We start from the raw sequence: 169,670 nt of genomic DNA on the forward strand, positions 1-169,670 counted from the left end.
ACCATCAAGGCTGCAGCCTGCACTATGAGGAATACGGCCACGGCACGCCGCTGATCCTGATCCACGGCCTGGGCTCCAGCAGCCAGGATTGGGAACTGCAGGTGCCGGCGCTGGCCCGCCACTACCGCCTGATCGTGGTGGATGTGCGCGGCCATGGGCGCTCCGACAAGCCTCGGGAGCGCTACAGCATCGAAGGGTTCACCTACGACCTGGTCGCCCTGATCGAGCACCTGGACCTGCCGCCCGCCCATGTGGTGGGCTTGTCCATGGGCGGCATGATCGCCTTCCAACTGGCGGTGGACGAACCCGGCCGGGTCAAGAGCCTGTGCATCGTCAACAGCGCGCCGCAGGTCAAGGTACGCAGTGCCCGGGAGTACGGGTGGTGGGTCAAGCGCTGGACGCTCGCCCGTGTGCTCAGCCTCGCCACCATCGGCAAGGCACTGGGCGAGCGCCTCTTCCCCAAGCCGGGTCAGGCCGACCTTCGCCGCAAGATGGCCGAACGCTGGGCAAAAAACGACAAACGTGCTTATCTCGCCAGCTTCGATGCGATTGTGGGCTGGGGCGTACAGGAACGACTTTCGAGGATTACCTGTCCAACCCTGGTCATCAGCGCCGACCACGACTACACCCCCGTGGCCCAGAAAGAAAACTATGTAAAACTGCTGCCCGATGCGCGACTGGTGGTGATCGAGGATTCCCGCCATGCCACGCCCTTGGACCAACCCGAAGTCTTTAATACCACCCTGCTCGATTTTCTAGAGACAGTCGAAACCACTACCCAGGATCACTGACCCATGCTGAAAAAAATCGCCTTTTTTGCCGGTTCCGTTCTGTTCGCTGCCAACCTGATGGCCGCCGAGCCTTCCAAGGCGCCACACGTATTGATCTCCACCACCAACGGCGACATTGAAATCGAACTGGACCCGGTCAAGGCGCCGATCAGTACCAAGAATTTCCTCGCCTATGTCGACAAAGGCTTCTACACCAACACGATCTTCCACCGCGTGATCCCGGGCTTCATGGTCCAGGGTGGCGGGTTCACCCAGCAGATGTCGCAAAAGCCGACCGAAGCGCCGATCAAGAACGAAGCCAGCAATGGCCTGCATAACGTGCGTGGCACGCTGTCGATGGCCCGCACCTCGAACCCGGATTCGGCCACCAGCCAGTTCTTCATCAACGTGGCTGACAACGCCTTCCTCGACCCGGGTCGCGATGCCGGTTATGCCGTGTTCGCCAAAGTGGTCAAGGGCATGGATGTGGTCGACATCATCGTCAACTCCCAGACCACCACCAAGCAAGGCATGCAGAACGTGCCAATCGATCCTGTCCTGATCAAGTCGGCCAAGCGCATCGACTGAGGTCTGCAGGAAACTCCGCGCACGGCCCACAAGGCCGCGCGCGCATTTGAAAGGAGAGCCCGCCAGGCGGGCGTCAACCCTAATGCTCTATCGTCGTTTTGAACAACTGATCGATATTTTCCGCGACGCACCCAGCGCCGCCCCTCCCGACAAAGTCCTGCCCTTCTACCTCTACTACCTGCGCCAGGTGTGGCCGCACTTCGCCGCCTTGCTGGTGGTGGGCCTGATCGGCGCGCTGATCGAAGTCGCGCTGTTCAGCTACCTGAGCCGTATCATCGACCTGGCCCAGGGCACGCCACCCGCCAACTTCTTCCAGCTCCACAGCACCGAGCTGATCTGGATGGCCGTGGTCGCCCTGCTGCTGCGCCCGATCTTCGGCGCCTTGCACGACCTGCTGGTGCACCAGACCATCAGCCCCGGCATGACCAGCCTGATCCGCTGGCAGAACCACAGCTACGTGCTCAAGCAGAGCCTCAACTTCTTCCAGAATGACTTCGCCGGGCGTATCGCCCAGCGCATCATGCAAACCGGCAACTCCCTGCGCGACTCCGCCGTGGCGGCAGTGGACGCTATCTGGCACGTGGCGATCTACGCCATCAGCTCCCTGGTGCTGTTTGCCGAGGCCGACTGGCGCCTGATGATCCCACTCGTGACCTGGATCGTTTGCTACAGCCTGGCGCTGCGCTACTTCGTGCCGCGCGTGAAAGAACGCTCGGTGATCTCGTCGGAGGCACGCTCCAAACTGATGGGCCGCATCGTCGACGGCTACACCAACATCACCACCTTGAAGCTGTTCGCACACACCCAATACGAGCAGCAGTACGCCAAGGAAGCGATCATCGAGCAGACCGAAAAAACCCAGCTGGCCAGCCGCGTGGTGACCAGCATGGACATCGCAATCACCAGCATGAACGGCCTGCTGATCGTCACCACCACCGGCCTGGCCCTGTGGCTGTGGACACAGTCGCTGATCTCGGTGGGCGCGATTGCCCTGGCTACCGGCCTGGTGATTCGTATCGTCAACATGTCCGGCTGGATCATGTGGGTGGTCAACGGCATCTTCGAAAATATCGGCATGGTGCAGGACGGCCTGAAAACCATCGCCCAACCCCTGGCCGTGATTGATCGCGACAACGCCCCGCGTTTAAGCGTGCCCCGTGGCGAAGTCCGCTTCGAGCACGTGGATTTCCACTACGGCAAGCAGAGCGGGATCATTGGCGGCCTGAACCTTGAGATCAAGGCCGGGGAAAAAATCGGCCTGATCGGCCCGTCCGGCGCGGGCAAGTCGACCCTGGTCAACCTGCTGCTGCGCCTCTACGACCTGCAAGGCGGGCGGATCCTGATCGACGGCCAGGACATCGCTGAAGTGGCCCAGGAAACCCTGCGCGAACAGATCGGCATGATCACCCAGGACACCTCGCTGCTGCACCGTTCGATCCGCGACAACCTGCTGTACGGCAAGCCGGACGCCACCGACGAAGAACTCTGGGCCGCCGTGCACAAGGCGCGTGCCGACGAGTTCATCCCGCTGCTGTCGGACTCGGAAGGGCGTACCGGGCTGGATGCCCACGTGGGCGAACGCGGGGTGAAACTCTCCGGTGGGCAGCGTCAACGTATCGCCATTGCCCGTGTACTGCTCAAGGATGCGCCGATCCTGATCATGGACGAAGCCACCTCGGCGCTGGATTCGGAAGTGGAAGCGGCGATCCAGGAAAGCCTGGAAACCCTGATGCAAGGCAAGACGGTGATTGCGATTGCGCACCGGTTGTCGACCATCGCGCGGATGGACCGCCTGGTGGTGCTGGAGAAAGGCCAGATTGCCGAGACGGGCAGCCATGCCGAGCTGCTGGCCCATGGCGGCTTGTATGCACGTTTGTGGCAGCACCAGACCGGTGGGTTTGTCGGCATCGACTGAAGCAAATGTGGGAGGGAGCTTGCTCCCGATAGCGGTGGGTCAGTCACCACATTTTGCGACTGACACTCCGCTATCGGGAGCAAGCCCCCTCCCACATTTGGTGGCCTGGATTTGTGTAAAAACCATGCTGTACTCAGTGCAGTGCCCAGACGGGCGCTGAAGTAAATCTGCAGGGAGCATCACTGATTTACTGATTGGGTAGAGCGATCTATCAAGGACGTGCTGCATGTCTTTGTTCAAGCGTTCAGTCACAGAGGGGTTGGGAACGTTTTGGCTGGTGTTGGGCGGTTGCGGGAGTGCGGTGTTGGCCGCCGCTTTTCCCGCCGTCGGGATCGGGTTGCTGGGTGTGGCCCTGGCGTTCGGGCTCACGGTGCTGACCATGGCGGTGGCCATCGGGCATATCAGCGGTTGTCACCTCAACCCGGCGGTATCGGTGGGGCTGGTAGTGGGCGGGAGGTTTCCGGCCAGGGAGTTACCGGCGTACATCGTGGCCCAAGTCATCGGCGGGGTGGTCGCCGCCGCATTGTTGTACTTCATCGCCAGTGGCAGGCCGGGCTTTGAACTGGCCGGCGGGCTGGCCTCCAACGGCTATGGCGAGCATTCGCCGGGCGGCTATTCAATGGCAGCGGGGTTTGTCTGCGAGCTGGTGATGACAGCGATGTTCGTGCTGATCATCCTCGGCGCCACCGACCACCGTGCCCCGAAGGGCCTCGCGCCCATCGCCATTGGCCTGGCCCTCACCTTGATCCACCTGATCTCCATCCCCGTGACCAACACCTCGGTCAACCCGGCCCGCAGTACCGGCCCGGCCTTGATCGTCGGCGGGTGGGCGATCCAGCAGTTGTGGATGTTCTGGCTCGCGCCGATCCTGGGTGCGGTGGCGGGCGGTGTTGTCTATCGATGGCTGGGCAAGGAGGAGCCGGCCTGAGGCAAAGGGTCAGCCCTGCCGGTAAGGCAGGGCTGCCCTCGCCTCTTCGGCATACGCCACAATCCCCACCCGTTCGCGCTCGAGGAAATCCTCGACGGCATTCTTCAAGCCGGGATGGCGCAGGTAGTGCCACGACCGGGTGATCACCGGTTCAAACCCGCGAATCAATTTGTGCTCACCCTGGGCGCCGGCGTCGAAGCGTTGCAGGCCGTGGGCGATGGCGTAATCCATGCCCTGGTAGAAGCAGGTTTCGAAATGCAGCCGGTCAAACTCCGCCAGGCAACCCCAGTAGCGGCCGTAGAAGCTGTCGCCACCGATCAGGCTGAAGGCCATGGCCACTGGGCGTGTGCCTTGCTTGGCCAGCACCACACGGATCGCCTCGGGCATGCGTTCGGCGAGCAGGCTGAAAAATTCGCGGGTCAGGTAGGGTGTCTGGCGGCGGACCGCGTAGGTATTGGCGTAGCAGGCGTAGACAAAATCCCATTGCGCCTCGCTCAACTCGTGGCCTTGCAACCACTGGAAGTCGATGCCCTGCCCCGCCACTTGTTCGCGCTCCTTGCGCATCTGTTTGCGCTTGCGGGAACTGAGGGCATCGAGAAAATCCTGGAAGTCACGGTAACCACGGTTCTGCCAGTGAAACTGACAACCCAGGCGCTGCAACCAACCCGGTTGTTGGGCTAACGCCTCATCGGCCAAGCCGTCGGTGAAGTTGATATGGGCACTGGAGAGCCCTTCGATTTCCAGGTAGCCCGGCAGGCTCTTCAGCAGTTCGAAACCATCGTCGACGCTGGCCGCCAACAAGCGGGGGCCGCTGACCGGGCTGAATGGTACGGCCGTCAGCAGCTTGGGGTAGTAATCAATGCCCGCACGCTCGCAGGCATCGGCCCAACCATGGTCGAACACGTACTCGCCATAGGAATGCCATTTGCGATAACTGGGCAATGCCGCCACCAGGCGGTCGCCTTCCCAGTGCAACAAATGTTCCGGTTGCCAGCCCGATTGAGGGCCCAGGCTGGCACTGTCTTCCAGCGCGCTGAGGAAGGCGTGCCGCACAAAGGGCTGGGCGTCCGGCACCAGTGCGTCCCAGGCCTGCGGAGCGATTTCGGACAGGTTGTCCAGGCGTTGCAGCGGCATCGGCATCCTCACTACGTCATGGCATGAAAGCCTGGCGAGTATCGCTTATCGCAGGTCCGGGCACACCCCCAAATCGCCCGACAAGGCTCTAAATCAATAGTTCCATTCTTAAATAATTTGTCATCTACATGACATCACTTCGCCACTGCGCCGTCATAAACGATCGTGATACTGACGCCTGTTTTTAGAGCGCCTGGTTCTATCAGGTGGTTACTTTTCCGTCCGTCATCGGTCGGTTGTGTCCTGGATGGTTTGCCATCCCTCCTCACTTTCGGAGATTGATATGCGTCTTGCTTCCACTAAAACTGCAGCGGCCCTGTGCGGGGGCCTGTTACTGGCCCTGAGCGTTCCGGCCAGCGCTGCAGTCGACGCTAAATTGCTCGACATGCTCAAGGCCAACGGCCAGATCACCGCTTCGCAGTACACCGAACTGCAAAACGAGTTGGCCAAAGACCAGAAAGAACAGCAGATCGCACGGCAAGCTCAACAAGAGACCAACGAACAGATCGCGGCCACCGCGAAGAAAACCAACGAGCTGAGCAGCTTCGACCAGAAGCTGGCCTGGGCCGCCAAGACTCAGTTCAAGGGTGATGTGCGCATGCGCCACGAGACCATCAAGGTCGAAGGCGAAAATGGCGTTACCCGCGCCGGCGTCACCGGTCGTGACAAGGACCGCGAACGGATCCGCGCGCGCCTCGGCGCCTACACCGAAATCAACCCGCAGGTAGACACCGGTATTCGTATCGCCACCGGCGGCGGCAGCGATGCGCGCTCCACCAACCAGGACCTGGACGGCTACTTCGATAAAAAATCGATCTGGCTGGACCTCGGCTATATCGACTACCACCCCGACCAGATCAAAAACCTGCACATCATTGGCGGCAAAATGCTGCAGCCCTGGGTCAACATGGGCGATGTGATCTGGGATAGCGACATCAACCCGGAAGGCCTGGCACTCACCTACAAGTACCCACTGGGCGGCAGCGCCGAGCTGTTCGGCAGCCTGGGTAACTACAACCTCAAGGACAACGTGGACGGTGACGGCGTGCAGTACCGCCATGACCTGCGCCTGACCACCGGCCAGTTGGGGACCCGCTTCTCGGTGACCGACAACCTGAAAATGACCCTGGGCGGCAGCGTCTACGCCTACCAGAACGATGAAGACAGCCGTGCCTCAGGCACCAGTACCCCGAACGTGCTGGCAACCAACGGCAACACCCCCAACGGCGAGTTCCGCCTGTATGAAGGCTTCGGTCAAGTCGATATCGGCGGCCTGGCGGTCCCCCTGTCGTTCTACGGTCAGTACGTGAAAAACAACGACGCAATCGACGATGCGGACACGGCCTGGTTGCTGGGTGCCAAGTCCAAGGTGTTCGGTTTCAACCTGGACTACAACTACCGCGACGTGCAGAAAAACGCCGTGGTGGGTGCCTTCACCGATTCGGACTTCGGCGGCGGCTTCACGGGTTCCCGTGGTCACAAGTTCAAAGTCGGCTATGACATCGACAAGAACTTCGCCGTCGGCGCGACCTACTTCCTGACCAAGACCGACACCTACAGCCGCACGCTGGTGGACGGTAGCGCCAAAGCCAACACCTTCCAGCTGGATGCAGAAGCCAAGTTCTAAAGATAAGTGTTCAAGACCTCGGGCCAGGACGGCCCGAGGTGGCTGTACCAGACTTGCGTGGGTGGATCGGTCCCCATCATCCGTCCGATCGCCCCACGCGAGCCTGCTTATTCCCCGCCTTTCTGATCCTTGAGCCGCTCGGCAGCCAGCCGCTGCGCCAAGGCATCCACATCCTTCACCGGTTCCTGCGGCAGCATCCGCAACGTCGCCTGCAGCAGGCGCATCTGGCGGATAAACCGTCGGCAGTTGGGGCAGAACATCAAGTGATGACGCACCAGCAGACGTTCGCGAAAGGTCAATTGCCCATCGAGATAGTCACTGGAACGTGCCACTTGTTCTTTACAGGTCAACATTCGCCCGTTTCCTCAAAATGCTCCACCGTGGCGAAGACTTTAAGCCGTGCTCGATGCAACAGCACGCGGACATTGGAGAGTGAGAGCGTCAGAAGATTACAGATCTCCTCCAGCTCCAACCCCTGGCGTTCACGCAGCACCAGCACGCTGCTTTGCAGTTCGGACAAACTCAGCAACGTGTGCTCCAGGCACTTGCGCAGTTCATCCTCGGTCAGCAAGGCTTCCGGGGTGTCCTGGTGCCAGGCATACGGGGCGACGGCCCAGTGGCCATCATCGGGGGAGAATCGATCATCGCCGATGGTGCCGTGGGGCGAAGGCAAGTCGTCGAGCAGCACTTCCCGGCGATTCTGCTTGTAGCGCCCCTTGGCGGCGTTGGCGGTGATGGTCAGCAGCCAGGTCTTGAGGCTGGAGCGCCCTTCGAATTTGGCCAGGTTGCGCACCACCGACAGCCAGGCGTCCTGCACCACTTCGTCGGCATGGCGCTGGCCGGCGATGGCATACGCCACCGCCCGCATCGCGCTTTGGTACGTGGTGACCAATTCCTTGTAGGCCCGTTGCTCGCCCTTGAGCAGTCGTTCAAGCAGGTGCGCGTCGTCCGCTGCTGCCATTCAAGACCTCGATTGTCTTAACGCTTGCGCAGGATCACGCTACCGATCGAATAGCCTGCGCCAAACGAACTGAGGACCGCGACGGCGCCCTTGGGCAGATCGTCCTGGTAGGTGTGGAATGCAATCACCGAACCCGCCGAGCTGGTGTTGGCGTAAGTATCGAGGATCACCGGTGCTTCTTCCACCGTGGCTTCGCGGCCCAGCAGTTTCTTCACGATCAGGTGGTTCATGCTCAGGTTGGCCTGGTGCAGCCAGAAGCGCTTCACATCGGCCACGTTCAACTGGTTCTCGGCCAGGTGCACACCGATCAGCTCGGCGACCATCGGGCACACGTCGCGGAAGACTTTGCGGCCTTCCTGCACGAACAGCTTGTCGGGCGCACCGATGCCCTCTTCCGCCGCGCGGTTGAGAAAGCCGAAGTTGTTGCGGATGTTATTGGAGAACTTGGTCAGCAGCTTGGTGCTCACCACGTCGAACTGATGCTCGGACGTTGCCAGGTCGGCGCGCTCGAGGACCACCGCCGTGGCGGCGTCGCCGAAGATAAAGTGGCTGTCGCGGTCACGGAAGTTCAAGTGGCCGGTGCAGACTTCCGGGTTGACCATCAGGATCGCCCGGGCCTGGCCCAGCTGGATGCTGTTGGCGGCGTTCTGGATGCCGAAGGTCGCCGAGGAGCACGCCACGTTCATGTCGAAACCGAAGCCTGCGATGCCCAGGGCTTCCTGGACTTCGATGGCGATGGCCGGGTAGGCACGTTGCAGGTTGGAACAGGCGACGATCACACCATCGATGTCGGCGGCAGTCTTGCCGGCGCGCTGCAGGGCCTGCTCGGCGGCACCAATGGCCATCTGGCAAAGCACCGACCACTCGTCATTGCTGCGTTCGGGCAGGCGCGGCGCCATGCGCTGCGGGTCAAGGATGCCGTCCTTGTCCATCACGAAGCGGCTCTTGATGCCCGAGGCTTTTTCGATGAACGCAGCGCTCGACTCCGTCAGCGCCTGGACTTCACCGCGCTCGATGGCAGCGGCGTTGTCCGAGTTGAACTGGTGCACGTACGCATTGAAAGACTGCACCAGTTCTTCGTTGCTGATGCTGTTGGCAGGGGTGTAAAGGCCAGTGCCGCTGATGACGACGTTATGCACGATCGTTCCTCTAAATCTGTCAGGCAGATGATATTGGTACCGACGTACCAAACCGTAAGTAGTTCTATTCCGCCCAGCGGACATCAAACTGGCATCGCTTTATTCCATCGCGCCGTGGCTACACACCAGCCCATCACGACGATCCCGGCATTTATAACCGCGAAGTTTGCCACAAACCCTGGGGTTTGGCGCCATATGCCGGATAAACACCCCGATCAAAACGCCATCAAGTTTCAATGTGGGAGGGGGCTTGCCCTGATAGCGGTGTACCAGACACAGGTTCTGCCACTGACACATCGCTATCGGGGGCAAGCCCCCTCCCACATTTGGACCTGTCTGGTCTGGATAACCGAGAAAGGGATCAGGCCTCGACCAGGCTCCACTGCTTGCTCAAGCGCTTGTCGGAAATCGGCACCTTGGTCCCCAACTGCTGGGCAAACAACGACACCCGGTATTCCTCCAACCACCAGCGATAAAGTTCCAGTTGCGGGTCGCGCTTGCCTTCCTGGGTGTGCTTGTTCAAGCGGTTCTGGTACTGCGCCCACAGGCCGCCCAGTTCGCTGCTCCACACACGATCCTTTTGCACCTGGCTAGGCAGTTTCTCCAGGCGCAATTCGATGGCCTTGAGAAAACGCGGCAATTCCTTGAACCACTGCGCCGGGGTTTCGCGCACAAAGCCGGGATACACCAGGCTGCTCAATTGCTGCTTGATGTCGTTCAGGGCCACGGCCTGGGCCAGGTCGATCTTGCCCTTGAAGCGCTTTTGCAGGCCATGCCAGAGCTTCAGCACTTCCAGGGTCAGGCGCGCCAGGCGTTCGGCGTGTTCGGTCCAACTGCCACGCTTGCGTTCAGCCAGCGCCGCCAACCCAGCACCGTCACGGGGCAAACTGGCTTCGCCTTCCAGCACACAGGTGTCGAGGCTGGCCAGCAGGATGTCTTCCACCAGGGCGTCGATACGCCCCAGTTCGCGGTACATCAGGCCCAGTTCAGTGAGGCCGGGCAATTTGCCGCGCAGGAATTTCGCCGGTTCCGCTAATTGCTGCATCAGCAGGCGCTGCAACGCACGGCGGTGCTGGAACTCAGCCTCGGCGGCGGTGGAAAAACGGCCCTCTTTCACGGTGCCGTTTTCTTCCACCAGCGCCGGATAGACCGTCATCGACAGCCCGGCGATCTTCTGCTGGGTTTTCTCGGCCACCGCCGCGAACACCTTGGCCTCCACCGGCTGCTGGCTTTTCGCGGTGTGCGGCACGGCCAGCGCGGCCTGGCTGGCTTCGGCAAACCGCGCAGTCAACTCGGCCAGGTCGCGGCCTTCGCCGAGGAACTTGCCCTGGCCGTCGACCACTTCCAGGTTCATCTTCAGATGGTTTTCCACCTGCTGCGCCGCTTCGGCCCAGGCCTCATCGCTGACCCGCGCCCCGGTCATGCGCAGCAATTCGCGCCCCAATGCCTGGGGCAGCGAACCCTGGCCAAACTCGATGCGCTGCAGCGCCGCCTTGACGAAATCCGGCACCGGCACGAAGTTCTTGCGCAGGGCCTTGGGCAGGTTGCGCACCAGGGCGATGCACTTGGCTTCGATCAGCCCCGGCACCAGCCATTCCAGGCGCTCCGGCGGCAAGGCTGGCAGCAGCGGTGCCGGTACGCGCAGGGTCACGCCGTCGCGGGGGTGGTTGGGTTCAAAGTGGTAACTCAGGGCCAGTTCCAGGTCGCCCAGGTGCAGGGTGTCCGGGTAATGGGCGGCAGTGACTTCACTGGCCTCGCGGGCCAGCACGTCTTCCTCGCGCATGATCAGCAACTGCGGGTCTTTCTGGCTGTTGACCTTGTACCAGCTGTCAAAGGTGGCGGTCTGGTGGATCTCCGCCGGCAGCCGTGCGTCGTAGAACGCGTACAAGGTCTCTTCGTCGGCCAGGATATCGCGGCGGCGCGCCTTGGCTTCCAGTTCGTCAAGCTGCTCCAGCAGTTGCTGGTTGGCCGTGAGGCACTTGGCGCGGGACTGGATCTCGCCACGCACCAAGCCTTCGCGAATAAACAACTCCCGCGACACCACCGGGTCAATCGGCCCGTAATGCACCGGCCGACGCCCGACCACGATCAGCCCGAACAGGGTGATCTGCTCGAACGCCACCACCTGGCCGCGCTTCTTCTCCCAGTGGGGCTCGAAGTGGTTTTTCTTGATCAAGTGCCCGGCCAGCGGTTCGATCCAGTCGGCATCTATCTTCGCCACCATGCGCGCATACAGCTTGGTGGTTTCCACCAGTTCGGCGGTCATCAGCCATTGCGGGCGTTTCTTGCCGATACCCGAGGACGGGTGGATCCAGAAGCGTCGCTGACGGGCGCCGAGGTAATCGCCGTCTTCGGTCTTCTGGCCGATCTGGCTGAGCAGGCCGGACAGCACCGCCTTGTGCAGCTTGGGGAAATCCGCCGGTTCTTTGTTGACGGTCAACTGCATGTCGCGGCAGATCAGGCTCAACTGGCGATGGGAGTCGCGCCACTCGCGCAGACGCAGGTAGTTGAGGAAGTTCTTGCGACACCAGTTGCGCAGCGGGCTGGCGGTGAGTGCCTGGCGCTGCTCTTCAAAGCCACGCCACAGATTGACCAGCCCGGCGAAGTCCGAGTCCGCATCTTTCCACTGTGCATGGGCCTGGTCGGCGGCCTGCTGGCGCTCCGGTGGGCGCTCGCGCGGGTCCTGGATCGACATGGCGCTGGCCACGATCAACACTTCCTGCAAGCTGCCGAGCTTGGCGGCTTCAAGCAGCATGCGGCCCATGCGCGGGTCCACCGGCAGGCGCGCCAACTGGCGACCCAATGGCGTGAGCTGGCTGTTGCGGTCGACGGCCGAGAGTTCCTGCAACAGGTTGAAACCGTCGCTGATGGCCTTGCCGTCCGGCGGTTCGATAAACGGGAAATCGGTGATTTCGCCCAGGCGCAGGTGCAGCATCTGCAGGATCACCGCCGCGAGGTTGGTGCGCAAAATCTCGGGATCGGTAAATTCCGGACGGCCGATAAAATCCTCTTCGCTGTACAAGCGAATGCAGATCCCCGGCTCCACCCGGCCGCAACGGCCTTTACGCTGGTTGGCACTGGCCTGGGAAATCGCCTCGATCGGCAGGCGTTGCACCTTGGCACGGTAGCTGTAGCGGCTGATGCGTGCGGTGCCGCTGTCGATTACGTAACGAATGCCCGGCACGGTCAGCGAGGTTTCCGCGACGTTGGTCGCCAGTACCACGCGGCGCCCTGGATGGGACTGGAAAATGCGCTGCTGTTCGGCCGGCGACAGCCGCGCGTACAACGGCAGGATCTCGGTGTGCTTGAGCTGGGCCTTGCGCAGCATCTCGGCTGCATCGCGAATCTCGCGCTCGCCGGGCAAAAATACCAGCACGTCGCCAGGGCTGCGGCGTTCGCTGCGCTCATAGGCGGCGATTTCATCAAGGGTGGCGAGGATCGCCTGGTCGACGGTCAGGTCGTCTTCGACGCGGTTGCCCTCCTCGTCCTGTTCCAGGGTCAATGGGCGGTACCAGGTGTCCACGGGGAAGGTGCGGCCCGAGACCTCGACAATCGGTGCGTCGTCGAAGTGCTTGGAAAAACGCTCCAGGTCGATGGTCGCCGAAGTGATGATGACTTTCAGGTCGGGACGACGCGGCAGCAGGGTCTTGAGGTAACCCAGCAGGAAGTCGATGTTCAGGCTGCGTTCGTGGGCTTCGTCGACGATGATCGTGTCGTAGCGTTCCAGGTAACGGTCGTTCTGGGTCTCCGCCAACAGGATGCCGTCGGTCATCAGCTTGATCAGGGTGTTGGCATCGCTCTGGTCTTCGAAGCGCACCTGATAGCCGACCAACGCGCCCAGCGGCGTGGCCAACTCTTCGGCGACGCGGCTGGCGACGCTGCGCGCAGCGATCCGGCGTGGCTGGGTATGGCCGATCAGGCCATATTGGCCGCGGCCGATCTCCAGGCAGATCTTCGGCAACTGGGTGGTCTTGCCCGAGCCGGTCTCGCCGGCAATGATCAGCACCTGATGCTTTTGCAGCGCGTCCTTGATCTCATCGCGCTTGGCGGCGATCGGCAGGCTGTCGTCGTAACGAATCACCGGCAGGCTGGCCCGCCGCGCCGTGACCTGGGCGCAGGACGCCTGCATGCGCGTAACCCACTGCGCCAGCTTCTCCTCGTCGGGCTTCTTGCGCAGCTCGAGCAACTGGCGCCGCAAGCGGTGGCGGTCGGCGAGCATGGTGTGGTCGAGGTTTTTCAGCAGTTGGTCGATAGCGGGCGCTTGGTCAGTCATCAGGTACGCAAAGGTCGTCTATTTATGCCGGGTGCGGATTGTCGCAGAAAAGCAGCTGCGAGCGGCAAGCTTCAAGCGGCAAGTCAGGGCGGATCTGCTTTTACTTGCCGCTTTGAGCTTATGGCTGCTCTTTTCTTTTATAAGGGAAGACATCGATCACCTTGCCTGCACGAATCGCCTCCTGCAGGCCTTTCCAATAATCAGCGTTATACAGCTCGCCGTGCAGTTCATCGAACAGCTTGCGCTGGCCGGCGTCGGCGAACAGGAACGGCGGGAACTCTTCCGGGAACACGTCCAGCGGGCCGATGGAGTACCAGGGCTCCGAGGCCATTTCATCCTCGGGCGTGCGCGGCGCGGGGATGTGGCGGAAGTTGGCTTCGGTGAGAAAGCAGATTTCGTCGTAGTCGTAGAACACCACGCGGCCGTGACGGGTGACGCCGAAGTTCTTCAGCAGCATGTCGCCGGGGAAGATGTTCGCTGCCGCCAGTTGCTTGATCGCCAGGCCGTAGTCTTCCAGGGCTTCGCGCACCTGGGCGGGGTTGGCGTTTTCCAGGTAGAGGTTGAGCGGGGTCATGCGCCGTTCGGTCCAGCAGTGGCGGATCAGCACGGTGTCGCCTTCCACTTCTACGGTGCCGGCGGCGACGTCCAGCAGCTCCGCCAGGCACTCGGGCTCGAACTTGCCCAGGGGAAAGCGGAAGTCGGCGAACTCCTGGGTATCGGCCATGCGCCCGACGCGGTCGACGCTTTTGACCAGGCGGTACTTCTCGATCACCGTGGCGCGGTTGACGTTTTTCGACGGTGAAAAACGGTCCTTGATGATCTTGAACACGGTATTGAAGCCCGGCAGGGTGAACACGCTCATGACCATGCCACGCACGCCGGGGGCCATGATGAATCGATCGTCGGTGGTCGCCAGGTGGTTGATCAGCGCGCGGTAGAACTCCGACTTGCCGTGTTTATAGAAACCAATCGAGGTATACAGCTCGGCAATGTGCTTGCCCGGCAGGATGCGCTTGAGAAAGCCGATGAATTCCGCCGGCACCGGCACATCGACCATGAAGTAGGAGCGGGTGAACGAAAAGATGATCGACACCTCCGCCTCGTCGGTGATCAGCGCATCGATCTGGATGCCCTGGCCTTCGCGGTGCAGCAGCGGGATCACCAGGGGCCATTGTTCGTCGCGGGTGTAGATGCGCCCGACGAGGTAGGCGCCTTTGTTGCGGTAGAGCACCGAGGAAAACAGCTCGACCTTGAGGTCCGGGTCCTTGCACACCCAGTCCGGCAGGTTTTCCCGCAGTTGGGCTTCGAGGCGATGCAGGTCGGCTGCCAGGTCGGCGTAGGGCTCGCTGAAACGATAGTCGGCAAAAATCTGCGCGAGCATCTCGGGAATCTGGCCGGCGGGCGCGTAGGTACGGGTTTGTGCCGCCCGTGCCCGGCGCAGGCTCGGCCGCGTGGTGTGGATGAACATGCAGCCGTCGCTGATCAGGTCATGGCTGAACAGCCCGCAGAAGATCGAGTTGTACCAGGTCTCGGACAGCTCATCGTCAAAGCGCAGGTCGATCAGGCCGATATAGGCGCTTTTCACCAGGGGCCACAGGTCAATGTCGAGCAATGCGCTGCCCTCGAAGTTCGCACGCAGGCGCGCGCTGACTTCACCGACCTTGTCTTCGTACAGGTTGATCCGCGCCGCCGACGCCGCCTGCCCCTGTTGCCACTGGGCCTTTTCGAAACGCTCGCGGGCGCCATCGGTGATCTGGCGAAAGTGTTCGCGGTAATCGTCGAAGCCTTCGAGGATGGTGCGGGCGATAGCGAGGGCAGGCGTGGATAGCGACATGCGGGAAACCTCGAGCGGGCATCGGGAAGCCCTGAGCTTAGCCAGTGTACGCAGGCAGGAGAAGGGTCATTTTTTGCACTGACCTGTACAAGTCTGTTCATTTCGTACATTTATTTTCAATTTTTTTAATTCGACCATCCGGTCAATAAACGCACCTTACAGTCGATCCGCGTTTGATCCACAGGCCTTGAGCGCCGTGGCCTGGCAGGTAGAAGCCGGAAAACCGCCAACCAGAACGGCCGCGGGTCCTCCATAAGGCTTTGGATCCAACTAAGGGAAACCCCGATTACCACCTTGATGGCACTTTGATATATAGCGCGCCCTCTCCCACCCTAACAAGGTCCGAAGACCGATCCGGGAGCAGGTTCTAATCGCCCAAGGAGCATTGAGATGTCATTGAGGAACATGAGGATCGGTCTGCGTGCCAGTCTGAGTTTTGGGGTTTTGGCCAGCTTGCTGGTGATTGTGGGAATGTTTGGCCTGGGCCAGATGGCCAAGCTGCGGGAAAGTGCGCTGGTCATTGAGCAAACCTGGATGCCGAGCATCGAGAATATCCATGACAGCGCAGCCTTGGTGGCCACCATCCGCCTGGAGTCCCTGCGCCTGGTGAGCACCGACGAATCTCGCGTGCGTGACACCAGCAGAGGCCTGATCAGCCGCACCAGCAGCGAACTGCAAGCCCTGCTCGATCGTCATGAAACCTTGCTGAGCAATGACGAAGAGCGCGAACTGCTGAAAACCCTCAAGGGCAATGTCGCGACGTACCTGGCCATCGTCGGACAGATGGTTGCGTTGGTGGACAAGGATCAACAGCAAGACGCCCTCGACCTGCTCGTCAGCCGCCTCGCCCCCCAGGGCACGATCCTGAGCCAGAGCCTGGAAAACCTGATCGTCTTTAACCAGAACGGCGTCGAAGCGGCGGCCGATTCGGCCGCACAGATGTATTCGAGCGCACAGTGGATTGTCGGCCTGATTATCGCAGTCGCATTGATCGCCACCTTGCTGCTGGCCTGGCTGCTGACCCGCAGTATCACCGCGCCGATCGGCCAGGCCCTGAACGTGGCGCGCACCATCGCCGCCGGCGACTTGAGCCAGCCGATCGTGGTGCGCGGCCATGACGAACCCGCGCAATTGCTGAGCGCCCTGGCGACCATGCAAGCGCAGCTGCAGACCACCATCCGAGGCATCAGCGAATCGGCGCAGCAACTGGCTTCCGCCGCGGAAGAAATGAGCGCGGTGATGGAACAAAGCACGCGCGGCCTGCAGGCGCAGAACGATGAAATCGAGCAGGCGGCCACCGCCGTGACCGAGATGAGCACGGCGGTGGACGAGGTCGCGGGTAATGCGGTGTCCAGCGCCGAGGCGTCCCAGGCTTCCGATGAGGACAGCAAGCACGGCCACTACCAGATCAGCGAAACCATCAGCTCGATCCAGAACCTGGTGGACGAAGTGCTCGGCGCCTCGAACAAGGCCGAAGGCCTGGCGCTGCAAGCCCAGGACATCAGCAAGGTGCTGGAAGTGATCCGTGGCATCGCCGGGCAAACCAACCTGCTGGCGCTCAACGCCGCGATTGAAGCGGCGCGTGCCGGTGAAGCCGGGCGTGGGTTCGCGGTCGTCGCCGACGAGGTGCGTTCGCTGGCACAGCGCACCCAGGACTCCACCGAAGAAATCGAACAGATGATCACCGGTATCCAGCAAGGCACACAGGCCACCGTCGAGGCGCTGAACAGCAGCGCCGAGCATGCCGGCCAGACCTTGCAGCGAGCCAACAGCGCCGGCAGCGCCCTGGAAAAAATCACCGCCGCCATCTCGCAGATCAGCCAGCGCAACCTGGTGATCGCCAGCGCCGCCGAGCAACAGGCGCTGGTAGCGCGCGATGTGGACCGCAGCCTGGTGAACATCCGCGACCTGTCCACCCAGACCGCCGCCGGCGCCACCCAGACCTCGGCCGCCAGCCAGGAACTGTCGCGGCTGGCGGTGGACCTGAATGGGCTGGTGACGCGGTTTGTCCTGTAATCAATGAAGGCGGCGTGCAACACTCGCGGCCTTATTGATGTAGGAGTGTTCCGTGAGGCCCGTTGACACCCTTTACCTGCTGGGGCTCGCCGCCATCTGGGGCGCGAGCTTTCTGTTCATGCGCATTATCGCGCCGGAAATCGGCACGGTGCCGACCGCATTTTTCCGCGTATCGATTGCCGCCGCCGGGCTATTGGTGATCCTGGCGATGGCGCGGGTGAACTGGGATTTCCAGGGCAAGTTCAAGACAGTCCTGTTGCTGGGGGTGATCAACTCGGGGATCCCGGCGACCATGTATTCGGTGGCCGCCCAGGTGCTGCCGGCGGGTTACTCGGCGATCTTCAATGCCACCACGCCGTTGATGGGGGTGTTGATTGGCGGGCTGTTTTTCAGCGAACGCCTCACCCCGTCGAAAATCGCCGGGGTGTGCCTGGGTCTGTTCGGTGTAGGCGTGCTGACCCGTGCAGGACCGGTGGCGTTTGACCTGGAATTATTGATGGGCGCACTGGCTTGCCTGTTGGCCACCACCTGTTATGGCTTTGCCGGGTTCCTCGCCAGGCGCTGGCTGGACCAGCGCGGCGGCCTGGACAGTCGTCTCGCGGCCCTGGGCAGCATGCTGGGCGCGACGCTGTTTCTGCTGCCGTTGTTTGCCTACAGCGCGATCAGCCATCCGCCGGCGAGTTGGGGGGGGTGGCAAGTGTGGCTGTCGTTGCTGGGGTTGGGGCTGGTGTGTACGGCGTTTGCGTACGTGTTGTACTTCCGGCTGCTCACCGCGATTGGGCCGGTGAGGTCGATGACCACCACCTTCCTGATCCCGCCGTTCGGCGTGTTGTGGGGGGCGTTGTTGCTCGACGAGCCGTTATCGATGGCGCATTTATATGGCGGCGTGTTGATTGCCGGGGCGTTGTGGCTGGTATTGCGGCCTCGAAAACCGTAGGCGCCGGCTGGCCGGCACCTACGGGGGGCATCAGTTTTTGCGGAACACGAAGACCAGCCCAATGATGATCAAGCCCATCCCCAACAGGCTCAGCATCGCGAGCCGATTGCCGAAGATCAGGTAATCCATCACCGCCGTCACCGCCGGCACCAGGTAGAACAGGCTGGTGACGTTCACCAGGTTGCCCCGGGCGATCAGGCGGTACAGCAACAGCGTTGCCAGCAACGACACCACCAGGCCCATCCACAGCACCGGCAGGTAAAAGCCGGCGTTGTGTTCAACATGGAACGGCTGGAACGGCACGAACACCGAACACAACAGCAGCCCCGCCAGGTACTGCACCGGCAGGGTACCAAGGGGGTTGTCGGTGATGCGCTTTTGCATGATCGAGCCGAAGGTCATGCTTGCCAGGGCCAGCAGCCCGAACAGCATCCCGGCCAGGGACATGCCCGCCAGCCCGATGCCTTGGTAGACCACCATGATCAGCCCGGCCAAGCCCAGACTCAGGCCGAACATCCGGCGCCAGGATCGCTGGCGCTCCATCAGCACCACGGTGAGGATCGGCTGCACCCCCATGATGGTCGCCATGACGCCGGGGGTGACGCTGAGGTCCAGGGCCAGCAGATAGAAAATCTGATAGGCCCCCAGCAACACCAACCCGGTTGCCGCCGCGTACAACAGGGGCTTGCCGGGACGCGGCAGTTTCAGCTTGAGGATCGGCACCAGCACCACCAAGCCTGCAAGGGCGACGGCAAAGCGGATCAGCAGGAAGGCGAAGGGTGACGCATGGGCCAGGCCCAGCTTGGAGAAGATCGCCCCGCTGCTCCACAGCAGGACAAACAGGCTCGTCGAGGCCGCCGCGGCCACGGAGTGTTTCGAAAGAACGGACATGGTTACCACCTGTAATCAGGCAAAAAAAGCCGATTCAGCCGCAGAGGCTGAAATTCAGTAGTTTTTTTCAGGCAGGCAGAGCGGGCACAGCAACGTGCCGATCAGCCCGAAATGCCAACACCCGGCGGTGATACGACTGCGTACACCGGCGTGCTACTGACAGGTGGGGGGTAGTGACTGATCTGCGCAGGCTGCTTGTTCGCGCACGGCACGCGCACAGCGTTGACCGCTGAATCGACTACCGCTATGCGCAGGGAAGCTGGCATGTGCTGATCTTTTTGAAGGGATAAGGACGCGAGGACTATAACCAGCCGATGACATGTTTTGCAATCACTTGCCCAAGCCCTTTTGCGGGGAGGCGTTTTCACGTTTCGGGGCGCGGGCCGTCGCTATAATGCCAACCGGTTTTTTCCAAGGATTCCCCCATGCTCCCATTGCCCTGGCTGTACCTGGCGCTTCTTTCCATCGGCTATGCGCTGGCCTTGGCCTACGGGCAACTGGGCGTACTGGCGCTGGTGTCCGTCGCCCTGCTGTTGATCGCCGGCTATGCCGTACGCCAGCAGCGCACGCCGTGGGCGCGTTACCTGGGTCACGGGCTGTTTGTCGTGTTGGCGCTAGGCCTGGCGATGCACTGGCTGCCGGGGTTCCATAACGGTCGCGGCATTGCCCCGCAGCGCTTCACCCCCGATGCCGTGCCGTTCTCGATGTACCTGAACCAGGACAAGCCGCTGATTGGTTTCTGGTTGCTGCTGGCCTGCCCGTGGATTGTGGCGCGGCGTCCGTTGCGCCTGTCGATCTGCGTCACCGCGTTGGTGCTGCCCCTTACCGCCATCGTCGCGCTGGGTGGCGCAGCCTTGCTGGGCGTGATCAGTTGGGCGCCGAAATGGCCGGACCAGGCCTGGCTATGGGTGCTCAATAACCTGTTGCTGGTGACCCTGGTGGAAGAAGCCCTGTTCCGTGGCTACATTCAAGGCGGCTTGAGCCGGCGCTTCAGACAGTTGCCCTACGGCGAAAACCTCGCGCTGCTGCTGGCATCGCTGCTGTTCGGCCTGGTGCACGTGGGTGCAGGGTGGCAATGGGTGCTGCTGGCGGGCATCGCCGGGGTCGGTTATGGCCTGGCGTATCGGTTTGGCGGGCTGGGTGCGGCGATTGCCACGCACGTTGGCTTGAATCTGCTTCACTTCGGGTTGTTTACCTATCCGATGCTGGCAGGCTGATGACTGCCTTCGGCGCTGCCCGGGTACTTTTACGACATTGGTAACACCTCGTAACCAGCCGAACGGTCAGTAGTCGGCCGCGTGCCCTTTGGGCAGAATCCCCCTTCGTTATCGCCCCACTCCGCACAACCCGGTCCCTACGCGCTGACACGCCTGGCACTGCGTTGAAGGCAGCTGTGCACCCGCGTTTCAGGCCCAGCTTTTACTCACCCTCCATACAAGAAGCCATCCCCATGCCTCTCAAGACACTGTCTATCTTCGGCACGCGCCCGGAAGCCATCAAAATGGCGCCGATGGTGATCAATCTCGCCAATGACGACCGTTTCCACTCGAGAGTGTGTGTCACGGCGCAGCACCGAGAGATGCTGGACCAAGTGCTTGAGCTGTTTGGATTGGTACCTGACTACGACTTGAACATCATGAAGCCGGATCAGAACCTGACGGATGTGACGACGGCAATCATCCAGGGGCTGCAAGCTGTCCTGGAAGACTTCAAACCCGATGTGATCCTCGTCCACGGGGATACGGCGACCACTTTTGCAGCCAGTCTGGCGGCCTATTACCAACAGATACCCGTTGCCCATATCGAAGCCGGGCTGCGTACCCACAACCTCTATTCCCCCTGGCCCGAGGAGGGCAACCGACGCCTGACCGGCAGCCTTGCCTCGATGCATTTCGCCCCCACCCAAACCTCGCGGCAGAACCTGATCAATGAGGGGGTGGCCGCCGAATGCATTCATGTCACGGGCAATACAGTGATCGATGCACTGCTCAGCGTTGTAGAGAAACTTCACGCCCCGACATCCCCTCTGCGCGGCCGCCTTGACCGGCAATTTGCCTTTCTGCCCCAAGACCAGCGGATGATCCTGGTGACAGGCCATCGCCGGGAAAACTTTGGTGACGGTCTTGAACGTATCTGCCAGGCCCTGGCTGAAACCGCCGCGCGTTTCCCGGCGGTGACCTTTGTCTACGCCGTGCACCTGAATCCCAATGTGCAGGAACCCGTGCGACGGCGACTGGCGAGCATCAGCAATGTACATCTGATCGAGCCGCTGGATTACCTGCCGTTTGTCTACCTGATGACCCGGGCGTACCTGATTCTCACGGATTCGGGCGGTATCCAGGAGGAAGCACCTGCACTGGGCAAGCCGGTGCTGGTGATGCGTGACACGACTGAACGCCCCGAGGCAGTCGATGCCGGGACGGCGCGGCTGGTGGGCACGGAGATCGCAAGCATTACCCACCACCTCAGGGAGCTGCTCAGCGATGACGCGGCCTACCGGGAGATGAGTAATGCCCACAACCCCTACGGTGACGGCAGAGCGTGCACACGCATTCGCGAAGTTCTGATCACAACCTGGCGAAAAAACGAGGCCGCGGCATGAGCGTGCCGACGCTCTGCGTCCTGGGCCTGGGTTATATCGGCTTGCCCACCGCCGCGCTGTTTGCCTCGCCGCAACGAACAGTCATTGGCGTCGATATAAACCCGCATGTCGTGGACCTCATCAATCTCGGCCAAGTGCATATCATAGAGCCCGACCTGGACCGGTTGGTCCGCTCGGCGGTCAGCCACGGCTACCTGCGGGCGACAACCCGGCCGGAGCCGGCGGATGCCTTCCTGATCGCCGTGCCCACCCCATTCCTGGAAAACCGCGAGCCAGACCTGAGCTATATAGAAGCGGCCTGCCGTGCCATCGCCCCGGTGCTGAAAAAGCACGACCTCGTGATCCTGGAGTCGACTTCTCCGGTCGGTACCACCGAACTGCTGGTGAAATGGCTGGCCAGTGTGCGTCCGGACCTGACCTTTCCCACCACCCATCAGCAAGCCAGTGACATCCGCATCGCCCACTGCCCCGAACGGGTACTGCCAGGGCATGTCTTGAGGGAATTGGTCAGCAATGACCGCATCATCGGGGGCATGACCGATGCCTGCTCAGCCGCAGCAGTACGGCTTTACCAGCAGTTTGTCGAAGGCCAGTGCATTGTCACTGACACACGCACCGCGGAAATGTGCAAGCTGACCGAAAACAGTTTCCGCGACGTCAATATCGCCTTCGCCAACGAACTCTCGATGATCTGCGCACAGTTGAAGATCGACCCATGGGAGCTGATCCGCCTGGCCAACCATCATCCGCGTGTGAATATCCTGCAGCCCGGGCCTGGCGTCGGTGGGCACTGTATAGCGGTGGACCCGTGGTTCATCGTCAGTAAAACACCGGACCTGGCGCTGTTGATCCGCACCGCACGCCTGGTCAACGACAGCAAACCCCAGTGGGTCATCCAGCAAGTCAAGGTGGCGGTGGCCAACCTTTTGTTCAAGCACCCCGGGCTGCGCGCGCACAACGTGCGAATTGCCTGCTATGGCCTGGCGTTCAAGGCAGACATCGACGACCTGCGTGAAAGCCCGGCACTTGGCATTGCCCGCCAGTTGGCCAACGAACTGGGGATAACGCTGCTGCTGGTCGAGCCCAATATCGATGCACTGCCCGACGACCTGACTGGCCATTCCCTGACCGACGTGGCCTGTGCCTGGGACAGCGCCCATATCCATGTGTTGCTGGTCGGGCATCGCGAATTCAGATCCATGTCAGCGCGACATAGCAACGGCGTGGTGATTGATGCTGCCGGCGTACTGGCGAACTGACGATGAATAATCCACAGCCACTCGCCGATACCCATGATCGCGTCATGGAAGCCTATTACGGCAAGCTGGGCGAACACTTCATGCAGGAAACCCGTGCGCGGATCCATTGGATCTGCGCACAGGTCACCGGCAGGACAGTACTCGACGTAGGTTGCTCCCAGGGCATTATCCCCGTGTTGCTGGCCCGTGAAGGCCACAGGGTCACGGGCGTGGATAACGACCCCAGGGCGTTCGAGCAGGCCAAAGATTACCTGAGGGCCGAACCCGATCACGTGCAGCGCAACGTCCGCTACTTGAATGCAGACTTTATGTCGCTGGACACCCAGGGCATGGAACCTGACAGCATCGTGATCAGTGAAGTGCTTGAGCACCTCATCCACCCGGCAGCCTTCGTCGAAAAAGCCGCATCGATGCTCAAGCCGCGTGGCCGGCTGATCATCACCGTGCCGTTCGGAGTGAATGACTTCCTTGACCACAAGCACACGTTCTACCTGCTGGAACCCTTTCGGCTGTTGAGTGCGTACCTGCAGGTCATCCAGGTCGAAATGCTGGGCAAGTGGGTGGGAATGGTCGCCATCAAAACAGAACCCGAGGGCTGTTCGCTGGGTGTCGAGCATCTACGTCAACTGGAAGCGGCGTTCGAGTCCGTCGAGCGTAACCTGCTTGGCCAGGTAGCCGGCGGTCGCCAACAGCGGGAACAGGTCAATCAGAAATACCGTGAAGCGACTGAGCGCATTCAGCAACTCAAGAACGAACTGGCGTACTCAACCGAGTGCAATACCCGGCAGCAAGGGCAAATAGAAGTCCTGACCGCCAATCTGCAGCGCGCAAACGCCAGGTGCCACCTGCTGGAAAATCGCTTGATCAAGACGCGGGCCAGCACCACTTATCAGTTGGGGTATCAACTGCGTGTGGGGGTGGGCTCGCTACGTGAATGCCTGCTTTTGCCTGGCGCCTTGTTCAAGCTGTATCAACAAGCCCGCGCACGTCGCAAAGGCAACGCACCTACGGCCCCCCCTGGCGATGATGCGATCCCACCGGCGCTGCCTGGCACCGCCGCTTTCCTTGTCACGCCGGCCCCCACTCCGCTGGCGGATGCAGAGCATGTGCGCAGCCAGCTGTTGCTTGCCCCCCATGACACGGCCAAGCCCTTCAGAATGGCCTGTGTGATGGACACCTTTACCCATGAGGCCTACCGGTATGAATGCGAGCTGTTGCAACTGACACCGGACCAGGGCCTGGCCGAACTGCAATCGTTCCAACCCGACCTGCTGTTTATCGAATCCGCGTGGCGCGGCCAGGATGGCCGCTGGCATAACAAGATCGCCCAGAACAGCACAGAGCTGCGCCAGGTCTTGCAGTGGTGCCGGGAACACAAGGTGCCAACGGTGTTCTGGAACAAGGAAGATCCGGTGCACTTCGAGACGTTCCTGGGTACCGCCACACAGTTCGACCTGGTGTTCACCACGGATATCGACTGTATTCATCGCTATAAAAGCGCGCTGGGGCATGAGCGTGTCTACCTGCTGCCCTTTGCCTGCCAACCGGCGATGCACAACCCGATCGAGTTGTACGAGCGCAAGGATGCGTTCTGTTTCGCCGGTGCCTACTACTGCCGATACCCCGAACGGACGCGGGACCTGGAACACTTCGTCAATGCCCTGCCGGGCTTTCGTCCGCTGGAAATCTACGATCGCAACTTCGGCCAGCCAGAAGCCAACTATCAGTTTCCGGCCCGATATCGGGGCTACATTGCCGGTACGCTTGAGGCGACACAGATAGACCTGGCCTACAAGGGCTACCGGTATGCGATCAATCTCAATTCGGTCAAACAGTCGCAATCCATGTTCGCCCGTCGTGCCTTTGAATTGCTGGGTTCCAACACCCTGACCGTCAGCAATTTTTCTCGCGGCCTGCGTGTGCTGATGGGCGACCTGGTCATCTGCAGCGACAACGGCCAGGAGGTCTTGCGTCGCCTCGACACGCCCGCCGGACACGCCAGGCTGCGGTTGGCAGGGCTGCGAAAGGTGATGCTGGAACACACCTATGCCCACCGGTTGATGTATGTGATGAGCAAGGTGACCCATCGCGTGCATGACCTGCCACTGCCGACGATTTGCCTGGTCGCTGAGGCGGCCGACGAGGCTCAATTGCAGGCGCTCATTGAGCATCTGCGGCGTCAGCGCTACCCCCGCGTCAAGCTGTATGTCGTGGTAAGCGACGCGCCGGCAAGGCAGCCCGCCACCGTTGACCCGCGCTTGCAGCTGATTGAGCGCAAACAGCTGGACAAGCTCACCCTCGGCGAGCTGGCAGGCGGCGCCGACTGGTTCGGCGCCATGCTTGCCGTGGACTACTACGGCCCTCACTACTTGCTCGACCTGGCCTTGGCCACGCGCTACAGCAAGGCCCGGGTGATCGGCAAGATGGCGCACCATGCCGCGGACCAACAGGATATACGCCTGATCAACCCAGGCCAGGAATACCGCTGTGCCACCGGGATAGCGGCACGTCGGGCCTTGATCAAGACAGAAGCGCTGGCACAACAGCCCGCCCGTGCCTGGCTGGAAAGCCTCCCGGCGCTCACCTACACCCACCCTCCATCCCTCGCGATCGATGCGTTCAACTACTGCGAAAACGCCGCGGGCACTGATCGACAGCACGTCGTTGCGGTGGTGGATGACCTCGAGCTGAACAGCGGAATCAGCCTCCAGCATCTCCAGCGCAGCAGTGAAACGATCCCGCCACTGAGCGCAGATACTAATGGCCCGCTGAGCAACGGCCGGGACCTGTCAGAACTGTTCGGCCCGCTGCGCAGCAAGTATCTGCGCGCGCAGGTCGAAGGCGGCACCTGGCATATCGACTCCTCCCTCGCGGACGGAAAACATGAATATCACTACGCCAGGCACGAGTTGAACGTTGCCCAGCTGAAACAGGCCGACGACACCTTGAGATTGCTGCTCGATGCCACGCCGGGCCTGAACCTGCAACTGGTCGTGCTGTATCTGGATGCGCAGAAACAACGGATCAGCCATGTCATGCAGCAGGCCAATCGCAATCAGGCCTGGGATATACCGCCCGAAACAGCGTACCTGCGCCTGGGCCTGCGGGCCCACGGCAGCGGCAGCACGACGATCAAGGCATTGGTTCAAGGACACCGGGAAATCCAACCCTCCCACCTCCTCGCCAAGGCCGCGCACCTGCTGCTGACCAACCACTACCCGGCCTATGACGACCTGTACCGTAATGGCTTTATTCATACCCGTGTCATGGCCTATCAGGAACAGGGCCTGGCGGTAGATGTCTTTCGTCTGCGCCCCGACGAGTCGATCAGTTATCACGAATTTGAAAATGTCGACGTGGTGACCGGCCCGGGCAGCGCCCTGGCAAGCATGCTGGACAGCGGACAGTACACGACACTGCTGGTGCACTTCCTGGATCCGCAGATGTGGGAAATAGTGCGCCCCTACTTGCCCCGCCTCCGGGTGATTGCCTGGGTGCACGGCGCGGAGATCCAACCTTGGTGGCGCCGGGCTTACAACTATGGCGACGAAACACTGTTGCAACTGGCCAAGCTCGACAGTGAGCGACGCATGGGCTTCTGGCTCAGCCTTTTGCAACCCATGCCGCCCAATCTGCAACTGGTATTCGTCTCCCGACAGTTTGCCGAAGACGTCATGGAAGACCTGGGGTTCAGGTTGCCGAGGAGTCAATACCGAGTGATCCACAACCCCATCAATACGCGGCTGTTTGCCTATCAGGAAAAACCGCCTGAGCAGCGCAAGAAAATCCTCTCGATCCGCCCCTATGTGTCACGCACCTACGCCAACGACCTGAGCGTCAAAACCATTCAACTGCTGGCGACCAAGCCATGGTTCAACGAACTTGAGTTCCTGATGGTCGGTGACGGACCCTTGTTTGAAGAAACCCTCGCACCGCTGCGTCAGTACCCGAACGTCACCCTCGAAAAACGCTATTTGAAACAATCCGAGATCGCCGACCTGCACAAACACTATGGCGTGTTTCTGTGCCCCAGCCGCATGGACACACAAGGGGTATCGCGTGACGAAGCCATGGCGTCGGGCCTGGTCCCTTTGACTAATCGGGTCGGGGCCATCCCTGAGTTTGTTGACGACGACTGCGGTTTTCTATCGGCCCCCGAGAGTTTCACCGGGCTCGCCGAAGGAATAGGAACACTGTTTTTCAACCCGGAAATATTCAGGGCGAAATCATTCAACGCCAGGCAACGCGTGCTTGCGCAGAGCGCTATGCATTTGATCACCGCGTCCGAACTAAGCCTGATACGGGAACCCCACGGTGAGCCGAGACGTTAAGGCATTGCAATACCGTATCCTGTCGGCACTTCTCTGGTGCGTATGCCTGGGCCAGCACCTCATGAGCATCGCTCCACGTGCGATGTTGATGGCCCATACCGCACATTTCTGCGCACAAGTGTTGTTGATAACGACGTACTTCCTGCCGATCAAGATTGTCATCCTGCTCGGTTCAGAGACGGTCCCCGCCTATTTGCCAGCCCCGTTGAAAGGCCTCGATCAAACCGCCCTGATCATCGGGCTCGGTCTGTTGACGGTGATCCTTTACGCTTTTTACCTGGGCGCCGGGTTCATGGCCTCCCGTTACTCAAGGGCGGGGGCACGCGCCCTGATAGACGGCGGTGCCGAACCTGCGCGGCTAAAAACCCAATTGGCCCTGGCAGCCAGGACATTTTCCAGGTTTGCGCGGGGTTTATCCGACGCCATGTTTACCCTGATCGTCTTCTGCGTGCTGCTCTACCTCTACCCGTCCCTCCTGGCGATCGGCCTGGCTTATTCCGTGCTCGCTGCGGCTGTGCTGATTGGCTTGAACAACCGTAGCCAACGTGTGCAGGCGGTACTCTCCCGTCACCCACTCACGGTGGCCGATGCGTTTTACTCAATGGGCTTTCTGGCGGCATTCGCCTTCATCATTGTCGACTTTCTCTGCCTGACGCCTCCCCACCTGTACATCGCGTTGATAGCGCTGATCCTGATACGTCAAAGCCTCAGCAGACTGAAGGTCCTGACCCAGGACATTCTTTACCTGAACACCCACGCCCCGAGCATCAACCGGATGTTTCTCGCCCTCCACCCGACCCGCTGAACCCCGTCCACATCAACAGGAGTCTCCCGTGCCCCGCATCGCCATGATCGTCTGGAATGAGTTCCGCAACGACGCCCGCGTATTGAAGCAAGCCCGGACACTCCAGGCAGCCGGTTATCAAGTCACCGTGTTCGCCCTGCATGCGCCCGGCGTGACGCATCGCAAGGAGGTGCTGGCCGAAGGCATCCGCGTGGTACGCGTAGCGCGCAGCGTGCGCTGGGGTGCGGCCAACGCCGGATCGCCCCCATCGCCAGGCCCGTTCGCAGCCGAACAATCGATGCCCCTGCGACGCATTCTTTCGCGGCTTTGGGTACATGCAGGGCTGCTGCTACGCATCGCCCTGCATCGCGCTGCGGTGGTGCATGCCCACGACGTCAATACCCTGCCCACCGCCTGGCTGGCGGCCCGGCTCAGCGGCGCCAGGCTGGTGTATGACGCCCACGAAATCAGCACCAGCCGCGAGGGGTATGCGCGCTTTCGCAGCTGGGTGGGTTGTGTCGAAAAAACCTTGATGCCCAGGGCCGAAGGCATCATTACCACCACGCAAAGCCGGGCCAGGTTTTTTGCCAGGGCCTATGGAATCGCCCGCCCGCTGGTACTGCAAAACCGCCCCTGCCTGAGCGCCACCTCACCCGGCCAGAGGATTCGCCTTGAGTTGGGCTTGCGACACCCCTGGCCTATCGTTGTCTATCAGGGCGGCCTTCAACAGGGACGCGGGCTGGAACGCTTGCTACGCGTGGCGGCGTCGTTGCAAGGCGCTTACCTTGTATTGATCGGGAGCGGCAGGCTTACCCCTGCCTTGATGGCATTGCGCACGGAACTTGGCCTGACAGACCGAGTGCACTTTATCCCGACCGTTGCACTGGCGGATTTGCCCAGCTACACCGCATCAGCCGATATCGGTGTGCAGCCGATCGAAAATACCTGCCTGAACCACTTCACCACCGACTCGAACAAATTATTTGAATATGTCATCGCCGGGCTGCCCGTGGTGGCCACGGACTTTCCGGAGATTCGCAAGATTGTCCGGGCCTACTCCATAGGACTTTTGGTACCGGCAGGCTCGGAGCAATCACTGCGCACCGCACTGCAGTGCCTGATCGATGAACCGTTATTGCGTCAGGCACTGGCGCAAAACGCAAAAAATGCCGCGCTGCATTTAAATTGGGAACGGCAGGAAAGCACGCTGGTGGCGCTGTACGAGCGTGTACTGCGGCGTAAAACCGAGGTGCGCGTATGACCAAGCGCATTCTCATATTGAGCTATTACTTTCCACCCGATCTGTCGGCATTTCGCGTCGAGGCGTTGGTCAAGGCCTTGTTCACCCACGGTAACGGCGAGATAGAGATCGAGGTACTGACCACCCAGCCCAACCGCTACCCGTCCTATGAGGCTGACCCTGCCCACACCGCGCATCAGCCGAAGCTGTCCGTCACCCGCATCGGCCTCCCCGCGCACAGATTCAGCGCATGGGGCCAGGCCTGGGGGTTTGCCCACTATGCCTGCGGCGTCCTTCAGGCCGTGAAGGGTAAGCCGTATGACGTGATCGTGGCCACCTCTTCGCGACTGATGACGGCCGCACTGGGCGCCGCCATCGCGCGCAGAAAACACGCGCCTCTCTACCTGGATATTCGCGATATCTTTGTCGACGTCCTGCCCGAGCTTTTCCCCGGTGTTGTCGGCAAGCTCCTGGCACGGGTGTTTTCCCGCCTGGAAAAAGTCACCCTTGGGTATGCGACGCGGGTCAACCTGGTATCCCCCGGCTTCCTGAGTTACTTCGCGCCTCGTTATCCACACAAGACCTTCTCAACCTACACCAACGGTGTGGATGATCTGTTTCTTGAAACCCCCTTCCCTACCGAACCGCCTGACGACCCGACACGCCTGCTGAAGATCGTCTACGCTGGCAATGTCGGCGCCGGCCAAGGCCTGGAAAAAATCCTGCCCGCCCTGGCCGAACGGCTGGCAAACAGGGCCTGTTTCTATGTCATTGGCGATGGCAGCACGATGAAAAAACTGAGCGAGGCGCTGATCAAAAGAAACGTAAGGAATGTCGAGCTTATTCCTCCCATGCCTCGCCATAGACTGATTCACTACTATCAGCAAGCGGATGTGCTTTTTTTGCACCTTAATAGCTTTAAGGCATTCTTGAAGGTCATCCCTTCCAAGCTGTTTGAATATGCAGCCACTGGAAAACCAATCCTGGCGGGGCTGGAAGGCTATTCAAAAGCGTTCACTCTTAACCATATTCCCAATGCTTGCGTGTTTGCCCCCGCAAACCCGGACGCTGCCGTTGCCGCACTCGCCCGTCTTGATCTGGGTACCACCGACCGAGCGGCATTTCTACAGGAGTATTCCCGCAGCAGGATCCAGCAACGCATGGCTCTGGACATTCTCGATACCACAACACCCGAAGAGCCGTGACCCTGGAAACTGCCAAGCCGATTGTTGCAAAAATAAGTTAAATAAACCCCCGTTACCGCCGATACCCAATGAAAGCCTTGCGGATTGAACAATCATGCGTAATAACCAGCCCGTTACCCAGCGCGAACGTACCTTCCCCGCTCAGCAACGGTTGATCTCCACCACAGATGCCAAAGGCGTGATCACCTACTGCAACGACGCATTCGTCGAAATCAGTGGATTCTCTCGCGACGAACTGGTGCGTGCCCCGCACAACCTGGTCCGTCACCCGGACGTGCCAGCGGCCGTGTTCGGGCATATGTGGACCACGCTCAAACAAGGCTTGCCATGGATGGGCATCGTTAAGAACCGTTGCAAGACGGGCGATCACTACTGGGTCAACGCCTATGTGACGCCGGTCTTCGAAGGCAACCAGGTGGTCGGCTACGAATCGGTGCGCATCAAGCCCACCGCCGAGCAGATCCGCCGTGCCGAGGCGCTCTACCAACGCATCAACCAGGGCAAGTCAGCCGTTCCCCAGCGGGACAAGTGGCTGCCGGTGTTGCAGGACTGGCTGCCGTTTATCCTGATCAGCCAGTTGAGCTTCATGATCGGTGCGTCGCTCAACTCCCACTGGGGCTTTGCCCTGGCGGCGGGTTTGTCGGTGCCATTGGGCCTGCTGGGCCTGAGCTGGCAACAGCGCGGCCTCAAGCGCCTGCTGCGCCTGGCCGAACAGACCACCTCCGACCCGTTGATCGCGCAGATGTACACCGACAGCCGTGGTGCCCAGGCGCGCCTGGAGATGTCGATCCTCAGCCAGGAGGCACGCCTGAAGACCTGCCTGACGCGCCTGCAGGATACTGCCGAGCACCTCAACGACCAGGCGGCCCAGTCCAATACCCTGGCGCATAACAGCTCCAGCGGCCTGGAACGCCAGCGCGTGGAAACCGAGCAGGTGGCCACGGCGGTCAACCAGATGGCGGCAACCACCCAGGAAGTGGCCAGCCATGTGCAGCGCACGGCCGATGCGACCCAGGAAGCCAATCGCCTGACCGGTCGCGGTCGCGATATTGCCGGGGAAACCCGCGAGGCGATTCAGCGTCTGTCGGTGGCCGTGGGCGAGACCGGCGTGACCGTCACCCAACTGGCCAAGGACAGCGACGAGATCGGCGGCGTAGTCGACGTGATCAAAGGCATTGCCGACCAGACCAACCTGCTGGCGCTCAACGCCGCCATTGAAGCGGCGCGGGCCGGTGAGATGGGCCGTGGGTTTGCGGTGGTCGCCGATGAAGTGCGCCAACTGGCGCAGCGCACGGCTGAGTCGACCGGGCAGATCCATGCCCTGATCGCCAAGCTGCAGCAAACCGCTGCCGCTGCCGTGCAAACCATGGACACCGGGCATCGCCAGGCCGAAGAAGGCGTGGCGCGGGTGATGGAGGCGGACCAGGCATTGGTGGGCATCAGTGAAGCGGTGGCGCATATCACCGACATGACCACCCAGATCGCGGCCGCCACCGAAGAGCAAAGCTCGGTGGCCGAAGAGATCAGCCGCAATATCAGCACCATTGCGCTGTTGGCGGACCAGACCTCGGAGCAGGCAATGAACTCGGCGCAGCTGAGTGAAGAGCTGACGCATACGGCGAATACCCAGTATTCGTTGGTCGAGCGTTTCAACCGGTAGACCGCTATCGGGAGCAAGCCCCCTCCCACAGTTAACCGCGTACATCCCTTGGAATGCGGTCGAATGTGGGAGGGGGCTTGCTCCCGATTGGCCCTAACGGGCGCTGAGAAACTCAGCCACCTGCACGGCCGCAGCCTCCAAATGCTGCTCATGCGTAAACCCCGAAGCCTTCAACGGCTTCAAGTCGTGATCCCCCGCCACCAGCCACATCACCTCGATGCTCGGCGACAAATCATAGCCCTCCACTGCTCCCCGATTGCCCAGGGCATCCCGTTCGCCCTGCACGATCAGCGTCGGCGTGCTCAGCCCGGACAAATGCTCGACCCGTGGTTTCTCCGGTTTCCCCACCGCATAGAACGGATACCCCAGGCACACCAGCCCGTCGGCGGCCAATTCGTCCGCCAACAGACTCGCCATGCGCCCGCCCATGGACTTGCCGCCAATGGCCAGTTTCCCAGCGACATGACGTCGCACCTCGGCATACACCCCGCGCCAGGCTTCCAGCAGTCTTGGCGCCGGGTTGGGCGGGCGTTTGCCGCCGTCCAGTCGGCGCTGGGCCATGTAGGGAAACTCGAAGCGCAACACGTTGACGCCATGCCCGGCAAGGCGTGCAGCCATGTCGTTCATGAAGGATGAGTCCATCGGTGCGCCGGCACCATGGGCCAGGATCAACGTCACGCAATCACCCGAAGCAACGCCCGACGCGACATCCCAAAGCCAACCGTGTTCCCGCACACACTGCGCCCATTGATCCCCGTCAATACTGGCCTTGTGCTCTTTGCCCATGCTTGCCTCGCTATTCAGTCTGCCTATAACTCCAGCCCAAGTGCCGCATTTGCTTGGGTTGAACCGTGGATGGGGAACCATGAACACTACTTTAAGTACCGCCTATAACTACAAGGTGGTCCGCCAATTCGCCATTATGACGGTGGTGTGGGGCATCGTCGGCATGGGGCTCGGGGTTTTTCTCGCCGCCCAATTGGTTTGGCCCGCGCTCAACTTCGACTTGCCCTGGACCAGCTTCGGCCGCCTGCGCCCACTGCACACCAACGCGGTGATCTTCGCGTTCGGTGGCTGTGCGCTGTTCGCCAGCTCCTTCTACTCGGTGCAGCGTACCTGCCAAACCCAGCTGTTCGCGCCGAAAATCGCCGCGTTCTGCTTCTGGGGCTGGCAACTTGTCATCCTTCTGGCCGCGATCAGCTTGCCCTTGGGCTACACCAGTTCCAAGGAATACGCCGAGCTGGAATGGCCGATCGACATCCTGATCACCATCGTCTGGGTGGCCTACGCCATCGTGTTCTTCGGCACGGTGATGAAGCGCAACACCAAGCACATCTACGTCGGTAACTGGTTCTTCGGTGCGTTCATCATCACCGTGGCGATCCTGCACATCGTCAACAACCTGGAAATCCCGGTCAGCCTGACCAAGTCCTACTCGCTGTATGGCGGTGCGACGGATGCCATGGTGCAGTGGTGGTACGGGCATAACGCGGTAGGCTTTTTCCTCACCGCCGGCTTCCTCGGGATGATGTACTACTTCGTGCCGAAACAGGCCGAGCGCCCGGTGTACTCCTATCGCCTGTCCATCGTGCACTTCTGGGCGCTGATCACCCTGTACATCTGGGCCGGTCCTCACCACCTGCACTACACCGCGCTGCCGGACTGGGCACAGTCCCTGGGCATGGTGATGTCGCTGGTACTGCTGGCGCCGAGCTGGGGCGGCATGATCAACGGCATGATGACCCTGTCGGGCGCCTGGCATAAGTTGCGCAGCGACCCGATCCTGCGCTTTTTGGTGGTGTCCCTGGCGTTCTACGGCATGTCGACCTTCGAAGGGCCGATGATGGCGATCAAGACCGTCAACTCGCTGTCCCACTACACCGACTGGACCATCGGCCACGTACACGCCGGCGCCCTCGGCTGGGTAGCGATGATCTCCATCGGCGCGCTGTACCACATGATCCCGAAAGTCTTCGGTCGCGAGCAGATGTACAGCCTCGGCCTGATCAACGCGCACTTCTGGCTGGCCACCATCGGCACCGTGCTCTACATCGCCTCGATGTGGGTCAACGGCATCGCCCAGGGCCTGATGTGGCGTGCGATCAACGAAGACGGCACCTTGACCTACTCCTTCGTCGAAACCCTGGTGGCCAGCCACCCAGGCTTCATCGTGCGGCTGGTGGGCGGTGCGGTGTTCCTCAGCGGCATGTTCCTGATGGCTTACAACACATGGCGCACCGTGCGCTCGGCACAACCTGTCGAAGCCGCCCCTGTCGCGCAGATGGCCTGAGGAGTCTGTGATGAAACACGAAACGATTGAAAAGAACGTCGGCCTGCTGATGCTGCTCATGGTGCTCGCCGTGAGCATCGGTGGCCTGACCCAGATCGTCCCGCTGTTCTTCCAGGACGTGACCAACAAGCCGGTGGAAGGCATGAAGCCCTACACCGCGCTGCAACTGGAAGGCCGCGACATCTACATCCGCGAAGGCTGCGTACAGTGCCACTCGCAGATGATCCGCCCGTTCCGCGCCGAGACCGAGCGCTACGGCCACTACTCGGTGGCCGGTGAAAGCGTGTGGGACCACCCGTTCCTGTGGGGTTCCAAGCGCACCGGGCCTGACCTGGCGCGCGTCGGCGCACGCTACTCGGACGACTGGCACCGCGCGCACTTGTACAACCCGCGCAACGTCGTGCCCGAGTCGAAAATGCCGGCCTACCCGTGGTTGGTCACGGCGGCGGTCGACAGCAGCCACACCGAGACCAAGTTGAAAGTGATGCGCACCCTCGGCGTGCCGTACACCGACGACGACATCAGTGGCGCCGTGGCCAGCCTCAAGGGCAAGACCGAAATGGACGCGCTGGTTTCGTACCTGCAAGTACTCGGCACTGCCATCAAGAGCAAGAGGTGAGCCATGGGATTTGAATTCGATGCGGGCACCATCCGCGGCCTCGGCACGCTGGTGGTCGCCATCGCCTTTATCGGCCTGTCGCTGTGGGTGTTCAACAACCGGCGCAATGCGGAATTCGAGCAGGCGCGCCTGCTGCCCTTCGCCGATGAACCCTCTCCAACCGACGCTCAAGAAGAGCCTGTAACAAGGAGCAACCGGCCATGACTACCTTTTGGAGTACATGGATCTGCGTACTGACCCTCGGCAGCCTGATCGGCCTGACCTGGCTGTTGTTCGCCACCCGCAAGGGCGAGACCAAGGGCAGCGTCGACCAGACCATGGGCCATGCCTTCGACGGTATCGAGGAATACGACAACCCCCTGCCCCAGTGGTGGTTCATGCTGTTCGCCGGCACCCTGGTGTTTGCCGTCGGCTACCTGATCCTCTACCCGGGCCTGGGCAACTGGAAAGGCGTGTTGCCGGGCTATGAAGACGGCTGGACCTCGGCCAAGGAGTGGGACAAGGAGATGGCCAAGGCCGACACCAAGTTCGGACCGATCTTCGCCAAATTCTCGGCCATGCCCGTGGAACAAGTCGCCAAAGACCCGCAGGCGCTGAAAATGGGCGGTCGCCTGTTCGCCTCCAACTGCGCGGTGTGCCACGGTTCGGATGCCAAGGGCGCATTCGGCTTTCCCAACCTGGCTGACAACATCTGGCGTTGGGGCGGTTCGGCCGAAGCGATCAAGACCACCATCATGAACGGTCGCCACGCGGCGATGCCGGCCTGGGGCGACATGCTCGGCGACGACGGCGTGAAAAACGTCGCCGCCTATGTGCGCCACGACCTGGCCAAGTTGCCATTGCCGGCCGACAGCACCGCCGACCTGGCCGCAGGGCAAGCCGCATTCAACACCACCTGCGTGGCCTGCCATGGTCCGCAGGGCCATGGCATGGAAGCCATGGGCGCGCCGAACCTGACCCTGCCCGCCGGCTACATCTACGGCACCAGCCTCGCGCAGTTGCAGCAGACCATTCGCCACGGCCGCCAAGGCCAGATGCCCGCCCAGGAAGTGCTGCAGGGCAACGACAAAGTGCACCTGCTCGCCGCCTACGTTTACAGCCTGTCCCATAACGCTGATGGCGCAACGCCAGAAAGCCCAGCCCAGTAACACCTGACTGCCGCCCCAATCTGGGGCGGCAGCTCTACCGCGCTACGCGACCAAGTGTCGCACCCTTCCAAAGCACACCTTTCCCCTCCTGCCATTCGGGTCTACGCTTGCTTGCACAGCGGACCGATCCTGGCGTACGCGACGACAGTCGTTGCGACCCCCGAAATTTCCTGTCCACTCGATCAGCTTTCGATTTCGGATTTTATCCTTACGCCAAACATGGAAAGGGCGCAGAATCTGGCGTGGAACGCATTGACACAGGTCAGCCTTGCGTTGCAATGGCCCCTTGCTTTCTACATACTTGCGGCCGAATTTTACCTATAAAAAAACCTAAACCGTGGAACCTTAGAATGAGCACAGCAATCAGTCCGACTGCTTATAACTATAAGGTAGTCCGCCAGTTCGCCATCATGACGGTGGTCTGGGGGATCCTTGGCATGGGGCTCGGGGTGTTCATCGCCTCGCAACTGGTTTGGCCGGAATTGAATTTCGGTCTGCCATGGACAACCTTCGGCCGCCTGCGCCCGCTGCACACCAACCTGGTGATCTTCGCCTTCGGCGGATGTGCATTGTTTGCCACCTCCTACTATGTCGTGCAGCGAACCTGCCAGACACGACTCATCTCCGACAGCCTCGCGGCCTTCACCTTCTGGGGTTGGCAAGCGGTCATCGTCGGCGCCATCGTCACCTTGCCGCTGGGCTACACCACGACCAAGGAATACGCCGAGCTGGAATGGCCGATCGCGATTCTGCTGGCCATCGTCTGGGTGACCTACGCAGTGGTGTTCTTCGGCACCATCGTCAAGCGCAAGACCAAGCACATCTATGTGGGCAACTGGTTCTACGGGGCCTTCATCCTGGTGACGGCGATGCTGCATATCGTCAACCACGCCTCGTTGCCGGTCAGCCTGTTCAAGTCCTACTCGGCCTACGCCGGGGCGACGGATGCGATGATCCAGTGGTGGTACGGCCACAACGCCGTGGGTTTCTTCCTCACCACCGGTTTCCTGGGGATGATGTACTACTTCGTGCCCAAACAGGCCGAACGGCCTATTTACTCGTATCGCCTGTCCATCGTGCACTTCTGGGCGCTGATCACCCTGTACATCTGGGCCGGCCCGCACCACCTGCACTACACCGCGCTGCCGGACTGGGCCCAGTCCCTGGGCATGGCGATGTCGATCATCCTGCTGGCCCCGAGCTGGGGCGGCATGATCAACGGCATGATGACCCTGTCGGGCGCCTGGCATAAGCTGCGCACCGACCCGATCCTGCGCTTTTTGGTGGTGTCCCTGGCGTTCTACGGCATGTCGACCTTCGAAGGGCCGATGATGGCGATCAAGACCGTCAACTCGCTGTCCCACTACACCGACTGGACCATCGGCCACGTACACGCCGGTGCCCTCGGCTGGGTAGCGATGATCTCCATCGGCGCCCTGTACCACATGATCCCCAAACTGTTCGGCCGTGTGCAGATGCACAGCGTCGGGCTGATCAACGCGCACTTCTGGCTGGCCACCATCGGCACCGTGCTCTACATCGCCTCGATGTGGGTCAACGGCATCACCCAGGGCCTGATGTGGCGTGCGATCAACGATGACGGCACCCTCACCTACTCCTTCGTCGAAGCGCTGCAAGCCAGCCACCCTGGTTTCATCGTCCGCGCCCTGGGGGGTGCGTTCTTTGCCAGCGGCATGCTGTTGATGGCCTACAACGTCTGGCGCACCGTGCGTGCCTCGGACCCGGCAGAAGCCGAAGCCGCCGCCAAGATCGCCGTTGTGGGAGCCCACTGATGAAGCATGAAGTCGTCGAGAAGAATATCGGCCTGCTGGCCTTCTTCATGGTCATCGCCGTGAGCATCGGTGGCCTGACCCAGATCGTTCCGCTGTTTTTCCAGGACGTGACCAACAAGCCGGTCGAAGGCATGAAGCCGCGCACCGCCCTTGAACTGGAAGGCCGCGACGTCTACATCGCCAACGGCTGTGTCGGCTGCCACTCGCAGATGATCCGCCCGTTCCGCGCCGAAACCGAACGCTACGGCCACTACTCGGTCGCCGGTGAAAGCGTGTGGGACCACCCGTTCCTGTGGGGCTCCAAGCGCACCGGCCCGGACCTGGCCCGTGTCGGCGGGCGCTACTCCGATGACTGGCAACGCGCGCACTTGTACAACCCGCGCAACGTGGTGCCTGAGTCGAAAATGCCGGCGTATCCGTTCCTCGTGGAAAACAAGCTCGACGGCAAGGACACCGCGAAGAAGATGGAAGTCCTGCGCACCCTGGGCGTGCCCTACACCGACGAAGACATCGCCGGTGCAGCCGCAGCCGTGAAGGGCAAGACCGAAATGGACGCATTGGTGGCCTACCTGCAAGGCCTGGGCACCATCATCAAAAGCAAACGGTGATTCTTCATGGATATCGGGATGATTCGAGGCCTGGGCACCGTCGTGGTGATGGTGGCCTTTATCGGCCTGGCGCTGTGGGTGTTCAGTCCCCGGCGCAAGTCGGAGTTTGACGACGCGACCATGTTGCCCTTTGCGGATGATCCCGAAGCCATCAAGCACGTCGAGCAAGCTTCTAGGAGTAACAAAGAATGACTACGTTCTGGAGTCTGTACGTCACAGTCCTCAGCCTGGGTACCATCTTCGCCTTGACCTGGCTGCTGCTGTCGACCCGCAAGGGCCAGCGCGCCGAGCAGACCGACGAGACCGTCGGCCACTCGTTCGACGGCATCGAGGAGTACGACAACCCGCTGCCCAAGTGGTGGTTCATGCTGTTCGTCGGCACCATCGTCTTCGCCCTTGGCTACCTGGTGCTCTACCCTGGCCTGGGCAATTGGAAAGGCCTGCTGCCGGGCTACAACTACCTCGACAACGACAAGCAAACCCCGTTCGCCAACGGCCAGACCGGCTGGACCGGCGTGCACGAATGGGAAAAGGAAATGGCCAGGTCGGACGCCAAGTTCGGGCCGATCTTCGCCAAATTCGCGTCGATGCCGATTGAAGATGTCGCCAAGGACCCGCAAGCCCTGAAGATGGGCGGTCGCCTGTTCGCCTCCAACTGTTCGGTGTGCCACGGCTCCGACGCCAAGGGCGCCTACGGTTTCCCCAACCTGACCGACGCCGATTGGCGCTGGGGTGGCGAACCGGCGACCATCAAGGAAACCATCATGAAGGGCCGCCATGCCGTCATGCCGGCCTGGCTGGACATCCTCAAGGAGCAAGGCGTCAGCGACGTCGCCGCGTTCGTCGTCACCAACCTCGACGGCCGCAAGCTGCCGGAAGGCGTAAAAGCCGATGTGGCCAACGGCGAGAAACTCTTCGCCGCCAACTGCGTGGCCTGCCACGGCCCCGCCGGCAAGGGCACTCCCGCCATGGGCGCGCCGGACCTGACCCACCCGGGTGCATTCATCTACGGTTCGAGCTTCGCCCAACTGCAGCAGACCATCCGTTGGGGCCGCCAGGGCCAGATGCCTGCGCAGGAGCAACTGCAAGGCAACGACAAGGTGCACTTGCTCGCGGCGTATGTTTACAGCTTGTCCCATGGGGATAAGAAGGCCGAAGAGCAGTAAGGCTCTCGGAAACAAAAGAGCCCCGCCCAGCGAAAGCTGGCGGGGCTTTTTCATTTCCAAGGCCGTGCCCCCCCCCATGGGAAAAGCACGTTGACCGCTTGTAGCTTTAGGCTTGTGGCTTGCCAAGGCCAAGTAGTAACGTAACTACATTCAACCCGCTCCAGGGGAGGCGCACCATGACTTTCACCACCATTTCCAGTCGCGAATTCAATCAAGACACAAGCGGTGCCAAAAAAGCCGCTCGCCAAGGCCCGGTTTTTATCACCGATCGCGGCAAGCCTGCCCATGTACTGCTAAGCATTGAGGACTACCAAAAGCTGACAGGTCTCAATGCCAACATCGTTGACCTGCTGGTGATGCCGGAAGCGGCCGATATCGACTTTGAAACCGAACGTGCCGTGATCACTCATCGACCCGTGGACCTCTCTTGATGTATCTACTCGACACCAACGTCATCTCTGAACTGCGTAAACCCCAGGCTGATGCAAACGTGGTCGCCTGGGCCAAAAGTGTCAGCGCACCGCGTATGTTTATTTCGGCAATCACCCTGAAAGAATTGGAAACCGGGGTCTTGCGCATTGAGCGGCGCGACCCGGCTCAGGGGAAGGTGTTGCGAACCTGGATCAAGCGTCATGTGATGCCGGCCTTTGATGCCAGAATCCTGCCCGTCGATGCTGCAGTCGCGTTGCGTTGCGCACACTTGCATATGCCGGACCGCGCCAATGAAAGTGACGCATTGATTGCCGCGACCGCGCTGGTGCATGGGCTCACGGTTGTCACGCGCAACGTCAGCGATTTCAAATCCAGCGGCGTTCCACTGATCAATCCTTGGGACGAATGACCGCTTCCTCCACGAAAACCGTCCATACTTCCCAAGTCAATTGATCCAGGTCACGTACACCATCAATTGATTTCCCCCAACGCGACCAAAGGTCGCACCCTTTGAGCACCATCGGGGGCGTATCATTACGCCACTGCAAGACCCTTAATTTGACCCCGGTTGGCACGTACTGGCCGAGGCAAATCTCCACCGCCGTGGGATGCAATGATGAGCAACCAGATACCGGTACATGACGTTACCCCGCCTGCCAAAAACGCCAGCAGTGCTGACACCAAGACTGTCGACCTGTACGCCTCGCGCGAAAAAATCTACACCCGCGCCTTCACCGGCCTCTTCCGCAACCTGCGCATGCTCGGCGGTGCCGGCCTGTTCCTGCTCTACTTCGGCACGGTGTGGCTGAACTGGGGCGGCCACCAGGCGGTGTGGTGGAACCTGCCGGAACGTAAGTTCTTTATTTTCGGCGCGACCTTCTGGCCCCAGGACTTCATCCTGCTGTCGGGCATCCTGATCGTCGCCGCGTTTGGCCTGTTCTTCATCACGGTGTACGCCGGCCGCGTGTGGTGCGGGTATACCTGCCCGCAAAGCGTGTGGACATGGATCTTCATGTGGTGCGAAAAGGTCACCGAAGGCGACCGCAACCAGCGTATCAAGCTGGACAAGGCACCCATGGGGGCCAACAAGTTCCTGCGCAAATTCAGCAAGCACACGCTGTGGCTGTTGATCGGTTTTGTCACCGGCATGACCTTTGTCGGCTACTTCTCGCCGATCCGCGAGCTGGTGTTCGACTTCTTCACCGGCCAGGCCGACGGCTGGTCGTATTTCTGGGTCGGCTTCTTCACCCTCGCCACCTATGGCAACGCCGGCTGGCTGCGCGAACAGGTGTGCATCTACATGTGCCCGTATGCACGCTTCCAGAGCGTGATGTTCGACAAGGACACCCTGATCGTTTCCTACGATCCACGCCGTGGCGAAGTGCGTGGCCCGCGTAAAAAAGGCACCGACTATAAGGCCCAGGGCCTGGGGGACTGCATCGACTGTACGATGTGCGTCCAGGTATGCCCTACCGGTATCGACATCCGCGACGGCCTGCAAATCGAGTGCATCGGTTGCGCCGCCTGTATCGACGCCTGCGACACCATCATGGACAAGATGGAGTACCCGCGCGGCCTGATCAGCTACACCACCGAGCACAACCTGTCGGGGCAGAAAACCCACAAGTTGCGCCCACGCCTGATCGGTTATGCCCTGGTGTTGCTGGCGATGATCAGCCTGTTGGCCGGGGCGTTCTTCATGCGTTCGCTGGTGGGCTTCGACGTGAGCAAGGACCGCGTGCTGTACCGCGAAAACGCCGAAGGGCGCATCGAAAACGTCTACAGCCTGAAGATCATGAACAAGGACCAGCGCGATCACACCTACGTGCTCGACGCCGCCGGCCTGCCGGACCTCAAGCTGCAAGGCCGACGTGAAATCAGAGTGGCGGCGGGCGATATCGTCAGCATGCCGGTGGAGCTGTCGAGTGCGCCGGAGCAACTGCCGTCGAGTACCAACGAGGTGAAATTCATCCTCACCGATGCCGATGACGCCAGCGTCCATGTTGAAGCCAAGAGCCGATTCATCGGCCCACAAGTTCGATAACGAGAGAACTGAACAATGCCCGTAGCCACTGCCGCAAGCCCCTGGTACAAGCACCTCTGGCCCTGGATCATCATTGGGATCCTGGCCTGCTCGGTGACCTTGACCTTGTCCATGGTGACCATCGCGGTGAACAACCCGGACAACCTGGTCAACGACAACTACTACGAGGCCGGCAAAGGCATCAACCGCTCCCTGGACCGCGAACGGTTGGCCCAGACCCTGCAACTGCGCGCCAAGCTGCACCTGGATGAGCTGACCGGCGAAGTCGAACTGCAACTCACCGGCTACAGCAACCCGAACACCCTGGAACTGAACCTCATCTCCCCGACCCAGCCGGAGAAGGATCGCAAGATCAACCTGACCCGCAGCGACAGCGAACCGGGCCGCTACATCGGCCAGGTCACCGACAAGGTCGAAGGCCGCCGCTTCGTGGAATTGCTGGGCGTGGAAGGCGACAGGACCTGGCGCCTGTTCGAGGAAGAAGAAGTCAGCCACGACAAGGATTTGCTGCTGGGTGATGAACCGTTGCAGGGTGCTGAAGACCTGAAAAAATAGCAGCGCCCATGACCAGCCCAACCCCCTGCTACCACTGCGCCCTGCCCGTCCCGTCCGGCAGTTGCTTCACCGCCGTGATCCTCGGCGAGCGCCGCGAGCTGTGCTGCCCCGGCTGCCAGGCCGTGGCCGAAGCGATTGTGGCCGGTGGGTTGGAAAGCTATTACCAGCACCGCAGCGAAGCCTCGGCCAATCCCGAGACGCTGCCAGTGCAACTGGTGGACGAACTGGCGCTGTATGACCGCGCAGACGTGCAAAAACCCTTCGTGCACCATGAAGGCGAGCTCGCCGAAACCACCTTGTTGATGGAAGGCATCAGTTGCGCCGCCTGTGGCTGGTTGATCGAGAAACACCTGCGCAGCCTGCCCGCCGTGGCCGAGGCGCGGCTGAACCTGTCCAACCATCGCCTGCAGGTGCGCTGGGCCGACGGGCAATTGCCGTTGAGCCAGTTGCTCAGTGAACTGCGCCATATCGGCTATGCCGCCCACCCGTATCAAGCGGACCGTGCGGCCGAGCAACTGGCCAGCGAGAACCGCCTGGCCCTGCGCCAGCTGGGGGTCGCCGGGCTGCTGTGGTTCCAGGCGATGATGGCGACCATGGCCACCTGGCCGGAATTCAATATCGACCTGAGCCCCGAGCTGCATGTGATCCTGCGCTGGGTGGCGATGTTTCTGACCACCCCCATCGTGTTCTACAGTTGTGCGCCGTTCTTCAAGGGCGCCATGCGCGACGTGCGTACGCGTCACCTGACCATGGACGTGTCGGTGTCCCTGGCCATTGGCGGGGCTTACCTGGCCGGGATCTGGACCGCAATCACCGGCGTGGGCGAGTTGTATTTCGATGCGGTGGGCATGTTTGCGCTGTTCCTGCTGGCAGGTCGCTACCTGGAGCGCCGTGCCCGGGAGCGCACGGCCGCCGCCACCGCGCAGTTGGTCAACCTGCTGCCCGCCTCATGCCTGCGCCTCAAAGGTGACGGCCAGAGCGAACGTATTCTCTTGAGCGAACTGGCGCTGGGCGACCGCGTGCTGGTGCATCCGGGCGCGGTTCTGCCGGCAGATGGGGTGATCCTCGACGGCCGCTCCAGCATCGATGAGTCGCTGCTCACCGGGGAGTACCTGCCGCTGCCGCGCCAAACCGGGGATGCGGTCACTGCCGGCACGCTGAACGTCGAAGGCGCGTTGACCGTCGAAGTGCGCGCCCTGGGCCATGAGACCCGCCTGTCCGCCATCGTGCGCCTGCTGGAGCGGGCCCAGGCCGAGAAGCCGCGCCTGGCGCAGATCGCCGACCGCGCCGCGCAGTGGTTCCTGTTGTGTTCGCTGATTGCCGCGGCGGTGATCGGCCTGTTGTGGTGGGAGCTGGATTCATCGCGGGCGTTCTGGATCGTGCTGGCGATGCTGGTCGCCACCTGCCCCTGCGCGTTGTCCCTGGCCACGCCGACCGCCCTCACCGCCGCCACCGGCACCCTGCACAAGCTCGGGCTATTGCTGACCCGTGGCCATGTGCTCGAAGGCCTGAACCAGATCGACACGGTGATCTTCGACAAGACAGGCACCCTCACCGAAGGCCGCCTGGCGTTGAAAGCGATCCGGCCCCTGGCCACTCTGAACATTGACGAATGCCTGGGCCTCGCCGCCGCCCTGGAAAACCGCTCCGAACACCCGATTGCCCGCGCCTTCGGGCGTGCGCCGCTGGCCGCCGACGAGGTGCTCAGTTCCCCGGGCCTTGGCCTGGAGGGCCGTGTCGGCACACGCCAGTTACGCATCGGCCAGCCGGGGTTTGTTTGTGCACTCAGTGGGTGCCCGACTCCCGCCGCTCCGGAGGATGACGGCCAATGGCTGCTGCTGGGCGACGGCGACGGTGCCCTGGCCTGGTTCGTCCTCGACGACCGCCTGCGCAGCGATGCCCCTGCCCTGCTGGCCGCCTGCAAGGCGCGTGGTTGGCGCACGCTGCTGCTGTCGGGGGACAGTTCGCCGATGGTCGCCAGCGTCGCCGCTGAACTGGGCATCGATGAAGCCCACGGCGGCCTGCGCCCAGACGACAAGCTCCACGTGCTGCAACAACTGCACAAGGAAGGCCGCAAGGTGCTGATGCTCGGCGATGGCGTCAACGATGTGCCGGTGCTGGCCGCCGCCGACATCAGCGTGGCCATGGGCTCGGCCACCGACCTGGCCAAGACCAGCGCCGATGCGGTGCTGCTGTCCAACCGCCTGGATGCCCTGGTGCAGGCCTTTACCCTGGCACGACGCACCCGTCGGGTGATCATTGAAAACCTGCTGTGGGCGGGACTGTACAATGGCCTTATGCTGCCGTTTGCCGCCCTCGGTTGGATCACCCCGATCTGGGCGGCGATCGGCATGTCCCTCAGTTCGTTGACCGTGGTGCTCAACGCCCTGCGCCTGACTCGCCTGCCGAGTGCGCAGGCCACAAGCGCCCCTTTGGTAACCCGCCCGCTGCCGGCTTGAGCCGCGCGGGCATGGAGTGCAGATGCCAGCTCTATACGTGATGATTCCGGCGGCGCTGCTGTTAGTGGGCGTGGCCATCTACATCTTCTTCTGGGCGGTGGACAGCGGCCAGTACGACGACCTCGACGGCCCGGCCCACAGCGTGCTGTTCGACGACCAGGACCCCAACCACCTGGCGGCCGTGGACGAAGCCAACGGCCCCGAGCAACCGCCCGTGCCCAAAGACCCGCCCCATGCTTGAGCTGGCGCCGCTGCTGGTCTCTGCGCTCATCCTCGGCCTGCTGGGCGGCGGCCATTGCCTGGGCATGTGCGGCGGGCTGATGGGCGCGCTTACCCTGGCGATTCCCAAGGAACAACGCAGCCGTCGATTCCGCCTGCTGCTGGCGTACAACCTGGGGCGCATCCTCAGCTATGCCAGCGCCGGGTTATTGATCGGCCTCGCCGGCTGGGCGGTGGCCAACAGCCCGGCGGCCCTGTTCATGCGTGTGCTCGCCGGGTTGCTGTTGATCTGCATGGGGCTGTACCTGGCCGGTTGGTGGAGCGGCCTCACCCGCATCGAAAGCCTCGGGCGCGGCCTGTGGCGCTGCATACAGCCCGTCGCCAACCGTTTGCTGCCGGTGTCCAGCCTGCCCCGCGCGCTGCTGCTGGGCGCGCTGTGGGGCTGGTTGCCGTGCGGGCTGGTCTACAGCACCCTGCTGTGGGCCGCCAGCCAGGGTAATGCGCTGGACAGTGCGCTGCTGATGCTGGCTTTTGGCTTAGGCACATGGCCAGTACTGCTGGCGACCGGGTTGGCGGCCGAACGCGTGACCGCGTTATTGCGCAAGCGCAGCGTGCGTATGGCCGGGGGCCTGCTGGTGATTATTTTCGGTATCTGGACCCTGCCAGGTCCGCACCAGCACTGGCTGATGGGCCATTAAAAGGCTATGTGGCATAGCGCCGCTCCCCGTTGATGCAAATCAAGATGCCCTACCGGCCACGCCCCTAGACTCGGCTCACTAGCCTATCCGGGGAATGCCCGCATGCTCGACGCCATTCGTTGGGACCCACATCTGATTCAACGCTACGACCTGGCGGGACCGCGCTACACGTCCTACCCCACCGCCGTACAATTCGACAGCCAGGTCGGCACCTTCGACCTGCTCCACGCCCTGCGCGAAAGCCGCAAGGCCACGCGACCGTTGTCGCTGTATGTGCATGTGCCGTTCTGCGCGAACATTTGCTACTACTGCGCGTGCAACAAGGTGATCACCAAGGACCGCGGCCGCGCCCAGGCCTACCTGCAACGCCTGGAGCAGGAGATTCAGTTGGTGGCCTGCCACCTCGACCCGAAACAGTCGGTTGAACAACTGCACTTCGGCGGCGGCACCCCGACCTTTCTCAGCCACGACGAACTGCGCCAGGTCATGGGCAGCCTGCGCCAGCACTTCAATCTGCTCGACGACGACTCCGGCGACTACAGCATCGAGATCGACCCGCGCGAAGCCGACTGGGCGACCATGGGCCTGCTGCGTGAACTGGGCTTCAACCGGGTGAGCATCGGCCTGCAAGACCTCGACCCCGACGTGCAGCGCGCGGTCAACCGCCTGCAAAGCCTGGAAGAAACCCGCGCGGTGATCGACGCCGCGCGCACCCTGCAGTTTCGCTCGATCAATATCGACCTGATCTACGGCCTGCCCAAGCAGACGCCGATCAACTTCGCGCGCACCGTGGAGGAAGTGATCAAGCTGCAGCCGGACCGCCTGTCGGTGTTCAACTACGCGCATCTGCCGGAACGCTTCATGCCCCAACGCCGGATCAACAGCGAGGAACTGCCGTCGCCGGAATCCAAACTGCTGATGCTGCAAACCACCATCGAGCAACTGACCCAGGCCGGCTACCGCTATATCGGCATGGACCACTTCGCCCTGCCGGACGACGAACTCGCCATTGCCCAGGAAGAAGGCACGCTGCAACGTAACTTCCAGGGCTACACCACCCACGGCCATTGCGACCTGATCGGGCTCGGCGTGTCAGCCATCAGCCAGATCGGCGACCTGTATTGCCAGAACAGCAGTGACCTGAACGGCTATCAGAACGCCCTGGCCAGCGCCCAACTGGCCACCAGCCGTGGCTTGCTGTGCACCACGGATGATCGGTTACGTCGGGAAGTGATCCAGCAGTTGATCTGCACGTTCAGCCTGGCCTTCGAGCAGATCGAACAGGCGTTCAACATCGATTTTCGCGGGTATTTCGACGAGGTCTGGCCGCAACTTGAGGCGATGGCGCAAGACGGCCTGATCGAACTGGATGCCCAAGGCATTCGCGTGCTGCCCGCCGGACGGCTGCTGGTGCGTTCAGTCTGCATGGTGTTCGATGCGTACCTGGAGCACCAGAACCGGCAGCGGTTTTCGCGGGTGATCTAGTTACATCGACAACGACGCGGCTTTGAGCGCGTCATCGGCGCTCATGGTCTTCATCGCTTTGGCCAGAGAGGTCTGGGCCGTCATCAAACCTGCCTGCAACGAACTGATCGCGCCTTGCACATTGGCGGTCTTGGCCCGGGCCTGCTCCGGGGTCAAGCTTTTGTCTGCCGCGATCGCCTGAAGCTCAGCCATTTTCTCGGCGATCTGCTGTTTCAGCTTGCGGATCATTTTCAGCACCTCCTTGACGTTATCGTCCAGGCCGCTGTCGTCGATATCGGCATTCGCGCTTTTGGGCGCCCCGGCCGCCTTGAACGCTGCGGCGGAAATAGTCACCGTCACCCCTTCAATCACCTTGGTTTCAGGCGCCGGCGCGGTCACGGGCAGCTTTTCCTCGGCCTCGGCAGCGGGCTTCAAGTCCTGCACGCTGGGTACACGGATGGCAGGGTTGTAAGCCGCGATAACAGACATGATCCGAGCTCCGAAGGGTAGATATGCAACTGTATCGGCAACGGTACAAAAAGCTTTATACCGTTGCCTGTTTTTTGTACAGGCTGGCTTCACTGCCCACCAGTGCGGTACCCTTACGTCTTATGTGTGTTTTCCCACAAGGATTTAAGAAATGTCCGAGCCAGTCAAACTGCGCGCTCACAGCCAGGCTCACTGCAAGGATTGCAGCCTGGCCCCCCTCTGCTTGCCACTTTCGTTGAATCTGGAAGACATGGATGCGCTGGACGAAATCGTTAAACGCGGTCGCCCGCTCAAGAAAGGCGAGTTTCTGTTTCGCCAGGGGGACAAGTTCGATTCCGTCTATGCAGTACGTTCGGGCGCGCTGAAGACCTTCAGCTTGAGCGACAGCGGCGAAGAGCAGATCACCGGTTTCCACCTGCCCAGCGAGCTGGTCGGGTTGTCGGGCATGGACACCGAGATTCACCCGGTGTCGGCCCAGGCCCTGGAAACCACCTCAGTGTGCGAAATCCCCTTCGAGCGCCTGGACGAACTGGCCCTGCAATTGCCACAACTGCGCCGTCAATTGATGCGCGTGATGAGCCGCGAGATTCGTGACGACCAACAGATGATGCTGCTGTTGTCGAAGAAAACCGCCGACGAGCGCATCGCCACCTTCCTGGTCAACCTGTCGGCGCGGTTCCGTGCCCGTGGTTTCTCGGCCAACCAGTTCCGCCTGAGCATGTCGCGCAACGAAATCGGCAATTACCTGGGCCTGGCGGTGGAAACCGTATCCCGTGTGTTTACCCGCTTCCAGCAGAGCGAACTGCTGGCCGCCGAAGGCAAGGAAGTGCACATCCTCGACCCGATCCAGCTGTGCGCACTCGCCGGTGGTTCCTTGGAAGGCTGATGCAGACGCGTGCGGCCGCGCCAATCGGTGAGGCCGCAGGTATACTTCGAGTCCGTTTTCCGCCCAGGACTCTTCGACGATGACTTTCGATTCGTTCGACATCAAATCCCTGATCCGCCCCGTCATCGACTTCCCCAAGCCTGGGGTGATCTTTCGTGACATCACACCGCTGTTCCAATCGCCCAAGGCCCTGCGCCTGGTGGCTGACTCCTTTGCCCATCGCTATGTCGAAGCCGATTTCAGCCATATCGGCGCGATGGATGCGCGCGGCTTCCTGATCGGCTCGATCATCGCCTACCAACTGAACAAGCCGCTGATCCTGTTCCGCAAGCAGGGCAAGCTGCCGGCTGACGTGCTGTCCGAGGGTTACCAGACCGAATACGGCGAGGCCTTCCTCGAAGTGCATGCCGACAGCCTGTGCGAAGGTGATTCGGTGCTGATGTTCGATGACCTGATCGCCACGGGCGGTACCCTGATCGCGGCGGCCAACCTGGTGCGACGCATGGGGGCGAAGATCTTTGAAGCGGCGGCGATCATTGACCTGCCGGAACTGGGCGGCTCGCAACGCCTGGAAGACATGGGCATCCCGACGTTTTGCCTGACCCGCTTTGCCCTCACCGAGCGGTAACGGCTGCGCGGACTGACGTTATCAGGGGCAAGTGGATTCGCCGCACTGCCCCTCCCACATTTGATCCTGCGCTGATCGTCAGAGCGCGATCGGTTTACGACCGGCGAACGAATGCGCCAACGTGCCGCCGTCCACCAACTCCAATTCGCCACCCAGCGGCACGCCATGGGCGATACGCGAAGTGACCAGGCCTTTGTTGCTCAGCAGTTGGGCGATGTAATGCGCGGTGGCTTCACCTTCTACGGTCGGGTTGGTGGCCAGGATCACCTCGGTAAAGGTGCCCTGCTCCTCGATACGCGCCACCAGCTGCGGAATGCCGATGGCCTCCGGCCCCAGGCCATCGAGCGGCGAGAGATGGCCCTTGAGCACGAAGTAGCGCCCGCGATAACCGGTCTGCTCCACCGCATACACATCCATCGGCCCTTCCACCACGCACAGCAGCGTGTCATCGCGGCGCGGGTCGGCGCATTGCGGGCAGAGTTCTTCTTCGGTGAGGGTCCGGCACTGGCGGCAGTGGCCCACCCCGGTCATGGCCTGGCTCAAAGCCTGGGCCAACCGGGTACCGCCGCTGCGATCACGCTCCAGCAGTTGCAGCGCCATGCGTTGGGCGGTTTTCTGGCCGACACCCGGCAACGTGCGCAGGGCATCGATCAGTTGGCGAATCAGGGGGCTGAAGCTCATGGGCGAGTGGTCCGACAAAACAACGAGACGCGGTTTATACCCGCGCCTCGGATTAGCGTCAAATGCTCAATCCTGCGCGACCCGTACCACCAACTTGCCGAAGTTGCGCCCTTCCAGCAAACCGATAAAGGCTTCGGGCGCCTGCTCCAGGCCCTCGACCACGTCTTCGCGGAACTTGATCTTGCCGTCGCGTACCCACGGCGCCATGGCGCTGAGGAACTCCGGCTGGCGATCACCGTAGTCGTCAAACACGATAAAGCCCTGGATCCGTACACGCTTGGTCAACAACGTGCGTTGCAGCGCCGGCAAGCGGTCAGGCCCGCTGGGCGCTTCATGGGCGTTATAGCCGGCGATCAGCCCGCACAGGGGGATGCGCGCCTTGGGGTTGAGCAACGGCAGCACGGCGTCGAACACCTTGCCACCGACGTTTTCGAAATAAATGTCCACGCCCTTGAAGCAGGCCTGGGCCAAGTCGTCGGCAAAGGTTGCGCTCTTGTGGTCGATGCAGGCATCAAAACCCAATTCGTCCACCACGTAGCGGCACTTCTCGGCACCGCCCGCAATCCCGACCACACGCAGGCCCTTGAGCATGGCCACCTGGCCGACCACCGAACCCACCGCGCCGGAGGCAGCCGCCACCACCAGGGTTTCTCCGGCTTTCGGCTGGCCGATGTCCATCAGGCCCATGTAGGCGGTCATGCCCGGCATGCCCAGCACCCCCAGGGCCATGGACGGGCTGGCCAGGCCATTGGGCACCGGGATCAGGTTGCGGCCGTCGGAAATGCTGTGGCTCTGCCAACCGGTGGCGCCGACGACCAGATCACCCACCTCGAATTTCGGATTACGCGATTGCTCGACACGGCTGACAGCCCCGCCGGTCATCACCTCGTCGATTTCCACCGGTGCGGCGTAGGACGGTGCGTCGCTCATGCGCCCGCGCATATAAGGGTCGAGGGAGAGGTAGAGCGTCTTCAGCAGGACCTGGCCGTCTGCCAATTCCGGCAAGGTCACCCGTTCCAGGCGGAAGTTTTCCGGCGTGGGTGCGCCTTGAGGGCGTGAGACCAGGACAATGCGCTGGTTCAATGTCGGTTCGTGAGGCATGAAGGGGCTCCTTGATCGAATCTATCGGTATAGGGTGCAGACCATGGGTGCCGCGCCAGGGTTCGATTGGATTGGCACAAACAAAAATGCCAGGCACAAGGCCTGGCATTGGAGTCTAGCTAAAGCCTGGCGATCAGAACGGCAGCTTCATGCCCGGTGGCAGTTGCATGCCGGCAGTCACGCCGGACATTTTGTCCTGGCTGTTGGCTTCGATCTTGCGCACGGCGTCGTTGACGGCCGCGGCGAACAACGCCTCGAGCATTTCCAGGTCATCTTCGCCCACGCCTGGCAATACGCTTGGGTCGATGCTCACGCGCTTGATGTCGTGACGACCGGTCATCACCACGCTGACCATATCGCCACCGGCTTTACCGGTGACTTCGGCGTTGGCCAGCTCTTCCTGCATCTTGGCCATCTTTTCCTGCATCTGCTGCGCCTGCTTCATCAGGCCGGCCATGCCACCTTTCATCATGGGAATCACCTCAAAAGTACGTGGATCAATGAATAGCCCGGTGTCAGGATGACTGGGGCACCGGGGCTTCGACAGGTTCAATTGTATCTTGGCGAACGACCGCACCGAACTGCTGCATCATTTGCTGGATGAGCGGATCGCCGTGGATCGAGTCCTCAGCCTCGCGCTGGCGGTTGATACGCCGGCGGGTCGCGGCCTGGGCCGGGGTTTCCTGCTCGGGCTTGATCAACTCGATGGCGATGGTCAGCGTGCGCCCATGGTACTGGTTCAGGGCATCGTTGAGGCGCCGCTGTTGGGTCGCGTTGAACAGGGCGCTGTGGGCCGGGTCCAGGTGCAACAGCCAGTGGTCGCCGTCGATGGCGATCAGGGTGCAGTTGGCGGCGATGCTGCCGGTCATGCCGGAAATCGGCAGTTTCGGGAACAGCTCCAGCCATTGCAGGGCCAGGCCGGTGGCCGGTGCCGCAGCGGGCTCCACCTCGGGTTCCGGGGCCGGCTCGGCGGTGTGCTCGCTGGCCAGGTCGTCCAGGTAGCTGTAGGCCGAATCCATGTCCGGCTCGATGTAGTCTTCGTCCAGCGGCGGTTCGTCGTCGAGGTCGATGCCCGGGGTTGCGGCTTCGACCTGGGCCACAGTCGGCTCGGGAACCGGGGCCGACACCCACTCGGGGGCGGCCGGTACCACGCTGTCCGGCGTCGGCGCAGGCATCGGCGTCAGCTCGGGCTGCTCACCGACGGTTTCCAGGACAGGCTCGACATAGGGCTGCTGTTCGACCTCGACCTCAGCGTCTACCGGGTCACTCCAGGGCAGGTCGACCACAGGCTCGGGCTCGACAACCGGTTCCGGCTCAACCACCGCTGCCGCCACTACCGGTGCCGGCTCAGGCGCCGGCGCAACAGGGGCAGCAACCACTGGCGCGACCACCGCCGCGCCAGCCACTGGTTTGACGGAATCAACTGTGGCCTGGCTGATCCCCACTGGCTTTAGCGGCTGTCTCGGTGCGTCTGCCGAATCCGCCGGCCGGAAGGCCAGCATCCGCAGCAGGACCATCTCGAAGCCTCCGCGCGGATCGGGCGCCAAAGGCAGGTCGCGACGACCGATCAGGCCCATCTGGTAGTAGAACTGCACGTCTTCGGCCGGCAACGCCTGGGCCAGGGCCAACACGCGGTCGCGGTCGCCATGGCCGTTGTCGACACCTTCCGGCAATGCCTGGGCGATGGCAACGCGGTGCAGCACATTGAGGATTTCCGAGAGCACGCCGTTCCAGTCCGGGCCTTGCTCCGAGAGGTGGCGCACGGCTTCGAGCAACGCCTTGGCATCGCCCTCGATCAGCGCGTGCAGCACGTCGAACACCTGGCCGTGGTCCAGGGTGCCGAGCATGGCGCGCACATCGGCGGCCATGACCTTGCCTTCACCAAAGGCAATGGCCTGGTCGGTGAGGCTCATGGCATCGCGCATCGAGCCATCGGCGGCGCGGCCCAGCAGCCACAGTGCGTCGTCTTCGAACGGTACGTTCTCGACACCCAGCACGTGGGTCAAATGCTCCACCACGCGCTCGGGGGTCATGTTCTTCAGGGAGAACTGCAGGCACCGCGACAGGATCGTTGCAGGCAGTTTCTGCGGGTCGGTGGTGGCCAGGATGAATTTGACGTAGGGCGGCGGCTCTTCCAGGGTTTTCAACAAGGCGTTGAAGGAATGGCTGGAAAGCATGTGCACTTCGTCGATCAGGTAGACCTTGAAGCGGCCACGGCTGGGCGCGTACTGCACATTGTCGAGCAGCTCGCGGGTGTCTTCGACCTTGGTGCGGCTCGCGGCGTCGATCTCGATCAGGTCGACGAAACGCCCTTCGTCGATCTCGCGGCACACCGAGCAGGTGCCGCAGGGCGTCGAAGTGATACCGGTTTCACAGTTCAGGCATTTGGCGATGATGCGCGCAATGGTGGTCTTGCCCACTCCACGGGTACCGGTGAACAGATAGGCGTGGTGCAGCCGCTGGCTGTCCAAGGCATTGATCAGAGCCTTGAGCACATGGGTCTGGCCGACCATTTCGCGGAACGAGCGCGGACGCCATTTACGTGCAAGAACCTGATAACTCATCGAAAACCGTCGCAACTGGGAAGCGGAAGCGGGTAATGCTAGCGGAGCAAGGGGGAAATTGCATCCGGCACGCTCGCCTAATCTGACTAAGCTCTGCTGACTGGCCCCGAAAAGGCCTGAACCCGGAGAGTGTATGCGCGTAGTCCTGGGCGCTTTATGGATGATGACCACGGCTTGCCTGGCGGCGCCTGCACCGCTGCGTTTCTCGGTTTCCGACAGTTGGGCGATGCCCATGGTGCAGGTGGAGAACGGCCGGCCTACACAGGGGATTTTGTATGATTTGATGTTGAGCCTGGCCACCCAGGTTGGCCAGCCGGCGGAATTCCACGTGCTGGCCCGCGCCCGTATCGCCACAGCCATGGGTCACGGGGATATTGATGTGCGCTGTTATGTCACCCAGGCGTGGGTCGACAACCTGTCCGGCGACTACATCTGGAGCTTGCCTTTAATGGTGCAGCGCAATGTGCTGGTCAGTGTGCGCAACCAGCCGGTGCAGGTGCTCAAGCTGACACCCCAGCCGATCGGCACGGTGCTCAACTATCGCTATGGCGCCCTCGACCCACTGTTTGCCAACGGCCAACTCACCCGCGACGACGCCCGCAGCGAAGAACAGGTGCTGCACAAGCTGGTGGCGGGGCGATTCAACTACGCAGTGAGCAATGAATGGATCGTCGACCGTTTCAACCAGAAAATGCCAATCAGCCAGCGCTTGCACAAAGTTGCGCTGATTGAGGAGCAAAACCTCGGCTGCATCGTGCGCAACGATCCCGACGTGCCGGCCCAAAAGATCCTGCGCACTCTGCTGCGGATGAAAATGTCCGGCGAAATCGACGACATCATCAAGCTATACACTGGCGAAGACCCGGTCCCCCTGCACGCTCCTGACAAAAACTGACAGGCACTCCTTATAGACTCGGCGCCACACCACGCCCGTTCTCAAGGAGCCCACATGAACACCCTCGCCCATTACTTCCTGCTGTACGTCGACAGCCCGGCCACCAGTGCCCATTTCTATAGCCGCCTGCTGGGCAAGCCGCCGGTCGAATTGAACCCGACCTTTGCCCTGTTCATTCTGGACAATGGGGTAAAGCTCGGGCTGTGGTCGCGTCATACCGTAGAGCCGGCAGCCCGGTTCACAGGCGGTGGCGGTGAAGTGGGCTTCTCGCTGCCCGACATGGCCGCCGTGGACGCGTTGCACGACCAATGGGCAGAACGGGGCGCCATCATTGTCCAGTCACCGACGCCCATGGACTTCGGCTACACCTTCGTCGCCCAGGACCTCGATGGCCACCGCTTGCGCGCGTTTAGCCTGAACGACTGACCGCCAGCGCCCCTCCAGGCTGATGGCCGCCACGCTGGCCAGCACGATCACAGCGCCCAGCATCACCTGCACGGCAATGTGCTCGCCCAGCAACGTCGCGGCCATCACCATCGCCACCGGCGGGATCAGGTACATCGCCACCGACGCGCGGCTGACCTCCACATGCTTCAACACATACCCCCAGGCCAGATACGCCAAGGCGCTGGGGAAAATCCCGAGCACCAGCACCGCCACGTTCTCTGCCAACGGCGCCTGCACCACTGCAGCCGGCAGGCCCGGCAGGTTCACACACAGCATCAGGGTGCCCGCCCACACCATGTAGCACGCCATGGTCAGCGGACTGTAGCGGTGGGCATAGTGTTTCTGCAGGGCGAAGTACACGCTCCACGACACCGCCGCCAGCAGGATCAACAAGCCACGCGGGTCGATCTCACCCAGCCCCTGATCCCCCCAGATCACCACCAGCACGCCGAGCAGCCCCAGCAAGACGCAGCCCCAGCGCCAGGCACTGACCCGTTCCTTCAGACAGAAAAACGCGACCAGCACACTGAACAACGGCGCCGACTGCGCCAGGACGCTGGACGCCGCTGCCGTTACCCATTGCTGTCCGTAATTGATCGCAGTGTGATGCAGGAACACGCCGAAGAACCCCAGCACCAGCAACCACGGAACATCCCGCAGGCGCGGCCGGCCGATGCCCATCACCAGTGCCACACCGCCCATGAACAGCGAGGCAATCAAAAACCTTAGCAACGCCAATTGGCCGGGACTGTAGCTGTGCAGCCCCATGTGCACGCCAATCGGCGAATAGGCCCAACACAGGATGACGCTGGCGATGACTAGCGTAAGCTTTACAGGTGAAGGGGTATTCATCGATGGCGTCCAGAAACCGGGAAGGAGTGCCGTCAGTCTTGGCCCGGGCAAGGCGCAGGACAATTAACCGTTTCTGACTTCTGCAATCACTGGAACTGAGCAATGGAACTGGCCCAACTGAAAATGGTGCGAGCCGTGGCACAAACCGGCAGCGTGGCCCAGGCGGCCGTGCTGCTGCATTGCGTGCCGTCCAACATCACCACGCGCATCAAGCAGCTGGAAGGCGAGCTGGGCACACCGCTATTCATCCGCGCCGGACGTGGACTGGCCATCAGTGCCGCCGGTGAGATTTTCCTGGATTACTGCGAGCGCATCCTGGCGCTGGTGGATGAGTCCAAACGCGCCGTGGACGCCAATGCGATTCCCCGTGGCACCTTGCGTATCGGCGCGGTGGAGTCCAGCGCCAGCGGGCGCTTGCCGCCCCTGCTGGCGGAGTATCACCGGCGCTACCCCGATGTCAGCCTGGAACTGGTGACCGGCGCCTGGGGCCCGTTGCTCGACGACCTGCAACACCACCGCCTGGACGTGGCGCTGGTGGCCGCCGGCAACAAACGCACCAAGCTCGAACACAGCGTGGTCTACAGCGAACGCCTGGTGCTGATCGCCAGCGCGTCCAGCGCCCCCATCAGTGGCGCCGAGGACCTCGCCGGCCGCACCCTGCTGGTATGGCCACCCGGCTGCCCGTATCGCGCAGCCCTGGAAAACTGGGTCAAGCCCCATGACTTCAAGCCGACCATCGCCAGTTATGCCAGCTGGGGCACGATTATCGGCTGCGTCAGCGCGGGGATTGGCGTGGCGTTGGCGCCGGAGGGGATCCTGGCCCGCTATGAGCAGGCCAACCAGCTGGCGTCTTATCGATTTGAAGAGTTGGCGGCGGTGGATAACCTGCTGTTCTGGCACAAGGACACCCAGCGGCATCTGGCCAGGGACGCATTTGCCGAGCTGTTGCGGGAGACTTTTGACTAACTCGCAACATGTTGTTTCGGTTATCCTCCAGCGAAATTAATTCAAAATGTAAGGGACTACCATGAATTACTTCCGCCTGTTGTTGGCGGCGGCCGCTCTGAGCCTGCCTGCCGCGCCTGCCGTTGCTGCTGCCTCGCCTGCCCCCATTGAAACCAGTGCCCCCGCCGAAACAGCCGAGCACTTTCTGGCGTCACTCAACCAAAAGACCGGCACGGTCACCCTGCCCAGCGGCATCGCCACCCTCAAGCTCACCGACGAGTTCTACTACCTCGACCCCGCCGATACCGAGCGCTTGCTCACCGATGGCTGGGGCAACCCGCCGGGCTTCAAGACCCTGGGCATGATCGTGCCCAAAGCCGTCAGCCCATTGTCGGAACGCGGTTGGGGCGTGATCGTCAGCTACAAGGCAGATGGGCACATCTCCGACGAAGATGCGGCAAAAATCGACTACGCCGACCTGCTCAAGCAAATGCAGGAAGAAGACGAAGCAGAGAACAAGGAACGCCAGAAACAAGGCTACGCCGGCCTGCATCTGCTGGGCTGGGCCGAGCCACCGCGCTACGACGACACCACCCACAAGATGTATTGGGCCCGCGAACTGAAGGCTGACGACGCCGACCAGAACACCCTCAACTACAGCATCCGCGTGTTGGGCCGTGAAGGCGTACTGGAACTCAACGCTGTGGCCGCCATGGCCGACCTGGCCACCATCCAACAGGAATTGCCTAAGGTGCTGGCCTTTACCAACTTCACCGACGGCAACCTCTATACCGACTTCAACCCGAAAACCGACAAGCTTGCCACTTACGGCCTCGCCGCGCTGGTTGCCGGTGGGATCGCCGCCAAGGCCGGGCTATTTGCCAAGATCGGTATCTTCCTGCTGGCTGCGAAGAAGTTCCTGGTGATCGGCGTAGTGGCGCTGCTCGCAGTGATTCGCAAGCTGTTCAACCGCGGCAAGGCCTGAACCCCAGGCACAAAAACGCCGCAGCGTGCCCGGCACACTGCGGCGATTGGGATGACTCAGTTGGGCGCGACCAGTCGACTGTATTGATCCTGGCTGATCCAGCCACTGAACGAGCGGTCGTCGTCATTGATGAACTCGACCTGGGCCCAACCGTCCTTGAAGGCCAGCACACCGACCACATCGCGCTTGACGATATACGGACGCTTGGCGGCCTTGGCGCCTGGGGCCTTGAGCAGGTAAGCCTTGTCGGCAGACACCGTCACCAGGCCGATCCATTGTTTGCTGGCGGTCTGGGTCAGGTCCAGGCCGGTGGCAATCTCCGGCATCAGCACATTCAGGCAGCCGGGGTGCTGGCGGCCCTCTTCCACCGTCAGGGTCACGCCATCGGACGAAGGCGCCAGGCTGCCGGGATGAGCCTCGTCAAGCCACGTGGTGAGCGCCTCAGGCTTGCCTTGCAGGTAAAACGCGCAACGGCGGGTGACGCCCTCGCCCATGGTTTCCGAATAGAACCCTTCGACCTGATGCTCCGGCGTCACCGCCAGCATCAGCCCTTCGTACTTGCCCGAATGCAACGCGGCCGAACCGGCCAAGGCAGGGCCCACGGCGCACAACGACAACACACCTATCGCTAGAAAACGGATCATCCTATTTTTTCCCTTCAAGTTTTTCGTAGGCTTTTTGCATAAGGACGTCGTAGTTGCCGTAGTCCTCGCCGTTATAGTTACGTGCCATGCCGGTAAAATCCTTGGCTTTCATGGCCTTCATCAATGCCGGGCTCTTGCTGCAAAAACCGAGGAAGGCTTTTAGTTGGTTACCGGCATTCACCTTTAGTGCTGCCGAAAACTCAAACACCGTCTTGTAGCCGCACGAGGCAAAGTTAAAGCCCATGATCTGGAACATGCCCCACGACGCCGACATGAGGGCCGCTTCCTGGTCCAGGCCAAAAGCGGTGGCCATGGTTTCCCAAGCCTTGGCCTGGTCCTTGTTATTGGCCTGCCACTGCGGCCCGGCCTTTTTCTTGTAGGGGTAGGACAGCAGCGGGTGCGCCTGGTCGTAGATGTGCTTGGTGTACTTGCGAAACAAGTGCCCTTCAAACGCGATCACCGGCAACTTGGCCGGCCCGAACCCGGAACGCCCACCTGATTCCACGGTGGCGAAGGCCTTGATGATATTCACCGAAATACCGCTGCCCAACTGCGTGGCAGCATTCTGGAAATCCGTTTCACTGAGGGTCATGCCCCCGTCGCACGTGGCCTGGAGCATCAATTGCCGGTTACGCCGCTCGGCCTCGATCATCGCGCGCATGCGGTCCAGGTACACATTGACCGTGGCCTGCACCGCATCGCCCTGGTTGTTGCCGAATGCATTGAGAAAACTCGGGATGCGCATCGTCGGAAAGGCCTTCACCGGCACCTTCACCGCTTCTTCGATCAGGCTGTTGAACGTACGACCGGTGGGGTCGACCACACCATCGGGATGGGCATACTTGAGGTGGCGAAACTGGTATTGGCTGATGCACTGCACCAACTGGCCATCGCACTTGCCGTTTTCGGCCAGCGGGAAACCCATCTTGGGAATGATCAGATTGAATAAATACTGGATGCACTGCACATCGGCGGGCAAGTTGCGGGCTTTACCCGGCGCACCTACCGAAGCACTGATAAGACGGGGTAACCCTTGCAGGCTTTTCATCACAGACATCCTTGTTAGTTAAAGAAGTGATGGCACTTCAATATCAAGTCGGCGCCCTCGTCATACTCTGTAACAAGTGGCCGGCGGAAACTAACAAGGCGGTTTGGGGTTGTCCAGAGGGGTGTTGGAAAGTTGTGAAACAACCATCATCGACCGCGCAATAAAACATCGGCAGTTGACTGAAAACAGGTGATTTGGATTTGAATCGAAGGGGACTGCAAGGAGGAGCGTTATGGAGGCAACCCCACCAGCCACACCCCGGCACACAATGTTCCCGCTGTGGCTGCTGCCTTCCGGCTCTGACCATGTCGCATGCAAGCATGCTCGGGTATCGTTGCGAAGCTTCTATATCAAGGGTTGTAGCATTATAGGGTTGCTCCTACCTCCTGTGTTCAAGGTGATCACAGTCAGCAAAAACTCGGGGTGCAGTCAGCATTGTTCCACTTTGCTGTTCCACTCTGGTGTTCCACTATGACCTATATTGTTCGCCGCCAATCAGGCTATTACCTAAACCTTCGATTGCCCAAGCACCTGTTCCCGAACCGTCACACGTTGCGCGTGTGCTTGAACATTCGAGAACGTCAGAGCGCCTTGTTCCTCGCTGCCTCCCTTGCTCAGCAGATACATGAACACCTTTCCGAGCATCCTCTAGCAGACATCCTGACGTTGCGTAGACTCTGTACTGAATGGCGAGATAAATGCCCTGCTCCACCTTCAACGCATCGCTCATACCAACCCATAGCTAAGCCTGCAAAATCAGTCGCTAATGGTCCGGCTCTGTCTACCCTGTCGAAGCTCTATATAGATGAGGGCAAACGTGGTGGCACGTGGCGAGAAGTCAGCACGCACGAAGTCGAACGCTCGTTACGAGATTTGTTCGAACTGATGGGCGACATGCCCGCCGAAGCTTTCGACGTGCACCAAGCTCGACTGTTGAAAGATCGCCTCAGCCGATGCCCTCAATACTTTGCACTGTTGCCTCAGTTCAAGGGCAAGACGTTGATACAGGTGATCGACTCCGGCGGGACGTACAAAACCATCACCGCCGTGACTGTGAACAACCGTCTACGCAAGCTCTCGGCATTCATGAATTGGTGCAAGTCGAATGGTTACGTTGCCGACAATCCATTGATGGGACTCAAGGTCATGGTGGGATCAGCGAAGGAAGCACGACTGTCGTTTGAATCAGCAGACCTGACAACCCTACTCAATCTGGATGCGCTGAAGGCAGAAGCCCGCAAACATCCATGGCGGTACTGGCTACCCTTGCTGGGAAGGCTCACCGGCGCCCGATTGGAAGAGCTTTGCCAGTTGCACGTTGTTGACTTCATCACGTTGCAAGGAATCAATTGTATAAAAATCGACGATGGTCACGAATCTCAGAAACTCAAGAACAGCAGCAGTCGCCGGACGTTACCAATCCATCCTGCGTTGATTCAGTTGGGACTGCTCGATTATGTGAACAATCAGCGAAATCAAAACTCAGATCGACTTTTTCCAGAGCTGGAACCTGTTCGCGGCAAGCTAGGTCATGCACCGTCGAAATGGTTTAGTCGGTATCGGACCAAAATGGGTATCAACGACCCCAAGAAAACCTTTCACAGTTTCCGTCACACAATGATCGATGACCTAAGGGAGGCTGGCGTACAAGATTCCCTGATCAAGCGTATCGCTGGTCACGAAGACTCTGCCGTCACATTCGGTGTTTACGGTAGCCGCATCCCTATCAAAGCAATGGCCGAAGCAATCCGACACCTAAACTTTGAATTTGAAAATTAGTTAATGAAAAGTTGTTGACAAATGCTCAACGGTATTGACTTATTCAAACTTTTAAGTGTATAATTGCACATATAGGAGAAGAAGTAATACTGCGATCCGCAGCTCCCTCCCTGCTCATTACTGAAACTCAGCCCTTCCTTCTGTATTGTCAGTAACTTGTTATTTCTTCTCCGCAAAATTCTAAAGTCGTAATCTTTACAGGTTACGGCTTTTTTATTGTCGTAACACAACACAAACCCAAACTCTTTCTCACCAACTATAAAATGGAGCGATTTTTCATGCCTGTAGAAAAGCAATGCACTGTCTGTAACAAATCACTAGCCGGCTATCGTAGCCACGCTGAAGTCTGTGGATCAACCTGTCGTGGAATTAAATTCAGGGCAAATAAAGAACCAATGATTCCTGTGAAGATTGCATTTAGTACCACTCACTTCGCTGCAATCGAGAATGCTGCTGCGGCATCCGGTGTTTCAATCAATAAGTACGTGCATGACCGCGTAATGTTCAATGAGAGTTTGTAATGAAGGTGTTCCTTAATCCAGCATCTGTAAAACAGTTGGAAGCACTGATGGCACGAACTGGCAACACTAATCCAACTCACATGGTAAACGTGATGATCAGTACTATCACGAACAACCTACGTAAAGCAGACGCGAAGAAAGCATCTAACCATCATTCAATCCAAGTACTTTAACCACAAGTCAGAGGATACAACCATAAAATAAGGAATACTAATTTGAACTACATCACCATCCACCAACCTTCGCAACTAATCAAGACCGTTGTAACCAGTTCATTGCCACCAACACCTGATGGTGATCACGCATTTTATGCTGCTTCTGAGATAGTGCTAACCAAGTACTACAAGCTCAAATCCAAAGCAAACCGTCAAGGTGTACTGGTATCAGTTGGTGACTTGGCAGCAGCGTCACCATCGTTCTTGGAATCATTGCGACGCTAAGCCATTTCATTGGCCCAAACCGTGCAAATATTGGTACTCCTACCGTAGGTACGGGGTACGTTGTTTGGCACGTCTACAGGCCACGTAAACCGGGCATGTAAAGTGCCAAATCAGGCATATGTCTGCCTAGTTTCAATAAAACAACTAAAGGATAAACCTAACATGATCGAAACAACCATCGACCTTGACCGTCACCTTGCAATCAAACAAATGGCTCACTTCATACATTTGAAAAAATGTGCACTTGCAGTTGGCGACCACGTTGAAGTTCGAAGAACCACCGACATCATCGACCGCCTTACCACAGAGCATGGATTATCAGCGTTGCATGAAGCTCAGGAGAATTCAAATGAGCAGTAGTAGTTCGGAGCACGTCAGCATACAACTCACAAAAGCATTTGGACGACAACGTGCAAAGCAAAGAAAAGAACAACATGCACAGCAAGCAATGCAAGTACAGAAGATTGATAACAGCGCCAGTGATGCAAGTGTAACAACCACCACTGCCAACACCATCACTAAGCTCAGTGTTGAGCAATATCAAGCAACAATCATTCAGAAAATGCTGAATCACATTAACCAGAAAGGAAGAAATAAACCATGACTAATGCAAAGATTACTATTAGCGGAATTCCACCTAAATGGAGTGATGCTGAATTTGAAACCCGTGTTGACGGATGGGTTAACGTTTACAAAGGTACAACACAATGTATGGAGGTCGTCCGTACACCACTTCCCCATGACTTTCTTGAATTGGTAGCTACAAAAGTATCGGAAGGTTACACAGTGGCTCGCAATCAAGGCATTACAATTGCACAACTCGATCACCAGTGCTGGATGGTAAAACCACTATCACACCAGCAGAAAGATATTGATGACATTCGAACTCGTGTAAAATCTGAGTATGTTGAGTTCCTGGAAGCTGAACACGTTCGATATCAAAACTTGCTACGTCAACAACTTATTCAAGCAGCAGATGCGAAAGAACAAAAGAGGATTGATGACGCTCGCAACAAACGAATGTCAGAGATAGACAAGGAAGTGAGCAATACATTTTCTCCATTGGTCATTCCTGGATAACCGCGTGATCCAGTAAAAGATGCCGCAAGCGACACCATCTGTGACGCTCCATAACGCGTTTTGAGATCGCCCTCATGCAATCCAATCCAACGATGGTCCCGTACTGATTACTCAGTCTGTGCGGGGCTTATACATTAATCAGCTTTTTCCGCTTTTTGACAGTTGACAAGTTCTCTAAACTCTTTTTGGTCTAACGAACCATTTGACTCGTCTGAGTTGTGAGGTCTAACATCCGCCCGCTTCAAATAACTACACACCAAACCATCTGGCAGCTACCGAGAGGAATGCCTATGACTTGAACTTGGAAAAAGGAGAACAATCCATGTCGTACGACTGCGCTTTAAATTTGATTCCCACCACTAACGATTTTGCACCGACCAATCCGAAGGGAGCCGGCCGCAAACCCGCGTCTACTACCAATCCAATAGCCCATATTGCTATTGAAGTCCTGACAAATTCGCCGGGCGAACCGCACCCACTATGGCTCGACAATATTATATTTGGGAGCTGCCTCACAGCCGCTGGACAGTCTCAAAACGTCTGTAACGTAGCTATGAATGAAGTTGTAGGTGCATTGTATTTGCGGGAGTTCAAGGTGGATACATTGGTGGCTCAAGGTACACAGCTTCGAAAGGCTCAACGTGTTATCAAAGCTGCGCGACACGCTGCCCATGGAATCCATTGTTACCTACTGCGACGACCTGAACTGTTACGGCGCTATGAGGACGCGTACAAGGTTGAAGCCAAGCTCGCCTATTCCCATGTGACTCTCGTGTCTTACAAACAGATGCTGGATGTACCAGAGCACATTGTAGCTCTACGCTCAGCTGGTGATTACCTAGCGTACGGTGAGGCACTGAGGGCATTCCGTCAGCAGCATTAATTAGCATCGAAAGAAAAAAACTTCTGAACCATCCAACCAAATCATGACCAAAAACGTAAACACAGTCACTATTGATCATATTTTAATTAACGACGGAAAGAGAGAGAGCGAAAGCGAACGACTGTTAAAGCGAAAGCTCTGAATAGAATATTCTGTGGTAGTAGCCACAGGCAAGGTGTTAGAGACAGGAAAGAGAGAGGGGACAAGACCCCTCAAATTAAAAAGCGTGATCTTGTAGAACAACTCTTCTGTCGTTACGACAGTAATAACCTATCCTGTATTCACAGAAGAAGATCACAAGCCGGTGGGCTTATCGCTGATCCACCTCTGTAAAAGCATTCGCTACGCTCACTTTGCGGACATCTCTTGTATAGTAGAGTTATAAACTTCTAAACAATCACTACTGATTGACCAATCAGGTGTCATCATGCTCTGTGTATGCACACAGATTACAACTGGTGAACATTCAGGGAAAAGAGAGCAAGGCGAACCAAACACCAGACACTCCCTTCCACCGTCAATGGTGTACAACAACTTCAACAACGTTATCAACCCTTGAAACTTTAACCAGTAATCAAGGGTTTTTTGTGGGCAATGGTATTTACAACACTGCAATCATTATCAGGAACGTATCAGGCTGCAATCATTCGCATTCAGTTCCATTTGGAAGACCAACATGGTCGCAAACGCTGATTTTATATGGACTCAGTGAAGTATTCGTTTAAGTACAGTTGTCACTTTCTCTGTCATATCGTTTGGACTGAATGCAATCCAGTGGAAATCAGAAGAAAAATCCAGATTCAGCAGGCGCCGGGGATCATCCATCACAAACCTTTGCACAAACGCTGCGTACATTCCCACACGAGGTGTTAATGCCAACCCTGACCAGTTTGTCGATGTCAGCAGCATTGCTGCTATACGTCATTCAGGAACGTTTGAGATGGATGTTCAAACATTGGTAACAGACGTTGACGACGACAGCACAATCAGTTCCAAACGAAAGCCATCACGTTGTGCAACACGTCGAACATTCGAACGGTGTAGAAGCTTACGCATGATTTTCAGATACAACTGATTTTCAAATGTCATTCAGTTCCATTTGGAGCGAGCAACCATGGTTCTAATTGACACAATGCTATTGTGCAAATAAGCAAACCCTTTACACCCTTGCTATAGCCTACTGGCTCATGCTCTAATTTACATATCGAGCGAGAAATGCACGGAGTGGAAATTAGATGAACATTGTAGAAGCGGTGAAAACAACCGGCGAAGCAGAGACAATCTCACGCAAGCTTTCACTCAATGCCAAGGGCAATCCTCTGTACGCGGACATCTGGCGATTCGGTGTCAACACTGCGCTCCGTATCAGTGACTTGCTGAGCCTGACCTTCGACGATGTGAAAGGCGACATCCTGACGATCAAAGAGAGTAAGACCGGCAAGACTCGGTACATTGATTTGAATAGTTCCGCCAAGGCGATCATTGAACGTCGCAGGAAGGCACACCCAGCGCACACGTTCCTATTTCAAGTGGATAGCAACCGGGCAAAGGGAAAGGCTGTCAGCCGCGTTGCAGTAGGTGCCGCGTTCAAGGCTGTAGGTGATGAGATGAGTCTTCAACTGGGTACGCACTCAATGCGTAAAACCCGTGGTTGGTTGATGTACAACGGTGGTGTTTCAATCGAGATGATTTGCAAGACACTGAACCATTCCAGTCCAGCGGTGACAATGGCATACATCGGTATCACCCGTGCAGAAGTAGCTGCTATGTACCATGAGTTTGTATTCTGATATCCAGCTAGAGCCTCACAGAGCAACGATAAAGACTGAGTACGCGCCATGATGCCCGTATTCAGCTAACGCCACCTGTACGCGAATCTACGCAGTCTCACAGCCACCCACCTGACGTCATCCGCACACGGATTTTGTTTTTTCTGTAGCTGTCCACTTTGTATATGTCGAGTGTCCATTAAACGCTGGCGACCTATATACAACATTCCACCACCACGGATTTCAGTACCGTTAACATACGGATTCGACTGTGCAATTCGATTCCCAAAATAGGGGGTTGGGTAGTTTTGGGAAAAGTAAGATTGTTGTAGAATTCTTTAGCTTGCTCACACCTTCAGTTTAACCGCAGTGCAGGATGACAGTACTTTGGTGTGAGCGAGCTACTTTCAGGGGGCAGAGGTATCCGTGATGCATTGCTTGAGGCGGTCAGCTATCATCCACCGTGTCGAACGCTCACGCCCAATATCGTTGGGTATCACGACTCCATCACCGAGTGAAGAATGAAAATTATCTCAATATTATTCAACATTGCTTCATTGCTAAGCCTTGGCTACTTGATGATTGATAAAGGCATGCCGAGGAACGATGAATGGGGAATCATCATTGCTTTTGCTGGCGCAGGTATTAGCTCATTGATTTATATCTTTACCCATACTGGCAACAGTACTTCGTATTTGGGTCTTTGGCTTCAACGCAAGAAGCTTGAAGAGCAGAAAAAAATAGACCTGTTAAAGTGAGAGTAATTCGCAGGAGCACCATGCGAGTACCGATTCAACCTGAGATCGAGTTTCTGAAAGTGCAGCAGATGAGTATCTGAGGGGGATACAGTCCATCGTGAAGCCATCAACTGAAAAAGGGGAAGTTAGTGACCGGCAAAGAAATGGTTCATCATTACACCACTGAAAAGCACCACCTGCCTTTGATCCTTGTATCAGAGGCTTTGCTCCCCAGCAATGCAGGTGCCGAGAATGAACCTCCGTTATTATGGTTCTCTAAGGCTCAGCTTTGGGAAAAGACTGCAACCAAGATAGAACATATGGGAGTCGGTTTACGCGCGCTGACTTTTGCAGAGCAGCTAGTTAAACATGGGTGTGTTCGCTTTTCTCTGCCGGGCGATGATCCGCGCCTGATGAACTGGGTAGACGCCTGCAAGTACGCGGGAATTACCAGCACCGCCCGTCGTAAACTGGAGAAGGCGGGCAAAAAAATGGGTGGCTCGCCCATTGATTGGTATGCAATCTCAGGTGGTATACCGCTTACTGAGTTGAAGCTACAACGATATGATGGCTCCCAATGGGTGAACAGTCCGTCGCTTTAGGATGGTACCGATCATTCCAAAGGCCACCATATGTGGCCTTTTCACATCTATCACAATGTGATACGCCATGCTTATGCTCAACAGAGGCTAATCACTTACCTAATAACGAGAAAAGGATAAAGCCTGCGAAAATTGAGTATAAAACCCCGCGAGCAATCCAAAGCATTCTCCTCTCCTTCTCCGTAGGCTCGACCATTACATGCGCGTCACACCCCGCTACATTGTTGACGCTGTCTACGTCTGATCCGCAGTGTTTACACTTAACAGCCGCACAACGAATAGTCTCAGCACAAATCGGACAGGCTCGAACATCTTTATAGCTACCGACGGCTTCCTTCTGGCGCTTTCCGGCGATAGCCACTATTACACCAACTAGAAACATCAATCCGCCAATGAGAATGAGATTTTGCCGTTCTGCCATCAACCCAATGTTGTTAACCCGCCCTGCTCCCGAAGATACCGAGACATCCATGGCCAACGCACCGACTATACAAAGCACTCCTACTACGAGTACAAAATAACCAAAGTTCCGCATAGCGATTTCCCTAAAAATTAAAAGGCACCAGTTGAGATTCTACAGATTATCCCAAATTCAGATATCTGAAAACCGGATATAGCTTGCAAGGCTACCCTTCGTAGCAAGCCGACAATGTCCAAGACCATCTATCGCCGTGAGTACAATGTGCTGCTGACTCTAATCAAGAAGCACAGGAAAAATTCAGGACTGACTCAGGTCGCGTGCTCAAGGGCACTCGGACGCCCACAATCCTTCATGAGCGATGTCGAGACGGGATCAAGGCGCTTGGACGTTGTGCAGCTTCTAGACCTTTGCAAGGTATTGGGAATTGACCTGACAGACCTTATCAAAGAGTTTGAAAAGTCACTCTCGTAAGCACGACCGCAATTTTCCGCTGAAATTGAGCACCGAAAGGCAGGACGTATGCCATAGCTGTTTGAATGCGTCAGCACAGCAGAGGACTTAGCCCGCGTTGTCGCGGATCACAGCGGCGGAATCTGCTTACCCGCCAGCTACGATCCTCACTTAGTCCACCAAGAATGCCGCTAATGAGCGAGCGCCCCTTACCGCCCGCCGCTATCTCTTATCAGTGATTGAAGGGATCGGCCTGATCTGAAACTTTTTACTGAAGAGAGGAGACTTGAAATACTGACCAACACGTTCCGCACTCTCAATAAGAGCATCGATAACCTCCTCTAGCCCATCATCTTTAAATGCGGTGGAGGGATCATTCGACGGAAACGCGAGATCGGGATTTGAGGTAATGCAGGGCACCGAGGGATGACGAATTTCCTTTAAGTAAGCGAGAAAGGCACCCTCCGCCATCATCAAACCGTAACGCCGCCAAGCATACTTTTTTCCCCAGTAATACCCATCCTTGGCCTGGTGTGTCACACGCTGGTCATTCTTCGCTTTATTCTCTGCAAAGTCGTCTGAAGATTGTTGTTTGGCTGCAAGTAGGCTGAGGGTTTTGTTCACTGAATCAGCTTTCCCCATCGCCGAAGGTTCAACTACTCTCCTCCCATCAGGTTTGACGGTGAAACCAATATTGTACCTGTCTCCGTTTACGAGCACAGGCGCACTGTTAGCTTCGAATTGGTAGATGGTTTCAGTAGTAGCGGGAGTAAATTGATGCAAATACTTACCCGTCGACAATGGGGAGATAGTATAGCCACTAATGATCACATCGTGGTGGGTCCGCAGGTCTCTTGATTTCATTGCTCAGCTTCCATGTAGGTGACTGCCTTTATCATGATGTCAATGCGCCGCCAATTCAAGAGCCACCAACGTCCAGTATCCACTCATACACAGAGTATCATGGTCAATCAGCGGGTAATCTTTCGACATCCCTCCCTTCTATGATCATCGAGCCATCACCGAACTTTTAGACTCTTCGCATCTTCAGTGAAGTGTGAACCGACTCTTACACCGGGTACATCCAATTCGGGATGGATCGTTTTCGTAGCAATAATAATTTGGTGATCTACCCCTTCAGCTGAGAAGTACTTTTTGATGTTCATTTGAAGGTTTTGAGATCGTTGATCTTCCAATCCAAAATTCTCGATACCATCCAAAATCAGAAGTCTTGGAAAACGAACATAATCTTTAACCAACGAAAGCTTCAAAAGTGCCAGATGAAAGGCGTTATTCAAATAAGATATAGAACTCTCGGAAAAATATGTCTTCCCATTTACAGAAACCCTACTAGAAGCGAAATCATATTCAACCTCCTGAGCCTCCTTGAACTCCCTCTCACTGCCTGAGTCAGACTTCAGAAACGCAATAACAGTTTCCGATATGATAGAGTGAACTTCCCCTGGCCGTACTCTTGCAAGCCCTTCTTTGAGCTCAATAGAGCTTTTAAGATGAGAAACGCTACTCTGCAGCTCCTCTCTTTTACTTGACAACGCTGTTATAGCGTTTCTCAACTCCTCAGTACGCTCCAAATCTACTATTTTCTGCTCAAGCTCTCCGACTTTCGTATAATAAACGAACAAGCCCTTTTCTAGTTGGCTGTTATGGACAGAAACTGTAGCAATTGACTTTGTCACGGCTTGCCTCAACTGCCTCTCGCACTCTTTCTTCTTCTTACTATTTTCACTTAAAGCTTCATTTTTTCGATCATATATCTTATTTGACTCACGCAACTGAATACTAAGCTCGTTCTTCATTCTAAGCATATTAGTATTTCTACGAGTCAAATAGTCATCACTTCCACAAAGCGAACATTCATCGCCAGCCACATCAGGGAGTTCTGAAAAACAGCAGGGGCACACTTTGAAGGCAACGGAGCTCAGCACACTGCCAGCCTCTAGGGAATCATTTACCTCTTGTAGTTTCTGATTTAGCTCACTAAGAAACAACCTAATATCTTCGACTTCAAACTCCAGATCGCGCTGGGCAACCTCAAGATCAAACAAAGCCTCCTTAATTTTTGTGATTTCCGCAGCCGACTGATTTGTGGCTTGTTTTTCTTGCTTATACTCAAGCTTAGCTTCTTCTTGCAGGGCAATAATTTTTTCCCTGATAGAGTTTATCTCTTCAAGGTAAGAAGCCCGCAGTTGCTCAGTCGTAAATAACTCGGACGAAATTTGTGTCTTCCCTAAGACACTAGTAATGGCTCGTATTTCGGAAATAATTTTATCTAGTGCCTTTTCACTTCTACCAAGCTCAATTTTTTCATCATAAAGATCATTATCGTAAAGCCCACAAAGATATTTTCCGATTGCCTCTCGCTTGAATGCAGAGTCAAAAGCCTCTATGTTGAATATACTTGAAGGAGGATTCGCCTGATTGCTATAAATCAGCCTTAACAACTGGTGCATTGTTAAGTTCTCACTTGCATCAAGCTTTACTTCCGGGACACCAAGAATCTCAAATAATTTTTGCGAGAAACTTTCTTTGGCTCCAGAGTTATAAGGATAAGAAAACCACTCCGTGCGGCCCGCCCTCAAACCTGAAGCAAGATCACCAAAGAAAAATTGCATGCTGGCACGTTGAGTTTGAAGTGCTCGACTTAACGTTACCGTTTGTCCATTCAACTCACATTCTATAAAAACCTCGTCGCACGAGCCAGCCTCTTGCTTCCAATGCTGAACTTCATACCCTAGGCCGTAAACTAACAATTGAACCACGGAGGTTTTTCCTCCCCCGTTACAACCTGAAAGAATATTCAGACCGGAGTGAAACACCTCATCATATACGGCATCTCCAGATTTTGCCGCAAGAAGGCGTTTAATTTTAATTGTTGGCTTGCGGATAATCATATTTAAAATCCATTAGTTTGCTGGCTGCTTTAAGTCCTGACTTACCGAGGATCGGCATTTGCGTCAGATACTTTGCCTCAAAGTTCAAAGCTTCCCTAGATATACTACTATTATCGCCGCATACAATCTTCTTCAAAGCCCCTGGTATTTCATTTTTACTAAACTTAACAACAGAGCCATCATCAACATGCAAAAAACCTATGCTCTCTGCCATCTGAAGCGAGGCAAAAAAAATCGGATTCATTCGATTGAAAAGAGTATATGGTTCAAAATTATTATAAGGCGACTTGTACTTTTTAAATTTATTCTTTTCCTGCATAACCTCGCGCGACAAAGGCATATCTGCGATATGAGCAGGAAAGGCAAGTAAAAAGTTGAAAATCTGCAGCCGCTCGACTTCTATTTCATCGCTTACGCTGAAGTCACAGATTGCAGCGAGTCTCAACAGTGTATGAATTGGATCGAATGCTTTATTATATAGGAGCATTATTTCCACTCCAAATGGCAGTTCCCAGTAAGGAAATAAAGCATCCCTTTTATCTGCCTATTATAAATATTCAACACATTTTCACCTAGATTTTTTCTTATTTCTGCTTCTAGGTGCTGCGCAATTAGCTGTTCAGCGACTAATTTAGTCACCCCACACGTTATATGAGGCTTAATTTTACCATTGAAAACGCTAGCCACCTCATCCAGAAGCAATGCAATCATTTTTTGTGCTGATTTGAAGTTCTGATTTTTCATAATCAGCATTGAAATTAATTGCTTTAGCTCTTCGGCCTCTGCGACCAACTCACCAAGGTTCACTTCCGCAAGTTTAGTTTCTAAATTTCGTATATCGTATTTTTGACTATTATAGTGCAACAACTCATCAATCAGACTATCAACTTCCGCCCCATTCCTCACCTCATCCTTATACACATCTACCAGCAAATCCATTTGCGTTGGTCTCGGAAGAATATTCTGATTAATTACGTCACGCCCTACATACGATCCATAAAAATTAGAGTTCTTTATCCTGTTTAGGAGCCACCCCATTAAAATCTCTCCCTGCATACGGTCCGTGGAACGTGCTGTTTTTTATATTATTCTTTGTTCCACCCTTAAACTTAATCATCACTTTTACTCCCAACCCGAGTACAGCGAGACCACCCAATACGATTAATCCATAGACAGCAAGATCATTCAATTTCAATTCCCCTTTATCAGTGAATCACCTAACTCTTAATACGTAAAACCGACACCTAAAATGCCGCAAATACGCGCAACCGAGGCGGAAGGTGCAATACCCCTCTACAAGCAAGGTGCCACTATACATCGACCAGCGTAAAAGCCAATGTATTGAGTACTAGGAAATTATTTGGGATGCCGAACAATAGCTGAAGGAAGGGCGACAGGAAGTGACGATGATTTGGAGGAAAAGGCTTTCAATCAGATAAAATCGCCAGCATAGTGCACCACTCTGGTGTACCTAAACGCTGTTCCACTGCGAGATTTTTGACTGTGAAATCCTTGAGAATTCAAGGACTTACGTTATGGAGGCAACCCCACCAGCCACACCCCGGCACACAATGTTCCCGCTGTGGCTGCTGCCTTCCGGCTCTGACCAGGTTCACGGGTAATCGTTGCGGGGGGACCGATGGGGTCACCATAACGACGCTGGCCTCTCGGCAAGCGGGGCCATTGTACCGATCTCATCGGAAGTTACAACCGTTGGCGACGGATTAAAAATATGAAGGGGTTCAAGCACTTGCCATGGCCGTCAGCATCCCCTCCCACAGGGGTTCATCATTGTGCCTGCAACACCTCGTCCGCCCGGCCACCCTCTTCCTGGATCACCAGGTGGATGAAGTGCAGCTTGGCGATCACCGCCGGTGGCAGCACGAATGGGTAGAAGTCCGGCTGGCCCATGGCGCGGGACAGTTCATTGAGCATGCCCGCCAGTTCGATCCAGGCGTTGACGAAGGACAGGAATGCCACGCCGCCGGGATGTTCGGGGTCGTAGAGAGTGGTGAGTGGGAATGGCTGGTAATCCAGGTCCATCTCACGGGCGCTCATGCCAAAGCCCAGGGCGGTGTCGACGGCGTCCATCATGTGCAGGTAGTGGGCCCAGGTTTCGGCCCAGTCTTCCCAGGGGTGCATGGTGGCGTAGGCACTGACGCAGGTTTGCTGCCAGTCGGGGCGTGGGCCGTTCTGGTAGTGCTGATCGAGGGCGTCGGCGTAACTGGCGCGTTCGTCGCCGAACAGGTTGCGAAAAGGCTCCAGCCAGTGGCTGTTGGCGATCAGGCGATCCCAGTAATAGTGACCGACCTCATGGCGAAAGTGGCCCAGCAAGGTGCGATAGGGTTCGCGCATCTGCACGCGGATTTTTTCGCGGTGGGCGTCGTCGGCTTCCTTGATGTCGAGGGTGATCAGGCCGTTGGCATGCCCGGTCATGGGCGCGTTGCCTTCCAAGTCGATGCCGACGAAGTCGAACGCCAGGCCGCTGTCCTCGTCGACGCTCTTGGGCACCACTTGCAGGCCCAGGCTGATCAACTGCGCCACCAGCCGACGCTTGGCGGTCTCCACCTTGCGCCAGCGCTCAGGGTTCTCCGGGATCGACAGGTCGGGGATGGTGCGGTTGAGGCTGCACGCCACGCACAGCGGTGCGGTGCTGTGGGCGGGAATCAGCCAGTTGCAGGCCGCCGGGGTGTCGAGGTTGGCACAGCGGCGGAAGGCGCCGGCATCGAGGTTGTCGTCCTGTAGCCAGGTGCCTTCCACAGGCCCCGGCTGCAGGGAGGACAAGCGGCTTTGCTGCGGTTGATAGCCCAGCACCGCGTGGCAGGCCAGGCATTGGCTGTTGCGAAAGAACAGCGCTTGCCCGCACCGGCACTGCCACACCTTGCTGTTACGCGAGGTTTCGGCCATGAACGGTGCGGCGATGCGCGAACTGAGTTGCTCGAAGTAGCGGAACATGGCGATCTCTCCCTGGGTGACTGAGACTAGATCATCTGGGACTCAGGATCGTTCCACTTTCTTCAAGGGCGGCTTCGCAGCCTGGCGCGGGCGGTGCGACGATTCGACAAGCCCGCTCACCACCGGCGCTGCGTCAGACCGAAATGTTGTGTTTGGCAAGGAACGCGACAAAGGCCTCTTCGTCCAGCACCTTCAACCCCAGTTCGCTGGCCTTGGCCAACTTGGAGCCGGCACCCGGCCCGGCCACGACGCAATGGGTCTTTGCCGACACGGAACCGGCCACCTTGGCGCCGAGGCTTTCGAGCTTGTCCTTGGCCACGTCGCGACTCATCAGCTCCAGGGAGCCGGTGAGCACCCAGGTATGCCCTGCTTCGGGCAGGCCTTCGACCACCTTCTTCTCGCTCTGCCAGTGCATGCCGAAGTCCTTGAGCTGCTGCTCGATGGCCAGGGCATGGCTGGCGTTTTCCGGATTATCAAAAAACTCGCGCACGGCCTTGGCCTGCTTCTCCGGCAGCGCCTGGCGCATGTCGAGCCAGTCCGCCTTGATCACACCTTCCAGGCTGCCGAACTTGTCCGCAAGTTTCTGCGCGGCGCCGGGGCCGACGGAGGGTACGTGCAGCTTGTCGAGGAAGCCGCCCAAGGTGGTACTGGCGGCGAACTCGGCGCTCAGCTCGCCCTGATCCTGCAATTGCAGGCCGCATTCATCAGGCGACAGCAACGCGCCGATCACGTCCTGGTTGTGGCTGTCTTCGAAGAAGCTGTGGATCTCATGGGCCACTTCCAGGCCCACATCCGGCAGGTACGTCAACACTTCCGGCAAGGCCTTCTGCACGCGCTCAAGGGACGCCAGGGAGCGCGCCAACACCTTGGCCGTCTCTTCGCCCACATCGGGAATGCCCAGGGCGTAGATAAAGCGCGCCAGGGTCGGGGTCTTGCTGTTTTCGATGGCGGTGATCAGCTTCTTGCTGGAAATATCGGCAAAGCCTTCCAGGTCGATGATCTGCTCGTATTTAAGCTTGTAGAGGTCGGCCGGCGAACCGATGAGTTTTTCATCCACCAGTTGCTCGATGGTTTTGTCACCGAGCCCGTCGATGTCCATGGCCCGGCGCGAGACGAAATGGATAATCGCCTGCTTGAGCTGGGCACCACAGGCCAGGCGCCCGACGCAGCGGTACACCGCGCCTTCGCTGACGGTTTCCTTGCCCTTGCTGCGCTTGACCAGCTGGGTGCGCTCCACATGGGAGCCGCACACCGGGCAGCTTTCGGGGATCTGCACCGCGCGGGCGTGTTCCGGGCGGCGCTCGGTGACCACGGAGACGACCTGCGGGATCACATCCCCGGCACGGCGGATAATCACGGTATCGCCGATCATCAAGCCCAGACGCGCGACTTCATCCATGTTGTGCAGGGTGGCGTTGGACACGGTGACGCCCGCGACCTTGACCGGTTTCAAGCGCGCCACTGGGGTTACGGCGCCGGTGCGGCCGACCTGGAACTCAACGTCGAGCAACTCGGTGAGTTCTTCCATGGCCGGGAACTTGTGCGCGATGGCCCAGCGCGGCTCGCGGGCGCGAAAGCCCAGTTCACGCTGGGAGGCGATGCTGTTGACCTTGAACACCACGCCGTCGATTTCATAGGGCAGGCTGTTACGTCGCTCGCCGATATCGCGGTAATAGTCCAAGCACTCCTGGATGCCCTTGGCCAGTTTCAGCTCATGGCTGATGGGCATGCCCCACTTCTGCAGTTGCTTCAAGTTACCGATATGGGTGTCGCTGATATCCCCGGTTACCTGGCCGATGCCGTAGCAGCAGAACTCCAGCGGACGACTGGCGGTGATCTTCGAATCCAGCTGACGCAAGCTGCCCGCTGCCGCATTACGCGGGTTGGCGAAGGTCTTGCCGCCGACTTCCAGTTGCGAGGCGTTGAGCCGCTCGAAACCGGCCTTGGACATGAACACTTCGCCGCGCACTTCCAGGGTCGCCGGCCAGCCGCTGCCGTGCAGTTTCAACGGGATATTGCGCACGGTGCGCACGTTGACGCTGATGTCCTCGCCGGTGGTGCCGTCGCCACGGGTGGCGCCGCGTACCAATTCGCCATCCTGGTAAAGCAGGCTGACCGCCAGGCCATCCAGCTTCGGCTCACAGCTGTATTCCACCGCCGCGCCACCGCCGAACAGATCACCCACGGGCAGGTCGAGCCCCTCGGTGACCCGGCGATCAAATTCCAGCATGGTGGTTTCATCAAACGCATTGCCCAGGCTGAGCATGGGGATCTCGTGACGCACCTGGGTGAAGGCTGACAATGCCGCACTGCCGACCCGCTGCGTCGGCGAATCCCGCGTCACCAGCTCCGGATGCTCGGCCTCCAGGGCCTTGAGCTCGTGGAACAGGCGGTCGTACTCGGCGTCCGGAATGCTCGGTTCATCGAGCACGTGGTAACGGTAGTTGTGCTGATCCAGTTCAGCGCGCAGTTCGAGGATGCGGGTGTGGGCGGCGGTCATGGGTGTTCTCTCATAAAGCAAAAGAGCAGCCGAAGCTGCTCAAATGTTGGTGCGCTTATTCTAATGACAACGCTGGAAACCAATCCTCAGCGTTTCTGTGTCAGGGCGCGACGCTCGAACTCGACGATGCGCTGACGGTAGTGTTCGATGGTCTGGGCGGTCAGGACGCTGCGTTGGTCGTCCTTGAGCTCGCCGTTGAGTTCCTGGGACAGCTTGCGGGCAGCGGCCACCATTACGTCGAAGGCTTGTTTCGGGTGACGCGGGCCCGGCAGGCCGAGGAAGAAGCTCACCGCAGGGGTGCTGAACAGGTCGATGTCGTCCAGGTCGAAAGTGCCTGGCTTGACCGCGTTGGCCATGGAGAACAGCACTTCGCCGTTGCCGGCCATGCTTTCGTGGCGGTGGAAAATATCCATCTCGCCAAAGCGCAGGCCGCTTTCGAGGATGTTCTGCAACAGGGCCGGGCCCTTGAAGCCGGCGGCGTCGCGGCAGATCACGCTGATCACCAGCACTTCTTCGGCGGCAGGCTGATCGTTGACGGATTGACGCGGCGCATTCTTGCCGGCGTTTTCATCCGGGAAATCGTCATCACGGCTGCTGAAGCTCGGGCCTTCATCGACATCGAGGTTCAGGTCACCCTGATGGGGTTCGGCAACAGCTGCACTGGCGCGCTTGCCACGCTTGGAAGAGGGCTCGCGGGCTTCACGCACCGGTGCACTCATCGACGGCAGGTCATGCTCGTCCAGTTGCGGTTCCTTATGGGTATCCAGCACACGGGGCGGCCCCAGCAGCTCGGCGCTGCCGTCGTCGTCGGGCAAGTTGGACAGGTTGCGGTCCAGACGGAATTTGAGCTTGCCCTTGCCACCGCGCATGCGGCGCCAGCCATCAAAAAGAATACCGGCAATGACAATAATGCCGATGACGATCAGCCACTCGCGCAGACCGATTTCCATGTAATCCCGTGCCTCTAATAAAAAATGCTGAAAAATAAGGGGTTTAGCACCGTGCAAACCGCTTTAAAACGTGGCGCCAACTCTATGTTCTGACTGACGTTTTGCCCACGCACACGAAAAATTGACATTAAACTAGCACGACCAAAGATAACTTTACACCGTCTGTCAAAATGCCTTGAACAAATATGTCCATTTGCCACTTTCACCAGGCCGGTAAATCACCTGACATCGCGCTGAAAACTTTCGCTCATGGCGCAGCTCAGGATTCCACCATCGCCATCGCTTCTTCGACATCCACCGCGACCAAACGTGAACAACCCGGTTCATGCATTGTCACCCCCATCAACTGATCAGCCATTTCCATGGCGATCTTGTTGTGGGTGATATAGATGAACTGCACCGTCTGGGACATCTCCTTGACCAGTCGCGCATAGCGTCCAACGTTAGCGTCATCCAATGGGGCGTCAACTTCATCGAGCATGCAGAACGGCGCCGGGTTCAACTTGAAGATGGCAAACACCAGAGCCAACGCGGTCAGGGCTTTTTCGCCGCCGGACAACAAATGGATGGTGCTGTTCTTCTTGCCCGGAGGCCGCGCCATGATCGTTACCCCTGTATCGAGTAGATCTTCGCCCGTCAGTTCCAAGTAAGCGCTGCCACCACCGAAAACTTTCGGGAATAACGCCTGTAAACCGCCATTAATCTGATCAAAGGTATCTTTGAAGCGGTTGCGGGTTTCCTTGTCGATCTTGCGGATCACGTTTTCCAGGGTGTCCAGGGCTTCCACCAGGTCGGCGTCCTGGGCATCCAGATAACGTTTGCGCTCGGACTGCTGCTGGTATTCATCGATGGCCGCGAGGTTGATCGCGCCCAGTCGCTGGATACGTGCGGCAATCCGTTCAAGTTCTTCCTCGGCTTCTTTCTCGCTGGCCTGGGCGGTCAAGGTATTGAGCACGCCATGCAAGTCGTAGCCGTCTTCGAGCAATTGGTCTTGCAGGGCCTTGCGGCGCACGGTGAGGGCTTGCCATTCCATGCGCTGTTGTTCGAGCTGGCCGCGAATCAGCTGGGATTGCTGCTCGGCCTGGGTCCGGCGTTTTTCTGCGTCGCGCAGTTCGCGGTCGGCGTCTTCCAGGGCGATCTGCGCGGTCTTGAGTTCTTCGTCGACGGTCATGCGCTTGTCGAGCAACTCTTCAAGCTTGAGGCGCAGCTCTTCCAGCGGCGCTTCGCCCTCCTCCAGGTTGAGGCTCAGTTGCTCGCGTTTTTCGGTGAGGCGTTCGGACTGCATCTCCAGGCGCTCAAGGGCCTGGGCCGTGGACGCGTGCTGGGCCTTGAGCGAACCCAGGCGCACGGCCAACTGATGGGCGTGGTCCTTGTGCTGGCGGGCTTCCTGGCGCACGCGGTCGAGGCGTTCGCGCAGGCTGTCACGCTGGGCCAGCAGCAATTCACGCTGCTCGGTGTCCAGGGCCATGCTGTCGAGGGCCTCCTGCAACTGCAGGCGCGCTTCGCCGATCTGTTCGTGTTCCAGGGCGCGCTGTTCGCCCATCTCAGCCACTTCTTCGTCGAGGCGGGTGCGGCGCAGGGTCAGTTGCTCGGCCTTGGCTTTGCTCGCGGAAAGCTGGGCTTTCAATTCGCCTTGCTGGCGCGCTTCGTCCTGCAACAGGCGCCGCAGGTGTTCGCGGCCGGTCTCTTGCTGGCGCTGGGTGGCGCGCAGGGTTTGCAGTTCGGTTTCGAGGCTTTCCAGGGTGGCTTCGCGTTCTTCGCGCTCGGCGATCAGGTTGACGATTTCCTGGCCTCGGGCCAGAACGCCGCTTTCCGCTTCACTGGCGCGGCGCACCCGCAGGAAGTGGCGGCCGACCCAGTAACCGTCGCGGCTGATCAGGCTTTCGCCGCCCGCCAGTTGACCGCGCTGGGCCAGGGCCTGTTCCAGGGACTCCACCGGCTTGACCTGGCCCAGCCACGGCGACAGGTCAATCGCCGCTTCGACCTTGTCCAGCAGGCTGCCCGGCACTCGCGTGCCATCAGCGGCGGGGCTGAGCAAACGCAGATCGCCCTGGGCGAAGCCGGCCAGGTCGAAGCCGCCAAAATCATCCACCAGTACGGCTTGCAGGTCGGCGCCTAGAACGGTCTCTACCGCCAGCTCCCAACCGGCTTCAACTTTCAAGCCTTCGGCCAAGCGCGGACGCTCGGCCAGGTGCTGGTCACGCAGCCATTCGGCGGTGCCGGTGCCTGGGTCCAATGCCGCTTGCTGCAAGGCTTCAAGGGACGCCAGGCGGCCGTTAAGCCGCTGCAAATCACCCTGGGCCTGCTGCTGGGCCTGGGTCGCCTGTTGCAGTTGCTGACGCAATTGCTCCAGGCGCTCCACTTGTTGTTCTTCGCTGGCTTCCAGCTCTTCCAGCGTCATCTCGCTTTCGGCCAGTTGCTCGCTGAGCTCCATGATCGCCGCGTCTTCCGGGTCGGCGGCAAGCAGCACGCGCTCTTCCTGCAGGCGACGCTGGCGCTCGGCCAGGCGTTCCATGCTGGTTTCCAGTTGCTGGATGCGCGACTGCTGCACCTCGGCCTGGCGCCGCGGTTCGGCGGATTGCAGGTTGAAGGCGTCCCACTGCTCCTGCCAGCCGTGCATGGTGGTTTCGGATTCTTCCAGCGCAGCGGCGGCCTCTTCGGCGGCGGCGTTGGTGATGTCCTGCTCGGGGGTGAGCATGTCCAGCTCTTCGCCCAACGTCAGCAGCAAGGTGCGGTCGTGGCCCAAATGGGATTCGGTTTCCAGGCGCGCGCGTTCCGCTTCCTTCAAGTCATCCTGCAACTGACGCAGGCGCTGCTGGCCGTGCTGGATGCTTTGCTCGACCCGGGCGATATCACCGCCCACCGAATAGAAGCGGCCCTGCACCAGATTGAAGCGTTCGGACAGGTCATGGTGCCCGTCGCGCAGGCGCTCGATGGCGGCGTCGGCATTGCGCTGCTCGGCCACCAGCGCTTCAAAGCTGATTTCCTGGGTGCCGATGATCGCTTCGCGCTGACCCACCTGATCGTTCAACGCCTGCCAGCGCAGGGCCGACAGTTGCGCCTTGAGCTGACGCTCTTCGCCCTTGTATTCCTGATACTTCTCGGCCGCCTGGGCCTGGCGGTGCAGGCGCTCCAACTGGCGCTCCAGCTCTTCGCGCAGGTCGGTGAGGCGGGCGAGGTTTTCATGGGTGCGGCGGATACGGTTTTCGGTCTCGCGGCGGCGCTCCTTGTACTTGGAGATGCCGGCCGCTTCCTCGATAAAGTTGCGCAGGTCTTCGGGCTTGGCTTCGATCAGCTTGGAGATCATGCCCTGTTCGATGATCGAATAGCTGCGTGGGCCCAGGCCGGTACCGAGGAAGATGTCGGTAATGTCCCGGCGCCGGCACTTGGTGCCGTTGAGGAAGTAACTGTTCTGGCTGTCGCGCGTCACTTTGCGGCGGATCGAGATTTCCGCGTAGGCCGCGTATTCGCCGATCAGGGTGCCGTCGGAGTTGTCGAACACCAGTTCGATGCTCGCCTGGCTCACCGGCTTGCGGCTGGTGGAGCCGTTGAAGATGACGTCGGTCATCGACTCGCCACGCAGGTTTTTTGCCGAGCTCTCGCCCATCACCCAGCGTACGGCGTCGATGATGTTCGACTTGCCGCAGCCATTGGGCCCGACCACTGCCGCCATGTTACTGGGGAAGTTCACCGTGGTCGGGTCGACGAAGGATTTGAACCCCGCCAGTTTGATGCACTTGAGCCGCACGTTTAGGCGTCCGCCAACGCAGCGATGACCAGCGAGCTGCTGCGCTGGCAGTAGGCCGACAGCACCTGGCGGATCTGCTCCAGGTCACGGGCGAGTACGGCGGCGAGCAGTTGCTCGAACAGCGCCAGGTACTCGCTCATGGACGCCTTGCGCTGATCCAGGGCCAGGTAATAGGCACGGTTCATCGCCGGCTGCAGGTTTTCGACGGTTTCCTGCAAATACGGGTTGTTGGCAAAGGGGTACGCGGCGCGCATCACATTGAAGCATTCTTCGACAAAGGCGCGGATGTCCTGGCGCTCGAAATTGCTCACCAGGCGCTGCTGGATCTGGACGAACGGCGCCATGTCGGCCTGGGTCTGCCAGCCCTGGGCGACCGCATTGCCAAGCAGGATATACAGCTCACTCATCAGCGTGCACAGGCTCTGCACCTTGTGCGCCGTGAGCTCGGTCACATGGGCGCCACGGCGCGGCAGGATCGCGATCAGGTGGCGGCGTTCGAGGATCAGTAAAGCTTCACGCACGGAGCCACGGCTGACATTGAGCGCCAGCGTGACTTTCTGTTCCTGGATCCGCTCTCCAGGCTTGAGATCGCCGCGAATGATACGTTCGGCGAGGTGGTGAGCGATTTGCTCGGCGAGACTGTCCGGCGCCTTGAACGTCATGTTTTCCCTTCAAAATCGTCTATCGGTACAAGCGCGGCAGTGTAGCGCATTGGCCCGCTGATGGCGCTACGCCCACCGTGGCGAATTTGGCATGAAATAAGCAACGCTGAACACCCACACGCCCCCAAAAACGCCGGTTTCAGAAGACTGAACCATAATTGAAAGTGTTGCGATCGCATTTTCCTGACCTTCTGGTCAGAAAATCATTGACCGAAAAGTCAGACATGACTAGATTCGGCGCAAAGCGGTTAACAACAATAATGAGTCTGCGAGGCCTTCCGTGATCCAGTTTTTACTTAACCAGGAACTCCGTAGCGAGCACGCCCTGGACCCCAACCTGACCGTGCTCAACTATCTGCGCGAGCATGTGGGCAAACCCGGTACCAAGGAAGGCTGCGCCAGCGGCGACTGCGGTGCGTGCACGGTGGTGGTCGGCGAGTTGCACACCGACCCTCAGGGCGTTGAGCAGATCCGTTATCGCAGCCTCAATTCCTGCCTGACATTTGTATCGTCGCTGCACGGCAAGCAGTTGATCAGCGTCGAAGACCTCAAGCACCAGGGCCAACTGCACAGCGTGCAACAGGCCATGGTGGAGTGCCACGGTTCGCAATGCGGCTTTTGCACCCCCGGGTTTGTGATGTCGTTGTTCGCCCTGCAAAAGAACAGCGACGCCCCCGACAGCCAGAAGGCCCACGAGGCCCTGGCCGGCAACCTGTGCCGCTGCACCGGCTATCGGCCGATCCTGGCCGCCGCCGAACAGGCCTGCTGCAACAAACCGGCGGACCAGTTCGACAACCGCCAGGCCGAGACCATCGCCCGCCTCAAAGCCATCGCGCCGACCCAAACCGGTGAACTCAACAGCGGCGACAAACGCTGCCTGGTGCCCCTCACCGTTGCCGACCTGGCCGACCTCTACGACGCCTACCCGCAAGCCCGCCTGCTGGCCGGCGGCACCGACCTGGCGCTGGAAGTCACCCAGTTTCACCGCACCCTGCCGGTGATGATCTATGTCGGCAATATTGAAGAGATGAAGCGCATCGAGGACTTCGACGACCGCCTGGAAATCGGCGCCGCCACTGCCCTCTCCGACTGCTACACCGCGCTGCACCACGAATACCCGGATTTCGGCGACCTGCTGCACCGCTTCGCCTCCCTGCAAATCCGTAACCAGGGTACCCTCGGCGGCAATATCGGCAACGCCTCGCCGATTGGCGATTCGCCGCCGCTGTTGATCGCCCTGGGGGCGCAGATCGTGCTGTGCAAAGGCAACACGCGCCGTACGCTGGCCCTGGAAGACTACTTCATCGACTACCGCGTGACGGCGCGCCAGGACAGCGAGTTCATCGAAAAAATCATCGTCCCCAAGGGCCACGCGCTGTTCCGTGCCTACAAGGTTTCCAAGCGCCTGGACGACGATATTTCCGCCGTGTGTGCGGCCTTCAACCTGAAGATCGACAACGGTGTGATCAGTGATGCCCGCGTCGCGTTCGGCGGCATGGCCGCCACGCCAAAACGCGCGAAAAACTGCGAAGCCATGTTGGTCGGCGCCACCTGGAACGCCGCCACCGTCGAGAAAGCCTGCGCCGCCCTCGCCGAGGATTTCACCCCGCTGTCGGACTTCCGCGCCAGCAAGGAATACCGCCTGCTCAGCGCCCGGAACCTGCTGCGCAAATACTTCATCGAACTGCAAACGCCGCACATCGAGACTCGGGTGACCGCTTATGTCTAACCATCACGCCGTGGAAAAAACCCAGGCCGAACTGGCCGCGCTGTTTGCCCAGGACCTGACCTCCGGAGTCGGCCGCAGCGTCAAGCATGACAGCGCCGCCAAGCACGTGTCCGGTGAAGCGCAGTACATCGATGACCGCCTGGAATTCCCCAACCAGTTGCACCTGTATGCACGCATGTCCGACCGCGCCCACGCCCGGATCATCCGCATCGACACCACGCCCTGCTACGCCTTCGACGGTGTGCGTATCGTCATCACCCACGAAGACGTGCCGGGCCTGAAAGACATCGGCCCGCTGCTGCCCGGCGACCCCTTGCTGGCCATCGACACGGTGCAGTTCGTCGGCCAGGTGGTTTTGGCCGTGGCCGCCCGCGACCTCGACACCGCACGCAAGGCCGCGATGGCGGCCGTGATCGAATACGAAGACCTGGAGCCCGTGCTGGATGTGGTCGAGGCCTTTCGCAACAAGCACTTCGTGCTCGACAGCCACACCCACCAACGGGGTGATTCGGCCGGCGCACTGGCGACCGCCAAGCACCGCCTCCAGGGCACCCTGCATATCGGCGGCCAGGAACACTTCTACCTGGAAACCCAGATTTCCTCGGTAATGCCCACCGAAGACGGCGGCATGATCGTCTATTGCTCCACGCAGAACCCCACCGAAGTGCAGAAGCTGGTGGCCGAAGTGCTGGACGTGTCGATGAACAAGATCGTCGTCGATATGCGCCGCATGGGCGGCGGTTTCGGCGGCAAGGAAACCCAGGCGGCGAGCCCGGCGTGCCTATGCGCGGTGGTGGCGCGCCTCACCGGCCAGCCGACCAAGATGCGCCTGCCGCGCGTCGAAGACATGCTGATGACCGGCAAGCGCCACCCCTTCTATATCGAATACGACGTGGGCTTCGACGACAGCGGTCGCCTGCACGGGATCAACCTGGAACTGGCCGGTAACTGCGGCTGCTCGCCGGACCTGTCCAACTCGATCGTCGACCGTGCCATGTTCCACGCCGACAACGCGTATTACCTGGGCGATGCCACGGTGAACGGCCATCGCTGCAAGACCAACACCGCGTCCAACACCGCCTATCGCGGCTTCGGCGGCCCGCAAGGCATGGTCGCCATCGAGGAAGTGATGGACGCCATCGCCCGCCATCTGGCGCTGGACCCGTTGGCGGTGCGCAAGGCCAATTACTACGGCAAGACCGAGCGCAACGTCACCCACTACTACCAGACCGTAGAGCACAACATGCTCGAGGAAATGACCGCCGAACTTGAAGCCAGCAGCCAATACGCCGAGCGCCGCGAAGCGATCCGCCTGTACAACGCCCACAGCCCGATCCTGAAAAAAGGCCTGGCGCTGACCCCGGTGAAATTCGGGATCTCATTCACGGCGAGCTTCCTGAACCAGGCGGGCGCGCTGATCCATATCTACACCGACGGCAGCATCCACCTGAACCACGGCGGCACCGAGATGGGCCAGGGCTTGAATACCAAGGTCGCGCAAGTGGTGGCCGAAGTGTTCCAGGTGGACATCGACCGCGTGCAGATCACCGCCACCAACACCGACAAAGTGCCCAACACCTCGCCGACCGCCGCGTCCAGCGGTGCGGACCTGAACGGCAAGGCCGCCCAGAACGCCGCCGAAACCATCAAGCAACGCCTGGTGGAATTCGCCGCGCGCAAGTACGACGTGAGCGAAGCGGATGTGGAGTTCCATAACGGCCATGTGCGCGTGCGCGAGCAGATCCTGACCTTCGAAACGCTGATCCAGCAGGCGTATTTCGCCCAGGTCTCGCTGTCGAGCACCGGCTTCTACAAGACCCCGAAAATCTTCTACGACCGCAGCCAGGCCCGCGGTCGGCCGTTCTACTACTTCGCCTTCGGCGCGGCGTGCTGCGAAGTGATCGTCGACACCCTGACCGGCGAATACAAGATGCTGCGCACCGACATCCTCCACGATGTGGGCGCCTCACTGAACCCGGCCATCGACATCGGCCAGGTAGAAGGAGGCTTTATCCAGGGCATGGGCTGGCTGACCATGGAAGAGCTGGTGTGGAACAACAAGGGCAAGCTAGAGACCTGCGGCCCGGCCAGCTACAAGATCCCGGCGGTAGCCGACATGCCTTTGGATTTGCGTGTGAAGCTGGTGGAAAACCGCAAGAACCCGGAAGACACCGTGTTCCATTCCAAGGCCGTGGGCGAGCCACCATTCATGCTCGGGATTGCCTCGTGGTGCGCGATCAAGGATGCGGTGGCGAGCCTGGCTGATTATCGCCATCAGCCGAAGATCGATGCGCCGGCGACACCGGAGCGGGTGTTGTGGGGGTGTGAGCAGATGCGCAAGTTGCAGACGGCGACAGCTGTCGAGCCTGAAACTGAAATGGCTTCGCTCTAGACCGAGGCGCTGCCATCGGGGGCAAGCCCCCTCCCACATGGGAATGCATTCCAAATGTGGGAGGGGGCTTGCCCCCGATGACGGCCTGACAGACACCACAAGAGGTGACTATGAACAACTGGATCAGCGCCCTCGCCGACCTGCAGAACCAGGGTGAACCCTGCGTACTGGTGACCATCATCGAAGAGCTCGGCTCCACGCCGCGCAATGCCGGTTCGAAGATGGTGATCAGTGCCGCGCAGACCTTCGACACCATCGGCGGCGGGCACCTGGAATACAAGGCCATGCAGATCGCCCGCGACATGCTCGTGCGCGGCCAGCAGAACACCCATCTGGAGCGCTTCAGCCTCGGCGCCAGCCTGGGCCAGTGCTGCGGGGGCGTCACCGTGCTGCTGTTCGAACCCATGGGCCAGGTGCAGGCGCAGATCGCGGTGTTCGGCGCCGGCCATGTCGGTCGCGCGCTGGTGCCGTTGCTGGCGAGCCTGCCGTGCCGGGTGCGCTGGATCGATTCCCGCGAGCAGGAGTTTCCGGAACATATCCCCCAGGGCGTGCGTAAAATCATCAGCGAAGAGCCGGTGGACGAAATTGCCGACCTGCCGGTGGGCAGTTACTGCATCGTCATGACCCACAATCACGCGCTGGATCTGGAACTCACCGCCGCCCTGCTCAAGCGCAATGACTTCGCCTACTTCGGCCTGATCGGCTCCAAGACCAAACGCGTCAAGTTCGAACACCGCCTGCGCGATCGCGGCTTCGACGCCGCGCAGTTGCAACGCATGCGTTGCCCCATGGGCCTCAGCGAGGTGAAGGGCAAGTTGCCGGTGGAGATTGCCATCTCCATCGCCGGCGAAATCATCGCCACTTATAACGCCAATTTCGGCCAGCACACCGCGAGCGCCGAACCCATTGCCAAATTGCTGCCGGCCTCGCGCCGCAGCCAAGCTATCAATTGAGACGACCATGCCTTTGACTCGCAAAGCCTACCGTGCCGCCCTCCTGCACAGCATCGCCGACCCCGCTGAAGTTGGGATCGAAGCCTCCTACGAGTATTTCGAAGACGGCCTGCTGGTGATCGAAAACGGCCGGATCAGCGCCGTGGGCCATGCCGGCGACCTGCTGCCGAGCTTGCCTGCCGACATCGACATCACCCATTACCAAGATGCGCTGATCATCCCCGGCCTGATCGACACCCATATCCACCTGCCGCAGACCGGCATGGTCGGCGCGTATGGCGAGCAGTTGCTGGACTGGCTCAACACCTACACCTTCCCGTGCGAAAGCCAGTTCGCCGACAAGGCCCACGCCGAAGAAGTCGCAGGCATTTTTATCAAGGAACTGCTGCGCAACGGCACCACCACCGCACTGGTGTTCGGCAGTGTGCATCCGCAGTCGGTGAACGCATTCTTTGAGGCGGCGGAAAAACTCGACCTGCGCATGATCGCCGGCAAGGTGATGATGGATCGCAACGCCCCGGACTACCTCACCGACACCGCCGAATCCGGCTACCAGCAAAGCAAGGCACTGATCGAACGCTGGCACGGCAAAGGCCGCCTGCACTACGCGGTCACCCCGCGTTTTGCGCCGACCAGCACGCCGGAGCAATTGGCGTTGGCCGGGCAACTGCTGGGCGAGTACCCGGACCTGTACATGCAGACGCACATCAGTGAGAACAAGCAGGAAGTCGAGTGGGTGAAGGCGCTGTTTCCGGAGCGCAACGGCTATCTGGATGTGTACGACCACTACAAGCTGCTGGGCGAGCGCTCGGTGTTTGCCCACGGCGTGCACCTGTGTGATGACGAGTGCGCACGGTTGGCGGAGACGGGGTCGGCGGTGGCGTTCTGTCCGACCTCGAACCTCTTCCTCGGCAGCGGCCTGTTCAACCTGCCGATGGCCGAGAAACACAAGCTGAATGTCGGCCTGGGCACCGATGTGGGTGGTGGCACCAGTTTCTCGCTGCTGCAAACCTTGAACGAAGCCTACAAGGTCATGCAACTGCAGGGCGCGCGGTTGAGCCCCTTCAAGTCGCTATACCTGGCCACCCTGGGCGGTGCGCGGGCGCTGCGCCTGGAAGACAAGATCGGCACGTTGCAGCCGGGCACCGATGCAGACTTCCTGGTGCTGGACTACAACGCAACGCCGCTGCTGAGCTATCGCTTGAAGCAGGCCAATAACATTGCCGAGACGTTGTTCGTGTTGATGACCCTGGGGGATGATCGGACGGTGTTGCAGACCTACGCTGCCGGCCAACTCGTGCACCAACGCTGATCTGCGCCACGACACAAAACAAATGTGGGAGGGGGCTTGCTCCCGATAGCGGTGGATCAGGCACTTAATTCAGTGACTGACACTCTGCCATCGGGAGCAAGCCCCCTCCCACATTTTTTAATCGGGTTTACAGCTTGACTGAAGAACGCCCCGGCTTCTTGGTCTGCAACAGATGCGAGAACACCGCATGCAAATCATCCGACGCACTTTCCTCGTCGAGGTTGAGCTTGCTGTCGATATGATCCATGTGATGCATCATCAAGTTCACCGCCAACGCCGCGTCCCGTGCTTCGATCGCATCGATCAGTTGGGTGTGCTCATCGTAGGAACAGTGCGAGCGGTTGCCGCTTTCGTACTGAGCGATGATCAACGAGGTCTGGGACACCAGGCTGCGCTGGAAGCTGATCAGCGGCGCGTTTTTCGCGGCTTCGGCCAGCTTGAGGTGGAATTCGCCGGAGAGGCGGATGCCCGCTCCGCGATCACCGCGGGAGAAGCTGTCGCGCTCGTCGTTGACCATCTGGCGCAGTTCGGCCAGTTGCTCAGCGGTGGCGTGCTGCACTGCCAGCTCGGTGATCGCTCGCTCTACCAGGCGCCGGGCCAGGAACACCTGGCGTGCTTCTTCCACGCTTGGGCTCGCCACCACCGCGCCACGATTGGGCCGCAGCAACACCACGCCTTCATGGGCCAGGCGCGACAGCGCGCGGCGAATGATAGTGCGGCTGACGCCGAAGATTTCGCCCAGTGCCTCTTCACTCAATTTGGTACCGGGTGCCAGGCGCTGCTCGAGGATCGCCTCGAAGATATGCGCGTAGACGATATCGTCCTGGGTTCCGCTGCGACCGGCCTTGCCGGCTCGCGGTTGTTTCTTGAGAGGTTGCAACTGTTCGTTCATGGGCACTCGGGTAGGGAGAACGGCGGCGAATTAACGGTAATACGGCAACTTTAAGGTAATACGGCAACACGGGGTCGCTGGCAAGTATCACCTAAAAACAGCGCACATTGTACACAACCCACTGCGCCAACACACTGTACGGCTGTTTGCGGTGCCGTCTGTATTGCAATGAGTCGTTACGTTTGAGTTTAGGCTTGAATCTGCGCCGTCACCGGCAAACACCCAGGTAAAAGGAACACCTCTCCATGACCGACGCCACCCAAGCGCCCTTGCGCCCGCTGGCCGACACTTCTGCCTCCGCCGTTGTCGCCGGCTTTATCGCCATGATGACCGGCTATACCAGCTCCCTGGTGCTGATGTTCCAGGCCGGCCAGGCGGCCGGCTTGACCACGGCGCAGATTTCTTCGTGGATCTGGGCGATTTCCATCGGCATGGCGGTCTGCAGCATCGGCCTGTCCCTGCGCTACCGCACGCCGATCACCATTGCCTGGTCCACCCCCGGCGCGGCGCTGTTGATCACCAGCCTGGGCGGTGTGAGTTACGGCGAGGCCATCGGCGCCTACATCACCTGCGCGGTGCTGGTGACGCTCTGCGGGCTCACCGGCAGCTTTGAAAAACTGGTCAAGCGTATCCCTGCGTCGTTGGCGGCCGCCTTGCTGGCGGGGATCCTGTTCAAGATCGGCAGCGAGATTTTCGTCGCTGCGCAGCATCGCACCGGCCTGGTCCTGGGGATGTTTTTCACCTACCTGATCATCAAGCGTCTGTCGCCACGCTACGCGGTACTGGCCGCCCTGATGATCGGTACCCTGCTGTCGGGGCTGATGGGCTTGCTGGACTTCAGCGGTTTCCACCTGGAAGTGGCGACGCCGGTATGGACGACGCCGCACTTCTCGTTGGCGGCAACCATCAGTATCGGGATTCCGTTGTTCGTGGTGGCGATGACCTCGCAGAACATGCCCGGCGTCGCCGTACTGCGGGCCGATGGCTATAACGTGGCGGCCTCGCCGCTGATCACCGCCACCGGCCTGGCCTCGCTGGTGCTGGCGCCCTTTGGCTCCCACGGCATCAACCTGGCGGCGATCAGCGCAGCGATCTGCACCGGCCCCCATGCCCATGAAGACCGTAATAAACGCTACACCGCCGCCGTATGGTGCGGGGTGTTCTACGGGATAGCCGGGGTGTTCGGCGCAACACTGGCGGCACTGTTCGCAGCCTTGCCCAAGGAACTGGTGCTGTCGATTGCGGCCTTGGCCTTGTTTGGCTCGATCATCAATGGCTTGAGTATCGCCATGAATGAGCCGAAGGAACGGGAAGCGGCGCTGATCACCTTTATGGTCACCGCGTCAGGCTTGACGTTGTTTTCCATCGGCTCGGCGTTCTGGGGGATTGTGGCGGGGGTGTTGACGCTGCTGATTCTGAATTGGCGCAAGGCATAAAAAAACGGCGACCCTCAGGTCGCCGTTTTTTTCAGTATCACTTAGCCGCGTTGATCGGCTTTTCCGGATACCACACGTCCAGCAGCGGGCTGACTTCAGCCTTGGTCAGCTCGGAACGGGTTTTCAGCCAGGCTTCGACGGCAGCACGCTGCTCTTCGGAGACCGAGCCACGCTTCTGCAGGCAAACCAGACCGTAGTCGTCGCCGCCGACATAGCCCAGGCCGTTGGCTTCCATGGCTTCTTTGATGAATGCTTCGAGGAAAGCGTCGATAGCTTCTTCACTCAGGCCTTCTTTGAAGTCCAGGTTCAGTTCGAAACCCAGCTCTTGAAATTCATCAACGCACAGTTTTTTGCGCAGACGCTGGGAACGGTTAGTCGCCATTGGAACAATCCTCATAAGTAATAACGGGCGGCACTTTAGCAGTTTAAGACGACGATTGCCCGACTCTCTGGGACAGGCGGCCGTTTGCTGTTAAAAAAACGCCAATTACCAGCTATCGTTCAGCTACAAGTGCCTTCACCTTGGGGCATAATGCCGACACTTTCATGACCATTGAGGGAATTTTCCTATCTACCCCTCGCCTTTTTCACCCTCCTCAGCAGTAGGGTTTTACTTCTTATGATCAAATCTTTGCGTCCATTGCTACTCGCCAGTTTTCTCCTGCCACTGGCCTTTTCCACCTCCGCGGCCCCGATCAACAATACCTTGCCTGCCAACGTCCAGCAGGCACTGGCCAAAGCCAAGCTGCAAAACACTGCGCTGTCCCTGGTGATGATCCCACTGAACGGCCCCGGCACCCCCACCGTGTTCAACGCCGACGTCTCGGTAAACCCGGCTTCCACCATGAAGCTGGTCACCACCTATGCGGCCCTGGAAATGCTCGGCCCCAACCACCAGTGGAAAACCGAGTTCTACACCGACGGCACCCTCAGCGGTGGCGTGTTGCACGGCAACCTGTACCTCAAGGGCGGCGGCGACCCCAAGCTGAATATGGAAAAACTCTGGCTGCTGATGCGCGACCTGCGGGCCAATGGCGTGCAGCAAGTCACCGGCGACCTGGTGCTGGACCGCAGTTTCTTCAACCAGCCGCAGTTGCCGGAATTCAATGATGACGGCAACGACGAGAACAAACCGTTCCTGGTCAAGCCCGACGCCCTGCTGGTCAACCTCAAGGCCCTGCGCTTTGTGACCCGTAACGATTCGGGCCGCGTGCTCGTCTCGGTCGAGCCGCCGATTGCCAGCATCCGCATCGACAACCAGGTCAAGGCCTCCAACGCCAAGCAGTGCACCGGCGACGTACGCTACAACCCGGTCACAGGCGCCGATGGCAGTATGACGGTCACCGTCAGCGGCCAATTGGCCGATGGCTGCAGCTCGCAGACTTATCTGTCGTTGCTGGACCACGCCACCTACACCGCCGGTGCGGTGCGGGCGATCTGGCAGGAACTGGGCGGCACCATCCAGGGCCGCGATATCCAGGCGCCGGTGCCCAAGGATGCCAAGGTCCTGGCCCGCGCCTTTTCGCCGGACCTGGCGGAAATCATCCGTGACATCAACAAATACAGTAACAACACCATGGCCCAGCAGTTGTTCCTGAGCCTGGGCGCGCAGTTTCGCAACGATGCCGACGGCGACGATGCCAAGGCCGCGCAACGTGTGGTGCGCCAGTGGCTGGCGAAGAAAGGCATCACCGCGCCACACCTGGTGATGGAGAACGGTTCGGGCCTGTCCCGTGCCGAGCGGGTCAGCGCCCGCGAGATGGCCGCCATGCTGCAGGCCGCCTGGAAAAGCCCCTACGCTGCGGAATACATCAGCTCGATGCCGATCGCCGGCACCGACGGCACCATGCGCAAACGCCTGAAGACCACGGCCATGCGCGGCGAAGCCCACGTCAAGACCGGTACCTTGAATACCGTGCGCGCCATTGCCGGGTTCAGCCGCGACAACAATGGCAACACCTGGGCGGTGGTGGCGATCCTCAACGATCCGAAGCCGTGGGGCGCATCGTCGGTGCTGGACCAGGTGCTGCTGGATCTGTACCGCCAGCCAAAACTGGCGGCGGCGGCTCCCGTCCTATAGGAGCGAGCGTCAGGCCCGCGCCCTCTCGGCCTCCACCCGGTCCCTGCCCGCCTGCTTGGCCACGTACACCGCCGAGTCGGCACGCAACAACAGGCCATCAATGCCTTCATCCACCCGCCAGCTGGCCACACCAAAGCTGGCGGTGACGATGCCCACAGGCTCCATCGGCAGGTTACGCAGGGATTGCCACAACTCCATGGCCAGGCCATAAGCCTGCTCGCCATCGGTATTGGGGCACAGCACCATGAATTCCTCGCCCCCCAGGCGGCAGAACACGTCGGTGCGGCGCAGACGCTGACTGATGCGCCTGCACAACTCCTGCAACACCCCGTCGCCAACCGCATGCCCGTGCTGGTCGTTGATACGCTTGAAATGATCGATATCGAGCATGATCACCGACAGCGCCCCACTGGTCCGGTTGAGCCTCGCCATCTCGGCCCTGAGGCGGTCCTGGAAATAGCGACGGTTGTGAATCCCGGTCAGGGAATCTGTGATGGACAGCGCGCGCAGTTCCTCTTCAACCCGCTTCAAGTCGGAAATGTCCGACACATAGCCATGCCACAGCGTACCGCCCCCCGGTAACTCTTCCGGGGTGGCCTCGCCGCGAATCCAGCGCAACCCCCGTTGCGGCAACTGCACCCGGTACTCTTCGCGCCAGTGGCTCAACTGCAATGCCGACAGGCGAATCGAGGCCCGCACCCGCTCCGCGTCCAGCGGGTGGATTCGATCGAAGACCTTCGTCGCATCCCGCTGCAACGCGCTGACCTCGATTTCATAGATATCGCGCATGCCGTCGCTGGCGTAGATAAAGCGCCAGTTATCCTGGGGTTCCAGGGTGAATTGGAAGATCCCCCCGGGTACGTGGGCACTGAGTTTCTTGAGCAGGCGGTCCCGCGCCGCCAGGGCCTCGTAGGCGCGTTTCTGCTCGGTGACGTCCAGGTAAATCGCGAGGTGACCGATCCACAGACCATGGTCATCCAGCAAGACGGTGGCCAACATATTCACAATCAGCTGACTGCCATCCTGGCGGACCAAGGTCCACTCCCGGGCTTCGTGCAGGTTGTCGGGGCTTTCCACCAGCATCGCCTGGCTCGCCGGGATACGCTTGCCCAAGGTCACGCTCAGGCTCGCGGAACGTGCCTCCAACTCCAACGCCAAGTGCAGGCTTTCCAGGGTCAGCTTACCCACCACCTGGTCGGCCTCGTACCCCAGCATCTGCTCGGCACCGGCGTTGAAGGTGTTGATCACGCCGCGCAAGTCAGTGGCAATGATCGCCACTTGTGTAGCGGCGTTGAGTACGCTGCGCAACTGGCCATGGGCACCCCGTAGTTCCTGCTCACGCAAGCGCAACTGCACAGTGCGTTGCTCCACCAGTTTCAACGCACGCTGGCGCTGGCTCACCAGCACATAGAGCAAGGCGCTGAGCAGCAGGCTGAGTAGGCTACCCATGGTCAGGATCGTGGACAGCGAGGAATAGTTGGCCTGCTCGAACACCTTGCTCGGGCGCAGGCTCAGGGCGTACACATGATCGCCCAGGGTCAGGCGACGTGCGCCAGCAAGGTCACTGTTGGCCACGGTATTGCCGGACTCGAAGAGCACGCGCTTTTGCAGGTCTGAGGTGTCGACGATCTGCATCACCAGGTTGTCCCGCTCCGCTTTGGGCAAACCGTCGGCGACCAGCTGGCGCATGCTGATCACCGCCATCACGTAACCATATGGCTCATTTGGGGACGGCTCGGACGTGGGCAGGTGACTCACCGGCGCGACCAGTAATACACCCGTGGCATAAGCCGGCTCGACCCCCACCAACTGCATCGGTTGGGACACCGCCAGCTTGCCGCTCTTTTGCGCCCGCTCAAGGGTAGAGCGCCGCAGGGGCTGGGCCAACAGATCAAAACCCAAGGGCGACCCCAGCAGGCTTTGAGTCTGGCTGTAGAGCACCGGAACGTATTCATCACGCTCGGGCGCCGGGGCCAGTTCGCCGGCGCTATTAAGTTCACGGATAACAAAGGGTACCCCACGCAGGCGGGACACCTCTTGTTCAAACTGGCTGCGCTGTTCGCGAAACACACGGGGTGCCCAGGCGTAGGCGCGGGCGCGCAACAGTAACGGCTGGGCAAAGCCGTCGAACTCCTCGCGGGACACAACATCGGAATTGACGAAGAACCGCCGCAGGCTGTTCAGGCGTTGTTCCTGATCCTCGAAGCGTTCCTGCAAGCGGGTGTAACGCTCGTTGACCAGCAACTGAAAGCGCTGGCGAACCTGTTGCTGATAGAGGTCGGAGGCCGCCCAGGCGACGATGGCCGTCAGCGCAAAACCTGCCAATAACACCACCAACGCCACCAGCCAAGCCGACGCCTGTTCACTGATAAAGCCTAGGATTTTCGGGCGAACGGCTTGCAACGGCATAGGCAACACTCACAACGCCAGCGTGCGGGGGGGTGTCACTTTGGCTAGGCCTTAAGTTATAGCCATCGGCCCAGGGTTTGACCAGCGTAAAAAAGCCGCAAGCCCGGAATAGTCCAGGCTTGCGGCTTTTTCGTGGCGGCGATCAGCGAGCAGTGATTTTCCACGCCCGGTGGATCTTCGCATTACGCGCAAAATCCGGATCGAGGGTCTTGTCGCTGATTTCCTCGACCGCATAGCGTTCGCTGAGATTGTCCTCCAGCTGGAACTTGCGGAAGTTGTTCGAGAAGTACAGCACGCCACCCGGTGCCAGGCGCGCCATGGCCAGGTCGAGCAACTGCACGTGGTCGCGCTGGACGTCGAAGATGCCTTCCATGCGCTTGGAGTTGGAGAAGGTCGGCGGGTCGATGAAGATCATGTCGAACTCATCGCGGCTGGCCTCCAGCCAGGCCATCACATCGCCCTGCTCCAGGCGGTTCTTGTCGGAAAAACCGTTGAGCGAGAAGTTGCGACGTGCCCAGTCCAGGTAGGTCTTGGACAGGTCGACACTGGTGGTGCTACGCGCGCCACCCTTGGCTGCGTGCACACTGGCGGTGGCGGTGTAGCAATACAGGTTGAGGAAACGCTTGCCGGCCGCTTCCTTTTGGATACGCATGCGCATCGGACGGTGGTCGAGGAACAGACCGGTGTCCAGGTAGTCGGTGAGGTTGACCAGCAGCTTCACGCCGCCTTCGCTGACCTCGGTGAACTTGCCCTGGGCACTCTGGCGCTCGTATTGCTTGGTACCGCTCTGGCGCTCGCGACGCTTGACCACCACGCGGCTCTTGTCGATGTTCAGCGCCTGGGGAATGGCCGCCAGGGCGTCGAACATGCGGGCCGAGGCTTTTTCCGGGTCGATGGATTTTGGCGCAGCGTATTCCTGGACGTGGACCCAGTCGTGGTACAGGTCGATGGCCATGGAGTATTCAGGCATATCGGCGTCGTAGACGCGGTAGCAATCCACCCCTTCACGCTTGGCCCACTTGCCCAGCAGCTTGAGGTTCTTTTGCAGGCGGTTGGCGAACATCTGCCCGCCTTCGCTCAGGCGCGCCTGCTCGACCACGGGGGCCGGGGCGGGCTTGATCGGGTTGCCGTTCTTGTTGTACTGGCGCTCCTGCGGCTCGACCGGAGCCTGGTCGTAAACGGCCTGCTCACGTTCGGCCTGGCGCTGTTCCGGGGTACGGCGCTCGCCGGTGACGAACTGATCCGGGTTGACCTTGATCAGCAGCAACTTGCACGGCAATGCGCCGTTCCAGAACGAATACTGCTTGTGGCTGCGGATCCCCATGCGCTTGCCCAGGTCCGGCGCGCCGGTGAACACCGCCGCCTCCCAGCCCATGCAGGCCTGGCGCAGGCGCTCGCCGAGGTTCTGGTAGAGGTACAACAGGCTGGCTTCGTCACCCAGGCGCTCGCCGTAGGGCGGGTTGCAGATCACCAGGCCTTTCTGGTTCTGGTCCGGGCGCGGCTCGAAGGTGCCGACTTCGCCCTGGTACACCTTGATCCAGTGGCTCAGGCCGGCGCGCTCGATGTTGTTGCGGGCGGGCTGGATCAGGCGCGGGTCGGCTTCGTAGCCCCGCACCCACAACGGCGGCTTGTTCATGCCGATGGCCGCGCGTTCAGTAGCTTCGGCGTGGAGTTTTTTCCACAGCGCCGGGACGTGACCGAGCCAGGTGGTGAAGCCCCACAATTCGCGATTGAGGTTAGGTGCCATGTCGGTGGCAATCATCGCGCCTTCCACCAGGAAGGTGCCCACGCCGCACATCGGGTCAGTCAGCGCGCCGCCTTCGGCAGCAATGCGCGGCCAGCCGGCACGAATCAGGATCGCCGCCGCGAGGTTTTCCTTCAACGGCGCGGCGCCCTGCTGCAGGCGGTAGCCGCGCTGGTGCAGGCTGTGGCCGGACAGGTCGAGGGACAGGATGGCTTCGCCACGGTCCAGGCGCAGGTGGATGCGCAGGTCCGGGTTGATCTTGTCGATGGACGGGCGTTCGCCGGTCGGGGTGCGCAGCTTGTCGACGATCGCATCCTTGACCTTCAGCGCACCGAAGTGGGTGTTGTCGATGCCTGAGCCGTGACCGCTGAATTCCACCGCCAGGGTACCGTCGGAGACCATGTGATCGGCCCATTCAATATCCAGCACACCGTGGTAGAGGTCTTCGGCGTCCTTCATCGGGAAACGCTTGAGCACCAGCAACACACGGTTGGCCAGGCGCGACCAGAGGCACAGGCGATAAGCGGTTTCCATGTCGGCCATGCCGCGCACGGCCGAGGTGTGCTCGCGGGCGTCCTCAAGGCCAAGCCCGACGGCTTCCTCGATCAGCAGGCCTTCGAGGCCCTTGGGGCAGGTGAGGAAGAGTTCAAAACGGTCCGACATGGGGCATTCCAGGCTTTTCAGCAATAAGTGAACGGGCGACGCATCGCCGGCTCGGTTTTCAATCAAGCACTTTTCTTGAAGAGTGCCCGCGTGGCACGAATGTGCCGTTCCACCCCGTCTGACGGGCCTTGGAGCCTTTATTGACGGGGCAGAGAGAGAATTTGACGCAACAAAAAGAAATATTCCGACCCTTCGTCGAATAATAACCGACTGCAACCAGCGGGCATTCTCACTAAAGGATTAAACCCGTCCTCTTTGCAGGGTGCATCATAGCTGGCTTTGCCCGACAAATGGGGCGAAAAGCCATCCCAGCTTATGGCTATAGCATCGTTATCGTTACGTGCTTATGACAAAACGATCATTGAATCCATGTGACCTATTGGTTAGAACTCAACACAGGTTGGCGCCGCAACGACGCCGACACATAGGCTCGCCACGCCGGCAGCGAGCCCACCAACGGCAGAAAAACTCTGCCCGGCCTCAGACGAGGCCGAAGGATATCAAGACAGTCAACAAGTGAGGGAAACACCCTATGAGAAGACTTAAGCGTGATCCGTTGGAAAGAGCATTTTTACGCGGATATCAATATGGCGTTCATGGCAAATCCCGTGAGCTTTGCCCATTTACTCTACCGTCGGTACGCCAAGCCTGGATCAACGGCTGGCGAGAAGGACGCGGCGACAACTGGGACGGTATGACTGGCACTGCGGGAATCCACAGACTCAACGAACTTCACGCCGTCGGCTAATCAAGGGCATTTAATTCCGACACCACCTCGAATATGTAGCGACTTAACCACGCACGCCCTATCCAGGCGGCGGGCTTCGGCCCAGGGGCTCCTCTTAAGGAGCCCTTTTTATTGGCCTGAGCATAATGAGGACTACCGCAGGAGCGAGATTGCTCGCGAAGAACCCGAGGGCGCCGCGTTAAACCAGATGCGCCGCGCTATCGTTGACGTTCTTCGCGAGCAAGCTCGCTCCTACACGCGCAAGGCCGCAATCGCATCCACTGACTGGCGGATCAACGCCGGGCCCTTATAAATAAAACCAGAGTACAACTGCACCAGGCTGGCGCCCGCAGCGATTTTCTCGGCGGCATGCTTGCCTTCGGTAATGCCGCCCACCGCGATGATCGGCAAACGCCCGGCCAGCTCAGCGGCCAGCACCTTGACGATATGGGTGCTCTTGTCACGCACTGGCGCCCCCGACAGGCCGCCCGCTTCATCGCCATGGGCCAACCCTTCGACGCCGACACGGCTGAGGGTGGTGTTGGTCGCGATGACCGCATCCATGCCCGCATCCATCAGTGCCTGGGCCACCAGCACGGTTTCTTCGTCACTCATGTCCGGGGCGATCTTGATTGCCAGCGGCACGCGCTTGCCATGGCGCACGGCCAGGTCTTCCTGGCGTTGGCGCAGGGCTTCGAGCAGTTGCTTGAGCGAATCGCCGAACTGCAGGCTGCGCAGGCCCGGGGTGTTGGGCGAGCTGACGTTGACGGTGACATAGCTGGCGTGGGCGTAGACCTTGTCCAGGCAGATCAGGTAGTCATCCACTGCGCGCTCGACCGGCGTGTCGAAGTTCTTGCCGATATTGATGCCGAGGATGCCCTTGTACTTTGCGGCCTCGACACGCGACAGCAGATGATCGACGCCCAGGTTGTTGAACCCCATGCGATTGATGATCGCCTCGGCTTCCGGCAGGCGAAAGATACGCGGCTTTGGGTTACCCGGTTGCGGTCGTGGCGTCACGGTGCCGATCTCCACAAAACCGAAACCCAACTGCGCGAAGCCATCGATGGCCGCACCGTTCTTGTCCAGGCCGGCGGCCAGTCCGACCGGGTTGGGGAAGTCGAGCCCCATCACCGACACCGGCATTTTCGCCGGTGCCTTGCATACCAGGCCATTGAGCCCCAGGCGGCCACCGGCGCCGATCAGGTCCAGGGACAGATCGTGGGAGGTTTCCGGGGAGAGTTTGAACAACAGCTGGCGGGCCAGGGTATACATGGGCGGGCTAGACTCGGATGGCGGCGAAAGGTGGCGGCGATTATAGCGGGGTGGCGGGGTGCACGCGAGGCGCGCCGCCCAAACGTCAGTAGCGTTGCTGTACCAGGGCCTCATAACGTGCCCAGATTTTTTCTGCATAGCGCATGCGCAACGCGTCGCGCTCAGGGCCGGAGCCGGGCCCGACATTGTAGGACCCCACCGCCGTCCAGTTGTAGCCAAAACGCTGGATAAACTCGGCCAGTATGGACGCCCCGACTTCCACCGACAGGCAGGGCTCACTCAACAGCCTTTCCTCGGTGATACCCAGCTTGAGCAGGCGAGGCAAATGGATACTGTTGATCTGCATCAGGCCGATATCCCGTGTGCCGTTACCGTTGGCGTAGTTCATCGCATCCGGGCGAAAATCCGACTCCACGGCGGCGATAGCCTGTAGCAACTCCGGCTCGATATCGTAGCGATGGGCGGTTTCCTCCCAGCAATAGGCCAGTGCCTGATTGCCGCTCGTCACCAGGCCAAGCCACAGCAGCCGGCGCCAGAACTCAGCCATGACTGACTTGGCCACAGGCCGAACACACATGCGGCACGGTATCCATAGGCCCGGGCCCCTGCCGCGCAGCCTTCACAGGGCATGTAAAGCGATACCCGCGACCATAAATGGTCTTGATAAAGCCTTTGTCAGCGCCAAGATGCTTGCGCAGCGAATAAATGCAACGGGTCAGCGACTCCTCGGCGACCTCCCCCTGGGGCCAGGCCAACTCCAGCAAACGATCCTTGGTCATCAGTGCACCGCCAGAGACCAACAACAGCCGCAAAACATGCAGCTCCTTGGGTGGCAACTGGACGTCGCTGCCGTCGCCGGTCAGGCGACCATCGCCATGCAGCGTCCACTGGGAAAAGAGCAGGGACGTCGTCGTCAACTCATCATTCACGACGGCCATATCTACCTCGACATCCGACTACTGACATTGAAGTCCTTATTTTCCAGTACTGGCTCTTGTGCCCACATCACGACTATAAAAAACCACCTTGCAGCCCACGCTAGGAAAAAACCCATACAGCCGACGCTTTTTAGCAACACCCTGTAAGACACTTCACCCACATACGTCAGGCGCTCCCCCATTTATAGACCTCGTGCAACTCAACACCCAACCGATCCTCCAGTTGCACCAACTCGCCCAATGCGAGCAACCGGCCATTAACCCGAACTTCCACGCAGTGGATGATGCCCGGCGACAATGGCAGCACCTTTCCAGCAGCAAAAGCTGCCAGGCGCCTGCGGCTGATCAGTTGTTCCTGTAGAAGAATTTCCAAATGCATGGGTCAACACCTTATTCACGGAGAGCTATCGCGACCCGGGCGTACAAACGCACGTTGCACGCGCTCGTATTGCGCCGCACTCAACGGTGGTGCGCCCACGCCTGTGGCCAACGCCTTCAACTCGCTACCCGCGGCCCGGGCCTGAATCACAAACAGGCGAACCTTGGCCGGGCCGGCTGGAGCGGTGCTGCGTCCCGGCTCATGCGCCTCACGGCTGAACGCTCCCAGCCACAGGCGCTTGCCCTGCGCGACCCTCACCACACTGCTGGCACTCACCCGTCCGACCGCGGTCGGTTTGCCGCGCCGCCCCGCCTGGCTCAATTGTCGACCATCCTCGACATGGAGCAGCATCTCGATCTGGTTCGCTTCGGCAAAACGCGGCAGTACGCTGACCTGGGAGCCGTATTGCACGGGCTTCCAATCAGCATGGTCGGCTCCGGGAGCAGGCAGGTAGAAGGTGTGGTTATCCTGGAACACGGCCGGCACATTCTCCTGGGTGAGAATCACCGGCAACGTCATCACCCTTGCTCGCCGCCGGCGCTCCAGCGTGGCGATTTGCGCCATCACGCGGTTATCGTCCATCGGCTCCAGAATGCGCGTGGCCTGGGCCTTCCCATCCTTGTCCCAGTCAAAACCCAGCTTTTTCAGCTCGTTACGGTCCACATCCACCATCCAGAGCGAGACTTCGATAGAACGCTTGGGCGTGTCCAACTCCGCCACCAGGCGCTCGATGAACCCCAACTGCGCAGGTTTACCCTTGATCAGCAGGCTATTGGTATCCGGGTATGCGATCACCACCAGGTTCTTGTCGGCCAGCGGTCCCTTCTGTTCGGAACCCAACAGGGTTTCGATCGTCGACGCGATTCCCGGCACCGTGACCTTTTCGTCACCCATGGCATAGCCGCGGTCTGCCACGTGGGTGTTGAGTACCTGAACGACAGCAAACGCCTGGTTACCTACTTGTAACTCAGCACGCTCGCGATCCATCAATTGGGCAAGGCGCAAAACGTGGTCGACATAATGAGGTGGGCCGGACACATCGAATGTGCGTGCCCCGCTCACGCGCAGGGGGTAGCGCGTCTCATCAAGCCCCCAACGGCGCATGAGGCCACGAAACCGCTCGACAGATATATGCCTCAGCACCACTGCCGAACGTTTTGCCTCGCTGGCGTTGTAGAGATAGAGCGCCTGGCCATCGCTGTACCAGATCAAGCCGTACTGCAACGCAAGCGTCTCCAGGGCGTGCAGCGGCATAGCGAGGTCAATGACCTCGCTGATGCGTATGCGCGCCACTTCACCGCTCACGACGATGGGCAGGCCCATGGGCACGGACAAGGCGGTAAAGACGGTATGCAGGCTCTCGTCCTGCGCCTGGTAGATTTCGCCCCGGGCACCGGCACTTCCCAGCATCAGCGCGGCAAGCAGCAGCCAGAGACAGGGAGTGGTTACGGAAAAGTGAGCGTACACCTGGGATTTCCTGGGCGGCCTGGCAGTAAGAAGCGGCCATACTGAGAGGCAGCCGAGTTTCAATCTTGATGAAAAGTTGACGGCTGGCGGCGCCCATCGGCCCGTGGCATGTGCCTTGCTACGGACTCTGTATCAAGGCGCGCACCAACGGCGGAGCGGGCTTACGGACAAAGGCGTCGTTACCCGCAATGGCCTTGCATCGCCATCTGAGGGAACGACGCTTTTTTGTGAAAGAAAAGGTAGGTGTTGATGAACGATTCGGTTGGCAACAGCCCGACGAACGACCCGCTGGCCTGGGTCAACGGCAGTGATGCCCCGGAAAAGAGCAGCCTTGACCTGGGCTTCATGGCCTTGAGCGATTGCGCATCCCTGGTGGTGGCGGCGACCCAGGGTTTCGCACAGCCTTATGGCTTGACCCTCAACCTCAAGCGCCAATCTTCATGGGCCAACCTGCGGGACAAACTGGTCAGCGGCGAGCTGGACGCCGCCCACAGCCTGTACGGGCTGGTCTATGCCGTGCACCTGGGCATCGGCGGCGTCGCACCTACCGACATGGCAGTCTTGATGGGGCTGAACCAGAACGGCCAAAGCATCAACCTGTCCCGCAGCCTGCAACAGCAGGGCGTGGTCACTCCTGAGGCGCTGGACCGTCATGTGCACCAAAGCCGAACAAAACTGACTTTCGCCCAGACCTTTCCCACAGGCACTCACGCCATGTGGTTGTACTACTGGCTGGCGAGCCAAGGCATTCATCCGCTACAGGATGTGGACAGCGTCGTGGTACCACCCCCGCAAATGCTCGCGCACCTGCAGGCCGGGCGTATCGATGGCTTTTGCGTCGGCGAGCCCTGGTGCGCCAGTGCCGTCAAGCAAAACCAGGGCTTTACCCTGGCGACCAGCCAGGCGATCTGGCCGAACCATCCGGAAAAGGTGCTCGGCTGCACCCAGGCATTTGTCGACCAGTACCCCAACACCGCCCGCGTGCTGGTGATGGCGATCCTGGAGGCCAGCCGCTTTATCGAGCAAAACACCGAAAACCGTCGCTCCACCGCACAACTGCTCAGTGGCCGCGAGTACCTCGATGCCCCGCTCGACTGCATCGAGCCGCGCTTGCTGGGCGCCTATGACGACGGCCTGGGCAACCAATGGCAGGACCCCCACGCCCTGCGTTTTTTTGCCGATGGCGAGGTCAACCTGCCCTACCTCTGCGATGGCATGTGGTTCATGACCCAGTTTCGACGCTGGGGCCTGCTGCGCGAAGACCCTGACTACTTGGGCGTGGCGCGCCAAGTGCAACAGCTGGCGCTGTATCGTCAGGCCGCCGAGGCACTGGGCCTCGGCGACAACGGCCAGGACATGCGCAGCAGTCAACTGATCGACGGCAAGATCTGGGACGGCTCGGATCCCGCCGGCTACGCGCGCAGCTTCCGCCTGCATGCCATGGCGGACCCTACCAGCCGCCAAGCCTTGCGCTGACAGGAGGATTTCCATGCTGCGAATCCTGTTGATCAACGACACGCCACGCAAAGTCGGCCGCCTGAGGACAGCGCTGATCGAGGCTGGTTTTGAAGTGATCGATGAATCCGGCCTGACCATCGACCTGCCTGCGCGCGTCGAAACGGTGCGCCCGGACGTCATCCTGATCGATACCGAGTCACCGGGCCGCGATGTGATGGAGCAAGTGGTGCTGGTCAGCCGCGACCAGCCCCGGCCCATCGTGATGTTTACCGACGAGCACGACCCCGACGTGATGCGCCAGGCGATCAAGTCGGGGGTCAGCGCCTACATCGTCGAAGGCATTCAGGCGCAGCGCCTGCAACCGATCCTCGACGTGGCCATGGCTCGCTTCGAGAGCGACCAAGCCTTGCGCGCCCAGCTCCAGGCCCGTGACCAGCAGTTGGCCGAGCGCAAGCGCATCGAGTTGGCCAAGGGCATGCTGATGAAAATGAAGGCCTGCAATGAGGAAGAGGCCTACACCCTGATGCGCCGCCAGGCCATGAGCCGCCAGCAGAAACTGATCCAGGTGGCGGAGCAGATCATCGCCATGAGTGAACTGCTCGGCTGAGCACACTACGGCCAGCATGTTGGCGCAGGACTTGCTAAGTAATCACCACAGGTAACCAACGGCGGTTGCCCCTTCACGACAAAGACGTCGCACACCCGGTTTGCCCTTGCGAACCCGGTGGCGGCGTTTTTTTGTTTTGGCCCCGGTAGCACGGGGCCGGTGGGGCGGCCTCAGCCGGCAGCTCCATCACCAGGCCTTCTTACAAGACTCCCAACCGTTGAGGTGCGTGATGAAATCAAGCTTCTGGAAATCCGGGCACACCCCGACCCTGTTTGCCGCGTTCCTGTATTTCGACCTGAGTTTCATGGTCTGGTATTTATTGGGCCCCCTGGCGGTGCAGATTGCCGCCGACCTGCACCTGACCACCCAACAACGCGGCCTGATGGTGGCGACGCCGATCCTGGCCGGCGCGGTGCTGCGTTTCCTGATGGGCATGCTGGCGGACAAGCTGTCGCCCAAGACCGCCGGGCTGATTGGCCAGGTGATTGTGATCGTCGCCTTGTTCAGCGCCTGGAAACTGGGGATTCACAGCTACGAACAAGCCTTGTTGCTGGGACTGTTCCTCGGCATGGCCGGCGCGTCCTTTGCGGTGGCACTGCCGCTGGCGTCCCAATGGTACCCGGCCGAACACCAGGGCAAGGCCATGGGCATCGCCGGTGCGGGTAACTCGGGCACGGTGTTCGCGGCGTTGCTGGCCCCTGTGCTGGCGGCGGCGTTTGGCTGGAGCAATGTGTTCGGCTTTGCGCTGATTCCGCTGATCCTGACGCTGATCGTCTTCGCCTGGCTGGCACGCAATGCACCCGAGCGGCCGAAAGCCAAGTCCATGGCCGATTACTTCAAGGCCCTGGGCGACCGCGACAGCTGGTGGTTCATGTTTTTCTACAGCGTGACCTTCGGCGGTTTTATCGGCCTGGCCAGCGCCCTGCCCGGCTATTTCAACGACCAATACGGCCTGAGCCCCATGACTGCCGGCTACTACACCGCCGCCTGCGTGTTCGGTGGCAGCCTGATGCGCCCACTGGGCGGCGCCCTGGCCGACCGTTTCGGCGGAATCCGCACCCTGCTCGGCATGTACAGTGTCGCGGCGATCTGCATTGCGGCAGTGGGTTTCAACCTGCCCAGCTCCTACGCGGCACTGGCGCTCTTCGTCTGCACCATGCTCGGCCTGGGTGCGGGCAATGGCGCGGTGTTCCAGTTGGTGCCACAGCGTTTCCGGCGTGAGATCGGTGTGATGACCGGCTTGATCGGCATGGCCGGCGGCATCGGCGGTTTCGCCCTGGCCGCGGGCATGGGCGCAATCAAGCAGAGCACCGGCAGCTATCAACTGGCCTTGTGGCTGTTCGCCAGCCTGGGCGTACTGGCCTGGTTCGGCCTGCATGGCGTCAAGCGTCGCTGGAGAACCACCTGGGGTTCGGCCGCAGTGACCGCTGCGCGCGTCTGATGAGCCTGCAACTGAGCGTCGCCCACGCCAGCGCCATCGGCCCACGGGCGGAAAACCAGGATGCGCTGCGGGTCGTCACCCCCGCAGCGGAACTGGCGGCGAGCAAAGGCTACCTGTGCGCCATGGCCGACGGTGTGAGCCAGTGCGCCGACGGCGGCCTGGCCGCACGCTCGACTTTGCAAGCCCTGGCCCTGGATTACTACGCCACGCCGCAAACCTGGGGTGTGGCACAGGCATTGGAGCGCTTGCTGCTGGCGCAAAACCGCTGGTTGCAGGCCAATGGCGGCGGCCAGCCGTTGCTGACCACCCTCAGTGCCCTGGTCTTTCGCGGCCAGCGTTTCACCCTGGCCCATGTCGGTGATTGCCGGGCGTATCGCTGGCTGGACGGTGAGTTGCAGCGCATCAGCGAAGACCATGTGTGGGAGCAACCGGGCATGCAGCACGTGCTCAAGCGTGCCCTCGGCCTGGATCAGCACCTGGTGCTGGATTTTCTCGACGGTCAATTGCGTGAAGGTGAGTGCTTCCTGCTGCTCAGCGACGGCGTCTGGGCCACCCTGGGCGATCACAGCATCAGCGCGATCCTGCGCGAACAAACCGACCTGGACCTGGCGGTCACCACGCTGGTCAATGCCGCACACCTGGCGGGCAGCCAGGACAATGCCAGCGCCTTGCTGGTGCGCGTCGACACACTCGGCGCTGCCACCCTCGGTGACGCCCTGGTGCAATTGCAGCAATGGCCCTTGCCACCGCTGCTGAAATCCGGGCAACGCTTTGAAGGCTGGCAGGTGGACAGCGTGCTGGCGCAAAGCAGGCAGTCGTTGCTGTACCGGGTGCGCGATGCCCAACAGCAGCCCTGGCTGCTGAAAACCCTGCCACTGAGCCGCGACGACGACAGCGACGCCGGCCAGGCATTACTGTCGGAAGAGTGGTTTTTGCGACGGGTAGCCGGGCGTGCCTTTCCTGAGGTGCACGCCGCCAGCGGGCGCCAGCATTTGTACTACGTCATGCGGGAATACCCGGGGCAGACCCTGGCCGAGCTGTTCCAGCACCAGGGCCCATTGCCCCTGGCGCAATGGCAGTCCGTCGCCGAGCGTTTGCTGCGCGCAGTCGGCATGCTGCACCGACGGCAGATCCTGCACCGCGACATCAAGCCGGAAAACCTGCTGCTGGGGGATGACGGTGAATTGCGCGTGCTGGATTTCGGCCTGGCCTACTGCCCGGGTCTTTCTGAGGACCGGGCCCACGTACTGCCGGGCACCCCGAGCTTTATCGCGCCCGAAGCGTTCAATGGCGACCGTCCGACAGCCCAGCAGGATTTGTACAGCGTAGGCGTCACCTTGTATTACCTGTTGACCGGGCATTACCCCTACGGGGAAATCGAAGCCTTCCAACGGCCTCGATTTGCCCAGGCTGTCAGCGCCAGCCGCTATCGCCCGGATCTCCCCGATTGGCTCCCCCTGAGCCTGGAGCGCGCCGTGGCTGCCCAGCCGGCGCATCGCTATGAAACCGCCGAGGAATGGCTGCTGGTGCTGGAACAGGCGGACCGCCATGAACTGAGCATCCGCCCCAGGCCCCTGCTGGAGCGCGAACCGTTGAAGGTCTGGCGCACCTTGGGCCTGGTCTCGATGCTGATCAATCTGATTCTTCTGTATTCACTCTTTCACAACTGACGTCAGCTCTAGACGAGGAAAAACCCATGAACGCAAAAGTCTGGCTGGTGGGCGCGGGCCCTGGCGATCCGGAGCTGTTGACCCTCAAGGCTGTACGGGCCCTGCACGAAGCCGATGTGGTACTGATCGATGACCTGGTCAACCCCGCAGTGCTGGAGCACTGCGCCGAAGCGCGGGTGATCACGGTCGGCAAACGCGGCGGCTGCCGCTCGACCCCGCAGGACTTTATCCACCGCCTGATGCTGCGTTACGCCCGCCAAGGCAAGTGCGTAGTGCGGCTGAAAGGGGGTGACCCGTGCATTTTCGGCCGCGGTGGCGAAGAAGCCGTATGGCTGCGCGAACGCGGCGTCGAGGTAGAGTTGGTCAACGGGATCACCGCCGGGCTGGCGGGGGCAACGAATTGCGCGATTCCACTGACGTTGCGTGGCGTCAGCCGCGGTGTGACCCTGGTCACGGCCCATACCCAGGACGACAGCAGCCTTAATTGGCGCGCGTTGGCCGAGGGCGGGACGACATTGGTGGTGTATATGGGAGTGGCCAAGCTGGAGGAGATTCGCCAGCAATTGCTCGAAGGCGGGATGGCGGCAGATATGCCGGTGGCGATGATCGAAAACGCCTCACTGCCCCAACAGCGCGAATGCCGCAGTGAGCTGTCGCGGATGCATGAAGACGCACAGGCATTTGCCTTGAAGAGCCCGGCGATTCTGGTGATCGGCCATGTTGCGGCCGCCGAGCAGACGGCTTATGTCGCAGCCGCAGTCAGCGCCTGAGGCAAATTCCAGGCGAAAAAAAACCCGGCCGAAGCCGGGTTTTTTCTACATCTCAGTAATTACTGAGCGGTAGCTTCAACCGACGCTTCTACGCGACGGTTAACAGCACGACCAGCTTCAGTTGCGTTGTCAGCAACTGGGCGGGATTCGCCGTAACCTACCGCGGTGATGCGGCTAGGCTGAACGCCATCTTTAACCAGGACTTGCTTAACAGCGTCAGCACGACGCTGGGACAGCTTCTGGTTGTAGGCGTCTGGACCTACGGAGTCAGTGTGACCAGCAACTTCTACGTTGGTAGCTGGGTACTGAGCCATGAAGTCGGCCAGGTTTTTCACGTCGCCGTAGCTGTTAGGCTTAACAACGGCCTTGTCGAAGTCGAACTTAACGTCCAGCTCAACACGAACAACCTGGGCAACTGGAGCTTCTGGCTCTGGAGTTGGCTCTGGAGCTGGTGCTGGGGTAGGAGCTGGAGCAGCTGCGCCAGCGTTACCGCCGAAGTTCACGCCCAGGCCAACCAGTGCGGAGTAGTCCCACTTGCCGTTGTCCAGACCGTAGTCAGCTTCAACACCGGCACGAGCGTACAGGTTGTTGGTGAAGTAGTACTTCACGCCGGTACCAACGGTAGCGAAGGTAGTCTGGTCGCGACCGCTGTGGCCGTCAGCCTGGACGTTGGTACGGCTCTGGTGACCGAAGCCGCCTTCTACGTATGGACGCAGGCTGTCTACGCCAGCTTGACCGAAGTGATACTGGGCAACCAGGCTGCCGGTATCGCCTTTGATCTTCTGGTTACCAGTACCGTCGTTCGAACGGGTGTGGTTGGTCTTGTCGTAGGACAGGTTCAAGGACAGGTCGTCGGTCAGGAAGTAACCGATGCGAGCGCCAGGATTGAAGCCGTCTTCGATGTGCTTGACGCTATCGTTGTACTGCTTCTTGTAGAACAGCTCGCCTTCAACTGCGCCTTGGCCTTGTGCCAGAACGCCGAAAGAAGTAGCGGCAATAAGAGAACCAATGGCCAAGCCCAAGGTGTTTTTCAGTTTCATCCGTTAAATCCCCATCTGGTGATTGTAAAGCAGTCCCACAAACCGGGGGACAACTCGGCGACAAGTCTAACAGAACTTGCCTACACGTAAGAGATATTTGCCACGCACTAAGTTTCAGTCTCGCCCGCAAATTTCTCACGTAATTTATCTAGAGCACGCTTGTAACGCATTTTTGTAGCACTCAAACCCATGTGCATGATGTCAGCGATTTCCTGGAACTCCAGCTCTGCGACAAATCGTAGCACCAGAATTTCCCGGTCAATCGGGTTCACATACACCAGCCAGCGATCGAGTCCGCCCTTTTCCTCGGGTGCCGGCGCCTTTTCTTCAGACGCCTCCTCAAGGGGGTCCAGACTCAAGGCGTCCATCAAGCGACGCTTTCGCCGTTCCTTCCGATACTGCGTGATGCACTCGTTGTAGGTGATGCTGTACAGCCACGTCTTGAACTTCGATTTGCCCTCGAAGTTCTTCAGGCCGTACAGCACCTTGAGCATCACTTCCTGACAGACATCATCCGCATCTCTATCGTTCCCTAAATACCTTGAACAAACGTTGAACAGAGTGCGTTGATATCTGCGCATCAATTCTTCATACGCGCGAGTTACGTGAAACAGCTCCGTGTGCGAGCGCGCGACCAACTCCTCATCAGAGAGCTCACGGGGGTCATAGCGCGTGGACAGCGTTTGGGCTTTATTCAAAACAAGTCGTGCCGACAGTCAGGTCAATGTCCGCTACAGCCCGGTCAGCCGGGCTTGCGGCGGCGTACATTAGCAGGGTTTACCGGGTTAGCGGCTACTGACCTGCTGCTCGAGGAGAATCCGATTGGACAGCGACACCAGGTCGCCGTCATCGGTCAGCACCGTCGTCTTGACTGTGCCGATCTCCTCGATTTGCCCTTCGACCTCGCCCACACGCACCTGTTGCCCAACCTGATACAACTCACGCACATAGATTCCCGCGAGAATCTGGCCGGCAATTTCCCGGCTTCCCAAGCCCATGGCCAGCGCAACGGCCAGACCAACGGTAATCAAAACGATGACGATCACGTGGTTGAGCAGGTCAGTCTTGACCTCCAACTGGCTGATCGCGACCGAAATACTGATGATGATCACCAACCCCTGGGCGATGCGCCCCAGGCCAGCGGCATAATCCAACCCCACCCCTTCAGCGGCGCCGCGCACCAGCCCATTGGCCAGTTGAGCAAGCAAAACGCCTACGAGAAGCACCAGCGCGCCGCCGAAAACCTTCGGTAAATACAGCGCCAGCATGTCGAGCGTAGCTGAAACTCGCTCAAGTCCAAGGGATTGCGCCGCAGAAACCAGAAAAATCAGCAAAACAAACCAATAGACGATCTTGCCGATCAACGTGGAGATCGGCACCTGCAACCCGGCGCGGCCCAGCAGCTTGGTCAGGCCGGTGCCGGCCATCAGGCGGTCAAGGCCCAGTTTCGCGAGCAATTTGGACAGCAGGGTGTCGAGCAGCTTGGCCACGACAAAGCCCAGCAACACCAGGACCAGGGCACCAAACAGGTTGGGGATGAAATTCGCCACCTTGGTCCACAATGCGGTCATCGCGGTGACCAGGCTCTGGGTCCAGAGATCAAGTTCCATATTCAATCAGCCTTATCAGCAGTGCGAGCAAGAGGTTTACGACGGGAAACCGGCGACACGTGGGCCGAACCGTTGTTCAGGGCCATCATCAACGCCGGCATCCAGCGGCCGAGCAGACCGAACAGGTCACCCGCGCCCACCTGACGGTTAGCGGTTTTCAATACGCGGCCCAGGCAGGCATCGTCGTCACGGTTGGACGGCGAGGCATTGAGCATGTCACGCAAAGACTGTTCGAACGGATCGTGCATAAAGACCTCTCGCAAGTGTTTTAAAAGACGAGGGTAAAATTCCTGGGGTCACATAGGCCCCTTCCTACGTTCAGGTCATATTCAGCTCAAACCCAGCGCAATCGTCGAAACAGCCACCATTGTCCGAGTGCCACCGAGACCATCAACAGGCATGCAATCACGAATCCGTAGGGGCTGGCAGAGAACGGTATGCCCCCCACATTTATACCCAGCAAACCGGTCAGGAAACTCATCGGCAGGAAGATTCCCGTGATGATCCCGAAGCGGTACATGGTGCGGTTCATGCGTACGCTCAAGCGTCGGTCTTCGGCCTCAAGCACAAGCCCCACGCGCTCCCGGGTCAATTCGAGTTCTTCCAGGTAGCGGGTCAGGCTGTTGTTCAATTCGTTCCAATAGTCGGCATCGTCGTCACAGAACCACGGCAATTTTATCCGCGTGAGCTGGGCAAAAATATCCCGCTGCGGCGACAGGAAACGCTTTAGCCCGGCCGCTCGGCGACGGATCTGCAAAACACTGCCATGTTCAGGTGTATACCGTTCGTCGGTATCGAGTTTTTCTTCCTCCGCATCGACGATTTCCGACAAATCCGTGACCAGATCCTGGACCTTGTTGGTCAGGTACTGCGCCATATAAAGGATGAGCTCCGAAGCGGTTTTCGGCCCCTTGCCATCCGCCAACTGCACCAGCAGTTCATCGGTGGCGCGCAACGGGCGCAGACGCAGGGAGATCACACGGCTGGCGGCAGCGAAGATACGTACCGAGACCATGTCTTCCGGCTCGGCCCCCGGATTGAGGTTGACCCCGCGCAGGAACAGCAGCAACTCGGCATCCGGCAGCGGCAACAGGCGTGGGCGGGTGTTCTCCTCCAGCAGCAGGTCACAGGCGAATTCGCTCAAGCCACTGGATTTGCGCAGCCAGGTCTGGGTCTGGGGATGGCTGCGATCCCAGTGCAGCCACAGGCTTTCCTGGGGCTGCAGTTGCAAGTCGTCGAGCTCAGTCCGGGCAATCGAACGCGCACCGCCTTTACCGTCCAGCACCAGGGCATGCACCAGCCCCCACTGCGCGTTTTCTTCCTCGAACATCCTCACCCCTGTCGGTTATTGCGGTTTATTCAGGCATCTGCAGCGGGCTTGGCGAGACGATCACGCCATTATTGTCGGCGTAGATGTACTCACCCGGGCGGAACGTCACACCCGCGAATGTCACCACGACGTTCAGGTCGCCGATCCCGCGCTTATCGGTTTTCATCGGATGACTGGCCAGCGCCTGTACCCCAAGGTCGGTCTGGGCGATCACATCGACGTCACGGATGCAGCCATAGATCACCAACCCTTCCCAACCGTTTTTCGCGGCTTTCTCGGCGATCATGTCGCCCAGCAACGCGCGCCGCAGGGAACCACCACCGTCGACCACCAGCACCTTGCCGGCGCCCGGCTGGTCGGCCTGCTCCTTGACGAGGGAGTTATCTTCGAAACATTTGATGGTGACAATCTCGCCGCCGAAGGAATCTCGGCCACCGAAGTTGCTGAACATCGGCTCGACTACCTGCACCAGGTCCGGGTAGGCGTCGCACAGGTCGGGGGTCACGTAATGGTTCATTGAAAAATTCCTTTCCGCCAAAGAAGTGTCTTTCGAAAGAAGCACCAGCCGGAGCCGGTGCGCAACATCCCATCCGCTTCGTCGTAACGCAATAACCACTGCGCGACTGAATATGACCAGAAGCGTTTAACGCGTCATATATTAGCCGCAACCACACACGAGCGAAACGCCCTTGGCAGAGCCCTGGGTCAAACTACGACCAATGCCTCGGGCTTGGCAGCCAATAAAGGTGCCAGCGGGTCGTTCAACCATTGCTCAACCAGCGGCCAGACCTCGGCCTGGGCGGCCTTGCTGACGAGCATTTCCACATGCCCGAAATCACCGCTGAACCCTTGCTGGCGCCCCAGGCACAGGTACTGACGGTGCTCGGAGCCGATCTGCTCGAACAGCTTACGGCACGCCCAGTCCGGATCCTGCCGATCGCCCGCCGCGCTGACGGCCAACAGCGGCACATCGACGTCCGCCAGGCCTTTCCACCAATCGCGCTTACCTTCGCCAAAGCGACCGAACAGGCCATTCCAGCGCATGGCTTCGATCAGCACGCCCGCCGGTTCGTCCTCCGGGCCCCGCTTGAGCCGCGAGCCGGACACTGCGCCGAAACGCTTCAACAGCAGACGGCCGGTCCACTCCACCGGGGGAAGTTTCAAGGGCCAGTGGCTGCGACTGACCTGACAGCCAAACAGCGCCACCGAGGCCACTGCCGGCGCCCCCAGGTGCTGCCCACCCAGGGCCGCCGCCAGGGTTGTAGCGCCGAGAGAATGACCCATCCAATGGGGAATCTGCGCACTTTGCTCACGCACAAAGGCGCCAATGGCCGGCAGATCGTAACGCGCGTAGTCGGCGACGCGGTTGCGGGCGTAGCCCTGGTTGCGCCGGGACAGCCCATGACCGCGCATTTCCGGGATCCACACATCGAACCCCTGGCGGGCCAGGTAGGCGCCCAGGCCGATCCCCTTGGGCGAATACCAGAAACGCCGGTTGGAAAAACTGCCGTGCAACAAAATAACCGGGATGCCCCGGTTTTCCGGGACATCGGCCAGGCCCAAACGGGTCACCGCCAGCTCGACGGTACCGTCGGGGCTGTTACCGGGCTTGAGGCGATACACGTCTTCACTCAGGTCGCCACGACGCTCAGCGCTGATCAGGGCGACAGGAAACAGGTTGCTGCTGCTTTGCATAATGCTCTTGCACAAAAAAGGGCGACGTCCGCAAGGATTCCGCCCTGTACAGATAAGAATGCCGGTCACCCTGACGGGGGACCGGCACTTTTGACATGGCGACCTCAGGCGGACGCTTGGCCTTCCGCCAGGAAGAACCAGGTTTCCAGCACGGAGTCAGGGTTCAGCGAGACGCTTTCGATACCCTGCTCCATCAGCCATTTGGCCAGGTCTGGGTGATCGGAAGGGCCCTGGCCGCAGATACCGATGTACTTGCCGGCCTTGTTGCACGCCTGGATGGCGTTGGCCAGCAGCTTCTTGACCGCAGGGTTACGCTCGTCGAACAGGTGGGCGATGATCCCGGAATCGCGGTCCAGGCCCAGGGTGAGCTGGGTCAGGTCGTTGGAACCGATGGAGAAGCCGTCGAAGAACTCCAGGAACTCTTCGGCGAGGATGGCGTTGGACGGCAGTTCGCACATCATGATCACGCGCAGGCCATTTTCGCCGCGGGACAGGCCGTTTTCGGCCAGCAGGTCGACGACCTGGCTCGCTTCGCCCAGGGTACGGACGAACGGCACCATGATCTCGACGTTGGTCAGGCCCATCTCGTTGCGCACACGCTTGAGGGCGCGGCACTCAAGCTCGAAGCAGTCACGGAACGCTTCGCTGATGTAACGCGAGGCGCCACGGAAGCCCAGCATCGGGTTCTCTTCTTCCGGCTCATAGAGCTTGCCGCCGATCAGGTTGGCGTATTCGTTGGACTTGAAGTCCGACAGGCGCACGATGACCTTTTTCGGGTAGAACGCCGCCGCCAGGGTGCTGATGCCTTCCACCAGCTTCTCGACGTAGAAGCCCACCGGGTCGTCGTAGCCGGCGATGCGCTTGTCCACGCTTTCCTTGATGTCCAGCGGCAGGCCGTCGTAGTTCAACAGGGCCTTGGGGTGCACACCGATCATGCGGTTGATGATGAACTCCAGGCGGGCCAGGCCCACACCGGCGTTCGGCAACTGCGCGAAGTCGAAGGCACGGTCCGGGTTGCCGACGTTCATCATGATCTTGAACGGCAGGTCGGGCATGGCGTCGATGGAGTTTTGCTTGATGTCGAAGCCCAGCTCGCCTTCAAAGATGAAGCCGGTGTCGCCTTCGGCACAGGACACGGTCACGCCCTGGCCGTCCTTGAGCAGTTGGGTGGCGTTGCCGCAACCGACCACTGCCGGGATCCCCAGTTCGCGCGCGATGATCGCCGCATGGCAGGTACGCCCGCCACGGTTGGTCACGATAGCGCTGGCACGCTTCATCACCGGTTCCCAGTCCGGGTCGGTCATGTCGGAAACCAGCACGTCGCCAGGCTGGACTTTGTCCATCTCGGACACGTCCTTGATGATCCGCACCTTGCCGGCGCCGATGCGCTGGCCGATGGCACGGCCTTCCACCAGCACGGTGCCGGTTTCTTTCAGCAGGTAGCGTTCCATGACGTTGGCCGAGGTACGGCTCTTCACGGTTTCCGGGCGGGCCTGCACGATGTACAGCTTGCCGTCGTCACCGTCCTTGGCCCATTCGATGTCCATCGGGCACTGGTAGTGCTTTTCGATGATCATCGCTTGCTTGGCCAACTCGCTGACTTCCGCGTCGCTCAGGCAGAAGCGCGCGCGCTCGGCTTTGTCGACGTCCACGGTTTTCACCGAACGACCGGCCTTGGCCTCGTCGCCGTAGATCATCTTGATGGCCTTGCTGCCCAGGTTGCGGCGCAGGATGGCCGGGCGGCCGGCTTCAAGGGTGTGCTTGTGCACGTAGAATTCGTCGGGGTTGACCGCGCCTTGTACAACGGTTTCGCCCAGGCCGTAGGCGCCGGTGATAAACACCACGTCACGGAAGCCCGACTCGGTGTCGAGGGTGAACATCACGCCGGCGGTGCCGGTTTCCGAACGCACCATGCGCTGCACGCCAGCGGACAGGGCCACCAGCTTGTGGTCGAAACCCTGGTGTACACGGTAGGAAATGGCACGGTCGTTGAACAGCGAGGCAAACACTTCCTTGGCGGCACGGATCACGTTTTCCACGCCGCGGATGTTAAGGAAGGTCTCTTGCTGGCCGGCGAAGGAGGCGTCGGGCAGGTCTTCGGCGGTGGCCGAGGAGCGCACGGCGACGGCCATGTCCGGGTTGCCGGCCGACAGGGTGGCGAAGGCGGTGCGGATTTCTTCGTTGAGCTTCTCGGGGAACTCGGCTTCCATGATCCATTGGCGGATCTGGGCACCGGTTTTGGCCAGGGCGTTGACGTCATCGACGTCCAGGGCATCCAGCGCGGCGTGGATCTGAGCGTTGAGGCCGCTCAGTTCGAGGAAATCGCGGTAGGCCTGGGCCGTGGTGGCGAAACCACCCGGCACCGACACACCTGCGCCTGCAAGATTACTGATCATCTCGCCGAGGGATGCGTTCTTGCCCCCTACGTGCTCTACATCATGGACGCCGAGCTTATCGAGGGAAACTACGTACTCTACCAAGGTGATCTCTCCACTAACTGTGTTGGAAAAGCTCAGGACGCCGGCTGCTCGTAGGAGCGATTACCCGCGTTTGTGGCCTGGACCTGGAAAATAAGTGAGAATGCGGCCCACTATGGGACGGCAAAATCGCGCCTATCATATCCAAGATTCGTCATCAGCTTAAGGCCCAGGGCTCAAATGAAACGATCTGCTTTCTTTATCTCCGACGGCACCGGCATTACCGCCGAAACCCTGGGTCAGAGCCTGCTCGCGCAGTTCGAAAACAATACCTTCGCCAAATTCACGCGGCCCTATATCGACAGCGTGGATAAAGCGCGGGCCATGGTACAACAAATCAATCTGGCGGCTGAAAAAGACGGCTTTCGGCCGATCATTTTCGACACCATCGTCAATCAAGACATCCGTGAGATTCTCGCAACGTCGAATGGTTTCATGATCGACATTTTCTCGACGTTCCTGGCGCCGCTGGAGCAGGAGTTGAGCGAACACTCCTCCTATTCGGTCGGAAAGTCCCATTCCATTGGGCACAACTCCAATTATATGGAGCGTATCGAGGCGGTGAACTTCGCCCTCGACAACGACGACGGCGCCCGCACTCACTACTACGACAAGGCCGATCTGATCCTGGTCGGCGTGTCGCGCTGCGGCAAAACGCCCACCTGTCTGTACATGGCCATGCAATTCGGCATCCGTGCGGCCAACTACCCGCTGACCGAAGACGACATGGAGCACCTGACGCTGCCCGCCGCGCTGCGCGCCCATTCGCACAAGCTGTTCGGCCTGACCATCGACCCGGACCGTCTCACCGCCATCCGCAACGAGCGCAAGCCCAACAGCCGCTACTCCAGCTATGCCCAGTGCGAGTTCGAAGTGCGCGAAGTAGAAAATCTGTTCCGTCGCGAGAACATTGCGCATATCAATTCCACGCATTTTTCGGTGGAAGAGATTTCGGCGAAGATTCTGGTGGAGAAAGGTGTGGAGCGGCGCTTCAAATAATGCCTTGAGACACTGTTTTACTGTGGCGAGCGGGCTTGCCCCGCGCTGGGCTGCGCAGCAGCCCTAAACCAGTCACCGAGAACTGGCTGACACACCGCATTTATCTTGATTGGGGCTGCTTCGCAGCCCAACGCGGGGCAAGCCCGCTCACCACAACGAGCCTGCTCACAGCATGGACGTCCACTCGCTATAGGTGAAACCGCCCTCCCCCTTGCCCCAACGCCGTCGCCAACACATCAAACCCCGCCCGCAACAACTGATCATCCCCCGAGGTATTGCAGATACTCGCCCGAATGAACTGCGGCACCGCCGTCTGCCCCACGGCAAACGCCTCGGCGGTGGCGATCAGGTAATTATTCTGCTTGAGCTCCGCCTCGATTTCCGACGCGCGCCAGGGCTCCGGCACCTCGATCCAGAAGTGCGGGCTGTTCAGGTGGGTGCGGTACGCCAGGCCGGCCAACAGGTCCTGCACCAGGGTCTTGCGGCGGCTGATCTCGTTGATCTGTTGGCGCAGCAGGTATTCCGCCGTGCCGTTTTCGATCCACTGCGTCGCCAGTTCCAGGGTCACCGGCGTGGCCATCCAGCAGGTGGAGCGCAACGCCGCCGAGATACGGCTGACCAGCGCCGGGGGCGCATGCACATAGCCCACACGCAGCCCGGCAGACACGGCCTTGCTCAGGCTGCTGATCAAAATCGTACGTTCGGGGGCAAAATGGCTGAGGGGCGGTGGACGGTCTTCAACCAACACGCCGTGGGCTTCGTCCTCAAGAATCAGCAGATTATGTTCCCGGCACACCTTCACCAGGGCTTCGCGGCGCGCCACGGATAACACCGCCGTGGTCGGGTTCTGGATGGTCGGCGTGCAATACAGCGCTGAAACCCGGTGATTACGACAGACTTCATCCAGCGCGCTCGGCAGCACGCCTTCTTCGTCCATCTCCAGGCCGATCAGGCGGATACCCAGCATGCGAGCCGCGGTGATCAGCCCCGGGTAAGTCAATTGTTCGGTGACCACCGTATCGCCGGCGCGCAACAGGGCCATCATCGCGCACAGCAGGCCATGCTGGCCGCCGTTGACGCAGATCACCTGCTCGGGGATCGGATGAAAATCACGCTGCACCAGCCACTGCGCGCCCGCGTCGCGATAACGCGGCAGGCCGGCATCGGGAGTGTAGGCGCTGATGTCCTGGAGGAACTTGGCGTTGGTCGACAGGGTTTGGAAGCTCTGTGCCAGGAAGGTGGTTTCCTGACCCGGGATATGCATGTTGCGACTCATGTCGAAGTACTGGCGCGGCTCCTCGCTGAAGTTACGAAAGCCTTCATCACGCTGGCGCTCCATCCCACGCTTGCGGACGAAAGTGCCGTCACCCACTCGCGCTACTACCAAACCCAGACGCTCCAGCTCACCGTAGGCCCGGCTGATGGTGCCGATGGTCACCCCCAGATTGTCGGAAAGCACCCGATGAGGCGGCAGTTTTCGTCCCGGCTCAATCAAGCCTTCGAGGATGCCCCGTTCCATGACATCGGACAGGCGCTTGTACTTCACGCCCTGCCCGTTGGACAACCCCTCACGCATAATTGACACCATGTCAATATTTGTTTTGACAGCCATCTTTCGCCCTAATAGTGTGCTTTTACGGGTTCAATCGCCGAATTTCATAACTCATTACAAGTTCAATATAGAGTTCAATTCAGGCTCAGGGAAGCAATAAACGATGCCAATGTCCGCCGTTCTCGAAAACACCGCCAAAACCAAAACGCAAAAACAGTGGCTGGCCGGGCTGGTGACCAGCGTGATGTTCCTGATCGTGTGCCTGAGCTGGGGCACCACGTGGCTGGGGATCAAGATCGCCGTGGAGAGCGTGCCGCCGCTGACGTCCGCCGGCCTGCGCTTCCTGATCGCCTTCCCGCTGTTCCTGTGCTTTGCCAAGGTGCGCCGCGAGCCCATCCTGTTTCCCCGCGAGAGCCGCTGGTTCTTCGTGTTCGTGACCCTGTCCTACTTCAGCGTGCCCTACTACCTGCTCAACTACGGCGAGATGCATGTGTCATCCGGTCTCACCGCCCTGCTGTTCAGTTGCATGCCGGTATTCATCCTGATTTTCTCCGCGTTGTTCCTGCGCGAGCGCATCTACTTTTCCCAGGTGGTCGGCATCGGTATCGGCTTCGGCAGCCTCTACATGATCATCAGGAGCCAGGGCCTGCACCTGGACCACGCCGAGTTCCTGGGGGTACTGGCGATCCTGGCGGCCGCGATCATGCACGCCTTGTGCTACGTCATCACCAAGCAAAAAGGCAGCGCCATCAGCGTGATCACCTACAACACCCTGCCCATCGGCATTGCCGGGCTGATGCTGTTCGTGGCCGGGTTGTGGTTTGAAACACCGACCTTTGAAGCCATCACCCTGCGCTCCTGGAGCGCGCTGTTCTACCTGGGGCTGGTGGCCTCGGTGGGTGGGTTCATCGTGTATTTCATGCTGCTCAAGCGCTTGAGCCCGATCATCCTGTCGTTCGTGTTCATCATCTTCCCGGTGTTCGCGGTGATCATCGGCGCCTGGTACGAAGGCGTGGCGATTTCCCGCGACCTGATGCTGTATTCGGCCATCCTGCTGGCCGGCTTTGCGATCACCAAATTGCCCATTGAAAAACTCCTGGCCAAGAAAAATTGACCCGCCATCAACGCGAGAGAAACATGGACGTCCTCCGCCCAAAAGCCCTGGAACAGATCTACGCCCACGCCAGCCGCAGCTACCCCGAGGAATGTTGCGGCTTTGTCTTCGCCGACGGCAGCGTGTACCTGGGCAGCAACATCCAGAACGAACTGCACCGCAAAAACCCCGAGATGTACCCGCGCAGCGCGGCCAATGGCTACACCTTCTCGGTGGCCGACACCCTGCTGATGAACAAGGCGTTTCGCAGCGACAACCCGGTGGTGGTGATCTACCACTCCCACCCGGATGTCGGCGCCTATTTCAGCGATGAAGACCAGGACAAGGCCCTGTTCATGGGCGAGCCGATCTACCCCGTCAGTTACTTGGTGGTCGACGTTCGCCAGGGCCAGGCCCTGGGTTCAAAACTGTTTGCCTGGGATGGCGAGCATTTCACCCTTAACCCCTTCAACGACCTGCACACGGAGTTGTCCATGAACGCTGTCTCTTTCCCCGACATTCTGGTTCGCGTGGCCAAGCTGCCGGAATCGACCCTCGAGGGCGCCGGATCGACATTGCGCGAAGTCATTGAAAACCTCTGCAGCAGCCACCCGCAGTTGCGCGCCCATCTGTTTCACGAAAAGAACAACCAGCTCAAGGAACACTTCCTGTTCACCGCCGAGGAAGAGCTGATCGGCGCCGATGACCGGCTGCCGGAAAAAGCCCGCATCGAAGTGCTGCTCGCCACCTCCGGCGGTATGGACGTCGACAGCCTCAGCAACGAGGAAGTGCAACGTTACGTGCGCCATATCACCCTGCCCGGCGTCGGCCGCGAAGGCCAGTTGAACCTCAAGAAAGCCAAGGTCCTGATCATCGGCACCGGCGGCCTGGGCTCGCCCATCAGCCTGTACCTGGCAGCGGCCGGTGTCGGTACCCTGGGGCTGGTGGATTTCGACGTGGTGGAAAGCAGCAACCTGCAACGCCAGATCGTCCACGGCAACAGCACCCTGGGCATGCCCAAGGTCGACTCGGCCAAGCAGCGCTTGCAGGACATCAACCGCCATATCCAGATCAACGCCCACGACACCGCCCTGAACGCCGACAACGCCCTGGAACTGGTGGGCGCCTATGACCTGGTCATCGACGGCACCGACAATTTCGACACCCGCTACCTGGTCAACGACGCCTGCGTGCAACTGGGCAAACCCCTGGTGTACGGCGCCATCTACCGCTTCGACGGGCAGATCAGCGTGCTCAACTACCAAGGCGGGCCGTGCTACCGCTGCCTGTTCCCCAGCGCACCGCCCGCGGAACTGGCGCCCAATTGCAGCGCCGGAGGGGTGATCGGCGTGCTTCCCGGGGTGGTCGGGATGATCCAGGCCACCGAGGCGATCAAACTGTTGATCGGCATTGGCGAGCCCCTGTCCGGCCGCCTGATGCGCTTCGATGCACTGGCGATGAAGTTCAGCGAAATCCGTTTCAAGCGCCGTGCCGACTGCCCGTGCTGCTCCGACCTGCGCCACAGCGAAACCCTGGCGCCAGCCGTCTGTGCGGACGCCGTGCCCAGCCAACCGTCCCTGGCCGAAGAGCGCTATATCAAGCCGCGCGGACTCAAGCAGGTACTCGAACACCCCAGCAGCGCCGACGTGCTGCTGGATGTGCGCGACGCCAGCGAACTGGAGGTGTGCAAATTACCGGGGGTGGTGCATATCCCCCTGGCCGAGCTGGATGGCCAACTCGGGCGCCTCAGCCGCGACAACACCCATTACCTGATCTGCTACGCCGGCACCCGCGCCGAGCAAGCGGCCAGCACCCTGCTGGCGGCGGGTTTCGCCAACACCAAAGTCCTGCAAGGCGGCATGAAACACTGGGTTCGCGACGTCGAACCCGACATGCCGTTGTACTGACCCGGGGGCTGACCGATGCTGCATAACTCTATCCTCGACGCCATCGGCCATACGCCGATCGTCCGCCTGGCGCAGTTTTCCGAAGACCTTGGCATCGAGGTCTACGCCAAGCTCGAATCCCTCAACCCGGGGGGCAGCCACAAGGCGCGCATCGCCCTCGGCATGATCCTCGACGCCGAGCGGCGCGGCGTGCTGATCCGTGACGCCGGGCAAACCATCATCGAACCCAGCGGCGGCAATACCGGTATCGGCCTGGTGATGGCCGGCAACGTGCTGGGCTACAAGGTGGTGCTGGTGATCCCGGACAACTACAGCCCCGAAAAACAGAAGCTGCTGCGCCTGTACGGCGCCAAGGTGGTGCTCTCCGACAGCCGCCTCGGCAACAATTCCCACGGTGAAAAATGCATGGAGTTGCAGCTGGAAAACCCCAGCTACGTGATGCTCAACCAGCAACGCAACGGCGCCAACCCGCAAACTCACCGTGACACCACCGCACCGGAAATCCTCCGCGCCTTCGGTGATCGCCGTGTTGACTATTTCGTCAGCGGCATCGGCACCGGCGGCCATATCACCGGTATCGGCGAAACCCTCAAGGCCGCCTGGCCAGCCCTGCGCGTGATGGGCGTGGAGCCCGAAGAATGCGACCTGCTGAAGAACCAGCACGCGCCGCACCATATCCAGGGCCTGTCCATCGGCCTGATCCCGAGCATCCTCAACCTGGAGGTGATCGACGGCATGCTCAAGGTCTCGCGCCAGGGCTGCATCGACATGATGAAACGCATCATGCGCACCGACGCCATCAGCCTGGGCCTGTCCTCCGCCGCCAACATGGTGGCCATCGCCAGGCTCGCCCCCGAATTGCCGCCCGAAACGGTGGTGTTGACCATGGTCTACGACAATGCCGACAGCTACCTGCCCAGTTTCGAATAACGGGTTTTCCAACCAGCCAGAATGCGGGGGTGCCTCCATGGGCGGCTTTATCGACATGCAACAGTTGCACGATGAGTTGCTCACCCAGCTCATCAAGACCCTCACCCCCATGCAGATGAAACAGCTGGAGCCGCACCTCGCGCCGCTGATCCAGAATGCCGCCCAGGCGGTGGCCGAGGACTTGATCGCCTATGCCTATCGCGACCCGGCATCCCGTGGCCGCGGCGAACTGATCCTGGAGTCCTACGCCTCGTTCAAGGCGGTGCTCTATTACCGGCTTGCGCATCAGGTGTGGAATTTCCCCGACCAGACCAACGGCGTGTTTTCACGCATCGCCCTCAAGCTGAGCAACCAGGGCAAGGTCCTGTCCGGGGCCGAAATCCACCCGGCGGCGCGTATCGGCCGGCGCTTTGTGCTCGACCACGGCTACGGCACGGTAATCGGCGAGACCTGCGAGATCGGCAACGATTGCTACATCCTCTGCGGCGTGACCCTGGGTGCCCGCGGCATCGCCAACAATCCCGATGGCAAGCGCCATCCGCGCCTGGGCAACAACGTCGAGGTCGGTTCCGGCGCCCGGGTGCTGGGCTATGTGCTGATCGGCGACAACGTGTTTATCAGCCCTTCCTGTGTGATCACCCAGGACGTACCCGCCGGCACCAAGGTGAAGGTGGTGAACCAGATCCAACTGCAAAAAAACGATGAATCGGACCACAGCAACTACCTCGGGGCCTTCGCCCTGGATGAGCGCCTGCACGTGGTCGGCGAGGTCAATGCCAGCCACAAGGTCACAGTGCTGGACGCCGACTTTCATCCGTTGCAAGGCCTGATGCTGGAGCCAACGGTGAAGGAACGTCACCACCTGCAATTCAGGCTGCACCGCCTCGAATCCGGCAACTACCTGCCGCGCCTGCCGCTGAACCTGAAAGTCTGCGGGCCGGAATTCGAAATCACCCTGCTCTCCCCCCCTGGCTTGAGCGCGATGGTGCGCCACCTGCTGCAGGCCAGCCCACTGATCGTCGGAGGTTGAACATGTCCGTGCACACCATGGAAACCCTGGCGCTGTTTGACAGCGCGCCCTACCAGAACGCATTCAGCGCCCGGGTGATTGCCGTCAGCGAACACGGCATCGCCCTGGAGCACACCCTGTTCTACCCCACCGGCGGCGGCCAACCCGGCGATACCGGCCACCTGACCCTGGCGGACGGTACCCGGGTCGACGTGACCGGCACGGTGCGCGACCCGGTGCTGCGTTCGATCATCTGGCACCAGGTGGAACACTGCCCCGAGCAACTGGTCGCCGGCGTGCTGGTGGACGCTGGCCTGGATTGGGAGCGACGCTACCAGCACATGAAAATGCACACCTGCCTGCACCTGCTGTGCTCGCTCATCGACGCACCAGTGACCGGTTGCAGCATCAGTGCCGACAAAGGCCGCCTGGATTTCGACCTGCCGGAAATGACCCTCGACAAGGACAGCATCACCCGTGACCTCAATGCGCTGATCGAACAGGCCCACGAGGTGAAGACCCTGTCGATGCCGGCTTCGGAGTACGCCACCCTGCTGCAGATCACCCGCACCCAGGCGGTTGCGCCGCCGGTGATCCAGGGTTCGGTACGGGTGATTGAAATCGGCGGGATCGATATCCAGCCATGCGGCGGTACCCATGTGCTCAACACCGAGGAAATCGGCCGGGTGTTCTGCGAGAAGATCGAGAAGAAGAGCAAGCACAACCGCCGGGTGATCCTGCGGTTTGAGTGAACGCAACAACTGTGGGAGGGGCTTGCCTCTCCCACATTTTTAGTTTTGCGGCGCCTGCTAGATGACGAACAGGTCCACGAAACGATTGACCGGCGTGGCCTCGAGCTTCGCCTGGTCCGTGCACAACGCAAAGATCTCGGCACTGCGCTGGGCGGTAAAGCGCGTGGCCAGGTTGGCTTTGAACTTGTCTTCCAGCAACGCAATGCCCTCCACTCGACGACGGCGATGGCCAATCGGGTATTCCACCGCCACTGGCTCGGTGCTGGAGCCATCCTTGAAGAACACCTGCACGGCATTGGCGATGGAACGCTTGTCGGCTTCCAGGTATTCACGGCTGTAGCGTGGGTCTTCGACGATGACCATCTTGTCGCGCAACTGATCAATGATCGGGTGAGCGGCGTGGAATGCATCCTCGTAGTGCTCGGCCACCAGGTTGCCGAATGCCAGGGGCACGGCGGTCATGTATTGCAGGCAATGGTCACGGTCGGCCGCATTGGCCAGTGGCCCGGCCTTGGAGATGATGCGAATCGCCGACTCATGGGTGGTGATCACGATGCGCTCGATGTCGTGCAGGCGATCCTTGACCAACGGATGCAAGGTCACCGCGGCTTCACAGGCGGTCTGCGCGTGGAACTCGGCGGGGAAGCTGATCTTGAACAACACGTTTTCCATCACGTAGGTGCCATACGGCTGGGACAGGCTGAACGCACGCTTGTCCTCGGGCTTGAGCGCCAGGTCGTTGTTGGTGTGGCTGAACAGCACGTCGTAGAAGCCCCATTGCGGCGCGCTCAGCACACCAGGGATGCCCATTTCGCCGCGCAGGGCGATATCCGCCAGGCGCACGCCGCGACTCGACGCATCCCCCGCCGCCCAGGATTTGCGCGAGCCGGCATTCGGCGCATGGCGATAAGTGCGCAGGGCCTGGCCATCGACGAAGGCGTGAGACAGCGCCGACAGCAACTGTTCGCGGTTGGCGCCCATCAGCTTGGCGGTAACCGCCGTGGAGGCGACTTTCACCAACAGCACATGGTCGAGGCCAACGCGGTTGAACGAGTTTTCCAGGGCAATCACACCCTGGATTTCGTGGGCCATGATCATCGCATCCAGCACCGCGCGCACGGTCAGCGGCGCGTCGCCATTGGCCACGCGCTGTTGCGACAGGTGATCCGCCACGGCAAGGATGCCGCCGAGGTTATCCGAGGGATGCCCCCACTCGGCGGCGAGCCAGGTGTCGTTGTAGTCGAGCCAGCGCACGATGCAGCCAATGTCCCAGGCCGCCTTGACCGGGTCCAGGCGAAACGAGGTGCCCGGCACCCGCGCGCCAAACGGCACCACCGTGCCTTCAACCATCGGCCCCAGGTGCTTGGTGCACTCGGGAAAACGCAGGGCCAGCAGGCCGCAACCGAGGGTGTCCATCAGGCAGTTGCGGGCGGTGTCCAAGGCGGCCTGGGACTCGATCCGGTAGTTGAGGACATAGTCTGCGATGTCCTGCAAAACCTGGTCGTAGTCGGGGCGGTTGTTCTGGTCGACGTTAGTGCTCATGGCAGATCTCCAAAGTGAGTTAGGGTTGTTGCATCCTCAGGGTCAGGGTTGATCGTTTCGCAGGTCTGAATGCCTGCTTATGACTGTGGGAGGGGGCTTGCCCCTCCCACAGGGGATTGGTGTTGGACTTTAGAAAGAGTCGCCGGGTACGCGGACGAAACCTTCCATCAACACCCGCGCACTGCGGCTCATGATGGCTTTCTTCACCACCCACTCACCGTCCACCTGGGTGGCTTCAGCCCCCACGCGCAAGGTGCCGGAGGGATGCCCGAAGCGCACGGCATTGCGTTCAATACCGCCCGCAGCGAGGTTGACCAAGGTCCCCGAAATCGCCGCCGCCGTGCCGATCGCCACCGCCGCCGTGCCCATCATCGCGTGGTGCAGCTTGCCCATGGACAGGGCGCGCACCAGCAAATCCACATCGCCGGCCTTGATCGCCTTGCCACTGGACGCCACGTAGTCGGCAGGCTTGGCCACGAACGCCACCTTCGGCGTGTGCTGGCGCTGGGCCGCTTCGTCGAGGTGCTTGATCAGCCCCATGCGCAACGCGCCATAGGCCCGTACGGTCTCGAACATCGCCAAGGCCTTGGGGTCGCCGTTGATCGCGCCTTGCAGCTCGGTGCCGGTGTAACCGAGGTCTTCGGCGTTGATGAAAATCGTCGGGATGCCGGCGTTGATCAGCGTGGCCTTGAAGGTTCCGACACCCGGCACTTCCAGGTCGTCAACCAGGTTGCCGGTGGGGAACATCGAACCGCCGCCGCCCTCTTCTTCCGCCGCCGGGTCCATGAATTCCAGCTGCACTTCGGCCGCCGGGAAGGTCACGCCGTCCAGCTCGAAGTCGCCGGTTTCCTGCACCGCCCCGTCGGTGATCGGCACGTGGGCGATGATGGTCTTGCCGATATTGGCCTGCCAGACCCGCACCACGGCCACGCCGTTATGGGGCACGCGGGCCGCATCGACCAGCCCGGCGCTGATGGCGAACGAACCCACCGCCGCCGACAGGTTGCCGCAGTTGCCACTCCAGTCGACAAAGGGCTTGTCGATGGAGACCTGGCCAAACAGATAGTCCACGTCATGATCGGCGCGGGTGCTTTTGGCGAGGATCACGGTTTTGCTGGTGCTCGATGTGGCGCCGCCCATGCCGTCGATTTGCTTGTCGTAGGGATCGGGGCTGCCGATCACCCGTAGCAGCAAGGCATCCCGCGCCGCTCCCGGCACCTGCGCCGACTCGGGCAGGTCCTGGAGGCGGAAAAATACGCCCTTGCTGGTGCCGCCACGCATATAGGTGGCGGGGATCTTGATTTGCGCTGCGTGTGCCATGGTCATCCTCTTCAGGCAGTGGTCGCCGATTCCAGGAAATCCTGGGCAAACCGTTGCAATACGCCGCCGGCTTCGTAGATCGACACTTCTTCGGCGGTGTCCAGGCGGCACGTCACCGGCACCTCGACACGTTCGCCATCCTTGCGATTGATCACCAGCGTCAGCTGCGCACGCGGGGTACGTTGGCCGATCACGTCGTAGGTTTCGCTGCCATCAATCTGCAAGGTGTGACGGTCGGTGCCCGGCAGGAACTCCAGGGGCAACACGCCCATGCCCACCAGGTTGGTGCGGTGGATGCGCTCGAAACCCTCGGCGGCAATCGCTTCCACACCCGCCAGGCGCACGCCCTTGGCCGCCCAGTCGCGGGACGAGCCCTGGCCGTAGTCGGCGCCGGCAATGATGATCAGCGGCTGCTTGCGCTCCATGTAGGTCTCGATGGCTTCCCACATGCGCGTGACCTGGCCTTCCGGTTCGATCCGCGCCATGGAGCCCTGCTTGACCTTGCCGTTCTCCCGCACCATTTCGTTGAACAGTTTCGGGTTGGCGAACGTCGCGCGTTGTGCGGTCAGGTGGTCGCCACGGTGAGTGGCGTAGGAGTTGAAGTCGACTTCCGGCAGGCCCATTTTCGCCAGGTATTCGCCGGCGGCACTGTCGAGCATGATCGCGTTGGACGGCGACAGGTGATCGGTGGTGATGTTGTCCGGCAGCACCGCCAGCGGGCGCATGCCCTTGAGCGGCCGCGCACCGGCCAGCGCGCCTTCCCAGTACGGTGGGCGGCGGATATAGGTGCTCTGCGGGCGCCATTCGTACAACGGCGCGACTTTCGGGCCGGTGTCTTCGTGGATCGCGAACATCGGGATATACACCGCGCGGAACTGCTCCGGCTTGACCGAGGCCTTGACCACCGCGTCGATCTCTTCGTCGCTCGGCCAGATGTCCTGCAGGCGGATTTCCTTGCCGTCGGCGTCGAGGCCGAGCACGTCCTTCTCGATGTCGAAACGGATGGTGCCGGCAATCGCATAGGCCACCACCAGCGGCGGCGAAGCCAGGAACGCCTGCTTGGCGTACGGGTGGATACGCCCGTCGAAGTTACGGTTACCCGAGAGCACGGCGGTGGCGTACAGGTCGCGGTCGATGATCTCTTGCTGGATCACCGGGTCGAGCGCGCCGGACATGCCGTTGCAGGTGGTGCAGGCAAACGCCACCACGCCAAAGCCGAGCTTTTCCAGCTCATGGCCCAGGCCGGCTTCTTCCAGGTACATGGCCACGGTTTTCGAACCCGGTGCCAGGGACGACTTGACCCAAGGTTTGCGCGTCAGCCCAAGCCTGTTGGCGTTGCGCGCCAGCAGCCCGGCGGCGATCACGTTGCGCGGGTTACTGGTGTTGGTGCAACTGGTGATGGCGGCAATGATCACCGCGCCGTCGGGCATTTGCCCCGGCACTTCATCCCACTGGCCGGAGATGCCCTTGGCGGCCAGGTCGCGGGTGGCGACTCGGGCGTGCGGGTTGCTCGGGCCTGCCATGTTGCGCACCACGCTGGACAGGTCGAAGGTGAGGCCACGCTCGTATTGCGCGCCTTTGAGATCGTCTGCCCACAGGCCGGTGTGGCGGGCGTATTGCTCGACCAGGGCGACTTGCTCGTCTTCGCGGCCGGTGAGTTTCAGGTAGGCGATGGTCTGCTGGTCGATATAAAACATGGCCGCCGTGGCGCCGTATTCCGGGGCCATGTTGGAGATGGTCGCGCGGTCGCCGAGGGTCAGTTTGGACGCGCCTTCACCGAAGAATTCCAGCCAGGCGCCGACCACTTTCTGTTGGCGCAGGAACTCGGTCAGGGCCAGCACCATATCGGTGGCGGTGATGCCCGGCAGCAACTGGCCGGTCAATTCGACGCCGACGCTTTCCGGCAGGCGCATCCACGACGCGCGGCCGAGCATGACGCTTTCGGCTTCAAGGCCGCCGACGCCAATGGCGATCACGCCCAACGCATCGACGTGGGGGGTATGGCTGTCGGTGCCGACGCAGGTATCCGGGAAGGCCACACCGTCACGCACCTGGACCACCGGGGACATTTTCTCCAGGTTGATCTGGTGCATGATGCCGTTGCCCGGCGGGATCACGTCGACGTTCTTGAAGGCCTTTTTGGTCCACTCGATAAAGTGGAAGCGGTCTTCGTTGCGACGGTCTTCGATGGCGCGGTTTTTCTCGAACGCGTCCGGGTCGAAACCACCAGCTTCGACAGCCAGGGAGTGATCGACGATCAACTGGGTGGGGACCACCGGGTTGACCTGGGCCGGGTCGCCGCCTTGCAGGGCGATGGCATCACGCAGGCCGGCGAGGTCGACCAGGGCGGTCTGGCCGAGAATGTCGTGGCACACGACGCGGGCCGGGAACCAGGGGAAGTCGAGGTCGCGTTTGCGTTCGATCAACTGGCTCAGGGATGCGTTGAGGGTGGCCGGGTCGCAGCGGCGCACCAGGTTCTCGGCGAGCACACGAGAGGTGTAGGGCAACGTGGCATAGGCGCCGGGGCTGATTGCATCGACCGCCGCGCGGGCGTCGAAGTAATCCAGGCGGCTGCCGGGGAGTGGTTTGCGAAATTCAGTGTTCATCGTCAGGACTCGGTCACGGTGATTGCAAAAGGAAGACCTGGGCCGATCCGGAATTGAAATGCGATTCAAATGTGGGAGGGGCGGTGCGACGATTCGACTTGCCCCCGATAGCGGTGTGTCATTCAACACCTATGGCAACTGATAAACCGCCATCGGGGGCAAGCCCCCTCCCACACTGGGTCCGGTTTCCACTTCGGGATCGTCGGTGTTCCCATTCAGCGACGTTCGATTGGCACGAACTTGCGCTGTTCGACGCCGGTGTACTCGGCGCTTGGACGGATGATGCGGTTGTTGGCGCGCTGCTCAAATACGTGGGCCGCCCATCCTGTAAGCCGCGAGCAGACGAAGATCGGCGTGAACAGCTTGGTCGGGATGCCCATGAAGTGGTACGCCGAGGCATGGTAGAAATCGGCGTTGGGGAACAGTTTCTTCTGCTCCCACATGGTCTTGTCGATGGCTTCGGAGACCGGGAACAGCACGGTGTCGCCCACTTCGTCAGCGAGTTTTTTCGACCAGCCCTTGATCACTTCATTGCGCGGGTCGTTGTCTTTGTAGATCGCGTGGCCGAAGCCCATGATCTTGTCCTTGCGCGCCAGCATGCCGAGGGTGCCTTCGACCGCTTCGTCTGCCGAACCGAAACGCTCGATCATTTCCATCGCCGCTTCGTTGGCACCGCCGTGCAGCGGGCCGCGCAGGGAGCCGATGGCGGCGGTGACGCAGGAATACAGGTCGGACAATGTCGAGGCACACACCCGCGCGGTAAACGTCGAGGCGTTGAACTCGTGCTCGGCGTAGAGGATCAACGACACGTTCATGACTTTTTCATGCAGTTCGCTCGGCTTCTTGCCATGCAGCAGGTGCAGGAAGTGGCCGCCGATGCTCGGCTCGTCGGTCACGCAGTCGATGCGCTTGCCGTCGTGGCTGAAGCGGTACCAGTAGCACATGATCGCCGGGAACGCGGCGAGCAGGCGGTCGGTCACGTCGCGTTGCACGCTGAAGTCTTTTTCCGGCTCGATATTGCCAAGGAAGGAGCAACCGGTGCGCATCACGTCCATCGGGTGGGCGTCGGCGGGGATGCGTTCGAGCACTTCTTTCAGCGCTTGCGGCAGGTCACGCAGCGTGCTCAGCCTGGCGCTGTAGGCGGCCAGTTCGGCCTGGGTCGGCAGTTCGCCGTACAGCAGCAGATAAGCGACCTCTTCAAACTGTGCATCGGCAGCCAGTTCGCGCACGTCGTAGCCACGATAAGTCAAGCCGGCTCCGGCCTGGCCCACGGTGGACAGTGCGGTCTGCCCGGCGACCTGGCCACGCAGGCCGGCGCCACTCAGTACTTTTGCTTCAGCCATGGTTTTTCTCCAATCTTGTCGTTATTCAGGGAGGCGTGTTCGTCACTTTTTCGCGGCGAACAGCGCGTCAAGCTTCTGCTCGAAGGTGTGGTAGTCGATGCGATCGTAAAGCTCCATGCGGGTTTGCATGGTGTCGATCACGTTCTGTTGAGTGCCGTCGCGACGGATCGCGGTGTAGACGTTCTCGGCGGCCTTGTTCATGGCACGGAAGGCGGACAGCGGGTACAGCACGATGGAAACATCGGCAGATTTCAACTGTTCAGTGGTGTACAGCGGCGTGGCGCCGAACTCGGTGATGTTGGCCAGGATCGGCGCCTTCACACGGGCGGCGAACAGTTTGTACATCTCAAGCTCGGTAATGGCTTCCGGGAACACCATGTCGGCGCCGGCTTCGATGCAGGCGGCGGCACGCTCCAGGGCGGACTCCAGGCCTTCCACGGCCAGGGCATCGGTGCGCGCCATGATCACGAAGCTGTCATCGGTGCGCGCGTCCACGGCGGCCTTGATGCGGTCGACCATTTCCTGCTGGGACACGATCTCTTTGTTCGGACGATGGCCGCAGCGCTTGGCGCCGACCTGGTCCTCGATATGAATCGCGGCCGCGCCGAACTTGATCATCGATTTGACCGTGCGCGCGACGTTGAACGCCGAGGAGCCGAAGCCGGTGTCCACGTCCACCAGCAGCGGCAGGTCGCAGACGTCGGTGATACGGCGCACGTCGGTGAGTACGTCATCCAGGCCGGTGATGCCCAGGTCCGGCACGCCGAGGGAACCGGCCGCCACGCCGCCGCCCGACAGGTAGATCGCCTTGAAGCCGGCGCGCTTGGCCAGCAGCGCATGGTTGGCGTTGATCGCACCGACCACCTGCAAGGGATGCTCGCTGGCGACCGCGTCACGGAAACGCTGGCCGGGTGTGCTTTTATTGTTCGAACTCATGACTCACCTCTATCAGGGGCGCCGCCTGGGAAATGACGGGCAATATTGCGTTTGGAAGCACCGATATGCCGGCGCATCAACAACTCGGCCAGTTCACCGTCGCGATCGGCAATCGCATCAAGAATGCGGTGATGCTCGGCAAAGGCCTGGCGTGGACGATTGGGGGTGGCGGAGAACTGGATGCGGTACATGCGCACCAGTTGGTACAGCTCGCCGCAGAGCATTTGGGTCAGGGTGCGGTTGCCGGCGCCTTGAATTATCCGGTAATGAAAATCGAAGTCGCCTTCCTGCTGGTAGTAGCCAAGGCCCGCCTGGAACGCTTCGTCGCGCTCATGGGTGTGCAGCACCTGGCGCAGCTCTTCGATTTCCGCGTCGGTCATGCGCTCGGCGGCCAGGCGACAGGCCATGCCTTCCAGGGACTCGCGGATTTCATACAGTTCAACCAGCTCGGCGTGGCTCAAGGACACGACCCGGGCGCCCACATGGGGCACGCGCACCAGCAGGCGCTGGCCTTCCAGGCGGTGGATCGCCTCGCGCAGCGGGCCACGGCTGATGCCGTAGGTGCGGGCCAGTTCCGGCTCGGAAATCTTGCTGCCGGGCGCGATCTCACCCTTGACGATGGCGGCCTGGATGCGTCGGAAGACGTTCTCGGACATCGTTTGGGATTCGTCCGACGCCATTATCGGAGCTTCTGATTGACCCAGCATATTGTCGACACCTTTGAAAGCAATGCGGCAAAAACTAGCCAATAAACCGCGACCAGTCAAAGAATAAATCGATATTGTCGACAATCATCTAATAATCCCGGCTGTATCCCCTCAGGGCATGGCCGGCTGCCAGCGCTGGCGCCAGAAAAGCATCATGTTAGAATGCCCGCCGCATTTGCCTGACATCACTTGATGAAACGGCGCACGAAGGGAGCTTGCGCAGCAATGCCAGTCGCCTTGAATTGAACATCGCACTGCACCGCCTCAGGATCTATGAGACTCAAGCCCTTCCCCCTGTTGTTTTGCCTATTGTCCATACCGAGCCTTGGCGCTGCCGCCGAGAAGACGGTGTATGGCCTCAATGAATACGCGCAATTGGCCGGCATCGACCTGGAAGTAGCCGCCAAGCTCGACACCGGCGCCAAGACCGCCTCCCTCAGCGCCCGTGACATCAAGCGTTTCAAGCGCAACGGCGAATCCTGGGTGCGCTTCTACCTGGCCATCGACACCGCCCATTCCCATCCCATCGAACGCCCCCTGGCCCGCGTCAGCAAGATCAAGCGTCGCGCCGGCGACTACGACCCCGATGAGGACAAGAACTACACCGCCCGTCCTGTGATTGCCCTGGATATCTGCATGGGCACCGCTTTACGCAGCATCGAAGTGAACTTGACTGACCGCAGCGCTTTCCAATACCCGCTGCTGATCGGCTCCGAAGCGCTCAAACGCTTTGATGCGCTGGTCGACCCCAGTCTTAAATACGCAGCAGGCAAACCTGCCTGCGCCGCCGACGCTCATACCGCCGAGTAAACCGAATGCGCGCTCTAACCCTGCACCTGAGAATCCTGATCGCCATCCTGGTGGTGTTGGGTATTTCGGTCACCGCCTACCAGATCTTCGTGCTGGGCATTCCCGTCACCGAGGACGCCACCGACGACCTGTGGAACATCGACGCCAAGGTCGAGTTCGTCGCCAACCCCAAGGACCCGGTGAAGATCCAGATGTTCGTGCCGCCCTTGAGCCGCGACTTCGTCAGCCTTAATGAGAGCTTTATCTCGAATAACTACGGGGTGAGCGTCAACCGCATCGACGGCAACCGCAAGGTCACCTGGTCGGCACGCCGCGCCAAGGGCAACCAGACCCTGTATTACCGCCTGGTGCTGACCAAGCGCTACAGCGGCGAAAAAACCAAGATCAAGGGCCCGACCTTCCGCGACAGCATTGCCGTGGAAGGCCCGGAAAAAATCGCCGCCGAAGCCCTGCTGGCGCCGATCCGCCAGCATTCGGCCGACGTCGAGACCTTTATCACCGAGGCCATCAAGCGCACCAACAACCTCAACGACGACAACGTGAAGCTGTTGCTGGCCGGCGACCCGTCGACGCCGCACAAGGCCAAGATCGTCGAGCTGCTGCTGTCCATCGCCCACGTGCCGGTGGAAAAGGTCCACACCATCCGCCTGGTGGCCGACCAGCCGCAAACCCCGGAACTGTGGCTGCGCAGCTTCAATGGCAACGACTGGCTGTACTTCAACCCGGAAACCGGCGAACAGGGCCTGCCCGCCGACCGCCTGCTGTGGTGGACCGGCGATGAAAACCTGATCACCGTCGATGGCGGCAAGAAAGCCATGGTCACCTTCAGCCTCAATAACAGCGAAATGAACGCCATTCGCCTGGCCAAGCTGACCGACGAGAACACCGACGCCAACTTCCTCGAATACTCGCTGTACGGCCTGCCGCTGCAAACCCAGCAGACCTTCATGATCATGGTGATGATCCCGATTGGGGTGCTGGTGATCCTGATCCTGCGCAACCTGATCGGCCTGCAGACCCTCGGCACCTTTACCCCGGTACTGATTGCCCTGGCGTTCCGCGAGACGCAGCTGGGCTTCGGGATTGTGCTGTTCACGATTATCACCGCGCTCGGCCTGTCCCTCAGGTCGTACCTGGAACACCTGAAGCTGCAGATGCTGCCCAGGTTGTCGGTGGTGCTGACCTTCGTGGTGGTGCTGATCGCCGCCATCAGCCTGTTCAGCCACAAGCTGGGGCTGGAGCGCGGGCTGTCGGTGGCGCTGTTCCCGATGGTGATCCTGACCATGACCATCGAACGCCTGTCGATCACCTGGGAAGAGCGCGGCGCCAGCCATGCCATGAAAGTCGCGATTGGTACGCTGTTCGCCGCGTCCCTGGCGCACATCATCATGAGCGTGCCGGAGCTGATCTACTTCGTATTCACCTTCCCGGCGATCCTGCTGATCCTGGTGGGCTTCATGCTGGCAATGGGCCGCTATCGTGGCTACCGCCTGACCGAGCTGGTGCGATTCAAGGCCTTCCTCAAGGCTGACTCGTAATGTTCGGCTTCTGGAAGACCTGGAAGGCCCTGGAAGCGCGGGGGATCATGGGCATCAACCGGCGCAATGCCGACTACGTGCTCAAGTACAACAAGCGCAGCCTGTATCCGATCGTGGATGACAAGATCATCACCAAGGAGCGGGCCATCGCCGCCGGCATCCATGTGCCGGAAATGTACGGGGTGATCTCCACCGAGAAGGAAATCGACAAGCTCGACGAGATCATCGGTGGGCGCAGCGACTTCGTGATCAAGCCGGCCCAGGGCGCCGGCGGCGACGGCATCCTGGTGGTGGCGGACCGTTTCGAGGGGCGCTATCGCACGGTGTCGGGCAAGATCATCAGCCATGAAGAGATCGAGCACCAGATTTCCAGCATCCTCACCGGCCTGTACTCCCTGGGGGGCCACCGCGACCGTGCGCTGATCGAGTACCGCGTAGTGCCTGACCAGATCTTCAAGAGCATCAGCTACGAAGGCGTACCGGATATCCGCATCATCGTGCTGATGGGCTACCCGGTGATGGCGATGCTGCGCTTGCCGACCCGCCAGTCGGGCGGCAAGGCCAACCTGCACCAGGGCGCGATCGGCGTGGGCGTCGACCTCGCCACCGGCCTGACCCTGCGCGGTACCTGGCTGAACAACATCATCACCAAGCACCCCGACACCACCAACGCGGTGGATGGCGTGCAACTGCCCAACTGGGACGGGTTCATGAAGCTCGCGGCCGGCTGCTACGAGCTGTGCGGGCTGGGGTATATCGGCGTGGACATGGTGCTCGACCAGGAAAAGGGCCCGCTGATCCTGGAGCTGAATGCGCGGCCGGGGCTGAATATCCAGATCGCCAACGACTGCGGCCTGACCTTGCGCACCCATGCGGTGGAGGCGCGACTGGAAGAACTGAAAGCCGCCGGCGTGACGGAAACTCCGGAAGAGCGGGTGAAGTTCGTGCAGGAGATGTTCGGGCATATTCCCCCCGTGGAAGGCTGATCCGGTCTTCGAACTGTCTATCCCCGACATCCCCCCTAGGAGCAAATCCTACGGGGGACTACAATCCCTCTCCCCCCGCGCCATTGGCTGATCCAACCCCGCATGTCGACCTGCTCCGTACACCCATTGCCCTACCGGGCCAACCCCGCCGAGTATTTTGCGGCGATTCGCCACGCTCCCGGCGCGGTCCTGCTCGACAGCGGCCGCCCGGCGGCCGAGCGTGGGCGTTACGATCTGCTCAGCGCCTGGCCCGACGCAACCTTGACGGTAGCGCCTGACGAAAGCGGCGCTGCTTTCCTGCAACGCTTGCGGGAAAACCTGACGCGACTGGGTGAAGCCACAATTCCTGCCGGTTTGCAGTTGCCGTTCGCCGGTGGCTTGATCGGCTACCTGAGCTACGACTTCGGTCGGCACCTGGAGCCCATGCCGCACCTGGCGGTGGATGACCTGCACCTGCCGGACGCGCGCTTCGGGCTGTACGCCTGGGCACTGATCAGTGACCACCAGGCCCGGAGCAGCCAACTGGTGTTTCACCCCTCGCTGGCAGACAGCGAACGGCAACGGCTGATCGCGTTGTTCAGCCATGGGGCGGTCGACACCTCTGCGACGTTCAAACTCCAGGGCCCGATGGCCCCCGACCTCAGTGCCGAGGCCTACCGCCTGGCCATCGTGCGGATCCAGGATTACATCCAGGCGGGCGACTGCTACCAGGTCAACTTCGCCCAGCGTTTCCGCGCGCCGTGCCTGGGTGATCCCTGGGCCGCCTACTGCGCGTTGCGCGAAGCCTGCCCGACGCCGTTTTCCGGGTTCCAGCGCCTGCCGGACGACGGCGCAGTGCTGAGCCTGTCGCCGGAGCGTTTCGTGCGCATCAGCGAGCGCCACGTCGAGACCCGCCCGATCAAAGGCACCCGCCCCCGCGGCCTTACGCCGGAAGAAGACGCGGCGAATGCCGACGAACTGCTGGCCAGCCCCAAGGACCGCGCCGAGAACCTGATGATCGTCGACCTGCTGCGCAACGACCTCGGCCGCACGTGCCGCACCGGCTCGGTCAATGTGCCGGAATTGTTCAGTCTGGAAAGCTACCCCAATGTGCACCACCTGGTCAGCAGCGTGACCGGCACGTTGGCCGACGACAAAGATGCCCTCGACCTGATCGCCGGCAGCTTCCCCGGCGGCTCGATCACCGGCGCGCCGAAGATTCGCGCGATGCAGATCATCGACGAACTGGAGCCCACACGCCGTGGGCTGTACTGCGGTTCGCTGGTGTACCTGGATGTGCGCGGCGAGATGGACAGCTCCATCGCCATCCGCAGTTTGCTGGTCAAGGATGGCCAGGTGTGCTGCTGGGGCGGCGGCGGGATTGTCGCGGATTCGCAGTGGGAGGCGGAGTACCAGGAGTCGCTGACGAAGGTGCGGGTGTTGTTACAAACGCTGGAAAGCCTGTAGCGCACAGTGCCTTCCTGGCTCTCAGACGCAGCGCCGGGCAGTAGAAAAAACCTGAATCAGAACCGCAGTAGACGTAGTTGAACGTCGGAAGATAGCGTCCGGCTTCAACCGTCCACCCGCCGTCTGTGAAGGATCACATGAAGCGACTGCCTACCCGTCAGGAAATATTTCCGAGATTGCGCCCCCTCTCAACCGCGCCTATCATCTCCCAAATTGGGAGGCTGCAGCGATGCGGATAATCGCCCTCTCGACCTTACGAATATTCTGGGAAAGCCAACCCGCCTATATCGATGCAAAGGCACCGCTTATTGAACTGTATCGCCATATGGAAAAGGCCATTTACCCGACGCCACAAGCACTCAAGGCAGCGCTCAGGACCGCGAGCATTCTCAAAGGTGGCAGGGTTGTATTCAACGTGGGCGGCAACAAATATCGAGTGATCATGGCGATCGATTACCAGCGACAGCTTGGGTTCATACGGTTCGTAGGGACTCATGCGCAGTACGACCAGATCAACGCGGAGACCGTGTAATGAACATCAAACCCATACACTCCCAGGAAGACCTCACTGCGGCACTCACGCGGGTGCAGCAGCTCTGGGGAGCGGACATCGGCTCGACTGAAGGCGATGAGCTGGAAATTCTTGCAGTACTCATTGATAAGTACGAAGCCGAACATTACCCAATGCCACCCTCGGATCCGGTGGAAGCCATTAAATTTCGCATGGAGCAACTGGGCATGACTGCCCGCGACCTGGAGCCATTTATCGGCACCAGCGGACGGGTGTCAGAGGTGTTGAACCACAAGCGCAAGCTGAGCCTGTCGATGATCAAGCGGCTGCATGAAGGCTTGAGTATTCCTTATGAGCGGTTGCTTGCAGAGGGCTGACAGGAACATAGGCAGTGGCTTTACCCGCCCCATCAGCCCGGCCGAAAAAATTAAAGGCTCAACGGCCGATTCGAAGCCTTGATGAATTCCTTCTTCAAATCTTCAAACGTATGCACCGCCGGGAATTGCGGGAACTCGCGGATCACGTTCTCCGGCGCATGGAACAGAATCCCACGGTCGGCCTCGCCCAACATGGTGGTGTCGTTGTAGGAGTCGCCCGCGGCGATCACGCGGTAGTAGAGGGTCTTGAACGCCAATACCGACTGGCGCTTGGGGTCTTTCTGGCGCAGTTGGTAGCTGACCACGCGGTCGTTTTCGTCGGTGATGAGACGGTGGCACAACAAGGTCGGGAAGCCCAGCTGGCGCATCAGCGGCTGGGAGAATTCGTAGAAGGTGTCGGACAGGATCACCACTTGGAAGCGCTCGCGCAGCCAGTTGACGAACTCGATGGCACCGTCCAGCGGCTTGAGGGTGGCGATCACTTCCTGGATGTCGGCGAGCTTGAGCCCGTGTTCGTCGAGGATGCGCAGGCGCTGCTTCATCAGCACGTCGTAGTCGGGAATGTCCCGGGTGGTGGCCCGCAGGGATTCAATGCCGGTTTTTTCGGCGAAGGCGATCCAGATTTCCGGCACCAGCACCCCTTCCAGGTCGAGACAGGCAATTTCCACAAGACACTCCCATTAGATGTTGTTAGTTGAGCGAGCAAAAGGACTGCCGAACTCTAGCGATTCAAGCCCGCCGCCGCAACGCAGGGCGGATTTTGATACCATCGCTCCCCTATAGAGCGCTCAGCGCCATTGACCTGTAGGAACCGTCCTGATGAACCAAGCCTTCGACGTCGTTGAACTCGCCACGACTTATGCCAACAAGTCTGCCCAGGACATTCTCAAGCTGGCGTTCAGCCAGTTCGGTGATGACCTGTGGATTTCCTTCAGCGGCGCCGAGGATGTGGTGCTGGTGGACATGGCCTGGAAGCTGAACAAGAACGTCAAGGTGTTCAGCCTCGACACCGGTCGCCTGCACCCGGAGACCTACCGGTTTATCGAACAGGTGCGCGACTTCTACAAGATCGACATTGAACTGATCTCGCCGGACCAGAGCAAGCTGGAACCCTTCGTCAAGGAGAAAGGCCTGTTCAGCTTCTACAAGGACGGCCATGGTGAATGCTGCGGCGTGCGCAAGATCGAGCCGCTGCGCCGCAAGCTTTCCGGCGTCAGCGCCTGGGCCACCGGCCAACGCCGCGACCAGAGCCCAGGTACCCGCAGCCAGGTGGCGGCGCTGGAAATCGACACGGCCTTCTCCACCCCGGAACGTACCCTGTACAAGTTCAACCCGCTGGCGCAGATGACCAGCGAGGAGATCTGGGGTTACATCCGCATGCTGGAGCTGCCATACAACAGCCTGCATGAGCGCGGCTTTATCAGCATCGGCTGTGAGCCGTGCACCCGGCCTGTGCTGCCGAACCAGCACGAGCGCGAAGGGCGCTGGTGGTGGGAGGAAGCCACGCAGAAGGAATGCGGGCTGCATGCCGGGAATATCATCAGCAAGGCTTGAAGTTGATGCTGTAAAAAATGTGGGAGGGGGCTTGCCCCCGATAGCGGTGGGTCAGCCAGTTCAATAGTTGCTGACACACTGCAATCGGGGGCAAGCCCCCTCCCACATTTTGTCTTGTGCTGAATGTTAGAGATGTACACATAGATGTAACCATCGGTGCCATTTATGTGTGCAATTTCTCTTCAGCCGCACCATAACGTAACACCTCTCCCCTCCCGTCGATTGACCTGGCGAATCACAGGCTGACAGCGAAAAAATAAATAGCTGTTCAATCGGTCAATTTATATTTCTTCAAATTCAGCCAGTTATTTAACTAACCTATAAAAACGAAATTACCCAGAACTTTCATAGATCCAAAGCTGGCACGCATGTGGCTTAAGGTGAAATACGCTTTGTATACAATAAATACAAAACCTACATACACTTTGCCATCTGCAGCGCCCCGGCAGATGTGCTGGAGCCTGCCGGAATGCGTACAAGCCTCTCGAACAACATCGCACTGGATCTGCCCTCCTCCGCCCTGAACCCGGACGCCGCGAGCCCCGGCCCCCTGGTGCTCAGCCCGCGCCTGCACAACAAGGACCTGGCGCCCACCAAGATCGAAGGCCGACGCTGGGGGCGCTACAGCATCTTCGCGCTGTGGACCAATGACGTGCACAACATCGCCAACTATTCGTTCGCCATCGGTCTCTACGCGCTGGGCCTGGGCGGCTGGCAGATCCTGTTGTCCCTGGGCATCGGCGCGGCGCTGGTGTACTTCTTCATGAACCTGTCGGGGTATATGGGCCAGAAGACCGGCGTGCCGTTTCCGGTGATCAGCCGCATCAGCTTCGGCATTCACGGTGCGCAGATCCCGGCGTTGATCCGCGCGGTGATCGCGATTGCCTGGTTTGGTATACAGACGTACCTGGCGTCGGTGGTGTTCCGCGTACTGCTGACGGCGATTCATCCGGGCTTTGCCGACTATGACCACAACTCGATCCTGGGATTATCGACTCTGGGTTGGGCCTGTTTCGTGGCGATCTGGTTCGTGCAACTGGTGATCCTGGCTTATGGCATGGAGATGGTGCGCCGCTATGAAGGCTTCGCCGGACCGGTGATTCTGCTGACGGTGGCGGCGCTGGCCGGTTGGATGTACTTCCAGGCCGGCGGCAACATTGCCTGGTCGATCCGCGAACCGCTGAGCGGCGGCGAGATGTGGCGCAATATCTTTGCCGGTGGCGCGTTGTGGCTGGCGATCTATGGCACGCTGATCCTCAACTTCTGCGACTTCGCGCGCTCTTCGCCGTGCCGCAAGACCATCCTCGTCGGCAACTTCTGGGGCCTGCCGGTGAATATCCTGGTGTTTGCCGCCATCACTGTGCTGCTGTGCGGCGGGCAATTCCAACTCAATGGCCGAGTGATCGAAAGCCCGACTGAAATCATTGCAGCCATCCCCAATACCTTCTTTCTCGTGCTGGGCTGCCTGGCGTTCCTGATCGTCACCGTGGCGGTGAACATCATGGCCAACTTCGTCGCGCCGGCTTTTGTGCTGAGCAACCTGGCGCCCAAGTACCTGAACTTCCGCCGCGCCGGCTTGATCAGCGCCACCGTGGCCGTACTGATCCTGCCATGGAACCTCTACAACAGCCCGTTGGTGATCGTGTATTTCCTCTCCGGCCTGGGCGCGCTGCTGGGGCCGCTGTACGGGGTGATCATGGTCGATTACTGGCTGATTCGTAAAAGCCAGGTGGACGTGCCGCAGCTGTATAGCGAAAACCCGAATGGCGTTTATTACTACAGCCGTGGGGTGAATATGCGTGCCGTGGCGGCGTTTATTCCTGCAGCCGTGATCGCCATCCTGCTGGCGCTGTTGCCCGGATTTGCCAGCGTCTCACCGTTTTCCTGGTTGTTTGGCGCCGGTATTGCAGGGTTGCTGTACCTGCTGATCGCCAAGCGCCAGCCGTTCTACGCCGATGTCAGCGGCGAAAGCATTGCCGTCGATAACGTCAGTCACTGAGTAAGGACATTCCATGCGTATCCTTGTGGTCAACGTCAACACCACCGAATCCATCACTGAAACCATCGCTCAGCAGGCGCGGTCCGTGGCCTCGCCGGGCACCGAGATTGTCGGGCTCACGCCCTACTTCGGCGCGGAGTCGGTGGAGGGCAACTTTGAAAGCTACCTGGCCGCCATCGCCGTGATGGACCGGGTGATGGCCTACGACCAACCGTTCGATGCGGTGATCCAGGCCGGCTACGGCGAGCACGGCCGGGAAGGCTTGCAGGAATTGCTGAATGTGCCGGTGGTGGACATCACCGAAGCAGCAGCCAGCACCGCAATGTTCCTGGGCCACGCCTACTCCGTGGTGACCACCCTGGACCGCACCGTGCCGCTGATCGAAGACCGCCTGAAACTCGCCGGCCTGTACCAGCGCTGCGCCTCGGTGCGCGCCAGCGGCATGGCAGTGCTGGAACTGGAAGAAGACCCGCTGGCCGCCATGGAAGCCATCGTGCGCCAGGCGGAACTGGCCATCCGCGAGGACAAGGCCGAAGTGATCTGCCTGGGTTGCGGCGGCATGGCCGGGCTGGATGAGCAGATTCGCCAGCGCACCGGGGTGCCGGTGGTGGATGGGGTGACGGCGGCGGTGACCATTGCCGAATCCCTGGTGCGGCTGGGGTTGTCGACGTCGAAGATCCGCACTTACGCGACGCCACGCCCGAAGCAGGTGATTGGCTGGCCGACTCGGTTCGGCCGCTGACCGGCACCTGCTTTCAGATTGCGCTGAACCTCTGGCCCAGCTTCTTCTCGGCAAACTGCTCGATGATGAAATCCACAAACGCCCGGGTCTTGCCGGGCAGCAGTTTGTGCTCGGCGTAGTAGATGGAAATATTGCCGTCGTCGACACACCAGCCGGGCAACACGCGCACCACCGCGCCACTGTCGAGGAACGGCACGGCCATGGGCATGCTCACCAGCGCAATCCCCAGGCCCTGGGCGCTGGCACAGCAGGCGGCTTCGGAGTCGCTCATGGTCATGCCGGGCTTGAGCACCAGCGGGCGGTGTTCACGTTCGACACTGGTCAACTGCCAGGACCGGATACGCCCGGTTTGCGGCGAGCGGATCAGAATGCCCTTGCAGCGCGACAAGTCTTCGGGCTCGCGCACCGGCGGGCGCTGCGCCAGGTAACCCGGCGAGGCCACCAGCACCCGATGCGCCGGCGCCAGCTTGCGCGCCACCACCCCTTGGGGCAGCTCAAAACCGCCACCTATAGCGGCATCGAAGCCCTGGCCGATCAGGTCCACCTGGCGGTTATCGAAATGCCAGTCCGGGCTGATATCCGGAAAGCGCGCCATGAACGCCCCCAGCAACGGCACCACGTAGCGATTGCCAAACACCGTGCCCATGCTGACCTTGAGCGTGCCCACCGGCCGGCCTTCGGCGCTGGCCAGGTTAGCCACGGCATTCTGGATGGTGGTGAGGCTGCCACTGACTTCGGCCAGGAACAACTTGCCGGCTTCGGTCAGGGCCAGACGCCGGGTGCTGCGCTGGAACAGCCGCACGCCGAGGCGCACCTCCAGCTTGGCGACGCTTTTGCCGACCGCCGCCGGGGTCAGGCTCAGGTGCCGGGCGGCCTCGGCAAAGCTGCCACCTTCAGCGCTGCGCACGAAGCATTCGATACTGCCAAAGCTTTCCATAACGCCCCACTCTAAACTTTTGGTTTACACAGACTATAGCAATCACGGTCTACCGGCAGCGGCGAGCGAGGTCGATACTCGGCTCCAACAACAGGGCATTGCGCCTTGAATGACCAGGAGATCGACATGACCACACACAATCTCAGCGGCAAAGTCGCCTTGATCCAAGGCGGTTCCCGCGGCATCGGCGCCGCCATCGTCAAGCGCCTGGCCGCCCAGGGTGCAGCCGTTGCCTTTACCTACGTCAGCTCGGCCGCCAAGGCTGAAGCCCTGCAGCACAGCGTGATCAGCGAAGGCGGCAAAGCCCTGGCGATTCACGCCGACAGCGCCGATGCCACTGCGATCCGCAACGCGGTCAACGCCACCGTGGAAGCCTTTGGCCGCCTGGACATCCTGGTGAATAACGCCGGCGTGCTGGCCATCGCACCGCTGGAAGACTTCAAGCTGGAAGACTTCGACCAGACCCTGGCGATCAACGTACGCAGCGTGTTTATCGCCACCCAGGAAGCCGCCAGGCATATGGGTGAAGGTGGCCGGGTGATCAACATCGGCAGCACCAATGCCGAACGCATGCCGTTTGGCGGTGGTGGCCCGTACGCAATGAGCAAGGCGGCGCTGGTCGGTTTGACCAAGGGCCTGGCGCGGGATCTTGGGCCGCGTGGCATCACGATCAATAACGTGCAGCCTGGGCCGGTGGACACCGATATGAACCCGGCAAACAGTGATTTTGCCGAGAGCCTGATCGGGTTGATGGCGGTGGGACGTTACGGGCATGTGGAAGAGATTGCCAGTTTTGTGGCGTATCTGGCCGGGCCGGAAGCGGGGTATATCACCGGTGCCAGCCTGACTATCGATGGTGGGTTCAGCGCATAACCCAATGTGGGAGCGGCTTGCCCCCTCCCACAGGTTGACCTTGTTGGTTCAGGCGATGGGCGGCAGGCCATAGGCCGCCAGGTCGAAATCCGCAAGCTTGCGGATGATCTGGTCGGCATGCTGGTACTTGCTGTCGGCCATGGCCTCATCGGGCACGGCGATGGCGGTCATATGGGCGGCCTTCGCCGCCGTCACACCAAACGGCGAGTCTTCGAACACCAGGCAATCCTCGGGCGCAACGCCCAGGCGGCGAGCAGCAGTAAGGAAGATGTCCGGCGCAGGCTTGGCGGCGCCGACTTCCGGGTCGTCAGCGGTGACGATGGTGTCGAACAAACCAAACCACTCGCGGTGCAGGGTAGTCTTGTGGCCAAACGAATTGCGCGACGAACTGGTGCCCACGCCAATCGGTATGTTGTGCGCCTTCAAGTGCCGCACCAGCGCCTCCGCGCCGGGCATGCCCAAGGCCTTGGGAAAGCGCTCGCTCATCAGCGGCTCGCGAATCTCGAGGAATTCAGCCGGGGTAATCGGCAGGTCCAGCGCCTTGACCACATAGTCGGCCAAATCCTGGGCGCCGCGCCCGATGATGTGCTGCTTGATGCCCCAGTCGTAGGTTCGTCCGTAGCGTTCAGCGATGATCTGCGTGACTTCGGTGTAGATGCCTTCCGTATCCAGCAATAACCCGTCCATATCGAAAATCACGGCCTTGATCGGACCGACTGCGGTACGCGGTGCATTCATCACTACAAACCCTGGAGGAAGGACTAAATGGATTCAGCACAATAACGGCCTGGGTTGCCTGCAAGCAACCTTCGCGGCCAGGTATTGAGTCGGCACACACCTGCAATCTGTGTGCGATCAGTGATTCATACCGCGCAACAGTTTTACCCGCTCGCGTGCCATGCGGCCGTCTAGGGTTTGTAGGAACAGAGCGTTCGGCCGATAGCTCTCCTCTGAAAAATACCCCTTGCAAACCTTATAAAAGACTTATTAACTTCTGATGAACTCAATCCACTGGACCCGAAAAGCCGTCAAGCAATTGCTTCGATTGCATTCGTATCATCAGCAACAAGTGCGTGATGCCGTCTTCGTACTTGAACGCATGCCCGACGCAGTCAACGTCAAGGCGTTGGTCAACCACCCCTGCGGTTACCGATTAAGGGTCGGGAGTTACCGAGTCCTTTTCGACTGGGACGGCAATATCCAGGTAGTCAGCATTCAAGAGGTCAAGAAACGTGACGAGCGAACCTACTGCCATACAGATCATCCACAATACGGAGGGCAAGCCAGCGTTCGTGGTGATCCCTTATGAACACTATCTGGCCCGGCAGAACGATCCAAACCTCATCCCCCACGCGGTCGTCAGCCGCCTGGTAGATGGAGCCACTCCGATCCGAGCCTGGCGCGAACACCTGAACCTGACCCAGGAAGAAGTCGCCCTACGCCTGGGGATTTCCCAATCCGCATTTGCCCAGCAAGAGGCGGTGAACAAACCTCGCCGGACGACGCGGGAAAAGATTGCCAAGGCATTTGGCATTAACGCCGTTCAACTGGAGCTATAGCCTCAAACGGGACAGTCCGCGCCTTCAGTCACCTAAAAGCGAAACCAAACATGCTCTATCGTCTAGCCGCAGACAGCCTCGTGCTGTTCCACCTGTGTTTCATCCTGTTCGTACTGTTTGGTGGGCTGCTGGCCCTGAAATGGCGCCCGGTTATCTGGCTGCACCTGCCCGCCGCCGCATGGGGCGTGGCGGTCGAAGTGTTCCACCTGCCCTGCCCGCTGACCCGCTGGGAAAACCTGTTTCGCCACCTCGCCGGGCAGGACGGTTATGGCGGTGGGTTTATCGAGCATTACATCCTCACGCTGATCTACCCGGCCGGGCTGACGCCACAGATCCAACTGGGCCTGGGCGGGTTGGTGCTGGCGATCAATATTGCGGTGTATGTGCGCTTGATCAGGCGTTACGTACAGGCTTGAGACAGCTTCTCTGGTGAAGAATCAGACTCCCTCAGTCCCTTCACCGGCGCGCCCCCATGTCCGAAGCCTTCGAAGTCCCCAGCCCCCACGAAAAACACCTCGAACACACCACCGAACATGCCCACGCCCGTGGTGACAGTTTCGCCAGCCGCATCGCCGTCATGACCGCGCTGATGGCCACCCTCGGCGCCATGCTCAGCTACCAGGCCGGCTCCACCGAGAGTGAGGCGGCGATGGACAAGAACAACGCAGCCATCATCAAGACCGACGCCGCCAACCAATGGAACTACTACCAGGCCAAGTCCAGCCGACAGAACCTGGCGGAACTCGCGACCCATATTCCCGGCGTGGATGCCGCCCATTACAAGGATGAGATCGAGCGCTACAAAAGCCAGAAGGAAGAGGTACGCAAGCAAGCGGAAAAACTGGAAGCGACCTCAAAGGAATGGGATGAAAAATCCGAGCAGGCCCTGCACCAGCATCATCGCTGGGCCCAGGCGATGACCGCGATTCAGATCGCGATTTCGCTGGCGGCGATTACATTGTTGACGAGAAGGGAATGGTTGAAGCGCATGTCCTATGCGGCGGCGGGTGTGGCGGTGGTGCTAGGTAGCCTGGCCTGGCTGCATATCTAGCAATTTTACGTGGGCGCGTTGCACTCATCGCTATATAGTAAATGGCATAACGCTACCCAAGGAGAGACCGGTGTCCGCACAACCCAAAGAAGCCGTGGGCGCCGCCTACAGCATTGAATCCATGCGCTATGCCCAGGCCATGACCTGGCAAGCCATCGACCACCTCGCCCAGCGCATCCGCCCCGGCATGCTGGAATCCGAAGCACGCGAATTGGGCAAGCACGTGCTTGCCGAACTCGACATGCAACGCATCTGGCACCCGCTGCTGGTGCGCTTCGGCGCCAACACCCTGAAGACCTTCAAACAACGCTCCGATGGCGACCCGGTGCTGGGCGACAACGACATTTTCTTCATCGACATGGGCGCCGTGTGGCAAGGCCACGAAGGTGACGCCGGCGCGACCTTCGCCACCGGCAACGACGCGGACATGATTGCCTGCGCCCACGCCGCCAAGGCGCTGTTCGACCGCGTGCAAGCGCGCTGGAAAAACGACCAGGTCGTCGGCCTGGAGCTTTACCGCTATGCCGAAGAACAAGCCCAGGCCATGGGCTGGCAACTGAACCTGGACATCAAGGGCCATCGCGTCAGCGACTTCCCCCACGCCATCCATCGTGGCGGCGACCTGGGTGACTTCGAGCACTACCCGAATGCAGGGCTATGGATCCTGGAAATCCAGCTCGCCCACCCGACCAAGCCCTACGGCGCCTTCTATGAAGACTTACTCGCCTGACCGTTAAAGGAACAGAAATGGAACGCTCCACTGAACACTCTGTGCTGTTGTTTTCCTACGGCACATTGCAGGACAAAACCGTGCAACTGGCCAACTTCGGGCGGGAACTGGCAGGCCGACACGATGCAATGCTGGGCTACGCACAAAGCTGGGTAGAAATCACCGACCCGCAGGTACTGGCAAGCAGTGGCAAGACCCATCACCCGATTGTGCAACCTACCACCGAGGCGGGGGCGCGTATTGAGGGGATGGTGTTTCAGATTTCCGAGCAGGAACTGGCGGCGGCGGATGCGTATGAGGTGGCGGACTACAAGCGCATGGCTGTGACGTTGGCGTCCGGGCTGACGGCGTGGGTGTATGTGCAAGCCTGAAGATGACGTTGCCCAAATCGCCCAAGCTTTAACCTGAGCCCGCGACGTATCATGGGCCAACCTTTCGAGGATGGCCCATGAACCTCAGTATCTTCTACGCACTCGCCGCCGCCGCCCTGTTCGGCGCCAGCACCCCGCTCGCCAAACACCTCGGCCTGGGCCTCTCGCCCGTGCTGCTCGCCGGCCTGCTCTATCTTGGCAGTGGCGTCGGCCTCGCTGGTGTGCGCGTGATTCGTGATCGCGGCTGGAAACCCTCCGGGCTAACCCCTTCGGAATGGCCCTGGCTGCTCGGCGCCATCGCATTCGGCGGCATCCTCGGGCCCGTCGCGTTGATGTTCGGCCTGACCCGCACCGCCGGCGCCACCGCCTCCCTGATGCTCAACCTGGAATCGGTGCTGACCGCCGTTATCGCCTGGGTCGTGTTCAGGGAAAACGCCGACCGTCGCATCGTCCTGGGGATGATCGCCATCGTGCTGGGCGGCGTGGTGTTGTCAGGGGCCGACGGCGGTGGCACCAGCCATGACTGGACGGGGCCGCTGGCGGTTGCCGTGGCGTGCCTGTGCTGGGGGATCGATAACAACCTGACGCGCAAAGTGTCTGCGTCGGACGCGCTGTTTATCGCCGGGGCCAAGGGGTTGATCGCGGGGCTGGTGAATGGCGGGTTGGCGCTTTATCTCGGGGCGCGGATCCCGGGCATGGCGCAGCTTGCGCCTATCTTGTTGGTGGGTTTTCTGGGCTATGGCATCAGCCTGGTGATGTCCGTGCTGGCGTTGCGCGGACTGGGCAGTGCACGCACGGGGGCGTATTTTTCGACTGCGCCGTTCCTGGGGGCCGCGATTGCGCTGCTGTTGTTGGGTGAGTCAGTGACGCTGGCGTTCTGGATTGCCTCAGCGCTGATGGCCGTGGGGGTTTGGCTGCACCTGACGGAGCGGCATGCCCATGAACATCAGCATGACGCGACGGAACACGGGCATCGGCATGTGCATGATGAACACCATCAGCATGAGCACGGGTTTGCGTGGGATCCGGCGGAACCCCATAGCCATGTGCATGTGCACAGTCCGCTGAGGCACAGCCATGCGCATTTTCCGGATGTGCATCATCGGCATCGGCATTGAGGGAGCCCCCACTACCTCTTCGACGTAGCGCTGTCGCGCAGCAAACGGGGACCTTTGTGGCGAGCGGGCTTGTCGAAGCGTCGCACCGCCCGCGTTGGGGTGCGAAGCGCCCCTGATGAAGACGAATGAGGTCTATCAGGCACTCCTCTGCGCCTGGTTTTGGGGCTGCTGCGCAGCCCAACGCGGGGCAAGCCCGCTCGCCACAGGAATGCGGTCGCCTGAAATTGCTTATGCAAGGCTCAAGACTTTAGGATGAAATATTAAATCTTAAAAATCAGTAAGCTATTTTAAGTTTGGTAAGCGATGTATTGCACAGCAGCAATAGATTTGAGCAACTTCCTACAAAGCCCTCAGAAGCGCCACTCCTGCTCTTTTTGTCGACACCACCGCGCCTCTGCAGATACTGCTCGATGCCGCGACATATCGACTTCACGCCGTCACCCAAGTCCTGGAGAACCTCGTACTACACAGTGAAATCAGCTGCGATGCCGTTGTTCTGAGCGATTTTGCATTGCTCTGCTCAATCCCTCTACGAGACGGATGCGATTTGCTGGATGTCATAGGGCGACGGATGGATGTGGCGGGCGCGTGATTTAATCCTCACAGACTTTTTCAGAATCCGAAAATTACAAAACCCTGGTTTCTTTCGAAATCAGGGGTTTTGTTTAAAAATCAAATAAATCTTTCCGCTTTTCCTTGTAAAACCAGAGTGCCGGTAGGCCACTCTAGGGGGGATTGGTTTCCGGAGCCCGAAAAAAGGCCCCCGCACCAGGTCAAAGTGTGGGGACCCTTTTTACATAAGCGGCGTTATTCGTAATGCGTCCAGATGAATTTTTGAAAGCCAGCTATCGACCCATAGCAGTCATCTGAACCGCATTGATCGACAGAAATGTCCACCGCCAATCCTAAAATCGTGAAGGTAGCTCATTTCCGGTCTTGATATTCGAAAAGACCTCATCTGGATCTGCCTGACACCAATATCTAAACAGAAGGCGAGGTTCGGTATTTCCGAAATACTGATCAACGGTGCTGTCGGGCGGCACGGTCAATTTAGGTGCTGGCCATTGCTGCGCTAAAACACCTATTGGTTTGTCAGACGACCAAATAATCCAAGTAGCCTTGCCTCCATTGATACCCGGTAAGTAGCCGGCATCTTGTATCACTTCGATTAAGGCGCGCAGCGTTGCTGATGGATCGAGTGTGATCGACGTCGCATGGCTTCCCAGATCATCTCCTGCATGAACGCTATCTCGATCAATGGCAACTTCCAACGTGACTACTCCTTTTTTACCGCTGTGCTGTCACTAGATCGTCCAGCGTAGAGACATCAACAGCTACCTGTCCACAGCCTGCTTTTGGCCGCAAGCTGACGTTGATCATACCGTGCAAAAGCAGGAAAAAGTGGACGTTAGGCACGAGCCTGTTGAAACTGACGTCGAATTGACCCAGAGGCCTATGCCACACTGCCCCATCCCGTCAGTAAATATCTAGTGCTGGTAATAGTTCACAGGGTAGGATCCTGGATCAGTAAAGTTTCTGTAACAGGGCCAATCCAGCACTGGCGATAATAATCTCAGGCGATATACACGTTTTACCAGAGGTGAAGTAATGCCGTTAGATAAAGATTGGCAGCCAAGTTTTGGGACTATCTTCACGTGGTTCGCCATGGATCGACATGGGCGTATAGCTGTAATGGTGAATAACTGTTTCGGCCCTATCCCTTCGAGCTTGTTGGCTATTCCAGAGCTAGAGAAAAAACTCGACAGTATAAATGAGTTTATGTGGGAAGAGTCGCGTGAGTTTCAAAGTTATCCAAAAAACAAGGAAGGTCAAACTCTTTTAGATATATATAGGTTTCGCAGGGAGCTCAAACCCTCGTCGCGCGGCGAAATGGAACGCATAGTCTTAGAGAGTTCGAACTTTTATCAAGAGCTCACGGAGTATTCAATTCCATCAATAAAAGGCTTCTATGTTTATCACGCGCTAGAAGATTACGTGTCCAGCGAAGACAATCCGATTGGTTATGAGGGCGACGCGGGAATTGGAGACTACTTTCGATATTTGATTCCAACGGCATGCGCTAGCATCGAAGACTTCCCTGAAGAATTAAGGTCACTAATCGCCGTATCCGACACATTAGATTTCACAGTTGACCGAGCCATATTTAGTATGTCAATCAATCAGAGTTTTAAGCGATCTTTTAATCAACAGACGTGAAAGATTAGCAGTTTTTAAAAAGTATTCGTTTCATCGGCTACGCAGTGAAGCGCTCTGGATTTGTAGACAAACGGAGTGTCAGTTATTGGCCGATTGCTGCCTGCGAGGTGATATTCCCTAGGCCTACCGCAGGCATATTATCGCGTCGGTAATCGCTTTTGCATTTGTGTCCAGAGTTGCCGTGGCCATGATTGCGTTATCTGCAGCACTCACTACGCCATTCTCTGGAAGCCACTTAGTGGTCTCTTCAATCGCCGCACCCAAGGCATGCTGAATGTGCAGGAGCAACGTCAAAGCGTCTGCTGCAGCGATATTGCAACCTGAGTTATCTGGCAGTCGTCCTTGATGAGAGTTGCGGAAATCCTAATTCACGCGGGCTAGAACAGTTTTCTGGTCCAAGTGTTGGCTTTTGAGCCCATCATACTTCTTCCGCTAATTTTCACACCAGAACAGGGCGCCAGTCCCATGGCGGTCCCATGAGGGCATTTTTCGGACGCAAAAAACCACAAACCCCCGACTTTCTCTAGGAAAATCAGGGGTTCGCGTTTTCAAAATGTGGCGGTGAAGGAGAGATTCGAACTCTCGATACAATTTCTTGTATACACACTTTCCAGGCGTGCTCCTTAAGCCACTCGGACACTTCACCGTATCTCGTCAAACCAGTTCAGTCTGTCGAGGCGCGCTAATGTAGTCGAAAGCCTTTCTGATGGCAAAGGTTTTTTTCAGAATTTTCATGCGGTTAGATGGGTATGCCGGGATGTGCCCGGCTAGGGGTGGTGATTCTGCCATTCTTGGGCATGGGCGTCCTGTGTCTGGGGCCAGTGTTGCGCCCTGCTCCAGGCCTTCCGGCGTTCTCCCTGCGGGGAAAGTCTGACTGGGCAGTCAGTCACGGCGCTTTACCGGGGCGGGCGTGGTGGGTAACGTCTGCGCATGCGCCTTTATAAACAGCCTCTCTATAACAAATCCTACAAGGAACCGCGTCATGAGTGAGTTGATTGCTTACCACCTCGAAGACGGTATCGCGACCCTGACCCTGAGCAACGGCAAGGTGAATGCCATTTCTCCGGATGTGGTCAGTGCGTTCAATGCAGCGCTGGACCAGGCCGAGAAAGATCGGGCGGTGGTGATCATCACCGGCACGCCGGGGATCCTGTCGGGTGGGTATGACTTGAAGGTGATGACAGCCGGCCCCAAAGAAGCCATCGGCCTGGTGACGTCGGGCTCGACATTGGCACGTCGCCTTTTGTCCCACCCGTTTCCGGTGATTGTGGCGTGCCCTGGGCATGCGGTGGCCAAGGGTGCTTTCCTGTTGTTGTCGGCAGATTATCGGATCGGGGTGGAAGGCCCGTTCAGCATTGGCCTGAATGAGGTGGCGATCGGCATGACCATGCACCACGCCGGTATCGAGCTGGCGCGGGACCGTCTGCGTAAATCGGCGTTTCATCGCTCGGTGATCAATGCCGAGATGTTTGACCCGCAAGGCGCGTTGCAGGCCGGTTTCCTCGACAAGGTGGTGGCACCTGAAGAGCTGCAGGCGGCGGCGCTGGAAGCGGCACGTCAGTTGAAGAAGCTGAATATGAATGCCCATAAGCACACCAAGCTGAAGGTGCGTAAGGCGTTGCTGGAGGCGTTGGATGAGGCAATCATCCAGGATCAGGGGCATATCCTGAGTTAATACCTACAACCGGAACATCGAAGCCCGACCTTGCGTCGGGCTTTTTCGTACAAATGAATCCGAAACATCTTTAGCCGCTCTAGCCTGCCTATATCGGCACATGATGAAACATGTGCTTAAACATCGCCCATCTCCTACCTCTTTACGGGTAATTGCCGAATTCAGTGCACATCCGTACACTGCGCCACCTTTTATCCCGATGGGCCGTGTCGATGCTTTTTCTGTTACGCATGTTATTGATGGGCCTGCACTTTATGGTGGCCGGTGTACTGGGCGTGCTGCTCGGGGCCTGCCGGCCATTCAACCCGGACAACAGTCGCTTGTGTGCGCGCCTGTATGCGCTGCCGGCCATGTGGATCCTGCGCCTGAAGGTGAAGACCGATGTCGACTCCCTGCGCAACAAGCCTGGTACGTGTGTGATCATCGCCAACCACCAGTCCAACTATGACCTGTTTGTGCTGGGCACCGTGGTGCCCCATCGCACCGTGTGTATCGCCAAAAAGAGCCTGAAATGGGTACCGCTGTTCGGCCAGTTGTTCTGGCTGGCGGGCAATGTGCTGATCGACCGCGGCAATGCGCACAAGGCACGTCGCGCGATGCTCACCACCACTCATACGTTGCAGCATCAGGACACCTCGATCTGGGTGTTTCCGGAGGGCACGCGCAATCTGGGCAAAGGCTTGTTGCCGTTCAAGAAAGGCGCGTTTCATATGGCCATCGCCGCTGGCGTGCCCATCGTGCCGGTGTGTGTCAGCAATTACGTCACCCATATGAAGCTCAATCGCTGGAACAGCGGTGATGTGCTCATACGCTCGTTGCCGCCGATTCCTACTGTGGGCCTGACTTCGGATGACATCCCGCAGTTGATGCAGACCTGTCAGGCGCAGATGGATGAGTGCATTACAGCGATGGATCGCGAAGTGCAACCTGCCTGAACACCTTCCGGGGGGCCTGGCCTCCCCACGCAAACAAGCTTGCTCGTCACAAAAAGCGAGCACCTGCAGACGCCGCAACGGAACGTCATTCAAGCTAAGCTGCCCAACACCTGTCCTCCTAATAAGAAGTGATCAGCACCCATGGGTAGAGTTGTTGCGGCCGCCGTGTACAGCGCCGGAAAGAAAGTCACGGATATCACCCTCGACGAAGGCGCGGCCTGGGCCGCCAAACCCGGGCATTTTGTGTGGATCGGCCTGGAAGAGCCCAACGCCCAGGAGTTGGCCAACCTGCAACGCCAGTTCAACCTGCATGAACTGGCCATCGAAGATGCCCTGGAAAAACACAGCCGCCCCAAGCTGGAAACCTTCGGCGACGCACTGTTTATCGTCACCTATTCACCGGTGCGCGAGAACGGCAAGCTGGAGTTTATCGAGACCCATATCTTCGCCGGCAACGGCTACATCATCACCGCGCGTAACGGCCATTCGGCGTCCTACGGCTTTGTTCGGCAACGCTGTGAGGCGCGGCCGTTATTGCTGGAGCATGGGGAAGATTTCGTACTCTACGCCCTGCTGGATTTTGTCACCGAGAACTACCAGCCGGTCAGCGAGGCGATCCACGCCGAGATCGATGAACTGGAGCACAACGTGCTGTGCAGCTCGCTGAGCGAGCGCGATATCCAGAAGATCCATGGCCTGCGCCGCGACGTGCTGCGACTCAAGCGCTATGTGGCGCCGATGGTGGAGATCAGCCAGGAACTGCAGAAGCTGAGCTTTCCGTTTATCGACAAGAACATGCGCCCGTATTTCCGTGACGTGCAGATCCACGTCACGCGGCAGATGGAAGACCTCACCACCCTGCGCGATATCGCCAGCCAGACCATCGAGATCGGTGTATTGCTTGAGGCCTCGCGCCAGAGCGTGGTGCAGCGCAAGTTTGCCGCGTGGGCGGCGATCCTGGCGTTCCCCACCGCGGTGGCGGGGATTTATGGGATGAACTTCCAGAACATGCCCGAGCTGCAATGGCACTACGGCTATTTTGCGGTGCTCGGGTTTATTGCGTTCGGTTGCACCGGCTTGTGGGCCAGTTTCAAGCGCTCGGGCTGGCTTTAAACCCGGGCCTCAGGCTTGTGCGCCACGAAGCGCATCATCCATTCCGCCACGGTCACGCCGTGGTGGTCGCGCGCCAGGCTGGCCACGCCGTTTGTGTAGACTTTTTCACCCAGGGTTGTCTGAAGAATCTCCAGCAACTCGCGGGAATAATCATGGATAAATTCCGGGTGCCCCTGGAAGCACAGCACCTGGTCGCCGATGTGATAGGCGGCGAACGGGCAAAACTCGCTGGAGGCGATGACCGTGGCATTGTCCGGCAAGGTGGTGACCTGGTCCTGGTGGCTGATCAATAGCGTCAACTCTGGCACTTCAGGGCTCATCCACGGCGCCTTGGTATCCAGTTTGTAATCGTGAATGCCCATGCCCCAGCCCTGCCCCGCGCGCTCGGCCTTGCCGCCCAGCAGCAGCGCGAGCAATTGATGGCCGAAGCAGATGCCCAGCAACTTGTCGCCGCGCTCATAGCGTTCGAGCAGGTAGGTCTTGAGGGTCTGGATCCAGGGGTCGGTGCCGAAGGAATCGGCCTTGCTGCCGGTCACCAGGTAGGCGTCGAACACTTCGTCGTCCGACGGGTATTCGCCCTGCACCACGTTGTACACAACGAATTCGGCGGCAATCGGCTGCTTGGAGAACAGGCGCTTGAACATCTGCCCGTAGCCTTGGTATTGATCGATCAAGCCTGGACGCAGGATATCGGTTTCCAGGATACAGACGCGTAGCGACATAAAAAATACCTGACACGGTGATGGGAATAATGCACACCCCAGAGCCTGCCTTGAAATACCCTGACAAGGCAAGCCCTGTGCATGCCCAAAACCGTCAGAAGGTCGTGTTCTGCGCAGCTTTGTCGAGCAACAACGCCGGCGGCGAGAACCGCTCCCCATACTGTTCCTCCAGGTAGCGGGCACGGGCGATAAAGTCATTGAGGCCGTACTGGTTGATAAACTGCAACGCGCCACCACTCCAGGCGGCAAAACCGATCCCGAAGATCGACCCCACGTTGGCATCCGCGGTGGACATCAACACGCCCTCCTCTACGCAGCGCACGGTCTCGATGGCCTGGATAAACAGCAAACGGTCGCGCACATCCTGTGCTGAAATGCGCTGGTCGGCTCGCTCAAAGCGCGCTTTCAATTCAGGCCACAAATGCTTCTGCCCGCCCGCCGGGTACTCGTAGAAACCGCCTCCCGCCGCCTTGCCCGCGCGTTTGTACTCGTTCACCAACAGATCAATTACCACCGTCGCCGGATGGCGTGGGACTGTTTTACCTTCCGCCTGCAGATCCTTGGCAGCCTGCTGTCGGATATGACTCATCAGGCTGAGGGACACTTCATCGGACACCGCCAGCGGCCCCACCGGCATACCCGCCTTGCGCGCCTCGGTCTCGATCATCGGCGCAGCCACGCCTTCGCCGAGCATGGCGATGCCTTCATGGGTGAAGGTGCCGAACACCCGCGAGGTGAAGAACCCGCGACTGTCGTTGACCACGATCGGAGTTTTCTTGATTTGCAGGACGAAATCGAACCCTCGGGCCAGGGTTTCGTCCGAAGTGCGGGCGCCCTTGATGATTTCCACCAGGGGCATCTTGTCCACCGGGCTGAAGAAATGCAGGCCGATGAACTTGCCTTGATCCGGCACCGCCGTGGCCAGGCCGCTGATGGGCAAGGTAGACGTGTTGGAGGCGATCACCGCGTCGGCGCCGACCACATTGTGTGCGGCAGCCGAGACCTTGGCCTTGAGTTCACGGTCTTCGAACACGGCCTCGATGATCAGGTCACAGCCGGCCAGATCAGCATCCGAAGCCGTAGGATGAATCCGCGCGAGGGTGGTTTCGCGCTGCTCGGCGGTCAATTGCCCACGGCTGACCTTCTTGTCCAACAGCGCCGTCGAATGCGCCTTGCCCTTCTCGGCGGCCGCCTGGTTGATGTCCTTGAGCACCACATCGATACCGGCGCAGGCGCTGACATAGGCGATGCCTGCGCCCATCATCCCGGCACCGAGTACCCCGACCTTACGCGTCACGTAAGGCGCAAAGCCCTGAGGCCGCGAGCTGCCGGCGTTGATTTCATTGAGTTGGAACCAGAAGGTGCCCATCATGTTTTTCGCCACCTGCCCGGTGACCAATTCGGTGAAGTAGCGGGTTTCAATCACATGTGCGGTATCGAAATCCACCTGCGCGCCTTCCACGGCGGCGCAGAGGATTTTCTCCGGGGCCGGGAAGCAGCCGTTGGTTTTGCTGCGCAAAATCGATGGTGCAATGGCGAGCATTTGCGCCACTTTCGGGTGAGACGGCGTACCACCGGGAATCTGATAGGCCTTGTTGTCCCACGGCTGACTGGCCTGCGGATTGGCGAGAATCCATGCGCGGGATTTGGCCAGCAGCTCAGTGCGATCCGCCGCCAGCTCATCGACCCACCCGGCTTGCAGCGCTTGCTGGGGCCGGACTTTCTTGCCTTCGAGCAAATACGGCAAGGCCTTTTCCAGCCCCAGCATGCGCACCATCCTCACCACGCCACCGCCGCCTGGCAGCAGGCCAAGGGTGACCTCCGGCAAACCGAGTTGCACCGACTTGTCATCCAGCACGACGCGGTAGTGACACGCCAGGCAGATCTCCCAACCGCCGCCGAGGGCTGCGCCATTGATGGCGGCCACCACCGGCCTGCCGAGGGTTTCCAGGCTGCGCAGCTGCGCCTTCAACACCAGGACGCTGGCGTAGAAATCCTTGGCGTGGGCCTTGTCGACCTTGATCAGTTCATTGAGGTCGCCGCCGGCGAAAAAGGTCTTCTTCGCCGAGGTGATAACCACACCGGCAATGTCGTCCTTTTCCGCTTGCAGGCGTGCGACGGTGGCCGCCATTGCCTCACGGTACGCGGCGTTCATGGTGTTGGCGCTCTGGCCGGGCATGTCGAGGGTCAGCACCACGATCTGGTCCTGGCCTTTTTCGTAACGAATGGCAGCGGTCATGACAAATTCCTTGGGCTCAGAGGCGTTCGATAATGGTGGCGATGCCCATGCCGCCGCCGACACACAGGGTGGCCAGGCCGTAGCGCTGCTGGCGCACCTCCAGTTCGTCGAGCAGGGTGCCGAGGATCGCGCAACCCGTGGCGCCCAGCGGGTGGCCCATGGCGATGGAGCCGCCGTTGACGTTGACGCGCGCGGCGTCGATGCCCATGTCCTTGATGAACTTGAGCACCACCGAGGCAAAGGCCTCGTTGACCTCGAACAGGTCGATGTCTTCTACGCGCAAACCGGCCTTGGCCAGCGCTTTACGGGTGGCCGGCGCCGGGCCTGTGAGCATGATGGTCGGGTCGGTGCTAGTGACGGCCGTGGCGACGATGCGTGCCCGCGGTTGCAGGCCCAGCTCGCGGCTCTTCGCTTCGGAGCCGATCAACATCAATGCGGCGCCGTCGACGATGCCCGAGCTATTGCCCGGTGTGTGTACATGGTGGATGCGTTCTACATGGCTGTAGACCCGCAACGCGGTGGCGTCGAAGCCCATCTGCCCCATCATTTCGAAGCTGGGCTTGAGCTTGCCCAGGCCTTCGAGGGTGGAATCGGCGCGAATGAATTCATCATGGTCCAGCAGCACAATGCCGTTCTGGTCCTGCACCGCGATCAACGACTTGTTGAAGGAACCGTCTGCACGCGCCCTGGCGGCTTTCTGCTGGGACTGCAGGGCAAAGGTATCGACATCCTCGCGGGTGAAACCTTCCAGGGTGGCGATCAGGTCGGCGCCAATGCCCTGGGGCGTGAAGTGGCTGTGCATGTTGGTCTGCGGGTCGAGCACCCAGGCCCCGCCATCGCTGCCCATGGGCACGCGGGACATGGACTCCACGCCGCCGACCACCACCAGGTCCTCAAAGCCGGAACGCACTTTCATCGCGCCGAGGTTAACCGCCTCCAGGCCCGAGGCGCAGAAGCGGTTGATCTGTACACCGGCGACGCTGACGGCCCAGTCCGCCACCAGCGCGGCGGTCTTGGCGATGTCGGCGCCCTGGTCGCCCACCGGGGTAACGCAGCCGAGCACGATGTCATCCACCTGCTGGGTGTCGAGGTCGTTGCGTTGTGCCAGCGCGGTGAGCAGGCCGGCCACCAGGTTTACCGGCTTGACGCTGTGCAGGGCGCCGTCGGCCTTGCCTTTGCCGCGGGGCGTGCGTATCGCATCAAAGATCAAAGCTTGGGTCATGACGTCCTCGAACCATTGCGCAGTAATGCCCTTACCTTAGGCCCGATTGACACGGTTTCAATGACGGATGCGCTCATTGCTTTTGACCGCCACGCTCGGACGAACGGTAGGCACCTAAGGTAATTGCTGGATTAATCGTTTTAGCTGTCTAGCCAAGGCATTGGCGCCAAGATGGCGTTATGCCTCATGCCTTTTTAAGCTGAAATGCTGATCAGGTGATATGAAATGGGTCTAAGCCGCGCAGAACGAGGGCTCTAAGGTTCAATCAGTAAGAAGTTGCTGCCGGGTTTTGCTGGAGCAGCTGTAAGAAAAGCGACACGTCACATTGCGATACTCATATTCAACGGCACGCATTTGACGCTCAGGAATAACAACAAAAGGCAGTCAGCCATGTTCAAACATTCGAAAGTACGTCAGGCGGGACTTATTCTGTTCGCCACCACATTGATTCTGATCTTGCCCAACTTGACCAAGGTCATTGGGTGACCTCTTCTTGAGCCTGTTCTTTCCTCAGGATTACCGCTTTTGGCAGCACCTGCCGGGACTTCGTGCATAGCGATCCTGTTGCAGGGGCTGCCTTTTTACCTGCACTTTTCCGCTATCGTGGGCCCTATCGCCACTTAACACGGGGCCGCCGTCTTGAAACCGATCTTCGCATTCCTTGCCTTGTTCCTCGCCCTGCCCGCTTCGGCGGCGCAATTGACCGTCGAGCTGGATCACAGCCGCAAGACCTGGCAGACCGCCGACCTGCTCAAGCATCCGGACGCGCAGACAGTGCAGGTCGTCGATGACGTTTCCTACAAGCGCAACATGACCTATCGCGCAGTACCGCTGGCAGTGCTCCTGCCGGGCCTACAGCCCGATAATCATCTGCAAGCCGTTGCCCTGGATGGCTTCGCCGCCGAACTGACGGCTGCACCGTTGCTGCAAAAAAACGGCGCCCGCGCCTGGCTGGCCGTGGAAGACCCGGTCCACCCATGGCCCCCGTTGGCAGACGGCAAGCCGAGTGCCGGGCCGTTCTACCTGGTGTGGACCGATCCGCAGGCCGGGCATATCAGCCCGGAGCAGTGGCCGTTCCAGATCTCCGCGATCAAGCAGTTGAAGACGGTGGCCGAACGTTTTCCGGCGCTGTTGCCCGACCCGAAGTTGGCTGCGAATGATCCGGTCAACCAGGGCTTTGCGCTGTTCCAGAAGAACTGCCTGGCCTGTCACCGCCTCAATGGCGCCGGCGATGCACAGGTGGGGCCGGACCTGAATGTTCCCTACAACCCTACGGAATATTTCAGCGGCGACTTCCTCAAGCGCTATATCCGCGACCCGCAGAGCCTGAGGCACTGGCCGCAGGCGAAGATGCCAGCGTTCGCCGCCAGGGTGTTGCCTGACAGCGAGCTGGAATTGCTGGTGGGGTACTTGAAGCATATGGCGGGGCGTAAACAACACCCCTGATCCCAGCCTGATCTCGGTGGCGAGCGGGTTATTGCTGCTGGACCAGGACCACCGGCGTCGGCGCCACGAATACCTTGGCATGCATCTGCTCATGCCCACCGCCACGGCGCATGCCGCGCACCGGGCAAGCGTCGAGGTAGTCCAGGCCCACGGCCAGTTTCAAATGCCGCTCCGGCCGGGCCAGTTGGTTGGTCACGTCAAAGCTGTACCAGGCGTCATCCAGCCAGGCTTCGGCCCAGGCGTGGCTGGCCAGGTGAGTACTGTCTTCCGTGTACAAATACCCCGACACATACCGCGCAGGAATGCCCAGGCTGCGCGCGCAGGCCAGGAACGCATGGGTATGGTCCTGGCACACCCCCGCCCGCCCTGCGAAGGCCTGGGCGGCGCAGGTGTCGACTTCGGTGGCGCCGGGCGTGTAGACCATCGACTGGTTGAGGGCGTGCATCAGGTCGATCAACGCGGTGCGATCACGACGCTGGTGGCAATGCTGCTGCGCAAAAGCGCGCAGGGCGTCGTCGGGCTCGGTCAGGCGGGTGCAGCGCAGGAACGGAAAGGCTGACTGGCTCTCGTGTTCAGCCTCACGCAGCTCATCGATATCCACCTGGCCACGGGCGCCAATGATGATGGCGTCGTGGGGTTCGTCCAGGGTCAGCACGTGCAGGATGTTGCCGAACGGGTCGATCTGCGCGCGCACCGGGCGAGGCAGGTCCAGTTGCCAACTGAGCACGTGCTGGCGCTCGCTGTCGTGGGGCGTGAGGCGCAGGTACTGGATGCTGGCGCGTACCTGGTCTTCGTAGTGGTAGGTGGTTTCGTGACTGATGGAGAGTCTCATGCGGCCTCCAGGTAGGAACTGTAGATGGCGTCGCCCAACTGGCGGACCAAGGGGATAAAGTCGGTCAGCCAGGCGTGCAGGCCTTCCTCGAGGATTTCATCGATCGCGGTAAACCGCAGCCGCGCATCCATCTCGGCCGCCAGGCGCTGGGCCGGACGCCCGTTGATGCCGGGCAGGCTGGCGAGGATCTGGTCGATCTCTTCGCTGCAGGCCCGCAGGGAGCGCGGTACATCGGCGCGCAACAGCAACAGCTCCGCGACTTGCCGGGCCCCTGGGGCGTCGCGGTAGATCTCGGTGTAGGCCTCGAACGACGATAACGCGCGCAGCAAGGCACTCCATTGATAGTAGGCGTGGGCGGTGCCATCGGTAACGGCTTCGGCCTGGTCACCGGCCATTTCATAGCGCGCATCCAGCAGGCGCAGGGTGTTGTCGGCGCGCTCGATAAACGTACCCAGCCGAATAAAACGGAAGGCGTCATTGCGCATGATGGTGCCGTAGGTCGCCCCCCGGAACAGATGGGAACGCTCCTTGACCCACTCGCAGAAGCGGCTCATGCCGTAGCGGCTGAGGCCCTGCTGTGAGATTTCGCGAATCTCCAGCCAGGTGGCGTTGATGTTTTCCCACATGTCGGCAGTAATTCGCCCACGCACAGCATGGGCGCTGGCCCGCGCGGCACCGAGACAACTGTAGATGCTGGCCGGGTTGGCCGCATCCAGTGCGAAGAAATGCAGCAGGCGTTCGGCGTGCAATTCGCCGTGGCGCTCGCGGTAATCATCCAGCGTGCCGGTGATCAACAGCGGCATGGCCAGTTCATGCAGGCCATCACCGCGCCCATCCTGGGGCATCAGCGACAGCGAATAACTGACATCGAGCATGCGCGCGAGGTTTTCCGCGCGTTCCAGGTAGCGCGACATCCAGTACAAATCCGAGGCAGTTCTACTCAACATGGCATCAGTCCTCGACCACCCAGGTGTCTTTGGTGCCGCCGCCCTGGGACGAATTGACCACCAGCGACCCTTCACGCAGCGCGACACGGGTCAAACCGCCGGGTACCACACGGGTTTCCTTGCCGGACAACACGAACGGGCGCAGGTCGATATGGCGCGGCGCAATGCCGTTTTCGACAAAGGTCGGGCAGGTGGATAAACACAGGGTTGGCTGTGCGATATAGGCGTGGGGCTTGGCCTTGATACGCGCGCGGAAGGCTTCGATTTCCGCGGCCGTGGACGCTGGGCCCACCAGCATGCCGTAGCCGCCGGAGCCCTGGGTTTCCTTCACCACCAGGTCCGGCAGGTTGGCCAGCACGTGGGACAATTCGTCGGGCTTACGGCACTGGAAGGTGGGAACGTTCTGCAGGATCGGTTCTTCGTCCAGGTAAAAACGGATCATCTCGGTGACGAAGGGGTACACCGACTTGTCATCCGCCACCCCGGTGCCGATGGCATTGGCCAGCACCACATTGCCCGAGCGATACGCCGCCAGCAGGCCGGGCACGCCGAGCATGGAGTCGGGGTTGAAGGCCAGCGGGTCGAGGAATGCGTCGTCGAGGCGACGGTAGATCACGTCCACGGCTTTGGGGCCGTCGGTGGTGCGCATGAACACACGGTCATCGCGCACGAACAGGTCGGCGCCTTCCACCAACTCCACACCCATTTCCCGGGCTAAAAATGCATGCTCGAAAAACGCGCTGTTGAAGCGCCCCGGGGTCAGCACCACGACGCTGGGATTATCCAGGGGGCTGGCGCTTTTCAGGGTATCGAGCAGCAGGTTGGGGTAATGATCGATCGGCGCGATGCGCTGGGCCGCGAACAGCTCGGGGAACAGGCGCATCATCATCTTGCGGTCTTCGAGCATGTAGCTCACGCCGCTGGGTGTACGCAGGTTGTCTTCCAGCACGTAGTAGGTGCCGTCGCCGTCGCGTACGAGGTCGACTCCGGAGATGTGGGAATACAGGTCGCGGTGCAGGTTCAGCCCCTGCATTGCCAACTGGTATTGCTCGTTGGCCAGTACCTGTTCGGCGGGAATGATCCCGGCCTTGATGATGCGTTGTTCGTGATAGAGGTCGGCGAGAAACATGTTCAGCGCCTTGACCCGCTGGATGCAGCCACGCTCGACCATCCGCCATTCGCTGGCGGGAATGCTGCGGGGGATGGTGTCGAACGGAATCAGGCGCTCGGTGCCCTGCTCGTCGCCGTAAAGCGTGAAGGTGATCCCGGCGCGGTGAAACAGCAAATCGGCTTCGCGCCGGCGCTGGGCCAGCAGTTCAGCGGGGGTGTCGGCCAACCAGCGGGCGAACTCGCGGTAGTGAGGGCGAACCTGCCCTGCCCCATCGTACATTTCGTCGTAATAAGTGCGGATCATGCCGTACTCCTTGTCACCCGGACGCAAGAACCATCGCAAGGCCCGTGCCAGCGGCATAAACACTTAAAAATCAGTGAGTTGAATATAAGCAAAGACCTGATCGCACCGTCCTGGTGCGCGGAATCCCCACTGCACTGCCGCACGCTTCATGGCAATGCAGGCTTTGGCTATCAACAGCATAGTCAGAGTTGATTTCACTGCCCGTGCCAGCCTGCGGATAATTCTCCCCATCCGCTGAACAGGACACGTCCTACAGCCTTACCCATCCCGCACTCGGTACCTTGAAGCTCGTGTACTGACCGGCTCCTTCGGTCTTCCCTTTCAGCCACCCTTTTCGGGTGGCTTTTTTTTGTGCGGGAAAGGGCAACGGTAGTTCCGGAAATTTTCACACAGCACATACAAAATCGGCCGACCCCAGGGTCAGCCGATACGCTGTGTTGCTCATACAATGGCGCTACATGGGTAACCCACGCACCTCCTGCTTGACGCCCCAACCTTCGATGATTCCGCCCAGCGGCTCGACCACCGCTTCAAAGTCCTGCTCGAAGTCTCCTATGCCATCGTAGGTTGCAAACATGATCTTGCTCAGTTCCAGGTACCAGGCGCCATCGTCGCGCGCACTGACCTGGGCATTCAGGGACTCACCACGAAATTCACCCGCAGCCCTGCGCGCCCGTTCCTCATCCGGGAAAATGGCGTAGAACTCAATGGGGTGGAACCGTGAAAAGTCGAAGCCGCCTTCTTTCATGCGGCGCAGAACGTTGGTGCTGATGTCTTCTTGATAGGCTGTGCTCATGAAACGTCCTCCTCAAACCGATGGATAGACTTTCCGTGCTTCCCAAAGCCCGCGCGCTGACGGCGCGGGTACCACGGCAACAACATCACCACGGGAAAACAAGCATGTAGCTGACAAGACCAGACCTTAGCGATTCATTCGCTGATCTCACTTGCAGAGTAGCGCGAAGCTATCACCTCCACCAGAGGTGCTTGAATGGCATACAGGAAATGTTCAGGCGGCGGGAGAGATGTCGAGGATTTGAATACTGTTCTGGTCTTTGAGGATCTTGACCGTTGGCTCGGGCTTGCGGCCCTCAAGGTCGTTGAGGTCCAGTTCGGCGGCCACGGGCACCAGCTTGTTGCGGATCATGTGTGCCGCATCTTCGAGGCTGGGCTTGTGCTCGCAGGTGAACTGCTCCACGGACTGTACGCCGTGATCATCAACGAAGGTAATCTGCCACTTTTGCATCGGTGCCTCCTCGATAAAACCCATGTGTGGGCTTACATCTATCTGGACCTTGAGGGCTCGGCAAACGTTCCACTCAAGTCAGGAAGCACCGGATCAAGCACAGTTATTTTTCAGCGTGTTCCTTCAAGGCTTTCAGGGTGTTGAACGGCGCTTCCACCACGAACTTGTTGGCCAGCCACGACGGCACGCTGCCGCCTGGCTCGGTGTGTACCTGGTAGGTGACTTCGGTCTCATTGGCGCCTTTAGGGACCAGTTTCCAGAAGCCCTCGACCTGAGCGACTCGCACGTAGCCTTTTTCTTCGGGCTTGTAGGTCGGCACGCCCTGCAGCTTGCGGGTTACGCTGCCGTCGGCGTCCTTGGTGGTGGTGACATGGATGTACGAATCACGATCGGTCACCGGGAACGGCGCCTTGAACTGGGTGTAGGTCCAGGCCTCATCGCCTTTCTTGTCCACCAGCTTCTGGGATTTGCATTCATGAATCCACGAGCAGGCACCAGCCACATCTTCCTGCAGGGCCTGGATCCTGGCGACAGGCGCCTTGATCACGGTCACACCGCGATACGCCTTGTATTTGGAGCCGGCGACTTCGCTCAGGGACACCTTGATACCGTCTTCATCCTTGGCAACCTGCCAATCCTCAGCCTGGGCAGTGGCAGCAAATACCAGGGTAAAACCGCACAGCACAGCCATTCGTTTCAGCGAACCCATTGTTGTATTCCTTATTGTTGAAGTTCCGATAGTAAAGCCCCTCAAGCCGCCGTCATCTGCTCCCACCAGCCGATCAACCGGATCGCATCGGCCTGGTCGGTGCCGCAGACATCGATATCCGCCTTGAAATCACTGCACACCGCCGGGCGCTCCGGCTGGCCGAACAGTTGGCACAGCTGTTCGACCGACAGGTGCAGGCAGCGTTCGCCCGCCGGTTTGCCATTGGGCATCCCGGGTAACGGCGAACTGATGGAGGGGGCGATGCAGCAGGCGCCACAGCCTTCACGGCAATTCATGACCAGCAGGTCCTCGACGACTCAATAGGGACGGCCGGGCTAGGGTACGCCCTTAAACAGTCGTTTTAAAATGGGTTAACAGGGGTTTTTCGCACAAAACAAAAGTGACCGACCAGTCTGCGACAGATGGTCGACGGCCTGCGTCACTTTGTAGGAAAAAGTTTACTGTTTGAACTCGAATTCCAACGCGGCACCTTCCACTTCACGGCGCTCTTCGTTGCGCAGTTGCAGCTTCATCTCATTGCTGAGCAAACGGCCGTTGATCTGGAACGCACTGTTGTCGGTGGGCTTTTCACCGAACATCGGCGGCAACAACGGCACGCTCTTGGGCTTGGGCACGGTCCCCAGGGGCTGCAGATGCCTGACCATGTCCGAAGGCAGGGACAAATCCAACTGTGCCGGTGGCAGTTTGGTCTGTGCCACTTCCTGGGCTGACTTGGATTTTTTCGCCGTCGACGCACGTTTTTTCGCCGTGGCGGTTGGTTTTTTCGCGACGGGGGCTTGCTTGGTGGGGGAAGGTTTTTTTGCCGGGGCATCCTGCCGGGTATTGGCAGCGGGCTTGTTTTCAGCCACGGGTGCCGCCGCCAGCGCTGTGCCGACGTTACACAGGCTTAACAGGCCAATCACCAAAGCAGCGCGAACAATCGAGGTCATATTGCCTACAGCATTAACGGCAGAGGGCCATATGCTCGCTTGTTGTGCGCGGCATGACAAGCGCGGTGATCAGCCAGCTATCGGCGCTGCGCCTTTTCGGCGCCTCAAAAGCCGGCTGCGGTTTCCTGGCATAGCTGGCTGGCCAGCATCCCCAGGGTCATCAGCGCACGCTCTGCTTCGCGGTTCCACGGTGTGCCGCAGTTAAGGCGAATACAGTGGTTGAACTGCTCGGTGTTGCTGAAGATCAAGCCCGGCGCAATGCTGATGCCCTGTTGCAGGGCGCGCACGTGCAGTTCCTGGGTATTGACCCGCCCAGGCAAACTGACCCACAAGATAAAGCCGCCCGTCGGACGAGTCATCTGGGTGCCTTCCGGGAAATACTGCTGCACCGCCAGTTGGAAGGCGCTGAGATTCTTGCGGTATTCCTGGCGGATGTAACGCAGGTGCCGGTCGTAGCCGCCGTTCTCCAGATACGCTGCCACGCCCATCTGGGTGACGCTGCAGGCCGAGTGGGTGCTGAACATTTGCAGGCGCTGGATTTCCTGCTGGTACTTGCCGGCGATCATCCAGCCGATGCGCACACCCGGCGACAAGGTCTTGGAAAAGCTCGAGCAATAAATGACCCGGTCCAGGCGATCATAGGCCTTGAGGGCCTTGGTGCGGCCGAGTTCGAACATCAGTTCGCCGTAAATATCGTCTTCGACAATCTGGATGTCGAAATCCGAGGCCAGGCGCAGCAACTGTTTCTGCCGTTCCTCGGGCATGGTGCCGCCCAGGGGGTTGCTCAGGCGCGTGGTCAACACCAGGGCCTTGATCGACCATTGGTTGGCGGCCAGTTGCAGGGCTTCCAGGCTCATGCCGGTGGACGGGTCGCTGGGGATCTCGATGACCTTGAGGCCCAACAGGTCGGCCAGTTGCAGCAAGCCGTAATAGGTCGGCGATTCAGCCGCGATCAAGTCGCCGGGGCGTGTCAGCACCCGTAGCGACATCTGCAAGGCGTCAACACAGCCGTGGGTGATCACCACTTCGGAGGGGTCCACCACCACGCCGGCGTCACGCATGCGAATCGCCACCTGGCGACGCAGCGGCTCGAAACCGGGGCTGAACATGTAGCTGAAGGCGCGTGGGCTCTGGAAGCGCGTGACCTTGGCCAATTGCTGGTGCAGCGCCCGTACCGGCAGATAGTCGACGCTCGGCACGGCGGCGCCCAGGGGAAATACACCTTCGCGGCGCGACTCGCCCAATACCTGCTGGATAATGCTGCTGCGGGTGACCAACCCCGGGCGCTCGACCCGCGCGATGTCCGGCGTGGGCGCCGTGAGTGCTGGCGTCTGGTGCACGTAGTAACCGGACTGCGGCCGTGCCCGGATCAGCCCCTGGTCTTCCAGGTTGGCGTAGGCCTGCAATACCGTAGCGTGGCTGACATTGAGCTGGGAGCTCATCTTGCGCACCGAGGGCACGCGCTCGCCAGGTTGATAGACACCGCGACGGATGTCCTCAGCCAGTTGCTGGGCGATACGTTGGTAAAGCAACAGATTGGTCATGACGCAGCACTCGATTTCACGGGTATTTTATTTTTGTGTGAAACATACCAGCACAGTTTAGAAGTGTACGGGGACAGTTGCCACAATAGTCGAGCGCGCGCGGGAGTGACAGTAAAAACTGTAAGGTGAGTGGAGAGAATATTCAGATGTATACAGAACAATGTGGGAGGGGGCTTGCTCCCGATGACGGAGTGTCAGTCGCCGAAAATAGTGACTGGTCCACCGCTATCGGGGTGTAGAACCGTAGACATCGTTTACATCTGAAACCGGGGACATCGTTTACACATTTGAGGCCTGGACGCGGGTCATACCTCGTCCAAGCCTCCCCAAGGGATAATCACACAGGTACAAATCCCAAGCATCATCTTCAGCTTCTTTGAGCCCTATCCTTTCCCCGGACAGCGCCTCGCTGATAAATACCAACTTGCCGTTCCACTTGATCGATCCGTCCTGCCTGACGCTTCGAACTTTCATTTCTGCCGGATATTCCACATCGGGCAAGCA

The 169,670-nt window shown here is 60.0% G+C and carries 153 protein-coding genes, 1 tRNA gene, 1 other RNA gene and 2 pseudogenes (1 of these 157 cut by a window edge); 88 read left to right on the plus strand and 69 right to left on the minus strand.

Annotated features, from left to right (window positions below; all coding sequences use genetic code 11):
- The 4 genes from BLQ09_RS03280 to aqpZ form a co-directional block, all read left to right on the plus strand.
- Nucleotides 1-791 carry the 3' portion of an alpha/beta fold hydrolase gene (locus BLQ09_RS03280; RefSeq protein WP_092355299.1) on the plus strand. 13 nt of this gene lie to the left of the window's left edge, so the window shows 791 of its 804 coding nt (coding positions 14-804); the start codon falls outside the window, past its left edge; its stop codon occupies nucleotides 789-791.
- A gap of 3 nt (nucleotides 792-794) precedes the next feature.
- A complete protein-coding gene (locus BLQ09_RS03285) occupies nucleotides 795-1,358 on the plus strand; it encodes a peptidylprolyl isomerase (protein ID WP_027603757.1) in 564 nt (187 codons plus the stop codon).
- A gap of 82 nt (nucleotides 1,359-1,440) precedes the next feature.
- Nucleotides 1,441-3,273 (plus strand): ABC transporter ATP-binding protein, encoded by a 1,833-nt coding sequence (locus BLQ09_RS03290; RefSeq protein ID WP_092355301.1) that lies wholly within the window; start codon nucleotides 1,441-1,443, stop codon nucleotides 3,271-3,273.
- A 226-nt stretch (nucleotides 3,274-3,499) separates the two neighbouring features.
- A complete protein-coding gene (gene aqpZ / locus BLQ09_RS03295) occupies nucleotides 3,500-4,201 on the plus strand; it encodes an aquaporin Z (RefSeq protein WP_092355304.1) in 702 nt (233 codons plus the stop codon).
- 9 nt (nucleotides 4,202-4,210) lie between these two features.
- Here aqpZ and BLQ09_RS03300 read toward each other — a convergent pair whose 3' ends face one another.
- Nucleotides 4,211-5,335, minus strand: a complete 1,125-nt coding sequence (locus BLQ09_RS03300; RefSeq protein WP_092355484.1) for a GNAT family N-acetyltransferase — start codon at nucleotides 5,333-5,335, stop codon at nucleotides 4,211-4,213.
- 283 nt (nucleotides 5,336-5,618) lie between these two features.
- Between BLQ09_RS03300 and BLQ09_RS03305 the strand changes: the two genes are divergently transcribed.
- Nucleotides 5,619-6,962 (plus strand): putative porin, encoded by a 1,344-nt coding sequence (locus BLQ09_RS03305; protein ID WP_027603753.1) that lies wholly within the window; start codon nucleotides 5,619-5,621, stop codon nucleotides 6,960-6,962.
- 107 nt (nucleotides 6,963-7,069) lie between these two features.
- Here the strand turns inward: BLQ09_RS03305 and BLQ09_RS03310 are convergent, their stop codons facing one another.
- The 5 genes from BLQ09_RS03310 to aceK all read right to left on the minus strand — a co-directional run bounded on the left by BLQ09_RS03310 (nucleotide 7,070) and on the right by aceK (nucleotide 15,169).
- Complete coding sequence (locus BLQ09_RS03310) at nucleotides 7,070-7,315, minus strand: anti-sigma factor family protein (RefSeq protein WP_027603752.1); 246 nt, start codon at nucleotides 7,313-7,315, stop codon at nucleotides 7,070-7,072.
- On the minus strand, nucleotides 7,309-7,923 hold the full coding sequence (locus BLQ09_RS03315; protein WP_027603751.1) for an RNA polymerase sigma factor: 615 nt from the start codon (nucleotides 7,921-7,923) through the stop codon (nucleotides 7,309-7,311). Before BLQ09_RS03315 ends, BLQ09_RS03310 begins: the two co-directional genes overlap by 7 nt.
- 17 nt (nucleotides 7,924-7,940) lie before the next feature.
- Nucleotides 7,941-9,062: a beta-ketoacyl-ACP synthase III gene (locus BLQ09_RS03320; RefSeq protein ID WP_027603750.1), complete on the minus strand. Its 1,122-nt coding sequence runs from the start codon at nucleotides 9,060-9,062 to the stop codon at nucleotides 7,941-7,943.
- Nucleotides 9,063-9,423: 361 nt separating this feature from the next.
- Nucleotides 9,424-13,335: an ATP-dependent RNA helicase HrpA gene (hrpA, locus tag BLQ09_RS03325; RefSeq protein ID WP_092355307.1), complete on the minus strand. Its 3,912-nt coding sequence runs from the start codon at nucleotides 13,333-13,335 to the stop codon at nucleotides 9,424-9,426.
- Between the two features lie 118 nt (nucleotides 13,336-13,453).
- Nucleotides 13,454-15,169 carry a bifunctional isocitrate dehydrogenase kinase/phosphatase gene (gene aceK / locus BLQ09_RS03330; protein WP_092355310.1) on the minus strand — a complete coding sequence of 572 codons (1,716 nt, stop codon included), beginning with the start codon at nucleotides 15,167-15,169 and terminating at the stop codon, nucleotides 13,454-13,456.
- A 405-nt stretch (nucleotides 15,170-15,574) separates the two neighbouring features.
- Here aceK and BLQ09_RS03335 point away from each other — a divergent pair, with 405 nt between their 5' ends.
- Nucleotides 15,575-17,185 carry a methyl-accepting chemotaxis protein gene (locus tag BLQ09_RS03335; protein WP_371914486.1) on the plus strand — a complete coding sequence of 537 codons (1,611 nt, stop codon included), beginning with the start codon at nucleotides 15,575-15,577 and terminating at the stop codon, nucleotides 17,183-17,185.
- A gap of 52 nt (nucleotides 17,186-17,237) precedes the next feature.
- On the plus strand, nucleotides 17,238-18,122 hold the full coding sequence (locus tag BLQ09_RS03340; RefSeq protein WP_027603746.1) for a DMT family transporter: 885 nt from the start codon (nucleotides 17,238-17,240) through the stop codon (nucleotides 18,120-18,122).
- Between the two features lie 30 nt (nucleotides 18,123-18,152).
- On the opposite strand, the gene BLQ09_RS03345 is transcribed toward BLQ09_RS03340, so the two are convergent.
- A complete protein-coding gene (locus BLQ09_RS03345; protein WP_092355313.1) occupies nucleotides 18,153-19,013 on the minus strand; it encodes a DMT family transporter in 861 nt (286 codons plus the stop codon).
- 425 nt (nucleotides 19,014-19,438) lie between these two features.
- Here BLQ09_RS03345 and BLQ09_RS03350 point away from each other — a divergent pair, with 425 nt between their 5' ends.
- From BLQ09_RS03350 to BLQ09_RS03385, 8 genes are all read left to right on the plus strand, one after another.
- Complete coding sequence (locus BLQ09_RS03350) at nucleotides 19,439-20,230, plus strand: CPBP family intramembrane glutamic endopeptidase (RefSeq protein ID WP_027603744.1); 792 nt, start codon at nucleotides 19,439-19,441, stop codon at nucleotides 20,228-20,230.
- A 233-nt stretch (nucleotides 20,231-20,463) separates the two neighbouring features.
- Nucleotides 20,464-21,615 (plus strand): non-hydrolyzing UDP-N-acetylglucosamine 2-epimerase, encoded by a 1,152-nt coding sequence (gene wecB / locus BLQ09_RS03355; protein ID WP_027603743.1) that lies wholly within the window; start codon nucleotides 20,464-20,466, stop codon nucleotides 21,613-21,615.
- Nucleotides 21,612-22,874: a UDP-N-acetyl-D-mannosamine dehydrogenase gene (gene wecC / locus BLQ09_RS03360; RefSeq protein ID WP_027603742.1), complete on the plus strand. Its 1,263-nt coding sequence runs from the start codon at nucleotides 21,612-21,614 to the stop codon at nucleotides 22,872-22,874. The genes wecB and wecC overlap by 4 nt, the downstream gene beginning before the upstream one ends.
- 2 nt (nucleotides 22,875-22,876) lie before the next feature.
- Nucleotides 22,877-27,205 (plus strand): methyltransferase domain-containing protein, encoded by a 4,329-nt coding sequence (locus tag BLQ09_RS03365; RefSeq protein WP_092355316.1) that lies wholly within the window; start codon nucleotides 22,877-22,879, stop codon nucleotides 27,203-27,205.
- On the plus strand, nucleotides 27,189-28,010 hold the full coding sequence (locus tag BLQ09_RS03370; protein ID WP_139202096.1) for a hypothetical protein: 822 nt from the start codon (nucleotides 27,189-27,191) through the stop codon (nucleotides 28,008-28,010). The genes BLQ09_RS03365 and BLQ09_RS03370 overlap by 17 nt, the downstream gene beginning before the upstream one ends.
- Nucleotides 28,011-28,038: 28 nt before the next feature.
- Nucleotides 28,039-29,250 (plus strand): glycosyltransferase, encoded by a 1,212-nt coding sequence (locus BLQ09_RS03375; RefSeq protein ID WP_027603740.1) that lies wholly within the window; start codon nucleotides 28,039-28,041, stop codon nucleotides 29,248-29,250.
- Nucleotides 29,247-30,434, plus strand: a complete 1,188-nt coding sequence (locus tag BLQ09_RS03380) for a glycosyltransferase family 4 protein (RefSeq protein ID WP_092355322.1) — start codon at nucleotides 29,247-29,249, stop codon at nucleotides 30,432-30,434. Before BLQ09_RS03375 ends, BLQ09_RS03380 begins: the two co-directional genes overlap by 4 nt.
- Nucleotides 30,435-30,528: 94 nt before the next feature.
- Nucleotides 30,529-32,094: a methyl-accepting chemotaxis protein gene (locus BLQ09_RS03385; protein ID WP_092355325.1), complete on the plus strand. Its 1,566-nt coding sequence runs from the start codon at nucleotides 30,529-30,531 to the stop codon at nucleotides 32,092-32,094.
- 93 nt (nucleotides 32,095-32,187) lie between these two features.
- On the opposite strand, the gene BLQ09_RS03390 is transcribed toward BLQ09_RS03385, so the two are convergent.
- Complete coding sequence (locus BLQ09_RS03390) at nucleotides 32,188-32,880, minus strand: alpha/beta family hydrolase (RefSeq protein ID WP_092355328.1); 693 nt, start codon at nucleotides 32,878-32,880, stop codon at nucleotides 32,188-32,190.
- Between the two features lie 79 nt (nucleotides 32,881-32,959).
- Between BLQ09_RS03390 and ccoN (BLQ09_RS03395) the strand changes: the two genes are divergently transcribed.
- The 16 genes from ccoN (BLQ09_RS03395) to hemN all read left to right on the plus strand — a co-directional run bounded on the left by ccoN (BLQ09_RS03395) (nucleotide 32,960) and on the right by hemN (nucleotide 47,610).
- A complete protein-coding gene (gene ccoN / locus BLQ09_RS03395) occupies nucleotides 32,960-34,384 on the plus strand; it encodes a cytochrome-c oxidase, cbb3-type subunit I (protein ID WP_085205420.1) in 1,425 nt (474 codons plus the stop codon).
- Nucleotides 34,385-34,394: 10 nt separating this feature from the next.
- Complete coding sequence (gene ccoO, locus BLQ09_RS03400; RefSeq protein ID WP_017735321.1) at nucleotides 34,395-35,003, plus strand: cytochrome-c oxidase, cbb3-type subunit II; 609 nt, start codon at nucleotides 34,395-34,397, stop codon at nucleotides 35,001-35,003.
- A 3-nt stretch (nucleotides 35,004-35,006) separates the two neighbouring features.
- On the plus strand, nucleotides 35,007-35,207 hold the full coding sequence (locus BLQ09_RS03405) for a cbb3-type cytochrome oxidase subunit 3 (RefSeq protein ID WP_027603735.1): 201 nt from the start codon (nucleotides 35,007-35,009) through the stop codon (nucleotides 35,205-35,207).
- Nucleotides 35,204-36,151: a cytochrome-c oxidase, cbb3-type subunit III gene (gene ccoP / locus BLQ09_RS03410; protein ID WP_092355331.1), complete on the plus strand. Its 948-nt coding sequence runs from the start codon at nucleotides 35,204-35,206 to the stop codon at nucleotides 36,149-36,151. The genes BLQ09_RS03405 and ccoP (BLQ09_RS03410) overlap by 4 nt, the downstream gene beginning before the upstream one ends.
- Before the next feature lie 350 nt (nucleotides 36,152-36,501).
- Nucleotides 36,502-37,944, plus strand: a complete 1,443-nt coding sequence (gene ccoN / locus BLQ09_RS03415; protein ID WP_027603733.1) for a cytochrome-c oxidase, cbb3-type subunit I — start codon at nucleotides 36,502-36,504, stop codon at nucleotides 37,942-37,944.
- A complete protein-coding gene (gene ccoO / locus BLQ09_RS03420; RefSeq protein ID WP_003193167.1) occupies nucleotides 37,944-38,552 on the plus strand; it encodes a cytochrome-c oxidase, cbb3-type subunit II in 609 nt (202 codons plus the stop codon). The genes ccoN (BLQ09_RS03415) and ccoO (BLQ09_RS03420) overlap by 1 nt, the downstream gene beginning before the upstream one ends.
- A gap of 6 nt (nucleotides 38,553-38,558) precedes the next feature.
- Nucleotides 38,559-38,744 carry a CcoQ/FixQ family Cbb3-type cytochrome c oxidase assembly chaperone gene (locus tag BLQ09_RS03425; protein ID WP_003193169.1) on the plus strand — a complete coding sequence of 62 codons (186 nt, stop codon included), beginning with the start codon at nucleotides 38,559-38,561 and terminating at the stop codon, nucleotides 38,742-38,744.
- Complete coding sequence (ccoP, locus tag BLQ09_RS03430) at nucleotides 38,741-39,718, plus strand: cytochrome-c oxidase, cbb3-type subunit III (RefSeq protein ID WP_027603732.1); 978 nt, start codon at nucleotides 38,741-38,743, stop codon at nucleotides 39,716-39,718. The genes BLQ09_RS03425 and ccoP (BLQ09_RS03430) overlap by 4 nt, the downstream gene beginning before the upstream one ends.
- Before the next feature lie 176 nt (nucleotides 39,719-39,894).
- The gene (locus tag BLQ09_RS03435; RefSeq protein ID WP_027603731.1) at nucleotides 39,895-40,149 is read left to right on the plus strand and encodes a type II toxin-antitoxin system Phd/YefM family antitoxin; all 255 of its coding nucleotides are present in this window, start codon (nucleotides 39,895-39,897) and stop codon (nucleotides 40,147-40,149) included.
- Complete coding sequence (locus tag BLQ09_RS03440) at nucleotides 40,149-40,559, plus strand: type II toxin-antitoxin system VapC family toxin (RefSeq protein ID WP_092355334.1); 411 nt, start codon at nucleotides 40,149-40,151, stop codon at nucleotides 40,557-40,559. The genes BLQ09_RS03435 and BLQ09_RS03440 overlap by 1 nt, the downstream gene beginning before the upstream one ends.
- Before the next feature lie 207 nt (nucleotides 40,560-40,766).
- On the plus strand, nucleotides 40,767-42,194 hold the full coding sequence (gene ccoG / locus BLQ09_RS03445) for a cytochrome c oxidase accessory protein CcoG (RefSeq protein WP_027603729.1): 1,428 nt from the start codon (nucleotides 40,767-40,769) through the stop codon (nucleotides 42,192-42,194).
- A 15-nt stretch (nucleotides 42,195-42,209) separates the two neighbouring features.
- Nucleotides 42,210-42,749 (plus strand): FixH family protein, encoded by a 540-nt coding sequence (locus BLQ09_RS03450; RefSeq protein WP_065924741.1) that lies wholly within the window; start codon nucleotides 42,210-42,212, stop codon nucleotides 42,747-42,749.
- 8 nt (nucleotides 42,750-42,757) lie between these two features.
- Entirely contained in the window at nucleotides 42,758-45,208 is a 2,451-nt protein-coding gene (locus BLQ09_RS03455) for a heavy metal translocating P-type ATPase (RefSeq protein WP_092355337.1), read from the plus strand.
- A gap of 22 nt (nucleotides 45,209-45,230) precedes the next feature.
- Complete coding sequence (ccoS, locus tag BLQ09_RS03460; RefSeq protein ID WP_027603726.1) at nucleotides 45,231-45,449, plus strand: cbb3-type cytochrome oxidase assembly protein CcoS; 219 nt, start codon at nucleotides 45,231-45,233, stop codon at nucleotides 45,447-45,449.
- Nucleotides 45,442-46,125 (plus strand): sulfite exporter TauE/SafE family protein, encoded by a 684-nt coding sequence (locus tag BLQ09_RS03465; protein ID WP_027603725.1) that lies wholly within the window; start codon nucleotides 45,442-45,444, stop codon nucleotides 46,123-46,125. Before ccoS ends, BLQ09_RS03465 begins: the two co-directional genes overlap by 8 nt.
- A gap of 102 nt (nucleotides 46,126-46,227) precedes the next feature.
- On the plus strand, nucleotides 46,228-47,610 hold the full coding sequence (gene hemN / locus BLQ09_RS03470; protein WP_027603724.1) for an oxygen-independent coproporphyrinogen III oxidase: 1,383 nt from the start codon (nucleotides 46,228-46,230) through the stop codon (nucleotides 47,608-47,610).
- Here hemN and BLQ09_RS03475 read toward each other — a convergent pair whose 3' ends face one another.
- Complete coding sequence (locus tag BLQ09_RS03475) at nucleotides 47,611-48,078, minus strand: hypothetical protein (RefSeq protein ID WP_092355340.1); 468 nt, start codon at nucleotides 48,076-48,078, stop codon at nucleotides 47,611-47,613. It lies immediately after the preceding gene.
- Between the two features lie 151 nt (nucleotides 48,079-48,229).
- Here BLQ09_RS03475 and fnr point away from each other — a divergent pair, with 151 nt between their 5' ends.
- Both fnr and BLQ09_RS03485 read left to right on the plus strand, forming a co-directional pair.
- Nucleotides 48,230-48,964, plus strand: a complete 735-nt coding sequence (gene fnr, locus BLQ09_RS03480) for a fumarate/nitrate reduction transcriptional regulator Fnr (RefSeq protein WP_027603722.1) — start codon at nucleotides 48,230-48,232, stop codon at nucleotides 48,962-48,964.
- A gap of 79 nt (nucleotides 48,965-49,043) precedes the next feature.
- Nucleotides 49,044-49,592, plus strand: coding sequence for an adenine phosphoribosyltransferase (locus tag BLQ09_RS03485; protein WP_092355343.1), 549 nt, complete (start codon nucleotides 49,044-49,046; stop codon nucleotides 49,590-49,592).
- A gap of 78 nt (nucleotides 49,593-49,670) precedes the next feature.
- On the opposite strand, the gene recR is transcribed toward BLQ09_RS03485, so the two are convergent.
- The 4 genes from recR to dnaX form a co-directional block, all read right to left on the minus strand.
- Entirely contained in the window at nucleotides 49,671-50,273 is a 603-nt protein-coding gene (gene recR / locus BLQ09_RS03490; protein ID WP_027603720.1) for a recombination mediator RecR, read from the minus strand.
- 66 nt (nucleotides 50,274-50,339) lie between these two features.
- Nucleotides 50,340-51,374, minus strand: a complete 1,035-nt coding sequence (locus BLQ09_RS03495) for an NADP-dependent oxidoreductase (RefSeq protein ID WP_027603719.1) — start codon at nucleotides 51,372-51,374, stop codon at nucleotides 50,340-50,342.
- A gap of 133 nt (nucleotides 51,375-51,507) precedes the next feature.
- On the minus strand, nucleotides 51,508-51,846 hold the full coding sequence (locus BLQ09_RS03500) for a YbaB/EbfC family nucleoid-associated protein (protein ID WP_003193199.1): 339 nt from the start codon (nucleotides 51,844-51,846) through the stop codon (nucleotides 51,508-51,510).
- Nucleotides 51,847-51,889: 43 nt separating this feature from the next.
- Nucleotides 51,890-53,938: a DNA polymerase III subunit gamma/tau gene (dnaX, locus tag BLQ09_RS03505; protein WP_092355346.1), complete on the minus strand. Its 2,049-nt coding sequence runs from the start codon at nucleotides 53,936-53,938 to the stop codon at nucleotides 51,890-51,892.
- A 133-nt stretch (nucleotides 53,939-54,071) separates the two neighbouring features.
- On the opposite strand from dnaX, the gene BLQ09_RS03510 reads away from it, so the two are divergent.
- Together BLQ09_RS03510 and BLQ09_RS03515 are read left to right on the plus strand one after the other, a co-directional pair.
- The gene (locus BLQ09_RS03510; RefSeq protein WP_027603717.1) at nucleotides 54,072-54,833 is read left to right on the plus strand and encodes a substrate-binding periplasmic protein; all 762 of its coding nucleotides are present in this window, start codon (nucleotides 54,072-54,074) and stop codon (nucleotides 54,831-54,833) included.
- A gap of 54 nt (nucleotides 54,834-54,887) precedes the next feature.
- Nucleotides 54,888-55,259 (plus strand): VOC family protein, encoded by a 372-nt coding sequence (locus tag BLQ09_RS03515; RefSeq protein WP_027603716.1) that lies wholly within the window; start codon nucleotides 54,888-54,890, stop codon nucleotides 55,257-55,259.
- On the opposite strand, the gene BLQ09_RS03520 is transcribed toward BLQ09_RS03515, so the two are convergent.
- Nucleotides 55,173-56,132: a DMT family transporter gene (locus tag BLQ09_RS03520; RefSeq protein WP_092355349.1), complete on the minus strand. Its 960-nt coding sequence runs from the start codon at nucleotides 56,130-56,132 to the stop codon at nucleotides 55,173-55,175. The two genes, BLQ09_RS03515 and BLQ09_RS03520, sit on opposite strands and share 87 nt — an antisense overlap.
- Before the next feature lie 102 nt (nucleotides 56,133-56,234).
- Between BLQ09_RS03520 and BLQ09_RS03525 the strand changes: the two genes are divergently transcribed.
- Together BLQ09_RS03525 and BLQ09_RS03530 are read left to right on the plus strand one after the other, a co-directional pair.
- Complete coding sequence (locus BLQ09_RS03525; RefSeq protein WP_027603714.1) at nucleotides 56,235-57,098, plus strand: LysR family transcriptional regulator; 864 nt, start codon at nucleotides 56,235-56,237, stop codon at nucleotides 57,096-57,098.
- Between the two features lie 61 nt (nucleotides 57,099-57,159).
- Nucleotides 57,160-58,062, plus strand: a complete 903-nt coding sequence (locus tag BLQ09_RS03530; protein ID WP_092355352.1) for a DUF2167 domain-containing protein — start codon at nucleotides 57,160-57,162, stop codon at nucleotides 58,060-58,062.
- A 56-nt stretch (nucleotides 58,063-58,118) separates the two neighbouring features.
- Here BLQ09_RS03530 and BLQ09_RS03535 read toward each other — a convergent pair whose 3' ends face one another.
- Together BLQ09_RS03535 and BLQ09_RS03540 are read right to left on the minus strand one after the other, a co-directional pair.
- Nucleotides 58,119-58,706: a hypothetical protein gene (locus BLQ09_RS03535; RefSeq protein WP_092355355.1), complete on the minus strand. Its 588-nt coding sequence runs from the start codon at nucleotides 58,704-58,706 to the stop codon at nucleotides 58,119-58,121.
- Between the two features lies 1 nt (nucleotide 58,707).
- Nucleotides 58,708-59,754, minus strand: a complete 1,047-nt coding sequence (locus BLQ09_RS03540) for an N-acetylmuramidase family protein (protein ID WP_027603711.1) — start codon at nucleotides 59,752-59,754, stop codon at nucleotides 58,708-58,710.
- 471 nt (nucleotides 59,755-60,225) lie between these two features.
- Between BLQ09_RS03540 and BLQ09_RS03545 the strand changes: the two genes are divergently transcribed.
- From BLQ09_RS03545 to BLQ09_RS03575, 10 genes are all read left to right on the plus strand, one after another.
- Complete coding sequence (locus BLQ09_RS03545) at nucleotides 60,226-61,533, plus strand: site-specific integrase (protein WP_092355357.1); 1,308 nt, start codon at nucleotides 60,226-60,228, stop codon at nucleotides 61,531-61,533.
- Between the two features lie 736 nt (nucleotides 61,534-62,269).
- Nucleotides 62,270-62,494: a hypothetical protein gene (locus BLQ09_RS30900; RefSeq protein WP_139202097.1), complete on the plus strand. Its 225-nt coding sequence runs from the start codon at nucleotides 62,270-62,272 to the stop codon at nucleotides 62,492-62,494.
- Between the two features lie 162 nt (nucleotides 62,495-62,656).
- Nucleotides 62,657-62,854 carry a hypothetical protein gene (locus BLQ09_RS03550; protein WP_092355360.1) on the plus strand — a complete coding sequence of 66 codons (198 nt, stop codon included), beginning with the start codon at nucleotides 62,657-62,659 and terminating at the stop codon, nucleotides 62,852-62,854.
- Nucleotides 62,844-63,098 (plus strand): hypothetical protein, encoded by a 255-nt coding sequence (locus tag BLQ09_RS30905; RefSeq protein ID WP_139202098.1) that lies wholly within the window; start codon nucleotides 62,844-62,846, stop codon nucleotides 63,096-63,098. The genes BLQ09_RS03550 and BLQ09_RS30905 overlap by 11 nt, the downstream gene beginning before the upstream one ends.
- Complete coding sequence (locus BLQ09_RS30910) at nucleotides 63,095-63,574, plus strand: hypothetical protein (RefSeq protein WP_139202099.1); 480 nt, start codon at nucleotides 63,095-63,097, stop codon at nucleotides 63,572-63,574. The genes BLQ09_RS30905 and BLQ09_RS30910 overlap by 4 nt, the downstream gene beginning before the upstream one ends.
- Nucleotides 63,575-63,896: 322 nt before the next feature.
- The gene (locus tag BLQ09_RS03555; RefSeq protein WP_092355363.1) at nucleotides 63,897-64,457 is read left to right on the plus strand and encodes a hypothetical protein; all 561 of its coding nucleotides are present in this window, start codon (nucleotides 63,897-63,899) and stop codon (nucleotides 64,455-64,457) included.
- A 1,235-nt stretch (nucleotides 64,458-65,692) separates the two neighbouring features.
- Nucleotides 65,693-66,247 carry a tyrosine-type recombinase/integrase gene (locus BLQ09_RS03560; RefSeq protein ID WP_092355365.1) on the plus strand — a complete coding sequence of 185 codons (555 nt, stop codon included), beginning with the start codon at nucleotides 65,693-65,695 and terminating at the stop codon, nucleotides 66,245-66,247.
- A 500-nt stretch (nucleotides 66,248-66,747) separates the two neighbouring features.
- Entirely contained in the window at nucleotides 66,748-66,984 is a 237-nt protein-coding gene (locus BLQ09_RS03565; RefSeq protein ID WP_092355367.1) for a hypothetical protein, read from the plus strand.
- A gap of 128 nt (nucleotides 66,985-67,112) precedes the next feature.
- Nucleotides 67,113-67,565 (plus strand): hypothetical protein, encoded by a 453-nt coding sequence (locus BLQ09_RS30915; RefSeq protein WP_139202100.1) that lies wholly within the window; start codon nucleotides 67,113-67,115, stop codon nucleotides 67,563-67,565.
- Nucleotides 67,566-68,214: 649 nt separating this feature from the next.
- Nucleotides 68,215-68,457: a helix-turn-helix domain-containing protein gene (locus BLQ09_RS03575; RefSeq protein WP_092355373.1), complete on the plus strand. Its 243-nt coding sequence runs from the start codon at nucleotides 68,215-68,217 to the stop codon at nucleotides 68,455-68,457.
- A 201-nt stretch (nucleotides 68,458-68,658) separates the two neighbouring features.
- On the opposite strand, the gene BLQ09_RS03580 is transcribed toward BLQ09_RS03575, so the two are convergent.
- The 10 genes from BLQ09_RS03580 to BLQ09_RS03625 form a co-directional block, all read right to left on the minus strand.
- Complete coding sequence (locus BLQ09_RS03580; RefSeq protein ID WP_092355377.1) at nucleotides 68,659-69,300, minus strand: hypothetical protein; 642 nt, start codon at nucleotides 69,298-69,300, stop codon at nucleotides 68,659-68,661.
- A gap of 155 nt (nucleotides 69,301-69,455) precedes the next feature.
- Nucleotides 69,456-71,348, minus strand: a complete 1,893-nt coding sequence (locus BLQ09_RS03585) for an AAA family ATPase (protein ID WP_139202101.1) — start codon at nucleotides 71,346-71,348, stop codon at nucleotides 69,456-69,458.
- On the minus strand, nucleotides 71,323-71,835 hold the full coding sequence (locus tag BLQ09_RS03590) for an ABC-three component system middle component 5 (protein ID WP_092355385.1): 513 nt from the start codon (nucleotides 71,833-71,835) through the stop codon (nucleotides 71,323-71,325). Before BLQ09_RS03590 ends, BLQ09_RS03585 begins: the two co-directional genes overlap by 26 nt.
- Nucleotides 71,835-72,287: an ABC-three component system protein gene (locus tag BLQ09_RS03595; protein ID WP_139202102.1), complete on the minus strand. Its 453-nt coding sequence runs from the start codon at nucleotides 72,285-72,287 to the stop codon at nucleotides 71,835-71,837. Before BLQ09_RS03595 ends, BLQ09_RS03590 begins: the two co-directional genes overlap by 1 nt.
- A gap of 606 nt (nucleotides 72,288-72,893) precedes the next feature.
- Nucleotides 72,894-72,990, minus strand: an RNA gene (gene ffs, locus BLQ09_RS03600) — signal recognition particle sRNA small type.
- A gap of 146 nt (nucleotides 72,991-73,136) precedes the next feature.
- Entirely contained in the window at nucleotides 73,137-74,303 is a 1,167-nt protein-coding gene (locus BLQ09_RS03605; protein ID WP_092355391.1) for a zinc-binding metallopeptidase family protein, read from the minus strand.
- Between the two features lie 133 nt (nucleotides 74,304-74,436).
- A complete protein-coding gene (gene ligA / locus BLQ09_RS03610) occupies nucleotides 74,437-76,803 on the minus strand; it encodes an NAD-dependent DNA ligase LigA (protein ID WP_092355394.1) in 2,367 nt (788 codons plus the stop codon).
- An 86-nt stretch (nucleotides 76,804-76,889) separates the two neighbouring features.
- Nucleotides 76,890-77,753 (minus strand): cell division protein ZipA, encoded by an 864-nt coding sequence (gene zipA / locus BLQ09_RS03615; RefSeq protein WP_027603708.1) that lies wholly within the window; start codon nucleotides 77,751-77,753, stop codon nucleotides 76,890-76,892.
- Nucleotides 77,754-78,012: 259 nt separating this feature from the next.
- Nucleotides 78,013-81,501 (minus strand): chromosome segregation protein SMC, encoded by a 3,489-nt coding sequence (gene smc, locus BLQ09_RS03620; protein ID WP_092355397.1) that lies wholly within the window; start codon nucleotides 81,499-81,501, stop codon nucleotides 78,013-78,015.
- A gap of 2 nt (nucleotides 81,502-81,503) precedes the next feature.
- Nucleotides 81,504-82,163, minus strand: coding sequence for a GntR family transcriptional regulator (locus BLQ09_RS03625; protein WP_027603706.1), 660 nt, complete (start codon nucleotides 82,161-82,163; stop codon nucleotides 81,504-81,506).
- 280 nt (nucleotides 82,164-82,443) lie between these two features.
- Here BLQ09_RS03625 and xdhA point away from each other — a divergent pair, with 280 nt between their 5' ends.
- The 4 genes from xdhA (at nucleotide 82,444) to guaD (ending at nucleotide 88,549) form a co-directional block, all read left to right on the plus strand.
- Entirely contained in the window at nucleotides 82,444-83,892 is a 1,449-nt protein-coding gene (xdhA, locus tag BLQ09_RS03630; protein WP_027603705.1) for a xanthine dehydrogenase small subunit, read from the plus strand.
- A complete protein-coding gene (xdhB, locus tag BLQ09_RS03635) occupies nucleotides 83,885-86,284 on the plus strand; it encodes a xanthine dehydrogenase molybdopterin binding subunit (protein WP_027603704.1) in 2,400 nt (799 codons plus the stop codon). The genes xdhA and xdhB overlap by 8 nt, the downstream gene beginning before the upstream one ends.
- A 110-nt stretch (nucleotides 86,285-86,394) precedes the next feature.
- Entirely contained in the window at nucleotides 86,395-87,237 is an 843-nt protein-coding gene (xdhC, locus tag BLQ09_RS03640) for a xanthine dehydrogenase accessory protein XdhC (protein WP_027603703.1), read from the plus strand.
- A gap of 7 nt (nucleotides 87,238-87,244) precedes the next feature.
- Nucleotides 87,245-88,549 (plus strand): guanine deaminase, encoded by a 1,305-nt coding sequence (guaD, locus tag BLQ09_RS03645; RefSeq protein ID WP_027603702.1) that lies wholly within the window; start codon nucleotides 87,245-87,247, stop codon nucleotides 88,547-88,549.
- Nucleotides 88,550-88,676: 127 nt separating this feature from the next.
- Here the strand turns inward: guaD and BLQ09_RS03650 are convergent, their stop codons facing one another.
- Entirely contained in the window at nucleotides 88,677-89,441 is a 765-nt protein-coding gene (locus BLQ09_RS03650; RefSeq protein ID WP_003175499.1) for a GntR family transcriptional regulator, read from the minus strand.
- Nucleotides 89,442-89,686: 245 nt separating this feature from the next.
- Here BLQ09_RS03650 and BLQ09_RS03655 point away from each other — a divergent pair, with 245 nt between their 5' ends.
- Nucleotides 89,687-90,877: a benzoate/H(+) symporter BenE family transporter gene (locus BLQ09_RS03655; protein ID WP_027603701.1), complete on the plus strand. Its 1,191-nt coding sequence runs from the start codon at nucleotides 89,687-89,689 to the stop codon at nucleotides 90,875-90,877.
- A 37-nt stretch (nucleotides 90,878-90,914) separates the two neighbouring features.
- Here BLQ09_RS03655 and BLQ09_RS03660 read toward each other — a convergent pair whose 3' ends face one another.
- Complete coding sequence (locus BLQ09_RS03660; protein WP_010208515.1) at nucleotides 90,915-91,259, minus strand: YggL family protein; 345 nt, start codon at nucleotides 91,257-91,259, stop codon at nucleotides 90,915-90,917.
- A 237-nt stretch (nucleotides 91,260-91,496) separates the two neighbouring features.
- Here BLQ09_RS03660 and dacB point away from each other — a divergent pair, with 237 nt between their 5' ends.
- A complete protein-coding gene (dacB, locus tag BLQ09_RS03665) occupies nucleotides 91,497-92,957 on the plus strand; it encodes a D-alanyl-D-alanine carboxypeptidase/D-alanyl-D-alanine endopeptidase (protein ID WP_027603700.1) in 1,461 nt (486 codons plus the stop codon).
- Between the two features lie 9 nt (nucleotides 92,958-92,966).
- Here dacB and BLQ09_RS03670 read toward each other — a convergent pair whose 3' ends face one another.
- A complete protein-coding gene (locus BLQ09_RS03670) occupies nucleotides 92,967-95,366 on the minus strand; it encodes a sensor domain-containing diguanylate cyclase (RefSeq protein WP_092355401.1) in 2,400 nt (799 codons plus the stop codon).
- Between the two features lie 142 nt (nucleotides 95,367-95,508).
- The gene (gene rlmKL / locus BLQ09_RS03675) at nucleotides 95,509-97,773 is read right to left on the minus strand and encodes a bifunctional 23S rRNA (guanine(2069)-N(7))-methyltransferase RlmK/23S rRNA (guanine(2445)-N(2))-methyltransferase RlmL (protein WP_092355404.1); all 2,265 of its coding nucleotides are present in this window, start codon (nucleotides 97,771-97,773) and stop codon (nucleotides 95,509-95,511) included.
- Nucleotides 97,774-98,305: 532 nt separating this feature from the next.
- On the opposite strand from rlmKL, the gene rmf reads away from it, so the two are divergent.
- A complete protein-coding gene (gene rmf / locus BLQ09_RS03680) occupies nucleotides 98,306-98,521 on the plus strand; it encodes a ribosome modulation factor (RefSeq protein WP_002553055.1) in 216 nt (71 codons plus the stop codon).
- A 231-nt stretch (nucleotides 98,522-98,752) separates the two neighbouring features.
- Here rmf and BLQ09_RS03685 read toward each other — a convergent pair whose 3' ends face one another.
- The 5 genes from BLQ09_RS03685 to sctC all read right to left on the minus strand — a co-directional run bounded on the left by BLQ09_RS03685 (nucleotide 98,753) and on the right by sctC (nucleotide 102,502).
- On the minus strand, nucleotides 98,753-99,775 hold the full coding sequence (locus tag BLQ09_RS03685; protein WP_027603697.1) for a quinone-dependent dihydroorotate dehydrogenase: 1,023 nt from the start codon (nucleotides 99,773-99,775) through the stop codon (nucleotides 98,753-98,755).
- A gap of 85 nt (nucleotides 99,776-99,860) precedes the next feature.
- Nucleotides 99,861-100,322, minus strand: a complete 462-nt coding sequence (locus BLQ09_RS03690) for a transglycosylase SLT domain-containing protein (RefSeq protein ID WP_027603696.1) — start codon at nucleotides 100,320-100,322, stop codon at nucleotides 99,861-99,863.
- Nucleotides 100,315-100,713, minus strand: a complete 399-nt coding sequence (locus BLQ09_RS03695; RefSeq protein ID WP_027603695.1) for a winged helix-turn-helix domain-containing protein — start codon at nucleotides 100,711-100,713, stop codon at nucleotides 100,315-100,317. Before BLQ09_RS03695 ends, BLQ09_RS03690 begins: the two co-directional genes overlap by 8 nt.
- Before the next feature lie 166 nt (nucleotides 100,714-100,879).
- Nucleotides 100,880-101,092 (minus strand): FliM/FliN family flagellar motor switch protein, encoded by a 213-nt coding sequence (locus BLQ09_RS03705; RefSeq protein WP_027603693.1) that lies wholly within the window; start codon nucleotides 101,090-101,092, stop codon nucleotides 100,880-100,882.
- A 15-nt stretch (nucleotides 101,093-101,107) separates the two neighbouring features.
- The gene (gene sctC, locus BLQ09_RS03710) at nucleotides 101,108-102,502 is read right to left on the minus strand and encodes a type III secretion system outer membrane ring subunit SctC (protein WP_092355487.1); all 1,395 of its coding nucleotides are present in this window, start codon (nucleotides 102,500-102,502) and stop codon (nucleotides 101,108-101,110) included.
- Nucleotides 102,503-102,808: 306 nt separating this feature from the next.
- Here sctC and BLQ09_RS03715 point away from each other — a divergent pair, with 306 nt between their 5' ends.
- The 5 genes from BLQ09_RS03715 to cobA all read left to right on the plus strand — a co-directional run bounded on the left by BLQ09_RS03715 (nucleotide 102,809) and on the right by cobA (nucleotide 108,505).
- A complete protein-coding gene (locus BLQ09_RS03715; RefSeq protein ID WP_027603691.1) occupies nucleotides 102,809-104,035 on the plus strand; it encodes a CmpA/NrtA family ABC transporter substrate-binding protein in 1,227 nt (408 codons plus the stop codon).
- A 13-nt stretch (nucleotides 104,036-104,048) separates the two neighbouring features.
- On the plus strand, nucleotides 104,049-104,624 hold the full coding sequence (locus BLQ09_RS03720; protein ID WP_027603690.1) for an ANTAR domain-containing response regulator: 576 nt from the start codon (nucleotides 104,049-104,051) through the stop codon (nucleotides 104,622-104,624).
- 229 nt (nucleotides 104,625-104,853) lie between these two features.
- Nucleotides 104,854-106,065, plus strand: a complete 1,212-nt coding sequence (locus tag BLQ09_RS03725; protein WP_027603689.1) for a nitrate/nitrite transporter — start codon at nucleotides 104,854-104,856, stop codon at nucleotides 106,063-106,065.
- A complete protein-coding gene (locus tag BLQ09_RS03730; protein ID WP_027603688.1) occupies nucleotides 106,065-107,735 on the plus strand; it encodes a bifunctional protein-serine/threonine kinase/phosphatase in 1,671 nt (556 codons plus the stop codon). Before BLQ09_RS03725 ends, BLQ09_RS03730 begins: the two co-directional genes overlap by 1 nt.
- A 26-nt stretch (nucleotides 107,736-107,761) precedes the next feature.
- Nucleotides 107,762-108,505, plus strand: a complete 744-nt coding sequence (gene cobA / locus BLQ09_RS03735; RefSeq protein ID WP_065924776.1) for a uroporphyrinogen-III C-methyltransferase — start codon at nucleotides 107,762-107,764, stop codon at nucleotides 108,503-108,505.
- 59 nt (nucleotides 108,506-108,564) lie between these two features.
- Here the strand turns inward: cobA and BLQ09_RS03740 are convergent, their stop codons facing one another.
- The 8 genes from BLQ09_RS03740 to ppsA all read right to left on the minus strand — a co-directional run bounded on the left by BLQ09_RS03740 (nucleotide 108,565) and on the right by ppsA (nucleotide 116,660).
- Nucleotides 108,565-109,545, minus strand: coding sequence for an OmpA family protein (locus BLQ09_RS03740; RefSeq protein ID WP_027603686.1), 981 nt, complete (start codon nucleotides 109,543-109,545; stop codon nucleotides 108,565-108,567).
- Between the two features lie 107 nt (nucleotides 109,546-109,652).
- Nucleotides 109,653-110,243 (minus strand): RNA polymerase sigma factor SigX, encoded by a 591-nt coding sequence (sigX, locus tag BLQ09_RS03745; RefSeq protein WP_010208495.1) that lies wholly within the window; start codon nucleotides 110,241-110,243, stop codon nucleotides 109,653-109,655.
- 87 nt (nucleotides 110,244-110,330) lie between these two features.
- Entirely contained in the window at nucleotides 110,331-111,155 is an 825-nt protein-coding gene (locus BLQ09_RS03750) for a mechanosensitive ion channel family protein (RefSeq protein ID WP_003175519.1), read from the minus strand.
- 2 nt (nucleotides 111,156-111,157) lie between these two features.
- Nucleotides 111,158-111,403, minus strand: coding sequence for a hypothetical protein (locus tag BLQ09_RS03755; protein ID WP_015885347.1), 246 nt, complete (start codon nucleotides 111,401-111,403; stop codon nucleotides 111,158-111,160).
- Between the two features lie 86 nt (nucleotides 111,404-111,489).
- A complete protein-coding gene (locus BLQ09_RS03760; RefSeq protein ID WP_027603685.1) occupies nucleotides 111,490-112,485 on the minus strand; it encodes a zinc transporter ZntB in 996 nt (331 codons plus the stop codon).
- A 25-nt stretch (nucleotides 112,486-112,510) separates the two neighbouring features.
- Complete coding sequence (gene rraA, locus BLQ09_RS03765; protein WP_027603684.1) at nucleotides 112,511-113,002, minus strand: ribonuclease E activity regulator RraA; 492 nt, start codon at nucleotides 113,000-113,002, stop codon at nucleotides 112,511-112,513.
- Between the two features lie 188 nt (nucleotides 113,003-113,190).
- Nucleotides 113,191-114,180 (minus strand): alpha/beta fold hydrolase, encoded by a 990-nt coding sequence (locus BLQ09_RS03770; protein WP_027603683.1) that lies wholly within the window; start codon nucleotides 114,178-114,180, stop codon nucleotides 113,191-113,193.
- Between the two features lie 104 nt (nucleotides 114,181-114,284).
- Nucleotides 114,285-116,660, minus strand: coding sequence for a phosphoenolpyruvate synthase (ppsA, locus tag BLQ09_RS03775; protein WP_027603682.1), 2,376 nt, complete (start codon nucleotides 116,658-116,660; stop codon nucleotides 114,285-114,287).
- 177 nt (nucleotides 116,661-116,837) lie between these two features.
- Between ppsA and BLQ09_RS03780 the strand changes: the two genes are divergently transcribed.
- Nucleotides 116,838-117,656 carry a posphoenolpyruvate synthetase regulatory kinase/phosphorylase PpsR gene (locus tag BLQ09_RS03780; RefSeq protein WP_027603681.1) on the plus strand — a complete coding sequence of 273 codons (819 nt, stop codon included), beginning with the start codon at nucleotides 116,838-116,840 and terminating at the stop codon, nucleotides 117,654-117,656.
- 187 nt (nucleotides 117,657-117,843) lie between these two features.
- On the opposite strand, the gene BLQ09_RS03785 is transcribed toward BLQ09_RS03780, so the two are convergent.
- Nucleotides 117,844-119,268: an aminotransferase-like domain-containing protein gene (locus BLQ09_RS03785; RefSeq protein WP_092355407.1), complete on the minus strand. Its 1,425-nt coding sequence runs from the start codon at nucleotides 119,266-119,268 to the stop codon at nucleotides 117,844-117,846.
- A gap of 160 nt (nucleotides 119,269-119,428) precedes the next feature.
- Here BLQ09_RS03785 and BLQ09_RS03790 point away from each other — a divergent pair, with 160 nt between their 5' ends.
- The 5 genes from BLQ09_RS03790 to BLQ09_RS03810 are packed head-to-tail and all read left to right on the plus strand — an operon-like array spanning nucleotide 119,429 to nucleotide 124,899.
- Complete coding sequence (locus tag BLQ09_RS03790) at nucleotides 119,429-120,322, plus strand: DMT family transporter (protein WP_161985727.1); 894 nt, start codon at nucleotides 119,429-119,431, stop codon at nucleotides 120,320-120,322.
- A 23-nt stretch (nucleotides 120,323-120,345) separates the two neighbouring features.
- Nucleotides 120,346-122,208 (plus strand): molybdopterin-synthase adenylyltransferase MoeB, encoded by a 1,863-nt coding sequence (gene moeB, locus BLQ09_RS03795; RefSeq protein WP_092355410.1) that lies wholly within the window; start codon nucleotides 120,346-120,348, stop codon nucleotides 122,206-122,208.
- A gap of 15 nt (nucleotides 122,209-122,223) precedes the next feature.
- Nucleotides 122,224-123,138 (plus strand): PLP-dependent cysteine synthase family protein, encoded by a 915-nt coding sequence (locus tag BLQ09_RS03800; RefSeq protein ID WP_092355413.1) that lies wholly within the window; start codon nucleotides 122,224-122,226, stop codon nucleotides 123,136-123,138.
- 37 nt (nucleotides 123,139-123,175) lie between these two features.
- Nucleotides 123,176-124,168 carry a serine O-acetyltransferase gene (locus BLQ09_RS03805; protein ID WP_065940684.1) on the plus strand — a complete coding sequence of 331 codons (993 nt, stop codon included), beginning with the start codon at nucleotides 123,176-123,178 and terminating at the stop codon, nucleotides 124,166-124,168.
- 2 nt (nucleotides 124,169-124,170) lie between these two features.
- Nucleotides 124,171-124,899 (plus strand): alanyl-tRNA editing protein, encoded by a 729-nt coding sequence (locus BLQ09_RS03810; RefSeq protein WP_092355416.1) that lies wholly within the window; start codon nucleotides 124,171-124,173, stop codon nucleotides 124,897-124,899.
- A 57-nt stretch (nucleotides 124,900-124,956) separates the two neighbouring features.
- Here BLQ09_RS03810 and prpD read toward each other — a convergent pair whose 3' ends face one another.
- The 6 genes from prpD to BLQ09_RS03840 form a co-directional block, all read right to left on the minus strand.
- The gene (prpD, locus tag BLQ09_RS03815) at nucleotides 124,957-126,441 is read right to left on the minus strand and encodes a 2-methylcitrate dehydratase (RefSeq protein WP_092355419.1); all 1,485 of its coding nucleotides are present in this window, start codon (nucleotides 126,439-126,441) and stop codon (nucleotides 124,957-124,959) included.
- Between the two features lie 129 nt (nucleotides 126,442-126,570).
- Nucleotides 126,571-127,761 (minus strand): 2-methylaconitate cis-trans isomerase PrpF, encoded by a 1,191-nt coding sequence (gene prpF / locus BLQ09_RS03820; RefSeq protein ID WP_027603673.1) that lies wholly within the window; start codon nucleotides 127,759-127,761, stop codon nucleotides 126,571-126,573.
- Nucleotides 127,762-127,772: 11 nt separating this feature from the next.
- Nucleotides 127,773-130,367 carry a Fe/S-dependent 2-methylisocitrate dehydratase AcnD gene (gene acnD / locus BLQ09_RS03825; protein WP_092355421.1) on the minus strand — a complete coding sequence of 865 codons (2,595 nt, stop codon included), beginning with the start codon at nucleotides 130,365-130,367 and terminating at the stop codon, nucleotides 127,773-127,775.
- Nucleotides 130,368-130,582: 215 nt separating this feature from the next.
- Complete coding sequence (gene prpC, locus BLQ09_RS03830; protein WP_027603671.1) at nucleotides 130,583-131,710, minus strand: bifunctional 2-methylcitrate synthase/citrate synthase; 1,128 nt, start codon at nucleotides 131,708-131,710, stop codon at nucleotides 130,583-130,585.
- Between the two features lie 42 nt (nucleotides 131,711-131,752).
- A complete protein-coding gene (gene prpB, locus BLQ09_RS03835; RefSeq protein WP_027603670.1) occupies nucleotides 131,753-132,646 on the minus strand; it encodes a methylisocitrate lyase in 894 nt (297 codons plus the stop codon).
- Nucleotides 132,643-133,353, minus strand: coding sequence for a GntR family transcriptional regulator (locus BLQ09_RS03840; RefSeq protein WP_092355424.1), 711 nt, complete (start codon nucleotides 133,351-133,353; stop codon nucleotides 132,643-132,645). The genes prpB and BLQ09_RS03840 overlap by 4 nt, the downstream gene beginning before the upstream one ends.
- A 273-nt stretch (nucleotides 133,354-133,626) precedes the next feature.
- On the opposite strand from BLQ09_RS03840, the gene BLQ09_RS03845 reads away from it, so the two are divergent.
- From BLQ09_RS03845 to BLQ09_RS03870, 6 genes are all read left to right on the plus strand, one after another.
- A complete protein-coding gene (locus BLQ09_RS03845) occupies nucleotides 133,627-134,163 on the plus strand; it encodes a retropepsin-like aspartic peptidase RloA (protein WP_027603668.1) in 537 nt (178 codons plus the stop codon).
- Nucleotides 134,164-134,168: 5 nt separating this feature from the next.
- Complete coding sequence (locus tag BLQ09_RS03850) at nucleotides 134,169-135,701, plus strand: osmotic stress tolerance membrane protein RloB (protein WP_027603667.1); 1,533 nt, start codon at nucleotides 134,169-134,171, stop codon at nucleotides 135,699-135,701.
- Complete coding sequence (locus BLQ09_RS03855; RefSeq protein ID WP_027603666.1) at nucleotides 135,701-136,687, plus strand: alpha-L-glutamate ligase-like protein; 987 nt, start codon at nucleotides 135,701-135,703, stop codon at nucleotides 136,685-136,687. The genes BLQ09_RS03850 and BLQ09_RS03855 overlap by 1 nt, the downstream gene beginning before the upstream one ends.
- 102 nt (nucleotides 136,688-136,789) lie before the next feature.
- Nucleotides 136,790-138,133 carry an aminodeoxychorismate synthase component I gene (gene pabB, locus BLQ09_RS03860; RefSeq protein WP_092355427.1) on the plus strand — a complete coding sequence of 448 codons (1,344 nt, stop codon included), beginning with the start codon at nucleotides 136,790-136,792 and terminating at the stop codon, nucleotides 138,131-138,133.
- Nucleotides 138,134-138,362: 229 nt separating this feature from the next.
- Complete coding sequence (locus BLQ09_RS03865; RefSeq protein ID WP_053132719.1) at nucleotides 138,363-138,665, plus strand: type II toxin-antitoxin system HigB family toxin; 303 nt, start codon at nucleotides 138,363-138,365, stop codon at nucleotides 138,663-138,665.
- Nucleotides 138,665-139,021 (plus strand): helix-turn-helix domain-containing protein, encoded by a 357-nt coding sequence (locus tag BLQ09_RS03870; RefSeq protein ID WP_092355430.1) that lies wholly within the window; start codon nucleotides 138,665-138,667, stop codon nucleotides 139,019-139,021. The genes BLQ09_RS03865 and BLQ09_RS03870 overlap by 1 nt, the downstream gene beginning before the upstream one ends.
- Before the next feature lie 50 nt (nucleotides 139,022-139,071).
- On the opposite strand, the gene thrH is transcribed toward BLQ09_RS03870, so the two are convergent.
- Nucleotides 139,072-139,689 (minus strand): bifunctional phosphoserine phosphatase/homoserine phosphotransferase ThrH, encoded by a 618-nt coding sequence (thrH, locus tag BLQ09_RS03875; RefSeq protein ID WP_027603662.1) that lies wholly within the window; start codon nucleotides 139,687-139,689, stop codon nucleotides 139,072-139,074.
- A 151-nt stretch (nucleotides 139,690-139,840) separates the two neighbouring features.
- Between thrH and BLQ09_RS03880 the strand changes: the two genes are divergently transcribed.
- The 3 genes from BLQ09_RS03880 to BLQ09_RS03890 all read left to right on the plus strand — a co-directional run bounded on the left by BLQ09_RS03880 (nucleotide 139,841) and on the right by BLQ09_RS03890 (nucleotide 143,316).
- Entirely contained in the window at nucleotides 139,841-140,575 is a 735-nt protein-coding gene (locus BLQ09_RS03880) for a phosphoadenylyl-sulfate reductase (protein ID WP_027603661.1), read from the plus strand.
- Nucleotides 140,576-141,044: 469 nt separating this feature from the next.
- Nucleotides 141,045-142,574 carry an NCS1 family nucleobase:cation symporter-1 gene (locus BLQ09_RS03885; protein WP_027603660.1) on the plus strand — a complete coding sequence of 510 codons (1,530 nt, stop codon included), beginning with the start codon at nucleotides 141,045-141,047 and terminating at the stop codon, nucleotides 142,572-142,574.
- A gap of 13 nt (nucleotides 142,575-142,587) precedes the next feature.
- The gene (locus BLQ09_RS03890; protein ID WP_027603659.1) at nucleotides 142,588-143,316 is read left to right on the plus strand and encodes an aspartate/glutamate racemase family protein; all 729 of its coding nucleotides are present in this window, start codon (nucleotides 142,588-142,590) and stop codon (nucleotides 143,314-143,316) included.
- Between the two features lie 13 nt (nucleotides 143,317-143,329).
- Here BLQ09_RS03890 and BLQ09_RS03895 read toward each other — a convergent pair whose 3' ends face one another.
- Nucleotides 143,330-144,253 (minus strand): LysR family transcriptional regulator, encoded by a 924-nt coding sequence (locus BLQ09_RS03895; RefSeq protein WP_092355433.1) that lies wholly within the window; start codon nucleotides 144,251-144,253, stop codon nucleotides 143,330-143,332.
- A gap of 126 nt (nucleotides 144,254-144,379) precedes the next feature.
- Between BLQ09_RS03895 and BLQ09_RS03900 the strand changes: the two genes are divergently transcribed.
- Entirely contained in the window at nucleotides 144,380-145,126 is a 747-nt protein-coding gene (locus BLQ09_RS03900; RefSeq protein ID WP_027603657.1) for a 3-oxoacyl-ACP reductase family protein, read from the plus strand.
- A gap of 48 nt (nucleotides 145,127-145,174) precedes the next feature.
- On the opposite strand, the gene BLQ09_RS03905 is transcribed toward BLQ09_RS03900, so the two are convergent.
- Nucleotides 145,175-145,864, minus strand: coding sequence for an HAD-IA family hydrolase (locus tag BLQ09_RS03905; protein ID WP_092355435.1), 690 nt, complete (start codon nucleotides 145,862-145,864; stop codon nucleotides 145,175-145,177).
- A 259-nt stretch (nucleotides 145,865-146,123) separates the two neighbouring features.
- Between BLQ09_RS03905 and BLQ09_RS03910 the strand changes: the two are divergent.
- From BLQ09_RS03910 to BLQ09_RS31460, 8 genes and pseudogenes are all read left to right on the plus strand, one after another.
- A pseudogene (locus BLQ09_RS03910) lies at nucleotides 146,124-146,375 on the plus strand (type II toxin-antitoxin system RelE/ParE family toxin); the annotation flags it as partial.
- Nucleotides 146,359-146,685 carry a helix-turn-helix domain-containing protein gene (locus BLQ09_RS03915; RefSeq protein ID WP_092355438.1) on the plus strand — a complete coding sequence of 109 codons (327 nt, stop codon included), beginning with the start codon at nucleotides 146,359-146,361 and terminating at the stop codon, nucleotides 146,683-146,685. The pseudogene BLQ09_RS03910 and the gene BLQ09_RS03915, both read left to right, overlap by 17 nt.
- A gap of 50 nt (nucleotides 146,686-146,735) precedes the next feature.
- A complete protein-coding gene (locus BLQ09_RS03920) occupies nucleotides 146,736-147,101 on the plus strand; it encodes a DUF2784 domain-containing protein (protein WP_027603654.1) in 366 nt (121 codons plus the stop codon).
- Between the two features lie 56 nt (nucleotides 147,102-147,157).
- Nucleotides 147,158-147,736 carry a DUF4337 domain-containing protein gene (locus BLQ09_RS03925; RefSeq protein WP_027603653.1) on the plus strand — a complete coding sequence of 193 codons (579 nt, stop codon included), beginning with the start codon at nucleotides 147,158-147,160 and terminating at the stop codon, nucleotides 147,734-147,736.
- A gap of 70 nt (nucleotides 147,737-147,806) precedes the next feature.
- Nucleotides 147,807-148,466, plus strand: a complete 660-nt coding sequence (locus BLQ09_RS03930) for a M24 family metallopeptidase (RefSeq protein ID WP_092355441.1) — start codon at nucleotides 147,807-147,809, stop codon at nucleotides 148,464-148,466.
- A gap of 17 nt (nucleotides 148,467-148,483) precedes the next feature.
- On the plus strand, nucleotides 148,484-148,837 hold the full coding sequence (locus BLQ09_RS03935) for a gamma-glutamylcyclotransferase family protein (RefSeq protein WP_027603651.1): 354 nt from the start codon (nucleotides 148,484-148,486) through the stop codon (nucleotides 148,835-148,837).
- Between the two features lie 77 nt (nucleotides 148,838-148,914).
- Complete coding sequence (locus BLQ09_RS03940) at nucleotides 148,915-149,955, plus strand: DMT family transporter (protein WP_092355444.1); 1,041 nt, start codon at nucleotides 148,915-148,917, stop codon at nucleotides 149,953-149,955.
- A 394-nt stretch (nucleotides 149,956-150,349) separates the two neighbouring features.
- Nucleotides 150,350-150,547, plus strand: coding sequence for a short-chain dehydrogenase (locus tag BLQ09_RS31460; protein WP_081744370.1), 198 nt, complete (start codon nucleotides 150,350-150,352; stop codon nucleotides 150,545-150,547).
- A gap of 313 nt (nucleotides 150,548-150,860) precedes the next feature.
- On the opposite strand, the gene BLQ09_RS03950 is transcribed toward BLQ09_RS31460, so the two are convergent.
- The gene (locus tag BLQ09_RS03950; protein ID WP_081744369.1) at nucleotides 150,861-151,226 is read right to left on the minus strand and encodes a hypothetical protein; all 366 of its coding nucleotides are present in this window, start codon (nucleotides 151,224-151,226) and stop codon (nucleotides 150,861-150,863) included.
- A gap of 337 nt (nucleotides 151,227-151,563) precedes the next feature.
- On the opposite strand from BLQ09_RS03950, the gene BLQ09_RS03955 reads away from it, so the two are divergent.
- Nucleotides 151,564-152,172 carry a hypothetical protein gene (locus BLQ09_RS03955; RefSeq protein WP_027603649.1) on the plus strand — a complete coding sequence of 203 codons (609 nt, stop codon included), beginning with the start codon at nucleotides 151,564-151,566 and terminating at the stop codon, nucleotides 152,170-152,172.
- Between the two features lie 123 nt (nucleotides 152,173-152,295).
- Here the strand turns inward: BLQ09_RS03955 and BLQ09_RS31465 are convergent, their stop codons facing one another.
- The gene (locus BLQ09_RS31465) at nucleotides 152,296-152,508 is read right to left on the minus strand and encodes a hypothetical protein (RefSeq protein ID WP_081744368.1); all 213 of its coding nucleotides are present in this window, start codon (nucleotides 152,506-152,508) and stop codon (nucleotides 152,296-152,298) included.
- A gap of 220 nt (nucleotides 152,509-152,728) precedes the next feature.
- Nucleotides 152,729-152,818, minus strand: a tRNA-Ser gene (locus BLQ09_RS03965).
- A gap of 336 nt (nucleotides 152,819-153,154) precedes the next feature.
- Between BLQ09_RS03965 and BLQ09_RS03970 the strand changes: the two genes are divergently transcribed.
- The 3 genes from BLQ09_RS03970 (at nucleotide 153,155) to BLQ09_RS03980 (ending at nucleotide 155,895) form a co-directional block, all read left to right on the plus strand.
- Complete coding sequence (locus tag BLQ09_RS03970) at nucleotides 153,155-153,847, plus strand: crotonase/enoyl-CoA hydratase family protein (RefSeq protein ID WP_027603648.1); 693 nt, start codon at nucleotides 153,155-153,157, stop codon at nucleotides 153,845-153,847.
- 212 nt (nucleotides 153,848-154,059) lie between these two features.
- Nucleotides 154,060-154,782, plus strand: coding sequence for a lysophospholipid acyltransferase family protein (locus BLQ09_RS03975; protein ID WP_092355448.1), 723 nt, complete (start codon nucleotides 154,060-154,062; stop codon nucleotides 154,780-154,782).
- 141 nt (nucleotides 154,783-154,923) lie between these two features.
- Complete coding sequence (locus BLQ09_RS03980; RefSeq protein ID WP_027603646.1) at nucleotides 154,924-155,895, plus strand: magnesium and cobalt transport protein CorA; 972 nt, start codon at nucleotides 154,924-154,926, stop codon at nucleotides 155,893-155,895.
- On the opposite strand, the gene BLQ09_RS03985 is transcribed toward BLQ09_RS03980, so the two are convergent.
- The 3 genes from BLQ09_RS03985 to BLQ09_RS03995 form a co-directional block, all read right to left on the minus strand.
- Nucleotides 155,892-156,617, minus strand: a complete 726-nt coding sequence (locus BLQ09_RS03985; protein WP_027603645.1) for an amidotransferase — start codon at nucleotides 156,615-156,617, stop codon at nucleotides 155,892-155,894. The genes BLQ09_RS03980 and BLQ09_RS03985 overlap by 4 nt on opposite strands.
- Before the next feature lie 94 nt (nucleotides 156,618-156,711).
- Nucleotides 156,712-158,856 (minus strand): 3-hydroxyacyl-CoA dehydrogenase NAD-binding domain-containing protein, encoded by a 2,145-nt coding sequence (locus BLQ09_RS03990; RefSeq protein WP_027603644.1) that lies wholly within the window; start codon nucleotides 158,854-158,856, stop codon nucleotides 156,712-156,714.
- A 16-nt stretch (nucleotides 158,857-158,872) separates the two neighbouring features.
- A complete protein-coding gene (locus BLQ09_RS03995; protein WP_092355451.1) occupies nucleotides 158,873-160,078 on the minus strand; it encodes an acetyl-CoA C-acetyltransferase in 1,206 nt (401 codons plus the stop codon).
- A 639-nt stretch (nucleotides 160,079-160,717) separates the two neighbouring features.
- Here BLQ09_RS03995 and BLQ09_RS04000 point away from each other — a divergent pair.
- A complete protein-coding gene (locus tag BLQ09_RS04000) occupies nucleotides 160,718-161,524 on the plus strand; it encodes a c-type cytochrome (protein WP_092355454.1) in 807 nt (268 codons plus the stop codon).
- A gap of 28 nt (nucleotides 161,525-161,552) precedes the next feature.
- Here the strand turns inward: BLQ09_RS04000 and BLQ09_RS04005 are convergent, their stop codons facing one another.
- The 10 genes and pseudogenes from BLQ09_RS04005 to BLQ09_RS04050 form a co-directional block, all read right to left on the minus strand.
- A complete protein-coding gene (locus tag BLQ09_RS04005; protein WP_027603641.1) occupies nucleotides 161,553-162,356 on the minus strand; it encodes a transglutaminase family protein in 804 nt (267 codons plus the stop codon).
- Nucleotides 162,353-163,303 carry an alpha-E domain-containing protein gene (locus BLQ09_RS04010; RefSeq protein ID WP_027603640.1) on the minus strand — a complete coding sequence of 317 codons (951 nt, stop codon included), beginning with the start codon at nucleotides 163,301-163,303 and terminating at the stop codon, nucleotides 162,353-162,355. Before BLQ09_RS04010 ends, BLQ09_RS04005 begins: the two co-directional genes overlap by 4 nt.
- A 4-nt stretch (nucleotides 163,304-163,307) precedes the next feature.
- Nucleotides 163,308-164,717, minus strand: a complete 1,410-nt coding sequence (locus BLQ09_RS04015; protein WP_027603639.1) for a circularly permuted type 2 ATP-grasp protein — start codon at nucleotides 164,715-164,717, stop codon at nucleotides 163,308-163,310.
- Nucleotides 164,718-165,171: 454 nt separating this feature from the next.
- Nucleotides 165,172-165,513, minus strand: a complete 342-nt coding sequence (locus BLQ09_RS04020) for a ribonuclease E inhibitor RraB (RefSeq protein ID WP_015885395.1) — start codon at nucleotides 165,511-165,513, stop codon at nucleotides 165,172-165,174.
- A 213-nt stretch (nucleotides 165,514-165,726) separates the two neighbouring features.
- Nucleotides 165,727-165,963: a hypothetical protein gene (locus BLQ09_RS04025; protein WP_027603638.1), complete on the minus strand. Its 237-nt coding sequence runs from the start codon at nucleotides 165,961-165,963 to the stop codon at nucleotides 165,727-165,729.
- A gap of 103 nt (nucleotides 165,964-166,066) precedes the next feature.
- Entirely contained in the window at nucleotides 166,067-166,672 is a 606-nt protein-coding gene (locus BLQ09_RS04030; RefSeq protein WP_027603637.1) for an START domain-containing protein, read from the minus strand.
- Nucleotides 166,673-166,713: 41 nt separating this feature from the next.
- Entirely contained in the window at nucleotides 166,714-166,968 is a 255-nt protein-coding gene (locus tag BLQ09_RS04035) for a YkgJ family cysteine cluster protein (protein ID WP_017527406.1), read from the minus strand.
- A 162-nt stretch (nucleotides 166,969-167,130) separates the two neighbouring features.
- Nucleotides 167,131-167,622 carry a translation initiation factor 2 gene (locus BLQ09_RS04040; RefSeq protein WP_092355457.1) on the minus strand — a complete coding sequence of 164 codons (492 nt, stop codon included), beginning with the start codon at nucleotides 167,620-167,622 and terminating at the stop codon, nucleotides 167,131-167,133.
- Between the two features lie 104 nt (nucleotides 167,623-167,726).
- Complete coding sequence (locus BLQ09_RS04045) at nucleotides 167,727-169,166, minus strand: aminotransferase-like domain-containing protein (protein WP_017527404.1); 1,440 nt, start codon at nucleotides 169,164-169,166, stop codon at nucleotides 167,727-167,729.
- Nucleotides 169,167-169,445: 279 nt separating this feature from the next.
- Nucleotides 169,446-169,670: pseudogene (locus tag BLQ09_RS04050) on the minus strand (IS481 family transposase); the annotation flags it as partial.

Origin of the sequence: Pseudomonas sp. NFACC25 (genome assembly GCF_900100935.1) — a bacterium.
GTDB classification, from domain to species: domain Bacteria; phylum Pseudomonadota; class Gammaproteobacteria; order Pseudomonadales; family Pseudomonadaceae; genus Aquipseudomonas; species Aquipseudomonas marginalis.

What these genes read in the sequence shown, in the direction of transcription:
- BLQ09_RS03545 (WP_092355357.1), top strand. Translation starts at nt 60,226, where the DNA reads ATGACCTATATTGTTCGCCGCCAATCAGGCTATTACCTAAACCTTCGA.
- BLQ09_RS03760 (WP_027603685.1), bottom strand. Translation starts at nt 112,485, where the DNA reads ATGTTCGAGGAAGAAAACGCGCAGTGGGGGCTGGTGCATGCCCTGGTG.
- BLQ09_RS04045 (WP_017527404.1), bottom strand. Translation starts at nt 169,166, where the DNA reads ATGACCAATCTGTTGCTTTACCAACGTATCGCCCAGCAACTGGCTGAG.
- BLQ09_RS03690 (WP_027603696.1), bottom strand. Translation starts at nt 100,322, where the DNA reads ATGGCTGAGTTCTGGCGCCGGCTGCTGTGGCTTGGCCTGGTGACGAGC.
- xdhB (WP_027603704.1), top strand. Translation starts at nt 83,885, where the DNA reads ATGTCTAACCATCACGCCGTGGAAAAAACCCAGGCCGAACTGGCCGCG.
- dnaX (WP_092355346.1), bottom strand. Translation starts at nt 53,938, where the DNA reads ATGAGTTATCAGGTTCTTGCACGTAAATGGCGTCCGCGCTCGTTCCGC.
- BLQ09_RS04035 (WP_017527406.1), bottom strand. Translation starts at nt 166,968, where the DNA reads ATGAATTGCCGTGAAGGCTGTGGCGCCTGCTGCATCGCCCCCTCCATC.
- BLQ09_RS03925 (WP_027603653.1), top strand. Translation starts at nt 147,158, where the DNA reads ATGTCCGAAGCCTTCGAAGTCCCCAGCCCCCACGAAAAACACCTCGAA.
- ccoO (WP_017735321.1), top strand. Translation starts at nt 34,395, where the DNA reads ATGAAACACGAAACGATTGAAAAGAACGTCGGCCTGCTGATGCTGCTC.
- BLQ09_RS04005 (WP_027603641.1), bottom strand. Translation starts at nt 162,356, where the DNA reads ATGAGACTCTCCATCAGTCACGAAACCACCTACCACTACGAAGACCAG.
- ccoG (WP_027603729.1), top strand. Translation starts at nt 40,767, where the DNA reads ATGAGCAACCAGATACCGGTACATGACGTTACCCCGCCTGCCAAAAAC.
- BLQ09_RS03465 (WP_027603725.1), top strand. Translation starts at nt 45,442, where the DNA reads ATGCTTGAGCTGGCGCCGCTGCTGGTCTCTGCGCTCATCCTCGGCCTG.
- BLQ09_RS03440 (WP_092355334.1), top strand. Translation starts at nt 40,149, where the DNA reads ATGTATCTACTCGACACCAACGTCATCTCTGAACTGCGTAAACCCCAG.
- hemN (WP_027603724.1), top strand. Translation starts at nt 46,228, where the DNA reads ATGCTCGACGCCATTCGTTGGGACCCACATCTGATTCAACGCTACGAC.
- BLQ09_RS03780 (WP_027603681.1), top strand. Translation starts at nt 116,838, where the DNA reads ATGAAACGATCTGCTTTCTTTATCTCCGACGGCACCGGCATTACCGCC.
- BLQ09_RS03715 (WP_027603691.1), top strand. Translation starts at nt 102,809, where the DNA reads ATGAACGATTCGGTTGGCAACAGCCCGACGAACGACCCGCTGGCCTGG.
- BLQ09_RS03350 (WP_027603744.1), top strand. Translation starts at nt 19,439, where the DNA reads ATGCTCCCATTGCCCTGGCTGTACCTGGCGCTTCTTTCCATCGGCTAT.
- BLQ09_RS03450 (WP_065924741.1), top strand. Translation starts at nt 42,210, where the DNA reads ATGCCCGTAGCCACTGCCGCAAGCCCCTGGTACAAGCACCTCTGGCCC.
- BLQ09_RS03770 (WP_027603683.1), bottom strand. Translation starts at nt 114,180, where the DNA reads ATGCAAAGCAGCAGCAACCTGTTTCCTGTCGCCCTGATCAGCGCTGAG.
- BLQ09_RS03625 (WP_027603706.1), bottom strand. Translation starts at nt 82,163, where the DNA reads ATGACGTTCAAGGCGCCGGACAGTCTCGCCGAGCAAATCGCTCACCAC.
- BLQ09_RS03890 (WP_027603659.1), top strand. Translation starts at nt 142,588, where the DNA reads ATGCGTATCCTTGTGGTCAACGTCAACACCACCGAATCCATCACTGAA.
- BLQ09_RS03840 (WP_092355424.1), bottom strand. Translation starts at nt 133,353, where the DNA reads ATGCTGGGTCAATCAGAAGCTCCGATAATGGCGTCGGACGAATCCCAA.
- BLQ09_RS03905 (WP_092355435.1), bottom strand. Translation starts at nt 145,864, where the DNA reads ATGAATGCACCGCGTACCGCAGTCGGTCCGATCAAGGCCGTGATTTTC.
- BLQ09_RS03530 (WP_092355352.1), top strand. Translation starts at nt 57,160, where the DNA reads ATGAATTACTTCCGCCTGTTGTTGGCGGCGGCCGCTCTGAGCCTGCCT.
- acnD (WP_092355421.1), bottom strand. Translation starts at nt 130,367, where the DNA reads ATGAACACTGAATTTCGCAAACCACTCCCCGGCAGCCGCCTGGATTAC.
- BLQ09_RS03565 (WP_092355367.1), top strand. Translation starts at nt 66,748, where the DNA reads ATGAAAATTATCTCAATATTATTCAACATTGCTTCATTGCTAAGCCTT.
- BLQ09_RS03595 (WP_139202102.1), bottom strand. Translation starts at nt 72,287, where the DNA reads ATGGATTTGCTGGTAGATGTGTATAAGGATGAGGTGAGGAATGGGGCG.
- BLQ09_RS03785 (WP_092355407.1), bottom strand. Translation starts at nt 119,268, where the DNA reads ATGGCTGTCAAAACAAATATTGACATGGTGTCAATTATGCGTGAGGGG.
- recR (WP_027603720.1), bottom strand. Translation starts at nt 50,273, where the DNA reads ATGAGCTTCAGCCCCCTGATTCGCCAACTGATCGATGCCCTGCGCACG.
- BLQ09_RS03560 (WP_092355365.1), top strand. Translation starts at nt 65,693, where the DNA reads ATGAACATTGTAGAAGCGGTGAAAACAACCGGCGAAGCAGAGACAATC.
- BLQ09_RS03425 (WP_003193169.1), top strand. Translation starts at nt 38,559, where the DNA reads ATGGATATCGGGATGATTCGAGGCCTGGGCACCGTCGTGGTGATGGTG.
- BLQ09_RS03955 (WP_027603649.1), top strand. Translation starts at nt 151,564, where the DNA reads ATGCCGTTAGATAAAGATTGGCAGCCAAGTTTTGGGACTATCTTCACG.
- BLQ09_RS03345 (WP_092355313.1), bottom strand. Translation starts at nt 19,013, where the DNA reads ATGTCCGTTCTTTCGAAACACTCCGTGGCCGCGGCGGCCTCGACGAGC.
- BLQ09_RS03705 (WP_027603693.1), bottom strand. Translation starts at nt 101,092, where the DNA reads ATGCATTTGGAAATTCTTCTACAGGAACAACTGATCAGCCGCAGGCGC.
- cobA (WP_065924776.1), top strand. Translation starts at nt 107,762, where the DNA reads ATGAACGCAAAAGTCTGGCTGGTGGGCGCGGGCCCTGGCGATCCGGAG.
- BLQ09_RS03555 (WP_092355363.1), top strand. Translation starts at nt 63,897, where the DNA reads ATGTCGTACGACTGCGCTTTAAATTTGATTCCCACCACTAACGATTTT.
- BLQ09_RS03525 (WP_027603714.1), top strand. Translation starts at nt 56,235, where the DNA reads ATGGAACTGGCCCAACTGAAAATGGTGCGAGCCGTGGCACAAACCGGC.
- BLQ09_RS03485 (WP_092355343.1), top strand. Translation starts at nt 49,044, where the DNA reads ATGACTTTCGATTCGTTCGACATCAAATCCCTGATCCGCCCCGTCATC.
- rraA (WP_027603684.1), bottom strand. Translation starts at nt 113,002, where the DNA reads ATGAACCATTACGTGACCCCCGACCTGTGCGACGCCTACCCGGACCTG.
- BLQ09_RS03650 (WP_003175499.1), bottom strand. Translation starts at nt 89,441, where the DNA reads ATGAACGAACAGTTGCAACCTCTCAAGAAACAACCGCGAGCCGGCAAG.
- BLQ09_RS03580 (WP_092355377.1), bottom strand. Translation starts at nt 69,300, where the DNA reads ATGAAATCAAGAGACCTGCGGACCCACCACGATGTGATCATTAGTGGC.
- sctC (WP_092355487.1), bottom strand. Translation starts at nt 102,502, where the DNA reads ATGCTGGGAAGTGCCGGTGCCCGGGGCGAAATCTACCAGGCGCAGGAC.
- BLQ09_RS03660 (WP_010208515.1), bottom strand. Translation starts at nt 91,259, where the DNA reads ATGGCGACTAACCGTTCCCAGCGTCTGCGCAAAAAACTGTGCGTTGAT.
- BLQ09_RS03380 (WP_092355322.1), top strand. Translation starts at nt 29,247, where the DNA reads ATGACCAAGCGCATTCTCATATTGAGCTATTACTTTCCACCCGATCTG.
- BLQ09_RS03655 (WP_027603701.1), top strand. Translation starts at nt 89,687, where the DNA reads ATGACCGACGCCACCCAAGCGCCCTTGCGCCCGCTGGCCGACACTTCT.
- BLQ09_RS03755 (WP_015885347.1), bottom strand. Translation starts at nt 111,403, where the DNA reads ATGCACGATCCGTTCGAACAGTCTTTGCGTGACATGCTCAATGCCTCG.
- guaD (WP_027603702.1), top strand. Translation starts at nt 87,245, where the DNA reads ATGCCTTTGACTCGCAAAGCCTACCGTGCCGCCCTCCTGCACAGCATC.
- BLQ09_RS03300 (WP_092355484.1), bottom strand. Translation starts at nt 5,335, where the DNA reads ATGCCGCTGCAACGCCTGGACAACCTGTCCGAAATCGCTCCGCAGGCC.
- BLQ09_RS03285 (WP_027603757.1), top strand. Translation starts at nt 795, where the DNA reads ATGCTGAAAAAAATCGCCTTTTTTGCCGGTTCCGTTCTGTTCGCTGCC.
- BLQ09_RS03730 (WP_027603688.1), top strand. Translation starts at nt 106,065, where the DNA reads ATGAGCCTGCAACTGAGCGTCGCCCACGCCAGCGCCATCGGCCCACGG.
- dacB (WP_027603700.1), top strand. Translation starts at nt 91,497, where the DNA reads ATGATCAAATCTTTGCGTCCATTGCTACTCGCCAGTTTTCTCCTGCCA.
- moeB (WP_092355410.1), top strand. Translation starts at nt 120,346, where the DNA reads ATGGACGTCCTCCGCCCAAAAGCCCTGGAACAGATCTACGCCCACGCC.
- BLQ09_RS03940 (WP_092355444.1), top strand. Translation starts at nt 148,915, where the DNA reads ATGAACCTCAGTATCTTCTACGCACTCGCCGCCGCCGCCCTGTTCGGC.
- BLQ09_RS03880 (WP_027603661.1), top strand. Translation starts at nt 139,841, where the DNA reads ATGAACCAAGCCTTCGACGTCGTTGAACTCGCCACGACTTATGCCAAC.
- BLQ09_RS04025 (WP_027603638.1), bottom strand. Translation starts at nt 165,963, where the DNA reads ATGCAAAAGTGGCAGATTACCTTCGTTGATGATCACGGCGTACAGTCC.
- BLQ09_RS03800 (WP_092355413.1), top strand. Translation starts at nt 122,224, where the DNA reads ATGCTGCATAACTCTATCCTCGACGCCATCGGCCATACGCCGATCGTC.
- BLQ09_RS03290 (WP_092355301.1), top strand. Translation starts at nt 1,441, where the DNA reads ATGCTCTATCGTCGTTTTGAACAACTGATCGATATTTTCCGCGACGCA.
- BLQ09_RS04040 (WP_092355457.1), bottom strand. Translation starts at nt 167,622, where the DNA reads ATGACCTCGATTGTTCGCGCTGCTTTGGTGATTGGCCTGTTAAGCCTG.
- rmf (WP_002553055.1), top strand. Translation starts at nt 98,306, where the DNA reads ATGAGAAGACTTAAGCGTGATCCGTTGGAAAGAGCATTTTTACGCGGA.
- BLQ09_RS03995 (WP_092355451.1), bottom strand. Translation starts at nt 160,078, where the DNA reads ATGACCCAAGCTTTGATCTTTGATGCGATACGCACGCCCCGCGGCAAA.
- ccoP (WP_027603732.1), top strand. Translation starts at nt 38,741, where the DNA reads ATGACTACGTTCTGGAGTCTGTACGTCACAGTCCTCAGCCTGGGTACC.
- wecB (WP_027603743.1), top strand. Translation starts at nt 20,464, where the DNA reads ATGCCTCTCAAGACACTGTCTATCTTCGGCACGCGCCCGGAAGCCATC.
- BLQ09_RS03900 (WP_027603657.1), top strand. Translation starts at nt 144,380, where the DNA reads ATGACCACACACAATCTCAGCGGCAAAGTCGCCTTGATCCAAGGCGGT.
- rlmKL (WP_092355404.1), bottom strand. Translation starts at nt 97,773, where the DNA reads ATGTCGGACCGTTTTGAACTCTTCCTCACCTGCCCCAAGGGCCTCGAA.
- BLQ09_RS03310 (WP_027603752.1), bottom strand. Translation starts at nt 7,315, where the DNA reads ATGTTGACCTGTAAAGAACAAGTGGCACGTTCCAGTGACTATCTCGAT.
- BLQ09_RS03515 (WP_027603716.1), top strand. Translation starts at nt 54,888, where the DNA reads ATGAACACCCTCGCCCATTACTTCCTGCTGTACGTCGACAGCCCGGCC.
- ccoN (WP_027603733.1), top strand. Translation starts at nt 36,502, where the DNA reads ATGAGCACAGCAATCAGTCCGACTGCTTATAACTATAAGGTAGTCCGC.
- BLQ09_RS03805 (WP_065940684.1), top strand. Translation starts at nt 123,176, where the DNA reads ATGGGCGGCTTTATCGACATGCAACAGTTGCACGATGAGTTGCTCACC.
- BLQ09_RS03575 (WP_092355373.1), top strand. Translation starts at nt 68,215, where the DNA reads ATGTCCAAGACCATCTATCGCCGTGAGTACAATGTGCTGCTGACTCTA.
- aceK (WP_092355310.1), bottom strand. Translation starts at nt 15,169, where the DNA reads ATGTCGCTATCCACGCCTGCCCTCGCTATCGCCCGCACCATCCTCGAA.
- BLQ09_RS03740 (WP_027603686.1), bottom strand. Translation starts at nt 109,545, where the DNA reads ATGAAACTGAAAAACACCTTGGGCTTGGCCATTGGTTCTCTTATTGCC.
- prpB (WP_027603670.1), bottom strand. Translation starts at nt 132,646, where the DNA reads ATGAGTTCGAACAATAAAAGCACACCCGGCCAGCGTTTCCGTGACGCG.
- BLQ09_RS03970 (WP_027603648.1), top strand. Translation starts at nt 153,155, where the DNA reads ATGAGTGAGTTGATTGCTTACCACCTCGAAGACGGTATCGCGACCCTG.
- BLQ09_RS03315 (WP_027603751.1), bottom strand. Translation starts at nt 7,923, where the DNA reads ATGGCAGCAGCGGACGACGCGCACCTGCTTGAACGACTGCTCAAGGGC.
- BLQ09_RS03810 (WP_092355416.1), top strand. Translation starts at nt 124,171, where the DNA reads ATGTCCGTGCACACCATGGAAACCCTGGCGCTGTTTGACAGCGCGCCC.
- BLQ09_RS03980 (WP_027603646.1), top strand. Translation starts at nt 154,924, where the DNA reads ATGGGTAGAGTTGTTGCGGCCGCCGTGTACAGCGCCGGAAAGAAAGTC.
- BLQ09_RS03500 (WP_003193199.1), bottom strand. Translation starts at nt 51,846, where the DNA reads ATGATGAAAGGTGGCATGGCCGGCCTGATGAAGCAGGCGCAGCAGATG.
- BLQ09_RS03365 (WP_092355316.1), top strand. Translation starts at nt 22,877, where the DNA reads ATGAATAATCCACAGCCACTCGCCGATACCCATGATCGCGTCATGGAA.
- xdhC (WP_027603703.1), top strand. Translation starts at nt 86,395, where the DNA reads ATGAACAACTGGATCAGCGCCCTCGCCGACCTGCAGAACCAGGGTGAA.
- ccoP (WP_092355331.1), top strand. Translation starts at nt 35,204, where the DNA reads ATGACTACCTTTTGGAGTACATGGATCTGCGTACTGACCCTCGGCAGC.
- BLQ09_RS03495 (WP_027603719.1), bottom strand. Translation starts at nt 51,374, where the DNA reads ATGCCTCACGAACCGACATTGAACCAGCGCATTGTCCTGGTCTCACGC.
- BLQ09_RS03720 (WP_027603690.1), top strand. Translation starts at nt 104,049, where the DNA reads ATGCTGCGAATCCTGTTGATCAACGACACGCCACGCAAAGTCGGCCGC.
- BLQ09_RS03850 (WP_027603667.1), top strand. Translation starts at nt 134,169, where the DNA reads ATGCGCGCTCTAACCCTGCACCTGAGAATCCTGATCGCCATCCTGGTG.
- BLQ09_RS03535 (WP_092355355.1), bottom strand. Translation starts at nt 58,706, where the DNA reads ATGATCCGTTTTCTAGCGATAGGTGTGTTGTCGTTGTGCGCCGTGGGC.
- BLQ09_RS03855 (WP_027603666.1), top strand. Translation starts at nt 135,701, where the DNA reads ATGTTCGGCTTCTGGAAGACCTGGAAGGCCCTGGAAGCGCGGGGGATC.
- BLQ09_RS04030 (WP_027603637.1), bottom strand. Translation starts at nt 166,672, where the DNA reads ATGGGTTCGCTGAAACGAATGGCTGTGCTGTGCGGTTTTACCCTGGTA.
- BLQ09_RS03550 (WP_092355360.1), top strand. Translation starts at nt 62,657, where the DNA reads ATGATCGAAACAACCATCGACCTTGACCGTCACCTTGCAATCAAACAA.
- BLQ09_RS03845 (WP_027603668.1), top strand. Translation starts at nt 133,627, where the DNA reads ATGAGACTCAAGCCCTTCCCCCTGTTGTTTTGCCTATTGTCCATACCG.
- BLQ09_RS03405 (WP_027603735.1), top strand. Translation starts at nt 35,007, where the DNA reads ATGGGATTTGAATTCGATGCGGGCACCATCCGCGGCCTCGGCACGCTG.
- BLQ09_RS03455 (WP_092355337.1), top strand. Translation starts at nt 42,758, where the DNA reads ATGACCAGCCCAACCCCCTGCTACCACTGCGCCCTGCCCGTCCCGTCC.
- hrpA (WP_092355307.1), bottom strand. Translation starts at nt 13,335, where the DNA reads ATGACTGACCAAGCGCCCGCTATCGACCAACTGCTGAAAAACCTCGAC.
- BLQ09_RS03390 (WP_092355328.1), bottom strand. Translation starts at nt 32,880, where the DNA reads ATGGGCAAAGAGCACAAGGCCAGTATTGACGGGGATCAATGGGCGCAG.
- BLQ09_RS03475 (WP_092355340.1), bottom strand. Translation starts at nt 48,078, where the DNA reads ATGTCTGTTATCGCGGCTTACAACCCTGCCATCCGTGTACCCAGCGTG.
- prpF (WP_027603673.1), bottom strand. Translation starts at nt 127,761, where the DNA reads ATGGCACACGCAGCGCAAATCAAGATCCCCGCCACCTATATGCGTGGC.
- prpC (WP_027603671.1), bottom strand. Translation starts at nt 131,710, where the DNA reads ATGGCTGAAGCAAAAGTACTGAGTGGCGCCGGCCTGCGTGGCCAGGTC.
- ccoN (WP_085205420.1), top strand. Translation starts at nt 32,960, where the DNA reads ATGAACACTACTTTAAGTACCGCCTATAACTACAAGGTGGTCCGCCAA.
- BLQ09_RS03695 (WP_027603695.1), bottom strand. Translation starts at nt 100,713, where the DNA reads ATGGCCGTCGTGAATGATGAGTTGACGACGACGTCCCTGCTCTTTTCC.
- zipA (WP_027603708.1), bottom strand. Translation starts at nt 77,753, where the DNA reads ATGGAAATCGGTCTGCGCGAGTGGCTGATCGTCATCGGCATTATTGTC.
- BLQ09_RS03510 (WP_027603717.1), top strand. Translation starts at nt 54,072, where the DNA reads ATGCGCGTAGTCCTGGGCGCTTTATGGATGATGACCACGGCTTGCCTG.
- aqpZ (WP_092355304.1), top strand. Translation starts at nt 3,500, where the DNA reads ATGTCTTTGTTCAAGCGTTCAGTCACAGAGGGGTTGGGAACGTTTTGG.
- BLQ09_RS03685 (WP_027603697.1), bottom strand. Translation starts at nt 99,775, where the DNA reads ATGTATACCCTGGCCCGCCAGCTGTTGTTCAAACTCTCCCCGGAAACC.
- BLQ09_RS03975 (WP_092355448.1), top strand. Translation starts at nt 154,060, where the DNA reads ATGCTTTTTCTGTTACGCATGTTATTGATGGGCCTGCACTTTATGGTG.
- BLQ09_RS03520 (WP_092355349.1), bottom strand. Translation starts at nt 56,132, where the DNA reads ATGAATACCCCTTCACCTGTAAAGCTTACGCTAGTCATCGCCAGCGTC.
- BLQ09_RS30910 (WP_139202099.1), top strand. Translation starts at nt 63,095, where the DNA reads ATGACTAATGCAAAGATTACTATTAGCGGAATTCCACCTAAATGGAGT.
- prpD (WP_092355419.1), bottom strand. Translation starts at nt 126,441, where the DNA reads ATGAGCACTAACGTCGACCAGAACAACCGCCCCGACTACGACCAGGTT.
- BLQ09_RS03870 (WP_092355430.1), top strand. Translation starts at nt 138,665, where the DNA reads ATGAACATCAAACCCATACACTCCCAGGAAGACCTCACTGCGGCACTC.
- BLQ09_RS03865 (WP_053132719.1), top strand. Translation starts at nt 138,363, where the DNA reads ATGCGGATAATCGCCCTCTCGACCTTACGAATATTCTGGGAAAGCCAA.
- BLQ09_RS03540 (WP_027603711.1), bottom strand. Translation starts at nt 59,754, where the DNA reads ATGAAAAGCCTGCAAGGGTTACCCCGTCTTATCAGTGCTTCGGTAGGT.
- BLQ09_RS03305 (WP_027603753.1), top strand. Translation starts at nt 5,619, where the DNA reads ATGCGTCTTGCTTCCACTAAAACTGCAGCGGCCCTGTGCGGGGGCCTG.
- BLQ09_RS03935 (WP_027603651.1), top strand. Translation starts at nt 148,484, where the DNA reads ATGGAACGCTCCACTGAACACTCTGTGCTGTTGTTTTCCTACGGCACA.
- BLQ09_RS03605 (WP_092355391.1), bottom strand. Translation starts at nt 74,303, where the DNA reads ATGTTCCGCTACTTCGAGCAACTCAGTTCGCGCATCGCCGCACCGTTC.
- BLQ09_RS04010 (WP_027603640.1), bottom strand. Translation starts at nt 163,303, where the DNA reads ATGTTGAGTAGAACTGCCTCGGATTTGTACTGGATGTCGCGCTACCTG.
- ligA (WP_092355394.1), bottom strand. Translation starts at nt 76,803, where the DNA reads ATGACCGCCGCCCACACCCGCATCCTCGAACTGCGCGCTGAACTGGAT.
- BLQ09_RS03435 (WP_027603731.1), top strand. Translation starts at nt 39,895, where the DNA reads ATGACTTTCACCACCATTTCCAGTCGCGAATTCAATCAAGACACAAGC.
- ccoO (WP_003193167.1), top strand. Translation starts at nt 37,944, where the DNA reads ATGAAGCATGAAGTCGTCGAGAAGAATATCGGCCTGCTGGCCTTCTTC.
- BLQ09_RS03335 (WP_371914486.1), top strand. Translation starts at nt 15,575, where the DNA reads ATGAGGATCGGTCTGCGTGCCAGTCTGAGTTTTGGGGTTTTGGCCAGC.
- pabB (WP_092355427.1), top strand. Translation starts at nt 136,790, where the DNA reads ATGTCGACCTGCTCCGTACACCCATTGCCCTACCGGGCCAACCCCGCC.
- ccoS (WP_027603726.1), top strand. Translation starts at nt 45,231, where the DNA reads ATGCCAGCTCTATACGTGATGATTCCGGCGGCGCTGCTGTTAGTGGGC.
- BLQ09_RS03750 (WP_003175519.1), bottom strand. Translation starts at nt 111,155, where the DNA reads ATGGAACTTGATCTCTGGACCCAGAGCCTGGTCACCGCGATGACCGCA.
- BLQ09_RS03585 (WP_139202101.1), bottom strand. Translation starts at nt 71,348, where the DNA reads ATGATTATCCGCAAGCCAACAATTAAAATTAAACGCCTTCTTGCGGCA.
- BLQ09_RS03990 (WP_027603644.1), bottom strand. Translation starts at nt 158,856, where the DNA reads ATGACCGCTGCCATTCGTTACGAAAAAGGCCAGGACCAGATCGTGGTG.
- BLQ09_RS04020 (WP_015885395.1), bottom strand. Translation starts at nt 165,513, where the DNA reads ATGAGCACAGCCTATCAAGAAGACATCAGCACCAACGTTCTGCGCCGC.
- BLQ09_RS03725 (WP_027603689.1), top strand. Translation starts at nt 104,854, where the DNA reads ATGAAATCAAGCTTCTGGAAATCCGGGCACACCCCGACCCTGTTTGCC.
- BLQ09_RS03895 (WP_092355433.1), bottom strand. Translation starts at nt 144,253, where the DNA reads ATGGAAAGCTTTGGCAGTATCGAATGCTTCGTGCGCAGCGCTGAAGGT.
- BLQ09_RS03985 (WP_027603645.1), bottom strand. Translation starts at nt 156,617, where the DNA reads ATGTCGCTACGCGTCTGTATCCTGGAAACCGATATCCTGCGTCCAGGC.
- BLQ09_RS03670 (WP_092355401.1), bottom strand. Translation starts at nt 95,366, where the DNA reads ATGCCGTTGCAAGCCGTTCGCCCGAAAATCCTAGGCTTTATCAGTGAA.
- BLQ09_RS03885 (WP_027603660.1), top strand. Translation starts at nt 141,045, where the DNA reads ATGCGTACAAGCCTCTCGAACAACATCGCACTGGATCTGCCCTCCTCC.
- BLQ09_RS30905 (WP_139202098.1), top strand. Translation starts at nt 62,844, where the DNA reads ATGAGCAGTAGTAGTTCGGAGCACGTCAGCATACAACTCACAAAAGCA.
- fnr (WP_027603722.1), top strand. Translation starts at nt 48,230, where the DNA reads ATGTCCGAGCCAGTCAAACTGCGCGCTCACAGCCAGGCTCACTGCAAG.
- BLQ09_RS03385 (WP_092355325.1), top strand. Translation starts at nt 30,529, where the DNA reads ATGCGTAATAACCAGCCCGTTACCCAGCGCGAACGTACCTTCCCCGCT.
- wecC (WP_027603742.1), top strand. Translation starts at nt 21,612, where the DNA reads ATGAGCGTGCCGACGCTCTGCGTCCTGGGCCTGGGTTATATCGGCTTG.
- BLQ09_RS03590 (WP_092355385.1), bottom strand. Translation starts at nt 71,835, where the DNA reads ATGCTCCTATATAATAAAGCATTCGATCCAATTCATACACTGTTGAGA.
- BLQ09_RS03920 (WP_027603654.1), top strand. Translation starts at nt 146,736, where the DNA reads ATGCTCTATCGTCTAGCCGCAGACAGCCTCGTGCTGTTCCACCTGTGT.
- BLQ09_RS04015 (WP_027603639.1), bottom strand. Translation starts at nt 164,717, where the DNA reads ATGATCCGCACTTATTACGACGAAATGTACGATGGGGCAGGGCAGGTT.